The sequence below is a fragment of the Archangium violaceum Cb vi76 genome, from assembly GCF_000733295.1.
Lineage (GTDB): Bacteria > Myxococcota > Myxococcia > Myxococcales > Myxococcaceae > Archangium > Archangium violaceum.
Genome location: NZ_JPMI01000109.1, coordinates 56,275 through 219,176, shown reverse-complemented (window position 1 = coordinate 219,176; position 162,902 = coordinate 56,275). Strand labels below are relative to the sequence as shown.

Below are 162,902 nucleotides of genomic sequence, written 5' to 3'. Positions count from 1 at the left end.
CGCCTACAAGTACGCGGTGAACGGGCAGTTGTACGCCTGGGACAGGGAGTTGGGGCGTCATGATGACTCGTGATGGCCGTGAGCTTCCCCTGACGCCGGAGGACTCACTCGTTGACGTCAACGAGTGATGTAGGCCATCCACACACGCCACTCATTGATGTCAACGAGTGAGTGGCGATTCTCCCCACGGGTTGCGTGCCCGCGTGGACTTGCGCGGTGCGTCGCCCCGGCAACAGACTGGCCGCCATGGCGTTGACCCCCACCCCAGCCACTGTTCCGCCCACCCCTTCGCCTCGCTGGGCCTGGGGGGTGGACAATGCACGCTGAGGCGTGGGCGCCCAGGTGGGCGGCGCTGCTGGGGGCCGTGCTGCTCTCCACCGGCTGCGTCACGCTGGCGCCCCGACAGGGCGGCAGCACCTCGGAGGGCTCCCGCGCCTTCCCCGCGTTGCGAGAGACGGTGACTATTGCGTCCCCGCTCGAGGCCCCCTCCCCTCTCGCGTCTACCGAGCTGGGCGAGCACGCCCTCTCCGCCGAAACGGGCACGCAGCAGCGGCTGCACCGCCGCCGAAGCGCCCGTGGACTGGGCCGGGAGGCTGCCCTGGCGAGCTCGGGCGAGGCGCCCGCGTCCGAGGAGTCCAGCGCGGGGCCTTCCCCGCGGGAGCCGCCCTCGTGCGGAGGGCAGGCCGTGCCCCCCGGCTGGCCCGACTTCTCCTCCAGCCGTGACGAATTGCTGGCACCCTTCCTCACCTGCACCTCGCCCGGGGAAGTCCTGGCCCTCCAGGAGCGGGTGGACATGCCCCGCCTGGTGGAGGCCCTGGACGACTGGCGCGCCGTACGGCTCGGTGGCCTGGGACCGCCGCGCGAGGACGTTGCCCACCTGCTCAACCAGAAGCGCGCCTCTCTTCTCCAGAAGGCCCCCGGAGCCTATGGACGCCTCAACGCCCAGGTCCTCTCCGTCTACGTCGTCGACTCGGCCTACGACAATGACGTGAGGGAGATTCTCTTCCTGCTGGCCCAGGAGAGGCGGTTGGAGGAAGTCCTCGAGCGACTGCCCGCTCTCCAGGCCGCACTGGAGAAGCGGGGACTGAAGCCCACGGCCCGTGTGGAGCGCGGCTCCACACTCGCACAATGGGGCCGAGGCATTCGCGGGCTTGGCGAGGACACGCTCTCCAGCTCACCTGCGGCCATGGACGGGCAGGATTTCGCGTTCCTCCCCATACGAGGCCAGCTGCCGCCAGAGTACCAGGAGGCCCTCGAGAAGGCCGAGAAGGAGCTGGTGCTCAACGCCTCGGCGGACGACATGGCGGTGAGTGCGTTTGACCACGTCACCTTTGGTGTGCCGCTGGGCGGCTACCACTTCATCGCCACCTCCGGTCATGGCGTGTGGTTGCTCTGGAACGGCGAGATTGAGGAGGGCACGCGTGAGGCGGCACCGGCGCTGGTGCTGGCCCTCGTCGGGGGCTACAAGGGCGTGCGCTACCTCGCCAAGGGGGAAGGCGCCGCGGGCATGCGCTTGCGCCTGCGCACCGGGGCGGAAGCCGCGGAAGCACGGCTTCGGGCCCTGACCGAGACGGCGCGGCAGCTCCAAGGGGTGATGAACCTCCAGGGCCTGCGCGACCTGGCAGGCTACATCCGGGAGAGCCGTGAGGCGGGGCGCTTCGTGGCCGTGGGCGGGGCGGACGCCGCGCTGGCGCTGTACGAGGCTCGGGGGAGTGTGGCCAAGGCCAGGCCGCTCATGTCCAAGGCCAGGCCTGGGGCCACGGGCTCCCCTCTCGCGACGAGTGGGGCAGGCGCTGGAGAAGCCGCCACCGCGGCGGATGACGCCGCGCGCTCTCCTCATGGGAAAGCCCCCGTTGCGCGGGGCCAGGGCACCCTGGCCTCGCTGGTGGATGAGGGGGTGGGCCACACGCGGGAGGTGGTGGAGGCGAAGCTGGCGGCGGCGGAGCTCGAGGCCACGGGCCCGCGCCTGCCCAAGGACGTGAAGGTGCTGGAGCAGCACCGCCCCTCCCTCGAAGCCCCACCTCCCGAGGCCCAGGGCAGCCCCCGCTGGCGCGAGTACGTGGACTACTACAACAAACGCTTCAAGGAGGTGGAGAGTGGCACGGCCGCCGAGGGCCCCCTGAAGTGGGCGCCCTACGAGCAGTTGCGCGGGTGGTTTGCCCGGGGGATGGCCTTCGAGCGCGACATGGTGAAGCTGCTGCAAGCGGACGCGCTGAAGCCTCGGGCCCAGCGCAGCCTCCTCGGGGATTTCGATAGACCCCGCCTCGAAATCCAGGTCGGCGTGCGGAAGCCGGGCACCGGCCTGCGCTTCGCGGATGTGCTCGTCATCGAGGAAGGCGCGCTCGGCGGAGGGCCACGTCGCGTGGAGACCTTCAGCTTCAAGAGCCGCGATCTTGCGAGACTGCAAGGTCCAGCTCTCGAAGCCCAGATGGCTGCGGATGCGCGTGAAGCTCTGCAGAAGTATGGAGAGAGGCTGGACATCCGCCGGGATTCTCTACAGTCCCTTCTCCCGAAGGGTGGTGAGGTGGAAGTGCCGAGGGTGCGTCTGGTTTACGAGGGCGGCGAACTCAAGCCTTTGAACGCAGACAGGTTGAGAGCGGCTGTCGCTGCAACGAAAGACGCCGTCCCGGGCGTGGAGGTTCTGTTCCAATGAAGGTGCTGGAGTTGTCGAACCTGGAGGACAGCCTCCTTCTCACATTTGACGGTGCTTTCGACCAGCAAGCTCCACTGGAGAGGGAGTTGGAGCCTCTGCTTGGAGATCTCGAGCGATACGCCGATGGGTGGATGCCGGAAATCGTCGAAGGTAAGCGTCGACGCAAGTACTCCCGCTCCGCGTTTTGGAAGGCGCTGGAGGAAAAGCGTCACGAAAGAGGAGCGTCCATTGGCCTCTACCGGACGACGTGGCCCGCGTTGGAGATGTGGCCTAGGCTCAATTGTCCACCGCTTACTCCCAAGCTCGCTATCTTGCTTGAGGTGCAGCCACTCGCATTCTTCTCGGAAGCGGAGCGTTGCCGGCTGTTCGTGGAGATGGTGCGAGCTTGGGCCTCTCACTACCCTGTTACTCATGCCGCAGCCCACAGCGTCGCTGACAGGGGCTTGGCGGGCTCTCCTGATTTTGGGCGGGATGAAAAAGCGTCACAGAGAGACGGCTTCGACAAAATCTATGAGGTGTTCTGGCTCAACGTCTTCGGCCCCAAGCTGGTGGAGACGGTGGGCCGCGAGCGCATGCTGTCCACCCCAGCCCACCGGGTCGAGGAGTTGCCCAACGGCAGCGTCCTCCTGGTGACATGGCCCACGGTGGCAGACTTCGCCAGCCAGGAGGCACGGCTCGCCCAGGCTCGGGCCCACGCACACCTCCGGCCGGACCTCGACTTCGACACTATTCTGCGCACGTTGCATGATCGCAGTGCCATGCTGGCCCCCGTGAAGCCCCGCTTCCCCCCGGACATGGCCCCGCTCCTCTCGCGTGTAGTGGACCGCGCCGCCAGTTACGAGCGGCAGCGGAGGATTGCCGAGTTCAACGCATGGCAGCCACCCGAGCCCGAGGAGTGGCGCCCTGCTGACTTCGCCCTTCCCACCGACGTGGAGGACCTGGAGCGCGCTCGCGAGCACTACAGCACCCTCGCCGAGCACCTCGTGGCGTTGCTGCACTCAGAGGTTCCCTCGGTCTTCGCTGCTAAGCCCGAGTCACTCACGGATGCCGACTTCTACTTCTGGCGCGAGGAATTCCCGAAGAGCCGCCTACGGGAAGCCATTGATGAGCACGCGGTGCCCGCCATTGGCGCGTACCTGGGTGAGGTGCTGGTGCGCAACCTGGGCGGCAGGTGGATTCCACGCCAGAAGCTGGAGGAGGCCCAGGTGCTCGTGGGCAACCGCGTGTGGTTGCCCTTCGTCCGGGCCCGCAACTACATGCGCTCTCGACAGTCGCTGCTGGACTACTCCCTCACCCACCTCTACCGCGTGGCCGAGCGGCACGCTGCGCGCGTCGGCCCATCGTGATCACCAGGAGCGGAGCATCGTGATCAGCGGGCCTGTGGGCCCGAGGACTACGCTGGAGGTCAGGTGGTTCGCCCTACGGGGCCCGTCGGATAGGAGTGAGCCGCGACCGCGACCTGTCCCAGGGACAGCCCGCCATCATTCGGAGGGTACTGCCGGGGCGAGAACACCCCGAAGCCCCGCGCGAGCAGCCGTGCCCGCACGTCCCGCAGCAAACGCAGGTTCTGGAAACACCCGCCCGAGAGCACCACGCGCGGCAGGCCCACGCGCACCGCGATGGACTCGGCCAACACGGCCAGCGCGGCATGGAAGCGGGCGGCCATGAGCGGCGATGGGACGCCTCGCTTCCGGTCGGCCAGGAGCTCCCGGAGGAGCGGCTCCCAGTCCGCCACCGCGGGCGTTCCGTCTCCCAGTGGCAGCGGATAGGGCTCCGCCTCCCCTGCCCCCGCGGCGAACTCGAGCGCCATGGCCGCCTGCCCCTCGAAGCCCGCCTGCATGCGGATGCCGGAGCACGCGGCGACGGCATCGAACAGCCGGCCCATGCTGGTGGTCCTCGGTGACTGGAGGCCCCGCTCGAGCATCGTCACGAGCACCTCCGCCTCGCGCGCCGTGAAGGACTCCTGGAGATGTGCGACCGCCCCAGCCCCTTCCACCTCGTGCAACAACCCGAGCGCGGCCCGCCTCGGCTCGCGCAGGGCCCGCTCGCCGCCCGGCAGGGAGAAGGGACGCAGATGAGCCACACGGAGAAACCCGGCCCCTTCCACGACGAGGGCTTCCCCACCCCACAACGTGCCATCCGTCCCGAGCCCGGCGCCATCCCAGGCGAGGCCGAGCACCGGCCCCGAGAGTCCGTGCTCGGCCATGCAGGCCGCGACGTGGGCGTGGTGGTGCTGCACGCGCACGAGGGGCACTCCCCACTCACCCGAGAGCCGCTCGGCGAGCCGCGTGGACGCGTAGTCCGGATGGAGGTCGCACGCGAGCGCCACCGGACGCGCCTCCAGGAGCCGCAGCAGGTCCTCCGCCGTCCGCGCCAGGAGCCGAGAGCCCTCGAGAGAGCCCAGGTCCCCGAGGTGCTGGCTCACCACGACCTCCTCGCCCACGCAGAGGGCCACCGTGCCCTTCAACTGCCCGCCGAGCGCGAGCAGGCACGGAGCCTCCGGGAGTGACAGGGGAAGGGGCGCGTACCCCCGGGCGCGCCGCAGCACCTGGAGCCCCTCGGGCGTCATGCGCGCCACGGAGTCATCCACGGGGCGGACGATGGGCCGGTCGTGCATCAGGAAGCAGTCGGCCACCTCGTGCAGCCGCGCCAGGGCTTCCTCCGGGCCGATGCAGAGAGGCTCGTCGGAGAGGTTCCCGCTGGTGCACACCAGTGGCCGGCCGGCCGCCTCGAGCAACAACCCGTGCAGCGGCGTATACGGCAGCATCGCCCCGAGCCACGGGTTGCCAGGGGCCACGGACTCCGCGACGGACACTTCCGCCCGTCCGGGCTGGCGCCTGCGCAGCAGGAGGATGGGCGCCGCCGGAGAGGTGAGCACCGCGGCCTCCTCCGGGGACACCTCGCAGACCGAGCGCAGCACCTGGAGCGAGGGGAACATCACCGCGAAGGGCTTCTCCGGACGGCGCTTGCGCTGGCGCAGGCGTGTCACGGCCTCGGAGCTCGTGGCATCCACCAGGAGGTGGAAGCCTCCCAACCCCCGCAGCGCGAGCACCCGGCCCTCGCGCACCGTCTCCACCGCGCTCCGCAGCGCCGCCTCGTCCTCCGCGAGCCGCGAGCCATCCGGGGCGAGCAATGACACGCGCGGACCACACGCGGGGCAGGCGATGGGCTGGGCATGGAAGCGCCGGTCCCGCACGTCTCGGTACTCGGCCGCGCAGGCCGCGCAGAGCGCGAAGCCCTTCATGGAGGTGCGCGGCCGGTCATAGGGAAGTGACTCGATGAGCGTCCAACGCGGCCCGCAGCGGGTGCAATTGGTGAACGGATAGCGGAAGCGCCGCTCCCCGGGCGAGGCCACCTCCGCCAGGCACTCCGGGCAGGTGGCCAGGTCCGCGGGCACGGTTGGCCGAGGGGGTGCGTCCGGATCGCTCTCGAGGATGAGGAAGGCGCGCTCGTGCCGTGGGGGCACCTCGGAGACCTCCACCCGGGTGAGGCGGGCCGCGGGAGGAGCCTCGCGAGAGAGGACCCTCACGAACTCCTCCACCGCGGGCGCTGGCCCCTCCACCTCGATGCGAACGCCATCGGTGCGGTTGCGCACCCAGCCGGCCAGTGCCCGAGCCGTGGCGGCGGCATGGACGAAGGGCCGGAAGCCCACGCCCTGTACCACCCCGTGCACGGTGATGGCCCGCCTCACCATCCCCTACTCCACCTCGATGGAGGTAATGGCCAGCCCCGTCCGCCCGAGCTGCTCCCCATCGGTGCTTCCACACCCCGGGCACAACAGGAGGTGGTGCTCGGGAGCATAGGTGCGGCCACAGGCCCGGCAGCGCGCCTCCACGTGGATGAGGTTCAGCAGGAGCCGGGCCCCTTCCGCGCTCGTGCCCCGGGCGTGGGCGGTGAAATGGAAGGACAGGCTGTCGGCGGACAGGGACTCGGTCTCCGCCACCCAGCCCCGCACCACGCGGACGCGAGAGGCTCCATCCGAGGCGGCTCGCTGGAGGACGGTCTCGAGCACCTGCCGGGCAAGCGTGGACTCATGCATGGCTACACTCCTGTGTCGAAGAGACGGCACGAAGCACCTGCTCGGCGGCACGCGGGACGGCGGCGGCCACCTCGGGCGACAGCCCCTGCCGGAAGCGCTCCGGCCGGGAGATGCTCACCCCGACGATGCGGATGGACGGCGACACTCCCGAGGGCGACAGCAGCCGCGCCAGCGCCACCGCCTGCGCCACCCCGAGCCCATGCGTCGACATCGTGGAGAGACCCCGCTGCTCCAGCTCGTCCGGCTCCAGCACGAGCACCTCGCCCGCCGGAGCCGCCAGCACCGCGTCCACCAGCACCACCGGGGCCGGCGTCTCCAGCAGGGGCAGGAGCGCGCTCGGCTCCGGCGCCAGGAGCAGCTCCAGGCGCTCGGGGGCGCCTAGCGCACGCAGGTGCTCGATGACGGCGATCCCCACCTGGTCGTCGCCGGCCGCCGCCTGTCCGAGCCCGATGACACGTACCCGTCCGCTCATGTCCGCTCCACCTTCAGGGTGAGGAAGTGCGTCGCGCAGGAGATGCACGGGTCGTGGTTGCGGATGGCCTGCTCGGCCAGCCGGGTGGCCTCCGCATGGGCCCGTGAGGCGAGCTGGGGCGCCAGCTCGCGCAGATCATCCTCGATGGAGCGCTGGTTCTGGGAGGTGGGCGGGACGATGCGGGCATCCAGGAGGGTGCCGTCCGCGTCGAGCGTATAGCGGTGGTAGAGCAACCCGCGCGGGGCCTCGGTGGCGCCGTACCCGGTGGCCGCCCGGGGCGGCGTGTCCACGTGGGGCACGGTGGGCTCCCCATATTCCTCGACGAGTCGGATGGCCTCGGTGAAGGCCTGGAGCATCTCCACCAGCCGCACGAGCAACGCGCGGAAGGGGTTGCGGCACGGCACGGACAGCCCCGCCCTGAGGGCGGCCTCCTGCACGGAGGGATGCAACCGGTCGAAGTTGAGGTTGAAGCGGGCCAGCGGGCCGCACAGGTAGGCACCCCGCCCCACGCGCCGCGCGTGCAGCGCATGCGTGTACGGCACCTGCTCCTCCACGAAGTGTGCATCCCACTCGCGCACGTCGATGTCCAACCCCTCCGAGGACACCACCCGCCCCCCGAGGATCGGGTACTCGCTCGGGTGGCGCAGCGAGACGAACTCGTAGGCGCGCTCGAGCTCCGGGAAGGAGAAGCGGGCCATCCACGCCAGCGACTCGGCGGTGGCGTCGCGCCCCCAGCGCAGCTCGGGGAGGAGCGATTCCAGCTCGGCCCGGGTGGGGGCCTTGTAGAAGCCGCCCACGCGCACGTTGATGGGGTGGATGGCTCTGCCGCCCATGAGCGCGACGAGCGTGTTGCCCGCCTTCTTGATGCGCAGGCCCCGCTGCACCCACTCGCCATGCTGCTTCGCCATGGAGAGCGCGTCCGGGTAGCCGAGGAAGTCCGGCGCGTGCAGCAGGAAGACATGGAGCCCGTGGCTTTCAATCCACTCGCCGCAATAGAGGAGGCGGCGCAACGAGCGCAGCGGCCCCTCCACCGTCACGCCCAGCGCGTCCTCCACGGCGAGACAGGCGCTCATCAGGTACGCCACCGGGCAGATGCCGCAGATGCGCGAGGTGATGTCGGGCGCCTCCAGGTACGCGCGCCCGCGCAGCAGGGCCTCGAAGAAGCGGGGCGGCTCGAAGATGGCCAGGCGCACGTCCGTGGCCTTGTCGCCCTCCAGGCGGACGGTGAGCGAGGCCTCGCCCTCCACGCGCGTGAGGTAGTTCACGTCGAGGGTGCGCGTCTTATTCGTCATGGCGCTCGCTCTCCTCGCGGAAGGCGGGGGCGTTGGCGTTGAAGTTGCGGAAGGAGCGGACGAGCTCCGTCTCCGAGCGCCCCGCGGCCTGGAAGGCCCGTGCCAGCGAGGGCGTATTGGGTGCCTCCATGGGTCCGAAGCAGCCGTAGCAGCCGCGGTGGTACGTGGGGCAGAGCGCGCCACAGCCGGCGTGCGTCACCGGCCCCAGACAGGGCGTGCCCGTCACCATCACGCACACGTTGCCCCGCAGCTTGCACTCCACGCACACGCTGTGGGCCGGGATGTTGGGCCGCCGCCCGTTCAGGAAGGCGCTGAGCACCTCCAGCAGTTGCCGCTTGTCGATGGGGCAGCCCCGCAGCTCGAAGTCCACGGGCACGTGGTCCGCGATGGCGGTGGAGGTGGCCAGCGTCTCGATGTACTCGGGCTTCGCGTAGACGGTGGAGAGGAACTCGCGCACGTCCCGGAAGTTGCGCAGCGCCTGGATGCCGCCCGCCGTGGCACACGCCCCGATGCTCACCAGGTAGCGGGACGCGCGCCGCACCTCGCGGATGCGCACGGCGTCCGCGGGGGTGGTGATGGAGCCATCCACGAGCGACAAGTCGTAGGGTCCCTTCAGCGCCGTGCTGGTGGCCTCGGCGAAGTACGCGATGTGTACGGCGTCGGCCAGCGCGAGCAGCTCGTCCTCCAGGTCCAGCAGGGTGAGCTGGCACCCGTCGCACGAGGCGAACTTCCAGACGGCGAGCGAGGGTTTCTTCCGGCGGGCCATCTCACACCTCGCGCGGGTTGATGAAGGGCCGGAGCCGGTCATAGGGGAGCACCGGCCCGTCCTTGCACACGAAGAACGGGACGAGCTGGCAGTGGCCGCAAAAGCCCACGGCGCACTTCATGTTGCGCTCCAGGGAGAGGTGGATGCGCGAGTCCGGCACGCCCTGGCGCTCCAGCTCGCGCACGGTGAAGCGCATCATCACCTCGGGCCCGCACATCAGGGCCACGGTGCGCGAGGGCTCCAGCTCCACGTCCCGCAGCAGCGCGGGCACCACGCCCACGTGTCCCTTCCACTCGGGGCCCGCCTGGTCCACGGTGACGAGCACCTTCAACCGGGCATCCTCCTGCCAGCGGGCCAGCTCGCGGCGGTACAGCAGGCCCTCCGGCGAGCGGGCCCCCACCAGCAGCGACACCCGGCCGTACTCCGTGCGGTGGCGCAGCAGGTGGAGGATGGCGGAGCGCAACGGGGCCAGACCGAGCCCTCCGGCCACCACCACCACGTCCAGTCCCCGGGCCTCCTCCAGGGGCCACGGCCGGCCATAGGGGCCCCGCACGCCCATCCGCCCTCCCCGCCCCACGCGGCGGAGCGCCTCGGTGACGGCGCCCACCGTGCGCACGGTGTGGAGGAGCTCGCCCGGGCGCGCCGGATCTCCGCTGATGGAGATGGGCACCTCCCCCACCCCGAAGGCATACAGCATGTTGAACTGGCCCGGCTGGAAGGGAAAGCCGCCGGGACGCTCCGACACATCCAGAGACACCGTGAACGTGTCGGCCGTCTCGCGGCGGAGGCTCCGCACGCGCAGGGGCTCGGGCATCATCGGGCCGGCGGTGGGGAGGGCGCCGGTGCTCATGGGCCCACCTTGTAGAGATCCATCCGCTGCATGCGGACGCGCTCCAGGCGCTCGTAGAGCTGGCGCAGCAGGCGCATGGCCAGGGCCGGCTCCAACACGGGGTGCTCGGGACTGGGGCCGCGCAGACACGAGGCGTCGAGCGCGAAGGACTCCACGGGCTCCACGGCCCGCGCGTCCAGGTGCCAGCGGTACGGAGGGAAGAGCCAGGACAGGCCAAGGATGTCGCCCGCCTTCAGCGTCTCGAGCTGGCGGGGCCCCTGCCCGGGAACGTTCAGCTCCAACGACACCCGGCCGGAGCGCAGCAGGAAGAGCGTACGGGCCTCGTCCCCCTCGCGCAGCAGCAGGGCCCCCGCGGGGAAGGACACCTCTCGCACGTCACAGGCGATGGCCTTCACCTGCTCGGGGGAGAGCCCGCGCAGGAAGGGGTGCTCCTCGATGGGCGGGAGGGAGGATGCCATGAGTCGTCTCCTCTCACGCCCCGGGCCGGGCGCCATCGGTGGCGCGGATGGCGGCCACCTCCTCGGTGATGTCGATGCCCACCGGACACCAGGTGATGCAGCGCCCGCAGCCGATGCACCCCGAGGTGCCGAACTGATCCCACCAGCTCGCGACCTTGTGGGTGAGCCACTGCCGGTAACGGGAGCGGATGGAATGACGGACGCTGCCGCCGTGCAGGTAGGAGTGGTCCAGGGTGAAACATGAGTCCCAGCGCCGCGAGCGCTCGGCCACGCCCCCCACCAGGTCCGTCGTGTCCTCCACCGAGGAGCAGAAGCAGGTGGGGCACACCAGGGTGCAGTTGGTGCACCCCAGGCAGCGCTCGGACACGTTGTCCCAGCGCGGGTGCTCCTGGTTGCGGTAGAGCAGCCCCTTGATGTCCGTGGTGTCCATGGCGCGGCCCATGCTTTGGGCAGTGCGCTCCACCACCGCGTCCGCGGCCCGCGCGTCTGGCTCCCGGGCGGGGATGGCTCCCACGCGCGCCAGCAATGCCGCGCCGCGCTCGCTGCCCGGCTCCGCCAGGAAACGGTGTCCGCCCTCGAGCAACTCGGTGAGGGCCACGTCGAAGCCGGAGGTGGCGCGAGGGCCGGTCCGCATCGACACACAGAAGCAGGTGCCTCCCGCCTGCCCGCAGTTCACCGCCACCACGAAGAGCCGCTCGCGGCGCGCCGCATAGTCGGGGTCCTTGTAGGGCCCCTCCAGGAATGTACGGTCCTGGACGGCGATGGCGTGCAGGTCGCAAGAACGCGCGCCGATGAGGGCCAGCCGGGGAGGCTCGGTGGACTCCGGCTCCACCTGGAAGCCGTCTTCCTGGCGGTGCGCGCGGAAGAGCCGCAGCTTCGGCACGAAGAGGAGCTGCTTCCAGGACCTGGGACCCACCGCGTAACCGAAGAACGCCCCATCCTCGCGCCGGGCCAGCCGGTAGGTGCCCGCCTCCTGCACCTCCGTCATGCCCCGGGGCAGATCCGCCACGCCCCGAATCTCCGCGTGATCGATGGCACCGTCCCGCACGGTGGGACCCATCAGCCGCCAGCCATCGCCCCGCAGCGCCACCAGCAGCGCCTCGAGTCCGTCCACGGACAGGACGAAGCGTTCCCTCTCGGCTTCGGGTGGAGCGACCTCGGCCATACGGCCTCCTGGAACAGAGGGACGGATACGCGGCTCGCCAGCCTAGACACCGTCAGCGAGCGCTCGCGAGCGAGGTCAGGTTTGCCCGTCACCCGGCGAACGCTTGCGGCCTCTCCCTTGCCTTATTGGACGTCCGCCTCGTCCGCCCGGGCAGGGGTCGCCACGCCGCGAGCGAGGCCCCTGTCTCGGGCAGTGCCATCCACCGACACGAAGGGGCAGCTTGTCGCACCCGCTGCCCATGGACAGCCTGCGGTGGGAAATACAAACGGGGAGGAGCGAGATGGCCGCCGAGCAGAATGCACGCATGAAGGGATGGGCAGCGTTGAGGGCCTCGGCCATCATGCTCGGCCCTTCGCTGGTCCTGGACGGGATGGTGGCGGCGAGTGTGCTGGCCGCATCGGCCGCGGCCTGGGAGCAGGGGCGGCGCAGTGGCCGTCCCATCTGGAAGCTGGCGGCCGGAGGAGCGCTGATCCCCTGGGTGTACCGGCTCTTCCTGCGCTCGAGGATGCAGAGATTGGGCGCCACCCGGCAGGAGGAACTGCAGTCCCTGCCAGGGGATGAGTTGATTCCCCTTCGAGGAGCCTTGGAGCTCACCCATGCCATCACCCTCCGCGCACGCCCCGAGGATGTCTGGCCATGGCTGGCGCAGATAGGTGGGGGAGAGCGAGGAGGCTTCTACAGCTACGACTGGCTCGAGCGGCTGGTGGGGCTCCCCGTGCACAGCGCCGAGCGCATCCTCCCGGAGTACCAGCAACCGAAGCCGGGCGATCCAATCATCCCAGATGAACAATGGCGCGTGCTGCGGGTGGACTCGGGCCGTGCCTTCGTGCTCGGCAACGAGGACCTCACCTGGGCCTTCGTGGTGCAGCCGCTCGACACGGACAATACCCGCCTGCTCGTGCGCATCCGCGTGAGCCCACGGCAGGCGGGGCCTTTCGGCTCCAGCCTCATCACCCTCCCCCACCTGATCATGCAGCGGAAGATGATGGAAGGCCTGCGCCGCCGGAGCGAACGGACCGCGCGCCAGCGGGAAGCGGGAGGTGCCGTGATGCCTGAAATGGCGCGTCCGTCTTCCGAACGACCCTCGGCACCCGGCGTATAGGTCCCCGGAGCACGAGCCCCCGCTCCTCGCTCATGGAGCGGAAGCGCCGGCTAGATGCAGCACATGACGGGCACGGGGTAGTTCCACACCCTGAAGCGGAGATCCCCGGTCGGGTTCGAGCCGGGGCTGGGGATGCACTGATCCAGGATCGTATTCTTGTCGGCGACCTGCGTGACGGTCCCCGCGGGACACGCTCCGGCGGACGTCGCATCCTGCGTCGCGATCTGGACGATCTGGCTGTAGTTCGCCGTGATCCACGCATCGGTGAAGGATCTCGCCGCGGCACAGTCCGCGAACTGATTCGTGTGGCTCGACGTCGTCAGCCCCGGCATCGAGACCTGACCCAGATAGGTGGGAGACGTGTAATTGCTGACCACGATCCCCGAGTGCCGCCAGGTCGCCATCGTACACGACGGAGTGCCCGCGTCGCTCGGGGGCGGAGGCGTCGGCGGCCGCTGGCTGCATCCTCCCTCGATCTTGACCATCACCCCCGTGATGTTCGGCTGACCGTTGATGTGCCCGGTCACGTGGTTGGTGCACGAGACCACCAACGAGTTCGGCGTCAGGATGTACGGAGCGGGGCAATCACAGAAATACGGGTCGTACCCATTGCCGACGTTGGCGTTGTATTGCCCCGTCAGCGGATCGTATTGGATTCCAAAGGTCCCGTAATCCGTCCTGAGCTGCGCCAGCAGGTTCGTAATGGTCGACGCGCTGCAGCTGGTGACGCCGGTCAGGTCGTAGCTCTTGCCGCAGAAGGCCAGCTGCCGGTTCGTATCGGAATTCAGCTTGGTGATCTGGTTGATGAAGGCATTGGCTCCCGCTGGCAGGACCAACATCATCAGCATGACAATCTTTTTCATGTGTCTCCTGTGTATCGTTGGTATTTCGCCGGACGAAGAAGTGTCCAGCGTCGATGCCACCACCTCGGGGGCGAGCCGCCCTGGATGATTTCCACCGCTGGGATCCCGTCTGCCATCTCCCGCTCGGCGATGGCCCTCGCCGCCCCGCTGTGTCGGCGGGTGAACAGATGCCATGCGAGAAGGCCCATGGCAATTTTACCGCCAGTCAAATTCGCCGAGGAGAAGCCGCGGAGAGTTCCAACCCTATCTCGCCCTCGTGGGCACCCCGGAACCGCTCTGTTCCAGCGCGGACGCAAGCGCACCCCCCGCGAACAGCAGTCCCTTCCGGTGTGCGTCTCCACTCTCCAATCGCTGGGGTCTACCGGCTCCAGCGGAGGGGGAACGCATGAGACAGACGTGGAGAGGATTGTGGACCCTGATGGTGTGGTTGGGCCTCATGGCGTGTGGTGTCCCGGCGCTGGAGGAGGAGCAGGCGCCGACGGTGCGGGATGAGAGCACGCAGACCCGCGCGCTCTCGGCGAACCCGGAGCACCGGAATCCGCCTCCCAGGGAGCCCTCCTGGGTGCGCAACATCACCGGCACGGGCGAGCACGAGACCCAGGTCATCGCGCACGATCCACGAGGCAACGTGCTCGTCCTGGTGACGGACATCGAGGGGCCGCTCGACTTCGGGGCCGGGCCCGTCATCTTGCCGTACCCGGTCTCGCGCATCGCGGGGCTCGCGAAGTACTCGCCCGGAGGTGAGCTGCTCTGGGCCCGCGTCCTCGCGGCTCAGCCCACGGCGGAGGTCCCCACTTCCTACACCGTGGGCACCGCGATGGCGGTGGACCCGAAGGGCAACATCGTGCTCGGCATGCACGTGGAGGGGCGGTTCGTCCTGGAAGCCATCGACGTGCCCACGGGGGACTACCTGGTGAAGCTGGACCGGGACGGCAAGGGGCTGTGGGCCCGCCAGCTGCCCACCCGCGCGACGGGCGTGGCGATCGACGACGAGGGCCACATCGGCATCAACGGATTCCTGCAGGGCGCTCCTGGCATCACGTTCGACTTCGGCGATGGGCCCATCTCGGCGGCGAAGCAGTATGCCTTCGTCGCCCGCTACTCCTCCCGGGGCGAGCTGGACTGGGTCTTCGTCGATGACGAGGTGGTCTTCACCCAGGGGTTCGCCACGGACGAGGATGGGAACTTCTACTTCGGCGGCTCCCGCTTCCCGGACATTCAAAGCGGCGCCGGCACCCCCTATCTGCGCAAGGTCTCCTGCAAGGGCAGGGGCATGTGGTCCCGTCACCTGGAGGCGAGCAGCGGCTCCTTCGTGAGCATCGCGGCCCACCATGACCGGGTCGTCGCGGTGGGCTCCTTCAGCGGCTCGTTCCGTTTCGGGGGGCGGAGCTTCAGCACGGAGCCCGAGGAGTTCGCGAGCATGCTGCTCAACTTCTCGCAGGGGGGCCGGGAGCGCTGGGGGCGGCAGTTGGACAGCACGCTGCGCGCGGTGGGCATGGACCACAAGGGCGGCGTGTACGTCGCGGGGGCGCTCCCCTCCACGGGCGGAGAGACCTGGCTGTTCACCGCCCGCTACTTCAAGGAGAGCGGCAACAGGGATTGGGAGCTCGGTTTCAGGGACCGCTTCCTCTTCGCGACGGACCTCTCCGTGACGGCCCGGGGGGACCTGGCCATCACCGGCCCCGCGATCTACGTGCTGCAATTCAAGCACTGAGCACAACGGGAAGAACCGCGGTGGGGTGCTGGTGGACCTGACCTTCCACATGGATGGTCTCAGGGCGCCAGGGGCTGGGGTGGCCGCGGAGGGCCGCCCGAGCGCTCTCTGTCCCTCTCCATGAGCTGACGGGTCTTCCGCTCCTCCCATCGCTCACCGAGGAAGGAGCCGTCCAAGAGGACCGTGGCTCCGTGTATCAACACGAAGATTCCCCAGCTGATGACAGGCCAGAAGAACCAGGGCTCACCGGGGGACAACTGGTCGAGGAGGAACAGGCCGAGGCTCACCGCGAGATACACCAGGAGGTGCATGTAGAAACCGCGCAACTCCTCGACGCGCTTGTGCGCACGCTCGTATGACGGGTTGTCATTCTTGATGTCTGGCATGGGGCTCTCTCCTCCACCATCAAAGCTGGGGAGTTCTCCCGGAAGGCGCCAGCCCCGTACGTCCCGGGCCAGGAATCATCGCGGCCTCGAGCCCGCCACGTCGGGCCGGCCAGGGCTGCGAAGGGGCGCACCCACTGAGTGCCCGGCAATACTGCCACCTTGCTGCATGGCTGGAAGGAGTGCCCGATTGCACCCCCCTGGGCGCAGGGCCAGTTCTTGAGGTGGAGCCCCCTGCCACAGGCTGAATCCCGAGGGAAAGGCGGCAAGCGCCATGACTGACAAGACCCATCCCGAAATCCAGACCGCGTCAGCGGCACCGCGGGACATACGCCACAGCTACGTCTTCGGAAGAACCTTCGACGTCAAGAAGGTCTGCTACACCGCCGTGAAGGGGCTGGCTGTCTTCGAAGGAGACATCGTCCTTGGAACGGTCGAGGAGATGGAGCAGGTCCGCAAGGAGGTGGAGGAGCCGGATCCCAACCTGCAGCGTGCCTGTGTGCTCGTTGGAACCCGCTACCTCTGGCGAGACGCGGTCATCCCGTATCGGCTGGCTCCGAACCTGCCCGACGCGCAGCGCGTGACGGATGCCATCAACCACCTCCAGGCGAACACGAACCTGCGCTTCCGGCAACGGACCAACGAAGGGGACTTCGTGACCTTCCGGGACGGTACCGGCTGCTCCTCCTCCCTGGGGAGACGAGGGGGAGAGCAATTCATCACCATTGGCGACGGGTGCGACTGGCCCCGCGTCGTGCATGAGATCTGCCATGCCGCTGGCCTGTGGCACGAGCAGAGCCGCGAGGATCGGGACAACTTCGTCACCATCCACTGGGACAACATCTCCGAGGCCAACCGGCACAACTTCAATCAGCAAATCACGGATGGCGACGACGTCGGGTCCTACGATTACGGCTCGCTCATGCACTATGGCCGGAGGGACTTCGCCGTGGATCCCACCCGGGACACCATCACCCCCACCGACCCCGCGGCCAATATCGGGCAGCGCACGGGGCTGAGCGCCGGAGATATCGCGGCCCTCAACCTCCTCTATCCGAAGACGGTGGTGCTGGGGGATACGAGCACCAATGCGCCGGCGATCGTCTGGCGGAACCAGCAGTTCCTCCTGGGGTGGACGGGGCATGGCAACAATTTCCTGAACTTCATGAACTCGACCGACGGGGTGAACTTCGGCGGCAAGGTCACCCTGGGGGACACCTCGCCCGAGGAGTTCGCCCTGGTCGGCTTCAAGAACAACTTCGTGGTCGCCTGGATTGGCACCGGAAGCAACCAGCTCAACATCATGCAGTCGTCGGATGGGCGGAATTGGGGCAACAAGGTGACGCTGGGAGATGCCTCGAGGTCCGGACCGGCGCTCGCCGTCTTCAACAACCAGCTCTATCTGGCCTGGCGGGGACATGGGAACAACAAGCTCAACGTCATGCGCAGCTCGGACGGGGTGGGTTGGGGCAACAAGGTCACGCTGAATGATACCAGCACGTCCGGTCCCGCCCTGGCGGTCCTGAACACGAGGTTGTTGCTGGCCTGGCGCGGAGAGGGCAACAACCAACTCAACATCATGAGCAGCACGGACGGCTCGACCTTCGGCAACAAGGTGACCCTGAATGAGACCACCTCGTCCCAACCGCATCTTCATGCCAGGGACGGACGTGCCTTTCTGTCCTGGCAGGGCCAGGGCAACAACCGGCACAATGTGCTGGTCAGTGCCAACGGCTCGCGGTGGGGTTCGAAGGTGACCATGAACGACACCTGCATCGATGGTCCCGTCCTCACCTCCACCCCCAGCCATCTCGTCTGCGCCTGGACGGGGACGGATCCGTCCCACCATCTCAACACCATGCGCCTCAACATCGTCTGAGGCGGCGATGGTCCGAGTGAGCGGACAGCTCGAATTCTCGCCCCCCGTCACCCTGCCGGGCAGTGCGAAGGCCTGGGTCCGCCTGCTCGACGTGTCCCAGGCGGATGCACCGTCCGTGGCCGTGGCCGAGCAGGAGTTGAGCGGTCTCTCCGAGGCCGTCAACACAGGTGGAGCGGCCACGTTCCTCTTGGAGGCGGCGGAGCTGGAGCCGCGTGGCAGCTACATCGTCTCCGTACACGTCTCCATGGAGGGCAGCAGGACGGTCCGCGCGGGCGACTACCTGACGGTCCAGGCCTATCCGGTGGAGGTGCAGGGTCCCTCCCAAGCGCTCACGGTGCAGGTCAAACCGGTGTCGTGAGCGCCGCAGCGGGGTAGCGGCCTCCGGGAGGACGAGGGCCCTCCTCTCCCGATTCGTGACGGCGCGAAAGCCGAGCCCAGCTCGTCTCCATTCCCGCCGCCAGGACCTCCAGATCCGGGAACCGCTCCGCGTCCGCGAACACCGAGAGGTTCAGCTGGCCGGCATAGGACAGGATGGCGAATGACAGGCCAACGGTTCCCCCGAGGTTGTTCGCGAGCGTCACCTCGAGGATCCTCGCGCCGAGTACGAAGAGGGGCACCGGCGGCCCTTCCAGGTCGCTCTCGAAGAGGTTCATCGTGTGCTGCCGGCGGGCCAGAAGACGGAACAGCCCGGACATCGACACGCACGCGATGATGTGTTCGGAGCTCGTCGCCAGCTCCTTCTTCCTCATCTTCCGGGTCGAAGCGGCGATCGCCTCCAGGCATGCCTCGGCGTCGGGCAGGTCCAGGGGGAGTGGAACGAGCAGCTGACCGGTCCTGTTGCCAGTCTCTCCGGCGTCCGTCGTGGACCGCAGGGAGACCGCCACGGAAGCAATGAGGGCCACGCCCTCGACCGGCTCGCCGCGATGAAGCAGCAGCTCCCTCGAGCCACCCGCGATCAGCGTGAGCATGACGTCGTTGATCCTGGTGCCCCGGGCATGCGCGACGTTCCTCGCCTCGGCCAGCCCCATCCGCATCACGGCCAGGCGGCGGGTGACTCCGACGGGGGCGTTGAGAGAGGTCCTCGGCGCTCCCTGGCTTTCACGGAGGGTCCGCACCAGCGTCCGCCCGGCCGAGACGGCGGAGCGGGCAAGCGCCACCGGATGGACCAGCCGCTCCACGGCTCGCGCCAGAGCCGCTCCCTTCTCGGCGAGGTTGTCCACGAACAACCGCCAGTGGCTCGGTGGCGGCCGGGGTGACCACGGCTCCTCCTCCGGATCCGCGGCGTCGGGCGCCAGATCGAACAGCGCGTTGAAGATACGGAGCGCGGCCTTCCCGTCCGCGATGGAGTGGTGCAGCTTCGCCAGCACGGCGAGCCGTCCGGACTCCAACCCCGTCAGGAACCAGAGTTCCCAGAGTGGCTTGGAGCGATCCAGGAGCTTGCTCAGGAGATTCTCGACGAGCCGCAGGAGCTGCGCCTCTCCACCCGGTGCTGGAATCTCCGCGTGGAGGATGTGCCGCTCCACGGCGAAGGTGGCATCGTCCACCCACAGCGGGGGGCCCCGGAGAAGCCCGGGCCGGTACAGCACCTTTCGCAGCACGGGAACCCGCCGCAAGCGACGCCGCAAGCGGAGCCGGATCTCCTCCAGCCGCAGGTGCCCGGCGGCGTCCAGGAGCGGCGGTCCCTCCAGCACCAGCAGCGCCCCGATATGCGTCGGTGTCCGGGCGTCCTCGATCGACAGGAGCATCCGGTCCATGGGACTCAGCCGGTGATACCGGGCGCGCATGGTTCGACCCCCGCGAACAGGCTCCTCTTGCCTGGATTCAACCTGTTCACGAACCGAGGCGCCCGGCAGGGCACCCGGACCCGGCGCCCCTGGATGATGGAGGCTGAGCCGCCCGTCAGACCACCTGACGGGCCCTCCCGCGTCCCACCCCTCACCGCGCGCGTGCGGCCTCCAGCAGCAGGCGGCGCTCGGCGGCGGCCACCACCCGCCGCGCCGCCCCCACCGCTCCCGGGTCCACCGAGATGGAGGTGATTCCCGCTCGCACCAGGTGCTCGGCGAACTCGGGCCGATTCGAGGGAGCCTGGCCGCACAGGGAGCACGTCACCCCCGCCTCCCGGCTGGCGTGGATGATGCGGACAATCGCATCCAGCACCGCCGCGTCCGACTCGTTGAACAGCTCCGCGCACATCTCCGAGTCCCGGTCCACCCCGAGCATGAGCTGCGTCAGGTCGTTCGAGCCGATGGAAACCCCCGTCACGCCCAACCGTGCGTACTCGGGGATGCGGTACACCACCGAGGGCACCTCCGCCATCACCCACCGCTCCAACCCGCGCTGCCGCCCCAGGGGGCTGGTGTCCAGCAACTCCAGACACGCCTCCAGCTCCCAGAGCGTGCGCACGAAGGGAATCATCACGTGCAGGTTGGGTAACTCCTCCCGCACCCGCGCGAGCGCCTCCAGCTCCAGCCGGAACACCTCCGGCTCGCGCAGGTAGCGGTAGCAGCCGCGGTAGCCGATCATCGGGTTGGCCTCGACCGGCTCGTACTCCGCGCCGCCCTCCAGCCCCCGGAACTCGTTGGTGCGGAAGTCCGTCGTCCGGTACACGACCGGCCGGGGATGGAACGCCCGGACAATCTCCCGGAGCGGGGCCACCATCCGCTCCACGAACTCGCGCTGCCGCCCCTGGGCGATCAGCTTGCGGGGATGGACACCGGCGAACGCATCGGTGAGGAGGAACTCCGCCCGCAGGAGCCCCACCCCATCCACCGGCAGCGCGGCCGCCTCGCGCGCCTGCCCCGGCAGGGCCAGGTTCACGTACAGCTTCGTCGCCAGCGGCTCGGGCTCGCGCGCCTCGGCTCCCCGTGGCTCCTCCAGCGGCCGCACCGCTTCCACCCGGGGCACGGCCACCTCCTCCACCCGGCCCTCGAACACCTCACCCGTGCGCCCATCCACCGTCACCTCTTCCCCGTCGCGCAGCACCCGCGTGGCGCTACGGGTGCCCACCACGCAGGGCAGGCGCAGCTCGCGGCTGACGATGGCCGCATGGCTCGTCATGCCTCCGCTGTCGGTGATGATGGCCACGGCCCGTCGCATGGTGGCCACCCAGTCCGGAGACGTCATGGCCGCGACGAGCACCTCGCCCTTCCGCAACATCCCGCCCTCCTCGGGGCCGCGCAGCACCCGCACCTTCCCGGTGACGCGGCCCGGCGAGGCCCCCAGCCCCGTCACCAACGCCGGCTTCCGGGCCTCCCGCCCCGGCTCCGGCACGGCCAGGCCCAGCGTGGTGATGGGCCGCGACTGCACCAGGTACAGCCGCCCGCCCTGCTGGGCCCACTCGATGTCCTGCGGCGAGCCATAGTGCGCCTCCACCCGCGCCCCCAACCGCGCCAGCGTCAGCACCTCCTCGTCCGCCAGCACCCGCTTGCGGGCTCGCTCCTCGCTCAGTTCCACGCGCCGGTCTCCCCCACCAGGCGCGCGCTCCAGCAGGAAGGCCTTGTGTCCCACGCGTACCTCGAGCAGCCGTGGGCCCTGCTTGTCCACCGTGTACGTGTCCGGCTCCACCTGCCCGCCCACCACCACCTCACCCAGCCCCCAGGCGGCCTCGATGACGAGCCGCCGCGTGTCCCCCGTGGCCGGGTCCGCGGTGAACATCACCCCCGAGCACGCCGAGTCCACCATCTCCTGCACCACCACGGCCAGGGAGGGCAGCTCGGTGAGGCCCTGGCTCTTGCGGTAGGCCACCACCCGCTGACCGAACGCCGAGGCCCAGCACTCGCGCAGCCGCGCCAGCACGGCCTCGTCACCGACCACGTGGGTATACGACTCGTGCATGCCAGCGAATGAGGTAGCGGACGTGTCCTCGTCCGTCGCCGAGGAGCGCACCGCCACCGCCCGCTCCCCGCCCAGGTGGTGGTAGGCCTCGAGCACGCTCTCCCACAGAGCGGCTGGCAGATTCACCTGAAGCACCAACTCGCGCAGCTCGGCCGAGCGTTCAGCCAGAGAATCCTGATCGTCCACGTCGATGCTCCGCCACAGCTCGCCCAGCCGCGAGCGGAGCGGCCGCAGGGTCTCCTGGAAGGCCTCCGACGTCACCACGAAGCCCCGGGGCACCGGCAGCCCCGCCTGGGTCATCTCACCCAGGTTGGCGCCCTTGCCTCCCGCGAGTGCCACGTCCTCTCGGGACAGAGCGTCGAACCACACCACCCATGGCCGCGGCTGCTCGCCCGGGCGCTCTCCTCGCGAGTCCTGGACCGGCTCCCGCCCCGTCTCCGTCGTCGTTTCCATATGCACAAGTGTGCAAATGAAGACGGCATGGAGCGACCTGCCCGTTGGCACGGGGCGGACGAACGGCCTTCCCTCGGCGAGTCAATTCTCTTTTCCTGCCGTGGTCCTCAAGTTACAGGCCCGGGAAACCAGGGCTACACGCGCTCGTATTCCCGCACCAGCGCGATACCCGCCACCATGGGCGCCACGAGCTCCGGCTTGTTCTTCGTGATGCCCAGGCGGGTGGTGGGGTACCACGCCGCCAGCGACGGAGCCGCGAGCACGCCGAGCTGCTGCAGCAGCGACAGCATGTCGGGCATGTCCCAGAACTCGGCGATCTTCCCGTGCTCCAGCCGGTAGTGCGGATGGGACACGACCGTGACATTCCGCCCGGTCGCCGGAATGCCCATGAAGGCACCGGTATGCACCGCGTTGGCACGGATGCGCGGTGCGATGATGTCCCTCTGGAAGACGAAGCCGTCGATGGTGTAGCGCATCGACGAGAAGGCCTCCAACCAGGACTTGATGACGATCTTCATTCCCTTCAGGCCGGGCTCCATTCCAGGGATGTCCGGGTGCGGCACGACGTCCCTGGTGTAGAAGCGCCCGAGCTCCTCCACGCGGCCCTGCTCGTAGATGGTGGTCAAGTACTCCTGGAAGAACCTGCGTGCGGTCGTCGCGTCCATCTTTCCCCCCTCGTGTGGTGCTGCGTGTTGCGACAGCGGGGTTCATCGCCCCCCTGCATGCTCAGCGTTGTGCCACGGACGCCGTGACCGCGCTGTGAGCCAACTCGCAGAGAAAGTATGAACTCCTTCACACACCCGAGACCGTGAAGCCTGTCACTGCACATGGCGCCACACGCAATACTCTTCCTCGTGTTTCACTCACCCCACATCTTTCCTTGAGCAGGTGGTCCACCCCAATGACTTGCAACCCCTCCAGCCGCCCAGGCTTCGTGTCGTAGCCTGGGGCGGGCCGGCCGCACACTCCACAGCGCGGCTTGCGCTTGGCGCGGGCGCCCCCCCCTGGATGCGAAGCACGCGTCCCATCACCTCCCCGCCAGCACTCGCAGGGGCGGCTCGCAATGCAACTCCGCGACCAGGGCTCTTGCCAGAGTGACAGCCGCCTCTTCTGCCCCCGGGAGATGTGCCCCACCCCAGTGGCCGACGCGCTTGATGACGCTCACCGCCCGCAGCGGCGGCGAGGGCCAACCGCTGCGCGGTGGAACGGCTCCTCAACAAAGGCCTTGAAGAGCTTTCGTCTCGTTGTCGTAAGACTCGCACACCGTGAGCAACCAGGTTCTGGAGAGCTGCTCCTTGATCTCGGGGAGCAGGTTGAGGAAGCCGGCCTTGCCGCCCCTCCGGAGCGCCTCGTTGGTCGAGAGGATCAGCGAGGCAATTCCTGGCTCGTCGATGGTCGCCACGCTCGACATGTCGAGCAGGCTCCTCCTCGCGCCCATGGACAGAGACTTGAAGATGGCATCGCGTACCTGCGCCGCCGCCGCGCCAGTGAGCGGCCCATCCAACTTGAGAATCTCTACGTTCTGGACACTGCGGGAGGTGATATTCATGACGTATGCGCTCCAACAGGCATTTTGTTGAATGGAAAGAGGATGGATTGACAGCGCTTCCGCCTACACCCACGCATCGAAAAACACTTCGTAATAGCCGTGGTTCTCGCTCACCGCATCCATGGGGACGCCAACCGTCAACGCCCAATTGGTTATCTTTGAAAGGATCATGTATTTCAACATGGCGTCCATGAGGTCCCCACCACAATAATGCTCGGCCAGGAACTGAATGGCCTCAGATGTCGACATCCCCTTGAGCTGTCCCACAGACTCCTTCCAGTCGAGGAGCGCGGCATTAGGGATGAGCGCCGTATAGGTTCCGATGTAATCATCCTCATTCTTCAGGATGGCGATCACGCTCCCGACAATGATTGCCATCAATGCAATGGCCTCCGCGGGAATACCAGCCCCCGTGACCTGATCAATGATGGCCTGTCCCATCTCCATCCAGTTGTCGATGAAGAGTTCATCGAGCAGGATCTTCAAGATCTCCGTCAGGACCTCGATCTCCTTGTCGTACTGGTTGCTGTGGTCCGCTTCCCAGGCATCGGTGGTGATCGCCAAACCGCCGCCAGGGACCGCGGCATCCCAGAGCGTATTGGGCTGGAAGGTCCGCGAGTCACCTTCGTCCATGCTGAGCTCTTCAGACACGTACTTGGTGCCGGTCTCGCCATCACTGACCGCGAACCCGTAGAAGGGTTCATCGTTCCCCGCCTCATGCGTTCCTTCGTAGCAACTGACGCGCCCCGCGCTCAGCTTGACCCGCCCCAGCGTGGCGCCTCGCACCGCCACGGCCCGCTCGGGCTTCACCCCCACACAGGTGATGGACCAGCCCAGCTCACGCTGTGCCTGGCGAAATGACTCCGAAGCGCGGGGTGCTTGCGCGAGCTTCACTTCTTCCCCGAGGCCCAACTCCGCCCGCTTGCGCTGGAGGTCCGCGGGAGAGAACCCCGCGGTGGACAGGTGGCGGCTGTCGATTACATGGAGATTCCTCATGTTCGGAACCTCCTGGGCGAGCCGGGGCAGCTCGGCGCGCAGGTCCGCCAGGGAATAGCCGGTCTCCTCGTTCAGATGCGCGGAGCGCTCCGGGAAGATGCGGCTGCGCGCATCCACGGGAGCCTGGGCGAAGACGCCTCCCAGGGCCGAGAGATCCGCGGGGGAATACCCCAGCTTCTGGAAACCCTTGATGAGGGCCTGCTCCAGATCCGTGAGCGGCTTCTGCTTGGATTGCCGTGCGAACGCGTTGAGCATCACCGCGGCCAACAGATTGTTGTCCCGGTTGCGCTCCAACCGCGTGGGCGCCGCCCCCCGCACGCGCGTTGCGCTCAGTTCCTGGCTCAACCGCGTCACCATCCGCTGCGTCTTCTCCGCACTCGTCATCATGAGTCGCCACGCTCCGTTCTCTGCGTGTGTCCGTGAACACGTCAAAGGTGTGGCGCTCTTGTAGGCCCCCTCCCCGAACTGGACCATTCAGTGATTCACTGACTTGACAAGGAACCGGATTCGAGCAGGGCCCCCGCCGTGGGAGGTCCCGGAGGCCTCAGGGCTCCGAGTCCAGCCGCTCCAGCAAGCGCGCCAGCTCCGCCACGGACGTCACGGACAGCTTCTCCAACACCCGTCTGCGCTGCAGCCCGACCGTCTGCTCGGCCGTGCCCAGCTCGGCGGCGATCTGCTTGTTGAGCAGTCCTCGCGCCGCCAGCCGGCCCACCTGCAACTCCCGGGGCGAGAGCGTGGAGATGCGGCTCTGGAGCTGCTCGTGCTCCTCCCGCGTGGACCGCTCCGCCCGGTCCCGGGCGAGCGCCCGCTCCACCGCCTTCAGCAGCTCCTCCGTGGTGAAGGGTTTGGGCAGGAAGTCCACCGCCCCTTGCTTCATCGCCTGGACGGCCGTGGGCACATCCCCGTGCGCGCTGATGAAGACGAGCGGATGCCGCCACCCTGCCCGCCTCAGCTCCTGCTGCAGCTCCAGCCCGTTGAGCTCCGGCATGCGCAGGTCCAACACCACGCACCCCGGCCCCGGCCAGGGAGCATGCTCCAGCATCGCCCGTGGATGGGCGAAGCACTCCACCCTGTACCCCTTCACCTGAAACATCCGCCCCAGACTGCGGAGCACCGAGGGGTCATCGTCCACGACGAATACCGTGGGTTGTTCCTGGCTCATGTAGGCGCTTTTAACACATGGCCTTCAGTGCAGGGATGGGAGGGTGCAGCGGAAGAGGGCTCCCCCCCCAGGACGGTGCTCGGCCTGGAGCCGGCCGTGATGGACCTCGAGGATGGAGCGGCTGATGGACAGGCCCAGCCCCAGCCCCTCGCGCTTGGTGGTGAAGAAGGGCTCGAACAGGCGCTCGAGGGCAGCGTCGGTCAGCCCCACGCCCGTGTCCTCCACCACGAGCTCCACGCGTCCTCTGCTGCGCTGGGTGCGCACCCACACCCGCCGTTGGCCTGGCGGGCAGTGGCTCACCGCATCCAGGGCGTTGATGCACAGGTTGAGCACCACCTGCTGCAATTGCACACCATCTCCGTGGATGGGCAGGGCGGCCTCCGACAGCTGATGGGCGAGCGTGACACCGCGCAGCTGCGCGTCGGCGCCCACCAGACGGAGCACTTCGCGCACCAGATCATTGAAGTCATGGGGGCCGTGCTGTCCCTCGCCCTTCTTGAGCAACGCCCGCATGTGGCGGATGACGGCTCCGGCCCGTTTGTCGTCGGAGACGATGTCCTCGAGCGTCTCGAGCACCAGGGGCAGGTCCATGGGCGTGCGCCGCAACAACTCCTGGGCCGTCTCGGCATTGGTGAGGATGGCGGCCAGGGGTTGGTTGAGCTCGTGGGCGATGGAGATGCCCAGCTCGCCCACGGCGGCCACCCGCTCCAGGTGCGCCCGCTCGTCCCGCGCCTGACGGGCTTCCTGCTCGGCGCGCCGGCGGGGGGTGACGTCCATCAGCGACACCACGGCCCCGCCCTCGGGCAACTCCAGCTGCCGGGCGCGCAGCTCGAACCAGGTGCCGGGCACCGGCCCCGGTGCCTCCACCACGCCCTCGTGGGAGCGCTCCGCGAGCACGTCCTGGAGCAGCTCGACCGCGCCCGCCATCTCGGGGGGGCCCGTGCGTGCCGCCTCGCGGAAGGACTCCAGATAGGAGGCGCCCGGAGCCCGGAGCTTCTCGGCGGGCAGCCCGCCCAGGCCCTCGCCCTGTCTGGGCGGCGGATTGGCCCGCAGCACCGTTCCACTCTTGTCGAGGATGGCCACGGAGCCCGGGAGCGAATCCAGCACCGCGACGTGCAGCCGTTGGGCCCTCCGGCGCCGTGCCCGCTCCCAGAGCAGGACGAAGATGAGCACCGCCTGCAGGAGACCGGCGGAGAGGATCGCCGTCACCTGCCAGCGGTAGCGCTCCCAGAGGCCCGGCTCGTGGAACCGCACCACGCTGCCCACCGGCAGCCTGCTGACGGGAATGCGCCAACGCTTGAGCTCCCGCTCGTCGAAGGCGAGCAGATTGGACTCCAGGGAACCGGGGGGCAGGCTCGAGGCCCGTTCGCCCGCGAGCAGCCGCAACGTGCGCTGCGCCACCTTCTGGCCCAGCAGCTCGTAGTCCAGCAACACCCCCCCGACGAGCCCATTGCCCAGCATGGTCTCGTGGACGCTGAAGATGGGGGGCGCTCCGTCTGCATGCAGTTGCCGCAACACATCACGGGAGATGGTGCTGCGCCCCGCCGCGTCCTGCATGAAGCCCACCAGGATGACCACGGTGTCCTCGGGCAGCGAGCGCACCCGTTGGCGCAGTTGCTCCAACGTCAGCCCGGTGAGGCCGATGAACTCGCGGCCCGGTGCGGCGGCACTGACCTCGCGCGAGAGATAGGCCCGGGCATCCTCCTCGCGCTGACTGGAGCCGAGAATGAGGGCGACGCGCCGCGTGTCCGGGAGCAGCCGCAGGGCCAGTTGGACGGTGCCCGTGATGTCGAAGTCCGCCCAGTTCGCCCGCAGGTAGGGGCCCTGGTTGAGCGTGGCCACCAGGAAGTCGTCGTTGAAGATGGCGAGCAGGGGCACCTGGGGCCACAGCTCCTGCTGGAGATAGACCAGCATGGGCGTGGCATCCACGAAGGAGACGATGACGTCTGGCCGCTGCTCGCGGTACTTGGTGAGGTAGAAGTCGCGGAGCGCGCGCTCGTAGCTGGCGCTCCCGAACCAGGCCTTGTCCAGGTACTCGATGTCGACGGTGACGGAGCCGCGCCATTCGGCCAGGACGGTCTGCCGGAAGCTCCGGGTGAAGTCCGCGATGGAGGGCACCAGGGCGTCCTCCGGGACGAAGAGCAGCACCCGCTTCTCTGGCTCGGCGGCCGCGACCGGGAGAGCCATCAGCCACACGAGCAGGAAACCGAGCAGGCGCATATCGGGTTTGGAGGACACACCTGGCATGTCTGGGAGTGGCCCAGGGTATCACGAAGGATCCCGCGCTCAGCGGCGCACGAACCGGCCGGTGACGCCCTTGGGGCGGATCACACCGAACAGGAGCTCTTCCCCGAAGGGCTCGGTCGAGTCGACATGGACCTTCGCGCGCGCGGCAATGGCCGCCAGCGCCGTCCGCATGAACATCATGGCGAAGGGAGCGGCCACGCACGCGCGAGGCCCCCGGCCGAACGGGAAGAAGTGGCCGCTGTGGAGGGGATCGCGCTCCTTGCCTCCGTCGAGCCAACGAGCGGGCTCGAAGGTGTCCGGGTGGGTCCAGTGCTCGGGATCGTGGTGCAGGTACTGGTTGGAGATGATGATCTTGGTCCCCCTGGGCAGGGTGACCCCGGCGAACTGAACGTCAGCGACCGGCGTGCGGATGAGGATACGCACCGGGGGGAGGATCCTCAGGGATTCGAGGATGACGGCCTCCACCCAGTGCGCGCCGTCGAGCCGCTCGCGGGTCCACCGGCCACTGCCCAGCGAGGCGGCCTCGGCCGCCAGACGCCGCTCGGCCTCGGGGTACTTCTGGAGCTGATGGAAGGCCCCCACCAGGGCGGTGCTGGCCGAGAAGGTCCCTCCGAACAAGAACAGCGCCAGGTTGTACGCCAGCCGCTCGTCGTCGATGGCGGGCATCTCGCGCAGGGTGCGTGACAGCAGGTCCACCCCGTTGGGCTCCGGGCGCTGGCGCGCGGCGCGGACCCGGTCGATGAAGTGCCGGTAGAAGCGCTCCCTGGCGGCCTCGAAGTCCCTGGACAGCGAAACGAGCGCCAGGGGCAGGTTGGTATCGAGCCGCTCCTGCGTGGTCTCCGACAACAGCATGAAGTCGTCGAACACCGCGTCCGGAACCTTCTGGCCCACCACGGCAACGGAGGAGGCATCGAACGTCAAGCGGCGCAGCACGGGCGTGAGGTCGGTGGTGCCCTTGCCGACGTACGCGTCCAGCATGTCCGAGGTCACCGCCCGCATGGGCTCCACCTGGGCCGCCACCCAGTCCGCGGACCAGGGTTGTTCGAGCGGATCCGCCCGGCGCAGCGCGCCCCAATTCCCATTCAATCGGGCAACCACCAACGAGTGGGTCGTGATGGCGGGGGTGAACTGTTGCTCGGCCAGCGAGCCCTTCTCGAACTCATAGCGGCGCGAGCCGAGCACCTGCTCGATGAGCCCGGGATCGTTGAGGACCAGGGCCGGACCGCCGGGCAACCAGATGAGGGTGACGCCGCCGTACTCGCGTCCGTAGCGCGCGCACACGTGCCACGGAGGGGTACCGCCGAGGAAATCACCGACGGAGCCAAAGATTCCAGGCCGGGGGCCGGGGAGGCTCTCCAGGGGTTTGCGTCGAGCCCCGAGGAACAGGTCGAACGCACGGCGTGACAAGAGATTGGGCACGGTCTGTTTCCTCTCGGGGGCTCAGATGGTGATACCGGTGGGAATCCTGTCGGGACGCAGGACGGTGTAGGGAGATGGGCTTTGGGCGTTGCGCGCATTCACCACCTCGAGCTGGGCCTTCAAGCGGGCGCGGAAACGCTCGCGGACGGCGGCCACTTCGGGCTCGTCGAAGGAGTCCTCCCGCCATCCTCCCGGGTGGAGCAGGAACTCTTCGTCCTCGCCGAAGCTGGAGAGCGCACGTCCGACGGTGATCTGCCAGAGCGTCTGGTCCTTGTCGGGCATCATCTCCGCCAGTGCCTGACGGGTCAGCCTGCCCCTGGCGCGTGGCGGAGGCTGGCGCATGCACAGGGGCGCATTGGGCACGAAGGCGTAGTGCTCGTACTGGAGGTAGTTCACCGCGGCGTGCTGGACGCTGACGGTGAAGAGGACGATGGTGAGGATGTCCACCAGCTCCGAGACACTTTCGAGCTTCGCGCAGGGGAGCTTCTCCACGGGCAGGCCCCTCTCGAGGAGCTCCGCCCACCACGCCTGCATCTCGGAGTCCTTCACGAGCTCGGTGTCGGACTTGTAGAACACGCCGAGCACGCCCCCGACATATTCCTCGAGCGCGTCCCAGAGCGGGAGCGTGTCATCCCGGTAGGGGTAATAGGGCAGCACGGCGGGGTCCAACACCCCGCGGCGCTCGAAGTCCAGCCGCGGTTTGTTGTCCAGGAGCTTCCACTGGCTGTAGCCCTTCTTGCCCAGTTTGATGTGGCCCCGCGCCGGACCGCCGGTGGCGATGAAATCGTCGAACACCCCTCCCGCGTCGAGCAGACCCCTGCGCGCCTTGTCGTTGATGGCAAGGGTATAGCGGAAGTGATGGCGCAGCAGTTTGTAGACGGGGTGGCAGTCGGGCAGGTTCCGCATCGTCACCATGACGAAGGGCTCGGCCACGAAGTGGGTCCGGATCGCGTGGGACACCATCTGATGGACGTTGCCCTCGCTGCAACGCACGTAGACCTTGGCCGCCAGCCAGTCGGTGTCGCTGTCATTGGGGGTGAAGACCTGGTCCCGTTCCGGGTGGCGGCCGAGCTGGATGGCCAGGGGCCGCAGGTGCTTCGTGTCATCGAGGTAGAGCAGACATCGGGATGAGGGAGCCCAGCGCCGTTCCACCTCCCCCTTCTCGTCCACCTTGTGGAACATGGGAATGTCGTCGAGGATCTCGAAGTCCAGCAGGAAGACGCGCCGGTCCGCGAGCGCTTGCGCCAATGTGGTCCCCGGCGAGAGCAGGCCGCGCACCTCGGAATCCGTGAGCGGGAAGCGCTCGGGAAGCGCGGAGATGCTCTGGATGTGGAGGGGGCAGACGCCCTGGACGGCCTGGCGAGCGAACTCATGGTCGTCCTGCCAGAGTTGCGCGGCCTTGGGCTTCTCCAGGGAATCGAGCAGCTCGACGGTGTTGACCAATCCATTCCAGGCACTGGCCAGCCCGGGCCTGCCGAGCTTCATCCTCGCCAGGGTCATCGCCATGACGCCCGTGTAACCGCCTTCCCTCAGCCCCCTGTACCTCTCGTCCTTGGGCAGCGGTTGCTCCTTGCTGACGTCGAGCGAACCGGGCAGCTCGGACGTCGAGGGAGCAGGACACCAGGGGTACATCCTACGGCGATTCTCGATCTGCTCGCGCCGGGCCATGAGCCGCTGTTCGCCGCGCGTGTGCTGCGGAAGCCGGGCCGTTCCCTCGAGGAGGTCCACGGTCGAGTTGGCCAGGATCCAGCGAAAGTGGGGGAAGAACCAACCGTGCCCCTCCGCTTCCACCCTGACGGTGTCCACCCGCCAGTCGCCTCCGAGGCCCAGGCGTTTCGAGGTGCTGAAGCGAAGCGCGACCAGTTCCCCCACATCCCGGGCCGTGACGGTGAAGACGTCCCTTGCCCCGGTCTTGAAGACACGACGGAAGCGGCTGTTCAGCCTGTGCTGCTCACTCCTCCCCTCGGTGCCGATCAAGCTGACGAAGACGTCCGCGTCCGTTCCAGCACCAGACCGGGAGCTCGTTTGAATGGTAATCTTGTACTTGAGAAGCATGGCAATCCCTGCGGATGACAGGTTGCCTATAGACATCCGCCCTCGGGTGTTGCCATGCGTCAATCACTGAATTGACAGCCCCATCCAAGTGTGCATGGGCCCGCTGTGTCCGGGTGCACAGCGAACCTGAGAAGCCCGTGACACCCGCCGACGCGCTCAGCGCTCCATCCGCTGCCATTCCAGTACGACCACGGATTCGCTGCCCCCCATCAACAGGGATTCGGAGCTCAAGACCAGCCGATTCCCTTTCACGGTTGCCTTTCTTCTCTGCACGGTTCCGATCCAGTTCGGGAAGACGCTGCCCGTGATGTGGTGGCAGACCGTGCCCGTGTTCCCCCCCCAGGATCGACACAGGACACATCGCCCGTGTGGCGAAATGGCCGGCGAAGTCCTCGTGGCGGAACCCCCCCAGGGTGACTCGTAGCGCCTCGCCGGGTTATTGGCCACGGCGCAGGCCAGCGCGCCGTGGCCACCCAGGGCGCGGAGCCCCTCGGAGCAGCTCATCAATGTCGTCTCGGCGTAGCGCCGCTGCTCCGGCTTGAACTTGCTGTAGACAACACCATTGTCGACGGCAACGTCATACACCGAGACATAGGGTGCGGATTCTCCAATGAGCTCGAACAGGTTCTCCACCGGCTTCCTGCTTTCGTGTGGGGGGGACAACGAAGGTGTTGGGGTCGGGGGAGTGCGTTTGCAGAGCCCATGCCATGCCAGGGAATTCCTCGGGCCGAATGGTTGACACACTAGAAGGGCGGGCTGACATGTCTAAAGGAGCGGGCTGACATGACAGACGGGCGGGCTGACGCGTCACAGCCGATGGAGAGCGGAAGTCGAAGGCCGCTCTCCCCGCGAGGAGGCACACGAGCACCTGACTCCTCGCCTGGGGGTTGATGCCCGGTGTCGCGCATGGTCAACATCCGCCCCGTCATCGACGGACCATGGGCGTTGCCCAGGAGGGAGGGACAGGGGGATGGCTCAACGACAGCAACGGGATTCGTGTGGGGTACGTGCGAGGGGGCTCGTGGGGCTGGTACTTCGAGAGCCTGGCATACTCCAGCACCGAGCCGGGCGGAGAGGTGGATGCCTTCATCGCCAGCAGCCGGGCGGCGGGGGCCAGGCCCCTCGTCACCGTGCCCATGGTGGGATGGGTGGCGAAGCTCGGCATCAACCGCTCGCGGATGTGCAGCTTCTCCATCGCGAAGCATGGCGCACAGACGGAGCGGGCACGGGCCCCACGCAAAGCCATACCTATTCCCAGCCAGGCACCTACACCGCCACCCTCACGGTGACGGATGATGGCGGCGCCACGTCCTCTGGCTACTCGAACATGGACAGCGCGACGGTGCGGTAGCGGGCCCGGGGCCGCGATGATGACGGCCCGTTCGGGGATGGCTCGACCGCCTCCGGATGCTCAGGACACGCCCACCTTGCAGTCTGGCAAGGCTCGGCGCAGCCGCTCGATTTCCTCCGGGGAAATCGTTGTCCAGTAGAGGTCCAAAGTCCGAAGCCACGGCATCCGGAAGAGGACGGGAGGGAGCGTCTTCAGCCCGAAGCAGAACCCGTTGACGTCGTCGATGTCGCGCGAGGCGAACATCACGAACTCGTAGGCATGCGTTCCCGCCTCCCGCTCCGCGCGAACCGTCTCCCACTTCCGTCCGGGTTCTCCCATCTGCTGGGAGAGGCCGAGCATCCAGCGCGGAGGGAGGAAGGCGAGTGCCGACGTCCCTGTCGACATCCACCGGTAGCCCAGGGCCTTGACGAACTGGACGTACTCCGGAGGAAGCAGGGGCGCGGAGTCGAACGCGGTGGCGAACGGCATCACGCGGGGCTCCAGCTCCGCGGCGTAGCGGCCCGCGGCATGTTTGCCCAGCTTCTGGAGCGCCGCCTTTTCCAGGCGCTTCCACGCCGTCGCGGGGACGGTCTTCTTCGATACGGCCACGCTAGACCTCCGCGTAGGTTTCGATGAACTCGTCGATGACGGCCACGATGTGCTTCGAGAAGTCCCGGAAGTCCTGGGCCTTCCGGGAGCCCGCCGGCTTCGGGAGCCCGAAGGTCTCGTCATGCTGGTAGGCCACGACGCCCAGCTCGCCCTGCGCGTTGCGATCCCGCGGATTGAAGCACCAGAAGTTCTCCACCGCGTCGTCGTCGATGCGCTGGAAGAACAAGGCCTCGTTGATGGCCTCTTCCACCTCGGGATCATCTCCGCCCTGGGCGTCACTCGGATCCGGCGCGGCGGCGTGCAGGTACCGCGGGTCTTCCATCCCGATGAGCTCCGCCCCGCCGTACAGCACCTTGAACGTGCCGTGGGTGCGCAGGAAGTCCACGTAGCTGGGCGGCAGCTTCAGCGAATACTTCCCCTCCAACGCCGTCACCTGCTTCTCCGAGAGCGGAGCCGTGAACTCCAGCTCCATGTCCTCCTTCTCCTCGACGAAGTCCTTGAGCCGCTGGACGGCCTCCGCGACCACCTGACTTCCCGAATTGCTCGCCATGGGGTTCCCCCGTGAATGCCCGACGAATGCCGGGGCGTTTCGTCCTCCCCCTACCCTCCTCCGCGCGGAGAGAAAAGCGCGGTGCGCTCAGGAGGGCTCCCCATATGAAATGTTTGGAAATCGAGAAGCCGTATTCCTCTTCGTGGCTCCAGGGGGAGCGGAGAGAATCCGCCTCACGATGACCGAATCTCCCAGTGCGCGGCTGCTCGCCATGTTTCACGAGGCGGGAATCCCCTTCGATTCCGTTGACGATGCATGGCGAAGGTCCGAGCACCTCTCTCCCCTCCTGGGTTGGCTGACGGCGAGCTTTCCCGACGAGGAGGCCTTCCGCACCTGCTCGGAATGGCTGCGGCTGTGTGCCTCACGCATCGACGGCGGTGAACCGGCGGCCGCGCTGTTCGCCCAGGCGCGCGGGAATGCTCCCCGTCAGGCCCATGTCGCCGCGGGGAAGCTGGTGGATCTCCGCAACGAATGCATCCTGGCTCGGCGGCCCGCGGCCGCGGCGTTCGCGGACGCCGCCAACCATCTCTGCGAAGCATGGGCCGCCGTGACCACCCATGAAGAGGATGGCGAGACCGAGCCCTGGGGGCGGGCGAAGGCGGCGGCAGTGGCCATGGTGACGGCCTGGCTGTACCAGCAGGAGCTGAAGGAGGAGGACAAGCAGGCGAGGCTCCTCGCGCGGATCGAACTCACCCGGCTCCTGCGCGAGGCCCGGGCGGCGGTAGGCCCGGCTCCATCCTGAGAGGCCTTGTGCCTCACCCGCCTTCTCGCGAGCACGCTACGGGAGCGGAGTGACCGTCACCGGGAACGGGAACGGAGCCTCGCCCGGGAAGGCGTTGTACGTGCCGAGCGCGGTGAGCCCCTGGACCTTGCCGAAGTCGCGGATGAGGAAGGCGCGCTCGACCTCCTGCGGTGTCTGCGCGGCGGCGATGGAATCGACCAGGGCCGACTGGCCGGGGCCATACCGCTCCTGGTACTCGCGGGCGCGCCGCTGGAGGTCCTCGATGCCCTCGGGGGTGAGCGTCACCGTCACCGTGGCCATCTGTCCCGAGGGGATGGGCGTCTGGGGCTCCTGGCCCGTGGCAACCGTCGTCAGGAAGTTGGCGTCGCTGGAGCTGACGGGCCCGAGCGACATGACGGTGGGATCGCGCGTCTCCTGGCCGTTGGCGTCCAGCGTGATGCGCTGGTAGCGCGAGACATCCTCGTAGGAGACGGTGCCCTCGAGCACCCGGCTGCCGTCGTCATACTCCGTGAGACGGAACGTGCCCTCGTTGCGGCCGGAGGCCTCGATCCCGAAGGGCCCGAGCTGGGCCGTGAGCGCGGTCTCGTCGCGCATGTCCACGTTGAGGATGCGCCCGGAGTGGGAGATGCCGCTGGCGGGATCCGAGGCGGGCACCTCGCCCGTGGCGAGGAATCGCTGGTAGGCCGCGAGCCCCTCGGGATGGGTGATGTCGATCTCCACCGTGCGCAGATCGCCGATCTGCTGCTCCTGGGCGCGCGACAACGTGAGGCTCCCCAAGAGGCCCACGCCCGCCGAGGTCTCCGCGGCGACGGCCTCGGTGGGGCCGGCGGTGATGCGCACCGTGGTGGGGCTGAGCCGCTCCACGGCGATGGCGGTCCCCTGCGACGTCTCCTGTTGCCCGCTCAGGGTGAGGCTGGCGATCCGCTCGAACGAGGCCTCCATGCCCGTGCCCGAGTAGTGGCTGCTCTCCAGCGTCACCACGCCTCTCTCGGGCAGGGTGGTGGGATCGAAGGGGTTGGGAATGGGGGCGGCGCCCGTGCGGATGGCCTCCGCGGCGGCGCTGGGGACGGTGACCTCGAAGGTGACACGGTTGCCGGCGAACGAGGTGTGCTCCAGGGACATGTCCACTCCCTGGAACTCCGCCTCACCCCCCACGGTGGTGCTGGTGCCCACGTCCCCCGTCACCTCGAAGGTGGTGCTGGCGCCCTCGGGGTTCACCGCGTCGTGGGTGAGCGAGAGGCTGAGCTTCCCGTAGACCTCGAACTGCCCCGAGAGGGTGGGCCCCTCCTCGCCCAGGGTCTGCTCGGCGCCAAGGCCCGCGTTGGCCTCGAGCTCCAACGTGACGCCCTCATTGGAGGTGATGAGAGAGCCCGACACCCCGCCCTGTGGCTTCACCTCCGTCTGGCCACCCCCCATGGGGAGTATGGGGAAAAAACCGCCGGGCAGACCGGGCAGGGACGGGTCCTGCTGCGACGGCTGCTGCTGGAAGAGGCCGGTGGGGTTGGTGAAGGCCACGGGCGTCTGCCGGACACCGAACCCGTCCAGCGACATCCTCGGCTTCTCGCGTGTCCGCCCGTCGAACCCGTCCTTCACCTGGAGCGGCGCGGGAGGCGGAGGCTTGGACCCGGCCACGGGCGTGGAAGCCGGTGTCGCCGGCTTGGATGTGGGAGCCGTCCAGGTCTGTTGGATGGGCGTACCACCCGGGCCTTTTACCGGCATGAGGGCCTCCGTGAAGCGAGCGAGTCCGCCAAGCGTACCAGAAATCCGTACGGGTTTTCACGGATGGTGCGAGAGCGCCTCCTGGAGGGTGTCGCGCATCTGCTTGCGGATGCCATACAAGCCCGAGTTGGGGAAGGGGCCCCCGTTCCGGGTCTCCTCGCCGAGGGTGGGATAGAACGGATCTGCGCGCAGCCTGGGCGCCTCGTAGACGTCGAGCGCGGCGGGCAGGAGGTACCGGGGCACGCGCGAGCCCTCTGGCGCATCCTCGCTCATCAAGATCCACTCGTAGGTGCTCGCTTGGCTCATGTACTGCACGAACGCGAGCGCCGCCTGCTCACATTCGTCAGTACAGCGCACTCCCAGGAAGTAGGAGTCCGTGAACAGGATGGTGCGGCTCCCCTCGGCCAGCGGAGCGGAGGAGATCTTGATGGCGGAAGGGCTTTCTCCCGCCGGGAGGCTCTTGAGGATGGCATGCAACCGCTCGGAGTAGCCGGCGGTGGCATCGACCTTGTTCTCGGCGAACAGCCTGGCGGGCAGGTCCGCGTTCTCCTCGAGGTCATACGTCCCGTCGACACAGGGATTGCTTCCGGAGGAGTCGCAGGTGCCAGCGAAGGCTCGCAAGGACTGGAGCACCTCGGGATCGTAGCTCGAGGTGGTCACGGCGGACCGGACCCCCTCCAGGCCATTGGCGTCCGCCCAGGCATCCAGATAGAGCGAGGGGAGGTTCCAACTCCCGAGCATGTTGAAGGCCATATCGGGAACGGCCGTGTTCCGGTCTTCCAGGGCCTGGACCAGCGCACTCGTCGTACGCGCCTGGCGCACGGACTCATCGCGCGACATGACGAAGTGTGTACAGAGCCAGTGTGGTACGCCGTAGACGGTGTTCTGCTCCGCGTGGGTGGATGCCGCGATCCCCGACGGATGCCAGTCAATGTTCTTCGGCAACCGCGGCCATGGGCGTACCCCTCCCTCGGCGACCAACTCCCCCAATATCGTCGTATCCGTCTCGATGACATCGTAGCCGCACTCCCCCTCCCCCTTCAGGGAGCGCGCGATCTGCGCCGGCTCGTAGAAATCATCCTTGAAGCAGGAGGGATTGAGCACGAGATCGACGTCCGGGTTCGCTTTCTCGAACTCCGTCTCGATGCGCACGAGCATGGCGTTGAACTTATCGCCAGCCGCATCGGGAATGTATGGATAGAGCGGAACCCTGAGAACCGTCTTCTCCTGGGGAGAATCGCACCCCAGAATCAAAGACATGGCTACACCACAAATCAAAGACACTCGATTCATTGCATGGAGAGGCATGGAGTTCGTACCTTGTTGAGCCTTCGCGGGGTGGATGACGCGCGCGGATTTCTAGGATATCCGCCTGCCCGTCTCCACTCCCCGGCCATCTGAAGCCGGTAGGATGGGCGCCCCGAGGAGCGTTTCCCCCATGCATCCGGATTTCGAAGTCGAGTTGAGGGCAGCCCTGGCCGAGGGTCTCGTCTCCGAGCAGGAGGTGGACCCCCTGCGCGAGGAGGCCCGGCGCCTGGAGCGCAGTCCCCTGGCTCTGCTGCGGGAGCGGGGCCGTTTGTCCGAGGGGACGCTCATCTCGATGATGGCCCAGGTCCGGGCCGCCACACCCCAGGTGGCCACCGCTCGAGACGAGAACGCCCCCGAGGTCCCGGCCTTCCCCGTCAGCGGTTGGGAGCGCTACCAGTGCGTGCGCTTCCTCGGCGAGGGCGGAATGGGACGGGTCTTCCTCGCGCATGATCCGCGGCTGAACCGCCACGTGGCCTTGAAGTTCGTCCGGGGCGAGGAGCCCGGGCTCGTCCAGCGCTTCCTCTCCGAGGCCAGGGCCCAGGCGCGGGTGAACCACGAGCGGGTGTGCAAGGTCTACGAGGTGGGCGAGGTCCAGGGGCGCGTCTACATCGCCATGCAGTTCATCGAGGGGCGGACGCTGAGCGCGCTCGCCCGCGAGCTGTCCGTGGAACAGAAGGTGCTGGTGCTCCGGGAGGCCGCCGAGGGCGTGAACGAGGCGCACCGCGTGGGCCTCATCCACCGAGACCTCAAGCCCTCCAACATCATGGTGGAGCGCGCGGAGGACGGGACGCTGCGCCCCTACGTGATGGACTTCGGGCTGGCACGAGACTGGAACGATGGGGCCACCGTCACCGGCGCGGTGATGGGCACGCCCCAGTACATGTCTCCCGAGCAGGCCCGCGGGGAGATCTCCAGCCTGGATCGCCGCGCGGACGTCTACAGCCTGGGCGCCACCCTCTACAGCGTGTTGACGGGCCACCCTCCCATTCCCGGCGGCAACGGGCTGGAGGTGCTCAACAACGTCCTCCACATGGAGCCACGCCCGCCGCGCGCGGTGGATCCGGACATCCCCGCGGACCTCGAGGCCATCACCCTCAAGTGTCTGGAGAAGGAGCGCTCGGCCCGGTACGACTCGGCACGCGCACTGGCCGAGGAGCTCGACCGTTTCCTCTCGGGCGAACCGGTACGCGCCCGCTCCAACAGGCCCTGGTACCGCCTGCGCAAGAAGCTGCGCAAGCACCGGCTCGTGGCGTCCGTGGCCACGGTGGCCGCCGTGCTCGTGCTCCTGGCCCTGGGTCAAGCGGGGCTGGCCCGCCGGGAGGCCACCGTGCGCGAGCGCCTGGCCCGGCGGTTCACCGAATCCGTGGAGCGCATCGAGGCGCTGGCGCGCTACTCGGACCTCTCCCACCTGCACGACACACGCGCGGACCGGAGCGTCATCCGCGCGCGCATGGCGGCACTCGAGGCGGAGATCCAGGACGCGGGCGAGCAGGCCCTGGGGCCCGGTCATTACGCACTGGGTCGTGGCCACCTCGCGCTCGGGGACGAGGCCCGGGCCCGCGAATCGCTCGAAGCCGCCTGGAGGCACGGCTTCCGAGAGCCCCGGGTGGCCTACGCGCTCGCCCTGGTGACCGGACACCAATACCAGGAGCAACTGCTGGAGGCCGAGCGCCTCCGCGACCCCGAGCGGCGCGAGGCTCGCAAGCGAGAGATCGAAAGCCGTTACCGGGAGCCGGCGCTGGCCTGGCTCCGCCAGAGTGAAGGCGCCGAGGTTCCCTCCGCCGCGTACGTGGCGGCGCTGCTCGCCTTCTACGAGAACCGGTGGGACGAGGCCCTCTCCCAGTTGGACGACATCGGCACCGGGCTCTCCTGGTTCCATGAGGCACCCAAGCTGCGCGGAGACATCCTCCAGGCCCGCGCCATGCGGCAGTGGAACCAGGGCCAGCACCCGGGCGCGCTGGCGGACTTCGAGGCGGGCCGCGAGGCCTACGCCAAGGCGGCGGCGATCGGCGAGAGCGTGGCCTCCATCCACACGGCCCAGGGAGCGCTGGAGTACGGCGCGCTCGTCCTGGAGCTCTACGGCAAGGGCGATGTCACTCCCCGCTACACCCAGGCGCTCCAGGCCGTCTCCCGCGCGCTCACGGCCCTGCCGGAGCATCCGGACGCGCTCGTGCTGGAGTCCCGGCTCCACCGGCGGCTCGCCGAGCACCAACGCAACCTGGGCGATTACTCCGAGACGTTGCCGGAGAAGGCCGTGACCGCCGCGCGCAAGGCGCTGGAGTTCGCCCCCTCGAGCTCGAAGGCCCGGCTGGAGTTGGGACAGGCCTGGTTGATCTGGGGCTACACCCGCCAGAGCCACTCGCTGGATCCGCGCGAGCAATTGCGCGCGGCCGTCGAGAGCTTCGAGGGCATCGCCCCGGAGGAGCGGGACCAGGATTTCCTCCTCAACCTGGGCATGGTCTACAAGACATGGGCCGATTACGAGGAACAGGTCGGCGCGGATCCGCTGCCCGCCTACGGCAAGTCGATCGAGTCCTATCTCGCCGCCATCCAGCGCGACGCCCGGACACCGGAGGGGTGGATCAACCTGGGCATCGGCTACTACACCCGCGCCACCCATTCCCGGGCCCCGGCTCCGGACGCGGACCTCACCGAGGCGGTGGCGGCCCTGGACAAGGCCCGGAGCCTCAACCCCGGTCACGTGGTGCCCTATTTCTACGCGGGGCTGGCGCACGCGCTCGTGGCCCAGCGGCTGCGCGGTACGGGAGGTGAGCCCGGCCCCTCGCTGGAGCGCTCCGCGGAGATGTACCGCGAGGGAATCGAGCTCGGCCCCGGCATTCCCCAGCTCCACAACGGGCTGTGCCTGACGCTGATCCAGCAGGCCCAGGCACGCTGGGACCGCGGAGGGGATCCGTTCCCCGCGCTGGACCAGGCCCGGGCGGCCTGCGAGCAGTCCGTGGCCCTCGCGCCGAAGGGGGGCTTCGGGCACATCAACCTCAGCGAGGTGCTCGCCCATCGAGCCCTGTACCAACGCGCCCGGGGAGAGGATCCCGGCCCGAGCGTGCGCGAGGCCGACGAGGCCCTGCGGCAGGCGCTCCAGTGGCTTCCCCAGAACGCGGGAGCCATCGCCAACCGCGGCATGGTCCACGCCATCCTGGCCACGTTCGAGCTGGAGCACGGGAAGGATCCCCGCCCCAGCAGCTCACGGGCCGAGGCGGCGCTGCGGCAGGCCCTGGCGCTCAATCCGTCCTACGCGGAAGCCTGGTACTACCTGGGAGAGGCGCTGGGGGCCCGGGCGCTCACCCCCGGAGGGCGCCCCCAGGACTCCGAGGAAGCACTCCAGGCGTTCCAGAAGGGGCTGGAGCTGGCTCCGGAGCGGCAGGAGTTCCGCATCGGCTTCGGGCATTTCCTTCGCCGCTCGGCCACCCGTTCGACGCAGACCGGACAGGATCCGGGCCCCTCGCTCCAACGAGGGCTGGAGCTGGCCCAGCAGCTCCTCGCGGTCCGTCCCGGATGGCCGGACGCCCGGCTCCTGCGAGGCAGTCTGTTGGCGCTCCAGGCGTCGCTCCCCTCCGCCCCCTCCGGACAGCGGCAGCAGTGGCGCGAACAGGCTCGGGAGGACCTCTCCAGCGCGCTCTCCACCAACCCAGGCTTCCAACGGGAATGGGGAAGCGCCCTCCAGCGCCTCCAGTCCAGCGGCCCCTAAGCCCCGGGGCCGCGACGTTTCGCGATTGTCGGCGACATGTCGCCGACAGCCTCTCCACCCCCTCCCAGACCCTTCCCCGTGGGGACTCTCCTCTGAAGAGCCCCCCATCGGCGGCTGGCACGACACGTGCTCAAGGATTCTCCGAGTTCGCGGAAGACACCTCGAACCCCGGAGAACCCCCATGATGCACACCCCTCGTTGGAAGAAGCTGATGTTCGCCGCCAGCCTCGCCGTCCTCCCCGCCTGCGGGATGGATGCCCCGGACAGCCCCGATGCCAAGGGGGTCGACCCACTGGCCCCCACGGAGTTGGGCGAGGCGCGGGCCGCGCTCACGACTGGCCCGGCGAGCTGCCAGGACATCAAGACCGCCAACCCCGCCGCGGCGGATGGCCCGTACGTGCTGTTCCACGGTGGCGATAGGGCAAAGCCCTGGACGGCCTGGTGCCAGAACATGGCGGGCACTCCCGCGGAGTACCTGTCGCTGCCGTCGACGGGCCCCTCGCTCAACTTCTCCCAGTACACCGCGGGCGTGAACAACGGCGGCGGCACCAACGTGCGGACCCTCTTCTCCAAGGTTCGCATCGACCCCTCCACCCTGCGCGTGAGCACCGGCGACCTCACCTTCTCCACCTCCTCCGGTCTGCTCTGGCACGGAGATGCCGTCACCTCCATGTCCTATGCCGCGGCCATGAATTGCGACTTCGGCAACCCCGGTGTGGGCAACGTCGACCTGCGGGGCACTCCCTTCGCCGCCGCTCCCGGCCAGTTCGTGGCCGTCGGCTCCTACCCCTCCGGCGCGGCCACCTACAGCTCGGACAACCAGGTGGTGGACCTCTGGGGCCGGGGGGATTGCGGCTGGATGTCGGTGCAGGGCGCCGACCACCCCTTCAACGGCCGCAGCGCTCAGTTCCAGCTCCAGTACAGGCAGAGCACCCCGGCGAGCTGCCAGGACATCAAGACCGCCCTCCCCTCCGCGGCGGATGGTGAGTACGTGCTGTACGTCAACGGCGATGCCGCCAAGCCCTGGGCGGCGTGGTGCCAGAACATGGCGGGCACTCCCGCGGAATACCTGTCGCTGCCGTCGACGGGGCCCTCGCTCAACTTCTCCCAGTACACCGCGGGCTACAACAACGGCGGCGGCACCGACGTGCGGACCCTCTTCACCAAGGTCCGCATCGACCCCTCCACCCTGCGCGTGAGCACGGGTGACCAGACCTTCTCCACCTCCTCCGGCCTGCTCTGGCACGGGGATGCCGTCACCTCCATGTCCTACGCCGCGGCGATGAACTGCGACTTCGTCAGACCCGGACTGGGCAACGTCGACCTGCGGGGCACTTCCTTCACGGTGGCGCCCGGCGAGTTCGTGGCGGTCGGCTACTACGGCTCGGGCGGGGCCACCTACAGCTCCGACAACCAGGTGGTGGACTTGTGGAACTGGGGGGAGTGCGGCTGGATGTCCGTCCAGGGCGCCGACCACCCCTTCAACGGTCGCGGCGCTCAGTTGCAGCTTCAGTACAAGTAGAGCACCCCGGCCACCGGCTCCCTCACCACGTGTGCGGGCCGTGGAGCCCCACCGCGGCATCCTGGTGTACCTGGACAACGGGACGGTGCCCGTCACCGACACCACCTACAGGCCCGTCTGGACCGGGGGAGGAGTCCTCCTCCCCCGGGCGTCATTCCCAGACGCCTACCAGACGTCGCACTTGTACTCGCCCTTGATCTTGCCATTGGCGGTGCCGTTGAGGCGCAGGCATCGGTCATCCGTCTTGATGTCAATGCCACCGGCACCGAGGATGAAACGATGCTTCGCCCACACGTGGGCCTGGCCCTCGTGGGCCTCCCCACCCTTGGTCTTGACGCCGTCGTAGCGCCAGCCAGGGGTCTTGGTCTCCCCATCCGCCCGGGTGAACGAGGCCTTCGTCCGAGCGCCTTTTTCGGATCGGATGCCTTCATGACCTTCGAGACCGGATCCGCCGCCTCCGCTGGTGCGGGAGCGGGCTGGGCACTCGCGATCCCGTAGGTGGACACGGACGCCAGCAACGCCAGTAGCGAGCCAGAAACGGTCGTGTAGGGCATGGCAACAGACTGCGAGGAATTTCCGTCGACCGACTTCGTGGGAATATTCCCACGTGCCATGCCGATGATTCCTCGCGGGGTGATCATCCTCATCCCGCGGGCACTGATTCCTCACTGCATGCACGAGAGAGGAGTGGAAAAGTTGGAAGGTGTGATGGCACCAGGCCAGCGGCCAACACCTCGCACGCTCGACGGACACCTCCCTGTCGCGCTACCCGTGCCAATCATGACGGGTCTGGGGAGGACATCATGGAACAGACATACGAGCCGCTCGCCGCGCGAGACGCGGTCGCCAACCTCGCGGTGAAGGATCTCCGCAGGGCGAGGAAGTTCTACGAGGAGACGCTCGGGTTGAAGCCCGTCCACGAAGAGGGCGGCGAGGTGGTCGTGTACCGGAGCGGAAACTCGACCGTGAACGTCTACCGCTCGGACTACGCGGGCACCAACCAGGCCACGGCGGTCACCTGGACGGTGGGCAATATCGAGGAAGTGGTGAAGGTGCTCCGGTCCAGGGGCGTCACCTTCGAGCACTACGACATGCCCGGCACGCGGCTGGAAGGTGACATCCACGCCTCGTCCGGGATGAAGGTCGCCTGGTTCAAGGATCCGGACGGAAACATCTTGAACCTCATCAGCACCGAGGGCGGTCAGTAGACCTTCAGCGGGGCGGGCCACGGAGGCCCACCCGCGCTCCACCGAAGACGGCGACGAGGCTTCCTCAGGGCTTGGAAGCAATCAGGGTGCCGGCCTGTCCCTGCCCGACGAAGGGCGCTGGCGGCATTCCCAACACACTGACGCGCAGATTGTACCGGGACTCTCCCGCGTCCTTGGCGATGGTGGGATCCACCGTGAGGATCACGCTCCCCTTCTGGAGGTCCACGCGCTCCACACCGTCAAGACGCTGGCCTTCCGGCAACGGCACGAGCAAGGGGCGCGAGGGGCTCTCCCGGTTGAAGAGCCAGAAGCTGCCGCCCTCGTGCTGCTCGTCCGCCAGCACGACTTCCAGCTCATCCCCCGGAGCCACCACCAGGAACAGGTCGGGCCGCTCCCTTGGCTCCCACGTTCCCTTCCAGTTCACCACCAGCGTGCGGATGGCATTGAACCGCTCTTCCTCGGAACGAACCGGGAAGTTGCCGTTGATTTTCTTGGAGATGATCAGTTGATGCTTCGCCACGGTGCTGCTCCTTTCGGCTCCACGAGCCAAACCCTTGCAGCCGGTATGCCGCGACTCAGGAGCTCCGGGCGCTCAGGCCCAGTTCCTTGAGGCGCCGGTTGAGCGCCTTCTTGGAGACCTCCAGGCGCTGGACCATCGCGTCCAGGTCACCGCCACACTCCCGATGGCAGGCGGAGATCTCCTCCGCGCTCAGGGTCCCCGCCCGGCGGATGTTCGGGTGCTTGTCGATGAGATCGTAGATGGAGGAGCGCGGAATCCCGAGCGTGTCCGCCGCCATCTTGAGATCCCAGGCGTGCTGCCGGAGCGCCGAGAGCAACTCCTCGCCGGTGACCTCGGTGGACTTGCGGCGAGCCACCGCCGCGGGCGCGGGTGCTGGCTTCGGAGTGGGCCCCGCGGCCTCCAGCTCCTCGGCGAGCCGCGAGTCCAGTTGGAGGACGGACTGCCCCCGGCTGCCAATCACCAGTTGCCGGGTGATGTTGCGCAACTGCCGGATGTTGCCGGGCCAAGCGTAGCGCAGCAGGCGCACCGCGAGCGGCGCCGGCAACCACGGCTCGGCGTATGGATCTCGTGGCGTCAGGCGGTGGGCGTCGCCAATGGCCTCCAGCTCCTCCCGGGCGAAGTGCTGGAACAGCATCCCGAGATCCTCGCGGCGCTCGCGCAGGGGCGGCAGCCGGATCTCATACCCCGCCAGCCGGTGCAGCAGCGGCGCCTTGAAGCGCCCCTCGCGGATGTGCTCCTCCAGGTTGGCATCCGTCGCGGCGATCAGCCGGACATCCGTCTTGAGGGGGGTATGCCCACCCACCGGGTACAGCTCGCCGGTCTCCAGCACCCGGAGCAGCATCACCTGCACCTCCGGGGGCGCCTCGCCCACCTCGTCGAGGAACAGGGTGCCCCCCTGCGCCGCCCGGAAGAAGCCCTCGCGCTCCTGCGTGGCGCCCGAATAGGCGCCCTTCTTCGCGCCGAACAGCTCGGCGGCCGCCAGCTCCTTGGGGATGGAGCCCAGGTTCACGCTGAGGAAGGGGCGCCCCTTGCGCGGGCTGTGCTGGTGGATGGCCCGGGCCACCAATTCCTTGCCCGTCCCGGTCTCTCCCCGGACCAGCACCGGGACATGGAGGTCGGCGATGCGTTGGATGTGCTCGCGCACGCGCCGGATGCCCGGGCTCTCGCCCACCATGCCCAGCGGGTCCCCGGGCGCCCGCGCCCCACCCGAGTCCTGGTGCAGCAGCAACACCACCCGGCCCGAGAGCTCCAACGGCACGCCCGCCGCCAGCTCCTCCGGCGAGAACTCACGGCTCGTCACGGGCTGACCGTCCACCACCACCCGGGTTCCACCTTCGCCCACGCGCAGCCGGAGCCGCCCTCCTTCGCCCGGTGAGAACACGAGGGGATTCCTGCTCACGAAGGGATCCGCCAGGGGCTGCCCGAAGGTCTCTCCAGGCCGGGTGAAGTTCGGGCCGTTGCGAGACAGGGACACCTCCCGGCCGGCGGTGAGCCCCTCCAACAGGAGCCGCTCTCCGGCCCGGGTGGCCATGGGATGGGAGAAGACGGTCAGCACCGGCACCACCTGGTCGGCGGATGCCACGGCGCGCTGCTCGTGGCCAATGGCCGTGGATACCTCGGCGATCTGCGGGGGGGGCTGGGACTCGCGAGACTCGGAGCGGGACATCGCCCGCGACTGTAGCACCTCCCTTCCTTGGCCCATCCCATGGCGACACGTCGCCGAAAAACGCTCCGTGTCGCCGACAGGCGCTCCGTGGCCTCCGAGGCCTTCTCCGGAGGGGTTCTCCTCGGAAGCGCCCCCGGCTGGTGTTGGCACGAAGCCTGCTCAGGGGAGGCCCGAATCCGGAGTATAACCGTTACTTCCAGTAAAACAGGAAGGTCGCACCATGAAGAAGAACCCTCTCCGCGGCCCCGCCGCTTCCGTCCCCCTGACCTCGAGGCGCCGTCACTGGCGGGCAGCCCTGCTGGGCACCGCGCTCCTGACGAGCGTGGGCTGCGGCCCGGGAGAAGAACTCCCCCTCGAGCAGGAGGCGGCGCCCGGCTCGAGTGCCCAGGCCCTCGCCACCACGGTGCTCCTCTTCGAGCATGGGAGCTACGGAGGCCGCGTCCAGTCACTCCAGCCCGGCCGCTATGACGTGAGCCAACTGACCACCGTGGGCAACGACTCGGTCAGCTCGCTCCAGGTGCCGAGCGGCTGGAGCGTCACGCTCTACGAGCATGGCGGCTTCAATGGCAGGTCCAAGGTCTTCACCGCGGATACGACCTGGGTGGGAGACGACTTCAATGACCTGGCCTCGAGCGTGGTGGTGGAGTCGCCCTCCGCGCCGCAGGGCAACACCCTGTATGGCCATTGGAACGGCGCGGGCGGAAGGAACCCGGCCAGCACGGCCAACCGGCAGTTCATCGTGGACTACACCGGACCGGCCAGCACGGTGACGTTCCATCTCACCGCGCCGCTCGACACGTACCTCTACCTGCTGGATGCCAACGGCAACGTCCTCGCCCAGGACGATGACAGCGGCGGCAACCTCACCTCGCGCCTGTCCTATGTCCTGTCGCCGGGCACCTACAAGCTCGTCGCGGCGACCTTCTACGGCTCGGAGAGCGGGGAGTTCACGCTGAAGGCGGACAAGGCGGTCATCCGTTACCCCCAGCGGCTCTACGTCCAGGCGGCCACCTCGTTCAACTGGATCTACGACGATCACGACACGGGGTCCGACAACGACGTGGCCGTCTGGCGCGCCAACCTCGGCCAGTACCCCGGTTACTACTCGCTGGGTGATGTGGCCCAGCCCTTCCATGGCTCTGCGCCCCGGACGAGCTTCGTGGCCTCCGGCGAGGGAGATGTGCTGGCGCGGCCCGTCGACTACGCCTGGGTGTGGAGCGACTGGGGCTCGGGCGGCACGCATGACGTCTCCATGTGGGAGCCCGTGCCCGCCGCGGGCTACACCTGCCTGGGCTCCGTCACGGTGCTCGGTTACAACAAGCCCTCGACCGACCTCATCCGCTGCGTGCGCACGGAGTACGTGCTCCCGGCCAATCCCGCCGGGTTGTGGAATGACGCGGGCTCGGGCGCGGACTACGACGTGGGCATCTGGCAGGTGGAGCCCCGGGATCATCGCGGCCTGGCGCTGTCCACCTTCATCGCCCGGCCCAGCCACTCGGACACCGGAGGCAACCGCTACTGGGTCCTCAACAAGAGCGCCCTCGCCAACCCGGAGATGAAGGGCGTGCCCGTGGATGGCGTGACGGCCGCCTGGTACGCGCCGCTGGTGTGGATGCATGGCGAGGAGTCCTACTTCCCGTCCTCGGTCGAGTTCTTCCTGCCCAACGTGCACGAGTCCGGTGGGTACATGGTGACCAACCAGGCCCTGGGGTGTGACTCCTGCACGGATCCCCAGTTCCTCGATGGCCAGCGGCCGGGCGCGGTGCCCATCTACGCGGAGATCGTCAACCGCACCCAGGGTGGCCAGCCGACCAACATCACGGACATCGTCTACTGGACCTTCTACCCGTACAACAACGGCAAGCGCGTCTGCATCGGCTGGTACTCGCCGTGGGGCTGCGTGGGCGGCTACTCCACCTTCGGCAACCACGTGGGCGACTGGGAGCACTTCACGGTGCGCTTCGTGGATGGCCGGCCGTCCCAGATGTTCCTGAGCCAGCACTCGGGGGGACAGACGTTCACCTACGGCGACAAGAACGTGGCCGTGACGGCGGGCTTCCACGCGGAGGTGTACGCGGCCCTGGGCTCGCACGGCCTCTACCCGGATGCGGCCCGGCACATCTACAAGAACCTCCCCAACGGGGACTTCCTCGCCGATGACACGGGCCGCGGCATTCCCTGGTACAGCTGGAACAGCACCGTGCCCTTCTTCCGGCAGTCTCCGGGCACGTATGGTGGAAGCCTGTCGTGGCTCAACCTCACCAGCCGCTGGGGCAACCCGAAGTCCGGCTGCGGCATCGCCGAGGATGTGAGCGGGGAGTGCGTGCTCAACGACGGACCCACCGGCATCATGGACAAGGGCGCCTCCAACCCCGAGAACCTGAACCTGGAATGAGACGGAAGCGCGACGCGCGTTGAGACACGAGAGGCCCCCGCGTGCGATGGACTGGCACGCGGGGGCCTTGGAGGCGGAACAAGCCTCCAACGCGGCATCTCAGGCTCCGGCGTCCAAGGCATCCAGCGCGGCTGGCTCCAGCGCCACGACGGTCTTGTCCGTGTGATGGGAACTGGCGGTGCCCTTCGGAACACCCGCGGTGTCGACCTCGATGAGCCCACTTCCGCCGAGCCGAAAACCACCGCCACGCTCGAACATCATCAGCAGCGGCTCAAACGGCCGCACCACCGAAGCGGGCACTCGCGGCAGCTTTGCACCCGCATCCTCCAGCGCGGCGAAGTGCAGCGCCCGCACGCAGGTGCGCACCACCAACACGCCTTGCAACTTCTGGGAGAGGTGGTCCTCGATGGCTTGAATCTGGCCCGGATCGGCTCGCACTGCCGGATTGACCGCGGCGGCGATGTCGAAGAAGGGCCACTCCGAGGACTTCACGGCCTCGGCCCACCAGGAGGCGCGGCGCAGGTACTCACGCAGCAGGGCCACGCACGAGGGAGTCCTGTCGAACGAGCCACTCCAGTTGATGGCCTTGATGCGCTTGGCGACAGCAGAGACGTGAGCGGTCATTTCTTGACTCCCTTCCAGATGAGTTCCACCAACTCGTCCAGGTTGGACAGGTCCGAGGCGAACTCGAACTTGGGTGGCTTCTTCCCCAGCATCTTCTCCCAATGTCCGAAGGGCTCCCGGGCCGCGTCGACGAGCGGCGAGAGGTCATGCGCACCATGGTGCTTGGGCGTGGGCATATTGTAGCCGAGCTTGTAGGCGTCCGGATGAGACGACCGGTACGGCAATCCCTTGTCCATCAGGTGGCTTTCCACATATTCGTGCGCCATCAGCCGCAGGAAGCGCTTCGCCTCGTCCACGGGAAGCTTGCCTTTCATTGCCTTGGTCCAGAGATCGGCGATATCGGGGTCCGGCGAGAAGTTGGCCTTGATGGTCTTGTTGGGTCCGACCGGCAGATCATGCAAGCGGTGGAACAGGTGATCCTTCACGGATATCGCTCAGGCTGTTGACCCGAGCCAGCACGTCCACCGAGACGTCATGCCGCCGGGCGATCATGGATAACGTATCGCCTGAGCCGACCCTGTATTCAATCATGCTCATGCGTAGCCCCGTCTGAGGAACGAGTTCTACTCCAGGCCATAGCCTACGTTACGCCAGGGCGCTACCGAGCAGGCCACCACCACCGACGGTGGGTGGATGCGCGGCTTCTGACTGGACTAGCGTCACGGAGATGGAAGCGGAACAGGGTGAGAGCGCGCGTGTCTCGAAGCAGGAGTTGCAACGGTGGATGACGCGCCGCGACGCGCCAGCGTGGGCACGTGTGGCGGTCCAGGTGCCATTGTTCCTGGGCTCGGCGGTGGCCACCGCGTGGCTGGCGGCCAGGGGTCATCCCGCGTGGATGGGCACCGTCCTCCTCTGTGGCGTGTTCCTGGTCACCTTCTTCCCCTCGCTGCACGAGACGGGGCATCGCACCGCGTTTCGCTCGGGCCCCTTGAACGAGGGACTCGTGTGGCTGAGCGCCTTCCTCATGTTGCAGGCCCCCAGCTTCTTCCGTGAGTTCCACTGGCAACACCACCGCGCCACGCAGTCCCTGGAGCACGATCCGGAAATCGCCGGTGCGCCAGGGTTCCTCGTGGGGTGGCCGCGAAACCTCGGGCATTACCTGGCGCGAGCGTCGGGCCAGGCACTGTTGGTGGGCAAGGCGCTGTTCACCCTGGCGTCGGCGGTGCTGTTCACGCCGGCTCAGTGGCAGAAGGTGTTTCCGTTCATCCGGGCCAACCAGCGGCGGCGCATCCAGTGGGAGAGCCAGCTGGTCATCGTGCTCTGGTGCGCGCTGCTCTTCGGGGGATTCAGGTTCGTCCCCGGGTTTGGCCACGTGCTGCTCGCGTGGCCCATCGCGCATGTGCTGCTGGGGTTGTTCGTGATGACGGAACACACGGCCCTCCCCATGGAGGGCAGCCAGCTCCAGCGCACGCGCACCGTCCGCACGAACGCGCTCGTTCGCTTCCTGATGTGGAACATGCCCTACCACGCCGAGCACCACGCCTATCCCGCGGTGGCGTTCCATGGGCTGCCGGAGCTGCACCGGGCACTGGGGCCAGACGTGGAGCATGTCTCGCCGGGGTACCTGGCGTTCCACCTGCTCGCGCTGCGCCATGCGCTGTTCGGGCCACCCGCCACGGCCGGCACTCCCAAGCTCATGGGGCTCGAAGGAGACAATGCATCCCAGCGTGGCCTTCAGGACCGATGACACGGATGAGGGGGCTCGAGGCCTGGCATGCCGAGATGCTCGCCAGTCGTCGGTGGAATGCCTTCCCGGCGGATGCGCGGGCCTGGGACTGGTTCGCGTCCCTCACGGAGTGAGAACACTCCGCGAGGACCTGGCACCAGCCGGGTGGAGGCGGTGAGGACGCTCAGTAGATGGAGCGCCAGTACATCATCTGATCACCCAGCCACTTGTCGATGCGGAACGCGATGTTCGGCGTGGTCCCGCTGCAGGCCGAGCCCGTGCACGACTCGGCGATGTTGACGGCCAGGAGGTAGGGCCCGTTCGAGCCCGGGCTCCACGAGTAGAGCGGACCGCCGCTGTGCCCACCGGACATGTCGCAGCCGTGGTAGAAGTTCCGGTTCCAGCCGCCCACCGGGTTGAAGAACGAGCCGATGTCGCAGGTGAAGCTCTGGCCCCACATGGAGTTGTCCACGCAGCCCGACGGAGCCCCGCCCGAGCCACAGCCCGGGTAGCCGTAGTGGTACGTCGAGTACGCGGCGAGCCCGCTGTCCGAGCCGTTGTAGAAGACACCCATGTAACCCGGGGTGACGCCCGTCGAGCTGGTGGGCGTGTTCGCGAGCACCAGCACCGCCCAGTCATACTGCTCGCAGACCTGGCGGTAGCCCGTCGTCTTCCACTTGTGGCAGTCGTTGTCCACGAAGCCCTGGTCCCAGTACTTCCACGTGTGGTTGACGGCGGCATAGGGCTGCGTGGTGCCGTCCTGTCCCGCGCGGAACTGCGGATTCACCCAGTTGCCGTAGCCATCCCACAGGCAGTGGAACGCGGTCAGCACCAGCCGGCCCTCGAACAACGTCCCCGTGCACCAGCTCGAACCGTTGGGCGACACGACGCCAATGGTGTCCCGCGGCCAGTCGGAGCCCGAGTTGGTCCACCGCACGCGGCTGTCGATGCCATTGGACCACCCGCTCTCACTGCGCGGCTGCTCCGAGGGAAGGCTGCTGCCGCTGAGGCCTCGCTCCCGCATCGCGGCCCCCACCTTCTCGGCATCGGCCTCCGGCACGCTCACTTCGTAGATCGTTCCATCCGGACCCATCGCGCGCATCTGACCACCCGGCTTCTCCAGCCCCGTCTGGGGCTCGATCTTCCGGATGGAGGGCAGCTCCCCGGGCTCGGGCCGGGCGAAGCGGGTGACCTTCTCCAACGGGCGGAGGCGTGGCGCGCTCAGGCCCAGCTGGTGGCCGACCCAGTCGGCGGGCACCTCCAGCGTCTGCACCTGGGTGGAGGTGACGGGCTCGCTCGCGCCGGGCTCGGGCTCCTGGGCGCCGCACGCGCTCAGGGCGAGCGATGCGAGGAAGGTCAGGCCATACCGCTTGAACATCGTGGGCTTCATCAGGGTCTCTCCTGCTTCGGGTTCATTCCCGAGACACGAGCGACATGAGCAAGCGCCAGACCAGGAGCTCACGGCAGCGATTTCGCGGGGATGCACGGCGGTACGGAGCAGGTGGCACAGATCCGGAGCGCGCATGGCACAGGCCAGACCGTGCCACCTGTGCCACGGGTCGAGGTGGGGCGCGTATTTGTGCTACGAGAGCCGTGGGTTCGATTCCCACCGCCTCCACTGACTGGATTTAGCCCCCAAAAGCAAACCGTGCCCCGTCCAGGAGAGGGCGCGGCTCGGAGCGGCGGGCAACCCAGCGGGGGAAAAACACAGAGGCCGCATCCTCGAGCGCACCGGGCGTCAGGCGAGCAAGCGGAGGCTAGGGTTTCACTTGTTTGATCAAGCGCTCCACGCGCTCGATCAATTCGCCCTCTTTGAAGGGCAGCATCATGTACTCGTTGCACGCCCCGCATCGCACGGCGGCCTTCGCCTCCTCTTCCGCCCCCCAGAGGGTCATCACGATGATTCGCAGATACGGAGCCACGGCAACGGCACGAGGGATGAGTTCGAGAGCGTTCATCGACTTCAGCCGCACCAGCATCAGATCCACCCCCCTGGCGAGCTCCGCCAACGCCTTGTCATGGGTGTCGGCCTCGACGACGGTGTAGCCCTCGATGCCCAGGAGAAGCTTGATCGTGAGGCGCGCGACGCGCTGTGCATCCACCACCAGGACACGACCACGGCAAGTTGGCGGAGGAGTCACGCTCATGGCTCCCTCCCAAAATGGACTTCCGTCATTCTCGAAGGTCCTCCCCCGCCACCCCGCGGAAGTCCACCTCAGTACATGGCATTCAACGCAGTGCGATCAGAGCTGGTGAACTCACCGTCCGTCGTGAGCGGGATGCAGGTGTTCATGAGCGACCCCCCCGCCGTGGCCGTGGGCGACGTCCCGGGAATGAGGATGCCGCCCACACCGCCGCTCGCGTAGTCCATGTATCCGCTACCGCCGAGGCCGCAGCTGATGGCCGGATTGGAGGCATCCGTGTGGAGGAGACCGATCGTGTGGCCGATCGTGTGGGTGAGGACATGCTCGAGCACGTCAACGCCATAGCTCGCCAGGCCGGTGCCGATCTTGATGGTGTTGTAGGGAAGGCCGTTCGCGGGGAGCCCAGAGGAGTGGCCGGAGCCGGTCATGGTCTGCAGGGAGATGTTCGCGGTGCAGCCAGTGGCCGGTGCCCGGGCGAAATGGATGCGGAGCGCCAGGGCATTGTAGTTCGCGATCGCCTGATCGAGTCCCAGGCTGAGCTGGCTGTAGCTGTTGAACGTGGAGGTGGGGTTGATGCAGATCCTCGTCACGGCGGTGCCGACGATATTGCCACTCCTGTAGTGCTCCGCGCTCCCCGGGCCGGGCTGGAGCAGCTCCCGGGACGCCTCGAGGCTCACCTGGGTGTCGCGCCCCACGTACACGGCATCATCGACAACCGTGACGCCGTCGGCCGGAATCCCCGCCTCGAGCAGGTTGGAGATGATCTCCTGGTTCTCGTTCTGTACGTCGGCGCCGCAGCCAGCCAGCAACGCGCCACAGCCCACCACGAGCACTGCCGCTCTCTTGAACATGGTCGTACTCCCCTTGTCCGGAAGCGATTCTTCCCACGCTCCCGGCATGGGAGCGTCGGGTCGGACGACAGGCTTTTTAAAACGTTCCTCCCGCGAATCCCAGGAATTTGGGATTAGAAATCAATTCGTGATGATGAACTCCACGCGGCGGTTCGCGCTTCGGCCTTCCGGCGTGTCGTTCGAGGCGATGGGACGCGACGGACCGTAGCCCCGGGCCTCGAGGCGAGAACCCGCGATGCCACGCTTCATGAGGTAGGCGCGCACCGCCTTCGCGCGATCCTCGCTCAAGGTGCGATTGAGCTGTTCCTGTCCCGAGTCGTCCGTATGGCCCTCGATGCGAAGCGAGACACCGGGCCGCGACTTCAGCAGCTCGGCGATCTCATCCAGAAGGAGCGCGCCGTCCCCCTGAATCTCGGAGAGGCCCACCGCGAAGGCGACCTTGCGGCCCGCCAGGGAGAGCCGCTCCTCCTTCACCGGAGACGAGACAGGCTCGGGGCAGCCCTGACGGTCCGGAACTCCCACCTCGTTCGGGCACCGGTCCAGCCGGTCGACGACGCCATCACCCTCCGAGTCCCGATCCGGGCAGCCCTCGTTGTCCGGCGGCCCCGCCTCCAGCGGACAACGGTCCGCCTTGTTGAGCACGGAGTCACCGTCATCATCGGAGCCAGGACACTGCTCGGGCGTGTGCTTCCGCCCGCTCTGGCAGACGTCCTCGGGCGGAGCGTGGTGAGCCCAGGCGATTCCCACCCCCGCCCGCCACGAGGGCGACCCCGGGATGTCGGTGAAGCCACGCCCGGCGAGCGCGCTCACCTCGAAGCCATGTCCGATGGGCAGCCGCACCGCCCCGAGCAACTCCACCGCCACGTCCGGGTGCACCAGCGACTCCGCCACCTGCAGGGCCAGCTCACCGCGAAGACCGCTCCCCCGGGTGGCCACCATCAGCCCCTGCTCCAGCTCGGTGCCCACGTCGCGACCCGGCTCGGCCTCCCTCGACCTCACCCGCGCGCCCACGCTGGCCCCCAACACGAACATTCCCACCTCGCGCCCCAGCGAGACGCGGGGCCAGAACTGAAACCCGGCCCAATGCTCCTGGCGTCCGAACGCACTCGCACTTCCCCCCGGAAGCCCCACGTCGAGCCCCACCGCGAGGGACACCGGCGCCCCCTCCTCGCGCCGCAGCAGCGAGTAGCGCCCTCCCACCTCCGGCGTCCCCAGCCCCGAGGACGAAGGTGCGGAGACACCGACCAGCACCTCCGCGCCATGGCCTCCCTGGGAGATGATGACTGGCAGCCGGGCGGACACTTCCAGGCGCTCCACCGGAGACCACGCCCCCATGAGCCAGGCCGACGTCCGGTAGTGCAAGAGGGACCGGCTGTACCCATCACTGCCCTTCAGCACCAGAATGCCGCGCTCGTAGTTGGACAGGAGCGCGAGGCGATAGCCGCCCACGGGAAGCAGCCGCCCGGAGTCCACCAGCAGCGAGTCCGTCGCGGCGGCGCTGAGGCGCAGGCGCTCCGCGTCGAACGCAACCAGGGGGCTGGAGGGCGTCTGCCCCGAGGCGCTGGTGGTGGCCAGGGCCGCGACGAGCACGCAGGTTCGCGCCAGTTCACGGCGTCGGCGCCCCGCCCACACGGCGAGGACCGACAGCACGACCAGCGCCGCGTCCGCGCCCCCACCGGCGGCCTGACATCCGCCGCCAGCAATCGACACCACCCGGACCTGAACGGTCACGGCGAAGGTGCACGCCGCCTGATTGCCCGCCGCATCCTCCGCTGTCGCGGTGACCGTCGTACGCCCCGTCGGCAGGGTGCTCCCCGACGGCGGCGAGTACGTCACCGTGGGATTGGCGGTGATGGCGTCGGTCGCGGTGGCGGGGGGATACGTCACCGGCGCCCCCGGTGGCTCCGTCGCCTCCACCCTCAGGTCCGCGGGGCAGGTGATGTCCGGAGGCGTCTGGTCGGCCACGTCGAGCGTCACGGTGGCGACGTTGCTGTCCAGGCTGCAGTCACGTGCCCGGAAGGTGAAGCTGTCCGGCCCCAGGTAGCCCGGGTCGGGTGTGTATGTGACGGAGGGCGGCGTACCGCTCAGCGTCCCGTGGGCCGGAGGGGTGACGATGACGAAGCTCAACGAAGGCTCCGCCTCGGTATCCGTCGCCACCAGCGACAGATTCACGGGCTCGCCGTACGGCGTGGAGACCGTCTGCTCCTCCGCCACCGGTGCGGTGTTCTCCGCCACCGTCACCATCCGCCCACCGCCTCTCGCGTTGGCGAAGACGGAGAGCGCATAGGAGCCAGGCGTCGCGCTGGCGGGAATGGACACCGTCACGCCGGTGGCGGACATCCCGGTGCCCGGCAACGTCCAGAGCCGGCGCCCCTCGGCCGCCTGCAACCGCACCAACGGGAAGTTCGTCGCGGAGTCCCTGTAGTCTCCCGCGCTGGCTCCGGAGATGCCCCGGAACAGCGTGCCGGTGATACGCGCGGAGCAGCCGCGCAACACCACATCGGGCCCCGTCACCACCGGACGCCAGGCTGGCTGCGCCCCGGTGTCCTCGTACAGCTCGGCGCTCGCCAGCCACGCGCCCCCGGCGCCCTGCCCTCCCAGCGCGAGCACCTCGTTCGACGGCAGGAGGACGGTGTCGAAGCGCTGCCGCTGGGCTGCGAGGCCCGGCGCGGGCTTCCAGGTGTTGGTCGCGCTGTCGTAAAGCTCCGCGGTGGCGAGCACCGTGCCCCCTGTCCCCAGACCTCCCACGGCCAGCACCCGGCCGGAGGGCAACAGCGCGGCCGAATGGAATGCGCGCGGGCTGGCCAGTGTCCCCGCCGGAGCCCAGGTGTTGGAGACCGGGTCATAGACCTCCGCCGACGCCAGCTCCGCCGCGAGCGAGGTCCCCGCCACCGCCAGCACCCGGCCCGACGGCAGCAGCGTCAGGGTGAAGGAGGCCCGTGCCTGCGAGAGGCTCGCGGCGGGGGCCCACGTGTTGGAGGCCGGGTCATACAGTTCCGCCGAGGCCAGCGGTGTGCCCCCGTTCTCGCCCCCCGCCACCAGGACCCGGCCGTCATGCAGCAGCACGGCCGCGTGACGCGAGCGGGGCGTGGCGGCCGGCCCGGCGGGACTCCACGCGTTGGCGGCCGGGTCATACAGCTCCGCCGTCACCGTGCCCGCGCCGCCCACCACGAGCACCCGGCCCGAGCCCAGCACCGTCGCGGTGTGCCCATCCCTGGCGGCCGCCATCGAGCCCGCGGACGTCCAGGCATCGGCCACGGGGTCGTACCGCTCCGCCGAGTCCAACGGCCCCACACCATTCCCGCCTCCGATAGCGAGCACCTCGCCAGAGGGCAACAGACTCAGCGTGGCACGCTCGCGCGCGGTGGCCAGGGAGGCGGCGGGAGCCCAGGTGTTGCTCGCGCGCGTGTAGCGCTCCGCCGTCCCGAGTACACCACTCGCGCCCCGGCCCCCCGCGGCCAGCACCTGTCCCGAGGGCAGCAGCACGGCGGTGGAGCCCCGGCCCTGCGCGAGATTTCCGGCAGGAGTCCAGCGGCCGCTGGAGCCATCATAGAGCTCCACGTTGGCATAGAAGGTCAGGCTCGGGGCCGAGCTGAATCCCCCCATGATCAGCACCTGACCCGTCGTCAGCAGGGTGGCGGTGGAATTCTCGCGAGCCACCGCCGTCGTACCGGCGGCGGCCCAGGTCCCCGTCGCCGGGTCATACAGCTCCGACACGGCCTGCGGGTTGCGCGCCCCGTCCGACCCCCCCTGGACCAGGACCTTTCCATCGGGCAGCAGGGTGGCCGTGTGGCCGTTGCGCGGATGGACGAGCGCACCGGTGGCGGTCCACGTGTTGGCCACCGGGTCATAGAGTTCCGCGTGGGTGGTGACCCCCGCGCTCGTGAAACCTCCCGCGAGGAGGAGACGACCATCGGGGAGCAACGTCGCGGTCGCATAATGCCGGGGAACCAGGGGAGGCGCCGCCAACGACCAGGTTCCGGCGGCGGGGTCATAGAGCTCCGCGACGGGCACCTCTCCCGCGGAGCTGAAACCGCTGGCCACCAGCACCCGGCCGTCCCTCAGCAGGGTGGCGGTGTGAGCCCGATGGACGACGGACATGGAGCCGGTGGCGGTGAAGGTGTTCGTCGCGGCGTCGTAGAGCTCCGCCGTGTTCAGGTTGGAGCCTCCCGCGACGAGCACCTGACCCGAGGACAGGAGGGTGACGGAGGCCAGGGCGCGAGTCGCGGACATCGCCCCCGTGGCGGACCAGGTGTTCGTCGCGGCGTCATGGATGCGTGCCGACAGGCTGCCGTCCATCACGACGAATGCCTTACCGGAGGGAAGCAGGACGCCCGACGTGACATTGCCCGTGATGCCTGGACTTCCGGCGGAGGCCCAGGTGCCGGTCTCCGGATTGAAACGCTCGGCGGAAGTCACGAAGCCGGTCCGGTTGACGCCGCCCGCCACCAGGACATCGCCGTCGGGCAGGAGCAGCGAGGCGTGCTGCCCCCTCGCGGTCGCCATGCTGGCCGTCGATGACCAGCCGCCCCCGGCGAGCCGGGTGGTGAGCTCACGGGCCCGCGCGGCGGAATCAGGCGCGAGGTGGGCTCCAGGGGACGCCGTCACGTCGGTTGTGCCCTTCTCCTCGCATGCGAGGACGAAGACACCGCAGAGCACCACGAAGAGGAGGCGTACCGAGACCCAACCTGACTGCATTCACCCTCCAGAGCCATGCCTGCGCCATGGGCTGACGCGTGTGACAAGGCGTGTATCACGCTTCACGGACTCCGGGTCACACAGGCAGGCTTATGCTGGCGCAGGTGCTCCAGCCAGAAATCGTCGCTCCGAATCGAAAGGATGCCGGGACATGAGTGCTTTCCCCCTCCCTCGCACCACCATGCTGGCCGCGGCGCTGAGTTGCACGCTCGTGGCGACCGTCGCGCTCGCCGACGGCGGTATCTCATGTAGAGAGTGTGCCCCCCTTCCCGCGGACTACACGCTCGAGCCGCGGTCCTGTGAGACGCCAACACCCCTCGTCTTCGGCAAAACGTCCAAGGTGCGCCCCACGTCCTCCGAACTGGGAGTGTTCGTGGACGTGGACCTCGCCGGTGACAGCGCGCACCCCGCGCGCATCTGGCTGGGCGTCTCGGACAGAACGGTGCCCTACTACGCCATCTTCCAAGGCACCTCGAAGAAGGCCTCCTCCTGCGGCGCGCTCGGAGGGTTCGAATCGCTCGCCGAGTTTGGAACGAACCTCGACTGGCTTCCCGCCCGCTCGTCCCTGCCCTATGTGAGGATCTCGTCACACACCCGGCTCGGCGGCTGCGCCGGACTGAATTCCGTCGCGACGGTGGCCTGGCTGGCCCTCACGAAGCGGTGGGCCGTGCTGAACGCCTACGAGTACGGTGACAAATTCTGTGATGGGGACGAGCCGGATCCCAGCGAGAAGCTCCACGCCAAGGGGCTGAAGGCGTACCGCTCCGGCGACTTCACCACCGCGGAGATACGCTGGAGGAAGGCCTTGCCTCTCGGCAAGGCCGTGAGCGATCTCGGGTTCATGCTCGACCAACGCGGCCGCTCGAAAGAAGCCGAGAGCTGGCTCATCGCAGCCGCCGCCTCCCATCACCGCCCGGAGGCATGGCTGAACCTCGCGGATCTCTATTGGAAGACCGGGCACCGCCCCCTCGCCGCGAAGGCCTACCGGAACTACATCGAGGTGTTCCCCCTGAGCGCGAGACCGAAGCCTGGCGAGCCAGCGCCCACTCCGGTCAAGCGCGCCCTGCAACGGGCCTCGAAGGACTGAGACGGGCTCCAAGCGGGCGTCAACGTCCGACGAGACCGTCGAGCAGGCGCTTCGCGAGGGCCATCACGGTATCGCGGCGGCTCCCGTCGAGCCGCTCCCACCCGAGGACAGCGAGCGACACGGGCTCTATCGTCGTGAAGGCGGAGAGCGAGGCGAGCAGCATCACCGCGCCCGCGCGCTCCTCCTCCTTCCCTGGGCGGCGCTGGCGAGCAATGGCCAGCAGGTCGGCGACGAGGCCGATACCGGGGCTCCACAGCCCCTCGAACAGCAACGCATAGCCCGGGCCCTGCTCGCTCATCTCGCGCAGCACGAAATCGGTGGTGAGCCGTTGCTCGGCATCGGCGGTGATCGCCTCGACGAGCGCGTCGAGGATACGGTCGAGCCAATCCCGCGCTTCCGTGGCCGAGAGCGACCCCTTGTTCGCCGCTTCGTGAGCGGCGCTCACCAGCGGCAACAACCGGCGCCTGTGCTGTTCGATGATCTCCTGCGCGCAAGCGCGGTGCAGCCCTTCCTTGTTGCCGAAGTGGTAGGCGATGACCGGAAGCGTGACACCCGCCTCGGCGGCGATCATCCGGGTGGTGGCGCCCGCGAAGCCCTCACGAGCGAAGCAGCGCATGCCCGCCTCGAGGATCCGGGCCCGGGTCGTCTCCGTCGGCGTCAGGCGGCTTTTGGTCTCGCGGCTCATGCTCCGCCATATAGGCAGGGAGGGCTGTTGCAGCGGAGCCTATCACCTGATACACGAAATATATCAACTGATAGGGGTGACGATATGGCTTCACCTGAGCCAGTAGCGGCCGAGCGCGAAGCAGCGCCCGCGCAGGCGGCGAAGCGGGCGGCCGCGCGCGAGTGGAAGATCGACTATCTCTCCCCCGCCGGAGAGCCTTCGTTGGTCCCGCCGGACTCGGTGCAGTGGCGGGTCTACCGCAACCCGATTGCCATGGGCATTGGCGGAGTCGCCGCCGTGCTGCTCGAGTTCGCGGACCCGCGAATCCGCAGCGGGGTCTGGGACCATTCGATCTACAAGGTGGACCCGATCGGACGCTCGAGACGGACCGGGGTGGCGGCGATGGTGGGGGTGTATGGCCCCGCCTCGGTGGCGCGCAAGGTGATTGCTGGCGTCACGAAGATGCACGCGCGCGTGTCGGGTGAGACCCCCAATGGCCAGTCCTACCGCGCACTCGACCCGGTGCTGCTCAATTGGGTCTCCGCGACCGCTGCCTACGGCTTCTTCAAGGCCTACCACACCTTCGTTCGTCCGCTCCCGCCGGAGGAGCAGGTGCGCTTCTTCGCGGACGGCAAGCCGGTCGCCGAGCTCTACGGCGTCACGCAAAGCGTCGGGTCGGAAGCCGAGTTCATCGCGATGATGGAAGGGCTGCTGCCGGGTTTCGAGCCGCACCCCATCAACCTCGAGTTCCTGAACATCATCGAATCGGGCCGTGCGGCGCCGTCCGTGCCGCGCTTCCTGCACCGCGCGATGGCCCGTGGCGCGGTCGCGATCCTCCCGCCGGTGGTCCGGAAGAGACTGGAGCTCGGGAAGGAATGGGACCTGACCACGCTCGACCGGATGGCGCTGACCTCCGCCGGCCGGCTCGCGGACCGCTGGCGCGACCGCAACTCTCCCGCATGGCAGGCGGCGCTGCGCCTCGGTCTGCCAGGCGACTTCTCCTGGCGCTCGCCGTCGGTGCAGCGAAGCCTGCTCAAGAAGCAGGCGCTCACACCTCGAGCCGCATGAAGCGCTGGTCGGAGTGCATCTTCGTCATGAGCGGCATCGCCACGTTGTAGACGGGGATACCGCTCTTCGTATGAGCGTGCCTATTTCAGGCGTACCTTCAAACGCTCCACTGAGTCATTAGGCCGCCCCGTGAAGGAGTCGAGCAGGCGTTGCTCGACTCCGACTTCTTCCCAGACAGCCGAGCGCTCAAGTCCGATACACTCCTGAGGCTCCGCGCTTCTCTCATTGCCAACGGTATCGAAGATCGTGCAGTCGCGGAAGTTCCCAATGTCCTGCATGAACTGGACGATCGGTTGAGAAAACTGCTCCTCCAGCTTTCTCCACCCAATGAGCTCCCATGCCCTCTCCTCCATATGGCGAACCATTATCTTGAAAAGGATAGGCTTGGAGGCAATCCGATCCAGATCGGAATCTGGAGTGTCGGTCCTGTAATCGTAATAGGCATCATGCGGCAGTTTGAGCACCCTGCCGTAACCGAAAGAGCCGTCGGCAAGGGGGATTCTCAAGAACGAGCCCGGTTTGTAGATTCGCGGCATTCCTAGTATCCAGTGTAAGGGTGAAGTTGCTCCCACAACTCCGTCGCGGCGGCGTGGAACCTTCTGCCTTGTGGATTTTCTTTCGCCACGCCACGTACGGCATTCTCGGTGCGAGAAGGCTCTCCGGTGTCAGAGCGGGCTCCACCAAGGAAATCAATCAACTGCTGCTCTCTCCCGCGAATCCGCCAATAAGCGACGTCGTCATATCGACGGTTATAGTCAACGGCGGTGCCGACATCGAATCGATCAGTCTGCGCCAGTTCGAACACGGCAGCCTTTGGTTCAGCATTCTCGTCCAAGTGGTGATTCCTATCTCGAAGGAGAACCGCCAATGCAGCTTGAACTCGGAGAGGCCCATCAAGGTCGACGACCATGCTGGTCCGCCCCGCGTAGTAGCGGTGGGTCACCTTATTGAGCTTCGTGTAGGTGACATAGATGCGCCCCAGCCTCTTGCGGGTGCTCTCGTCGGGTTTCGACCTGGGCCCTGCGCCAGGAGGAGGAACCTGAGCCGGGTATTGACCTTGAACCCACCCCTTCACGTCTCCGAAGTGCGTGCCGTAATACTCGTCCGCGATCTCGATGGGGGTCTTCTCCCCATCCAGGGCCGCACGAGCCGTCAAGCAGACCAGCACCCCACTGCCCACGGCCGCGACGAACGCTCCCCCCACCACCACCGCCTCCCCGGCGGCACCACCAACCCCTACCTCCGCGCCCGCGCCTCCTTCAAGCACCAACCCGAGCACGCCCCGAGGAATGCCGTTCCCCAGCCCCTCACCCGATAGCCCTTTCAGGGCAGGGGCCGGACTTGGGGCAGGGGGCGCCACGGGCGAAGCCCCGGCCGCCGCGACCAGCACCACGTGCATGCCCGCGCGAGCTGAGGATACCTCCGTCTTCCAGGCGCCGGCGGCCTCGTCACGGGACGGGACATAGGCACAGCGCCACTGCGTATCCGGGGCATGACGAACGCTTGGAGCAGCGCCGCCACACCCCAGCAGGGCCACGCAGAGCAACACCAGTGAACAACGTATCACGTAGCACCTTGGGGGACGGGCTCCTGCCTTGAAGCGTCCGAATCTACGGAATCCCGTGAGTGGCGAATAGGGCGATCAGGGGAGGAAGTGGCAATGACCACCCCACGAGGCAAAACGCCGCGTCGACGTTCTACCCCTTCAGCCCATGCGGCCACCTTGCGTCAAGGCGCTGTAAACAAACAATTCGGCGGCGAGGAGCCAGGCACGAATAGCTGGAGCCGTTCAGGAGGCGGAGGAAGACGGACCTGAGACACGGATTCATGTGAATCCGGTCTCCATGAGGAAAAACCAGCCGAGTGCCGGCCGCAGTCGGCACTCCCCGAGCCTCTCCCTCACACCTCGAGCCGCATGAAGCGCCACCACCGCTACTTCTTCTTGCCCTTCTTGTCCCGGCGCCGGCAGCCCAGGGGCTCCGCCTTGTAGGGCGTGGCCGGCGGCGGGGGCACCCCCTTGGCCAGGCTCGCGGTGCTCGGCTTCAGCCCGTTGTTGAAGATGGCCTCGGCGATGTCGAGCCCCAGCGGCACTCCTCCGATGGAGTCGCGCGGCACCACCACGCTGTCGGGATCGGGGTTGAACGTGGCGGAGGGGCCCTCGCCGCCCGGGCCGTCGGAGTCGTAGCCGCCCGTCGTGCCGTCGAACCGCCAGTGCACCCCGAGGTAGACGCGGCTCACCGAGTTCTCGACGATCGCCTGGAGCAGGCTCGCGAAGCGACGGACGTGCCGGGTGCGCACGCTGCCATCGACCTCCCGGTTCACCCCGTCGAGCTCTTCCGAGATGAAGTCGAAGCCGACGTCATCGCTCCCGTCGGGGTAGAGGGTGGCCTTGCCAATCGACGCGAGGTAGAGGCGCGTGATGTGCAGGACGGCAGCACCGAAGGTGGCATGGCCCGAGGGATAGGCCGGGAAGTTGGGCGTGAAGCCCGTCGTGGTCAACTCGTTCGTCTTGGGCGCGCCGAGCGGCTTCCAGAACACATCGGAGAACGGCAGCCGCGCCGCTCCGGGATCCGCGCTGGGACCGAAGAACGGATCATGCTCGCGGACGCCGAGCACCGGCCGCCACAGGTCGTAGTGGAACTTGTAGAACCAGGCATGGATGCCCGCATCCGCCATCGCCACGCTGGCGAGCGCGAGCAGCTTGACGTTCTCCGCCTCGGTGAGTCCCTTCTGGGCCGAGATCGTCTTGATGACGCGGTTGTAGATTCGCGGCGGGGTTCCGAGCTTCTGCGCACCGTCATAGGCCCAGAAGACACCGATGAGGGACTCTTCCGGTGCGCGAGTCGTCGCCGACGAGGTGGGGCTGCCGCCCAGCCGGTAGATCTCCTCGTGATGGGCCGCGTAGACCGGGTCCGTCGGGGTCAGCACGCCCGTGGCGGCGTCCAGCCCGGGAGGCGGCGCGAGGAAGACCGGTGCTGGGGTGGCGAAGAACGGCATCTCCCCCCAGAAGGCATTGAGGAACCCCTGGCCCGGGCTCATCGGATCGGGACGGTGATGGCCGTAGGCGGGGCTCGCGACATGGCTCGGCCGTGTTGGACTTCGCTCGTCGAAGGCCGCGTCCCCCTGACGCAGGGCGATCAGCGCCTCCGCGATGGCCTCCCCATAGGTGGCGGCCGTGTTGGGATTACCCGTCCCCCGCGGAGCGCTGGCCAGCCGCTCCGCGATGAAGGCCCGCTGCTTGGGATAGAGCACGGACAAGACCTGGGCGCAGGCGGCCCCGGCCGCGAACTGCGGCGAGGCCAGCGCGACCGCCGGTGGTACCGAGCTGAGATAGGTCGGTTGGCCCTGGATGCCAAAGAAGGCATCGTGGACCGCCAGCATCGCGAGCGCCCCCGCTCGTGAGGTCCGAGTCGGCCCCGCCTGATCCGCCAGGATGGGAGTTCCGGTGTGATCACGGGCATTCAAGTCGTCGACGACATCACTCCAATAGATTGCGACATCCACGTTCAGCCGCTCCTTGCTGTGGTGTTCAGCTCAGGAAGAGCGGCTGAGCGTTGGATGTGATGGTCAGCCTGCTCGCTGAGGGACTGCCCGAAGCTCGAATGAGAGCGGCTCGTCCACCTTCTCGTCGAGCACGAGGCGCTCTGGCCGGAAGAGGAACCAGAGGCTGACCAGTGCCACGACGGCCAGGAGCCACCAGAGCAGTCTCTTCATGACGCCTCACCGGAGCTGGCCGGCAGCGGAGCCGCGGCGAAGTTCACCCCGAAGCGCTTGCACCAGATGCTCACCGAGCGGTACCGGTCGAGGTCGAGGTCCGCGGGGAGCTCGTAATTCTGGTTGCCGATGTTCCCCTTGAGTGCCCCCAGTGACACGAAGCGGCCCGCCTTGATGGCCGCATCGTCCGAGGCGTCATCCCCTTCCACCAGGTAGACGTGCAGGTCGGGCCCGTTGGACGTGTGGAGTTCCTCCAGGCGGAGCACTCTCCGTCCATCCGGAAGCTGGTACACGCTGGCCGAGCCGGACGTCTCATGCGCCAGTCCCTTGAAGAGCCCGGAGCGCAGCCGCGTGGGGCCCTCCTCGTGCTGGGACATCTCTCCGTGCTTCATCGCCATGTCCTGCCGTGCCCAGACGGGCGTGCTCACCCCCAGCGCGGTCACCGCGACCAGGAGCATCCGGGCGCCTCTCCTTGTCTGCTTGCTCATAGGGACTCCCTGCGTTCGCCGTCCCCGGGGCGGGCTGTATTGCCTGCGGACCGGGACAGCGCCTCGTACCTTCTGAAGGAGATGTCTTCGTTCGAGGCCACGCGTTACAGCCCGAGGAAGAGCGAGGCCATCTCGTGAACCAGAAGCGCATGGACCGGGGGGTCGGAGATGCGCACGCATGGAGATACAGCGTGGCTCGGGAGTGACAGTGACCAGGAGCTCGTTCAACGCCTGTTGAGGAGGGACGAGGCGGCCTTTGTGAGGCTGGTGGACACGTACCACTTCCGGCTCCTGCGCCTGGCGCTCCCCCTTGTGGGCAGCCGCTCGGTGGCCGAGGAGACCGTCCAGGACACCTGGCTGGCGATCCTCGACGGCCTGGCCGGCTTCGAGGGGCGCTGCTCGTTGAAGACGTGGATGTTCCACATCCTGCTGAACCGGGCGCGCAGCCGGGCGGCGAAGGAGGGGCGGAGTCTGCCCTTCTCGGCGCTGGGGCCCGCCGAGGAGGGGCCAGTGGAGGAACCCGAGCGCTTCACTGCCGCGGGGATGTGGGCGGTACCACCTTCACCCTGGGGCGTGGAGAGCCCGGAGGCCCTGGTGCTGCGAGGTGAGGCGATGGAGTGTATCGAGGAGGTCCTGGCGCAGTTGCCAGCCAACCAGCGTGCGGTGGTGACGCTGCGAGACGTGGAGGGGCTGGCGGCGGAGGAGGTCCGTGAGCTTCTCCAGCTCAGCGAGTCCAACCAGCGGGTGCTGCTCCACCGGGGCCGGGCGAAGCTGCGCCGGGCGCTGGAGGAACGCTTCGGGGAAGCGAGGTGAGGCCCATGCTGACGTGCCAGCAAGTCACGGAGTTGGTCACTCGGTATCTCGAGGGACAGATGGAGTGGAGGCAGCGGGTGGCGTTCTGGTGTCACCTGGCGGTGTGCCCGCACTGCCGCCGGTATGTGCGGCAGATGCGAGTGACCATCGCCACGCTCGGGAAGCTGCCCGAGGAGCCTCCACCGCCCCAGGAGAGGAAGGCGCTGCTCGAGCACTACCGCGCCTGGAGCCAGAAGCCCGAGTAACGCCTCACACCTCGAGCAGCATGAAGCGCTGGTCGGGGTGCATCTTCGTCATGAGCGGCATCGCCACGTTGTAGACGGGGATGCCACTCTTCGTCTTTCCGGCGTGCGCGCCATGGTGCGCATGTCCGTGGAAGACGGCCTCCGCGCCGTAGTGGTCCACCGGCATCGCCAGGCGGCTCGTCCCGAGGAAGGGGCGGATCTCGATGTTCTCCCCTTCCAACGTCTCCGGCACCGGGGCGTAGTGCATGATGACCACCTTCTTCGGCGTATCCAGGTGGCTGAGCGCCGCCTCCAGCTTCAGTGACTCCTGCACCGCCTCCTGCACGAAGGACTTCGTCTGCCCCTCGCCGAAGGCCTGCAGCGTCGCGTTGCCGAAGCCTCCGCCGAAACCCTTCACTCCCGCCACGCCCAGCACCTTCTCGAAGATGAAGTGGTCCCCATCGAGGATGTGGACGCCCACCCTCGACAGCTCGCCGCAGATCTCCTTGGCCTGGTTGTGCTCGTAATCATGGTTGCCGAGCACCGCCGCCACCGGCACCCGCAGCGCCGACAGCTCCTCGGCGAGCACCTTGCCCTCCTCCACCATCCCCCGGTCCGTCAGGTCCCCACACAGCAGCAGCACGTCCGCTTCCGCGTTGATCTGCTTGACGAGCTGACGGAAGCGGCCGTGTTGATCCTCGCGGCAGTGCAGGTCACCGACCGCCGCCAAGCGTATTTTCGAGTTCGCGTCCCGCGCCACGTGCCTCCCCCTTCTCTCGATCCCGTTCATCCCAGGACCGGCCATCGCCGTAGCCCCAGTGATGGATGTCCACCGCGTAGTTCACCCGCGAGATGAGATTCCCGCGGCACAGCCGCTCGTCCCAGTTGCCTTCCTTGAGCGTGTCCAGCGTGCGTGACATCAACTCCGTCATCAGCCACGTGGGCACCAGGTCCCGCTCACACGGGTAGGCGAAGCGGAACATCATCAGGTGGCTGAGCAGCACCTCCCAGTACCGGTCGAAGCGCCGCAGCAGCCGCTCCCAGTCCATGCTCCGCCCCATCTTGAGGATGAGGTGGTTGATGTCCGCGCCGTCGTAGCGCTCGCGCTCGTTCACGAAGGCCTTGGACCAGATGGTCTCCTCGGCCGGCGAGATGAGGCATGGGTGGCCGAAGACGGTGGCCGTCCGCGCGTGGACGAACCACTCGTCGTCCACCGTGGCCACGCCGTTGCCCGAGGAGAAGATGAAGTCCACGAAGTACTCGCCCTTGTAGGCCTTGTAGATCCACACCTCGTCCGCGCGCTCGGTGCGCCAGCCGTCCTTCTCCAGCTCCACCAGCGCCCGTTCCGCGTCCCGTTTCCGCGGGAAGAGGTCCAGGTCCTTGGTGTCGCGGTAGATGCCCGTATAGGTGGCGTAGGCGTAGGCGCCGCCGACCAGGAACGGCACGCCGGCGTCCAGCAACACCTCGATGGCCCGGCCACGGGCGTTGATCTCGTCCGTGGTGCGATTCCTCTCGGCGAGCGCGGCGTCGATTCCCATCTCCCCGGGGTGGTTGGGGTGTCGCTTTTCCATGCGGCAAACCTAGGAACGGGTCCTTTTTCTCGTCGGAGCCCCCGTCCGGTATGCCTGGAGGGCAACCAGGGGACTTCCAACACCTCGGAATCCTTGAGGTTTTCACCCGCTGAAAATCGCCTTTTCTGTTTTTGGACCCTGCTGTGTCCCTACGGGCAGATGAGCCGCACCGGACAGGAAGGCCGGGCGGACAACCGAGAGGGAACGAACATGACGCTGCGCAAGAGCCTGCTGATCTCCGCCCTGATGCTCGCTGGCTGTGGCCGGATGGACCGCGAGGAGGAGTTCCGTTCCGTACTGCCCACGAAGGAGATGGTGGAGGTGAAGACGCCGGAGAAGAGCGGCCAGGCACTCACGTCCGAGAAGGCCGTGCACGGCCAGGGCAAGGGAGACCTGAGCGAGCTCTACAAGCTGACCCGGGCCACGACCGTGATGGTGAACGGCGGCACGCTGTGGGTGCTGGGCCTTGTGGACCAGGTGACGAAGTACCCGCCCACCACCCTCACCGAGGACACCGCGGTGTGGGGCCCGCACACCGAGGCGCTCGCTCGCAACACCTGGAAGCTCACCGTGAAGAAGACGGGCGAGAACACCTACAGCTACACGGTGTCGGCCAAGGCGAAGGAGGCGCAGGACTCGGCCTTCGTGGACGTCATCACCGGCACGCATACCGCCGCGGTGGACGCGGCCGGCGAGCCCCTGAAGGGCTTCGGCGAGGGGGAGTTCACGCTCGACTGGGACAAGCAGGCGACGCTGCCCGAGCACGACGAGAACGTGGGCCGCTTCACCGTGAAGTACGCGCGCGAGGACGACAAGAGCGCCGCCACGGTGGACGCGGCATTCCGCGATGTTCGTGACGAGAACGACGCCAACAAGCGCGTGGACGCGGACTACCGCTACGCCGCCACCCCCGCCCAGGGCGGCCAGTTCGACTTCAAGCTCGTCCAGGACTGGTTCAAGGCGGAGGGCTCGGCCGCGAAGGAGACCCTCACCATCAAGAGCCGCTGGCTGGAGACGGGCGCTGGCCGCTCGGATGTGGAGCTGTCGGGCGGGGACCTGGGCTCGGAGACGGCCACCGCCAACGAGTGCTGGGACACCCTCTTCGCCAGCCGCTACCTGCGCGCCAGCTACGCCTTCCCCCAGGTGCAGTACGGCATCGAGGCGAATGACTGCGCCTTCGCCACGGCGAGCTACTCCTCGTTGTGAGTCCTCGTTGTAAGCTCGCGGCCCTTCAACCCGCAGCGAGATGAGGCAGCTCGTGGCAGGAGTGACACCGGTCCTGACGGGAATCGACGGCGGTCGGAAGGACCGGCGCACGGTCCTGCGCGAGCTGTACACGGCATATGGCGGCAGCGTGTATGGGCGTTGCCGCTACCTGTTGAAGGACGCCAGCAAGGCCGAGGACGCGATGCAGGAGGTGTTCGCCCGCGCCCTCACCCACGCGGAGGGCTTGCACGACGAGTCCTCGCCCCTGGCGTGGTTGATGAAGATCGCCACCCACCACTGCCTCAACCAGTTGCGCGCGGAGCGGGCGCCCTGGCGGCGCTGGTTCGAGCGGGACGAGCTGGCCAGGCCCGAAGGCGATGACGGGGCTCGGAGGATGGAGACGCGGGAGCTGGTGCGCTCGCTGCTGTCGCGGGTGGACGTGGAGACGCAGGCGGCGGTGGTGCACTACTGGGTGGATGGGATGACGCTGGAAGAAGTGGCCGCGATGCTGGGGCGCTCGGTGCCCACGGTGCGGAAGCGGCTGGAGCAGTTCGCCGCGCTGTCGAACGAGGAGCTGAAGGTCCCATGAGCGCGCACCTGTCGGAGTGGACATTGCGGCGGCTGCACGCCGGAGAGCTTCCCGGCAAGGAGGCCGAGCAGGCCCGGGCCCACGTCTCCGGGTGCGCGGAGTGCCAGGAGCTCGTGAAGGGGCTCGAGGCGGACCAGGCCCGCTTCGAGGCCCAGGTTCCCTTCGAGCGTTTCGAGGCCGGCGTGGAGCGCGCCCTGAAGAAGCCGAAGGCGCGGCCCTCGCGGCCCCTGCTCAATGGGGTCCTGGTGGCGATGGCGGCCTCGGTGCTGCTGGTGGTGCTCGTGCGGCCGATGCTCTCCCAGCCGCCCACCAACCGGCTCAAGGGCGGGGCCTCGGCGGAACTGCGCGTCGGCGGAGGAGGACCGCAGCGCGGCGTCCTGCCGGGTGACACCGAGGAACTGGAGCAGGGCGAGAAGGTGCGGCTGGCCTACGTGTCCGGGCCGTACCGGTATGTGCTCGCGATGTCGGTGGACGCGGCTGGCGAGGTGTCGGAGCTCTACGCCCAGGACGGGATGAGCCTCCCCGTGGAGGCGGGCCCCGGCCGGCACTGGCTCCCCGACAGCCTGGTGTTCACCGGCTCGGGCTACGAGCGTGTGGTGATGGTGCTCTCCGATCGGCCGTTGAGCGTGGAGGCGGTGCGGGCGTCGGCACGGCACGCCTGGGAGGCGGCCGGCGGCAAGGTGGAGAACATGACCACGCTGGGCTCCGGCGGCGAGGAGACCCACTGGCTGCTGCGCAAGCCATGAGCCGCCTGTCCGGACAAGGCCTGGTGCTCGTCCTGGCGCTGGTGCTGGCGGCGGCCGTGCAGGCTCAACCGCCGCGGCGCTTCGCGCTGGTGGTGGGCAATGACGACGGCGGCGCGGACACCCGGCCGCTGCGCTTCGCCCGGGATGACGCGCGCAGGATGCATGGGTTGCTGACGCGGCTGGGCGGCGTGGAGTTCGGCGACGCGCGGCTGCTGCTGGACGAGGACGCCGGAGACTTCCTCCGTGCCCTGGCCGAGCTGGAGTCGGGCTCCCGGACGGCGCGGGCCCGGGGCGAGCGCACCGCGCTCATCGTCTACTACTCGGGCCATGCGAAGGACGGCGCGCTGCGGCTGGGGGACAGCGCGCTGGACCTGGAGTCGCTCAAGCGCCGGCTGCTGGCGGCTCCCGCGGACATCCGCATCGCCATCCTGGACTCGTGCCGCTCCGGAGCGCTCACGCGGACGAAGGGAGCACGGCGCGCGCCGGCCTTCGCCATCGACGCGGGCGCCGCGCGCGAGGCCCGGGGGCTCGTCATCCTCACCTCCAGCTCGGCGGACGAGGACTCGCAGGAGTCGGATCTGCTGGGGGGCAGCTACTTCTCCCACCACCTGGGCAGCGGGCTGATGGGGGACGCGGACCGCTCGGGCGACGGGCAGGTGACGCTCTTCGAGGCGTACTCGCATGCCTACGCCCGCACCGTGGCGGACACCGCGGACAGCAGCGCCGGAGCCCAGCACCCCACCTTCAGCTACGACCTCGCCGGCAATGGAGACCTGGTGCTGACGGACCTGCGGGGACGTGACGAGGGCCTGCTGGTGCCTCGCACCGCTCCCGCGGGGGCCTACTACTTCGTGAACCCGGCCGGACTGGTGGTGGCGGAGCTGGACAAGGCCGTGGACGCCGAGCGGCGGCTCGCCCTGGCCCCGGGCCGGTACACGGTGAAGCGGCGGCTGGCGGACCGGCTGCGCGTGGGCGAGGCCGAGGTCCAGCGCGGTCGCACCACGGTGCTCGACGAGTCGCGGCTGCGTGATGCGCCCTTCTCGGATGATCCGGTGAAGGGCGTGGCGCCCCGCGAGCGCGCGCTGCGCACGTATTGGACGCTGGGGCTCACCGGCGGCTACCACTCCTTCTTCGATACGCCCACGCGCGAGAACCTCTTCCTCTCCACGCCGCTGCTCGGCCTGGAGGTGGGGCTGCACCACTACTTCCGGGAGAACTGGCGCTGGGACATCGACCTGTCGCTCGGCGCGCGGCGGGCCACGCTGGAGCTCCCCACCCTCTCGGGGCCGCGCTACCGCTACTCGCTGCTGAACGTGGGCACCTCGCTCGTGGCCGAGTGGCGCCTGGGCCGCTTCTCCCCCTTCGTGGGCCCCCGGCTCGCCTACCTCGTCATGGGCCGCGACTTCGAGGACGCGAGCCTCCCGGACCAGTTCTACGCCGTGTTCACACCGGGCCTCGTGGGCGGCGTGCGCTGGCGGATGTCGGACCGCTTCGAGCTCACCGGGCGCGCCCGCCTCCACTACCTCCTCTACAACGTCGACGCACAGCGCTCCCTGGGCTACTGGGAGCTCGGAGCGCTCGTGACGTACCGCCTCTGACAGGGAGCGCGTGATGCGCAACTGCTGGCTCCTGCTGTTGGGCTGCCTCGCCGCCGCGTGTGGCGGGAACTTCTCCAACGACGATCTCGAGTTCCTCAACGCCCTGCCCACCCGGGAGGACCTGGCCTCCGAGCTCCCCGGCGCCAACGGCATGGTGGGCGAGGGAGGCCTGCGTCGGCGCACGGATGCCCTGGCCGTGGGAGAGCCATCCGACCTCTACCGGGACACGCGCGAGGCCTCGGACACGTTCAACGGCGGGATGGATGGGCTGCTCACCCTGCTGGAGGAGATTCGCAAGCTGCCACCCACGACACGTGAGCCGGAGCTGCGCGTGTGGGGGCCCTGGCCGGACCCGCACCACCCCGGACACGAGGTGCGCTTCGCGATGAAGCGAGAGCCCGAGCACTTCATCTACCTGCTCCAGTACCGGACTCCGGGCTCTGGCGAGGAGGGGTGGTGGTCCGCCCTGGAGGGCGCCTTCCAGCCGGATGGTGGGCTGCGCAAGGGCACGGGCGCGGTGCGGCTCCTCGTCAAGGAGACGAAGGCCCGTGGCTTCGACGTCGGAGGGCTCGCGAACCTGGACCTGTTGGAGATCGTCTACCAGACGCGTGCGCTCCCCATCACCGTGCGGATGCGCTTCGTGCCGGCCGCCCCCCAGACCGCGTCCGAGATCCTCTATGCATACCGCGAGCTTCCCGGTGGCCTCGGAGAGATGGGCTTCCTGCTGGAGGACACGGACATCCTCCCCGGCACGCGGAAGGAGGACCTCGCCATCATCAGCCGCTGGACGAAGGACCGCGGAGGCGTGGGAATCATCTCCGTGACGGGCGGAGACGTGCCCATGGGCTTCACCGCCACGCAGGTGGAGTGCTGGGACGCCAGCTTCCGCGTCACCTATCTGAAGCGGAGCTGGGAGACGGCGGAGGTGGGCAGTGCCTCCGCCTGCCCGGACGTGTCCGCGCTGGAGCAGCCGTGAACTACTGGGCTTGCCCCGGTTACGTGGACAGTGGCGTGGGGGCGCATGGTGGACACACCGGCAAGCCGGGAGCGGCCAGGCAACCAGGCGCCATCATGACAGGTGCCCAGGGCCTGGAGGGCACCCACGTTGGAGGGAAGGAGGCCGCCATGAGCCAGAAGAAGGACGACGTGCTGCACATCCCGCCCGAGGCATACCCCACCGGCCCCGACCGCGAAGCCGGGACGGAGGAGGACGCGCCACACCACCGGGGGCCGCCGCACCTGCGACCGGATGGCGGGCCCGGCAACACCCCCGGCTCGGGGGGCAACCCGCGCATCATCGAACCGGCGGGCACGCCGCGCCCCTATCCCGGCGTCAGCGTGACGTGAGCTTTTGAAAAGCCCTGTTTTGCCGGCTGAAGCCGTCGAGGCCGAGTCAGGGCTCGAGCATTTTTCGTACCCGCGCATCGCGCAGGAAAAGCCCCAGCCAGATGAAGACTGCTACGTAGATAGGGAACAGCGTGTGCGAGAAGAGCGGGTTACCCACGCGCACGTGGCTCGCGACCGCGCCGCCGAGGTAACCCGTGAGCAAGATCGCGCCCAGGATCGCGGTCCGGGGAATCAAGTAGAACGCGAGACAGATGAGCAGAATCGTGCCGACCAGCGGCATGCGCTCGATGGGCCACTGCAGGGCGGCTCCCGCCTCGAGGGCTTCGGGCGGCAGCTTGTCCATGACGAATTTCATGACGGCGTCGAAGAGCAGGAACGCGACGGCAAGCCCACTCAGGATGCGGCCGGTCCAGATTGATTTTTGGGAAAGCGTGCTGGTGCTCATGGGGGTATCCTTTGTCTCTGAAGCCGGATTAACACATCAGCGGCAAAAGCGGGCGTCACCCTTGGCGCCTTCTTCTACTACAAGCAGTACCTCGAGGCGCTCGCGTGACGGAAGCCGAACGGAAGATCTTCGCGGAGACGGGAATCCTCGGCCTGAAAGGGTTCATTCCCAGGAAAGCGGTGGCGGCCGTCAAGGATGCCATCCTCGCCGAGCTGGATCGCCTGAAGCTGCGGGAGAAAGGGAAGCTGTCGTCGGCGAAGCTCCAATCCCTTCCCTTCTTCCAGCAGACGGGGAAGCTGAGCCAGATGGTGAAACTCGGGCCGGAGCTCGATGGGTTGTTTTCCGCGGAGCTTCTGGGGACCCTGAGCGCTCTCGCCGGAGCTCCGCTCAAGGCAGCGGCTCCGCGTCCGCAGCTTCTTCTCTCCTTCCCCAACAAAGAAGAATGGTCGCTCGGCAGCTTGAACTGGCATCTCGACCTCGCCGTTCCGAAAACAGACGAGCTTCCGGGAGTTCAGGCCTTCCTGCTCATCGACGACCTGCAACCCAGGGGCGGAGCGACCTTGGCGATCGCGGGCTCGCACCGCCTTCACTATGTTCCCGAGGCTCGAAACGGGAACGCGCACGCCGTTCTCCGGAAGGATGCGCTCTTCGGGGCGCTGTTCGAGGGCCCGCGGGCTTCAGCGGAGAAGCTCATGAAACCCCACTCCATTCATGGCGTGGACGTCTCCGTCGTCGAGTTCTGCGGGAAAGCGGGCGACGTCTTCCTGATGGATCTGCGGGTGATGCACTCTCCGTCACTCAATGTGACGAAGAACGTGCGCATGATGACGACGAGCCGTTTTCTCAAAACGGGCATCTCCATGTGAATCAGATGGGCAGCATGTTGGCGAGTGACATCCAGCGCGAACGTCCGGCGCAGCAGCCCTGCCCACTCCAATCGCGGCGTGCGCTCCTTCTTCGACTCCACCGTCGCAGCCAGGACCGGTCTCTCCTCCTCCTGCCCCAACTCCGCCTCCCCTTGAGGGAGCAGTCTTCTGCGCTGGCGGGCTGGCAGACGCACAGGGTTCTCCTGTACCACGAGAGAAGGCCGTGGTGCGCTTCCTGGGCGAGCCCTGGCCAATCACCTCAGTCCGGTTGGACCTTGTCCGGCTCACTCCTGGGGGCACTCGCTGCCGGCTTCTCTTTCTCCAGCTTCTCCTCGATTGGAGTCTGAGCAGCGGGTCTCAGGTACGCGTGATTGCCGACAGCGAGAATACGCATCGTGCGGATGTCCACGGCATGAACGGTTCTGTCCATGCTGGCCAGGGCTCCCGAGGAGCCCCACAGCGCGTTCGTCTGGCAGGCTCGCTCATCGACAGTGAATCGGACCTGCACGACTCCCGTGGGCTCCGGAGCCGCCGTGACGTCATAGGAGCCGGGCCGGTAGAGACAAGCCTCTTCTGGACGGGTGTCCTTGGGCGTTGGGGCCTCGCTGGGAAGAAAGTCCTCCAGGGCGAGCTGGATGGCCGCGGCGATGTTGCCCTCGAGGTGGAGCCGTCCTTCCCTGGGAAGCTCGGGAGGAGGCTGCATCGGGTCCCTCTCCAGGAGTTGCCCGTTCCGCATGTCCACTTCATAGGTGGATTCCATGTCCAGCGGCGGACCCCACCGGTAACAAGCTCCAGGGGCGAGGGAGAAGCGGACCAGGGTGGTGCCGTCCCTTCCTGGCGCCGTCTCCACGTCCCAGGATTGGCGCTGGAGAGTGCAGATGTCGCTCCGGGTTGCTCCGAACGGAGGGCGCACATCCCACGGGAGGAAACGCGCCATGGCGAGTTGGATGGCCGCGGCCTGGGTACCGGAAAGTTCGACCCTCCCCTCTTCGGGCAAATCCCTTCCGAACTTGAACCAGGCGGCCTCTTCGGCTGGAACGTAACGGACAGGGCTGCGAGCTGTCATGCATCCCGACACGGCGCAGCAGAGCATCAGGCCGGCGGCTCTTCCCATGAACGCCTTCCAACGGCGCCGAGAGTGCAGATGGGTATTCATGGCTGTACAGGGGTGATGAAGCCCGAGTCTTTGTTCTCGGGTTGGATGTAGCCGATGAGCTTCCAGTTCCCCGACTGCCGTTCATAGACCTCGCCGGGCCGGGCCTCACGGACATAGGGCACGAGCTTCTGGATGCGGCAGGTCGTGTCGAACTGGATGCGAACGCGATAACGCTGATTTCGCCCACGTCTGTCTGGCTCGCTCAAGGGCGAGGAGGGCCATGGATGGCTGTGGAAATCGGCAAGAGGCGCGAGCTGGCCTCGAGGGTCCTTCACCACCGCTGGTGAGAAACAGGACTTCCTTCTGCTCGGGCCCACCAGCGCCGCTTTCGTCAGGGGTGAGGGCATGCTCGCGTAGTAGAGGCCATCCTCGAACGAGTAGATGACGCCGCAGTACTCCTGGCCATATTCGCCCAGCTGCGCTCTGGGGAGTGCCAGCACCGCTGGGCAGAGCTGGTCGATGACTTCATCCACGTCTGTCGAGGGACGGATGTCCTTCCATGGACCACGCACCCAGACGATTTCGGAGTCTCCTAAAAAGCCGTAGTCCTCTGTCTGTCCGGTATGTGGGCCGCTGGCGCAGCCGAGAAGGCACAGCCCCATCAGCGCTGCTCGGATCCTCATCACCTTCAGTGGTGTGTTCTGGCGCGAGACGTTTCCGAGCATGAAGTGCATCGGGAGGTGAGCTGGAGCTTTGATGCGCAGAAGGTGGATGGATGATGGACCAGCCGCGCGAGTGAGAACAAGAGGCCAGCGACAAAAAGGGAGCCAGGGCGAGCAGGAGCATCGAGGAGGGCCGCATCAAGCGGCTCAACACGTACGAGCCGAAGCGCGGCGACTACATTCTGGATGCAGCAGAGCCAGCGGGCGGAGTTCAACCCAGCGCTGGAGTACGCCATCCGGCGTGCCAACGAGGCGAAATTGCCGCTGCTGGTGGGCCTCGGCCTCATGTGAGTCACCGCTTCCGGGGTAACACGAGCGAAGCGAAGCGCCTGCTGCGCAAGATCCTCACCGAGCACCTCCCCGAGTACGAGGAGAGCCGACTGCACCCGGAGACGACGAATGTCTCGCACATGAGCAAGTACCTCCACTTCGGGCAGGTGAGCCCGGTGCAGGTGGCGCTCGCGGCGCGCGGGTCGAGGGCGGCGGACAATCAGCGCAAGAGCGGGTCCGCGAAGAGCCGCTTGAAAGAGTCACTGGCCCCGGAGGACCGCCCCCTTGGGGACGAAGACCGCCCCCCGCGCCGTGGCGGCCTCGCCCAGCCCGGACTACAGCGGCCGGTGCGCGGGCTCGAGGGAGTCCTCCTGCGACCAGGTGCCGGCCTCGGGCACGCGCAGACCCTGTCGGGCCGCGGAAGGATCCAGACCGGCCCACTGGAAGAGGTGATCGAGGGCGGCGGTGCGCTCGGGCTCGGGGAGCTGCGCGAGGCGCGCGCCGTGGTTGCCGCGGGGCACGACGAAGCGCAGCGAGTCATTCGACTCACGCACCTCGAAGGGGACGGAGAACCACGGGTCGTCCTCGCCGTAGAGGAACAGCATCCGCTGGCCCGAGTTGCGCACCCAGTGCCCCACGCGCGACATGGCGGTGACATCGAACCGCTTCTGCACGCCGAGCGGCGGCAGGTGGGCGGGGAGGTCCTGCCGTGGGTAGCGCAGCAGCCCGTGCAGGTGGTGCTCCGCGTAGCGCAGCGCGCCAATCTGCGTGGCCGCCTGGTAGGAGTAGGGCGCGAGTGACTGGAGCCCCGCGTCCCCGAAGCTGTCGGTGAAGTACGTGTAGCGCTGGATGAAGTCGAAGAGCGCCGAGGTGGGCGCGTCCGGGGCCGGAATCGTCGGACAGAGGGTCTGGCTTCCGACCTGCCAGAAGTAATAGGGCAGCTCCAGGACGGCGAACTCCAGCGCCCGGTCCAAGCCGAGCACCTCGAAGGTGGCGCCGGTGCTCGCCGCCACCCCGGCGGCGAGGGGCAGCAGCTCCTCGCGCCGGGTGAGCGCGGCCCGCTGGATGGCCCCCTTGGAGTAGAACGGCAGTCCCGCCGCCCCGAGCAGGACGTAGGCGAGCTGCCCGGCCACGCCACGCACGGGCCCGAGCGCGGCGGCCGTGAGGACGACCGCGAGCGTCTGGCCCGTGATGGGCACCGGGGAGCCCGGCACCGCGATGGCAACCTGCGCGAGCAACGCGGTGAACAGCGCGGCGCCAAGCACGAACGCCCCATCATGGACGCGCGTGCGTGCGAAGACGTCGGCGAGGACGCGAGGCGGTGGAGAACCCGTGCCCGCGCTCAATGCCGTCCCACCAAGGGAGGAGTGCGAACAGCGGGACGACTCGGAGGGGCGTGGAGACACGAACCGACGCTCAACGAGGACGAGCTCCGATGCAAGACTCCACCCGAGCACGGTGCCGTCCGTAAGCACCTCGGCGGCGAAGTCATCCGGCCTGGTGCTACGCCTCCCGCTGGCGGTCTTCAGCGAGCCAGGTATTGCGCAGTCTTGTCAGGATTTTCGAGCGGTTTTCGTCGAGGGGGGGCCGGTGGCGCGCGGTGCGCGCCCGGACCCATTCCCTCTCACCACCCGATTCTCAATCCCAAGGACCCGCCTCTTGTCCAAGAACCTCATTCTCTCTCTGTGTGCCCTTCTCGTGTCTGGTTGTGGCGCCGAGCAGTCTTCCACCACCAACCCCAAGACCCGGGGCGCGGCCCTGCAACAGTCCGCCGCGACCCATGGCTACGAGGTGGAGCTGTCCGCCGGAGAGGACGTACTGATCGAACCCGGCTCGGGCCATCAGGTCATCGGGTACCTCGATGGCTTCTACACCCACCTCCAGCCCGGACGCGTTCGCGGTTCGGTCCAGATGGACGTGGATGCCGCCAGCGCTTCCGGTCCCTCCGACAGCGTGGATGATGGCCAGTTGGCGTTGCAGCTCCACGACGGCACGAACTGGATTGACCACACCGTGCGCAACGTCCGCTTGACGGAGTCCTTCTATGGAGAGGTGAGCAACACCCTGCCCGTGAGCACGCCGGTGCGTTTCGAAATCCGCGTGCGGCGCCGGGCTCACGAGACGCGGCGCATCCACGTCTCTTTCGCGCGCCTGTTCGGCGCCCAGTGCTACCCGGACCTGTCCCACCCCTACGCCGCCTGTCTGTGAGAGAGCCAGGAAGACGACCGTGAGGCCGCGGGGCTCGAGAAGGCTCAAGGTGTCACGGCGGCGGCGAACCGGCGTTTGCCTTCGCGAATCGTGAGGATGACGGCGGGTTTCACCGGGTTGCGGTCCGCGTCCAGGGTGAGGGAGCCCGTGGCGCCAGGGTGATCCTTGGTGGCCGCGAGCGCGTCGCGGATGTCCGGGCCGGAGAGCGACTTCGCCCGCTCGATGGCCGCGAGCGCCACCTTCGCCGCGTCGTAGCCCAGCGCGGAGGCGGCCTCGGGAGAGCGGCCATAGCGCTCGCGGAACGAGGTGATGAAGCGCTGGAGCTCGGAGGCGGGGTTGTCCTCGGCGTAGTGGGACGAGTAGGAGGCGCCCTCCAGCGCGCCGCCCGCGAGCTCGAAGATGCGGTCCGACTCCCAGCCATCCCCGCCCAGCAGCGGCAGGGTCAGGCCCATCTCGCGCGCCTGACGGGCGATGACGCCCACCTCGCTGTAGAAACCCGGCAGATACAGGGCCTGGGGCTTCGCCTTCTTCACCGCCAGCAGCGGCGCGCGGTAGTCCGAGTCCCCCTTCGCGTAGCTCTCCACCGCCACCACCGTCCCGCCCAGCTTCTGGAAGGCCGCGATGAAGGCCTCGCTCAGGCCGAGCGAGGAGGCGTTCTTGCTGTCGTGCAGCACCGCCACACGCTCGAGCTTCAGGTTCTCCCGGGCGAAGCGGGCCATGGCACCGCCCTGGAAGGGATCGATGAAGCAGGTGCGGAAGATGAAGTCGCCCTTCTTCGTCACCTCCGGGTGGGTGGACGAGGGAGTCACCATGGGCACCCGGGCGGCCTGCACCGCGTCGGCGATGGCCAGCGAGCCGGACGACGTCACGTCTCCGAGGATGAGCACCACCTTGTCCTGGGTGAGGAGGCGTTTGGCCGCGGCCACGGACTCCTCGAGCTTGCCCTGGGTGTCATAGGCGCGGAGCTCCACCTGGCGGCCCTTCACCCCGCCCGCGGCGTTCACCTGCTCCACGGCGAACTGGATGCCATCGCGCACCACCGTGCCGAACGAGGCCTCCGAGCCCGTGAGGCTCCCCAGCATGCCGATGACGATGGGCCCCTCCCGTGCCGGCACGCGCTGCTCCGACGTGGCGGGAGCGGAGGGCGGCGGCGGTGGGGACTTCCGCTCGCAGGCGAGGGAACTCAAGGCGACGGCGGCGAACAGGGGAAGGAGGCGGTGCATGGGGCTCTCGAGGGGCGCACTCTGTCACGGACGCCTCCGGCGGGCACGGTCCCGCCAGACTTGTCCAACTGTTGGACAAGTTCGTGAAGAGCGCGACCGGGAGCACGCTCAGGCGGCTCCGCGCTCGCGACCCTCCGCCTCGCGGGAAGGCTTCTCCGATAGTCCGGCCCGGTGCATGGGGAACTCGATGCGCAGACGTGCCCCGCCCTCCGGGCGGTTGCTGGCGGAGAGCGCGCCGCCGAACTGCTCCACCAGCTCGCGTGACAGGGTGAGGCCCAGGCCGGTGCCCTTGTCGGGGCTCTTGGTGGTGAAGAAGGCCTCGAAGAGCCGGGACAGCACCTCGGGGGAGAAGCCGGGTCCGTTGTCCTCGACGAGCAGCACCACGCGCTCCTGCTCGGCGCGGCCGATCAACCGCACCTCGCTGCCCGGCACCGGGTGGGACTCCAGCACGTCTCCGGCGTTGATCAGCAGGTTGAGCACCACCTGCACCAGCCGCTGCCGCACGGCGAAGATCTCCGGCAGGTCCGCGGGCACGTCCACCTGCAGGAACGACACGTGCTTCAACCGGAGCGAGGCCAGCTTCAGGGCATCGGCCGCCACGTCCGCCAGCGAGCACGCCATGGGCTCGTTGTCGTCCATGCGGGCGAAGCCCCTCAGGTCCGAGACGATCTGCCGGATGTGCTGGATGCCCACGCGCGTCTCCGCGAGCACCTCGGCCAGCTCCTCCCGATCGAACTCCCGCGCCTCCAGCAGCTCGGTGTGCACGAAGTTGACGTTGGAGCCCACGTAGGCGAGCGGGTTGTTGATCTCATGCGCCACGCCCGACGCCAGCCGCCCGACGATGGCCAGCTTCTCCGACTGGGCCCGGCGGTGCTCGCTGAAGGCCAGCGCCTCGAGTGACTCGCGGCGGGCCCGCTCGATCCGGGCCTCCTGCTCGGCCCGCAGGGCATGGAACGTCTGGTAGGAGAAGTACGCCGCGAGCAGGACGATTCCCCCCACCACCGAGAGCCAGGTGAACGCCTGGATGGGGGTGTGGCCGTCCCGCCACAAGAGCAGGGCGGTCCCGGTGAGCCCCACCCCGCCGCAGACGAACACGGATCGCACGTGCCGCCGGTAGATGAGGGTGATGGCCATCGGCAGGACGGGCACCATGACGAAGTAGGGGCCGTCCACGCCGCCCGTCTCCACGGAGAGCCCCAGGACGCAGAGCGTGGAGAGCAACACGTTCAGGTCGGTGAGCGGGGTCACCCAGGACAGGGGCGCCCCACGGATCAGGTACGTGTAGCCCAGCAGGCTCGTGGCCCACACGACGCGGATGCCCAGCATCCAGGGACTGAAGTAGCCCAGGTAGAGGGAATCCACCCCCCAGAAGGCCAGGACGACCACGCAGAGCACCCAGACGACACGGGGGCTCCACACGCCCCCCCGGGGGGCGGGTTCGGGCTGCTCCAGCTCGGTCTCGGTGGCTCGGGGGAGGGAGTTCACGGGGAGGGCGAGGTCCAGGGCGGCGACAGCCGGGTGAGCCGTTCAGGGCTCAACAAGGCTAGCACACAGGCAGCCGAGCACCCGCGTCCCTTCCCCTGCCCCACGGGGCGCGTCATCCTTCCTTGACTCGGTAGGGGTCCCTCTCTAGGTTGAATTCCTTCTTCACCCAGTACTTAGCGAAGGACGTTTCCCACCATGGCTCGCGTCACAGTCGAAGACTGCCTCCCCCTGGTCGACAACCGCTTCGCGCTCGTGCTGCTGGCGGCCAAGCGTGCCCGTCAGCTCATGGCCGGCGCCCGCCCCATCATCGACACCTCGAAGAACAAGCCGCCCGTGCTCTCCCTGCGCGAGGTGGCCACCGGCCACGTGAAGTTCGACCGGGACGTGCGCGAGGCCCTCACCGGCAAGTACGCCGCGTCCGAGAAGGCCAACGGCGCCTAGTCGCCGGAGCCCTCCGGGCGTAACAGCCCGGACAGGGCGAGGCTGGCCCCCGCGCGCAGCAGCATCCTGGCCGCGCGCGCGGCGATGGCCTTCTCGCCCTTGTAGCCCAGCAGTGCCGCCACCCGCGCCAGGGGGACCCACCGCGTCTCGTCCACCTCCACCCGGTGCCCCGCGTGCTGGATGTCCCCCAGCACCCCGGACTGGTAGCGGAACAGGTAGAAGTGCACGCGCTTGAAGATGCGCTGGCCGCGGAACTGGTAGACGTAGCGGATCTCCCCCAGCGGCGCGACGAGCGTGGCCTTCAGCCCCGTCTCCTCCCACACCTCGCGCACGGCCGTCTGCTCGGGCGTCTCCCCCGGGTCCACATGGCCCTTGGGAAGCGCCCACAGGGAGCGGCCGTGGGGCCGGATGACGGCCACCTCCAGCTCGCCCCCCTGCTCTCGGATGACTATTCCTCCGGCGGACGCCTCACGGGGCATGCCCACAAGTTAACCGATGCCCGGCCGCCGCGGTCAGGAGACTTGTCCGAAGTGCCTCAGCTTGGCTTCTGCCCCCAACCGGTACGCGTAACGCAGGTCCGTCAGCAGCCGCTCCAGCCGCCGCCCCGTCACGTGTCCCATCAGCCGGGTACAGAAGTTGCGCGACAGCCGGTTGGCCTCCTCGTACCGCCAGCGCTCCGCCTTGGACAGCCGCTCCCGGTAGGACACCCGGTCGAACAGCCTCCTCAGTAGCTCCTTCGCCCAGGCCCCCACCCCATCCCCCCACCGGTGCAGCAGGCACAGGGCGAACTTGTCCACCTCCGCCTGCGCCTCCAGCTCCAGCAGCGAGACGGTGCGCCCATGTGTGGCGGTGTGCGCCACATAGAGGAAGTGCGAAACACCCTCGGCGAGCTGGCAGAAGCCGTCCAGCTCGGACTCCAGCAACGAGTCCACGGGGCCGCTCTCGTAGGGCTTGAGGCGGTGGAGCAGCGCGGGGGCGAGGTAGAGGGCCATCTCCAGCTCCCCCTCCGATTCGGAGACGAGCAGTTCCTCCTCACTGCGTCCGGTGGCGCCCAGCTGGACGGCGGCTTCCCGGTCCACCACGAAGCCCTCCGCCCGGGCGGCGCAGGTGATGCCGTAGATGGCCTCCAGGTGCTCCTGCACGCGGCCGATCATGTCGTGGCTCCCGGCTTCAGTTCGGCAGGCCCTTGGGCATCACCAGGCCAGCATCCACCAGCACCTGCTCCAGCTTGTCGTTGCCGGTGCGCACCCAGCTCTCGTACACCTTGAGGGCACCGGAAGGGCCGTTGTGCACCAGCCCACGCGCGGCGATCTCCTCCAGCACGTCCACCAGGGCGCGGAAGCGGGCGCTCAGCTCCCGGTAGACGGCGGCGAAGCCCGCGGCGGGCGCCAGGTCCGCCAGCTGCCCGTACGCCGCGCCGCCCATCTGGATGTAGTAGTCCTGGCCCACGGCGCTGTCGCGCAGCGCGCCGGAGAAGAAGCCGGCCTGATAGAGCGACACATCCCCCAGCCGACGCAGGGTGCGGATGCGCTCGTCGCGCTGCTGCTGCAACGAGCGGTGGTACAGCACCGCGAGCGGCTCCTGCTCCTTGCGCCCGTCCTCGCCCTGGCTGAACAGATTGTCGGTACAGGCGAACTCGGACAGCAGGTTGACCAGGTAGAACTCGGTCGTCTCCCCGACGGCGAGCTTCTGGCGCCGGATGACTTCTTCCAACAGCGCCTTGAAGAACTCCTTCAACGACGGGGCCGTCACCAGTTGACTCATGGACTCTCGACCTCCAACGCCCCCCGAGGGTTTACGGGCCGGGGACGCCACGTAAAAGTTACCAACGCCCCCCCACCTGCGGCAAAAAGACCCCCAGTCATTCCGGGCACTTACGCTGGCACTCGACCCTCGCGACTGCCAGAAACCGCGCAACGCCACCTCCATCCGGCCCCGACGTCCACAGGAAGACAGAGAGGAAAAACCCAGTTGTGACGGGGATTTGGCGAGACCCCTCCCCGAGGTCCCGGCTCGCTTGACGGGTCGACTTCGCTGGTTATTATCCCGCGCGCTCGCTGATTGGCACTCGCGAGGTGCGAGTGCTAACGGCTCGGGCCATCAGGCCCTTATTCCCACCCCCATGGGCGTTCCGTACGCCGGGGCGCCCCAGCTGAAGGAGACAGACCATGAAGATTCGTCCCCTGCAGGATCGTCTGATCGTCAAGCGCGTGGCCGAGGAGAACAAGACCAAGGGCGGTCTGTTCATCCCCGACACCGCCAAGGAGAAGCCCCTCGAGGGCCACGTGCTCGCCGTGGGCAACGGCAAGGTGCTCGAGGACGGCAAGGTCCGCCCGCTCGACATCAAGGCGGGCGACACCATCCTGTTCAGCAAGTACGCGGGCACCGAGATCAAGATCGACGGTGAGGAGCACCTCATCCTCCGTGAGGAGGATGTGCTCGGCGTGATCGAGAAGTAATCCCCTCCCCCGCTCCTCAACCTCTACCCAAGGAATCAATCAAATGGCGAAGGACATTCTTTTCGACGTCCGCGCGCGCGAGGCCATCCTCCGCGGCGTGAACATCCTGGCCGACGCGGTGAAGGTCACCCTGGGCCCCAAGGGCCGCAACGTGGTGATCGAGAAGTCGTTCGGCTCGCCCACGATCACCAAGGACGGCGTGACCGTGGCCAAGGAGATCGAGCTCGAGAACAAGTTCGAGAACATGGGCGCGCAGATGGTGAAGGAGGTCGCGTCCAAGACCTCCGACGTGGCCGGTGACGGCACCACCACCGCGACCGTGCTGGCCCAGGCCATCTTCCGCGAGGGCGCGAAGCTGGTGGCCGCCGGTCACAACCCGATGGACATCAAGCGCGGCATCGACAAGGCCGTGGCCGCCATCGTGGCCGAGCTGAAGAACCTGGCCAAGCCGACCAAGGACAAGAAGGAGATCGCCCAGGTCGGTACCATCTCCGCCAACGGCGACACCACCATCGGGCAGATCATCGCCGATGCGATGGAGAAGGTCGGCAAGGAGGGCGTCATCACGGTGGAGGAGGCCAAGGGCCTGGACACCACCCTGGACGTGGTCGAGGGCATGCAGTTCGACCGCGGCTACCTCTCCCCGTACTTCGTGACGGACCCGGAGCGCATGGAGGTCGTCCTCAACGACTGCCTCATCCTCATCAACGAGAAGAAGATCTCCTCGATGAAGGACATGCTGCCCATCCTCGAGCAGGTGGCCCGCTCCGGCAAGCCGCTGCTGATCATCGCCGAGGACATCGAGGGCGAGGCGCTGGCCACCCTGGTGGTGAACAAGATCCGTGGCGTGCTGAACGTGGCCGCGGTGAAGGCGCCGGGCTTCGGTGACCGCCGCAAGGCCATGCTCGAGGACATCGCCACCCTGACGGGCGGCCGGATGATCGCCGAGGATCTGGGCATCAAGATGGAGACGCTGACGCTCCAGGATCTGGGCAAGGCCAAGCGCATCACCATCGACAAGGACAACACCACCATCGTCGACGGTGCGGGCGCGCAGAAGGACATCGAGGCGCGCGTGAAGCAGATCCGCGCCCAGATCGAGGAGACCACCAGCGACTACGATCGCGAGAAGCTCCAGGAGCGTCTGGCGAAGCTGGTGGGCGGCGTGGCCGTCATCAACGTGGGCGCCGCGACCGAGACCGAGATGAAGGAGAAGAAGGCTCGCGTCGAGGACGCGCTCAACGCGACGCGCGCCGCCGTGGAGGAGGGCGTGGTCCCTGGCGGTGGCGTGGCCCTGCTGCGCTGCTCCAAGGCCCTGGACACCCTCAAGGTGGAGGCCGGTGAGAAGTTCGGCGTGGACATCATCCGCCGCGCCGTCGAGGAGCCGCTGCGCCAGATCGTCGGCAACGGCGGCCTCGAGGGCAGCGTCATCGTGAACAAGGTCAAGGAAGGCACTGGCTCGTTCGGCTTCAACGCCGCCACCAGCGTCTACGAGGACCTGCTGGCCGCCGGCGTGATCGACCCGGCCAAGGTGAGCCGCTACGCGCTGCAGAACGCGGCCTCCGTTGCCTCCCTCATGCTGACCACCGAGGCGATGGTGGCCGAGCGCCCGAAGGAGGAGAAGGAGATGCCGGCCGGCGGTGGTATGGGCGGCATGGGCGGCATGGGTGGTATGGGCGGCATGGGCATGTAGTCGCCCCCGGGCCCTGGAGCGCGGGTGCCTCCCGCGCTCCGGTGTGTCTCGTGAGAGCCTCCAGTGACGGCCTCCGGTTCCCTCGTGGAGCCGGGGGCCGTTCGCGTTTCAGGGAACCGGGCATGCGCCGGGTGGCGTGGCGTCCCCCACCCCCTTAGTTTGGAGGAAGACTCGAGGAGGACACGCGTGAAGCCCGTGAAAATCTACACCACCACCTACTGCGGCTACTGCGTCCGGGCCAAGGACCTGCTGACGCGCAAGGGCGTGAAGTACGAGGAGTTGGACGTCACCGGCGACGACGAGATGCGCTCGAAGCTGGTGGAGATGAGCGGCGGCCAGCGGACCGTGCCGCAAATCTGGATTGGCGACACCCACGTGGGCGGCTACTCGGATCTCGCCCGGCTGGAGAGCGAGGGTCGGCTCGAGCCGATGCTCCAGGCCTGAGTCCCGGCCGCGTTCCCCGGGAGCAGGCGGCCAGCCGTGCTCCCCGGGCGTCTCCCATCCCCCGTGCGCAGGTTGCCCGGAGCAACGGCTCATACACGGAGGTAGACGATGGCAGAGACAGGGGAACAGGCCACGGGGACCAAGGACGAGAACTACGACGTCATCAGCGTGCTCTACCACTGTCTCAAGGGCGCCTCGGACATCGGCCAGTACATCCAGGACGCCGAGCAGAGCGGTGACCGGGAGCTGGTGGACTTCTTCCGGGACTACCAGGAGGCCCAGAAGGACCTGGCCGAGCGCGCGAAGAACCTGCTGGGCGCGCGGCTGGCCCGGACCGAGGGCGTGAAGCGCGGCGCGGACACGGGCGTCAGCAGCGGCAAGAAGATGGAGGCCAAGGGCACGAAGAAGGCCAGCCGCTCGGCCGGCGCACCGACCAACGCCCAGGTGAAATCCGGCGGCAACGAGTCGGATGACATCGTGGACGAGGAGTCCAAGGAGTCCTTCCCGGCCAGCGATTCACCCGCCCGGTATTAGTGGGCCCGGAGCCCCGAAGAAGCACGCACGCCCGGGAGGGCTCTGGACCTCCCGGGCCGCTTCTTTTTTACAGCCGCCCTGATGCCGCGGCCCATACGGTCAGACACTAACGCTTGCTCCCGCCGTATTAGCCCCATAAACAGGAAACTCCCGCGACGCTGGCGGAAGTACCCAGTCCGCCGCCCCGGGTGGAGGGTCTACGCCAATGATCGACGACAGGCCGGATGTCACCCAGACCGTACAGAGCCCCGAGGGGCGCTCGACACGGATCCAGGTGCGTGACTGGACGGTGGAGGTGGTGGCCGGCCCGGACAAGGGCAAGAAGGTCACCACGCAGGATGCGCTGCTGCGCGTGGGCTCGGATGCGGCGAGCGATCTGGTGCTGAGCGACCAGACGGTGAGCCGCCGGCACATCGAGCTGGAGCGCACGAGCAAGGGCATCATCGTGCGCGACCTGGGGAGCCGCAACGGCACCTTCCTGGACGGCCATCAGGTGATGCAGGCGCTGTTGCAGCCGGGTGACAAGGTGATGCTGGGCAAGACGAAGCTGGCCATCAAGCAGGAGGCGCGCGCCACCGAGGTGGAGGTGACGGGCGGAGCGGATGCCTTTGGCGCCCTGGTGGCCTCCTCGGAGAAGATGCGCGTCGTCTTCGCGCAGCTGCGGGGCATCGCCCGGGAGGACATGAACCTCCTGCTCGAGGGCGAGACGGGCACCGGCAAGGAACTGGCGGCGCGCGCGGTGCACGAGCACTCGCGGCGGCGGCATGGCCCCTTCAAGGTGGTGGACTGCAACCTCATCACCGAGGAGAAGGCCGAGCGCGAGCTGTTCGGCGGCCTGCGCTCCAACGGCGATGAGGCCGGCAAGGGCGTCTTCGAGGCGGCCCAGGGCGGCACCCTCTTCCTGGACGAGGTGGGCGAGCTGCCGCTGTCCCTGCAGCCCAAGCTGCTGCGCGTGCTGGAGTCGCGCGAGGTGCCTTCGCTGGACGGGGCGCCGGTGCCGGTGGACGTGCGCGTCATCGCCTCCACGCACCGCAACCTCGAGGAGGACGTGCGCCAGGGCCGCTTCCGGGCGGACCTCTACTACCGGCTGGCGGTGGCGCGCGTGCGCCTGCCCCCGCTGCGCACCCGGCGCGAGGACATCCCCGCGCTCGCCCAGTCCCTGCTGCGCGGCCTCAAGTCCTCCTTCGAGCTCACCCCCCAGACGCTCGCCCTCTTCGAGGGCTATGACTGGCCGGGCAACGTGCGCGAGCTGCGCAACGTGCTGGAGCGCGGCGCGCTCATGCAGGAGACGGGCAACGTCAGCTGGCTGGACTTCATGGCCCAGCCCGAGCACAAGGAGGAGGGCCAGCAGCCCACCACCAGCGTGGCCGCGCTCGTCACCGGCATGCCCTACCACGAGGCCAAGGATCGGGTGGTGGCGGACTTCGAGCGCCTCTACTTCGCCGAGGTCATGCGCGTGTCCAACTTCGACATGAAGACGGCCGAGCAGCACACCGGCCTGTCCATGCAGAGCCTCTACCGCCTGCTGAAGAAGAACGGGCTGCGGTTGAAGGATCTCAAGAATGCCGAGGGTCTTGATAAATAGGCCCTCGCTTTTCCCCAACCCCAAGGGAGTTTCCCAAGATGATGCGCCGTATCGCCATCGCCTCCGTCCTCGCCGTCACCGGCTGCGCCGGCATGCAGGAGGCCCAGAAGAAGCCGCAGGGCCCGACCACCACCGAGGAGCGGATGCGCATCACCAACCAGCCGCCCTTCGACGTGGCGGTGTGCCAGCCCAAGGCCCTCACCCTGCCCCAGCCCCCCAACGAGGGCGTCCTCGTGGGCGCGCTCCTGCTCACCCGTCCCGAGGTGATGGAGTGCCTGGTGGACCCCAAGTCCCGCGGTGAGGCGGAGACCACCCGCGTGGTGGTGAAGACCACCATCAATGAGCAGGGCGGCACCCACGCCATCACCGGGGAGAACCTCACCCCCGAGGGCACCGCGTGCATCCAGAAGGTGGTGGACACGCGCGTGCCGCTCACCGCCCTGCCCGCGGGCGCCCAGCCGGTGACGTCCGAGAGCACCTTCGTCCACGAGGTGGGCGGCAGCGCCAGCGTCAAGTTCGGCATCAACCCGGGCTCGGACTTCTCGGGCACCGTGCGGCTCGCGCAGGACTCCTGGTGCGAGTGCTACGCCCCCTTCGGCACGAAGATTCCCCCGCAGCTCAAGGCCACGGTGGACCTGAAGAAGGGCACGCCGACCCCGGCGGAGATCGTCTTCGATCCCGTGGGCACCCCCGAGGGTGACCAGCTCACCGCCTGCCTCCAGGCCAAGATGATGGCCCTGCCGGCCAACATCGAGGTGACGGAGCTCAAGTTCCCCTACCGCTTCACCCACTTCCACTCGCAGGCCGCCGAGATGTCGGCGGACATGTCGCCCGAGCTGCGCTTCTACCAGCTGGATCTGCTGCGCAATCAGCGCGCCGCCAACACGGCCATGGCCTTTGGCGCCCGCGCCACCGCCGCGGAGATCTACGAGGCGGTCATCGCCAGGTTCCAGAAGACGCCGCAGAGGAAGCAGTACGATCTGCTGCCGGAGCTGACCAGCAAGTGCAACGCGCTCGTCGAGGCCTCCAAGGCGTCGGTGGACGCGCTGTCCGCGCAGCTGCAGGCCGAGCAGCAGTCGCTGGCCAACGTCCAGGAGCTCAAGGCCAAGGACGCGGCCTGGGGTGAGCTGGAGGGCAAGCTGCAGGAGTCCGTCACCGCCACCGAGCAGGACGTGACGAGCGCCCAGGAGCGCCTCAAGGCCGACCAGGGCGCCTGCCCGAAGGTCAGCTACAAGTGACCCCCGGGGCCTGGTGACGGGCCCGGCATGACGAAGGCGCGGCGCCCTCCCGACGGGTTCCGCGCCTTCTGTCTTTTCACGGTGCGGAGGCGCCGACGGGCACGTCGCCGAGTTCGAGCGACTGGCCCGCCACCAGCGCCACCGTACGGTCCTCCCGGGCTCCCTGCAGACTGAAGATGAACAGCGTGTGATTGCCCGCGGGCAGGCCCTCGACGAGGAAGCGGCCATCGGCCCCCGAGACCGCATGGAACCGGGAGGACAGGTCCACCGAGACGAAGACGGACGCACCCGCCAGCGGGGCACCTGTCGTCATGTCCACGGCCCGGCCGCTGAGGCGGGCCATGTCGCCCAGGAGGATCTCCACCTCGGCGCTCGCACCGGGCGCCAGCGTGACCTCCGCCTTGCCCCGAGCCCCATCCCGCGAGCGAGCCTCCACCTTCACGCGCTCGCCCGGTACGTCCTTCACCTCGAAGCGCTCCGCGGGGAACTCCTGATCGCTCCACATCCACGGGGACGAGCCAGGCTCTCGCGGTAGCACGCTGAGGGTGAAGCCTCGCACGGGAGCGCCGTTGGCGCGCACCACGCGGCCACGGAGCGAGGCCGCGGGCTGAAGCCTCACCACCACCTCCTGTCCGGCCCTCGCCTCCTGGACCTGGCCGACGCGCCCGCCGTTGCTCGCGCGCACCATGAGGGTGGCCCCTTCCGAGATGGCGTGCTGGAAGCGTCCCTCCACATCCGAGCGCGCCCAGAAGTGCGGCATGTCCAGATCCGTGGGGCCCTGTCCGATGACCATGGCCGAGGGCGAAGGCGAGCCATCCGGCTCGAGCACGCGCCCGCGAAGCAGGTTCCGCGTGTGCTCGGGTGCCTCGAGCGTCAGCTCCACCCGGACCGTCTTCCCCGGCTCCACGGACACCGTCACCGGCTGGCGCTGAGCGAGGCCGTCATCCTCCGGGTCCCCCGCCATGAGCTCATAGGGGCCCGGAGGAAGCTGCATGCGGAAGGTGCCCGCGCTCCCCACCTCGGCGGTTCCGCTGTCCCCATCGGTGAGGATGCCCGAACGCTCCGGGTAGGCGTACACCTGGACCGGTTTGTCGGGCCACCGGCCCGAGGCCAGGCGGACCACGCCCTCCAGCGTGCCCGTCTCCTCGAGGGTGAAGTCCGCCCGTGCCGTGCGTCCCTCCTCGAGGAACAAGGAGTGGCCCTGCCCGGCCGACGCCCCCTCGCGATGCGCGAAGAGAGCCACCCGTCCCGAGGCGAGGCCTTCCAGCCGGTAATGCCCTTCGGCGTTGGTGCGGGCCTCGGTAGGGGTGCTGCTCAGCCCCTCGGGCGCCCAGCGATCGCTGACCACCACCCCCACACCCGCGAGGGGCTGGCCCGCCACATCCCGTACCGTGCCCTCCACCGCCCCCGTGCCCGCCAGCTCGAATTCCACGAGGAAACGCTCGCCGGGTGCCAGCGTCAGTCCCTGCCGGATGGCCTCGGAGAAGCCCTTGGCGGCCACCACCCCGTCGTAGAGGCCGGGAGCGAGGCCCTCCACGGTGAAGCGGCCCTCCGCATCCGTCACCGCGCGGCCCGAGTCCCCATTGGCACCCGCGGGGCTGATGTCCACGGTGGCGCCCACCACGGGCGCCTGGCTCGCACGAGCCACCACCCGGCCCTCGATGAGCGCGCTCGCGCCGAGTCGCACCCGCACGTCCCGCACCGTCCCTCCAGCGGCCACCACCACCGGCGTGCCCAGCGCGCCCGCCTCGTCCCCCCGGCGCGCGGACACCGTATGCGCCCCGGCCTCCACCTCCGCGGAGAAGCCACCGCCCTGCCCCGTGGTGACCACCAACTGGGTGACGCCGCCACTGACCCGTACCTCGGCGCCCGGCGCGGGCCGGCCCTCGGCATCCATGACGAAGCCCTCGATGATGCCCGCCCGGGAAAGGGCGATCTCCAGCGGCCCCTCCGCGGGGATGCGCACCTCGCTCAGCAGCTCCGGTCCGTGTCCCGGCGCCTCGGCGCGCAGCATCCAGGTGCCGGCGGCCAGCCCTTCCACCCGGAAGGAGCCCCGGGCATCACTGTGGGCGAAGATCCGCTCCTCGAGCGGCGCCTCCACGTCCTCCCACGGCTTCAGCTTGCGTCCATGGGCGATGAGGGAGAGTTCCACCAGGGGCAGGGGCTCGCCGGTGCTCTTCACCACGGTACGCCCGGAGAGGCTGTGTCCTGCCTCGAACGTCAGCCGCAGGCGTGTGAGGGCCTCGCCCTGGGGGCGCATCACGTCACGTGATTGCGTGGCCAGACCCGGGGCCCGAGCGGTCACCAGGTAGCTCCCGGGCCGCGAGGGAAGCCGCACATGTCCTCGCGCATCCGTGGAGCCCGAGCCCGCCAGACGCCACGTCGCCTCTCCCAGGTTGGGGTCGCGAGGTCCTCGCCAGTACAACCGCACGCTGGCACCCGGCACGGGCCGCTCCTTCGCGAACACCTCCACCAGCAAAACGCCATCGGCCTCGGTGGCGCGGTGCTCGAGCGGCGGGGTGCCGGCCTCCTCCGGGGTGGCGCGAGTCTCCGGTTCCCCGGAGCGCTCGGGGCGGAACACGCGCTCCGTCCGTCGCGGGGCGGAGGCCATGGCCCGGGTGTCACCGGAGGGTGTCTGGGCCTCTCGCGAGTGGAGGGAGAGGAGCAGCAGCCCGAAACCCAGCCCCAGGGCCACAACCGCCGCGAGCGTGCGCTTGCGCATGGGGCGGTTCTACCAGACCTCACTCCGAAGCCATGGCAACCGAGGATTGTCCAGAGGCCAGCGGTGGTTCAGAATACAGGTCACGGGTGGCGAGGGACGCCGCCCCACGAGTCCCCGGAGGCAACCATGAACGCTCCCATTGATCTTGCCGTGGTTGACGCCCTGTTCGCCCAGGAGGCGCGGGCCGCCTAGCCGGCCGAAGATCCGACGCAGCGTGGTTCCGCTCCTTGCTGGGCGCCCTTGAATCCCCAGGTGCGCCGCAGGCACCGCTCTGCCCGGAGTTCTTCCCAGTGTTCCTCGAATCCCTCGGTTGGGGTCCCGACCTCGCCCACGCTTTCTCCCAGCTCTTCACCCAGACCTCTCCTCCCCTCGTCCCCGGGCGCGTCGTGCGCCAGGAACGCGGACTGCTCACCCTCCAGACTTCCGAGAGGACCGTGCTCGCGCGGCCCTCGGGACGGGTCCTCCACCACGCGCCCGGCGCCGAGGCCCTGCCCACCATCGGAGACTGGGTCGCCCTGAGACTCCCTCCCGGCGAGGGCGAGGCCCTCATCCATGCCGTCCTCCCCCGTAGTGGCGTCCTCATGCGGCGCGAAGCGGGCCAGGAGCACGCGGCCCAACCCATCGCCGCCAACCTCGACGTGGTGTTCCTCGTGACGGGGTTGGATGGCAACTACAACCCCCGCCGCATCGAACGGGCGCTCACCCTCGCGTGGAACAGCGGAGCCACACCCGTGGTCGTGCTCAGCAAGGCGGACCTCGAGCCGGAAGTGGCTACCCGGGTGCTCGAAGTCCAGGCACTCTCCCCCGGCGTGACCGTCCTCGCGCTGAGCACGTACACCGGAGAGGGGCTCGAGGCGCTGCGAGCACAGCTCCCGGCCGGTAGGACGGGCGCGCTGCTCGGCTCCTCGGGCGTGGGCAAGTCCACCCTCGTCAACCACCTGTTGGGCGAAGCGCGTCTGGCGACCCAGGCCGTCAGCGCCGAGGACGACAGGGGCCGCCACACCACCACCCACCGGGAGCTGTTCGTGCTGCCTCACGGCGGGCTGCTCATCGATGGGCCCGGCATGCGCGAGCTCGGGCTGTGGGGCGAGGAGGAAGGGCTCGAGCATGCCTTCGCGGACATCCTCGAGCTGGCCGAGGGCTGCCACTTCCGGGATTGCACCCACCAGCGCGAGCCTGGATGCGCGGTTCGCACCGCCCTCGAGACCGGAGTGCTCTCGAAGGAGCGGCTCGCCAGCTACGAGAAGCTGCGGCGCGAGCAGGCCTGGCAGGCCCGGCAGTCGAGTCCCGCCGCGCAACGCGAACAACGCCGTCACGAGCGAACCCTGAGCGTGATGGGGTGGGAGCACACGCGCGCCAAACGGCGAGGGAAGTGAAGCCCGCCGAGCGTGTGTCCTGAAACGGAGAAGGCGCGGGACCTGGAGTCAGGTTCCGCGCCTTCTCACAGAGGGGAATCCGGGAGCCGGATACCCTCACCCCGTCCCTCTCCCGAGGGGAGAGGGGTGGTTCTGACGGCTGGGGTGGTGGGCCGCGGGAGTTACGCCGCGGTGATGTTGTCGTTGGCCGCCTTGGCCTCGCGCAGCTTCACGCTCACCAGCTTGGAGATGCCCGGCTCCTCCATCGTCACGCCGTACAGCGTGTCCGCCACTTCCATGGTCCGCTTGTTGTGCGTGATGAGGATGAACTGCGACTGCTTGCTCATCTCCTTCACCATGTCGTTGTAGCGGCCCACGTTGCCCTCATCCAACGGGGCGTCGACCTCGTCCAGGAGGCAGAAGGGCGTGGGCTTGATGAGGAAGATGGCGAAGATGAGCGCCACCGCCGTCAGCGCCTTCTCGCCGCCCGACAGCAGATTCATGCTCTGCAGCTTCTTGCCCGGCGGCTGCGCCACGATCTCCACGCCCGGCTCTCCCCCCTGCCCTTCGTTCGTCAGCACGAGGCTCGCCCGGCCGCCGCCGAACAGCCGCGGGAAGATGGCCTGGAACTTCTCGTTCACGATGTCGAACGTCTGCTTGAAGCGCTCCCGGCTCGACGCGTCGATGCGCCGGATGGCCTCCTGCAGCTTCTCCATCGACTCGGACAGGTCCTTCTTCTGCGTCAGCATGAACTCCGAGCGGCTCGTCAGCTCCGCGTGCTCGTCGATGGCCGTGAGGTTGATCTCCCCCATCTTCTCCACCTGCGCGCGCAGATCCTTCAGCTCCTGCTCCGACTCCTCGCTCAGCGACGGCAGCAGGTGGTACTTGTGCACCTCCTCCTGCAGCTCCGCTCCGTGCCGCTCGCGGATGCCCGCCACCAGGTGCTCCAGCTCCAGGGCGATCTCCCGCTCGCGCAGGGTGATCTGCGACAAGCCCTGGGTGAGGCCCTCCAGCTTCGTGCGCAGCTCACGCAGCGCGTTGTCCTGCTCGCGCACCTCGGCGGAGGCCGTGCCGTGCGCCGTGCGCCGCGACTCCAGCACGCCAGCCGTCACCGCCAGGTCCTCGGCCTTCTTGGCGCGCTCGGCCTCCGTCTCGGCGATGCGGCGCTGGAACTCCTCCACCCGCGCCGAGCCCTCGCGCACCGTGGACTCCAGCTTGCGCACCCGGTTGGCCATCTCCTCCTTCTGGGCCAGCAGGCTCTCCAGCTCCTTGCGGGCGGCGTCGCCGCGCTCGCCACCGGCGGCCACCTTCACCTTCAGGGTGGTGAGGTTGTTCGTGGCCGTCTCGGCGCGCTGCTTGAGCGACTCCAGCTCGCCCACCAGCTGCTTCACGCGCTCCTCGCGCGCCTCGCGGTCCGCCTGGCCGTGCGCCACCTCGCCCCGGCTGTTCTCCTCCTCGTGCGCCAGCCCGTCGTACATCTGCGTGAGCTGAGCCTCGTCGGCGTCCAGCGCCCGGAGCCGGTCGCGCACCCGCGCCAGGTCCTCGCTCGCCTTGTGCAGGTCCTTCTCCTGGCTGGCGAGGCTCAGCTCCTCGGCGTGCACGTTCTTCGCCAGCCCCTTGAGGACGTCCTCCGTGTCCCCCATCTGCTTCTGCAGGGTGTAATGCCGGGTGAGGATCTCGTTGTAGCGCTCCTCGACCCGGGCCACCTCGGAGGCCAGCTCGACGATCTCCCGCTTCTTCTGCAGGGCGCCCACGGCGACGCCCTCGCGCTCGCCGCCGGTGATGGTGCCGTCCGGGCGGAACACCTCACCGTCCAGGGTGACGAGCGTGCACGTGGAGCCCTCGGCCTCGGAGTACGCCCTGGCCACGGCCAGGTCCTCCACGATGACCACGTCCCCGAGCAGCAACCGCACCACGGGCTCGAGGGCCTCCTCGCACGTCACCTCGTCGAGGGCCCGGGCCAGCACGCCGGAACGGGACACGTCCGGCTGCACGGCGGAGGGCACGCGCTCGGGGGCGGGCACCGGCAGGAAGCTGCCGCGGCCCTCGAGGGCGGACTTGAGGTACTCCACCAACTCCACGCCCTTGTCGCGGCTCTCCACGACGACGTGCTGCAGCCGCTCACCGAGCACGGCCTCCACCGCGCGCTCGTAGCGCGGCGTGGTGGAGATGACGTCCGCCACGAGGCCGAAGATGCCCTGCTGCCGGGCGTCCTCACCGGCGCGCACCATCACCGCGCGCACGCCCTTGTCGAAGCCCTCGTAGTCCTTCTGGAGCGCCTCCAGGGAGGCCAGCCGGCTGCGCTTGTCGCTCAGCTCCTCGCGCAGGCCGATGACCTGGACCTCGTTCTCCATGAAGGCCTGGCGCGTGCGCATCAGGGCCTCTTCCTCGTGGCCCTTGCGCTCGGCGAGCTCCAGCGACAGGTGGCGGCTGTCCTCCACCCGGCGGGCCACGTTCTGGCGCGCGTCCTCGAGCTGCTTCTCCTGCTCGCGCAGCGCATCCGCCTCGGCGCGGTTGCGGGCGCGGCGGGACTCCAGGTCCGTCTTCTGGCGGGCCAGGTTGACGAGGTTGCTCTCGTGGTTGGCCAGGCGGCTCGCCACGGTGACGACGGCGGCCCGCTCCTGCTCCAGGCGCAGGGAGATCTCCGCCTGCAGCTGGCTCACCCGGCGCAGCTCCTCCTGCGCCACCTTCATGGCGACCTCGTCCTCCTTCCACGAGCCAGCGATGTTGCTCAGCTCGGACTCGCGGGAGGCCATGGTCTCGGCCAGCTCGGACTGGCGGGAGCGGACGTTGTGCAGCTCGGTCTCGGACTGCGCCACCCGGGCGCTCGTCTCCTCCAGGTCCTTGCGCCAGTAGGCCAGGTCCTGGTCCGCGCGCTGCACGTTGCTCTCCAGGGTGTGCACCTCGGCGGAGAGCTTCTGCAGGGCCTCGGTCTCGCTCTCCAGCGCGGTGCGGCGGTTGGTGATGACCAGCTCCAGCTCGCGCATCTTCTCGAGGTTCTCGCGCTCCTCGCCGCCCAGGCTGTTGAGCTTCTCCACCGACACCTTGGACTCGGCGTGCAGCGCCAGGAAGCGGTGCGAGGCCGAGTGCAGATCGATCTCCCGCATGCGCGCCTTGAGCTTCTTGTACTTCTCGGCCTTCTTGGCCTGGCGCGACAGGCTCTCGATGCGGCGCTCGAGCTCGCTGGTGATGTCGGTGACGCGCAGGAGGTTGGCCTGGGTGGCCTCCAGCTTGCGCTCGGCGGCCTTGCGGCGGGACTTGTACTTGGTGACGCCGGCGGCCTCTTCAATCAGGTTGCGCCGGTCCTCGGGCTTGCTGGAGACGATGAGGCCCACGCGGCCCTGCTCGATGATGGAGTAGGCCTTGGTGCCCACGCCGGTGCCGAGGAAGAGCTCGGTGATGTCCAGCAGGCGGCAGGTGGTCTTGTTGATGAGGTACTCGGACTCGCCGCTGCGGAAGAGGCGGCGCGTCACGGTGACTTCCGGCAGGCCCGAGAGGTGGGCCGGGAGCACGTCCGTCTCGTCCACGTGGAAGGTGAGGGACACCTCGGACATGGACAGGGGCGGCTTGGACTCCGAGCCGTTGAAGATGACGTCCTCCATGCCGCGGCCACGGAGGTTCTTGGCGCTCTGCTCGCCCATCACCCAGCGGATGGAGTCCACCACGTTGGACTTGCCGCAGCCGTTGGGGCCGACGATGCCCGTCACGCCGTCATCGAACGTGAAGACGCTGCGCTCCATGAACGATTTGAAGCCGGTGATATCCAGGCGCTTGATTCGCATGTGAAACGTGCTCCCGAGTGGTGGGCGAGCGGGCGGAAAAGCGTTCCGGAGGCCGAAAAATCGGCCTCGGAGCGATCAGACGAGTAGCACGCTGGATCTCAGCCGATCAAGCATGACCCTGCCATGCGTGACACTATGCGAGCAGGCAAGCATGGCGCCCACCGGCCTGGCGGACAGGGGGCTGTCAGGGCGAGAACAGACCCTACCCTTCCTCAACTGATTCCACAGGCGACCTGGGCTCAGGCCCCTGCCTGCTCACTCGCTCCTCGTGTGAGCGCTCGCGGCATAGCAGGCCGGTCTGACATGGCCCTCTTCACGTTACGTCCTGCTACAGGTCCGAACATCGAAGGTCGGCTCCCACGAGCGTCCACGTGCGCAGTCGGCCCGGGCGCTTGTGCGGGCCGCTCAGCAACATCATCGCCACGCTCAGCGGCAATCCATCCCCTGGGCCGACTTCGCCTACAACTTCGGCTGAGCCGGGCAGGACGGCTCAGGAGGCCTCGGGCACCGCCGCCGTCACCGGGGGCTTGGGGCTGGCCTGGGGCTCGACGGTCACCCGCACCACGCGCGGCCCCTCCACCTCCTCCACCTGGATGCGCCACATGTCCAGCTTGAGCGAGTCCCCCTTCTCGGGGATGCGTCCCAGCCGGGCCATGATGTAGCCGGCGATCGTCGTCACCTCGACGTCCTCGTCGTCGACCTCGAACGAGACGTCCAGGCGGTCCTCCAGGTCATCCAACTGGGCGGTGCCCGGCAGCTCGAAGCGGCCGCCCGGCAGGGCGCGCACCTCGTCCACCCGCCGGCCCAGCTCGGCCACGTCGCCCACCACCTCGGCCACCACGTCCGCGAGCGTGACGAGCCCCGAGGTTCCACCGTGCTCGTCCACCACCAGGGCGATCTGCCGGCGGCGGCGGCGGAACTCGGTGAGCAGCTGCTCGAGCGTCACATGCTCCGGGATGTAGAGCACCGGGCGCTGCACCTGGGCCAGGCTGCGCAGCTCGCCCTTGGAGAGGAGGAAGAAGAGGTCCTTCACGTTCACCACCCCCTCCACCTCGTCCATGTTGCCCCGGGCCACCGGCAGCCACGTGTGGCCGGCCGCGCGCGCGTCCGCGACGCACTTGTCCAGGGGCTCCTCCACGTCCAGGAACTTCACCTGGTTGCGCGGCACCATCACCTGGCGGGCCGTCTTCTGGGCCATCTCCAGCGAGCGCTCCAGCAGCTCCGCGCGCGCCGTGGTGATGGCACCCGCCTCCGCCGAGCTGTGGAGGATGACGCGCAGCTCCTCCTCGCTGTGGGCCTCCTGCGACTCGTGCGCGCCGTGCAGCCCGGCCACCCTCAGCAACCACGCCGCCACGCCGTTGAGGAGCCAGATGGCCGGATAGAAGACGAAGTAGAAGAGCCGCATGGGCAGGGCCACCCCCAGCGTCGTGTCCTCGGCGCGCTGGATGGCGAAGCTCTTGGGCGCCAACTCCCCCACCACGATGTGCAGGAAGGTGATGATGGCGAAGGCGATGGCCACCGCCAGCGTATGCGCCAGCGTGGGCCCCGCCGCCTCCGGCACCACGCGCGTCAGCACCGGCTCCAGCAGGTGGGCGAACGCCGGCTCACCCAGCCAGCCCAGCCCCAGTGACGCGAGCGTGATGCCGAACTGCGTGGCGGAGAGGTAGGCGTCCAACTTCTCCACCATCTTCAGGGCGGCGCCAGCACCCGGCCGGCCCTCGTCCACCAGCGCCTGGAGGCGTGTCTGGCGGACCTTCACGATGGCGAACTCCGTCGCCACGAAGAACCCGTTCGCGAAGACCAGCAGGATCGCCAGCCCGAGGAAGACCCATTCCATAGAGAGAGCTCAGACGCTCAGAAGAGCGCCTCGAACTCGGGGTCGCCCTTCAGCGCGTCGAACATCGTATCCGTGGCCAGCCAACCCTGCACTTTCTGTCGATCCGCGGCCACGGCCTTCTGCAGATAGGACAACGCTTCGGCCCGCCGGCTCCAGAGGGCGTACAGGGCGGCCAGGTTGTAGTTGAGCAGCAGATCGTCCGCGTTGAGGGCGCGCGCCTTCTCGTAGGAGCGCTCGGCCTCGGCGTAGAAGCCCTTCTGGGCGTAGCAGATGCCCAGATCCAGGTGGGCCTCGAAGTTGTCCGCCTCCAGCCGCACCACTTCCTTCAGCTGGGTGATGGCCGAGCGGTAGTCCCCCTCGTCCATGAGCAGCGCGGCGAGCTCGTGCCGGGGGAAGGCGTCCTGGGGCTCCAGCTCGATGGCCGTCTGCAGCTCGCGCATGGCCTCCTCGATCCGGCCCTGGTCCGCGTAGGTGAGGCCCAGGTTGAGGTGGGCGTCCGGGTACTCGGGGTCCAGCTCGATGGCCTCCCGGTACTCGGTGACGGCCATCTCGGCCGCGTGGGAGGACAGGAAGCAGGCGAGGTTGTAGTGCGCGGTGGGGCTCTCCGGCTCGAGCTTGAGCGCGGTGAGGTACTCCCCGAGGGCCTCGCGGAAGAGCTTCTTCTCCGCGTAGACGGTGGCGAGGTTGTCGTGCGCGTGGGCGGAGTCGGGATCGAGCTCGATCGCCTTCTTGAACTCCTTGATCGCCTCATCCAGCCACCCGCGGTCGGCCAGTTCGATGCCACGCGAGTTGTGCTCGTCGGAGAGCGCGATGTTGTCCTTTTCCCTGGCCATGAAGTCGCGGGGCAATGTACGCGCCGCCTTTCTGGGGGCGCAAGCAGGAGTCAAGCTGCCCCGAGAGGGTCCGCCCCGAGGGAGTCCGGCGCTTGAGACGGGTACTCGCCCCCTCCCCAGGAGCTCAGGGGAGGAGGCGGACGGCGAACTACTTGCGGCGCTCGCGAGCGCGGCGGCGCTTGAGGGCCGCCTTCTTCGTGGAAGCGCGATTGGACAGCTTCTTCTTGCTGCGGTTTCCCTTCTGGGCAGGCATCTTCTGGTACTCCGTATAGGCGGAAGTGGGCCGCATTGGCACTGGCGGCAGCGAACCGCCCTTTTTTCACGCTCCCGGCCCGGAAGTCCACGGAATTTCTTGACCCCGTCCGGCCTTGCCTGTGGCCGGACAACGGGGCACAACCCCCACCCAGACCGATGATTGACAAACTCGAAGAGGTGGAGCGCAAGTTCGAGCGACTCACCGCCGACCTGTCCAACCCGGACATCATCTCCGACACGGCGAAGCTGCAACGGGTCTCCAAGGAGCGCGCCGGCCTGGAGAAGCTGGTGGAGTCCTTCCGCGCCTACCGCAAGGTGCTCGCCGATCTCAAGGAGGTCGAGGCCTGGCTCGGCAGCTCGGACCCCGACGAGAAGGCCTACGCCCGCGAGTCCCTGCCCGGCCTCAAGGCCCAGCGCGACGAGATGGAAGCGGAGCTGAAGATCCTCCTGCTGCCCAAGGATCCCAATGACGACAAGAACGTCATCCTGGAGATTCGCGCCGGCGCCGGCGGCGACGAGGCCGGTCTGTTCGCCGAGGAGGTCATGCAGATGTACCTCCGCTACGCCGACCGCAAGGGCTGGAAGGCGGACATCATGGACATGAGCCCGGGCAGCGTGGGCGGCGTCAAGGACGTCTCCATCATGCTCGCGGGGGACGGCGTCTACAGCCACCTGAAGTACGAGTCGGGCGTGCACCGGGTGCAGCGCGTGCCGGCCACCGAGGCCCAGGGCCGCATCCACACCTCCACCATCACCGTGTCGGTGATGCCCGAGGCCGAGGACGTGGACATCAAGCTCAACCCGGCGGACATCGAGATGCAGGTGATGCGCTCGACGGGCTCCGGCGGCCAGAGCGTGAACACCACCGACTCCGCGGTGCGCCTCATCCACAAGCCCTCCGGCATCGTGGTGAAGTGCCAGCAGGAGAAGAGCCAGACGAAGAACCGGGCCATGGCCGAGCGCATGCTGCGCGCCAAGCTCTACGAAATCGAACAGGAGCGCATCCGCAACGAGCGCGACTCCATGCGCCGCGGCCAGGTGGGCACCGGCGACCGCTCGGAGAAGATCCGCACCTACAACTTCCCGCAGGACCGGCTGACGGACCACCGCATCGGCCTCACGGTGCACAACCTGCCGGCCATCATGGGCGGCGGGGTCGAGGACGTCATCACCGCCTGCCGCACCCACTACCAGGCCGAGGCCCTCAAGCAGCAGATGGGCGGCGGTCCCGGCGCGAGCGCATGAGCGGCGAGAACTGGACCGTCCGCAAGATCCTCACCTGGACGACCCAGCACTTCGAGAAGCGCGGGGTGGACGCGCCCCGGCTCACCACCGAGGTGCTGCTCGCCCACGCGCTGAAGACGAGCCGGGTGCGCCTGTACGTGGACCTGGATCGGCCGCTGGAGAAGACGGAGCTGGCCACCTTCCGCGCCCTCATCGAGCGGCGCATGGCGGGCGAGCCCACCCAGTACCTCACCGGCGTGCGGGAGTTCTACAACCGCCCCTTCAAGGTGGACGCCCGGGTGCTCATCCCCCGGCCGGAGACCGAGCTGCTGGTGGAAGCCGCCCTGCACAAGCTGCCCAAGGACGGCCCCGGACTGGCCCTGGACGTGTGCACCGGCTCGGGCTGTATCGCCATCAGCCTGGCGGCCGAGCGTCCCCAGGCCACCGTGATGGCCACGGATCTGTCCGCGGACGCCTGCGCGCTGGCCCGGGAGAATGCCCAGGCCCTCGGCGTGGCCGAGCGGGTGACGGTGCTACAGGGCAACCTGTATGCCCCCCTCCCCCCGGACGCCCGCTTCGATGTGGTGGCCTCCAACCCGCCCTACATCGCCTCGGCGGAGATCCCCACGTTGTCGGCCGAGGTGCGCCGCGAGCCCCACATGGCGCTGGACGGCGGACCGGACGGGCTGGTGCTCATCCGCAAGGTGATCGAGGGGGCCCGGCGCGTCCTCAAACCTGGCGGGCTGCTTGCAATGGAGATTGGCGAGACGCAGGGCGAGGCCGTGAAAGCCCTCCTCCAGGCCGCGGGTTACGCCGACGCGCGGGTGGAGAAGGACCTGGAGCGGCGGGATCGCCTCGCATTTGGGACACAGCCCGTGGCCGTCTAGCCACGGGTGTGAGACGGAGCAGATGGACAAGATCATCGTGAAGGGTGGCCACCCGCTGCAGGGCGAGGTGGTCGTGTCGGGCGCGAAGAACGCAGCGCTTCCCATTCTCGCCTCGGCGCTGCTGGCCGATGGCAAGAGCGTCTACCGCAACGTGCCGGACCTGGCCGACGTGGTCACCATGCTCAAGGTGCTGGAGACCATGGGCTGTGGCACCGCCCGGCTCACCGGCCGCCAGAAGGACATATGCGAGGTGGCCATCGAGGGGCCCATCACCCCCGAGGCCCCGTATGACCTGGTGAAGACGATGCGCGCCTCCGTGCTGGTGCTCGGCCCCCTGGTGGCCCGCTTCGGCCGCGCCCGCGTGTCCATGCCCGGCGGCTGCGCCATCGGGGCCCGCCCCATCGACCAGCACCTCAAGGGCCTCAAGGCCCTGGGCGCCGACATCACCCTCACCGAGGGCTACGTCGAGGCCCGGGCCAGGCAGCTCAAGGGCGCCACCGTCAACTTCGACGTCATCACCGTGACGGGCACGGAGAACGTGATGATGGCCGCCGTGCTGGCCAAGGGCCGCACCGTGCTGGAGAACTGCGCCCGCGAGCCCGAGGTGGAGGAGCTCGCCCGGGTGCTCAACAAGATGGGCGCCCGCATCCAGGGCGCCGGCACCTCCGTCATCACCATCGACGGGGTGGACGCCCTCCAGCCGGTGGATCACGCCATCCTCCCGGACCGCATCGAGGCCGGCACGCTCATGGTCGCGGCGGCCATCACCGGCGGTAACGTGCTGGTGAAGCACGCCCAGCCCGAGCACCTCGAGTCCGTCATCCTCAAGCTGCGCGAGACGGGCTGCACCATCACCGCCGAGGAGAAGGGCCTGCGGGTGAAGGGACCCAAGGTCGTCAACTCGGTGGATGTGAAGACGACCGAGCACCCCGGCTTCCCCACGGACATGCAGGCCCAGCTGATGGGCCTCATGACGGTGGCCAACGGCACCTCGGTCATCTCGGAGAGCATCTTCGAGAACCGCTTCATGCACGTGCCGGAGCTGCACCGCATGGGGGCGGACATCACCATCCAGGGCCACACGGCCGTGGTGAAGGGCGTCAAGAAGCTGTCCGGAGCCCCCGTCATGGCCACCGACCTGCGCGCCAGCGCCTCGCTCGTGCTGGCCGGCCTGCGCGCCGAGGGCAAGACGGAGGTGGCCCGCATCTACCACCTGGACCGGGGCTACGAGCGCCTGGAGCGCAAGCTGCGCAAGCTGGGGGCAGACATCCGCCGGGTCAAGGCCTGAACCCGGGCCTGGGGGGCTCCCAGGGTTGCGTGTGTGAACACATCGCAGCACTTGGGTTGCATCTGAAAATTCATGCGACCTATCATTCCCTGAACGCCCTGGGGCCAATTGCCCCGGGACGCCCCAACGGGAGCGCTGCTCCCCCCTACAGGAGAATGACCCGCCCCATGAATTGCCCCGGTTGCAGCGTCGAGATGGCCGATCTCGAAGGGGACCATGAGACGTTGCGAAAGTGTGGAGATTGCGGCGGGCTGTGGATCGACGTCGCGGATCTCAACCGGATCCTCCTCCACAACAACCTCCCCGGGCTGGAGAGCCAGGGCGGGAAGGTCGACGCGGAGGCTCTCACCGGCCAGTGCCCCGAGTGCCAGGTAGATCTGATCCGGGTGGACGGCGGTGACCGTCAGCACCCGCTTCACTACGATACCTGCGAGTCTTGCGGCGGCATGTTCCTGGAGTCGGAGTTCGCCGACGCCACGGACGCCAAGGTCGCCGAGCAGGAGATCATCGACTTCTTCCGCCACTTCAGCGCGAAGAAGAAGAGCGCCCTCGGCTGAGGCTCCCCTCCCGAAGGCGTCACCTCCACGCTCCACCCCCTCCGGGCCCGTCGTACCTACGGGCCGGGAACACCTGAGTTCCGTCCTCCCTCGATTCCCGTGCCGGGATGAAAGCGCCAGCTTGTCTGTTGGCGAACCTTGACACCCGGGCGCCAGGGGATTGAGTAGGCACCCGAATGCCAAGAGGGAACGGAATGCGACGTCTGGGGTGGGTGTGGCCGTGGGCACTTCTGCTCGCCGGCTGCCCGAACGGTTGCTCCAACAAGGACACCGAGGTAGCGGACGCCGGACCGGTCGTCACCGGGCCCGAGCTGCTGAACGAGAAGGAGCCCAACGAGCGGCCCGAGCAGGCCCTCAGCCTCGGCCGGGACGCGACGGTGAGCGCCAGCCTGGGCGCGGATCCGTCCAAGCCCGACGAGGACTGGTACCGGCTTGTCCCCGCCAGCCCGCGCGTGGCGGACGTCAGCGTCACCGGCCTCCCCGGCGGAGACGTGTTGCTGGAGGTGTACGACGCCCCCGGCATCCGCAGCGCGAGCATCAACAGCGGAGGCGACGGCAAGCCGGAGCGCTTCCCCAACCTCTACGTGGAGCGCGAGCGCTGGGTGCGCGTGGCCTCGGCCCGCAAGGGCACCGGCGGCGCCTATACGCTCGAGGTGCGCTACCACTCGCCCGAGGACGGCGTGGAGCGCGAGCCCAATGACCGTGCCGTGGACGCCACGCCGATGCAGTTCGGCCAGGCGGTGTCCGGCTTCATCGGGCACGCGGCCGACGAGGACTGGTACCGGCTGGAACTGCCCGAGCCCCCCGCTGGCGCCACGCCGCCTCCGGCTCCCCCCCCTGCTCCCGCCCCCACGCCGAACCCGGCGGACCCCACCGGCGCCCAGCCGCCCCCCACCGAGGGCCAGCCTCCAGCGCCCGAGGGGACGGAGACCCCGCCCGCCGAACCGGCCGCGAATCCCGAGGCCACGGCCAACGCTCCCGCCGCCGAGGGAGACCCGGCCGCGGCCGGTGCACAGGCGCAGCAGCCCGGAGGATTCCAGGTGCCCGTGCCCGTCCCCGGCCAGGGAGACCTGCAGCCCGCGCCGGAGGAGCCCCCCTCGGTGGCGCTGAAGATCGAGCTCACCAGCATCGAGGGCGTCCGCACGGAGCTGTCGGTGCTGTCGGCCGCGGAGGCGCCCCTCTTCGTCACGCCCAGGGGCAAGGAGGGCGAGGGCTATGCACTGCGCAACATTGGCGTGAGGGCGAGCGATCGCGTGGTGTACGTGGTGGTGAAGAGCGGCTGGGTGGGCACGGGCAAGGAGGCGAAGCGGGGCTTCAACCCGGAGAAGCCGTACACCCTCACCGTGACGCAGGAGGAGGCTGGCGCCAACGCGGAGCTGGAGCCCAACGACGAGCTGTACAAGGCCACGACCCTGCCGGTGTACGGCTACAAGGAAGGCTTCCTCTCGCCCAAGGGCGACGTGGACAACTTCGTCCTGAAGACGGCCGAGCCGGTGCTCGCCAAGGTGGAGCTGTCCGGCGTGGAGCGCATGGACCTGGAGCTGTCCGTGGTGGCGCCTCCCGAGGGCGAGGGCCAGAAGGAGACGGTGCTCCAGCGCGCCAACGATGGCGCCATCAAGGAACCCGAGCGCCTCAACAACGTGGCCTGCCAGGGCTCCTGCTACTTCCGGGTGCAGAGCGCCTCGCGCAAGGTGGACAACAAATGGGTGCGCGACTACGAGAACGCGGACCAGCCCTACCGCATCTCGGTCACCACCGTGCCGGACGATGGCAGCCAGGAGCGCGAGCCCAACAACACCGCGGACCGCGCCATGGACCTCACCCCGGGCAAGGCGGTGCGCGGCACCGTCTATCCGCTGAAGGACGTGGACTACTACCGGTTGGACCTCTCGGACCGGCCGGTGCGCACGCCCATCAAGGTGACGCTGCTGGGCATCCTCAAGGTGGACGTGGGGCTCTACCTGCACCGCCTGGGCGAGGACGGAAAGCTGTCACTCGTGCAGACGTCCGATCGCGCCCGAGGGGACCAGCCCGAAGTCATCCGCTACAGCGCCGAGCCCGGCGTCTACGTGCTCGAGGTCCGCGACGCGCGCAACCGCGAGGCCAACTTCCAGGATGCCTACCAGCTGACCATTGAGGAGGGCGAATAGCCCCCTCGACACTTCTCGTTGACAAGCCGCGTGCGGGCCCCTACTTTGAGACTGCTTGCGACGCGGTGGTAGCTCAGCTGGTAGAGCACGAGCTTCCCAAGCTCGGGGTCGCCGGTTCGAACCCGGTCCGCCGCTCTGTGAGGCCGGCAATTTCTCGGACGTCCGAGGGATTGCCGGCCTCTCGTTTTTCATGGCCAGAATGCGCCCCATGCGCATTCCCGCTCTTCTCTCCACCCTGCTCGCGGTGCTCCTCCTCGCCTCCACCGGATGCGAGGACGACGGAGGTAACGGCCCGGGCGGCCCATCGGCCGACGGTGGGACCACCGGCAGTGGCGAGCCCCTCCCCGGGCTGAAGTCCATCAGCGTCGAGCCCGCGGATCAGATGCTCCTCATCGAGGCCGGGAAGACTCCCGCCTCGCTCACCTACAAGGCCATCGGCACCTTCGACAGCGGCGGGACGCGCGACATCACCACACGGGTCCGCTTCTCGGTGGAGAACGGCTTCATCGGGGGCTTCTCGGGCAGCACCTTCACCACCTACAAGAACCAGGGCGGTGTGACGACGATCTCCGCCCTCGCGGGCAGCGTGCGCGGGACGACACAGGTGTCCGTGAAGCTCCAGGCGAGCGTGAAGGATCCGGCCTCCACCTCGCTGCCCGAGGACCCGGCGGGCCCCTTCGCCGGCCCTCCCAGTGACACGCGCAAGCCGGACTTCGTCTACCCCAATGACGGCGTGCTCATGCCCCCCAACATGCGCGGGGCGGAGCTCCACTTCCTGCCGGGCAGCGGCAACACCCTCTTCGAGCTGTCATTCCAGAACGCCGTCACGGACCTGAAGGTCTACCTGCGCTGCACCCAGCCGCTGAACGGTGGCTGCATCTACCGGCCGGATGACGCCACCTGGCTGTGGCTCACCCAGACCAACCGCGGCGGCGAGCCCGTCTCCATCACCCTGCGCGGCACCAACGACGCGGGCGCGCAGGTGGGCACGTCCACGCCGCTCTCCGTGTCCTTCTCGCGCGATGACCTCACCGGCGGCCTCTACTATTGGACCACCTCCAACGGCTCGGCCATCATGCGCTTCGACTTCTCGAGCGCCTCGCAGCTCACGGGAGAGAAGTTCGCCGGTCCCGAGGTCGCCAACGGCGAGTGCATCGGCTGCCACGCGCTGTCGCGCGACGGGAAGAAGCTCGTCGCCGAGGCCAACGGCCAGAACTCCGGGCGCCTCGTGCTGATGGACGTGGCCAGCAAGACGCTGCTCGTCCCCTACAACGCGGGCGCCAGCTCTCCGGACAAGAGCATCTTCGAGTCGTGGAACCCGGATGGCTCGCAGTACGTGGGCGTCTACGCGGACTCGGGCGCCACCGACTTCAACCTGATGCTCTTCGACGGCAACAACGGCAAGAAGGCGCAGAGCCTCACGGGCACGGGCAGCAGCACCAACCCGGTCAGCCACCCGGACTGGTCCGCGGACGGGCAGAAGATCGCCTTCGTGATGATGGGGGTGAAGGGCACCAACCAGCGCTTCGGCAAGGGCGCCATCCAGATGGTCAGCCACACCGGCTCGGGCTGGAGCGCGCCGGTAACGCTCGCGCCCGCCGTGGACGGAAAGAACCGCTACTACCCGGCCATCTCGCCCGACAACTCGTTCCTCCTCTTCAATGAGTCCACCTGCCCGAGCGGCACCTCCGGGACGGACTGCAACGCGGACAGCGATCCCTCCGCGCGGCTCTTCGCCGTGAAGGCCGAGGCGGGGGCTCCGCTCATCGAGCTCGCCCGCGCGAATGCTCCCGGCAAGCGCGACACCGGAACGAACCTCACCAGCTCCTTCCCCAAGTGGGCGCCCTTCCTCTACCAGCGCACGCGGGAGCCGAACTCGCGGCTGCAGTGGTTCACCTTCTCCTCCAGCCGCCGGTACGGACTGCGCAACCCGCTCCCCGGTGGAGATGAGAACCCCAACGGCACGCTGCTGTGGATCTCCGCCGTGGACCCGGACAAGGTGGCACTCGGTGAGGACCCGAGCTACCCCGCCCTCGTGCTGCCCTTCCAGGACATCACCACCTCCAATCACATCGCCCAGTGGACGAAGGAGATCGTCCCCGTCATCCGCTGAGGCAGGACGCTCCCCTCGGGGAACCCGTCACATATGGCCGGTGTCTCCTCCCTCTCCCGAGGAGGAGTCGCCGGCCATGTCATTTTCCGAGTCCTTTCGAGCACCCACCCTGCCCTGGAGTCCAGCCAGGGAGGCCGGGGGAATTCCCCCTCTCGGCCAGTTGCTCAGAGTCCGCGTGAATTCATCCCGTAGCCGCCTGCCCCTCAGCCGTTCAGCCATCCTGTTCATCGTCGCCGCGCTGCTCCTCGTGGCTCAGTACGCCATGGCCGCCGAACCCGCTCCTGTCGTGGCTCCGTCCACGCCCGTCGAGCTGGTCTCCCGTGGCCACAGCGGTGCCCTGCGCGCCGTCGTCGTGCCCCCCGGCGAGACGCTCCAGCCCCACTTCGCCGTCCGCGAGGACGTGAAGGAGGCCCGCTGGTTGGCGCTGGGCTCGAACACCCAGGCTCCCGCGTCCATCTCCAACGAGGGATGGAGGGCTCCGGCCCAGCCCGGCGTCTGGCGGCTCTCTCCCTCCGCTCAGGGCACGGAAACCAGCCCGCACGCCGTCATCACCCCCGTTCATTTCGACGGCTCGAAGACGCAGCTCAACGGCTACCGCATCGGGCGCTGGCCGGCTCGCACCGCTGGCCGCTCCGGCCGCTATGCCCCTCCCGAGCTCCTCATCGAGGTCACGCGCGAGAACCAGGACTTCGCCGTCTCCGAGCACTTCAAGCTCCGGCACTTCCTCACCAAGGATCAGGCCCATGTCTGGCCCAAGTACCTCGTGCTCGACCTGCGTCTGGTGGACAAGCTGGAGCTCGTGCTCCAGGAGCTGCGCGCCCAGGGCCATCCCGCCAAGGGGCTCCATGTGATGAGCGGCTTCCGCACGCCCCAGTACAACGGACCCGGTGAGAACGGCCGCGCGAAGTTCAGCCGTCACACCTACGGGGACGCGGCCGATGTCTGGCTCGATGATGATGGCGATGGGGAGATGGATGACCTCGATGGCAACGGGCGCGTCGACGTGAAGGACGCCGAGGTACTCGCCCGTGCCGTGGACCGCGTGGAGCAGCGCGTGCCCGAGCTCATCGGTGGCTACGGCGTCTACCGCGCCAACCGCGTCCACGGGCCCTTCGTGCACATCGACGTGCGCGGCACCCCGGCCCGCTGGAGCAAGCGCTAACCGCGTACCCCTCCGCAGGACGCTGGCGACTCGCCCGCCACTCGCGGCGTCTCCAGCGCCAGCGCCCGCCGTACCTCCGGATCCCTCCGGTAGAGGTCCGGCCGGAACTGCACCCGGCCCTCCGCGTCCACGAAGGCCGTCCAATAGAGCAGGTACACCGGCACCGGCGCGGGCAGCACTACCCGCCGGGGCTCGCCACCCGCCTCCATCGCCGCCGCCAGGGACTCCCGCGTCCAGCCCCCGTGCCCCCGGAGCATGAAGTCCGCGAGCCGCACCGGCTCCTCCACCCGGATGCAGCCATGGCTGAAGGCCCGGTGCGTCCGCTCGAAGAGCGCCGGGTTGGGCGTGTCGTGCAGGTAGACGGAGAAGCGGTTGGGGAAGATGAACTTCACCCGTCCCAACGGGTTGGTGTCTCCGGGCGACTGCTCGAAGCGGTAGGGCAGCGCCCCGGCCTCCACGGCGTTCCAATCCACCGCCCAAGGGTCCACCAGCGCCCCGGTGGCCCGCTCGTAGATGGTCAGCTCCATCCGCTCGGCCGCGCCAGGATCTTCCTGGAGCCTCGGCAGCACCTCCCTCGTGGAGATGCCGGAGGGCAGGTACCACACCGGATTGAGCACCAGGTACTCCACCTCGTCCATGAAGATGGGCGTACGCCAGTCCCGCGTCCCGATGATGGTCCGCATCTTCAGCACGGGCCGCCCCTGCTCCACCGCCTCCAGCTCGAAGGCGGGCAGGTTCACCACCACGTAGCGGACCCCCAGCGACCGGGGCACCCAGCGCCATCGCTCCAGGTTCACCCGCATCTGCGCGATGCGCTCCTCCACGGGCACCCGCAGCGCCCGGAGTGTATTGCGGCCCACCAGCCCGTCCACCTCCAGCCCGAGCCTCCGCTGGAAGGCCCTCACCGCCTCCTCCAACTCCGCGTCGAAGAACTCCTCCGGCGCGGGCAGGACTTCCCCGGGCCCCTCCCCGGTGGCCACGCCCACCCCGGCGGGCACGGGCGCCTCGCCCTCCAGCGACGCGCGAATGAGCTCCTCCGTGACCGGGACCACGCCCACGGCGGGAGCGCCCGGATGGAGCAGCCGCTCCTCGGGAGCCGGAGGGAGATCTCCCGTGGCACGCAGCCGCTCGCGCAACACCGCCACCCGAGGGCCCCTCATCCCCCGCTGGAGCAGTCCTCCCTCGGGCACCAGCGGCCAGCCCCCCTCCGCCGCGAGGGCCCGGTAGCGCACGAGCGCCTCCCTCAGCCGCACGAAGCCCTCATGGCTCGGGGAGAGCTCCCGCAGGGCGCCAGCCAGGTCCCCACTCACGAGCGCCCCCTCCAGCACCGTCGCCAGATCCACGTCCCCCGGAGGTTTCGTCCGCCACGCGAAACGCCGGGGGGACACCTGCCCGGTCAACAGGTGCGAGGCGTAGGTGAGGAAGCTCGACGTCAACCGCACCTCCACCTCCACCCACGCGCCCTCCGGAGCACCCCCCAGCGTCAACCGGCGCACGGCCTCGTCGAGCGCCGAGCGGTGGTAGCGCTCCGGCCACAAGCCCTCCACCGGCGCCTCGCAGAGCGCCGCGAGGTACTGGTCCACCTGGGGCCGCACCGAGCCATCCTGGGAGAACCACGCCGGCTGGAAGCCCCGCGCCTCGTAGAAACGGAGCAGCGCCTCGGACGCCTCCTCCGGCGTCCGTGCCACCCGCGCCCGTACCGCGGACTCGAGGGGCATGGGGACCTCCTCCCCGGCGGCCAGGACGGGCGTCCCGAGAAGCAAGCAGCACAGGAGGGCAGGCCAGAAACGCATGGGACCACGGTAGGCACCCCCGCGGTACGAGGCAGGCGAGCAGGCTCGCCCGCTCGCCTACCTGACCGTCCACGTTGGCCACCACCCCGCCAATCGAGCCTTGACTGAACGTCCTTTCAGCCCCAGTCTGGGAGTGTGAAGCCCCGTCCCATCTCCAACCCGACCAACCCCTGGGACACCACCGCGGTGGAGTACCTGGACGAGATTCCTCCCGCGAAGCTGGAGGTGCTCGAGGATCACAGCCGCGAGGTGCTCGGGCGCAACGACAGCCCCGACGTCGGCTTCACCTGGAGCGTCAATCCCTACCGGGGCTGCCTCCATGCCTGCGCGTACTGCTACGCGCGGCCCTACCACGAGTACCTCGGCTTCGGCGCCGGCACGGACTTCGAGACGAAGCTGGTGGTGAAGCCCCAGGCCGCGGAGCTGCTGCGCGCGGCCTTCGAGCGCAAGAGCTGGAAGGGCGAGACGGTCGCCTTCAGCGGCGTCACCGACTGCTACCAGCCCCTCGAGGCCTCGCTGCGGCTCACCCGCGCCTGCCTGGAGGTCTGCGCCGAGTACCGCAACCCCGTGGGCATCATCACCAAGGGGCCCCTCATCGAGCGCGACCTGGACGTGCTCGAGACACTCGCGCAGGAGGCCCGGGTGTCGGTGTGCATCACCCTGCCCTTCCATGACGAGCAGGTGGCTCGCGCCATGGAGCCGTACGTGGCCACGCCCCGGCGGCGTCTCCAGACGATCGAGCGGCTGGCGGCGGCGGGCATCCCGGTGGGCGTGGCGGTGGCCCCCGTCATCCCCGGGCTCAACGACGAGGACATGGTGCGCGTGCTCACCGCGGCGCGCGAGGCCGGCGCCACCCGCGCCTTCTACACGCTGCTGCGGCTGCCGGGCCCCGTGCAGGCCGTCTTCGAGGAGCGTCTGCGCGAGAAGCTCCCCCTGCGTGCCGAGCGGGTGTTGCACCGCATCCGAGAGACGCGCGGGGGAGCGCTGAACGACGCGCGCTTCCGTGTCCGCATGCGGGGCGAGGGCCTCTACGCGGACACCCTCCACCAGCTCTTCAACACCACCGTGCGCCGTGTGGGGCTCAACAGCGAGTGGCCCTGGGATGGGGCGGAGAAGGAGAGCACCTTCCGCCGCCCCATGAAGCCGGGCACGCAGCTCAGCTTCTTCTGAGCGCTACCAGACCTCGCAGCGCTGCGCGGCCGGGCGCACCATCTTCGTGCCTTCCTGGCACTGGAAGGCCTGCTGGAACTCCTTCAGGTTCCCCAACGGGCCGTTCACCCGCCAGTGCGGAGGGGAGTGCGGATCCACCATCGCCATCTGCCGCGCGAACGGATCCCGGTACTTCGAGCACCACGACTGCGCGTAGCCCAGGAAGAGCTGCTGGCTCGGCGTGTAGCGGTAGCCATTCACCTGCTTCGCAGCCTCCGGGTCCTTCGCCAGCCACGCCTCCATGGCCGCGTGCGCCAGCTTCAGGCCACCCAGGTCCGCCACGTTCTCGCCCAGCGTCAGCGCCCCGTTCACCTTCAGCTCGTCGATGGCCGTGTACCCGTCGTACTGCTCCTTCACGCAGGCCACGCGCTCGCGGAACGCCTTGTCCGAGCCCGGCGTCCACCAGTCGCGCAGGTTGCCCTCGGCGTCGTACTGGCGGCCCTCGTCGTCGAAGCCGTGGGTGATCTCATGCCCCACCACCATGCCCATGGCCCCGAAGTTCACCGGGGCCGTCGCCTCGCGGTTGAAGAACGGAGGCTGCAGGATGCCCGCTGGGAAGATGATCTCGTTGAGGGCCGGGTTGTAGAAGGCGTTCACCGTGGGCGGTGGGATGATCCACTCGTCCTTGTCCACCGGCTTGCCGATCTTCGCCAACTGCCGGGCCTGCTCGAACGCCGACGCGCTCACCCACGAGCCCAGGAACGAGCCGCGCTCCACCTTCAGCGCATCGTAGTTGCGCCACTTGTCCGGGTAGCCAATCTTGTTGGCGATCTTCCGCACCTTCACCAGCGCCTGCTCGCGCGTGGGCGCGTCCATCCACGCCAGCGTGTCCAGGTTGCGCTCGAAGGACTTCTCGATCTCCATCACCATCTGCAGCGTGGTCGTCTTGCCATCCGCGCCGAACGTCTTGGCGATGAAGGGCTGCGCCAGCGCCTCGCCCAGCGCGTTGTTGGTGAAGCGCACGCACTTCTTCCAGCGCGGCACGTCCTCCTTCGCGCCCGTCAGGTTCCGCGAGGTGAAGCGGAAGCGCTCCTCCTGGAAGGCCTTGGGCAGCGCCGGAACGACGCTCAGCACGTAGTGCGCCGTCAGGTATGGCTTCCACGTCTCCGGCTTCGTCGACTTCACCAGCCGCTCCACCTCCTTGAAGAAGGGGGGGTGCGTGACGTTGATCGTCTGCAAGTCCTTGGCGCCCGCGGCCGTGAAGTACACGTCCCACGGGAAGGCCGGCGCCTCCGCCTTCAGGCCCTTGCGCTCCAGCCGGTGGTAGAGGTTCTTCGGCTCACGGCGCTCCACGCGCGTCAGGGACGCCTTCGCCAGCGCCGTCTCCGTCTCCAGCACCGACGCCGCGCTCTTCGCCGCCTGCTCCGGCGTCTCACCCAGCAGCACGAAGAGGTTCTTCAGGTGCTCCCCATAGGCCGTGAGCAGCCCCTTCGATTTCTCGTCATCCTTCAGGTAGTAGTCCCGGTCCGGCAGCCCGAGCCCGCCCTGGTCCAGTTCGCCAATCATCTGGCTGGCGTCCTTCAGGTCGTTGTTGGAGCTCAGATGGAAGAGCGGGAACACGCTGCGCGCGTGCATCGTGCCCACCACCTGGGCCAGCTCCTTCGTGCTCTTCAGCGCCGTCAGCTTCGCCAGCTCCGTCTTCAGCGCGGGCAGCGAGGCCTCCACCTGCGCCTCGTCCATGCAGGCGCCGTAGTAGTCACCCAGCTTCTGCGCATACGGCGTCCCCTCGGGGGCCTTGCCGGTGGAGGCGGCCTCGAGGAGCTCCCGGAGGATCTCCTCGTTGCGCGCGGCGATCGAGTCGAACCCACGCGACCAGCGCGGGCGATCCGCGGGGATCTCCGTGTTCTTCACCCAGTTGCCGCACGCGTACTCGTAGAAGTCCTCGCACGGATTCGCCTGCTCGTTGAGCGCCGCGCCATCCAGTCCGGGCGGCAGCGGCTTCGCCTCGGGCGCCGGCTGCTCCCGCGGGGGCGGCGGGGCCGGGGGCGTGGGCGCGGGCTCCGCCGTCTTGCAGGCGGACACCACGAGGCAACAAGCGGCGAGCAATGCCTTTCTCATCCAGTGTTTCTCCCTGTGGGAAATCGAAGCGGGCCGCACCCTACCCGGCACACGGCCCGCCGCAACGTCTGGATGACACGGACTTTTCAACCCGGGACGCTCGGCACCCTCACCCCGTCCCTCTCCCGGGGGGAGAGGGGTGCTGTGCTCGGTGGAGGGTTATTACTTCCCCAGCATTCCGTCCCGGAGGCTCTCGTCCACCGGGTTCTTCCCCAGCCACACCGAGAAGAGCGCGTCCGAGAAGTCCTTCCCCTCCACCGAAATCTTCTGCCCGCCCTTGCTCTCGATCGTCGTGCCCTTGCCCGGCACGTACGTCAGTAGCAGCTCGTCCCCCTTCTTCACGTCCGGAATCGCCGACGTGAACGTGTCCAGCCGCTGCTGCAACGCCGGCAGCTTGTCCTTCGAGTTCTTCTTGAACCCGTCGACGATCGCCTCGGTGATCGCCTTCTTGTCCAGGTCGCGCAGCATCGACATGCGCACCCGCTTCATCTGGTCCGACTCGACGACCTGCTGGGCGCTCTGCGACGGGCTCTCCACGTACAGGCCGGCCGCGTACACGTTGAAGACCAGCTTCTTGCGCAGGCCCGCGCCATTGAGCTTCAGCTCCTTCCCCTCGACCTTGAGCGTCTCGGGGAACTGCACGCCCGAGACCTCCTTGGCGGCGGCGGGTAGCGCGAGCACGACGGCCATCACGACGGCGAACAGCGTGGTGTTCTTCATGACCCCTCCTGACAGCGTGGAGGGGCGAACCCTAGCCGTTCTTCCGGACGAACTCCTCCATGAAGGACACCAGCGCCTTCACGTTGTCCACGGTCACCGCGTTGTAGGTGGACGCCCGGATGCCGCCCATCGTCCGGTACCCCTTGAGGCCCACCATGCCCGCCTTCTTCGCCTCGGCCACGAACCGGTCATCCAGCTCCGGCGTGGGCAGCTTGAAGACCACGTTCATGTACGAGCGCGACTCGCGCTCCACCGGCGCGTGGTAGAAGCCCGCGTGCTTGTCGAGCGCCCCATAGAGCAGCTCGCCCTTCTCGCGATTCCACGCCTCCAACCGCGCCAGGCCTCCCACCTGCTTCGCCCAGGCCAACACGTTGCGGCACAGGTAGATGGCCAAGGTCGGCGGCGTGTTGTAGAGCGAGTTGTTTTCCGCGTGGGTCGAGTAGCGGAAGATCTTCGGGATGTCCTTGCGGCCGCGGGCGATGAAGTCCTTGCGCGCCACGGCGATCAGTACGCCCGAGGGGCCGAGGTTCTTCTGCGCCCCCGCGTAGATGAAGGCGAAGCGGCTCACGTCCATGGGCTTCCACAGGAAGTCCGAGCTCATGTCCGCCACCAGCGGGACGTCGCCCACCTCGGGCCAGCGGTGCCACTGCGTGCCGTAGATGGTGTTGTTGCTCGTCAGGTGGACGTAGGCCGCGCGGGGGTCCACCTGCAGCTCGTCCTGGCGGGGCACGCGCACATAGCGCTTGTCCGGCAGCACCGTGGTGGCGGCGATGCGCGCCTGGCCCACCAGCTTCGCCTCCTCGTAGGCCTTCTCGCTCCACACCCCCGTCATCAGGTAGTCCGCGCTGGCGCCCGGGGGCAGGAAGTTCATGGGCACCTGGGCGAACTGCTGCGACGCTCCACCCGTGAGGAACAGCACCTGGTGGGTGTCCGGGATGCCCAACAGCTCGGTGAGCAGGGAGATGGCCTCGTTGTGGACGGACTCGTACTCCTTGCCCCGGTGGCTGTGCTCCATGATGGACATTCCGGAGCCCTGGAAATCCAGCAGCTCCTCCCGCGCACGCTCGAGGGCGGGCAGGGGCAACCCGGCGGGTCCGGCGTTGAAGTTGATGACGCGCATGGTCGAGTCCTCACGAAAATGAACAACCGCCCGGACATTGTGCCCCACGCCCCCCGCAGGGGAAGCGGGAAGAGCGGCGTCCGTCCACCTGGCGGCGTGTGGCCGCCGTGCTACTGGGGGGGTCCATGAGCCGGTTGGGTTCCTCTCGGGAGCTGATGGAATGGGTGGTGCGGGCCATGCGAGGGGAGGCACCCGCCTTCAGCGAGATCTACCGGCGGACCCGGCCCCAGGTGGCCCGGTTGACGGCCGGTTTCGCCCCATTGGACGCGGATGAGGTGGAAGACGTGATTCAGGAGACCTACGTGCGCGCCTTCAGGGCGCTCCCCCGGCTCAAGGAGCCGGCGGCCTTCGAGGCCTGGCTCCTGTCCATCGCCCGCAACCGGGCCCGCACCCGCCTGGAGCGCAAGGGCCAGAAGCGCCGCATGGACGAGGAGATCTCCGATCCCCAGCCGGAGACCGCCTCCGTGGTGCCCGAGGCGCTCCAGCTCGAGCGGGACATGGCCGTGGTGCGCCAGCTCATCGCCGAGCTGCCCGAGGGCGAGGAGAAGAAGACCGTCTACCTCTTCTACGTCGAGGGCCAGCTGTCCGCCCGGGAGATCGCCGAACAGCTCGGGGTGGGCAAGAGCGCCGTGACGATGCGCCTGGAGCGGTTCCGGGCCCGAATCAAGCAGGAGCTGCTCCGGCGCGTGCTCGCCGGACGGTGGGAGTAGTCCGCATGAGACACCTGGATACCGAAGCCCTGCGCGCCCTGACCACCGGTGAGCCGGAGACGGTGGCGTACTTCCGCGAGCACCTGGCCCACCCGTGCGAGGCATGCATGGACTTCCTGGCGAAGACGCCCGGCCCCGGGCTGCTCGATGGGCAGGTGGACGCCCTGTTGCTCCACCTCGCGCCCGCCCGGCAGGAGGCTCCCCGGCTGGACGAGGTGGGTTACGCCCGCGTCCGCCGCGGCCTGCGCGAGCCCGCCCGGCCCTGGAGCAGGGTGGCGGCGGCCCTGGCGGTGGCGGCGGGGCTCGCGGGGCTCGTCGTCCTCACCCGCGCCCAGGTGCGGCCTCCCAGCGAGGTGAAGGGCGCCTGGGATGGGGTGAAGGGCGTGGGCACCCTCGCGCTGGAGACCTCCGTGGTGGCCCGCGAGCCGGATGGCCACCTGCGCCGGATGGATCCGGGCGGCAGCGCCTCGGACCAGGACGTGCTGGTGCTGCGCTACCACGCCACCGAGGCCGGCGAGGCCCTCCTCTTCCAGCGGCGCGCGGACGCCGAGCCCGAGCTGCTCGGCCGCTTCCCCCTCTCCGCCGGTACCCATGAGCTGGAAGGCCCCCAGGGCCTCGTGGGCATCAGCCTGGAGGGCGAGTCCGGCCCCCTCACCCTGTGGCTGGTGGGCTTCCCCTCGGCCCAGGTGCCACCTCCCGAGGAGGTGCGCGAGGCACTCACCCACGGCGACATGGGGGAGCGTCCGGTGCTGGCCATCACCCGGTTCGACCTCCACGTCCGCGGCGGAACAGGGCAGAATCCCAGCCCACGGTGACACGCATCATCTTCACGTTGCTGGCGGTGCTCGCGGCCTGCGCGGGCCCGGGCTCGCTCGAGAAGGGCGACAAGGGCGGACTCGTGTCCGTGAAGGTGGACGAGCGCGCGCTGTCCACGGCCTATGCGCCCCGGCGCCTGGCGCTGCTGGTGGGCGTGTCCCAGTTCCAGGACACGCAGTGGAGGGACCTGCGCTACGCCACCAAGGACGCGGAGGACCTGGCCTCGGCGCTGAGGGACCCGGCGCGCGGCCACTTCGACTCGGTGCGCGTCCTGTCGCGCCCCGAGGAGACGACCCGGGCCGCCATCCTCGCGGCGCTCCGCCAGTTGCGGCAGGAGGCCACGCGGCCGGATGACGTGGTGGTGGTGTACTTCTCCGCGCACGGCACGCTGGCGCGCGACGGCAGGGGCGAGCTCAAGCGCTACCTGGTCACCACGGACGCCTCGTTCCGGGCCATTTCGCAGACGGCACTGCCCATGGACGAGCTGAAGTCCGAGTTCGACCAACTGCCCTCGCGCCGCCGGCTCATGGTGCTGGCCACCTGCCACAGCGGCAGCGGCAAGTCGCTGCTGCCCAAGGAGCTGGAGGCCGAGCTGGCCGGCATCAAGTCGGGCTTCTACGCACGCCCGCTCGAGGAGTCGAGCCGGGCCTCCATGGTGTTCGCCGCCTGCGACTGGGGCGAGACGGCCCGCGAGGACGAGGGGCTGCGCAACGACATCTACACCCACTTCCTCATCGACGGGCTCAACGGCGCGGCGGACCGCAACTCCGACGGCGCCGTCACCGCCACCGAGGCGCATGACCATGCGCGCCGCCGCACCTACGCCTTCACGCAGGGGCGGCAGCGGCCCTCGGCGGAGATCCTCGAGGTGGGAGCGGATCCGGTGGTGCTCTCCGGCCACATCGACCGGACGGGCCGCCCGGAGCTCTTCTCGTACAACCCCCGGCTGGACGGCTTCACGCTGAAGGTGGACGGAGAGTCGCGCACGGAGCTGCCCGGAGGCACCGCGGTACCGCCGGGCCGGCGCACCGTGGAGCTCACCAAGGGGGATGACGTCCTGCTGCGCGAGGTGGTGGACATCGCCGCGGGCGAGCGGCTGCCGCTGGAGCGCCTGCTGTCGGAGACCTTCCCGAGGCGCTCGCTGTCGGTGATGGGAGGCATGTTCTCCTTCGTGGACGCGCGCAGCCGGAACGAGCTGCTGCCCGCCTCGCCGGAGCTGGCGCTGGTGCTGCGGCTGGAGGAGCGCCCGCTGCCGGACCTGAGCCTCGTCTTCGACCTGAGCGGGGGCCGGGGGCGGCAGCACCTCCACCTGGTACCCGGCACCTCGGTGCCCTTCACCTACACCTCGCTGTCCATGGGGGCGGCGGTGCCCTACACGTGGCGGTGGGAGCGGCTGTCGCTTTATGCGGGCCCGCGTGTGGCCGCTTTGTTCCTCCAGCGGTCCTTCCAGACGGAGGCCTTCACCGGTGGGCAGCAGTACTTCACCGTCAGCCCCGGCGTGGTGGGGGGTGTGGCGTGGCGGCTGGGCGAGCGGCTGGAGCTGAGCGCGCAGACGCAGCTGATGGTGACGTACGTGGTGGTGGATGGGCAGGGACAGGCCGTGGGTTTCGCCGGCGGATGGGCCGGAGTGGGATACCGCTTCTGATGCGCCAGATCACCTACAGCGTGCTGATGGCTCTCGCCGTCGTCGTGAGCGCATGCGGGGGTTTCGACAACACCCCCTTCCGGACGGGCACCGTGCGCGGCCAGCTCACCGAGGCCGACCCGGCGGTGGCCCTGGTGTCACTGGTGGGCCGCCCGGAGGTGCGGAGCACCGTGGCCACGGACGGCACCTTCGTGCTGGAGCGCGTGCCGGCCGGCCCGGGCGAGCTCTTCATCGTGGCCTCCGCGAGCAAGGCGGTGCGCCTGCCGGTGGTGGTGCCCGGAGGCGGCTCCGCGCGCCTGGAGGAGGTGGTGCCCCGCGCGGCCGGATTCCTCGAGCTGCGCGTGCACGCACCCGGGCGCCAGCCACTGGTGGAGGGATGGGTGTCCGTGACGGGCATGCCCTTCCAGCGACAGCCCCTCGCGGAGGACGGCACCCTGCGGGTGGGTCCCCTTCCGGAGGGCTGCTACACGCTGGAGGCCTCCGCCACCGGCTTCCCAGTGAGGACGACCGAGACGTGCGTGAAGGAGAGCGAGTCCAAGGAGGTGAGAATCCAGCTGCCCAACTCGGACGGCTCGGGCGATGACGAGGACATCCTCAACCGCGGCTGCGCCACCTCCGGTTGCGAGCACGGCGCCCTGTGCGCCTCGAACGGCCGGTGCGTGGAGTGCCTCTCCAAGGAGCAGTGCGCGCCGGGCCTCACGTGCCGGGACGAGCAGTGCCAGGCTCCACTGCCTCCCGACACCACGGAGCGCGGCCCTTCCCCTCCGTAACGCTCGGCCGACCGCACGGCAGACAACACGAATTCAGTCTCATGATGTGGGAAACCGTGTGACGACAGCCGTCTCTTTGCGACCGCGTTTCAAGCTTGTGCTGTGGATGGATGCCCACCAGGGCACCATCCACGAAGCACGCGCCAGACGTCTGAAAGAGAGTTACGCTAGCGGGCCATGTGGAAGAAAACCTGGCTCATCGGCATCCTGGTGGCAGCGGCCACGCTGTCTGGTTGTTCCTGTGGTCCCAATCCCAACGGTCCCGACGGCGGCATCACGACGGACGGCGGGCCCAATGACAAACCGGATGGTGGTGGCAACGGCGCGGACGGCGGCGACGGGGGTCTTGACGATGATCCCACGCTCGGCTCGCTCTCCATCAGCCCCACCAAGCCGCTGATCGTCGTTTCGGGCAGCACCGCCGCCTCGCAGAAGTTCACGGTCATGGGCACGTACTCCGATGGACGCACGGAGGACGTGACGAGCAAGGCCACCCTCAGCATCGACGATACGCGGCTGGGACTCTTCCTCGGCTCGACCTTCAACTCGAGCACCACCGTGGGTGGTACCAGCTTCGTTCGCGCCCGCATCGGTACCAAGTCCGTCTCCACCGACATCACGGTGAAGCTGGACCAGAAGGTGTCGGACCCCACGGTGCCCAGCGGCTCCACGCCGGTGCCCGCCAACCCGGGAGACCACTTCGGCGGCGCGGTGGATGCCGCGCGCAAGCCGCAGATCGTCTACCCCAACCACGGCGTCATGGTGCCGCCCAACCTGGGTCAGTTGGAGATCCACTTCCTGTCGGGCCCCAGCACCAACTCGCTCTTCGAGCTCCAGTTCACCAACACCATCACCGACGTGCGCGTCTACCTGCGCTGCTACCTGCCCAGCGGTTTCACGCCGCCCTCGGGCGCGGTGCCGTCGGGCCAGCGCGGCTGCATCTACACGCCCGCGGAGAACGTGTGGAAGTTCCTGGCCGAGAGCAACCGCGGTGGTCTGCCGGTGCGGCTCATCGTGCGCGCCACGGACGACACGGGCTCGGGCACGGTGGGCGTCTCCGATCCCATCTCCATCCAGTTCGCCCGCGCGGAGATCAAGGGCGCCCTCTACTACTGGACGACGTCCGGTGGCACCGGCGTGATGCGTTATGACTTCGCCGGGACCGGCGCCGCGACCGCCACGGCCGCGCTCCGGGCCAGCAACATCAACACCAGCGTCAGCTGCGTGGGCTGCCATGCGCTGAGCCGCAACGGCAAGAAGCTGGTGGCCGAGGTGAACGGCCAGAACGACGGCCGGCTCGCGCTGATCGACCTGTCCTCCTTCAATGCCTCCACGGACAAGGTCAACCTGGCGCAGAGTGGCACGAAGCTGAGCAACTTCGAGTCGTGGAACCCGGATGGCACGAAGTTCGTCGGCGTCTACGCCGACAGCGGCTCCAGCCGCTACACGCTGAAGCTCTTCAACGGCGACACCGCCGCCTACGAGGGTGAGATCGCCGGGACCGGCACCTCGACCAACCCCGCCAACCACCCGGACTGGAGCGCGGATGGCAAGACGATCGCCTACATGTCCATGGGCCAGGCTGGCACGAACCAGCGCAGCTTCAAGGGCTCCATCAAGATGGTGACGGAGAAGACGGGCGGCGGCTGGAACGAGCCGGTGACGGTGGTGCCGTCCCAGAGCGGCCGCAACCGCTTCTACCCGGCCATCGCGCCCGACAACTCGTTCCTCGTCTACAACGAGTCCGTGTGCCCCTCCGGTGATGCACACACGGACTGCAACGGCGACACGGACCCGTCCGCCAAGCTGTGGGCCGCGAAGCTGGAGACCAACGCGACGCCGGTGGAGCTGGCCAACGCCAACAAGGGCGGCGTGATGGACAAGACGACGACCAACCTGACCAACAGCTACCCGAAGTGGAGCCCCTTCGTGACGCGCGGCAACAGCGGTGACACCAGCCGGCTCATGTGGGTGACGTTCTCCTCCTCGCGCAAGTACGGCCTGCGCCAGCCCGTCACGGCCTCGGGCGAGAACCCCTGGGGCACCCTGCTGTGGATGGCGGCGGTGGATCCGGACAAGGTGGGCTCGGGTGATCCGTCCTACACGGCCTTCGCCCTGCCCTTCCAGGACATCAACACGTCCAACCACATCGCCCAGTGGGCCAGCTACCTGGTGAGCAACGGGTGCCGCACGGACCAGGAGTCGTGTGGCAGCGGCGCCGGCACCTGCTGCAACGGCCTGCAGTGCGTGCAGCAGAACCAGGATCCGCCCATCCCCTGTAGCGTGGACGGAGCCTGCCTCTGCCAGGCGATCCCCGTGTGCAAGCTGTCCTTCGAGGCGTGCTCGACGGTGGCTCCCTGCTGCGAGGGTCTGCGCTGCCTGGACAACGCCACCGGTGGCGATTGCGCGGGCGGCAGCTGCACCTGCACCCCGCCGTGCTCCGGCTTCGGTCAGGCGTGCGGCGCCGTCTCGGCGTGCTGCGATGGCCTGAAGTGCGTGACCGGCACGAGCGGCAGCAACACCTGCCAGCCGGACATCAAGTAGTGGTACCGGCTCCGGTGCGAACCGGAGCCACCCCCACCGGGTGGAAGCCATCCGCCCGGTGGGGCTTCAAGGCGACAGGACGAGGCCGTCCGCCACGCACGACTCCACCGCGGCGCGGATGTCGGCCTCGGCCACGCCGGTGGCCGCCGAGACCTGGGACGGCGTGAGTCCCTCCAGCGCCATCTTCACCGCCAGCAGCGAGCGGTCGTTCGCGGCCAGGAACATCGTCACCAGCCGCTCCGGGTGACGCCACAGCAGCGCCATCTCCTGCCCCGCCTCCGGCTGTCCCCTCCCCTGCCGCCGCACGTACGCGCAGAGCTGGAAGGGGTGCTCCAGCACCGCCAACGTCGGGTTCACCGTGAGCCGCTCCACCCGCTCCGGCACCGGCTCCAGGGACGTGTACACCGCGAAGTCCGTCCACTCGAAGCGCGCCAGCGCCGGCAGGAAGTCCGGCAGCCCCCGCCGTGCCGCCTCGTCCGCGAGGAAGCCCGGGAAGCCCTCGCCCAGGTGGTTCATCTCGAAGGAGCGCGAGGGACTCGAGGCCTCGTACGCGCGCACCAGCTCCGCCCACCGCGCCGCGTCCACGCCCGCGCGCGTCAGCGGGTAGAGCTTCTCCAGCGTGGACGTCACGTGGTGGCGCACCATCCGCCCGTAGAGCGCCACCCGCGAGCGCGGCGCGTCCCAGCCCGGGTGCGCCGTGTACAGCCGCTCCAGCGCGTCCGGCTCCTGCCGGGTGAGGTACTGCTCCATCGAATCGAAGAAGCCACGCAGCCCCGGTTTCATCGCGACTCCACCTCCGCCAGCACCGCGCGCGCCCGGTCCGCCTCGTCCAGCACCGCCTCCAGCGAGGGGATGTCCTGATCCCACTCCAGCAGCGTGGACACCGGGCCCGTGCGCTCGAGCACGTAGCGGTACAGCGACCACACCTCGTCGCAGACCGGCGCCCCGTGCGTGTCGATGATGACGTCCGGCTGCTGCTCGTGGCCCGCCAGGTGGATCTGCACCACCCGCTCCAGCGGCAGCGCGTCCACGAAGGCCCTCGGGTCATACCCGTGGTTGCGCGCGTTCACGTAGACGTTGTTCACGTCCAGCAGCAGGCCGCAGTCCGCCTCCTCGGCCACGTGCCGCAGGAAGGCCGCCTCGTCCAGGGTGCCCCCCGGCATGAGCGCGTAGTAGCTCGGGTTCTCCAGCAGGAAGGGCCGGCCCACCCGCTCCTGGACCTCGCGCACCCGCGGCACCACGTGCTCCACCGCCTCCTCCGAGAAGGGCAGCGGCAACAGGTCATGCAGGTACGCCCCCCGCAGCCGCGAGTAGCAGAGGTGATCCGAGAAGAAGGGCGCGTCCACCCGCTCCACCAGCGCCTTCAGCCCCGAGAGGTAGTCCTCGGCGAGCGGCTCCGGCCCGCCGATGTTCAGCGCCACCCCGTGCGGCAGCACCGGCCAGCGCTCCACGCACGCATCCAGCGCGCGCCGCGGACGGCCACCCAGGGTGAGGAAGTTCTCGGGGATGATCTCCACCCAGTCCAGGGCGCGGGAAGTCTCCGGGAGGCGCGCGTAGAACTCGCGCCGCAACCCGATGCCCGCCCCGAGCGGCTTCAGTCCATGTCTGCGCGCGTAGCTCACCCGCACCTCGGCTCTTCCAGGAAAACACGGCCATGAAAAGACACGGGCGGCGGGAAGAGGCCCCAGCCGCCCGGAAGACAACCCCGAGACTCCGGGGGCTATTCGTTACTGCGGCTTGGCGCCACCACAGCCGTTGGCGCCGCACTTGTGCTCGCCACCCTTCTCCTCGGTGGTGCCGGCCTTCTGGCCGCTGCACTGGGCCTCGCCGCCCTTCTCCTGGCTGGGGGCCGCGGTGCCCTTGCAGGACGACTCGCTGCCCTTCTCCTCGGAGGCGGCCGCCGCCGGCTTCGTGGTCGCACAGCCCGTGGCGAGCGTGCCGAGGGAGAGGGTTCCAACGATGGCGGCCATGGTCTTGATGTTCATGGTGTGTCCTTTCACTGCGGGGGTGGAACGGATGCGAGAAGCTCGCGCGCTGTCATACGCACGACGGATTTGCCGGTTACAGGCCCCTCACCGCGGGGCCACCAGGGCGTCCCGCAGCGAGCTGTCGCGGGCACCCGCCAACCTGACTCCGTCCGGCGCGGGCTCCACGCCGAGCGCTTCTAACAGAGGCGCCAGCTCGGCCAAAGCAGGCCGGGACAGGTGGCGGGACAGCAGCTCGCGGAAGAGCGGCCGGCCGGCGACGGCATCCACCGCCGCACCGAATGCGTCGAAAGTTGCAGCCGGGCCGGACTCGGCGAGCCGCTCGAGCACATCATCGAGGCTGCGCGTGTTGCCGGTGACGCGGCGCAGCTCCACGTCCAGGTGCAGGGCGACGAGCGCGCCCGTCCAATAGGTGCCCAGATAGGAATCGCCCCGGGTGACGACATCCTCCATGGTCCGCGAGCCCACGGCGCGGCGCGCCCGCTCGAAGCCGGCCAGCAGCTCGGTCCACGCGCGCTCCGGCGTCTGCCTGCCCGAGCGCGCCCGCGCCAGCTCCGTGTAGTAGGTGGCCAGTCCCTCGGACAGCCACGCGACGCGCGGGAGGATGGGCGGATGCGCCAGGTGGAGGAGCTCGTGCACGGCCACCCAGTCGCGCGTGAAGGCGGCCGGCTCCGCGTCCTGGCCCACCAGCAGCGAGATGCTCGGCGGCGTGCTCCACAGCACCATGCCGAAGGGAACGGGCTCCTCGCGTGCCGGCACGGTGACGAGGCTCACGGTGGCGCGCGGGTACGGGAAGGAGTGCCGCACCGTCAGCACCTCGCGAGCGGACCGCTCCAGCCACGCACAGAGGGCCGCGTCGTCCATGTGTGACGGGCGGCCGAGCACCGCCACCTCCAGCACGCCCCCCGGCAGGCGCACCGTGCACCGCCGTCCGCCGAAGGCATGGAAGCCCGAGTTCACCAGATCATCGCCGCTCAGCTGGTAGATCCCGTTCGCGCCCGGCGCCCAGGGCAGCAGCGCGTCCACCCCCTCCACCACGAGCTCCGCGCGCGACTCCGGGCCCACCGAGCGCGGGCGCAGCAGCCAGGCGCGGCCCGCGACATGCCACGCATCCCCCTCGCCCAGGCCGGAGAAGAAGCCCGCGTGCCTTCCACGGGCCCTCGCGTCCAGCGGGTAGCGGTAGCGCAACGAGCGGGTGTCCGGCGGCACGAGGACGTGGCCCTCGGCGGACACCGGCAGCTCGCGCTCCGAGCCATCCCGTCCGAGAACGCGCACCCGCTCGACGCCGCCCGGCTGGGAGAAGAGGAAGTCACGCGGAGCCCCCTCCCCCACCCGGACGAGCCCCACCTCCAGGGCGTGCCGGGGCTCGCGGACATAGGTGACGTGGTAGCGCAACAGGCCCGACTCCTCGCGGGGAGGCGGCGGACGCACGGGGAGACAGGAGCACAGCGCCCCGAGCAGGGCGGCCCATGCCACGAGGGAGAGACCCGGCCTAAGTGGAGGCATCGTGAACCCCTTGGACTCCGGGTGAAGCGCGAGCACGGAGGGAGACCCGCCCTCGGGTTTCCTGTCCCCCACCCGACCTTCCAGCCCCTCCGACGCACCGTCCCCGTGTTGGTAAACGCTATAGGTAAAATCTTGACAACCCGCGGCCTGTCCTGTGCTACTAGACGCGGCATCACACATCAAGCTCTGTAAAATCAACAACTTACCCGCTATTGAACACGCGGGGACGTGAGGCGGGGCCCTCCAGGGTTCCTTCGAGAACAGGGGGACCCGCCCCCGAAAACGTTGATTGCAAATCGGTAAAAGCCTCCGCACAGTGGCCGTGTCGGAGGGATTGGGTAGTGGGAGTGACACCTCCCCTCCAGGACGCGCAGAGATGAACGAGAACGCACTCAACGCGAACGTGGGCCTGAAGCTGCGCAGTCTGAGGCTCGCGCGGAACATCAAGCAGACGGACGCGGCGAAGGACCTGGGGGTCTCCCCGGCGTACCTGAACCTCATCGAGAAGGGCAAACGGGTGATGCCCTTCCCGCTGCTGTGGAAGGCCCTGCGCTACTTCGATCAGGACCCCGAGCAGTTCATGTCCACGCTCGGAGAGGGCCGGGTGGACGAGGCGCTCGCGAAGCTGCTGGACGAGCCGCTGCTCAAGAGCCTCGACATCGATCCCGAGTCGCTGCAGAGCCTGTCGGCCGAGCCGAAGCTGGCGGGCACGGTGGCGGCGCTCTTCAACCTCTACAAGAACACGCGCACCCAACTGGAGAACGTGCTGGCGCAGCTCAACGCCGAGGAGCAGGCACGCACACAGGCAGTGCCGGGCAGCTCGTCCGGAGCGGGCCTGCGCTTCGACTACTCGCCCTTCGACGAGGTGAGCGACTTCCTCCAGACGCACCACAACTACTTCCCCGAGCTGGAGGAGCAGGCCGAGGCGCTGCGGCGCGACTTCAAGCTGGGACGCCTGCTCACCAGCCAGCAGCTGGTGCCGCTGCTGGAGGAGCGCTTCGGCTACCGGGTGCGCTTCGAGTCCGCGGTCAGCGGCTCCTCGGTGGTGCGCCGGTTCGATCCCGAGACCCAGGAGCTCATCCTCTCGCCGGACCTGACGGAGCAGCCGCTCAAGTTCCAGCTCGCCGCGTCCATCGGCCTGATGGTGCTGGATCGGGAGAAGCTGGTGGAGCGGATTGTCGGCGCGATGCGCACGCGGCACGCGGAGACGCATCGGCTCATCAAGGTGAACCTGGCCAACTACTTCGCCGGCGCGCTGATGCTGCCGTACGGGGACTTCTTCAAGGAGGTGGAGCGCACGCGCTACGACGTGGAGCTGCTCTCCAACCTCTTCGGCACCACGTACGAGACGGTGGCGCACCGCCTGTGCAACCTGTCGGATCCCAAGCGCAAGGGCCTGCCCTTCCACTTCCTGCGCTCGGACATCGCCGGCAACATCTCCAAGCGCTACAGCGGCACCGGCATCAAGTTCGCCACGGGCGGCGGCTCGTGCGGCAAGTGGGCCGTGCACCTGGCCTTCCTCAATCCGTCGCAGATTACCCGGCAGTACTCGATGATGCCGGACGGCACCTCGTACTTCTGCTTCGCCAAGGTGCAGCTGCAGCCGATTGAGGGCTCCATCGTGCGCGGCACGGCCTATTCGATTGGCCTGGGGACGCACGCGGAGAACGCCAAGTACCTGGCGTACGGGCTGCCCACCACGGATCTGCGCAAGGACGCGGTGCCGAGCGGCATCTCGTGCCGCTTCTGCGAGCGCACCGACTGCAACCAGCGCGCGGCGGCCAGCTATCGCTTCGCGTTCTCCTTCGACGAATACACCAAGAAGGATTGCTTCTTCTCGCCCCTGCTGGTGCACGAGGCCGGGCGCGGCAATGGCGAGCACCGCAACGGAAACGGGGACCCGGGCCGTGCGGATTCGCTGGACAAGCAGCCCCGGCGACGCAACAAGGGCGAGGAGCACTGAGCCCCACCATGAGCCTCTCCGATTCCGAACGCGCCCACATCCAAGAAGCCCTGAAGACCCAGCGCAACGCGCTCGCCGTGACGCGCATCACCGGAGACCCCGGGGAGATTGGCAAGGGGCTGGTGCACCTGGCCGAGCTGCACGGCATGCTCGAGGACCATGCCGAGAGCCGGCGCCACTACGAGGAGGCGCTGGGCTACTTCGAGACGGCCAAGGACAAGTACGGCCAGGCGCAGGCGCTCTTCGGGTTGGGGGTGGTGAGCGCCAACTTCGAGGACCACCGGCGCGCCATCGAGCACATCGCCGGAGCCACGGCGCTCTTCAACGAGCTGAAGGATCAGGAGAACGAGGCACTGTGCCGAGCGGCCATCGGCGAGTCGCTGCGCTCCCTGGGCCAGGCGAAAGCAGCCGAGGAGAAGTACCAGGAGGCGCTGCTGCTGTACCGGCAGGCGAAGAACGGGCCGCGGATTGCCCAGCTGCTGCTGGACATTGGCGACATCCGCATGGAGGCGGGTGAGTACGAGGCGGCGCGCAAGCGCTTCGCCGAGGCACTGCCCCTGCTGGAGAAGGAAGAGGATCCGGAGCCGCTGGCGCTGTGCCGGCTGCTGCTGGGCGAGGCCGAGGGCCTGCTGGGCAACCATGAGGCGGCGCGTCCGCACCTGCACGCGGCGGCGGAGCTGTACGAGCAGCTGCACGATCACGCCTACGAGGCGCGGGCGCGGTGGGACCTGAGCATCGCGTGCACCTTCGTGCAGGACTGGAAGACGGCGCGCGCCGAGATCGAGGCGGTGATTCCGCTCTTCGAGGAGCAGGGACGCGCCGACGACGTGGCCAAGGCCCGGAAGGTGCTGGCCCACTTCGACGCGCGCGGGGTGTGAAATCCACTTCTACGTACGTAGAAGTGAGCCCCACTCTTCAGGCGTGGAGTCCCGCGCCCACGGCCACCGCGAGCAGTCCCAGCACTCCGGCGGCGTAGAGCGCGTACTTCCACTCGCCCCGGAGGCCCAGGCTGGTGCCGGCCACCACCAGCCGCACCACCGGCGTCACCAGCAGTGCCGAGGCCGCGCTCTTGCGCAGCACGTCGATGGCCACGTGCACGGTCTCGGAGTGGGGCAGGAACTCCAGCCCCAGGGACGCGAGGAAGAGCGCTCCGCTACAGAGGGCGCCCCCTCGGAGGAGCCGCGAAATCCACTGCTCGCCCGCCTCCGCGCGCCTGGCGCGCGCCGGAGTGTCCGCCACCCCCGGAATGACGGGCACCTCGGAGGTCGCTCGATTCAGTGGAGGTGCCGTCTTCGCTCGGACGGAATCCTCCAGGTTGATGGGAATGGCCCCCGTCACCACGGAGGATGCTGCATGGGTCATTTTGGCAGAATCGGCCACAGTCCCTCCCCCCCCTTCCACAGCATCTGGGCCGCCACCACCAGCAGCACCAGAGCGAACAACCGCCGCAACACCGAGGTGGGCACACGCGGCATCAGCCGGCTGCCCACGGACGCACCCGCCAGCACCCCCACCACCAGCGGCGCCACCAGGTCGAGCTTCACGTGCCCGCGCCAGGCGTAGGCGGCCACGCTCGCCGCCCCCGTCACGCCGATCATGAGATTGCTGGTGGCGCTGGCCACCTTGAAGGGCACCCCCATGCCGTAGCTCATCAGGGGCACCTTGAGCGGACCCCCGCCCACCCCCAGCAGCGCCGACAGGCTCCCGGCCACGAAGGAGCCGGAGATGCCCAGCGGGTAGTTGGTGGGCACGTACGTCTCGGGACACTGCTCCGGCCGCGGGCTCGCCAGCAGCATCTGCGCCGACACGTAGAGGGTGAAGAGGCCGAACACCAGGGCCACCCACGCCGGGGCCAGCAGGCCCGCCACCAGCCCTCCGACGATGGCCCCCATCACCGTGGCCAGCTCCAGCGTCAGCCCGAGGCGGATGTCACTGAGCCGACGCTCCACGTAGCTGGCCGCCGCGCCACAGGAGCTGGCCACCACACACATGAGGCTCGCGGGGACGGCGTCCTCCAGCGGAACCTTGAAGCCCAGCACCAGGGTGGGGACGAGGATGACCCCTCCACCTACACCCAGCAGTGCGCCCGTGAGTCCCGCGAGGACACCGGCGGATATCAAGAGGAGAAGCGTCATACCCACGAAGAGGATAGGGGCCGCCTCGCGGATCGGATAGCGGCATTCCCCTTGACGTCCGATGCTCGATCGGCCGGTTGCTCTTCGTGCGGCGAGCGCCTATGCGGCGCATGCACCAATGGTGCCTTCGGGGAACTCCTGGAGGAAACGCGCGCGGGCACGCGGAGTGAAGATGCCGCGCGCCATGTACGCCAGCAGACGCCGCAACACCGCGCGGGCCTGTTCCACCGCGAGCTCCACCTCGGCGGCGAAGTCGAACGAGTCGTTGCGGTACAGCTCCTGGAAGCTGAGCTGTGACCAGGCAGGCAGGGCGCGCATCCGCCCCAGGGGGCTGGAGAGATAGAGCCCCGCGAGGTAGAGGCCCCGCGCCCACCCGTCCAACTGTTGTTTGGTGGGCGCTTGCTGCAGCGTCTCCTGCGAGGCCAGCCGCACCAGCTCGTAGATGCCGCGGCCGATGCCCTTCACCGGGAAGCCAGCGCTCTTGGTCACCTCGAACTTCGCGCGCAGGCGTGGACTGCCCACCAGGTCCACCCCGTGCAGCTCGCGCAGGTAGAAGAGCGTCTGCGTCCATTCGATCTGCCGGTGTGCCGCGAGCGCGTGCTCGCCCCGGCGCCGGTGGCGCACCACCAGACTGTCCACCCGTGGATGGAGCGCGCGATCCAGGGACAGGTGGGTGAAGTAGCCGGCCAGCAGCGCCAGCCCGGCCTCGGTGCCCACCAGCGCGCCGGCGGCCACGAGCTCGGCCATCTTCAGGCCCATGCCCACGGGCGCCTTCTCATGGTACAGCCGCGCGAAATGGGGCCACTCCTGCCCCGAGTAGCAGGCGCTCAGTCCGCCCCGGACGCCCTCGCACAGGGGCAGGTCCGGCAGCGCCGCGCCGAAGCGCGCATAGGCCAGGTCCTCGGTCAGGGCCCGCGCGAAGTCCTCGGGCAGGTCTCCCGGGTTGGCCGCCAGTCTTTCGATCGCCGTGAGGTGCAGCAGCAACGAAGGCATGGGCCACGACGTAGCCACCCGGCGGCGTCCATGCAATGACGGAATGCTCGACCGTTCTTGCCTGAAACACTCATGGCGCTACAGTCGCGACCCCCTATTTCCAGGAGCCCGTGTGAACTACAGCTTCATCTCCGGCGAGGCCGCCCGCGCGAGCGGCGAGCTGCTCGTGATTCCCCTCTTCGAAGGCGAGACCGGGGACAAGCCGCCCGCGCCGCTGGCCGGTGTGGACACCGCCTTCGAGGGCCGGCTGCTCACCGCCGCCACCCAGGAGGGCTTCAAGGGCAAGGGCGAGCAGACCTTCGTGATGCACGCGCACGGCAAGCTCGAGGCCGAGCGCGTGCTGTTGCTGGGCCTGGGCTCGCGCAACAAGTACAACCCCGAGGTGCTGCGTCTGGCGGCGGGCCGTGCCGCGAAGACGGCCCAGCGGCTCAAGGTGCGCACGCTCGTGTTCTCCGTGCCCGAGACGCAGGACGCCATCACCGCCCTGCGCGCCGTGGTGGAGGGCCTGGAGCTGGGTGCCTACCGCTTCGAGCGCTACAAGTCCTCGGCCAAGGAGGAGAAGAACGCGCCCAGGCTGAGCACGGTGCGGCTGGCGCTGTCCGGTGGCGTGGAGAAGACGAAGGAGCACGATCAGGCGGTGGCGCTCGCGCAGCGCGTGGCCGAGGCCACCAACTGGGCGCGCGACCTGGTCAACGAGCCTCCCAACGTCGTCAACCCGGAGGCGCTCGCCCGGGCCGCGCAGGAGATGGCGAAGGAGGCCGGCATCAAGATCACCGTGGGCGGCCGCAAGGAGATCGAGCGGCTGAAGATGGGCATGTTCCTCGGGGTGGCGCAGGGCAGCATCAACGAGCCCAGGCTCATCCACGTGGAGTACACGCCGAAGAACGCGAAGCACGCCAAGAACGCCCCGGTGGCGCTGGTGGGCAAGGCGATCACCTTCGACTCGGGCGGCCTGTCGCTCAAGCCCTCCGACTCCATGATCGAGATGAAGACGGACATGGCCGGCTCGGCCGCGGTGCTGGGCGCCATGCGCGTCATCGCCGCGCTCAAGCCGCCCTTCCCCGTGCACGCCTTCATCGGCTCCTGCGAGAACATGCCCTCGGGCAACTCGTACCGGCCCGGCGACATCCTCACGTCGCGTCTGGGCAAGACGGTGGAGATCACCAACACGGACGCCGAGGGCCGCCTGGTGCTCGGTGACGTGATGGCGTGGGCCACCGAGCACAAGCCGGCGGTGCTGATCGATCTGGCCACGCTCACCGGCGCGTGCGTCGTCGCCCTGGGCAACTACATCGTGGGTGCCTTCGGCGATCACGACGGCACGATGAACGACGTGCTGGACGCGGCGCGCGCGGCGGGCGAGGAGATGTGGCGTCTGCCGGTGAGCGAGCTGCAGAAGGACGCGCTGCGCTCGGAGGTGGCGGACATGAAGAACTCCGGCGAGCGCTGGGGCGGCTCCATCAACGCGGCCCTCTTCCTCAAGGAGTTCGTCGGTGACACGCCGTGGGTGCACCTGGACATCGCCGGCCCGTCGGTGAGCCCCAAGGAGCGGGGCTACCTGGGCAAGGGCGGCACGGGCGTGGGCGTGCGCACGCTGGTGGAGTACGTGCGGCGCCGCGCCAGCCAGCTGGAGGGGAGCGAGGCCACCGAGGCTCCCTCCTCCAAGCCGGCGCGCGGCGGCAAGTCCAAGGCCTGAGCCGGACTCAGGTCTGCTCGGGGGCGATGGGCAGCGGGCGGACGCTCTCGAAGAGGGCGTTCACCACCTGCGGCACGTCGTCCGGCGCGGTGGCCGGCCAGGTGGCGAGCATCATGAAGACGCGGTCGGCGCCGCCGTCGCGCACCACCACCCGCCCCCGCACGTTGTCACCGACGGAGAAGTGGAAGCCCACGGCGCTGTCGGACATGGGCAGCGGCTCGGGCTCGCTGGTGACGAAACCGGGCTGGCTGCGCAGGCCCATCGTCAGCCGCTCGGCGAACTGGGCGGGCGAGGCCACTGCGGGCGCCACCTGCAGCACCACCTGCGCGCCGCTGCTGGAGTCTCTCAGGACGACGGGGATGGCGAGCCCCTCGGGGGTCTGCTCGTCCGTCTGATCCAACTGCCACGTCCCGCCGGGCTGGATGAGCTCGAAGCCCATCGTCTGGTCCACATAGCGCCGGGAAGCCAGGTCCTCGGCGTCCATGGATTGATGCTGGGCCGACACACCGGAACCACCCGTCCCCGGCCCGGAGGGCTCACGCACCGCCTGCTTCGCCCCGCTGCACGCCGTGCACAGCGCGAGCAAGCCCCACCCCAACAACCGCCTTGCGTCCATGTGTTCTCCCCCGGCCGGATGGCCTTGGGAGCAACCTGGGGACGGTGGCCAGGAGCGGCCAGGGGATTGTCCAATCCCGAATGGGCCGCTGTCAGACGGTGGAAACTTCCTCGGCGATGGAACGCGCGGCGCTCAACGGATCCGCCGCGGTGTGGATGGGGCGTCCCACCACGAGCAGATCCGCGCCCGCACGCACCGCGAAGGCGGGCGTCTCCGCGCGGCTCTGATCTCCCCTGGCGGCACCAGCGGGGCGGATGCCGGGCGTGCACAGGAAGGGCGTGGGGCCCAGCTCGCGGCGGAAGGCCTCGGCCTCGCGGGGCGAGCACACCAGCCCGTCCACCCCCGCGCCCACGGCCAACCTCGCCAGCCGCAGCGCCGCCACGTCCGGAGCGCCGGAGAGGCCCACCGCCGTCACGTCCTCGGCGGACATGGAGGTGAGCACCGTCACCGCGAGCACCCGGGGCGCCTCGTGGCCCTTCGCCCGGGCGCCCTCGCGAGCGCCCTTCACGGCGGCCCTCAGCATGGCCTCGCCCCCGGCGGCGTGCACGGTGAGCAGGGACACGCCCAGGGCCCCGGCGCGCGCGGCCGCCAGCTCCACGGTGTTGGGGATGTCGTGCAGCTTCAGATCCAGGAACACCCGGGCGCCCAGCTTCTGGAAGGCGGCCACGGCTGCTGGGCCGTGCTCGACGAAGAGCGAGAGGCCCACCTTGGCGTAGCCCACGTGGGGTGCCACCTGCTGGTAGAGGCGCAGGCCGTCCTCCAGCGGGAGATCCGCGGCGAGTGCGAGCTTGTCGCGCGCCTGGGAAACGTCCGTCACGAGAGTCCCTCCTGGAGTTCGCGGTAGCCGCGGTAGAGCCGCTCGGACATCTCGCCCGGCAGCACGTTGCGCGCGGAGAAGAGCGCGTAGGAAACGAAGGCGTCGAGCGCCTCGAGCGTCATGGCGCGTGCCAGGGCCTCGCCGCCCCCGGAGACGTTCTGGCGGATGCGCTCCACGTCCACCCGGCCATCCGGGCCGAGCGTCACGCCCTCGTAGGCGGACTCCAGGCCCTGCTGGGGCGACTCGAGGAAGCCCTTCATCAGGTCCGGGTTGGCGCCCGCGAGGCGCAGCGCGGTGTGGATTTGAGCGAGCAGCGCGTTGAAGCGATCCTCGGGGCCGAGGGGCGCCACGGGCGGCGGGGGCACCGCCATGAAGGTGCCGGAAGCGCGCCGGGGCATGGGCGGCGTCATGGCGCTCTTCTGCTGGACGAGGAGCGCCCCATCCCGCGTGCGCTCCTCCACCCAGGTGAGGAAGGAGTAGAGGCTGCCCTCCCAGACGGAGCGCAGCGCGCCCAGCGTGGTGCCGTGGGCGGCGGTGGCGAAGAGGGCCTCCTCGCCGGGAGGTGGAGACTCGGGGCCGGCCACCACGGGGGTGTCGTCCGGGAAGTGCTTGCGCAGGCGCGCCACCACCTCGCCGCGCTTCATCCCCTGGAGGACCAGGTCCCGCGTGCGCTCCTGGAGCTTCACCGAGTCGCCCTCGGGCGGGCGGCCCTCGAGGAAGAGGAAGCTGCCCTCGGCCATCTCGAAGAGGTTGAGCACCACCTCGCGCACCAGGTACGTCATGGCGCTGTAGAGGTTGGCCTCGGAGAGGAAGCCCTCGCGGGTGAGCACCGCGCCGATGCGCAGGGTGGGCGTCACCTTGCCGAGCGCCTGGTGCAGCTGCTCGGGGGTGACGAGCCCCAGTTGCACCACCACGGCGCCGAGCCGCTCATGGTGCACGCTGGAGACGGCGAAGACGGGCTGCCCGTCGCGGAAGCTGACGGTGCGCTGCACCATGCCGTGTTGAAGGATGAGCTGGCCGCTGCGGATGCCGGAGAGGATGTGACCGAGCACCTCTTCCACGGACAGGGAGCTGAGGCTGCCGGCGAAGAAGCCGGTGAGCGCGGCGGGCTCCCGCAACAGCACCATCCCCTCGGGTGCATGGAAGTGCGCCACGAGGGGACGGCCGGGGGACAGGTTGGCGGCGAGGGGGCGCTCCAGCTCGAGCACGCCCGGCTCACCGCTCAACCCGACACGAGGCGTGGCCTTGGGACGTTGCGCCACGCGGATGGCTCTCCCTACTTCTTCGCCTGGAGCTCGGCGTCGATGACGCTCTTGAACTCGTCGAAGGGCTGCGCGCCGGACAGCAGGATGCCGTTGATGAAGAAGGCCGGCGTGCCGTTGACGCCCACCTTCTTGCCCTCGGCCAGGTCGGCCTGGACGATGGCGCCCTTCTCACCCGAGTCCAGGCACTTGTCGAACTTGCCGGTGTCCAGGCCCAGCTCCTTGGCGTAGCCCTTGAGCGCCGGCACCTCGAGCGCCTTCTGGTTGGCGAAGAGCTTGTCGTGCATCTCCCAGAACTTGCCCTGGTCCTGCGCGCACAGCGCGGCCTCGGAGGCCTTGGGCGCCTGCTGGTGGAAGTCCAGCGGGAAGTGGCGGAACACCAGGCGCACCTGGTTGGGATAGGCCTTCATCACCTGCTCCACCGACTCGTTGGCGCGGCTGCAGTACGGGCACTGGAAGTCGCTGAACTCCACGATGGTGATGGGCGCGTTCTCCGGGCCCTTCGCGGCGCCCGTGGCGGCCACCGTCTTCCGCTCGCGGGGCGGCTCCGGCAGGGTGAGCTGCACGTTGGCGCCCTTCTTCAGCTCGGCGAAGAACTCACGCGCGCGCTCCTGCTTCTTGGAGCCGGAGAGGAAGTCGACGATCTGCGGCTTCACCTGCTCGTAGGTGGTGCCCGGGGGCAGCCGCTCCTTGGCCTCCTCGTACATCTTCTTCAGCTCCGCCTCGGGCGGCTGCGGAATCTTGTCGTCGACCTCGGCCTTGATCAGCTGCTCCTCGGTCATGTTGCGCTTCTTGGCCTCGGCCTGCACCAGGCGCTCCACCACGAGCCCCTCCAGCCCCTGCTTGCGCAGCTGGTGCTTCTGCTTGTCCAGGTTGGCCAGCTGGTCCTTGATGCGATCATTGAGATCACCAAACGTGATCTTCTGACCATCACCATAGGTGGCCACGACCGTGTCCGGGCTGGGCTCGCCCGAGGCGGCGGTGGGGGTGGGGGTGGTCGCCGTGGCGGCGGCGGCCGGGGCCTTCTCCTTGTTGCAGCCGGAGAAGAGAGAGGCCGCCAACACGGCGGCCAGAAGAGTGGAAGTGGAGCGCATGAGCATGGGTACGGGTCCTTAGTCGAGAAAACCCCGCACTCGCAAAGAAATTTCTCATGCCCTCCAGGGGCCGCGTTTTGTCAGGCGACCAGCGGCTCGAGGCTGATCTCCGGCAGGCGCAGCTCGGGCAATTCCAGGTGCTTGCGGGCCGGGACGATCTCGTAGCTGGAGGGGTCCGACAGGACGGCCTTCACCAGCTTCTGGTTGAGCGCATGGCCCGTCTTGAAGGCCTTCAGGTGGCCAATCACCGGGCGGCCGAAGAGGGAGATGTCTCCCACGGCGTCCAGGATCTTGTGGCGCACGAACTCGTCCGGGAAGCGCAGGCCGTCCGGGTTGAGGATGGAGAACTCGTCCACGACGATGGCGTTCTCCAGCGAGCCGCCGCGGGCCAGGCCCATCTTCTTGAGCATCTCCACGTCCCGGAGGAAGCCGAAGGTGCGCGCGCGGGAGATCTCCCGGTGGAAGCAGCGATCGGAGAACTCCAGATCAAAGGACTGCCCGGTGATGAGCGGGTGCTTGAAGTCGACGGTGCAGGAGATGCGGAAGCGGTTGGCGGGCGAGAAGCTCGCCTCCTTGTCCCCGTCCGTCACGGAGACCGTCTTCTTGATGACGAGCACACGGCGGGGCTCCTCCTGCTCGCGCAGGCCGGCCTCGGCGATCAGCGCGGCGAAGGGAGCGGCGCTGCCGTCCATGATGGGCACCTCGGGCCCGTCCAGCTCCACGCGCACGTTGTCCAGCCCCATGCCGGCCAGCGCCGACATCAGGTGCTCCACCGTGCTCACCTTCACGCCGTCCTTGCCCAGGGTGGTGGCCAGCGACGTGTCCACCACGTACTCGGTGAGGGCGGGGATGGAGACCGGACGCGGCGTGTCCGTACGAACGAAGACGATGCCGTGGTTCACCGGCGCCGGCAGCAGCGAGAGGTTCACCGGCGCGCCGGAGTGGAGCCCTACGCCCTGGCAACGGACGGGGTGCGAAAGGGTGCGCTGGTTGTACGAGGTGTAAGCCATGTTCGGTGTCGCCTCTGAATCGATGCGGGTGCTGCTCGCCCTCCCCTCCCGGGGATGGGCCCGTCAATGTTCACTGCCCATCTGACGCGCCGCGTATCGATGCAAACCACACGCCACTGAAGCCATGCTCCCGAGGACAACCCATGGGGTGCTCTCGGCTCCCCAAGTATTGGAATCCACTGGAGTTTCTGGCTGGTTTGCTTGGGAGAGCCAAGCCACCGGTCCCCCGTCCCCCCTCGACTCGCTGTGCACCTACCCCGTCACCGTGACAAATGTGTCAGAACTTCCACACGCCGCACCCCGTCATGGCGCATCATTGACGCGTCCCAATAACGCAAGCGGCTGCCTGGAATCAAACGGTTGACGAACGAATCCGTGACAGAAGGCGCACTTACGGTGACGGATTCACGACAACGGCGTCACCGGGTCGCCGCGAGGAAGCGATCCCGGAGCAGCTCGGCATCGGCCCGGTCGAAGTTGAAACCCCGGAGCTGGGCGCGGCGGCTGACGGCGGCGAAGGTGTTCTCCAGCACCATGGAGAAACCACGCAGATCCTCGATGAGGCGCGTACGGACGGCGGGCCCCTCGGGTGGCCAGGGCAGCTCGGTGAGGAGCGCGCTGAAGCGATCGAAGGCCTCGTAGTCCACGTAGCGCAGCAACTGGTAGCTGCCGTCCTGGAAGTAACCGAGGAAGGCCACGATGCTGGAGATGACGGCCTCGGCGGCGGGGACGTCGTCGTTGCGCAGGTGCCCCTCGGCGGAGCGGCACAACTGGGCGAAGACCCACAAGTCCTTGCGCAGACGCTCGGCGGCCTCCATGGACGAGGAGAGCTGCTCGAAGGGGGCCTCGCCACTGGCGGAGCCGGGGGAGAGCGCCTCGGTGAGGGCCACCACCTGGGTCTGGAAGAGCTGGGTGAAGGAGTAGGAGGCGCGGGCGGCGGCGGCGCGATCGCGGTCCAACTCGACGAGCACGTCCCGGGCGATGCGCTCCGTCTCTCGGGCGATGTCGCGGGCGGCGCGCAGGCACGTGGCCTGGAGGGGCTTGGGGCCGGCCCTGGGGGCCAGCTCGTTCTTCAGGTAGCCCGCGAGCCCGAGCGCCTCGCTGCGCACCAGCGCGAGCAGCACGCGCACGCGGCGGGGAATGGGGCCCTGCGCGTCCTGGCTCACGTAGGCCAGGTAGTGCAGCAGGCGGAACAGGCCCAGGTAGGCGGTGGTGAAGAGGGGCCGCGTCTCCGGAGGCACCGTGGCGAGCAGCGACAGCAGGCGCACCGAGCGCAGCCGGTCATACTCCAGACGGAACTCGGTGAGCCGGAAGGGCCGGAAGTAGCGGTTGAGGACGATCTCCCGCAGGACGAGGTTGCCCACGTCGTTGAAGAGGCTCAACCCGCACACCGGCAGCTGCAGCAGGTGATCGATGAGGTTGCGCAGCGACTCGAAGGACTGGCGCAGGACGAAGAGACTCTCCTGGGGCGTCTCCTGGTCCAGCTCGCCTTCGATGCGCGAGCGGCGCATGTTGTCGTCGGCGAGCTGCGTCTCGACGTAGCGGCGGAACTGGAGCTTCTGGTCCGAGTCCGGATCCAACAGGTGCCGGGCGAGGCGGATGGCCTGGCTCAGGGTGGCGCGGACGTCCTTGAGCTCCTCGCGGAAGTCGCGGGTGACGAGCGGCTTGTCCTGGGGATCGAGGACGCCGTTGTCGTAGAGGTGGACGTAGCGCTCCACGCCGCGCAGGAGCATCTCGAACTCGAAGAGGAGCTCCTCGCGGGCCTCCACGGGCAGGGCGCGCAGCCAGCGCTCGCGCTCGGAGAGGAAGCCGGCGCGGTTGCCCTGCGAGGCGCGGACGAGCTCCTCGTAGAAATCACGGGGAACGCGAGACATGGAAGGAGCCGGGACGGCGGTGGCGGTGGTGCTCACCAGAGGGACCCCTGCCCACCGGAAGTGGGCACCTTCTTGTTGAAATAACTGTACGCATGGTGCGTGGCCGTGCGGCCCCGCGGCGTGCGCTGGAGGAAGCCTTCCTGGAGGAGGAAGGGCTCGTACACGTCCTCGATGGTATCGCGCTGCTCGCCCACGGCGGCGGCGATGGTCTCCACGCCCACCGGGCCCCCGCCGAACTTCTCGAGGATGGTGAGGAGGATTTTACGGTCCATCGCGTCCAGGCCGGAGGCGTCCACGCCCAGGCGGGTGAGCGCGGTGGAGGCCAGCTCCTGGGTGATGCTGCCATCGCCCTCGACCTGGGCGAAGTCGCGCAGGCGGCGCAACAACCGGTTGGCGATACGGGGCGTGCCGCGGGCGCGGGTGGCGATCTCCCGCGAGCCATCCCGGTCCAGCTTCACCCCGAGGATGCGCGCCGAGCGGTTGAGGATCTGCTCCAGGTGCTTGGGCTCGTAGTACTCGAGCCGCTCTTGAATCTGGAAGCGGTCGCGCAGCGGCGAGGTGAGGAGGCCCGTGCGGGTGGTGGCGCCGATGAGGGTGAAGGGCGGCAGGTCGATCTTCATCGCCCGGGCGGCGGGCCCGGTGTCGATGGTGATGTCCAGCCGGAAGTCCTCCATGGCCGGGTAGAGGTACTCCTCGATGGCGGCGTTGAGGCGGTGGACCTCGTCGATGAAGAGGATGTCGCGCTCGTTGAGGTTGGTGAGCAGGCCGGCCAGGTCCCCCTTGCGCTCGAGCGCGGGGCCACTGGTGACATGGATGCCCACGCCCAGCTCGTTGGCCATGATGTAGGCCAGCGACGTCTTGCCCAGACCGGGAGGCCCGGAGAAGAGGCAGTGATCGAGCGCCTCGCCCCGGCTCCTGGCGGCCTGGACGTACACCTTGAGCTTCTCGACGACGGCACTCTGGCCCACGTACTCGTCGAACGAGCGCGGGCGCAGGGAGGCCTCGACGCGGACCTCGTCGGTGAGCGCCTCCTCGGAGAGTGTGTCGTCGGATTTCCGCTTCGCCTTCGCCATACCCCTCATTCCTCTGCCGTCACCCTACCAGAACGGCCCCGGTGTCGCGGCTCCTCTCGTGGGGCTAGACTCCATGCCCCCCGCCGTCAGCCCGCCTGCCCAGGGAGCTTGCCCCGTGAAGGGACTCGTCTTCGACCTCTCCATCCCCCGGTACGTCCTCGCCAAGGGGGTGGGGGGGATGTACCCGAAGCTGCACTACGGGCGTGGGAGCTGTCTCTCCCTGCGGGAGCTGGCCTCCCCCACCCTGCCTGGACCGGACTGGGTGCGGCTGCGGCCCCTGCTGACGGGGCTGTGCGGCTCGGACATGGGGACGATCTTCTTCAAGATGAGCCCCCAGATGGAGCCCTTCAACAGCTTTCCGGCGGTGCTGGGGCACGAGGTACTCGCCGAGGTGACGGAGCTGGGGCCCCAGGCGCGCGGCGTGGAGGTGGGGCAGAAGGTGGCGGTGAATCCGCTGCTGCCCTGCCGCTGCGGGGCATCCAACCGCCGTGCCTCCTACGTGTACGGGCCGGAGAGCTTCCGGGGCGTTCGCCAGCACACCTTCGACGTGGTGTTGGAGTTGCTCGCCCGCCGGGAAGGCCCGGACCCGAGCATGCTGGTGACACATACCTTTCCGCTCGCGCGTTACACAGGAGGCCATCGAGGCCAATCTGTTCCGCGCCCGCCATCAGTCAGTGAAGACCGTTTTCGAGCTCACGGTGAACCCATGAATACGTCCTTCCGTCCCCTCCCCTTCCTCAACGAGGCCCGTGCCGAACGGGTGTCCGGCGTGCGCCTGCAGAAGCTCCGCCGGGCGGCGCAGGAGGCGCGAGACGCCTTCACGGCCGGCGGCCCGGTGGCGGCGGTGGCCACGTGCGACCTGGTGACGTTCCCCTACCCGTCCCTGTTCGCCTTCAGCGGAGGGGCGCTGTCACCGGCGCCCTACGTGATGATGACGAACCGGATGCAGGTGGTGCAGTACCTGGAGGACGGGACGACGCGCACCCTGCTCTTCAACCCGAGCGACTACGAGCGCGGCCAGGAAGCGCCCTTCTTCAAGTCGCTGCGCGAGAAGTACGGTGACTTCGTCTCGGACAAGATGATGACGCGGCGGCACGGGACGGTGCAGAGCCACCTGACGGCGCTGGGGCTGAAGCCGGAGGACGTGGACTACATCGCGTTCGATCACCTGCACGTGCAGGACGTGCGGCGGTGGCTGGGCGGGGATGGGGAGCCGGCGTACTTCCCGAGGGCGAAGCTGCTGGTGCAGCGGGCCGAATGGGAGTCGGTGAAGAACCTGCACCCGTTGGAGAAGGTCTGGTACGTGCCAGGAGGGACGGACGGGGTGCCGCAAGAGCGCGTGGTGCTGCTGGACGGGGACACGTGGCTGGGCCGGGGCGCGGCGATCCTGTCCACGCCGGGGCACACGATGGGGAACATGTCACTGGCGGTGGCCACGGACCGGGAGGTGTTCGTGGTGAGCGAGAACGGGGTGGCCTCGGAGAGCTACACGCCGCTGCAGTCGAGGATTCCGGGAGTACGCGCCTTCGCCGAGCAGATGGGCTGGGAGGTGGTGCTCAACGGCAACACCCGGGAGAGCTCGCTGGAGCAGTACTCGTCGATGGTGGTGGAGAAGGTGTTCGCGGGTCCGTCGCGAGTGGAAGCGGCGTTCGTGAACTTCCACCCGTCGTCGCTGCTGACGGGCTCGCTGGTGGCGCCGGGCCTGTCGCCGACCATCACCCTGCCCGCGCCGAACCACGGGGACATCCGCCCCACGGCCGCCGCCCGCCGCGCGGCCTGAGTCCACCTCACTCAGCCCTTCCGGCAGTCGAGGAAGATGCCGGGCAGGTGGCGGAGGTAGTCCTCCCAGAACGCGCTGCCATATCTGGCGCGTCCCTGCTCGGACAGTTCCGGCTGGAGCCAGCGCACCTGGGTGAAGCCGGCCTCCTCGAATGCGGAGCCGACGGTCTCCAGGCGCCAGTAGGTGTTGGACAGCTTCGGCGTGACGGTATCGCCCAGGGTGAGCGTGAAGTGCATCAGCTCGCCATCCTTCACGTTCTCGGGCACGAAGAAGTCGATGCCGTACTTGCGGTAGTAGCCCGGCGTGCGCGAGAGCCCCGGGTTGACGAAGTACGTGAGGAAGCGGCCACCCGGCTTGAGGTTGCGCGCGATGCCCCTGCCCGTCTGGACCAGTTCCTCGCGCGACCGCATGTAGCCCAGGAGATAGATGGCGACGGCGCAGTCGAACTGCCCCAGGCCCCCGAGCGAGACCGCGTCCCCCACCGCGTATTGGATGCCAAGGGGACTGGCTGCCTCGTGAGAGCGGGCGACCCGCACCATGTCCTCGGAGAGATCGACGCCCACCACGCGCGCCGCCCCCCACTTGCGGATGACCCGGGTAAAGATGCCAGTCCCACAGGCCAGATCGAGCACCGAGAGACCACTCAGCTCGCCCAGCACCCGGTAGAGCGAGAAGGCTTCGATGTGCTCGCGATACGGCAGCAGCTTGAACGTCTGATCGTAACTGTCCGCGACTCCTTCGTACTGGTCACGCTTGGACTCCATGAACTCCTCCGCTTCCCGTCCTGGCATCGTCGATGCGTTGCCCTATGCTGCTCGAATAAATCGAGAGCACACTGTTTCCAAGGCGGCTTTCGATGGGCTTTTCAGGATAGCAACCATTACCTGTTTTGCGGCTTGACGCTGGCGAAAAGGCCGTGGTTCGCTGCCCCGCCATGCCCCCTACCTCCATCAGGCAATCCCGGTTACCGCGAGGATTCAGCCTTCTTGGCGCGCTCGCCATCGCACTCGCGTGCCTGCATTGGCCAGCCACCGCTCATGCCCAGACATGGACGCTGACCAAGGCCCAGCGGCAATCCTACCTCCACTACTACGCCCCGATCGTGTTCAAGCGCGCCAACGCCAATGATGGCGACCATGGCCGGGACTGGATCACCCACTTCAACTTCGACCAGGACAACGACTTCTCGAACAACAAGCGCAACTGGAAGAACATCAACGCCTACGTCGATGCTTCGCGCAACGGGCCGAGCAGCTATGAGAGCTGGCGCATCCGTCCAACGCTCTACACCTCGCTCATCGAGTTCATGGATGGAGGGAAGAACCTCGTCCTGATCTATCACATCTACCATGCGCTCGATAAGAACGCCGCGGGCGACTACCAGTTGCATGACTGGGAGCGCGTGGAGATGCTCATCAAGAACGTGACCGGCTCACCGGGCAGTGGTGAGTCCGTCGCGTATGCCGTGGTGACCCAGCACAAGCGGAACGTCATCCGGCACCAGGGCAGCCCCCAGCTCAACTTCATGGAGACCTCGACCGGCAAGCACCTGATGATCTGGCAGGCCGAGTGGTCCGACAAGCTGGCGGCGGCCCACGGACAGGAATTGCGATTCGTGGTCGATCCGTATTCCTGGATCGCGGGCCGGATGGCGGGCTCCAATGCCGAGCTCGATTTGAACAACGATGACGGCAGGAAGAACGTGCATTACGTGTTCGTGCCACAGGGCTCGGCTGGAGCGGTCTCGGCGTTCAACGCGAAGGTGCTCACCTATGCCACGGCGGATCAGCTCGCGAGCCGCTATGACAATGGCAAGACCGTCACCTGGCCGAACGTGAAGCGAATCTCCTACGAGCTCCAGGACCTGGCGGACATCCTGCCGACGCATTGGCAATACGGCGGCTATCAGACGCACTGGCTGACCGCGGCCCAGCAGGACTTCCTGTTGGAGAGCCCGATCCTCAATGAGTTCGGGCTGGCCGAGGTCGGCACGGGCATGCAGCGCTTCTACGCCAAGACCCGGGACATCGAGAACGAGGACGATCGCGAAGGATATATCGCGAAGAAGTGGTTCTACGGCACCTATGAGCTCAATGCCGATGCCTCGGATTGGGGTGGCGGGGGCTCTGGCGCCTTCCATGACAACGCATGGGCCAGCACGGTGGTGGACTCCCGCGGACAGACGCGCGCGAGTGCGAGTGGCTATACCGGCTCGCCCTCCGCCTACTGGTGGCAGCACGACTACTTCGTCCACTCCGGTCAGCTCGACTCGACCGAAGGGGTGGAGGCGGGCTTCTGGCTGCCCGGACAGTGGTATCTGCCCTCGAACGGTGGATTCGACGGACGCTGGGTGCAGTTGTTCGACGACCCGTAACACGCTGAGCACACGCGAGGACGAGACGCTCACCGCTCGTCCTGGCTCCCCCGGGATTACTTCCGCCCGAGGCCCCATCCGAGTCACTCTCATTCCCACCGCGTCACAACCCCTCGCCCTCCGGGAGAGGGACGGGGTGAGGGTGCCACGGGCCTCGGGTTGTTTGTCGTACTCGAGCGTATCGACATCCCCGAGCCCGTCGTGCGGCAACCCCTTCGAGTAGCTGGCGAAGCGGCTGGCTGAGATGACATACATTCCTCCTTGTTGGGGCTGCGCTGCGGACGGAGGATGCGAGACGGGTCCGCCACAATCACATATGCTCGATGATGGACCCACGCCCTGGCCGGTGAGCAACCCAATGCATTGCATCCGCGAGAGGGATTTCCCTCGGGCGTTGGCCAGCATGTCGTGGACCCGACACGCACCCCTCGGCTATGTTGGCGCCGCGCCGCAAGGCCACGTCACGACCCCTCACCGCAGCACCTTCCCCAGGAGGATGAAGATGTTCGGAAAAATCGCCGCCGATGCCCTCGGACTCAGTGACATCGGCTCGGTCATCGCCCCGGCCGACTACGACAAGGTGGACGCCGACGACTACGTGATGCACGAGGACCAGGAGAAGATCTACTTCCTGATCAAGTCCAAGTCGGACGAGTACTGTTTCACCAACAAGGCACTCATCCACCTCGACGGTACCAGTGCCACCAGCAAGAAGCGCATGCTGCGCCGCTACAGCTACGGCAGCAACCCGATCTCCCACGTGCTGCTCGAGACCGCGGGCAACATCGACATGGACGTGGAGATCAAGTTCCGCCTGGGCGGCAATGACTTCTCGATCGACGTGCACAAGAAGCACCTCGAGCAGGTCAAGGACCTCTACAAGGCCCTGTTCCGCATCTCCGAGATGATGCACGAGAACGAGATCGCGCTCGGCCACGCCAAGACCAGCATCGATGTCGCCTCCACCACCCTCGGCCGCGGCCAGGCGGGTTCCACGCCCATCGTGGAGTCCTTCAAGGAGCTCAACCAGGCCGCCTTCGCCTGGCTCACCGGCGCCCAGCAGAAGTACTGGGTGAAGGATTTCGGCTCCGTGTTCGAGCGGTACATCAAGGCGTGAGCAGGTAGAATCCGAGGCGGGCGGCTCCAGGTGGGCTGCCCGCCTTCTTGTCTGTAATTTCTGAACCCTCGGAAGCCGTTTTTCTCAAAAAGCAAGGCGCGGCCTGGCTGTCCGCATGGTGGGCATGTGCGCTCTTGAGCGCACGCTGACGAGGCTTTCCAGCTCAAGGATTTTCAGGTATTCCTGTCTGTCTTGAGCAATCCCATCACAAGGAGGTCAGGTGCTTCGACGACTCATTCTGGGGGCCGCCCTATGTCTGTCGGGGGAGGCGTTGGCCAAACCACCCGCGGGCAATGTGTTCTGCGCCACCTACCCCACGGCGCCCACGTGCACCGGGCAGCAGCCGGCCTGTACCTACTGTCACGTCGCGCCGCCGCAGCGTAACGCCTTCGGCACCGCACTCGAGGCCCAGCTGGCTCCCGGTGCGCCACGCCCGCTGTCCGATGCGGATTTCATGTACGCACTTCCCACCGCCCTGAGGGCCGTCGAGGCCCAGGACGCGGACGGCGACGGCGTGTCGAACCTCGTGGAGCACCAGCGCGGCACCCAGCCGGCCGATCCCAACAGCGTGCCCGTGGAGACGGGCGGCTGCGTGGCGGGCACCAGTCCCCACAACCCCCAGTACGACGTGTGCCGCTATGACACACGCTTCGCCTACCGGCGCGTGCTGCTCGACTTCTGCGGACAATCCCCCACCTATGCGCAGCTCAAGGAGTTCGCCGCGTTGAGCGCCGATGAGCAACGCTCGCGGCTCGACGCCGAGCTCGACCGCTGCACCACCAGCGAGTTCTGGCGCGGCAAGAACGGGCAGCTGTGGAAGCTGGCGCACCCGAAAATCCGTCCGGTGGGCTCGCTCAAGGCCGGCGAGGACAAGGGCGCCATTCCGCTCGCCGACTACTATGACGACTACAACCTCTTCGCCTGGTCGCAGCTCGACGACCACGACGCTCGCGAGGTGCTGACGGCGAAGTACTTCGTGCGCCGGGACACCAACCCCACGCGCTACTCGGTCGCGACGACGCTGCCGACGCAGTTCGTCGACGAGGCGCACCGCGCGGGCAACATCACCTCCTCGTGGAGCCTCATCTACTTCGTGATGTTCACCGCCCTGCCCCGCAACGCCGCGTCACAGGCCTACCGCGCGTACCTGGGCCTCGACATCGCCAAACAGGAGGGCCTCTACAGCATCCCCGGCGAGCCCCGCGACTACGACGCCAAGGGTGTGACGGCGCCCACCTGCGCCGCCTGCCACGCGACGCTCGACCCGCTGAGCTACCCCTTCCGCAACTACCAGGGCCTCTCCCTCACGGCCCGCAATACCTCGGCCCGCTACATTCCCAGCCGCCTCGAGACGTATTTCAGTGACGTCGCGCCGGACATCACCCAGACGCCCGAGGCCGGTTACCTCTTCGGCAAGCCGGTGGCGGACCTGGTGGAGTGGGCGCAGGTGGGCGCCAACAGCGACGCCTTCGCCATCGCCACCGTCACCGACTACTGGAAGCTGCTCATCGGCCACGCCCCGAAGCCCGAGGAGCAGGCCGAGTTCGTCTCCACCTGGCAGCGCTTCAAGGGCACGCACGGGTACCGCGTGCAGCGCATGCTTCACGATCTGATCCGCACGGAGGCCTACGGTGCGCCCTGATTCTCTTCGCGTGTTGCTCCTGTCCGCCGCCTGCACCCTCACCGCCTGCCCGTCCCCCACCCCTTCCGTGCCGGACGCTGGCACGCCGGACTCGGGGACTCCCACGGAGGTGACGCGCTCCTCGCGCAACAACCTGCGCTTCAAGGGCCCGGAGCGGCTGGCGCTCGACTTCGCCACGGCGCTCTCCCTGCCCGTCGAGCAGGTGTGCAACGAGCTGGGCCAGTACCCTTGCACGACCTATGTGCACACCGTGGCCCTGGGCGGTGTCGAGCCCTACGGCCTCGGCTTCTACGAGCCCCTGCCCTTCACTGGCGTCACCACGCCCATCGCCGTCGATCGCGTGGCGCTGGCGGCCTGTGGGCAGCGCGTCACGCTCGACACCACCACGCCCTCCACGGCCGTCATCTTCGGAGGCATCGGGCTCGACGCCCAGGGCCGCCTGGCGAACCGCGAGGGCGAGCCGGTGAAGAACGCCATCACCGCGCTCTACCAGCGCGCCCTGCTGAGAGATCCCACGGAGGCCGAGGTGGGCACGTTGGTGCAACTGGCCACCGACATCGAGTCCTCGGGCAGCACCGCGCCCGGCCGCGACTGGATGAAGGCCGCCTGCTTCGCCGTCCTCTCTTCCGCCGAGTCCGTCTTCTTCTAAAGGGAAACGCCATGTCACTCCGCAACAATGGCCGGCTCTCGCGCCGGGAGATGTTGAAGGCGCTGTCTCTGTGCGCCGCGGGCTCCACGACCCTGGGCTCCCTGCTGACGGGATGCCGTGATTCGCTGCAGACCCCCGAGTCCCTCGAGCGCCTCGGCGGCACGCGCCGCGCTCGCCTCGATGGCAAGCCCCGCTTCCTCATCGTGGTGGGTGCCGCTGGTGGCGCCTCCATCGTCGACAGCTTCCTGGCGGTGCGTGCCTCGGAGGCCGGCGCCAACGCCTCCAAGCTCAACACCTTCGCCGACGCGCAGGTGCAGGGCGTGGACGGCTCCCCGTTCCGCGCCGTGAAGGTGAGCAGCCCCCGGCTGGGCAACATCCCCCAGGCGGTGAACACGGATCAGCTCCCCTTCGTGCTCAAGCACAAGGACTCCATGCTGGTGGCCACCTCGGTGGGCACCTCGGTGAACCACGTCATCGCGCAGAAGCGCAGCATCACCGGCAACGCCGCCTGGCGCGGCCGGACGCTGCAGGAGTGCGTGGCCCTCCAGTACGGCGCGGGCGTCCCCATCCCCAACGTCAACATGGCCATGGGGGGCTACTCCGAGCGCGGAACCGACCACTCGCTGCCCTCGTACTGCTACGGCGAGGTGGTGAGCAACGCCTCGCTCTGGCCACTGGGGCTCGATGGCAGCAAGGGCCTCAAGGACGCGCCCCCGCGCGACGTGGTGGAGCTGGCCCGGCGCACGCGCAACACGCTCGACTCGCGGTCCGTCTTCGGGAAGACCTTCGAGAACGCGCCGGCGCTCCAGCGCTGGAACGAGCAGCGCATCGTGGGGCAGCCCGCGCTGGAGGCGAGGGACCTCATCAACCGCCTCAACGTGCTGCCCAACCAGCCGCCCACGATTCCGCTCTCCGAGTACGGCCTGTCCAGCTCCCCCGATGGGGATCGGCTGCGCGCGCTCTTCCCGGACTACATGACCGATCCCGTGCAGAGCCAGGCGGCCCTGGCCTTCCTGCTGCTCAAGTACCGGGTATCGGTGACGGTGACGCTGGGCCCGTCCTTCAACGTGGCGGTGGGCAACACGCGCGAGCAGCCCATCGCCAGCCCGCCCCTGGCCTTCGACTTCAGCCACACCGAGCACCGCTCCGGCCAGGCCTTCATGTGGTCGCGGGTGATGGGCGTGGTGGACAAGCTCATCGAGCTGCTCAAGGCGGAGCCCTTCGATGAGACGAGCGGCGAGAGCATGTGGGACCGCACGTTGATCTACGTGGCGACCGAGTTCGGCCGGACGCGCAATCGGCCCAACGACGCCGTGGAGTTCAGCTCCGGGCATGACCTCAACAACGGCTTCCTGATGCTCTCCCCGATGCTGAAGGGCAACACGGTGTTGGGAGGCATGGACCCGCTCACCGGGCTGACCTACGGCTTCGACCCGCACACCGGAGCGCCCGAGCCCGGCAAGATGACGACGAACGAGCCGGACATCTTCTCGGGAATCCTCACCGCCCTGGGCGTCGACACCTCGGGCAGCGGGCTCCCCGACGCGAGCGCCTTCGTGCGCACCTGAGCCGCTCTACCCGGGACCCCGGAGTCTTACGGGGTCCCGATAACTCCGCAGGCCACACTCGACTGCCCTCCCTGTTGCTCCACCGTCGACAGTACGGGGAAACACGGAGTGGCCACCCTCTCCGAGAAGACAGCGAAGACGGCTCTGGTACGCACCGTGCAACTCCCGCCGCCTCCACCCCCGGAGAACTCCATCATGAAGCGCTCTTCACTCCTGATGCTCCCCGTCCTGTTCGGCCTCGCTTGTGGCGAGGGCGGCACCGAGCCCCTTCCCGCCGAGGAGCTCCAGGCCAGCTCCGCCGCGCTGTCCGCGGTCTTCTCGGGCACGGTCGTCGATGCCAACAACCGGCCGATTGCCAGCGCCCGCGTGACGGTGAATGGCATCACCCGCCTCACCAACAGCGCGGGGGCGTACTCCCTCTCGGTGACGGAGGCGCAGACGGGTTACGTGCTCGACATCCGCAAGGATGGCTACGGCCCGGTGAACAAGCTCCAGATGTCGAGCCAGCTCAGCCAGGTGCACGTGCTCCGCAATGCCTTCACGAAGCAGATCAGCCCCACGGCCAACACCGTCGTTCAGGACCCGGCCTCCGGCATTCGCGTGGACGTGCTCGCGAACACCCTGCGCACCGCGACGGGCGGGCTGCCCTCGGGCAGCGTGTTGTTCTCCATCGTGCCGCACGGCCCGGACACCATGCCCGGTGACTTCACCGCGCGCAACGCGGCCGGCCAGACGGTGGCGCTCGAGACCGTGGGCGCGGTGACGCTGTCGGCCGTGGATGGCCTGGGCAACACGCTCGCGCTGGCCCCCGGGGCCTCGATGAACGTGCGCCTGCCCGTGCCCGCCGCCCTCGGCGGCACCATGCCGGCCTGCGTGCTCAACGGGAGCTGCCGGACCGTGATGTGGCGGTTCAACCCGTCCACGGGTCTGTGGATCGAGCAGAGCACCAGCCGCCAGTTCTCCACCACGGCCACGACGTTCCAGCTCACGGGCGTGCGCCAGGGCGGCACCATCGATCCCGCGGATGGCCTGGGCACCTGGAACACCGACATCGAGAAGGTCAACCCGTCCTGCTCCATCATCGAGTTCGTCAGCATCCCCCTGAATTGCTACAACCCGTTTGGCGCGAGCACCGAGCCCGGGCTCACCCTGAGCCTCTCGCAGACGTCCATGGGCGGTGCGGTTTGGACGAGCAACGGGACCGTGCGCTCCAGCGCGACGTACATCGCGCAATACAACCTCCCCTCGAATGCCCCCCTGCAGCTGGCGGTGACGTTCCCGACGGGAGCCCCCGCTTATTGCGCCGCCAACCTGTCCCTGAGCGCGCTCCCGGGGCCATTCACGGTCACGGGTAACGCCATCCAGTACAACTCGGGCGCGCCCGCTTCCGCGCCGGGCTATCCGAAGGACCCGAGCGGCAACCCGATCGATTTCAACGACGTGTTCAACGGCGATCACACGTGCAGCTCGCACATCTACATCTCGACGCACCCGTAAGGCCGCTCACATAGAGCCCCGCGGCGTGCGCGAACCGAGCGCACGCCGTGCCTCCAGCCTCAGCGCTCGAAGCGGATGATGCGCTCGATGCGATAGGTGGAGGGCTTCTCCAGGGGCTTGAGCAGCATCAGCTCCGCGGGCTGACCGGTCTGGACGGTGTGTTGCTTCGGTTGGGCCAGCTGGAGGGTGTCGCCCTCCTTCGCCGTGGCGGACAGTGGCACGGCGAACAGCCCGCTTCCGTCCACGGTCTCCAAGGCTCCCAGGACGCGCAGATCGCCCAGCTCGTCCACCTTGCCCACCAGGGCGAGCGCGGGCCCCTGGCCCTGGTCGCGCACCGCGCGCGTGGCGGAGATGCCCACGTCCGCGGTGAAGGGCTTTCCATCCGCGCCGAACAGGCCCACGCCCTTGAGCATGAGGTAGACGATGCCCGAGGTGTCGTTCTCCGGAATGGACTCGTAGCGCGCCACCTCCGCCTTCTCGGCCCTCCCGCTCGCGAGTGCATCCAGCGCCGTGGCGAGCGCGACGAAGTTGAGCTGGACCAGGGGCGCATCCGGAGCGCGCGAGGGCCACGGTCCCGTCTCGATGAGGACGGAGGGTGTGCCCCAGCGCGTCATGTTGTCGCCGAAGGCACGCACCTCGAAGGAGTCGTCGTAGCGGCCCACCTGTCCGGGCGCGATCGGCTCCAGCGCATCGCGAATCACCGCGCACACCTTCTTGGCCAGCACCCGGCCCGGGTTGTCGCTCCGGGGCTCGTCGAAGGCCGCCGCGAGCAGCGAAATGGAGGCCGGACGGCCCGTATTGCCCACCCCGTAGCGCCAGCTCTGGTTGTGCAGGTTGAAGCCGATGAAGGGCTGGAGCCTGTCCCGGAGCGCCTTGAGGGTCCGCGCCTCGGGCGTCTGCAGGGCGAGCGCATCCCGGTTGATGTCGATGCCCTGGGCATTGCGGCGCTGGTAGCGCTCGGCGCCATCGGGGTTGAGCATCGGCACGGCGTGGAGGGTGAGCTCGGAGAGGATTCGCGCGACCCAGGGCTCCTGACGGTGCGTCCGGAGGTACTCGAGGAAGTCGAGCAGGGCCGTGGTGGCGGTCGGCTCGTCTCCGTGCATCTGGGACCAGAGCAGGACATGCCGGGGACCCGTGCCCAGCGAGAGATGGTAGAGGGCGCGCCCCTCCACCGACTGGCCCACCACCTCGAGCTGGAAGAGGTCGGGGGACTTCTCCCGCAGACGCTTCAGGTGCTTCTCCACGTGGGAGTGCCGCACCAGTGGCGGCAGCGGAAGGTCCTTGGAGTGAACCTGCTCCCACGACTTCGTGAGCGCCTGGGGTCCCGGGACCGCGGCGGTGGAATGAGAGCTGGCCGGAAGGGTTGCGAGCAGGGCAGAGAGCAGGAGGGCGGTCGTCATGGTGTGCGCCGCCGGACTGTAATCGAAGAGAGGCTCATGCACTCACGACGGCTCGCCGGCCTGGCCCTGTTCCTCACCACCTTGCGCCGCGGTTCCGGCTGGTGCGCCATGCGAAGGGGCCCTGAGCTGGGACCCACAGTTTCTTCGCACGGCGCCATCTCCCGTGCATGATGCGCCGCATCGGAGGAGCCCATGAAGAACCGGATTGTGATGGCAGTGGCGGCCCTGGGACTGGCGATGACCCTGGCCGGTTGCAAGAGCGAGTGTCGCGTCTCGTGTGAGAAGAAGCAGGAGTGCGTGTCCTCCGGCCTCGACGTGGCGAAGTGCACGGAGACGTGCGAGCAGAAGGTCAAGAAGGACAAGGACTTCTCGGCCCAGGCGCAGGAGTGCTCGCAGTGCGTCAAGGGCCGGACCTGCTCCGAGACCATGAAGCAGTGCCTGGACGACTGCATCACCGTCGTGGGCTTCTGAGCCCCCGTCCAATACGGGAGCGGGGCTGACCCACTCGCTTCCGTGGGCCTGGGATGGGCAATGCGCGCCAACTCGCCAGGGGCAAGGGGAACGGGGCTGTTGCTCGTCCTGGCCCTGTTGTCCAACGCATGTGCGTCACTGGGGCCACCACCCGGCCGGGGGATGAGCCTGCATTACACGCCGCGTGAGGCCACGGGGCGTGCGGTGGGCCCTGGCAGGGTTGAAAGGGATGCGAGGTCGAGCACCCTCGCGGCCCACGTGGCGTTTCTCGGTGCCGTGAACGAGGTGTCCACCTCCTCGCGCCACGTCTCCAGCGAACTCTCCAGGCTCAAGGCCAGCGTCCCGGGCATCGCCAACGCGGGCAACGACATCTTCGTCCGCTACGTCGACTACGGCGAACGTCAACAGCGATGGATTGACGCCGAGCTCGCCGCCGCCACCCGGCTGGCCATCGCCGCCTCGGAGGTCGAGGACCCGGACACGCAGCTCGCCCTGCTGCGCCTCGCAGGCCCACGATTGGAGGCAGCCATGATGGGCTCCCTCCTACTGGCCGTGTGGTTTGACTTCCTCAACCTCACCGACACCGCGCTCTCCCGGCACTTCCAGGGCGTGGAGACGCTGTTCATGAACATGGACCGCGTCCAGAAGATGCTCGAGCCCGCCATGACGGCGCTCTCCTCGTTGGAGCCACAGCAGGTGGAGGCAGCGGCGCAAGACGTCCCCGCCCTGTTAGGCCATCTCACCGGCGAGTTCTCCGTACTCCGTGAGGCCATACGCAAGGGGGCGGAAGTCCTCCAGAAGGCGCTGGCATTGAAGGAGGCCATGGAGGCGCTCACCCTGCTGTCGGCACTGAGTGTCTCCCTGCCCCGGCTGCTGCCGCGAGCCGGTCCCGCCACGCTCGGCATGAGCTTCTCGGTGGGCGCCAACGGCATGATGATGGGCACGCGGATGGTCGTCTCCGCCGAGTGGGTGGAGATGATGCGTCAGTTGGTGCGGGCAGGCGTCCTCTCCGTACCCGCCGTCAGCGCCGCCGTTCGGATTCAGGCCGGCCAGGTGATGATGGCCGAGGCGCACGGAGAGCTTCCCAGGGGCGTGCGCGAGGCGCTGGGCGACAGCCCCGAGGTGCGGGGCATGCACGTGACGGGCAAAGCGGGGGCCGGCATGGCCGAGCCACCGCGGCACCACGTCATGCCGAAAGAGTTCCGCGAGTGGTTCGAGAAGCGCGGCTTCACCGGCGAGATGGACATCGACGAGTTCTGCGTCAGGCTGGAGCGGGCGCACCACGAGGCCATTCACGGTGGAGGCGACTGGAGGCTGGGGCGCATATGGCCCGGTGAGTGGAACCGGATGATCATGGAGGCGCTGTACGAAGCCGAGATAACAGCCGGCCGGATGTTGATGCGAAACGAGGTACTGGACATCGTCGCGTATCGCATGGAGCGCTATGGTATCCCGATGGAGTTCACTCGATGGAGAGGGCAATGAGCGGCGGACAGGCTTGGCGGGGCAACTGGAGGGTCCGCCTATACGAGCGAGTCCGCGAGCGCGGCTACGATTCGCTCACCGCCTTCGCGAATGCTCGCCCCACCGCCTCGCTGGTGGCGCTGGCCGAGGAACTGGGTCCGGATGATGTCGTCGGCGTGCAGGTCTTGAATGGGCTGCTCTCCGAAGCAGAGCAGCGCAAGCAGGTCACACGTTTTGTGCGCGATGCGCTTGTGCGCGAAATGTCCGAGTGTCTTCCCGACGGCTGGCCAGCCGTGCTGGATGACGCCAACCGCTTCAAGGTTGCCAAGGCGTTCGGTTCGTGGATCGCCGATACCCCAGAAACCCATAAGGAGCGCGCCAGACAGGTCAGGACGTCTCTCCTGGCTACGCCACCACCGCCCGGCTGGCGCCCGCTCGGCCCCGACGACGAGTTGCTTCTCTCGCTTCTGCCTGACGAGGAAGTCTGACCATCACCTCAGGTTCCCGGCGGCTTGCGCGGCAGGTCCACGCTGAGCGCGGCCTGCATCAGGTCCACCAGCCCGGGCCACGCCTCGGCCGACAGCCACACGCCCTCGACGTCGTGCTCGGCGTTCACCGCCAGCGAGGAGGACTCGAAGAGCCGCGCCGGCACCGCCCCCTCCTTCGGCAGCGCCCCGGACACCCGGAAGCGCTGCCCGTCCCAGCTCAGCCCCTCGGGCATCACCTGATCCAGCACGGTGCGCAGCGCGGCCTTGCCTCCGCCCACGCGCAACACGCCCTGCACCAGCACCGAGGCCGCCCGGGACTCCTCCAGGTCCACCCGGCCCGGCGTGAGCAGCGTCAGGTGGTAGCGGCCCGAGGCGAGCTCCAGCCGCTCGGGGGTCACCTCCACGCGCAGCTTCCAGCCGGAGACCTCCAGCCTCACGTCATAGGTCCGAGGCCCGTACGCCCACTCGCCCACCGAGAGCGCCTTCACGTCCTTCAGCGCCCTGCGCGCCAGCGCCTCCACCCGGGCGTGCGACAACCGCAACCGCTTCCGGGCCACGTCCACCGTCACCTGGCCGGACAGACCCGAAGGCAACTTCCCCACCCACTCCCGCGCGCTCTCCCACCACCGCGAAGCACCGGACATCCCAGAGCCCTCCTGGCAGTACACCCTGGTCCGTATCTGGCCCCGGACAGACTCGCGTTTCAAGCGCACTGAACGGCCAGGCCGGTGTGTCCCCCGGCCCCCGTGTGATTAGATGCCCCCAGGCATGACGATCGGTTCCAAAGAAGGCCCCCCACCCCCGTGGCCGGACATCCACCGGACGGTCCTCTCCACACTCGATGCGCTGGCATCGTCCACTGGATGGATTCCCACCGCCGCCACGGTCGGCATCGAGCCCGTCTTCGAGCGCGTGCTCCAGCAGATCTGCCAGCCCCAGGGATTCAGCCCCGAGGCCTACATCGACGTCATCACCCGGGACGCCGGGATGCGGCGGGAGGTCCAGAAGCGTCTGTCACGCCTGATGGAGACCCCGGCGCTGGTGAACATGCGCCGCGAGGCCCAGCGCCGCGAGGCCGAGCACCAGCTCCACGTGCTGCACTTCGTCCTGTCCGGCCAGGAGCCGCCCGACTGGGTCCTGTCGACGATCGACGAGGAGCAGCAGCAGCAACTCCGGGACGCGGCGGAGTCTGGCGAGGAGAGGGATCCGGTGCTCCTCCCGCGGGTGCAGCGGGCGCTCCAGAAGCTGGCCGCGACCCCCACGACGTACGGCCAGTGCGAGGACTGTGGCACCGCCATCCTGCTCGAGCGCCTGCAGCTCGTGCCCTGGGCCGAGTGCTGCGCCGCCTGCCAGCGCAAGCGCGAGGGTGTCCCCGACGAGGCGCCGGAGCCCCCGGTGGCCGTCACCTACTTCTGACCGCGCGCCCCTTCCACCACGCGCCGGGCGATGGCGTGGCTGATGGGGTGCCCCAGCTTCAACTCGACGTCCAGGTAGATGGGTGAGCTGTTGAGCTCGAGGAACACCCACTCGTCGCCCTGGTGCTTGATGTCGATGCCCGCGAAGGTGAGGCCGCACGCGCGCGCGGCCTCCCGGCAGAAACGCTGGACGGACTCGGGGAGTTGCACCTCGCGGTAGGAGGCCCCTCCCCCGCTGTAGATGGGGTCCGCCCGGAAGTCGAGGTGCTGCTCCGGCGTGTCGATGGCCACCGAGGAGACGAGCTCGTCCCCCACCAGCATAATGCGCAGATCCTCTCCCGGGGCGCGCTCCTGGAAGATGACGGGCGAGGCGGTGACGTCCTCGAGCCGCTCGAGCGCCTCCTCATCCAGCACCCGGGTGATGGCCCCTCCCATGATGGGCTTGAAGATGACGTCCTTCACCTCGGCGTGGAAGGCGCGGATGGCGGCCGGATCGTTGGAGATGAGCGTGCGCGGCACCCGGGCCCCGACGCCGCGCAGCGCGTGGAGTTGGAAGGGCTTGTATTGCATGACGCTCGCGGCGTGCGGGGCGTTGACCAGCGTGGCGCCCCGATGGGCGAGCTGGAGCAACCACGCCACGAAGTACGAGGCCCGCTCGCGCGTGTGCATGAAGGTGGTGAACCAGTCCTCGTAGAGGACGAACTCGCCATCGCGCTCCATCGAGGGGGCATAGGGGGCGGGGATGGAGCGGAGGTAGAAGCCCTGGACGTCGTCCACCTCCTCTCCCAGGTAGAAGGTCCGCCCGTCGAGCATGGACAGCGGCAGGCCCCGGTCGAGCGCATCGGGCTCGATGAACACCGTATCCGCGCCGAGCACCGAGGCCTCGCGGGCTACTGCCTTGCATTGCACATCCGCCGCCGCGCCAAAGATGCCGATTCTCAAGCACTCCCCCCAGGTAATGGACACATAGGTGGTCCGGGCCGTGCACACCTTGAAGATGGACACGCGAGGAGGACATCGTGACGAAGCCGAAGAAGGGCCTGCCCTTCATCAAGTTCGAGCTGCCCAAGCGCAAGAAGCCCGACGACAAGCAGGCGAGCAAGCCCGACAAGCCCAAGCCCTCCGACCGCGTGACGACCATGGCCGTGGGCGAGGAAGGCGGCGAGCCCCGGTAGGTATTCCCTAGGCGCCGGTGCGCAGGGACTTGAGGGCCTCGCGGAAGAGGGCCTGGAAGGCGGCCTCGGCGCCGAGCCGCTCGCTGGCGGACTCCGCGGCCTTCTCCGCCTGCGGCTGCTTGTAGCCGAGGTTGATGAGCGCCGAGACGAGGTCCGCCCTCTGCGCGGACTCGGGAGCCACGGGCTTCGCCTGGGCGGCCACCTGCTCCAGGTGCAGCGTCTTCACCTTGTCCTTGAGCTCCAGCACGAGCCGCTCGGCGGTCTTCTTCCCCACCCCGTGAATCTTGGTGAGGCGCGCCACCTCGCCCCGGCCCAGCGCGGCCACCAGCTCCGGCACCTCCATGCCGGAGAGCACCGCCAGCGCGAGCCTCGGCCCCACGTGGGACACCGAGTTGAGCAGGAGGAACAACTCCTCCTCGGAGCGGCTGAGGAAGCCGAACAGCTCGAAGGCGTCCTCGCGCACCACGGTGCGCACGCGCACCTGCACGGGCTGGCCCTCCGCGGGCAGCCGCCCCAGCGTGAGCGAGGAGAAGAACACGCGGTAGCCCACTCCCCCCACGTCGATGGTGGCCTCCTCGAGGCTCTTCTCCAGAACGTTGCCACGCAGTGCCGCGATCATCGCGCTTCCGGCCTCCTGTAGGACGGCGTCAGCTTGTCCGCGAGCTGCGCCTGCGCCGACTTGCGGCGCGTCTTCGAGGGCCTGGCGCCCGATACGGGCACGCCGGACCGGCCCTGGTTGAGGTGGCAGATCGCCACCGCCAGTGCGTCACTGGCATCCGCGCGATCCAATACCTCGACCTGGAGGAAGGTACATACCATGCGCGCCACCGCGTCCTTGTCGGCGGCGCCACCGGCACCCACCGCGCGCTTCACCCGGGCGGGCGGGTACTCGTGCACGGAGAGCCCGGCCTGGGCGGCGGCCAGCAGCGCCACCCCGCGGGCATGCCCCAGGATGAGGGCACTGCGCGCGTTGCGGAAGGTGAAGACGCCCTCCACCGCCACGGACTGGGGCTTGTAGAGCTTCACGGCCGTCAGCAGCCCGCCATGCAGCTCCTTGAGCCGCAACTCCAGGGGCGCGTCGGGGTCCACCTTGATGACGCCATGGCCCACGTGGACCAGCCGGCCTCGCCGCTCCTCCACCACGCCATACCCCATGAAGCGGCTGCCGGGGTCGATGCCTAGGACGCGCAAATTCCTCTCCGGGGACAACGGAACAGGGGTTCAGCCTGCCCTATAACGCGCGGGCCGCCCCCGTGTCGATGTGCCCGTCTCCCCCACTACGCGGAGAGCGACTCCATGAGGGCCTCGTCCATCTCGAAGTTGGCGTGCACGTTCTGCACGTCGTCGTTGTCCTCGAGCAACTCCATCAGCTTGAGCAGCTTCTTCGCGTTGTCACCCTCGACGCGGACGGTGTTCTGCGGGAAGTACGTCCACTTCTGCTCGCCCAGCTTCAGGCCGGACTGCTCCAGGCTGGAGGCCACGGCGTGCAGATCCGCCGGAGCGGTGCGCACCTCGAAGCCCTCGGCGCCGTGGTTGATGACGTCCTCGGCGCCGGCTTCGATGGCCTTCTCCATCACCTCGTCCTCGGAGGGGCCGGGCTTCACGGTGATGAGGCCCTTCTTGTGGAACATCCAGTTCACCGAGCCTTCGGCGCCCAGATTGCCGTCCTCCTTGGAGAACATGGAGCGCATGTCGCTGGCGGTGCGGTTGCGGTTGTCGGTGAGGCACTCCACGAGCATGGCCACGCCGCCGGGGCCATAGCCCTCGTAGACGATCTCCTCGTAGCTCTCGCCCTCCAGCTCGCCGGTGCCCTTCTTGATGGCGCGCTGGATGTTGTCGTTGGGCATGTTGGCCTCGCGGGCCGCGAGGATGGCCACGCGCAACCGGGCATTGTTGTCAGGGCTGCCGCCCCCCAACCGCGCCGCGACGGTGAGCTCCTTGATGAGCTTGCTGTAGAGCTTGCCCTTGCTCGCGCCCATCACGGCCTTGTACCGCTTGAGCTTCGACCACCGATTGTGACCGGACATGGCGCGTCTTCTAACCTCCGGCGTGGGGCCGGTCCAGGCCCGCCTCAGGCCGCCCGGGAGGGGCCCGGCGTCTCGAACGCCTCGGAGAAGGGCTCGTCCTCTTCCCCAGGGGCCTCCGGGGAGAGCACCGGCTCGAAGAAGGGCGGAATGGTGTGGGGCACCGGCTCGCGCTCGGCGATGAGGTTGGCGGGCACCAGCACGCCCTGGGCGTAGAGACACGTCACCACCTCCAGGGTGGTGACCTCGGGCATGCGGCACTCCAGCAAGGCGGTGTGCACGGTGCGCTGGCCATCGAAGAGGCGGAGGACCTGGCCCACGTCATCGGGCAGGGACTTGAGGACGTCCGCCAGCCGCTTGAAGTCCACCACGAGCCGGGCGGACAGGGGGATGCCCAGGGCGCACAGGGCGGCGAAACGCTCGGCGGCGGGCAGCAGCAACGAGGCGTAGATCTTCAGGTTGAGCAGGAGCTTCCCCTCGGCGAGCACCTCGGCGAAGGAGACGGCGTAGGCGCCCGAGCCGAAGAAGAGCATGCGGCGGATGGCGGTGAGGCCGCGCTCGCCCTCGAAGGACGCGTCCACCACATGGCCCTCGTGGAAGGAGAGCCAGCCCTCGTTGTCGCGCAGCTCGATGCGGCCGGAGCGCGAGCCACACAGCAGGGCATGGAGCACCTGGGCCAGGGGCATGCGGACGGTATGGGCCTCGTAGGCGGGAGCGAAGGCACTGCGGCCGGCCTTCAGGCGGGCCAGGGACACCACCACCCGCGGAGGCAGGGGCTGGAGGAGGTAGTCATCGGCGCGCACGGCCTCGGCGCGCGAGCGGTGGTGGGGCTCCTCGCGGCGAGAGAGGAGGTACACCGGGAGGTGCTCGGTGCGGGCGTCGGCGCGCAGCCGCTCGCAGAAGGTGAAGCCGTCCAGGCCGTCCTCGTTGGGCTCGGCGGGGGCGATGACGAGGTGGGGCAACGGGCGGCCCTCACCCAATTCCCCGAGGACGTCCTCGATGGAGGGGGCGGCGAGCACCTCGAAGCCGGCGCCGACGAGGCCCAGGGCGAGGGAGGAGCGCGTGTCCTTGTCCGGCTCGACGAGCAGGACGCGGGGGCGGAAACGGGTGGAGCGCCGCCGGGGACTGACGTCGGCGGAGACGGACGAAGGTGCGGGCTCGAGGATGGTGGCGCGGTGCGGGCTGTCGGCCATGGGGAACCCCTGGAGCGGCGATCCTGGGAGAAACCGGGCATCCACTACGGGTGAAGAAGTATAACTTTCCGAGAAAGAAGACTACCACGAAACGAGAGTACTCCCTGGCATACCTGTCGGGGAACACGAAACGAGAAGCCAAGGGCTTGAAATTGTTGGGTAAGCGTCAGGGGGAGGGACGAGGAAACGCTCGACGGGCCGAGGGCGAGGCGCCAGAGTGGGCCGCCTATGACGCGACTGATGCTGGTGTGTGTGCTCACGCCGCTGATGGCGGCGGCGCAGGAGACGAAGGCCCCGGCCACGGAGACGACGGCGGAGGCGGTGAGGCTGGAGGAGAAGCGGGAGAACTTCGGGGCGGTGGTGGCTCCGGCGGCGTTGCCCGATGGGGCGACGGCGGTGTCCGGATGGGTGGGGGTGCCGGAAGTGGGGGCGGCGTACCGCCAGGGGACGGGGGGCTGGGAGGTGGGAGGGCGGGCGCGGTTCGACTATCTGCGGCTGGCGGTGACGGCGGAGGGAGTGGCGAGGCGGCAGGTATGGACGAACGGAACGTGGGCGGTGGCGCCGGAGCTGGGGCTGGGGGTGACGGGGAACTCGGGGAGCCGGTACTTCGACGAGCAGAACCTGGAGGGGTGGTTCCT

Annotated in this window: 143 protein-coding genes, 1 tRNA gene and 2 pseudogenes (1 of these 146 running past the window's edge); 65 read left to right on the top strand and 81 right to left on the bottom strand. The window is 68.5% G+C overall.

Translation table 11 applies throughout. The features are described from left to right. The first annotated feature begins 316 nt into the window (after nucleotides 1-316). Nucleotides 317-2,653: a hypothetical protein gene (locus Q664_RS17595; protein WP_043396240.1), complete on the top strand. Its 2,337-nt coding sequence runs from the start codon at nucleotides 317-319 to the stop codon at nucleotides 2,651-2,653. After that, a complete protein-coding gene (locus Q664_RS17590; RefSeq protein ID WP_043396237.1) occupies nucleotides 2,650-3,999 on the top strand; it encodes a hypothetical protein in 1,350 nt (449 codons plus the stop codon). The genes Q664_RS17595 and Q664_RS17590 overlap by 4 nt, the downstream gene beginning before the upstream one ends. Nucleotides 4,000-4,058: 59 nt before the next feature. On the opposite strand, the gene hypF is transcribed toward Q664_RS17590, so the two are convergent. Genes hypF through Q664_RS17550 form a run of 8 tightly spaced genes read right to left on the bottom strand, consistent with a single transcriptional unit; the run spans nucleotide 4,059 to nucleotide 11,695 of the window. Continuing rightward, nucleotides 4,059-6,347 (bottom strand): carbamoyltransferase HypF, encoded by a 2,289-nt coding sequence (gene hypF / locus Q664_RS17585; RefSeq protein ID WP_043396234.1) that lies wholly within the window; start codon nucleotides 6,345-6,347, stop codon nucleotides 4,059-4,061. Between the two features lie 3 nt (nucleotides 6,348-6,350). Beyond that, on the bottom strand, nucleotides 6,351-6,692 hold the full coding sequence (locus Q664_RS17580; RefSeq protein WP_043396230.1) for a hydrogenase maturation nickel metallochaperone HypA/HybF: 342 nt from the start codon (nucleotides 6,690-6,692) through the stop codon (nucleotides 6,351-6,353). Continuing rightward, nucleotides 6,685-7,164 (bottom strand): hydrogenase maturation protease, encoded by a 480-nt coding sequence (locus Q664_RS17575; RefSeq protein WP_052518269.1) that lies wholly within the window; start codon nucleotides 7,162-7,164, stop codon nucleotides 6,685-6,687. The genes Q664_RS17580 and Q664_RS17575 overlap by 8 nt, the downstream gene beginning before the upstream one ends. Further along, nucleotides 7,161-8,456, bottom strand: a complete 1,296-nt coding sequence (locus Q664_RS17570; RefSeq protein WP_043396227.1) for a Ni/Fe hydrogenase subunit alpha — start codon at nucleotides 8,454-8,456, stop codon at nucleotides 7,161-7,163. The genes Q664_RS17575 and Q664_RS17570 overlap by 4 nt, the downstream gene beginning before the upstream one ends. After that, on the bottom strand, nucleotides 8,446-9,222 hold the full coding sequence (locus tag Q664_RS17565; protein ID WP_043396224.1) for an NADH-quinone oxidoreductase subunit B family protein: 777 nt from the start codon (nucleotides 9,220-9,222) through the stop codon (nucleotides 8,446-8,448). The genes Q664_RS17570 and Q664_RS17565 overlap by 11 nt, the downstream gene beginning before the upstream one ends. A 1-nt stretch (nucleotide 9,223) precedes the next feature. Then, on the bottom strand, nucleotides 9,224-10,072 hold the full coding sequence (locus tag Q664_RS17560) for an FAD/NAD(P)-binding protein (RefSeq protein ID WP_043396220.1): 849 nt from the start codon (nucleotides 10,070-10,072) through the stop codon (nucleotides 9,224-9,226). Further along, entirely contained in the window at nucleotides 10,069-10,530 is a 462-nt protein-coding gene (locus Q664_RS17555) for a cyclic nucleotide-binding domain-containing protein (protein ID WP_043396217.1), read from the bottom strand. The genes Q664_RS17560 and Q664_RS17555 overlap by 4 nt, the downstream gene beginning before the upstream one ends. Before the next feature lie 13 nt (nucleotides 10,531-10,543). Then, a complete protein-coding gene (locus Q664_RS17550; RefSeq protein WP_052518268.1) occupies nucleotides 10,544-11,695 on the bottom strand; it encodes a 4Fe-4S dicluster domain-containing protein in 1,152 nt (383 codons plus the stop codon). A gap of 304 nt (nucleotides 11,696-11,999) precedes the next feature. Between Q664_RS17550 and Q664_RS17545 the strand changes: the two genes are divergently transcribed. Further along, nucleotides 12,000-12,797 carry a hypothetical protein gene (locus Q664_RS17545; RefSeq protein WP_152622151.1) on the top strand — a complete coding sequence of 266 codons (798 nt, stop codon included), beginning with the start codon at nucleotides 12,000-12,002 and terminating at the stop codon, nucleotides 12,795-12,797. A 50-nt stretch (nucleotides 12,798-12,847) separates the two neighbouring features. Here the strand turns inward: Q664_RS17545 and Q664_RS17540 are convergent, their stop codons facing one another. Then, the gene (locus Q664_RS17540) at nucleotides 12,848-13,660 is read right to left on the bottom strand and encodes a hypothetical protein (RefSeq protein WP_152622150.1); all 813 of its coding nucleotides are present in this window, start codon (nucleotides 13,658-13,660) and stop codon (nucleotides 12,848-12,850) included. A 385-nt stretch (nucleotides 13,661-14,045) separates the two neighbouring features. Between Q664_RS17540 and Q664_RS17535 the strand changes: the two genes are divergently transcribed. Beyond that, nucleotides 14,046-15,374: a hypothetical protein gene (locus Q664_RS17535; protein WP_152622149.1), complete on the top strand. Its 1,329-nt coding sequence runs from the start codon at nucleotides 14,046-14,048 to the stop codon at nucleotides 15,372-15,374. Between the two features lie 59 nt (nucleotides 15,375-15,433). On the opposite strand, the gene Q664_RS17530 is transcribed toward Q664_RS17535, so the two are convergent. Next, the gene (locus Q664_RS17530; protein WP_052518266.1) at nucleotides 15,434-15,760 is read right to left on the bottom strand and encodes a 2TM domain-containing protein; all 327 of its coding nucleotides are present in this window, start codon (nucleotides 15,758-15,760) and stop codon (nucleotides 15,434-15,436) included. Nucleotides 15,761-16,031: 271 nt separating this feature from the next. Here Q664_RS17530 and Q664_RS52240 point away from each other — a divergent pair, with 271 nt between their 5' ends. Further along, entirely contained in the window at nucleotides 16,032-17,636 is a 1,605-nt protein-coding gene (locus tag Q664_RS52240) for a M12 family metallopeptidase (RefSeq protein ID WP_052518265.1), read from the top strand. A 7-nt stretch (nucleotides 17,637-17,643) separates the two neighbouring features. Beyond that, a complete protein-coding gene (locus Q664_RS17520; protein ID WP_043396209.1) occupies nucleotides 17,644-17,994 on the top strand; it encodes a YbaY family lipoprotein in 351 nt (116 codons plus the stop codon). Here the strand turns inward: Q664_RS17520 and Q664_RS17515 are convergent. From Q664_RS17515 to Q664_RS17470, 10 genes are all read right to left on the bottom strand, one after another. After that, on the bottom strand, nucleotides 17,978-19,420 hold the full coding sequence (locus tag Q664_RS17515) for a wax ester/triacylglycerol synthase family O-acyltransferase (protein ID WP_052518264.1): 1,443 nt from the start codon (nucleotides 19,418-19,420) through the stop codon (nucleotides 17,978-17,980). The two genes, Q664_RS17520 and Q664_RS17515, sit on opposite strands and share 17 nt — an antisense overlap. Before the next feature lie 151 nt (nucleotides 19,421-19,571). Next, on the bottom strand, nucleotides 19,572-21,923 hold the full coding sequence (gene ppsA, locus Q664_RS17510; protein WP_075207458.1) for a phosphoenolpyruvate synthase: 2,352 nt from the start codon (nucleotides 21,921-21,923) through the stop codon (nucleotides 19,572-19,574). Nucleotides 21,924-22,057: 134 nt separating this feature from the next. Next, nucleotides 22,058-22,588 carry an ester cyclase gene (locus tag Q664_RS52235; RefSeq protein WP_052518263.1) on the bottom strand — a complete coding sequence of 177 codons (531 nt, stop codon included), beginning with the start codon at nucleotides 22,586-22,588 and terminating at the stop codon, nucleotides 22,058-22,060. 548 nt (nucleotides 22,589-23,136) lie between these two features. Further along, a complete protein-coding gene (locus Q664_RS17500) occupies nucleotides 23,137-23,472 on the bottom strand; it encodes an STAS domain-containing protein (protein ID WP_043396204.1) in 336 nt (111 codons plus the stop codon). A 63-nt stretch (nucleotides 23,473-23,535) separates the two neighbouring features. Continuing rightward, on the bottom strand, nucleotides 23,536-24,855 hold the full coding sequence (locus Q664_RS17495; RefSeq protein ID WP_043396201.1) for a hypothetical protein: 1,320 nt from the start codon (nucleotides 24,853-24,855) through the stop codon (nucleotides 23,536-23,538). Nucleotides 24,856-25,012: 157 nt separating this feature from the next. Then, nucleotides 25,013-25,630, bottom strand: a complete 618-nt coding sequence (locus tag Q664_RS17490; protein WP_043396198.1) for a response regulator transcription factor — start codon at nucleotides 25,628-25,630, stop codon at nucleotides 25,013-25,015. A 24-nt stretch (nucleotides 25,631-25,654) separates the two neighbouring features. Then, nucleotides 25,655-27,850: a sensor histidine kinase gene (locus Q664_RS52230; RefSeq protein WP_052518262.1), complete on the bottom strand. Its 2,196-nt coding sequence runs from the start codon at nucleotides 27,848-27,850 to the stop codon at nucleotides 25,655-25,657. Between the two features lie 66 nt (nucleotides 27,851-27,916). Further along, the gene (locus Q664_RS17480; protein ID WP_043396194.1) at nucleotides 27,917-29,296 is read right to left on the bottom strand and encodes a cytochrome P450; all 1,380 of its coding nucleotides are present in this window, start codon (nucleotides 29,294-29,296) and stop codon (nucleotides 27,917-27,919) included. A 21-nt stretch (nucleotides 29,297-29,317) separates the two neighbouring features. Then, nucleotides 29,318-31,351 carry a lipoxygenase family protein gene (locus Q664_RS17475; RefSeq protein WP_043396191.1) on the bottom strand — a complete coding sequence of 678 codons (2,034 nt, stop codon included), beginning with the start codon at nucleotides 31,349-31,351 and terminating at the stop codon, nucleotides 29,318-29,320. A 156-nt stretch (nucleotides 31,352-31,507) separates the two neighbouring features. Then, a complete protein-coding gene (locus Q664_RS17470) occupies nucleotides 31,508-31,984 on the bottom strand; it encodes a lipocalin-like domain-containing protein (protein ID WP_043396186.1) in 477 nt (158 codons plus the stop codon). Between the two features lie 257 nt (nucleotides 31,985-32,241). Between Q664_RS17470 and Q664_RS62165 the strand changes: the two are divergent. Both Q664_RS62165 and Q664_RS62160 read left to right on the top strand, forming a co-directional pair. Next, nucleotides 32,242-32,517 (top strand): annotated as a pseudogene (locus Q664_RS62165) (glycoside hydrolase family 44 protein); the annotation flags it as partial. Continuing rightward, entirely contained in the window at nucleotides 32,496-32,702 is a 207-nt protein-coding gene (locus Q664_RS62160; RefSeq protein ID WP_268811400.1) for a PKD domain-containing protein, read from the top strand. The pseudogene Q664_RS62165 and the gene Q664_RS62160, both read left to right, overlap by 22 nt. 60 nt (nucleotides 32,703-32,762) lie before the next feature. On the opposite strand, the gene Q664_RS17455 is transcribed toward Q664_RS62160, so the two are convergent. Both Q664_RS17455 and Q664_RS17450 read right to left on the bottom strand, forming a co-directional pair. Next, the gene (locus tag Q664_RS17455; protein WP_052518261.1) at nucleotides 32,763-33,290 is read right to left on the bottom strand and encodes a hypothetical protein; all 528 of its coding nucleotides are present in this window, start codon (nucleotides 33,288-33,290) and stop codon (nucleotides 32,763-32,765) included. Between the two features lies 1 nt (nucleotide 33,291). Next, complete coding sequence (locus tag Q664_RS17450; RefSeq protein WP_043396177.1) at nucleotides 33,292-33,840, bottom strand: SMI1/KNR4 family protein; 549 nt, start codon at nucleotides 33,838-33,840, stop codon at nucleotides 33,292-33,294. Nucleotides 33,841-34,018: 178 nt separating this feature from the next. Here Q664_RS17450 and Q664_RS17445 point away from each other — a divergent pair, with 178 nt between their 5' ends. Further along, entirely contained in the window at nucleotides 34,019-34,582 is a 564-nt protein-coding gene (locus tag Q664_RS17445) for a four helix bundle protein (protein WP_043396174.1), read from the top strand. Nucleotides 34,583-34,618: 36 nt separating this feature from the next. Here the strand turns inward: Q664_RS17445 and Q664_RS17440 are convergent, their stop codons facing one another. Both Q664_RS17440 and Q664_RS17435 read right to left on the bottom strand, forming a co-directional pair. Further along, nucleotides 34,619-36,301: a hypothetical protein gene (locus tag Q664_RS17440; protein WP_152622148.1), complete on the bottom strand. Its 1,683-nt coding sequence runs from the start codon at nucleotides 36,299-36,301 to the stop codon at nucleotides 34,619-34,621. A gap of 57 nt (nucleotides 36,302-36,358) precedes the next feature. Beyond that, on the bottom strand, nucleotides 36,359-37,561 hold the full coding sequence (locus Q664_RS17435; protein ID WP_235216735.1) for a type 2 periplasmic-binding domain-containing protein: 1,203 nt from the start codon (nucleotides 37,559-37,561) through the stop codon (nucleotides 36,359-36,361). A 178-nt stretch (nucleotides 37,562-37,739) separates the two neighbouring features. Here Q664_RS17435 and Q664_RS17430 point away from each other — a divergent pair, with 178 nt between their 5' ends. Together Q664_RS17430 and Q664_RS17425 are read left to right on the top strand one after the other, a co-directional pair. Next, nucleotides 37,740-41,315, top strand: a complete 3,576-nt coding sequence (locus Q664_RS17430; protein WP_043396163.1) for a serine/threonine-protein kinase — start codon at nucleotides 37,740-37,742, stop codon at nucleotides 41,313-41,315. A 181-nt stretch (nucleotides 41,316-41,496) separates the two neighbouring features. Further along, a complete protein-coding gene (locus Q664_RS17425; protein ID WP_052518260.1) occupies nucleotides 41,497-42,837 on the top strand; it encodes a GON domain-containing protein in 1,341 nt (446 codons plus the stop codon). A gap of 165 nt (nucleotides 42,838-43,002) precedes the next feature. Here the strand turns inward: Q664_RS17425 and Q664_RS62155 are convergent, their stop codons facing one another. Beyond that, the gene (locus Q664_RS62155) at nucleotides 43,003-43,131 is read right to left on the bottom strand and encodes a hypothetical protein (protein ID WP_268811399.1); all 129 of its coding nucleotides are present in this window, start codon (nucleotides 43,129-43,131) and stop codon (nucleotides 43,003-43,005) included. Nucleotides 43,132-43,640: 509 nt separating this feature from the next. Here Q664_RS62155 and Q664_RS17420 point away from each other — a divergent pair. Beyond that, nucleotides 43,641-44,045: a VOC family protein gene (locus Q664_RS17420; protein ID WP_043396160.1), complete on the top strand. Its 405-nt coding sequence runs from the start codon at nucleotides 43,641-43,643 to the stop codon at nucleotides 44,043-44,045. A 64-nt stretch (nucleotides 44,046-44,109) separates the two neighbouring features. Here the strand turns inward: Q664_RS17420 and Q664_RS17415 are convergent, their stop codons facing one another. Together Q664_RS17415 and Q664_RS17410 are read right to left on the bottom strand one after the other, a co-directional pair. After that, on the bottom strand, nucleotides 44,110-44,565 hold the full coding sequence (locus Q664_RS17415) for a hypothetical protein (protein WP_043396157.1): 456 nt from the start codon (nucleotides 44,563-44,565) through the stop codon (nucleotides 44,110-44,112). A 55-nt stretch (nucleotides 44,566-44,620) separates the two neighbouring features. Continuing rightward, nucleotides 44,621-46,231 carry a sigma 54-interacting transcriptional regulator gene (locus Q664_RS17410; protein WP_052518259.1) on the bottom strand — a complete coding sequence of 537 codons (1,611 nt, stop codon included), beginning with the start codon at nucleotides 46,229-46,231 and terminating at the stop codon, nucleotides 44,621-44,623. 220 nt (nucleotides 46,232-46,451) lie between these two features. Between Q664_RS17410 and Q664_RS17405 the strand changes: the two genes are divergently transcribed. Next, nucleotides 46,452-48,626 (top strand): Vps62-related protein, encoded by a 2,175-nt coding sequence (locus Q664_RS17405; protein WP_084610004.1) that lies wholly within the window; start codon nucleotides 46,452-46,454, stop codon nucleotides 48,624-48,626. Between the two features lie 99 nt (nucleotides 48,627-48,725). Here the strand turns inward: Q664_RS17405 and Q664_RS17400 are convergent, their stop codons facing one another. Together Q664_RS17400 and Q664_RS17395 are read right to left on the bottom strand one after the other, a co-directional pair. Beyond that, on the bottom strand, nucleotides 48,726-49,250 hold the full coding sequence (locus tag Q664_RS17400; RefSeq protein ID WP_043396154.1) for a hypothetical protein: 525 nt from the start codon (nucleotides 49,248-49,250) through the stop codon (nucleotides 48,726-48,728). After that, nucleotides 49,247-49,675 carry a hypothetical protein gene (locus Q664_RS17395; RefSeq protein ID WP_043396151.1) on the bottom strand — a complete coding sequence of 143 codons (429 nt, stop codon included), beginning with the start codon at nucleotides 49,673-49,675 and terminating at the stop codon, nucleotides 49,247-49,249. Before Q664_RS17395 ends, Q664_RS17400 begins: the two co-directional genes overlap by 4 nt. Nucleotides 49,676-49,917: 242 nt before the next feature. Here Q664_RS17395 and Q664_RS17390 point away from each other — a divergent pair, with 242 nt between their 5' ends. Next, nucleotides 49,918-50,937, top strand: coding sequence for a fatty acid desaturase (locus tag Q664_RS17390; RefSeq protein ID WP_084610000.1), 1,020 nt, complete (start codon nucleotides 49,918-49,920; stop codon nucleotides 50,935-50,937). Nucleotides 50,938-51,100: 163 nt separating this feature from the next. Here Q664_RS17390 and Q664_RS17385 read toward each other — a convergent pair whose 3' ends face one another. The 4 genes from Q664_RS17385 to Q664_RS54900 form a co-directional block, all read right to left on the bottom strand. Next, the gene (locus Q664_RS17385) at nucleotides 51,101-52,306 is read right to left on the bottom strand and encodes a trypsin-like peptidase domain-containing protein (RefSeq protein ID WP_043396143.1); all 1,206 of its coding nucleotides are present in this window, start codon (nucleotides 52,304-52,306) and stop codon (nucleotides 51,101-51,103) included. A 367-nt stretch (nucleotides 52,307-52,673) separates the two neighbouring features. Further along, nucleotides 52,674-53,063: a response regulator gene (locus tag Q664_RS17380; RefSeq protein WP_075207457.1), complete on the bottom strand. Its 390-nt coding sequence runs from the start codon at nucleotides 53,061-53,063 to the stop codon at nucleotides 52,674-52,676. Between the two features lie 68 nt (nucleotides 53,064-53,131). After that, the gene (locus Q664_RS17375) at nucleotides 53,132-53,911 is read right to left on the bottom strand and encodes a M57 family metalloprotease (protein WP_043396138.1); all 780 of its coding nucleotides are present in this window, start codon (nucleotides 53,909-53,911) and stop codon (nucleotides 53,132-53,134) included. Between the two features lie 120 nt (nucleotides 53,912-54,031). After that, the gene (locus tag Q664_RS54900; protein WP_075207456.1) at nucleotides 54,032-58,609 is read right to left on the bottom strand and encodes a Kelch repeat-containing protein; all 4,578 of its coding nucleotides are present in this window, start codon (nucleotides 58,607-58,609) and stop codon (nucleotides 54,032-54,034) included. 151 nt (nucleotides 58,610-58,760) lie between these two features. Between Q664_RS54900 and Q664_RS17360 the strand changes: the two genes are divergently transcribed. Next, entirely contained in the window at nucleotides 58,761-59,696 is a 936-nt protein-coding gene (locus Q664_RS17360) for a tetratricopeptide repeat protein (RefSeq protein WP_152622147.1), read from the top strand. Between the two features lie 19 nt (nucleotides 59,697-59,715). Here Q664_RS17360 and Q664_RS17355 read toward each other — a convergent pair whose 3' ends face one another. After that, entirely contained in the window at nucleotides 59,716-60,381 is a 666-nt protein-coding gene (locus tag Q664_RS17355) for a TetR/AcrR family transcriptional regulator (RefSeq protein ID WP_152622146.1), read from the bottom strand. Between the two features lie 84 nt (nucleotides 60,382-60,465). Between Q664_RS17355 and Q664_RS17350 the strand changes: the two genes are divergently transcribed. Then, nucleotides 60,466-61,428: an oxygenase MpaB family protein gene (locus tag Q664_RS17350; protein WP_084609996.1), complete on the top strand. Its 963-nt coding sequence runs from the start codon at nucleotides 60,466-60,468 to the stop codon at nucleotides 61,426-61,428. A gap of 80 nt (nucleotides 61,429-61,508) precedes the next feature. On the opposite strand, the gene Q664_RS17345 is transcribed toward Q664_RS17350, so the two are convergent. The 5 genes from Q664_RS17345 to Q664_RS17330 form a co-directional block, all read right to left on the bottom strand. Continuing rightward, nucleotides 61,509-61,964 (bottom strand): immunity 26/phosphotriesterase HocA family protein, encoded by a 456-nt coding sequence (locus Q664_RS17345; protein WP_043396132.1) that lies wholly within the window; start codon nucleotides 61,962-61,964, stop codon nucleotides 61,509-61,511. Nucleotides 61,965-61,966: 2 nt separating this feature from the next. Beyond that, on the bottom strand, nucleotides 61,967-62,827 hold the full coding sequence (locus Q664_RS17340; RefSeq protein WP_043396127.1) for a hypothetical protein: 861 nt from the start codon (nucleotides 62,825-62,827) through the stop codon (nucleotides 61,967-61,969). Nucleotides 62,828-63,360: 533 nt separating this feature from the next. Further along, on the bottom strand, nucleotides 63,361-64,932 hold the full coding sequence (locus Q664_RS17335; protein ID WP_152622145.1) for a vanadium-dependent haloperoxidase: 1,572 nt from the start codon (nucleotides 64,930-64,932) through the stop codon (nucleotides 63,361-63,363). Nucleotides 64,933-64,995: 63 nt separating this feature from the next. Beyond that, nucleotides 64,996-65,142, bottom strand: coding sequence for a hypothetical protein (locus Q664_RS59110; protein WP_160174428.1), 147 nt, complete (start codon nucleotides 65,140-65,142; stop codon nucleotides 64,996-64,998). Continuing rightward, on the bottom strand, nucleotides 65,139-65,600 hold the full coding sequence (locus tag Q664_RS17330; protein WP_052518258.1) for a DM13 domain-containing protein: 462 nt from the start codon (nucleotides 65,598-65,600) through the stop codon (nucleotides 65,139-65,141). Before Q664_RS17330 ends, Q664_RS59110 begins: the two co-directional genes overlap by 4 nt. A 198-nt stretch (nucleotides 65,601-65,798) precedes the next feature. On the opposite strand from Q664_RS17330, the gene Q664_RS17325 reads away from it, so the two are divergent. Continuing rightward, nucleotides 65,799-66,443, top strand: coding sequence for an RNA polymerase sigma factor (locus Q664_RS17325; protein WP_043396120.1), 645 nt, complete (start codon nucleotides 65,799-65,801; stop codon nucleotides 66,441-66,443). Nucleotides 66,444-66,448: 5 nt separating this feature from the next. Next, nucleotides 66,449-66,688 (top strand): zf-HC2 domain-containing protein, encoded by a 240-nt coding sequence (locus tag Q664_RS17320; protein WP_043396117.1) that lies wholly within the window; start codon nucleotides 66,449-66,451, stop codon nucleotides 66,686-66,688. A 4-nt stretch (nucleotides 66,689-66,692) separates the two neighbouring features. Here the strand turns inward: Q664_RS17320 and Q664_RS17315 are convergent, their stop codons facing one another. Then, complete coding sequence (locus Q664_RS17315) at nucleotides 66,693-67,397, bottom strand: metallophosphoesterase family protein (protein ID WP_043396114.1); 705 nt, start codon at nucleotides 67,395-67,397, stop codon at nucleotides 66,693-66,695. Next, on the bottom strand, nucleotides 67,381-68,238 hold the full coding sequence (locus Q664_RS17310) for a nucleotidyltransferase family protein (RefSeq protein ID WP_043396109.1): 858 nt from the start codon (nucleotides 68,236-68,238) through the stop codon (nucleotides 67,381-67,383). Before Q664_RS17310 ends, Q664_RS17315 begins: the two co-directional genes overlap by 17 nt. Before the next feature lie 210 nt (nucleotides 68,239-68,448). Between Q664_RS17310 and Q664_RS17305 the strand changes: the two genes are divergently transcribed. Genes Q664_RS17305 through Q664_RS60935 form a run of 6 tightly spaced genes read left to right on the top strand, consistent with a single transcriptional unit; the run spans nucleotide 68,449 to nucleotide 73,724 of the window. After that, nucleotides 68,449-69,444, top strand: coding sequence for a hypothetical protein (locus tag Q664_RS17305; RefSeq protein WP_043396106.1), 996 nt, complete (start codon nucleotides 68,449-68,451; stop codon nucleotides 69,442-69,444). Between the two features lie 52 nt (nucleotides 69,445-69,496). Further along, entirely contained in the window at nucleotides 69,497-70,033 is a 537-nt protein-coding gene (locus Q664_RS17300; RefSeq protein ID WP_235216733.1) for an RNA polymerase sigma factor, read from the top strand. Next, the gene (locus Q664_RS17295) at nucleotides 70,030-70,779 is read left to right on the top strand and encodes an anti-sigma factor family protein (RefSeq protein WP_043396101.1); all 750 of its coding nucleotides are present in this window, start codon (nucleotides 70,030-70,032) and stop codon (nucleotides 70,777-70,779) included. Before Q664_RS17300 ends, Q664_RS17295 begins: the two co-directional genes overlap by 4 nt. After that, nucleotides 70,776-72,377 carry a caspase family protein gene (locus tag Q664_RS17290; RefSeq protein WP_043396099.1) on the top strand — a complete coding sequence of 534 codons (1,602 nt, stop codon included), beginning with the start codon at nucleotides 70,776-70,778 and terminating at the stop codon, nucleotides 72,375-72,377. Before Q664_RS17295 ends, Q664_RS17290 begins: the two co-directional genes overlap by 4 nt. A 13-nt stretch (nucleotides 72,378-72,390) precedes the next feature. Continuing rightward, complete coding sequence (locus Q664_RS17285) at nucleotides 72,391-73,353, top strand: hypothetical protein (RefSeq protein WP_043396097.1); 963 nt, start codon at nucleotides 72,391-72,393, stop codon at nucleotides 73,351-73,353. Beyond that, nucleotides 73,350-73,724: a hypothetical protein gene (locus tag Q664_RS60935; protein WP_235216732.1), complete on the top strand. Its 375-nt coding sequence runs from the start codon at nucleotides 73,350-73,352 to the stop codon at nucleotides 73,722-73,724. The genes Q664_RS17285 and Q664_RS60935 overlap by 4 nt, the downstream gene beginning before the upstream one ends. 46 nt (nucleotides 73,725-73,770) lie before the next feature. On the opposite strand, the gene Q664_RS17275 is transcribed toward Q664_RS60935, so the two are convergent. Further along, nucleotides 73,771-74,169, bottom strand: coding sequence for a DoxX family protein (locus Q664_RS17275; RefSeq protein ID WP_043396095.1), 399 nt, complete (start codon nucleotides 74,167-74,169; stop codon nucleotides 73,771-73,773). Between the two features lie 104 nt (nucleotides 74,170-74,273). Between Q664_RS17275 and Q664_RS17270 the strand changes: the two genes are divergently transcribed. Then, on the top strand, nucleotides 74,274-75,035 hold the full coding sequence (locus Q664_RS17270) for a phytanoyl-CoA dioxygenase family protein (protein WP_043396093.1): 762 nt from the start codon (nucleotides 74,274-74,276) through the stop codon (nucleotides 75,033-75,035). Between the two features lie 259 nt (nucleotides 75,036-75,294). Here the strand turns inward: Q664_RS17270 and Q664_RS57800 are convergent, their stop codons facing one another. From Q664_RS57800 to Q664_RS52220, 3 genes are all read right to left on the bottom strand, one after another. After that, on the bottom strand, nucleotides 75,295-75,795 hold the full coding sequence (locus Q664_RS57800; protein ID WP_152622144.1) for a hypothetical protein: 501 nt from the start codon (nucleotides 75,793-75,795) through the stop codon (nucleotides 75,295-75,297). A gap of 392 nt (nucleotides 75,796-76,187) precedes the next feature. Beyond that, nucleotides 76,188-76,865, bottom strand: coding sequence for a hypothetical protein (locus Q664_RS17255; protein WP_235216730.1), 678 nt, complete (start codon nucleotides 76,863-76,865; stop codon nucleotides 76,188-76,190). Nucleotides 76,866-77,458: 593 nt separating this feature from the next. After that, nucleotides 77,459-78,469: a biotin transporter BioY gene (locus Q664_RS52220; RefSeq protein ID WP_052518255.1), complete on the bottom strand. Its 1,011-nt coding sequence runs from the start codon at nucleotides 78,467-78,469 to the stop codon at nucleotides 77,459-77,461. A gap of 313 nt (nucleotides 78,470-78,782) precedes the next feature. Here Q664_RS52220 and Q664_RS17245 point away from each other — a divergent pair, with 313 nt between their 5' ends. Further along, nucleotides 78,783-79,331, top strand: a complete 549-nt coding sequence (locus Q664_RS17245; protein ID WP_043396090.1) for a hypothetical protein — start codon at nucleotides 78,783-78,785, stop codon at nucleotides 79,329-79,331. Nucleotides 79,332-79,375: 44 nt separating this feature from the next. Here Q664_RS17245 and Q664_RS17240 read toward each other — a convergent pair whose 3' ends face one another. Then, nucleotides 79,376-80,554 carry an ABC transporter substrate-binding protein gene (locus tag Q664_RS17240; protein ID WP_043396086.1) on the bottom strand — a complete coding sequence of 393 codons (1,179 nt, stop codon included), beginning with the start codon at nucleotides 80,552-80,554 and terminating at the stop codon, nucleotides 79,376-79,378. 108 nt (nucleotides 80,555-80,662) lie between these two features. Then, nucleotides 80,663-82,039 (bottom strand): sensor histidine kinase, encoded by a 1,377-nt coding sequence (locus Q664_RS52215; protein ID WP_052518254.1) that lies wholly within the window; start codon nucleotides 82,037-82,039, stop codon nucleotides 80,663-80,665. 195 nt (nucleotides 82,040-82,234) lie between these two features. Here Q664_RS52215 and rpoZ point away from each other — a divergent pair, with 195 nt between their 5' ends. Continuing rightward, a complete protein-coding gene (gene rpoZ / locus Q664_RS17230; protein ID WP_043396084.1) occupies nucleotides 82,235-82,480 on the top strand; it encodes a DNA-directed RNA polymerase subunit omega in 246 nt (81 codons plus the stop codon). Here the strand turns inward: rpoZ and Q664_RS17225 are convergent. The 3 genes from Q664_RS17225 to Q664_RS17215 are packed head-to-tail and all read right to left on the bottom strand — an operon-like array spanning nucleotide 82,477 to nucleotide 84,244. Then, on the bottom strand, nucleotides 82,477-82,959 hold the full coding sequence (locus Q664_RS17225; RefSeq protein WP_043396081.1) for an NUDIX hydrolase: 483 nt from the start codon (nucleotides 82,957-82,959) through the stop codon (nucleotides 82,477-82,479). The two genes, rpoZ and Q664_RS17225, sit on opposite strands and share 4 nt — an antisense overlap. Nucleotides 82,960-82,992: 33 nt before the next feature. Then, nucleotides 82,993-83,634, bottom strand: a complete 642-nt coding sequence (locus Q664_RS17220) for a hypothetical protein (RefSeq protein ID WP_043396078.1) — start codon at nucleotides 83,632-83,634, stop codon at nucleotides 82,993-82,995. Between the two features lie 16 nt (nucleotides 83,635-83,650). Then, nucleotides 83,651-84,244, bottom strand: a complete 594-nt coding sequence (locus tag Q664_RS17215; protein ID WP_043396076.1) for a hypothetical protein — start codon at nucleotides 84,242-84,244, stop codon at nucleotides 83,651-83,653. Nucleotides 84,245-84,648: 404 nt separating this feature from the next. Here Q664_RS17215 and groES point away from each other — a divergent pair, with 404 nt between their 5' ends. The 6 genes from groES to Q664_RS17185 all read left to right on the top strand — a co-directional run bounded on the left by groES (nucleotide 84,649) and on the right by Q664_RS17185 (nucleotide 90,433). Beyond that, on the top strand, nucleotides 84,649-84,939 hold the full coding sequence (gene groES, locus Q664_RS17210) for a co-chaperone GroES (RefSeq protein ID WP_043396073.1): 291 nt from the start codon (nucleotides 84,649-84,651) through the stop codon (nucleotides 84,937-84,939). A gap of 43 nt (nucleotides 84,940-84,982) precedes the next feature. Beyond that, nucleotides 84,983-86,632 carry a chaperonin GroEL gene (gene groL, locus Q664_RS17205; RefSeq protein WP_043396071.1) on the top strand — a complete coding sequence of 550 codons (1,650 nt, stop codon included), beginning with the start codon at nucleotides 84,983-84,985 and terminating at the stop codon, nucleotides 86,630-86,632. A gap of 186 nt (nucleotides 86,633-86,818) precedes the next feature. After that, nucleotides 86,819-87,076 carry a glutaredoxin 3 gene (gene grxC, locus Q664_RS17200; protein ID WP_043396068.1) on the top strand — a complete coding sequence of 86 codons (258 nt, stop codon included), beginning with the start codon at nucleotides 86,819-86,821 and terminating at the stop codon, nucleotides 87,074-87,076. A 108-nt stretch (nucleotides 87,077-87,184) separates the two neighbouring features. Further along, nucleotides 87,185-87,610 carry a hypothetical protein gene (locus tag Q664_RS17195; protein ID WP_043396064.1) on the top strand — a complete coding sequence of 142 codons (426 nt, stop codon included), beginning with the start codon at nucleotides 87,185-87,187 and terminating at the stop codon, nucleotides 87,608-87,610. Between the two features lie 205 nt (nucleotides 87,611-87,815). Beyond that, nucleotides 87,816-89,195: a sigma 54-interacting transcriptional regulator gene (locus Q664_RS17190; RefSeq protein WP_200883714.1), complete on the top strand. Its 1,380-nt coding sequence runs from the start codon at nucleotides 87,816-87,818 to the stop codon at nucleotides 89,193-89,195. Between the two features lie 38 nt (nucleotides 89,196-89,233). After that, nucleotides 89,234-90,433: a hypothetical protein gene (locus Q664_RS17185; RefSeq protein ID WP_043396061.1), complete on the top strand. Its 1,200-nt coding sequence runs from the start codon at nucleotides 89,234-89,236 to the stop codon at nucleotides 90,431-90,433. Nucleotides 90,434-90,509: 76 nt separating this feature from the next. Here Q664_RS17185 and Q664_RS17180 read toward each other — a convergent pair whose 3' ends face one another. Next, nucleotides 90,510-93,155, bottom strand: coding sequence for a carboxypeptidase regulatory-like domain-containing protein (locus tag Q664_RS17180; protein WP_043396058.1), 2,646 nt, complete (start codon nucleotides 93,153-93,155; stop codon nucleotides 90,510-90,512). A gap of 290 nt (nucleotides 93,156-93,445) precedes the next feature. Here Q664_RS17180 and rsgA point away from each other — a divergent pair, with 290 nt between their 5' ends. After that, complete coding sequence (gene rsgA / locus Q664_RS17175) at nucleotides 93,446-94,531, top strand: ribosome small subunit-dependent GTPase A (protein WP_043396055.1); 1,086 nt, start codon at nucleotides 93,446-93,448, stop codon at nucleotides 94,529-94,531. Nucleotides 94,532-94,692: 161 nt separating this feature from the next. Here rsgA and smc read toward each other — a convergent pair whose 3' ends face one another. The 4 genes from smc to Q664_RS59105 all read right to left on the bottom strand — a co-directional run bounded on the left by smc (nucleotide 94,693) and on the right by Q664_RS59105 (nucleotide 101,251). Beyond that, the gene (gene smc / locus Q664_RS17170; RefSeq protein WP_043396051.1) at nucleotides 94,693-98,292 is read right to left on the bottom strand and encodes a chromosome segregation protein SMC; all 3,600 of its coding nucleotides are present in this window, start codon (nucleotides 98,290-98,292) and stop codon (nucleotides 94,693-94,695) included. Nucleotides 98,293-98,782: 490 nt separating this feature from the next. Next, nucleotides 98,783-100,129 carry a hemolysin family protein gene (locus tag Q664_RS17165; RefSeq protein WP_043396048.1) on the bottom strand — a complete coding sequence of 449 codons (1,347 nt, stop codon included), beginning with the start codon at nucleotides 100,127-100,129 and terminating at the stop codon, nucleotides 98,783-98,785. A 17-nt stretch (nucleotides 100,130-100,146) separates the two neighbouring features. Then, the gene (locus tag Q664_RS17160) at nucleotides 100,147-100,962 is read right to left on the bottom strand and encodes a tetratricopeptide repeat protein (RefSeq protein ID WP_043396338.1); all 816 of its coding nucleotides are present in this window, start codon (nucleotides 100,960-100,962) and stop codon (nucleotides 100,147-100,149) included. A gap of 148 nt (nucleotides 100,963-101,110) precedes the next feature. Beyond that, the gene (locus tag Q664_RS59105) at nucleotides 101,111-101,251 is read right to left on the bottom strand and encodes a hypothetical protein (RefSeq protein WP_160174427.1); all 141 of its coding nucleotides are present in this window, start codon (nucleotides 101,249-101,251) and stop codon (nucleotides 101,111-101,113) included. A 122-nt stretch (nucleotides 101,252-101,373) separates the two neighbouring features. Here Q664_RS59105 and prfA point away from each other — a divergent pair, with 122 nt between their 5' ends. The 8 genes from prfA (at nucleotide 101,374) to Q664_RS52210 (ending at nucleotide 110,598) form a co-directional block, all read left to right on the top strand. Further along, nucleotides 101,374-102,462, top strand: a complete 1,089-nt coding sequence (gene prfA, locus Q664_RS17155) for a peptide chain release factor 1 (RefSeq protein WP_043396045.1) — start codon at nucleotides 101,374-101,376, stop codon at nucleotides 102,460-102,462. Then, on the top strand, nucleotides 102,459-103,328 hold the full coding sequence (gene prmC / locus Q664_RS17150; RefSeq protein ID WP_043396042.1) for a peptide chain release factor N(5)-glutamine methyltransferase: 870 nt from the start codon (nucleotides 102,459-102,461) through the stop codon (nucleotides 103,326-103,328). The genes prfA and prmC overlap by 4 nt, the downstream gene beginning before the upstream one ends. A gap of 22 nt (nucleotides 103,329-103,350) precedes the next feature. Next, nucleotides 103,351-104,616: a UDP-N-acetylglucosamine 1-carboxyvinyltransferase gene (murA, locus tag Q664_RS17145; protein ID WP_043396038.1), complete on the top strand. Its 1,266-nt coding sequence runs from the start codon at nucleotides 103,351-103,353 to the stop codon at nucleotides 104,614-104,616. A gap of 167 nt (nucleotides 104,617-104,783) precedes the next feature. Next, complete coding sequence (locus Q664_RS17140; protein ID WP_043396334.1) at nucleotides 104,784-105,173, top strand: zf-TFIIB domain-containing protein; 390 nt, start codon at nucleotides 104,784-104,786, stop codon at nucleotides 105,171-105,173. Between the two features lie 194 nt (nucleotides 105,174-105,367). Continuing rightward, nucleotides 105,368-107,323: a P-loop NTPase family protein gene (locus tag Q664_RS17135; RefSeq protein WP_043396035.1), complete on the top strand. Its 1,956-nt coding sequence runs from the start codon at nucleotides 105,368-105,370 to the stop codon at nucleotides 107,321-107,323. Nucleotides 107,324-107,385: 62 nt separating this feature from the next. Next, a tRNA-Gly gene (locus Q664_RS17130) sits at nucleotides 107,386-107,458 on the top strand. Nucleotides 107,459-107,531: 73 nt separating this feature from the next. Further along, nucleotides 107,532-109,436, top strand: a complete 1,905-nt coding sequence (locus Q664_RS59100) for a TolB family protein (RefSeq protein WP_160174426.1) — start codon at nucleotides 107,532-107,534, stop codon at nucleotides 109,434-109,436. Between the two features lie 175 nt (nucleotides 109,437-109,611). Further along, entirely contained in the window at nucleotides 109,612-110,598 is a 987-nt protein-coding gene (locus Q664_RS52210) for a M15 family metallopeptidase domain-containing protein (protein ID WP_052518253.1), read from the top strand. Here the strand turns inward: Q664_RS52210 and Q664_RS62670 are convergent. Further along, the gene (locus Q664_RS62670) at nucleotides 110,595-112,316 is read right to left on the bottom strand and encodes a L,D-transpeptidase family protein (protein WP_043396028.1); all 1,722 of its coding nucleotides are present in this window, start codon (nucleotides 112,314-112,316) and stop codon (nucleotides 110,595-110,597) included. The two genes, Q664_RS52210 and Q664_RS62670, sit on opposite strands and share 4 nt — an antisense overlap. 210 nt (nucleotides 112,317-112,526) lie before the next feature. Here Q664_RS62670 and Q664_RS17110 point away from each other — a divergent pair, with 210 nt between their 5' ends. After that, nucleotides 112,527-113,561, top strand: coding sequence for a PA0069 family radical SAM protein (locus tag Q664_RS17110; protein WP_043396025.1), 1,035 nt, complete (start codon nucleotides 112,527-112,529; stop codon nucleotides 113,559-113,561). A gap of 3 nt (nucleotides 113,562-113,564) precedes the next feature. Here the strand turns inward: Q664_RS17110 and Q664_RS17105 are convergent, their stop codons facing one another. The 3 genes from Q664_RS17105 to serC form a co-directional block, all read right to left on the bottom strand. Further along, a complete protein-coding gene (locus tag Q664_RS17105; protein WP_043396022.1) occupies nucleotides 113,565-115,658 on the bottom strand; it encodes a M13 family metallopeptidase in 2,094 nt (697 codons plus the stop codon). A gap of 162 nt (nucleotides 115,659-115,820) precedes the next feature. After that, nucleotides 115,821-116,378, bottom strand: coding sequence for a chalcone isomerase family protein (locus tag Q664_RS17100; protein ID WP_043396018.1), 558 nt, complete (start codon nucleotides 116,376-116,378; stop codon nucleotides 115,821-115,823). Nucleotides 116,379-116,409: 31 nt separating this feature from the next. After that, nucleotides 116,410-117,498 (bottom strand): 3-phosphoserine/phosphohydroxythreonine transaminase, encoded by a 1,089-nt coding sequence (gene serC / locus Q664_RS17095; RefSeq protein WP_043396015.1) that lies wholly within the window; start codon nucleotides 117,496-117,498, stop codon nucleotides 116,410-116,412. Between the two features lie 125 nt (nucleotides 117,499-117,623). On the opposite strand from serC, the gene Q664_RS17090 reads away from it, so the two are divergent. The 5 genes from Q664_RS17090 (at nucleotide 117,624) to Q664_RS17070 (ending at nucleotide 123,983) form a co-directional block, all read left to right on the top strand. After that, the gene (locus Q664_RS17090; protein WP_052518252.1) at nucleotides 117,624-118,208 is read left to right on the top strand and encodes an RNA polymerase sigma factor; all 585 of its coding nucleotides are present in this window, start codon (nucleotides 117,624-117,626) and stop codon (nucleotides 118,206-118,208) included. A gap of 5 nt (nucleotides 118,209-118,213) precedes the next feature. After that, nucleotides 118,214-119,023 carry a hypothetical protein gene (locus Q664_RS17085; protein ID WP_043396010.1) on the top strand — a complete coding sequence of 270 codons (810 nt, stop codon included), beginning with the start codon at nucleotides 118,214-118,216 and terminating at the stop codon, nucleotides 119,021-119,023. Further along, on the top strand, nucleotides 119,020-120,669 hold the full coding sequence (locus Q664_RS17080; protein WP_043396007.1) for a caspase family protein: 1,650 nt from the start codon (nucleotides 119,020-119,022) through the stop codon (nucleotides 120,667-120,669). Before Q664_RS17085 ends, Q664_RS17080 begins: the two co-directional genes overlap by 4 nt. After that, nucleotides 120,669-121,439, top strand: coding sequence for a hypothetical protein (locus Q664_RS17075; protein ID WP_052518251.1), 771 nt, complete (start codon nucleotides 120,669-120,671; stop codon nucleotides 121,437-121,439). Before Q664_RS17080 ends, Q664_RS17075 begins: the two co-directional genes overlap by 1 nt. Before the next feature lie 177 nt (nucleotides 121,440-121,616). Further along, nucleotides 121,617-123,983: a hypothetical protein gene (locus Q664_RS17070; RefSeq protein WP_043396004.1), complete on the top strand. Its 2,367-nt coding sequence runs from the start codon at nucleotides 121,617-121,619 to the stop codon at nucleotides 123,981-123,983. Between the two features lie 66 nt (nucleotides 123,984-124,049). Here Q664_RS17070 and Q664_RS17065 read toward each other — a convergent pair whose 3' ends face one another. From Q664_RS17065 to Q664_RS17050, 4 genes are all read right to left on the bottom strand, one after another. Further along, on the bottom strand, nucleotides 124,050-124,766 hold the full coding sequence (locus tag Q664_RS17065; protein WP_043396001.1) for an HvfC/BufC N-terminal domain-containing protein: 717 nt from the start codon (nucleotides 124,764-124,766) through the stop codon (nucleotides 124,050-124,052). Further along, nucleotides 124,763-125,611 (bottom strand): MNIO family bufferin maturase, encoded by an 849-nt coding sequence (gene bufB, locus Q664_RS17060; protein WP_043395999.1) that lies wholly within the window; start codon nucleotides 125,609-125,611, stop codon nucleotides 124,763-124,765. The genes Q664_RS17065 and bufB overlap by 4 nt, the downstream gene beginning before the upstream one ends. 99 nt (nucleotides 125,612-125,710) lie before the next feature. Continuing rightward, nucleotides 125,711-125,968: a hypothetical protein gene (locus Q664_RS52205; protein WP_052518250.1), complete on the bottom strand. Its 258-nt coding sequence runs from the start codon at nucleotides 125,966-125,968 to the stop codon at nucleotides 125,711-125,713. A gap of 87 nt (nucleotides 125,969-126,055) precedes the next feature. Then, entirely contained in the window at nucleotides 126,056-127,444 is a 1,389-nt protein-coding gene (locus Q664_RS17050; RefSeq protein ID WP_160174425.1) for a M61 metallopeptidase family protein, read from the bottom strand. 406 nt (nucleotides 127,445-127,850) lie between these two features. Between Q664_RS17050 and Q664_RS17045 the strand changes: the two genes are divergently transcribed. Further along, nucleotides 127,851-129,437, top strand: a complete 1,587-nt coding sequence (locus Q664_RS17045) for a helix-turn-helix domain-containing protein (RefSeq protein ID WP_043395996.1) — start codon at nucleotides 127,851-127,853, stop codon at nucleotides 129,435-129,437. An 8-nt stretch (nucleotides 129,438-129,445) separates the two neighbouring features. Beyond that, a complete protein-coding gene (locus Q664_RS17040) occupies nucleotides 129,446-130,315 on the top strand; it encodes a tetratricopeptide repeat protein (protein WP_043395993.1) in 870 nt (289 codons plus the stop codon). A 37-nt stretch (nucleotides 130,316-130,352) separates the two neighbouring features. Here Q664_RS17040 and Q664_RS17035 read toward each other — a convergent pair whose 3' ends face one another. The 3 genes from Q664_RS17035 to Q664_RS17025 form a co-directional block, all read right to left on the bottom strand. Then, nucleotides 130,353-130,799, bottom strand: a complete 447-nt coding sequence (locus Q664_RS17035; protein WP_075207455.1) for a hypothetical protein — start codon at nucleotides 130,797-130,799, stop codon at nucleotides 130,353-130,355. Next, a complete protein-coding gene (locus Q664_RS17030; protein ID WP_043395988.1) occupies nucleotides 130,796-131,572 on the bottom strand; it encodes a sulfite exporter TauE/SafE family protein in 777 nt (258 codons plus the stop codon). The genes Q664_RS17035 and Q664_RS17030 overlap by 4 nt, the downstream gene beginning before the upstream one ends. Before the next feature lie 99 nt (nucleotides 131,573-131,671). Further along, complete coding sequence (locus Q664_RS17025) at nucleotides 131,672-132,565, bottom strand: zinc dependent phospholipase C family protein (RefSeq protein WP_043395985.1); 894 nt, start codon at nucleotides 132,563-132,565, stop codon at nucleotides 131,672-131,674. Between the two features lie 112 nt (nucleotides 132,566-132,677). Here Q664_RS17025 and Q664_RS17020 point away from each other — a divergent pair, with 112 nt between their 5' ends. Further along, nucleotides 132,678-134,261, top strand: a complete 1,584-nt coding sequence (locus Q664_RS17020) for a leucyl aminopeptidase (RefSeq protein WP_043395982.1) — start codon at nucleotides 132,678-132,680, stop codon at nucleotides 134,259-134,261. A gap of 7 nt (nucleotides 134,262-134,268) precedes the next feature. On the opposite strand, the gene Q664_RS17015 is transcribed toward Q664_RS17020, so the two are convergent. The 7 genes from Q664_RS17015 to ruvB all read right to left on the bottom strand — a co-directional run bounded on the left by Q664_RS17015 (nucleotide 134,269) and on the right by ruvB (nucleotide 142,007). Further along, a complete protein-coding gene (locus Q664_RS17015) occupies nucleotides 134,269-134,877 on the bottom strand; it encodes a hypothetical protein (RefSeq protein ID WP_043395978.1) in 609 nt (202 codons plus the stop codon). Nucleotides 134,878-134,968: 91 nt separating this feature from the next. Then, nucleotides 134,969-135,694, bottom strand: coding sequence for an orotidine-5'-phosphate decarboxylase (gene pyrF / locus Q664_RS17010; protein WP_043395973.1), 726 nt, complete (start codon nucleotides 135,692-135,694; stop codon nucleotides 134,969-134,971). Continuing rightward, nucleotides 135,691-136,956: a DUF4388 domain-containing protein gene (locus Q664_RS17005; protein WP_043395970.1), complete on the bottom strand. Its 1,266-nt coding sequence runs from the start codon at nucleotides 136,954-136,956 to the stop codon at nucleotides 135,691-135,693. The genes pyrF and Q664_RS17005 overlap by 4 nt, the downstream gene beginning before the upstream one ends. A 14-nt stretch (nucleotides 136,957-136,970) precedes the next feature. After that, nucleotides 136,971-138,056, bottom strand: coding sequence for a thioredoxin domain-containing protein (locus tag Q664_RS17000; protein ID WP_043395967.1), 1,086 nt, complete (start codon nucleotides 138,054-138,056; stop codon nucleotides 136,971-136,973). A 74-nt stretch (nucleotides 138,057-138,130) separates the two neighbouring features. Next, a complete protein-coding gene (gene lpxC / locus Q664_RS16995) occupies nucleotides 138,131-139,060 on the bottom strand; it encodes a UDP-3-O-acyl-N-acetylglucosamine deacetylase (RefSeq protein WP_043395963.1) in 930 nt (309 codons plus the stop codon). Nucleotides 139,061-139,479: 419 nt separating this feature from the next. After that, a complete protein-coding gene (locus Q664_RS16990; RefSeq protein ID WP_043396318.1) occupies nucleotides 139,480-140,934 on the bottom strand; it encodes a hypothetical protein in 1,455 nt (484 codons plus the stop codon). Between the two features lie 32 nt (nucleotides 140,935-140,966). Then, a complete protein-coding gene (ruvB, locus tag Q664_RS16985) occupies nucleotides 140,967-142,007 on the bottom strand; it encodes a Holliday junction branch migration DNA helicase RuvB (RefSeq protein ID WP_043395961.1) in 1,041 nt (346 codons plus the stop codon). Between the two features lie 73 nt (nucleotides 142,008-142,080). On the opposite strand from ruvB, the pseudogene Q664_RS62665 reads away from it, so the two are divergent. Both Q664_RS62665 and Q664_RS62660 read left to right on the top strand, forming a co-directional pair. Next, nucleotides 142,081-142,428: pseudogene (locus tag Q664_RS62665) on the top strand (alcohol dehydrogenase catalytic domain-containing protein); the annotation flags it as partial. Nucleotides 142,429-142,713: 285 nt separating this feature from the next. Continuing rightward, the gene (locus tag Q664_RS62660; protein WP_043396316.1) at nucleotides 142,714-143,787 is read left to right on the top strand and encodes an MBL fold metallo-hydrolase; all 1,074 of its coding nucleotides are present in this window, start codon (nucleotides 142,714-142,716) and stop codon (nucleotides 143,785-143,787) included. 11 nt (nucleotides 143,788-143,798) lie between these two features. On the opposite strand, the gene Q664_RS16975 is transcribed toward Q664_RS62660, so the two are convergent. Continuing rightward, nucleotides 143,799-144,551 (bottom strand): class I SAM-dependent methyltransferase, encoded by a 753-nt coding sequence (locus tag Q664_RS16975; RefSeq protein ID WP_043395958.1) that lies wholly within the window; start codon nucleotides 144,549-144,551, stop codon nucleotides 143,799-143,801. A gap of 170 nt (nucleotides 144,552-144,721) precedes the next feature. Here Q664_RS16975 and Q664_RS16970 point away from each other — a divergent pair, with 170 nt between their 5' ends. The 6 genes from Q664_RS16970 (at nucleotide 144,722) to Q664_RS16945 (ending at nucleotide 152,634) form a co-directional block, all read left to right on the top strand. Beyond that, a complete protein-coding gene (locus Q664_RS16970; RefSeq protein ID WP_043395955.1) occupies nucleotides 144,722-146,161 on the top strand; it encodes a hypothetical protein in 1,440 nt (479 codons plus the stop codon). Between the two features lie 502 nt (nucleotides 146,162-146,663). Further along, nucleotides 146,664-147,278, top strand: coding sequence for a PH domain-containing protein (locus Q664_RS16965; protein WP_043395951.1), 615 nt, complete (start codon nucleotides 146,664-146,666; stop codon nucleotides 147,276-147,278). A 220-nt stretch (nucleotides 147,279-147,498) separates the two neighbouring features. Further along, nucleotides 147,499-148,920, top strand: a complete 1,422-nt coding sequence (locus tag Q664_RS16960; RefSeq protein WP_043395948.1) for a hypothetical protein — start codon at nucleotides 147,499-147,501, stop codon at nucleotides 148,918-148,920. After that, on the top strand, nucleotides 148,910-149,569 hold the full coding sequence (locus Q664_RS16955) for a hypothetical protein (protein ID WP_043395945.1): 660 nt from the start codon (nucleotides 148,910-148,912) through the stop codon (nucleotides 149,567-149,569). The genes Q664_RS16960 and Q664_RS16955 overlap by 11 nt, the downstream gene beginning before the upstream one ends. A gap of 11 nt (nucleotides 149,570-149,580) precedes the next feature. Then, nucleotides 149,581-151,137, top strand: a complete 1,557-nt coding sequence (locus tag Q664_RS16950; protein ID WP_043395942.1) for a hypothetical protein — start codon at nucleotides 149,581-149,583, stop codon at nucleotides 151,135-151,137. A gap of 195 nt (nucleotides 151,138-151,332) precedes the next feature. Continuing rightward, nucleotides 151,333-152,634, top strand: coding sequence for a carboxypeptidase-like regulatory domain-containing protein (locus Q664_RS16945; protein ID WP_235216728.1), 1,302 nt, complete (start codon nucleotides 151,333-151,335; stop codon nucleotides 152,632-152,634). A 59-nt stretch (nucleotides 152,635-152,693) separates the two neighbouring features. On the opposite strand, the gene Q664_RS16940 is transcribed toward Q664_RS16945, so the two are convergent. After that, nucleotides 152,694-154,034 (bottom strand): M14 family metallopeptidase, encoded by a 1,341-nt coding sequence (locus Q664_RS16940; RefSeq protein ID WP_084610016.1) that lies wholly within the window; start codon nucleotides 154,032-154,034, stop codon nucleotides 152,694-152,696. Nucleotides 154,035-154,226: 192 nt separating this feature from the next. Between Q664_RS16940 and Q664_RS16935 the strand changes: the two genes are divergently transcribed. The 3 genes from Q664_RS16935 to Q664_RS16925 are packed head-to-tail and all read left to right on the top strand — an operon-like array spanning nucleotide 154,227 to nucleotide 156,457. Continuing rightward, complete coding sequence (locus Q664_RS16935) at nucleotides 154,227-154,505, top strand: hypothetical protein (protein ID WP_043395936.1); 279 nt, start codon at nucleotides 154,227-154,229, stop codon at nucleotides 154,503-154,505. 60 nt (nucleotides 154,506-154,565) lie between these two features. Then, on the top strand, nucleotides 154,566-155,990 hold the full coding sequence (locus tag Q664_RS16930) for a DUF2380 domain-containing protein (protein ID WP_075207454.1): 1,425 nt from the start codon (nucleotides 154,566-154,568) through the stop codon (nucleotides 155,988-155,990). Next, a complete protein-coding gene (locus tag Q664_RS16925; protein WP_043395933.1) occupies nucleotides 155,987-156,457 on the top strand; it encodes a hypothetical protein in 471 nt (156 codons plus the stop codon). The genes Q664_RS16930 and Q664_RS16925 overlap by 4 nt, the downstream gene beginning before the upstream one ends. 8 nt (nucleotides 156,458-156,465) lie before the next feature. On the opposite strand, the gene Q664_RS16920 is transcribed toward Q664_RS16925, so the two are convergent. Beyond that, complete coding sequence (locus tag Q664_RS16920) at nucleotides 156,466-157,101, bottom strand: Hsp20/alpha crystallin family protein (RefSeq protein ID WP_043395931.1); 636 nt, start codon at nucleotides 157,099-157,101, stop codon at nucleotides 156,466-156,468. Between the two features lie 124 nt (nucleotides 157,102-157,225). On the opposite strand from Q664_RS16920, the gene Q664_RS60025 reads away from it, so the two are divergent. Further along, the gene (locus Q664_RS60025) at nucleotides 157,226-157,873 is read left to right on the top strand and encodes a TraR/DksA family transcriptional regulator (RefSeq protein ID WP_043395928.1); all 648 of its coding nucleotides are present in this window, start codon (nucleotides 157,226-157,228) and stop codon (nucleotides 157,871-157,873) included. On the opposite strand, the gene Q664_RS16910 is transcribed toward Q664_RS60025, so the two are convergent. Beyond that, entirely contained in the window at nucleotides 157,864-158,877 is a 1,014-nt protein-coding gene (locus Q664_RS16910) for an ATP-grasp domain-containing protein (protein ID WP_084609979.1), read from the bottom strand. The genes Q664_RS60025 and Q664_RS16910 overlap by 10 nt on opposite strands. 14 nt (nucleotides 158,878-158,891) lie before the next feature. On the opposite strand from Q664_RS16910, the gene Q664_RS59095 reads away from it, so the two are divergent. Next, entirely contained in the window at nucleotides 158,892-159,047 is a 156-nt protein-coding gene (locus tag Q664_RS59095) for a hypothetical protein (protein WP_160174424.1), read from the top strand. Between the two features lie 7 nt (nucleotides 159,048-159,054). Here Q664_RS59095 and ruvA read toward each other — a convergent pair whose 3' ends face one another. The 4 genes from ruvA to Q664_RS16890 all read right to left on the bottom strand — a co-directional run bounded on the left by ruvA (nucleotide 159,055) and on the right by Q664_RS16890 (nucleotide 162,264). Then, nucleotides 159,055-159,666: a Holliday junction branch migration protein RuvA gene (gene ruvA / locus Q664_RS16905; RefSeq protein WP_043395925.1), complete on the bottom strand. Its 612-nt coding sequence runs from the start codon at nucleotides 159,664-159,666 to the stop codon at nucleotides 159,055-159,057. Next, on the bottom strand, nucleotides 159,663-160,238 hold the full coding sequence (ruvC, locus tag Q664_RS16900; RefSeq protein WP_043395922.1) for a crossover junction endodeoxyribonuclease RuvC: 576 nt from the start codon (nucleotides 160,236-160,238) through the stop codon (nucleotides 159,663-159,665). Before ruvC ends, ruvA begins: the two co-directional genes overlap by 4 nt. Nucleotides 160,239-160,324: 86 nt before the next feature. Further along, nucleotides 160,325-161,074 carry a YebC/PmpR family DNA-binding transcriptional regulator gene (locus Q664_RS16895; protein ID WP_043395920.1) on the bottom strand — a complete coding sequence of 250 codons (750 nt, stop codon included), beginning with the start codon at nucleotides 161,072-161,074 and terminating at the stop codon, nucleotides 160,325-160,327. A gap of 44 nt (nucleotides 161,075-161,118) precedes the next feature. After that, nucleotides 161,119-162,264, bottom strand: a complete 1,146-nt coding sequence (locus Q664_RS16890; protein WP_043396303.1) for a response regulator — start codon at nucleotides 162,262-162,264, stop codon at nucleotides 161,119-161,121. Between the two features lie 228 nt (nucleotides 162,265-162,492). Here Q664_RS16890 and Q664_RS59090 point away from each other — a divergent pair, with 228 nt between their 5' ends. Then, nucleotides 162,493-162,902, top strand: the 5' portion of a protein-coding gene (locus Q664_RS59090) for a hypothetical protein (protein WP_043395916.1). Its footprint extends 277 nt past the window's final position; the window shows 410 of its 687 coding nt (coding positions 1-410); its start codon is at nucleotides 162,493-162,495; its stop codon lies beyond the right edge, outside the window.

Coding starts and splice junctions, on each gene's coding strand:
- Q664_RS17350 (WP_084609996.1), top strand. CDS start 60,466: ATGGCTTCACCTGAGCCAGTAGCGGCCGAGCGCGAAGCAGCGCCCGCG.
- prmC (WP_043396042.1), top strand. CDS start 102,459: ATGAGCGGCGAGAACTGGACCGTCCGCAAGATCCTCACCTGGACGACC.
- Q664_RS17185 (WP_043396061.1), top strand. CDS start 89,234: ATGATGCGCCGTATCGCCATCGCCTCCGTCCTCGCCGTCACCGGCTGC.
- ruvA (WP_043395925.1), bottom strand. CDS start 159,666: ATGATCGCGGCACTGCGTGGCAACGTTCTGGAGAAGAGCCTCGAGGAG.
- Q664_RS59110 (WP_160174428.1), bottom strand. CDS start 65,142: ATGAAGAGACTGCTCTGGTGGCTCCTGGCCGTCGTGGCACTGGTCAGC.
- ppsA (WP_075207458.1), bottom strand. CDS start 21,923: ATGGAAACGACGACGGAGACGGGGCGGGAGCCGGTCCAGGACTCGCGA.
- groES (WP_043396073.1), top strand. CDS start 84,649: ATGAAGATTCGTCCCCTGCAGGATCGTCTGATCGTCAAGCGCGTGGCC.
- Q664_RS17340 (WP_043396127.1), bottom strand. CDS start 62,827: ATGCACGTGGTGCTGGTCGCGGCGGCCGGGGCTTCGCCCGTGGCGCCC.
- Q664_RS17550 (WP_052518268.1), bottom strand. CDS start 11,695: ATGGCCGAGGTCGCTCCACCCGAAGCCGAGAGGGAACGCTTCGTCCTG.
- Q664_RS16970 (WP_043395955.1), top strand. CDS start 144,722: ATGCCCCCTACCTCCATCAGGCAATCCCGGTTACCGCGAGGATTCAGC.
- Q664_RS17375 (WP_043396138.1), bottom strand. CDS start 53,911: ATGTTCAAGAGAGCGGCAGTGCTCGTGGTGGGCTGTGGCGCGTTGCTG.
- Q664_RS17475 (WP_043396191.1), bottom strand. CDS start 31,351: ATGCTTCTCAAGTACAAGATTACCATTCAAACGAGCTCCCGGTCTGGT.
- Q664_RS17000 (WP_043395967.1), bottom strand. CDS start 138,056: ATGCTCATGCGCTCCACTTCCACTCTTCTGGCCGCCGTGTTGGCGGCC.
- Q664_RS17105 (WP_043396022.1), bottom strand. CDS start 115,658: ATGAGAAAGGCATTGCTCGCCGCTTGTTGCCTCGTGGTGTCCGCCTGC.
- Q664_RS17520 (WP_043396209.1), top strand. CDS start 17,644: ATGGTCCGAGTGAGCGGACAGCTCGAATTCTCGCCCCCCGTCACCCTG.
- Q664_RS62660 (WP_043396316.1), top strand. CDS start 142,714: ATGAATACGTCCTTCCGTCCCCTCCCCTTCCTCAACGAGGCCCGTGCC.
- Q664_RS17160 (WP_043396338.1), bottom strand. CDS start 100,962: ATGGCCAGGGAAAAGGACAACATCGCGCTCTCCGACGAGCACAACTCG.
- Q664_RS17100 (WP_043396018.1), bottom strand. CDS start 116,378: ATGAAGAACACCACGCTGTTCGCCGTCGTGATGGCCGTCGTGCTCGCG.
- ruvB (WP_043395961.1), bottom strand. CDS start 142,007: ATGGCGAAGGCGAAGCGGAAATCCGACGACACACTCTCCGAGGAGGCG.
- Q664_RS17535 (WP_152622149.1), top strand. CDS start 14,046: ATGAGACAGACGTGGAGAGGATTGTGGACCCTGATGGTGTGGTTGGGC.
- Q664_RS17045 (WP_043395996.1), top strand. CDS start 127,851: ATGAACGAGAACGCACTCAACGCGAACGTGGGCCTGAAGCTGCGCAGT.
- Q664_RS17140 (WP_043396334.1), top strand. CDS start 104,784: ATGAATTGCCCCGGTTGCAGCGTCGAGATGGCCGATCTCGAAGGGGAC.
- Q664_RS59105 (WP_160174427.1), bottom strand. CDS start 101,251: ATGCGGCCCACTTCCGCCTATACGGAGTACCAGAAGATGCCTGCCCAG.
- Q664_RS17490 (WP_043396198.1), bottom strand. CDS start 25,630: ATGAGCCAGGAACAACCCACGGTATTCGTCGTGGACGATGACCCCTCG.
- Q664_RS17035 (WP_075207455.1), bottom strand. CDS start 130,799: ATGACCCATGCAGCATCCTCCGTGGTGACGGGGGCCATTCCCATCAAC.
- Q664_RS17225 (WP_043396081.1), bottom strand. CDS start 82,959: ATGCCCCGTGAGGCGTCCGCCGGAGGAATAGTCATCCGAGAGCAGGGG.
- Q664_RS17390 (WP_084610000.1), top strand. CDS start 49,918: ATGGAAGCGGAACAGGGTGAGAGCGCGCGTGTCTCGAAGCAGGAGTTG.
- smc (WP_043396051.1), bottom strand. CDS start 98,292: ATGCGAATCAAGCGCCTGGATATCACCGGCTTCAAATCGTTCATGGAG.
- Q664_RS17540 (WP_152622150.1), bottom strand. CDS start 13,660: ATGAAAAAGATTGTCATGCTGATGATGTTGGTCCTGCCAGCGGGAGCC.
- Q664_RS54900 (WP_075207456.1), bottom strand. CDS start 58,609: ATGCAGTCAGGTTGGGTCTCGGTACGCCTCCTCTTCGTGGTGCTCTGC.
- Q664_RS17240 (WP_043396086.1), bottom strand. CDS start 80,554: ATGCACCGCCTCCTTCCCCTGTTCGCCGCCGTCGCCTTGAGTTCCCTC.
- Q664_RS17580 (WP_043396230.1), bottom strand. CDS start 6,692: ATGCATGAGTCCACGCTTGCCCGGCAGGTGCTCGAGACCGTCCTCCAG.
- Q664_RS17190 (WP_200883714.1), top strand. CDS start 87,816: ATGATCGACGACAGGCCGGATGTCACCCAGACCGTACAGAGCCCCGAG.
- prfA (WP_043396045.1), top strand. CDS start 101,374: ATGATTGACAAACTCGAAGAGGTGGAGCGCAAGTTCGAGCGACTCACC.
- Q664_RS17215 (WP_043396076.1), bottom strand. CDS start 84,244: ATGAGTCAACTGGTGACGGCCCCGTCGTTGAAGGAGTTCTTCAAGGCG.
- Q664_RS17305 (WP_043396106.1), top strand. CDS start 68,449: ATGACGCTGCGCAAGAGCCTGCTGATCTCCGCCCTGATGCTCGCTGGC.
- Q664_RS17275 (WP_043396095.1), bottom strand. CDS start 74,169: ATGAGCACCAGCACGCTTTCCCAAAAATCAATCTGGACCGGCCGCATC.
- Q664_RS16925 (WP_043395933.1), top strand. CDS start 155,987: ATGAGCGGCGGACAGGCTTGGCGGGGCAACTGGAGGGTCCGCCTATAC.
- Q664_RS17220 (WP_043396078.1), bottom strand. CDS start 83,634: ATGATCGGCCGCGTGCAGGAGCACCTGGAGGCCATCTACGGCATCACC.
- Q664_RS17295 (WP_043396101.1), top strand. CDS start 70,030: ATGAGCGCGCACCTGTCGGAGTGGACATTGCGGCGGCTGCACGCCGGA.
- Q664_RS17285 (WP_043396097.1), top strand. CDS start 72,391: ATGCGCAACTGCTGGCTCCTGCTGTTGGGCTGCCTCGCCGCCGCGTGT.
- Q664_RS59100 (WP_160174426.1), top strand. CDS start 107,532: ATGCGCATTCCCGCTCTTCTCTCCACCCTGCTCGCGGTGCTCCTCCTC.
- Q664_RS17565 (WP_043396224.1), bottom strand. CDS start 9,222: ATGGCCCGCCGGAAGAAACCCTCGCTCGCCGTCTGGAAGTTCGCCTCG.
- Q664_RS17030 (WP_043395988.1), bottom strand. CDS start 131,572: ATGACGCTTCTCCTCTTGATATCCGCCGGTGTCCTCGCGGGACTCACG.
- Q664_RS17595 (WP_043396240.1), top strand. CDS start 317: ATGCACGCTGAGGCGTGGGCGCCCAGGTGGGCGGCGCTGCTGGGGGCC.
- rpoZ (WP_043396084.1), top strand. CDS start 82,235: ATGGCTCGCGTCACAGTCGAAGACTGCCTCCCCCTGGTCGACAACCGC.
- Q664_RS17355 (WP_152622146.1), bottom strand. CDS start 60,381: ATGAGCCGCGAGACCAAAAGCCGCCTGACGCCGACGGAGACGACCCGG.
- Q664_RS17070 (WP_043396004.1), top strand. CDS start 121,617: ATGTGGAAGAAAACCTGGCTCATCGGCATCCTGGTGGCAGCGGCCACG.
- Q664_RS17530 (WP_052518266.1), bottom strand. CDS start 15,760: ATGCCAGACATCAAGAATGACAACCCGTCATACGAGCGTGCGCACAAG.
- Q664_RS17195 (WP_043396064.1), top strand. CDS start 87,185: ATGGCAGAGACAGGGGAACAGGCCACGGGGACCAAGGACGAGAACTAC.
- Q664_RS52240 (WP_052518265.1), top strand. CDS start 16,032: ATGACTGACAAGACCCATCCCGAAATCCAGACCGCGTCAGCGGCACCG.
- Q664_RS16975 (WP_043395958.1), bottom strand. CDS start 144,551: ATGGAGTCCAAGCGTGACCAGTACGAAGGAGTCGCGGACAGTTACGAT.
- Q664_RS17545 (WP_152622151.1), top strand. CDS start 12,000: ATGAAGGGATGGGCAGCGTTGAGGGCCTCGGCCATCATGCTCGGCCCT.
- Q664_RS17560 (WP_043396220.1), bottom strand. CDS start 10,072: ATGAGCACCGGCGCCCTCCCCACCGCCGGCCCGATGATGCCCGAGCCC.
- Q664_RS17420 (WP_043396160.1), top strand. CDS start 43,641: ATGGAACAGACATACGAGCCGCTCGCCGCGCGAGACGCGGTCGCCAAC.
- Q664_RS16935 (WP_043395936.1), top strand. CDS start 154,227: ATGAAGAACCGGATTGTGATGGCAGTGGCGGCCCTGGGACTGGCGATG.
- Q664_RS17380 (WP_075207457.1), bottom strand. CDS start 53,063: ATGAGCGTGACTCCTCCGCCAACTTGCCGTGGTCGTGTCCTGGTGGTG.
- Q664_RS52235 (WP_052518263.1), bottom strand. CDS start 22,588: ATGGACGCGACGACCGCACGCAGGTTCTTCCAGGAGTACTTGACCACC.
- Q664_RS17325 (WP_043396120.1), top strand. CDS start 65,799: ATGCGCACGCATGGAGATACAGCGTGGCTCGGGAGTGACAGTGACCAG.
- Q664_RS62670 (WP_043396028.1), bottom strand. CDS start 112,316: ATGCCCCTCGAGTCCGCGGTACGGGCGCGGGTGGCACGGACGCCGGAG.
- Q664_RS17320 (WP_043396117.1), top strand. CDS start 66,449: ATGCTGACGTGCCAGCAAGTCACGGAGTTGGTCACTCGGTATCTCGAG.
- Q664_RS16940 (WP_084610016.1), bottom strand. CDS start 154,034: ATGACGACCGCCCTCCTGCTCTCTGCCCTGCTCGCAACCCTTCCGGCC.
- Q664_RS17410 (WP_052518259.1), bottom strand. CDS start 46,231: ATGTCCCGCTCCGAGTCTCGCGAGTCCCAGCCCCCCCCGCAGATCGCC.
- Q664_RS17330 (WP_052518258.1), bottom strand. CDS start 65,600: ATGCTCCTGGTCGCGGTGACCGCGCTGGGGGTGAGCACGCCCGTCTGG.
- Q664_RS17495 (WP_043396201.1), bottom strand. CDS start 24,855: ATGATGACGAGTGCGGAGAAGACGCAGCGGATGGTGACGCGGTTGAGC.
- Q664_RS16945 (WP_235216728.1), top strand. CDS start 151,333: ATGAAGCGCTCTTCACTCCTGATGCTCCCCGTCCTGTTCGGCCTCGCT.
- Q664_RS17555 (WP_043396217.1), bottom strand. CDS start 10,530: ATGGCATCCTCCCTCCCGCCCATCGAGGAGCACCCCTTCCTGCGCGGG.
- Q664_RS17180 (WP_043396058.1), bottom strand. CDS start 93,155: ATGCGCAAGCGCACGCTCGCGGCGGTTGTGGCCCTGGGGCTGGGTTTC.
- Q664_RS60025 (WP_043395928.1), top strand. CDS start 157,226: ATGACGATCGGTTCCAAAGAAGGCCCCCCACCCCCGTGGCCGGACATC.
- Q664_RS17290 (WP_043396099.1), top strand. CDS start 70,776: ATGAGCCGCCTGTCCGGACAAGGCCTGGTGCTCGTCCTGGCGCTGGTG.
- Q664_RS57800 (WP_152622144.1), bottom strand. CDS start 75,795: ATGGAATCCACCTATGAAGTGGACATGCGGAACGGGCAACTCCTGGAG.
- Q664_RS17425 (WP_052518260.1), top strand. CDS start 41,497: ATGATGCACACCCCTCGTTGGAAGAAGCTGATGTTCGCCGCCAGCCTC.
- Q664_RS17400 (WP_043396154.1), bottom strand. CDS start 49,250: ATGACCGCTCACGTCTCTGCTGTCGCCAAGCGCATCAAGGCCATCAAC.
- Q664_RS16965 (WP_043395951.1), top strand. CDS start 146,664: ATGTTCGGAAAAATCGCCGCCGATGCCCTCGGACTCAGTGACATCGGC.
- serC (WP_043396015.1), bottom strand. CDS start 117,498: ATGCGCGTCATCAACTTCAACGCCGGACCCGCCGGGTTGCCCCTGCCC.
- Q664_RS17590 (WP_043396237.1), top strand. CDS start 2,650: ATGAAGGTGCTGGAGTTGTCGAACCTGGAGGACAGCCTCCTTCTCACA.
- Q664_RS16990 (WP_043396318.1), bottom strand. CDS start 140,934: ATGTCTCGCGTTCCCCGTGATTTCTACGAGGAGCTCGTCCGCGCCTCG.
- murA (WP_043396038.1), top strand. CDS start 103,351: ATGGACAAGATCATCGTGAAGGGTGGCCACCCGCTGCAGGGCGAGGTG.
- Q664_RS17040 (WP_043395993.1), top strand. CDS start 129,446: ATGAGCCTCTCCGATTCCGAACGCGCCCACATCCAAGAAGCCCTGAAG.
- Q664_RS17065 (WP_043396001.1), bottom strand. CDS start 124,766: ATGAAACCGGGGCTGCGTGGCTTCTTCGATTCGATGGAGCAGTACCTC.
- Q664_RS16890 (WP_043396303.1), bottom strand. CDS start 162,264: ATGGCCGACAGCCCGCACCGCGCCACCATCCTCGAGCCCGCACCTTCG.
- Q664_RS17450 (WP_043396177.1), bottom strand. CDS start 33,840: ATGGCGAGCAATTCGGGAAGTCAGGTGGTCGCGGAGGCCGTCCAGCGG.
- Q664_RS17075 (WP_052518251.1), top strand. CDS start 120,669: ATGCGCCAGATCACCTACAGCGTGCTGATGGCTCTCGCCGTCGTCGTG.
- Q664_RS17255 (WP_235216730.1), bottom strand. CDS start 76,865: ATGCACTTCATGCTCGGAAACGTCTCGCGCCAGAACACACCACTGAAG.
- Q664_RS17575 (WP_052518269.1), bottom strand. CDS start 7,164: ATGAGCGGACGGGTACGTGTCATCGGGCTCGGACAGGCGGCGGCCGGC.
- Q664_RS17360 (WP_152622147.1), top strand. CDS start 58,761: ATGAGTGCTTTCCCCCTCCCTCGCACCACCATGCTGGCCGCGGCGCTG.
- Q664_RS17430 (WP_043396163.1), top strand. CDS start 37,740: ATGCATCCGGATTTCGAAGTCGAGTTGAGGGCAGCCCTGGCCGAGGGT.
- lpxC (WP_043395963.1), bottom strand. CDS start 139,060: ATGGCTTACACCTCGTACAACCAGCGCACCCTTTCGCACCCCGTCCGT.
- Q664_RS16950 (WP_043395942.1), top strand. CDS start 149,581: ATGTCACTCCGCAACAATGGCCGGCTCTCGCGCCGGGAGATGTTGAAG.
- Q664_RS17500 (WP_043396204.1), bottom strand. CDS start 23,472: ATGAATATCACCTCCCGCAGTGTCCAGAACGTAGAGATTCTCAAGTTG.
- Q664_RS17435 (WP_235216735.1), bottom strand. CDS start 37,561: ATGTCTTTGATTCTGGGGTGCGATTCTCCCCAGGAGAAGACGGTTCTC.
- Q664_RS16920 (WP_043395931.1), bottom strand. CDS start 157,101: ATGTCCGGTGCTTCGCGGTGGTGGGAGAGCGCGCGGGAGTGGGTGGGG.
- Q664_RS17345 (WP_043396132.1), bottom strand. CDS start 61,964: ATGCCGCGAATCTACAAACCGGGCTCGTTCTTGAGAATCCCCCTTGCC.
- Q664_RS17310 (WP_043396109.1), bottom strand. CDS start 68,238: ATGGAAAAGCGACACCCCAACCACCCCGGGGAGATGGGAATCGACGCC.
- Q664_RS52230 (WP_052518262.1), bottom strand. CDS start 27,850: ATGCGCCTGCTCGGTTTCCTGCTCGTGTGGCTGATGGCTCTCCCGGTC.
- Q664_RS16895 (WP_043395920.1), bottom strand. CDS start 161,074: ATGTCCGGTCACAATCGGTGGTCGAAGCTCAAGCGGTACAAGGCCGTG.
- Q664_RS17385 (WP_043396143.1), bottom strand. CDS start 52,306: ATGAAGCCCACGATGTTCAAGCGGTATGGCCTGACCTTCCTCGCATCG.
- groL (WP_043396071.1), top strand. CDS start 84,983: ATGGCGAAGGACATTCTTTTCGACGTCCGCGCGCGCGAGGCCATCCTC.
- Q664_RS17025 (WP_043395985.1), bottom strand. CDS start 132,565: ATGCCTTCGTTGCTGCTGCACCTCACGGCGATCGAAAGACTGGCGGCC.
- Q664_RS17085 (WP_043396010.1), top strand. CDS start 118,214: ATGAGACACCTGGATACCGAAGCCCTGCGCGCCCTGACCACCGGTGAG.
- Q664_RS17090 (WP_052518252.1), top strand. CDS start 117,624: ATGAGCCGGTTGGGTTCCTCTCGGGAGCTGATGGAATGGGTGGTGCGG.
- Q664_RS17445 (WP_043396174.1), top strand. CDS start 34,019: ATGACCGAATCTCCCAGTGCGCGGCTGCTCGCCATGTTTCACGAGGCG.
- Q664_RS17515 (WP_052518264.1), bottom strand. CDS start 19,420: ATGCGCGCCCGGTATCACCGGCTGAGTCCCATGGACCGGATGCTCCTG.
- Q664_RS17570 (WP_043396227.1), bottom strand. CDS start 8,456: ATGACGAATAAGACGCGCACCCTCGACGTGAACTACCTCACGCGCGTG.
- Q664_RS17165 (WP_043396048.1), bottom strand. CDS start 100,129: ATGGAATGGGTCTTCCTCGGGCTGGCGATCCTGCTGGTCTTCGCGAAC.
- hypF (WP_043396234.1), bottom strand. CDS start 6,347: ATGGTGAGGCGGGCCATCACCGTGCACGGGGTGGTACAGGGCGTGGGC.
- Q664_RS17440 (WP_152622148.1), bottom strand. CDS start 36,301: ATGCCGGTAAAAGGCCCGGGTGGTACGCCCATCCAACAGACCTGGACG.
- Q664_RS16930 (WP_075207454.1), top strand. CDS start 154,566: ATGCGCGCCAACTCGCCAGGGGCAAGGGGAACGGGGCTGTTGCTCGTC.
- Q664_RS17015 (WP_043395978.1), bottom strand. CDS start 134,877: ATGGACGCAAGGCGGTTGTTGGGGTGGGGCTTGCTCGCGCTGTGCACG.
- Q664_RS17135 (WP_043396035.1), top strand. CDS start 105,368: ATGCGACGTCTGGGGTGGGTGTGGCCGTGGGCACTTCTGCTCGCCGGC.
- Q664_RS52205 (WP_052518250.1), bottom strand. CDS start 125,968: ATGAACATCAAGACCATGGCCGCCATCGTTGGAACCCTCTCCCTCGGC.
- Q664_RS17405 (WP_084610004.1), top strand. CDS start 46,452: ATGAAGAAGAACCCTCTCCGCGGCCCCGCCGCTTCCGTCCCCCTGACC.
- Q664_RS62160 (WP_268811400.1), top strand. CDS start 32,496: ATGGGTGGCGAAGCTCGGCATCAACCGCTCGCGGATGTGCAGCTTCTC.